Source organism: Pseudonocardia kujensis, assembly GCF_021283305.1.
In the GTDB taxonomy this organism is placed as follows: domain Bacteria; phylum Actinomycetota; class Actinomycetes; order Mycobacteriales; family Pseudonocardiaceae; genus Pseudonocardia; species Pseudonocardia kujensis.
The window spans coordinates 56,240-279,669 of the sequence record NZ_JAJSOK010000001.1 but is presented as its reverse complement, the minus strand read 5'-3'; the positions used below and the strand labels follow the sequence as shown (position 1 = coordinate 279,669).

Annotated in this window: 215 protein-coding genes, 1 tRNA gene, 7 pseudogenes and 1 riboswitch (2 of these 224 running past the window's edge); of the genes and pseudogenes, 92 read left to right on the top strand and 131 right to left on the bottom strand. The window is 73.8% G+C overall.

Annotated features, from left to right (window positions below; genetic code table 11):
- From LWC35_RS01360 to moeA, 3 genes are all read right to left on the bottom strand, one after another.
- A protein-coding gene (locus tag LWC35_RS01360) for a CDP-alcohol phosphatidyltransferase family protein (protein WP_232867987.1) crosses the window boundary here: on the bottom strand, positions 1-792 show its 5' portion. It extends 216 nt beyond the left edge of the window; the window shows 792 of its 1,008 coding nt (coding positions 1-792); it begins with the start codon at positions 790-792; its stop codon lies off the left edge, out of view.
- Positions 789-1,697, bottom strand: coding sequence for a phosphatidylserine decarboxylase (locus LWC35_RS01355; RefSeq protein ID WP_232867986.1), 909 nt, complete (start codon positions 1,695-1,697; stop codon positions 789-791). Before LWC35_RS01355 ends, LWC35_RS01360 begins: the two co-directional genes overlap by 4 nt.
- Positions 1,698-2,197: 500 nt before the next feature.
- A complete protein-coding gene (gene moeA, locus LWC35_RS01350) occupies positions 2,198-3,445 on the bottom strand; it encodes a molybdopterin molybdotransferase MoeA (protein ID WP_232867985.1) in 1,248 nt (415 codons plus the stop codon).
- Positions 3,446-3,643: 198 nt separating this feature from the next.
- Here moeA and groL point away from each other — a divergent pair, with 198 nt between their 5' ends.
- Positions 3,644-5,272, top strand: a complete 1,629-nt coding sequence (gene groL / locus LWC35_RS01345) for a chaperonin GroEL (RefSeq protein ID WP_232867984.1) — start codon at positions 3,644-3,646, stop codon at positions 5,270-5,272.
- 423 nt (positions 5,273-5,695) lie between these two features.
- On the opposite strand, the gene LWC35_RS01340 is transcribed toward groL, so the two are convergent.
- The 5 genes from LWC35_RS01340 to LWC35_RS01320 all read right to left on the bottom strand — a co-directional run bounded on the left by LWC35_RS01340 (position 5,696) and on the right by LWC35_RS01320 (position 11,005).
- Positions 5,696-6,148 carry a hypothetical protein gene (locus tag LWC35_RS01340; RefSeq protein WP_232867983.1) on the bottom strand — a complete coding sequence of 151 codons (453 nt, stop codon included), beginning with the start codon at positions 6,146-6,148 and terminating at the stop codon, positions 5,696-5,698.
- An 863-nt stretch (positions 6,149-7,011) separates the two neighbouring features.
- Entirely contained in the window at positions 7,012-7,869 is an 858-nt protein-coding gene (locus LWC35_RS40040) for a DUF559 domain-containing protein (RefSeq protein WP_232867982.1), read from the bottom strand.
- An 819-nt stretch (positions 7,870-8,688) separates the two neighbouring features.
- Positions 8,689-8,940: a PspC domain-containing protein gene (locus LWC35_RS01330; RefSeq protein ID WP_232867981.1), complete on the bottom strand. Its 252-nt coding sequence runs from the start codon at positions 8,938-8,940 to the stop codon at positions 8,689-8,691.
- A 75-nt stretch (positions 8,941-9,015) separates the two neighbouring features.
- Positions 9,016-9,228, bottom strand: coding sequence for a hypothetical protein (locus tag LWC35_RS01325; protein ID WP_232867980.1), 213 nt, complete (start codon positions 9,226-9,228; stop codon positions 9,016-9,018).
- A 115-nt stretch (positions 9,229-9,343) separates the two neighbouring features.
- Positions 9,344-11,005, bottom strand: a complete 1,662-nt coding sequence (locus tag LWC35_RS01320; RefSeq protein ID WP_232867979.1) for a DNA repair helicase XPB — start codon at positions 11,003-11,005, stop codon at positions 9,344-9,346.
- A gap of 538 nt (positions 11,006-11,543) precedes the next feature.
- On the opposite strand from LWC35_RS01320, the gene LWC35_RS01315 reads away from it, so the two are divergent.
- The 4 genes from LWC35_RS01315 to LWC35_RS01300 all read left to right on the top strand — a co-directional run bounded on the left by LWC35_RS01315 (position 11,544) and on the right by LWC35_RS01300 (position 18,935).
- Positions 11,544-17,033 (top strand): nitrate- and nitrite sensing domain-containing protein, encoded by a 5,490-nt coding sequence (locus tag LWC35_RS01315; RefSeq protein ID WP_232867978.1) that lies wholly within the window; start codon positions 11,544-11,546, stop codon positions 17,031-17,033.
- A 67-nt stretch (positions 17,034-17,100) separates the two neighbouring features.
- The gene (locus LWC35_RS01310; protein ID WP_037048693.1) at positions 17,101-17,523 is read left to right on the top strand and encodes a roadblock/LC7 domain-containing protein; all 423 of its coding nucleotides are present in this window, start codon (positions 17,101-17,103) and stop codon (positions 17,521-17,523) included.
- Positions 17,524-17,602: 79 nt separating this feature from the next.
- Positions 17,603-18,289 (top strand): DUF742 domain-containing protein, encoded by a 687-nt coding sequence (locus tag LWC35_RS01305; RefSeq protein WP_232867977.1) that lies wholly within the window; start codon positions 17,603-17,605, stop codon positions 18,287-18,289.
- A 43-nt stretch (positions 18,290-18,332) separates the two neighbouring features.
- The gene (locus LWC35_RS01300) at positions 18,333-18,935 is read left to right on the top strand and encodes a GTP-binding protein (protein ID WP_232867976.1); all 603 of its coding nucleotides are present in this window, start codon (positions 18,333-18,335) and stop codon (positions 18,933-18,935) included.
- Between the two features lie 37 nt (positions 18,936-18,972).
- Here LWC35_RS01300 and LWC35_RS01295 read toward each other — a convergent pair whose 3' ends face one another.
- Positions 18,973-21,216 carry a helicase-associated domain-containing protein gene (locus LWC35_RS01295; protein ID WP_232867975.1) on the bottom strand — a complete coding sequence of 748 codons (2,244 nt, stop codon included), beginning with the start codon at positions 21,214-21,216 and terminating at the stop codon, positions 18,973-18,975.
- A gap of 96 nt (positions 21,217-21,312) precedes the next feature.
- On the opposite strand from LWC35_RS01295, the gene LWC35_RS01290 reads away from it, so the two are divergent.
- Entirely contained in the window at positions 21,313-21,492 is a 180-nt protein-coding gene (locus tag LWC35_RS01290) for a hypothetical protein (RefSeq protein ID WP_232867974.1), read from the top strand.
- Positions 21,492-22,079: a nucleotidyltransferase family protein gene (locus LWC35_RS01285; protein WP_232867973.1), complete on the top strand. Its 588-nt coding sequence runs from the start codon at positions 21,492-21,494 to the stop codon at positions 22,077-22,079. The genes LWC35_RS01290 and LWC35_RS01285 overlap by 1 nt, the downstream gene beginning before the upstream one ends.
- Positions 22,080-22,161: 82 nt before the next feature.
- Here LWC35_RS01285 and LWC35_RS01280 read toward each other — a convergent pair whose 3' ends face one another.
- Positions 22,162-22,761 carry a LysM peptidoglycan-binding domain-containing protein gene (locus LWC35_RS01280; protein ID WP_232867972.1) on the bottom strand — a complete coding sequence of 200 codons (600 nt, stop codon included), beginning with the start codon at positions 22,759-22,761 and terminating at the stop codon, positions 22,162-22,164.
- Positions 22,762-23,174: 413 nt separating this feature from the next.
- On the opposite strand from LWC35_RS01280, the gene moaC reads away from it, so the two are divergent.
- A complete protein-coding gene (gene moaC, locus LWC35_RS01275) occupies positions 23,175-23,654 on the top strand; it encodes a cyclic pyranopterin monophosphate synthase MoaC (protein WP_308190899.1) in 480 nt (159 codons plus the stop codon).
- A 128-nt stretch (positions 23,655-23,782) separates the two neighbouring features.
- Positions 23,783-24,723, top strand: a pseudogene (locus tag LWC35_RS40755) (molybdenum cofactor biosynthesis protein MoaE).
- Positions 24,724-24,751: 28 nt separating this feature from the next.
- On the opposite strand, the gene LWC35_RS01260 reads toward LWC35_RS40755, so the two are convergent.
- On the bottom strand, positions 24,752-25,345 hold the full coding sequence (locus LWC35_RS01260; RefSeq protein ID WP_232867969.1) for a LysM peptidoglycan-binding domain-containing protein: 594 nt from the start codon (positions 25,343-25,345) through the stop codon (positions 24,752-24,754).
- Between the two features lie 522 nt (positions 25,346-25,867).
- On the opposite strand from LWC35_RS01260, the gene LWC35_RS01255 reads away from it, so the two are divergent.
- From LWC35_RS01255 to LWC35_RS01225, 7 genes are all read left to right on the top strand, one after another.
- Complete coding sequence (locus LWC35_RS01255; protein WP_232867968.1) at positions 25,868-26,773, top strand: AAA family ATPase; 906 nt, start codon at positions 25,868-25,870, stop codon at positions 26,771-26,773.
- A 13-nt stretch (positions 26,774-26,786) separates the two neighbouring features.
- Positions 26,787-27,950, top strand: a complete 1,164-nt coding sequence (locus LWC35_RS01250; protein WP_232867967.1) for a vWA domain-containing protein — start codon at positions 26,787-26,789, stop codon at positions 27,948-27,950.
- A 38-nt stretch (positions 27,951-27,988) separates the two neighbouring features.
- A complete protein-coding gene (locus tag LWC35_RS01245; RefSeq protein WP_232867966.1) occupies positions 27,989-29,107 on the top strand; it encodes an XdhC family protein in 1,119 nt (372 codons plus the stop codon).
- A 298-nt stretch (positions 29,108-29,405) separates the two neighbouring features.
- Positions 29,406-30,719, top strand: a complete 1,314-nt coding sequence (locus LWC35_RS01240) for an iron-containing alcohol dehydrogenase (protein WP_372462975.1) — start codon at positions 29,406-29,408, stop codon at positions 30,717-30,719.
- 10 nt (positions 30,720-30,729) lie between these two features.
- Positions 30,730-32,175, top strand: a complete 1,446-nt coding sequence (locus LWC35_RS01235; protein WP_308194431.1) for a MadS family sensor histidine kinase — start codon at positions 30,730-30,732, stop codon at positions 32,173-32,175.
- A gap of 47 nt (positions 32,176-32,222) precedes the next feature.
- A complete protein-coding gene (locus LWC35_RS01230) occupies positions 32,223-32,876 on the top strand; it encodes a MadR family response regulator transcription factor (protein WP_269803411.1) in 654 nt (217 codons plus the stop codon).
- A gap of 45 nt (positions 32,877-32,921) precedes the next feature.
- The gene (locus LWC35_RS01225; protein ID WP_232867965.1) at positions 32,922-33,533 is read left to right on the top strand and encodes a hypothetical protein; all 612 of its coding nucleotides are present in this window, start codon (positions 32,922-32,924) and stop codon (positions 33,531-33,533) included.
- Here the strand turns inward: LWC35_RS01225 and LWC35_RS01220 are convergent.
- From LWC35_RS01220 to thiO, 5 genes are all read right to left on the bottom strand, one after another.
- The gene (locus LWC35_RS01220) at positions 33,520-34,422 is read right to left on the bottom strand and encodes a Gmad2 immunoglobulin-like domain-containing protein (RefSeq protein WP_232867964.1); all 903 of its coding nucleotides are present in this window, start codon (positions 34,420-34,422) and stop codon (positions 33,520-33,522) included. The genes LWC35_RS01225 and LWC35_RS01220 overlap by 14 nt on opposite strands.
- Positions 34,423-34,426: 4 nt before the next feature.
- Positions 34,427-34,954, bottom strand: coding sequence for a gamma carbonic anhydrase family protein (locus LWC35_RS01215; protein ID WP_232867963.1), 528 nt, complete (start codon positions 34,952-34,954; stop codon positions 34,427-34,429).
- Positions 34,955-35,031: 77 nt separating this feature from the next.
- Positions 35,032-35,826: a thiazole synthase gene (locus tag LWC35_RS01210; RefSeq protein ID WP_372462980.1), complete on the bottom strand. Its 795-nt coding sequence runs from the start codon at positions 35,824-35,826 to the stop codon at positions 35,032-35,034.
- Between the two features lie 2 nt (positions 35,827-35,828).
- Complete coding sequence (thiS, locus tag LWC35_RS01205) at positions 35,829-36,029, bottom strand: sulfur carrier protein ThiS (protein WP_232867962.1); 201 nt, start codon at positions 36,027-36,029, stop codon at positions 35,829-35,831.
- Complete coding sequence (thiO, locus tag LWC35_RS01200; RefSeq protein ID WP_269803357.1) at positions 36,026-37,123, bottom strand: glycine oxidase ThiO; 1,098 nt, start codon at positions 37,121-37,123, stop codon at positions 36,026-36,028. The genes thiS and thiO overlap by 4 nt, the downstream gene beginning before the upstream one ends.
- A gap of 121 nt (positions 37,124-37,244) precedes the next feature.
- Here thiO and thiE point away from each other — a divergent pair, with 121 nt between their 5' ends.
- Complete coding sequence (thiE, locus tag LWC35_RS01195; RefSeq protein WP_232867960.1) at positions 37,245-37,907, top strand: thiamine phosphate synthase; 663 nt, start codon at positions 37,245-37,247, stop codon at positions 37,905-37,907.
- 46 nt (positions 37,908-37,953) lie between these two features.
- On the opposite strand, the gene LWC35_RS01190 is transcribed toward thiE, so the two are convergent.
- On the bottom strand, positions 37,954-39,192 hold the full coding sequence (locus LWC35_RS01190; protein WP_232867959.1) for a hypothetical protein: 1,239 nt from the start codon (positions 39,190-39,192) through the stop codon (positions 37,954-37,956).
- A 100-nt stretch (positions 39,193-39,292) separates the two neighbouring features.
- Entirely contained in the window at positions 39,293-40,072 is a 780-nt protein-coding gene (locus LWC35_RS01185; protein WP_308194429.1) for a DUF3159 domain-containing protein, read from the bottom strand.
- A 138-nt stretch (positions 40,073-40,210) separates the two neighbouring features.
- On the opposite strand from LWC35_RS01185, the gene LWC35_RS01180 reads away from it, so the two are divergent.
- On the top strand, positions 40,211-41,023 hold the full coding sequence (locus tag LWC35_RS01180; RefSeq protein WP_232867958.1) for an SGNH/GDSL hydrolase family protein: 813 nt from the start codon (positions 40,211-40,213) through the stop codon (positions 41,021-41,023).
- Positions 41,024-41,087: 64 nt separating this feature from the next.
- Here the strand turns inward: LWC35_RS01180 and thpD are convergent, their stop codons facing one another.
- The 4 genes from thpD to ectA all read right to left on the bottom strand — a co-directional run bounded on the left by thpD (position 41,088) and on the right by ectA (position 44,370).
- A complete protein-coding gene (thpD, locus tag LWC35_RS01175; RefSeq protein ID WP_232867957.1) occupies positions 41,088-42,002 on the bottom strand; it encodes an ectoine hydroxylase in 915 nt (304 codons plus the stop codon).
- A gap of 155 nt (positions 42,003-42,157) precedes the next feature.
- Complete coding sequence (locus tag LWC35_RS01170) at positions 42,158-42,568, bottom strand: ectoine synthase (RefSeq protein ID WP_232867956.1); 411 nt, start codon at positions 42,566-42,568, stop codon at positions 42,158-42,160.
- Positions 42,569-42,575: 7 nt separating this feature from the next.
- Entirely contained in the window at positions 42,576-43,832 is a 1,257-nt protein-coding gene (ectB, locus tag LWC35_RS01165; RefSeq protein WP_232867955.1) for a diaminobutyrate--2-oxoglutarate transaminase, read from the bottom strand.
- A 10-nt stretch (positions 43,833-43,842) separates the two neighbouring features.
- Entirely contained in the window at positions 43,843-44,370 is a 528-nt protein-coding gene (ectA, locus tag LWC35_RS01160) for a diaminobutyrate acetyltransferase (RefSeq protein ID WP_232867954.1), read from the bottom strand.
- Between the two features lie 995 nt (positions 44,371-45,365).
- Here ectA and LWC35_RS01155 point away from each other — a divergent pair.
- The 3 genes from LWC35_RS01155 to LWC35_RS01145 are packed head-to-tail and all read left to right on the top strand — an operon-like array spanning position 45,366 to position 48,198.
- Positions 45,366-46,775, top strand: a complete 1,410-nt coding sequence (locus LWC35_RS01155) for an MSMEG_0569 family flavin-dependent oxidoreductase (RefSeq protein WP_232867953.1) — start codon at positions 45,366-45,368, stop codon at positions 46,773-46,775.
- Between the two features lie 11 nt (positions 46,776-46,786).
- Positions 46,787-47,635, top strand: a complete 849-nt coding sequence (locus LWC35_RS01150) for a carbon-nitrogen hydrolase family protein (protein WP_232867952.1) — start codon at positions 46,787-46,789, stop codon at positions 47,633-47,635.
- 50 nt (positions 47,636-47,685) lie between these two features.
- Entirely contained in the window at positions 47,686-48,198 is a 513-nt protein-coding gene (locus LWC35_RS01145; protein WP_232867951.1) for an MSMEG_0572/Sll0783 family nitrogen starvation response protein, read from the top strand.
- A 66-nt stretch (positions 48,199-48,264) separates the two neighbouring features.
- Here the strand turns inward: LWC35_RS01145 and LWC35_RS01140 are convergent, their stop codons facing one another.
- The 3 genes from LWC35_RS01140 to LWC35_RS01130 are packed head-to-tail and all read right to left on the bottom strand — an operon-like array spanning position 48,265 to position 50,776.
- The gene (locus LWC35_RS01140) at positions 48,265-48,720 is read right to left on the bottom strand and encodes a VOC family protein (protein ID WP_232867950.1); all 456 of its coding nucleotides are present in this window, start codon (positions 48,718-48,720) and stop codon (positions 48,265-48,267) included.
- Positions 48,721-48,774: 54 nt separating this feature from the next.
- Positions 48,775-50,154, bottom strand: coding sequence for a 4-hydroxyphenylacetate 3-hydroxylase N-terminal domain-containing protein (locus tag LWC35_RS01135; protein ID WP_232867949.1), 1,380 nt, complete (start codon positions 50,152-50,154; stop codon positions 48,775-48,777).
- Positions 50,141-50,776 carry a TetR/AcrR family transcriptional regulator gene (locus LWC35_RS01130; protein ID WP_232867948.1) on the bottom strand — a complete coding sequence of 212 codons (636 nt, stop codon included), beginning with the start codon at positions 50,774-50,776 and terminating at the stop codon, positions 50,141-50,143. Before LWC35_RS01130 ends, LWC35_RS01135 begins: the two co-directional genes overlap by 14 nt.
- 200 nt (positions 50,777-50,976) lie before the next feature.
- On the opposite strand from LWC35_RS01130, the gene LWC35_RS01125 reads away from it, so the two are divergent.
- The 3 genes from LWC35_RS01125 to LWC35_RS01115 are packed head-to-tail and all read left to right on the top strand — an operon-like array spanning position 50,977 to position 53,850.
- Positions 50,977-52,134, top strand: a complete 1,158-nt coding sequence (locus tag LWC35_RS01125) for an alpha-hydroxy-acid oxidizing protein (RefSeq protein WP_232867947.1) — start codon at positions 50,977-50,979, stop codon at positions 52,132-52,134.
- Between the two features lie 43 nt (positions 52,135-52,177).
- Positions 52,178-52,858: an SDR family NAD(P)-dependent oxidoreductase gene (locus LWC35_RS01120; protein WP_232867946.1), complete on the top strand. Its 681-nt coding sequence runs from the start codon at positions 52,178-52,180 to the stop codon at positions 52,856-52,858.
- The gene (locus LWC35_RS01115; RefSeq protein ID WP_232867945.1) at positions 52,855-53,850 is read left to right on the top strand and encodes an S-adenosylmethionine:tRNA ribosyltransferase-isomerase; all 996 of its coding nucleotides are present in this window, start codon (positions 52,855-52,857) and stop codon (positions 53,848-53,850) included. The genes LWC35_RS01120 and LWC35_RS01115 overlap by 4 nt, the downstream gene beginning before the upstream one ends.
- Before the next feature lie 4 nt (positions 53,851-53,854).
- Here LWC35_RS01115 and LWC35_RS01110 read toward each other — a convergent pair whose 3' ends face one another.
- The 8 genes from LWC35_RS01110 to LWC35_RS01075 all read right to left on the bottom strand — a co-directional run bounded on the left by LWC35_RS01110 (position 53,855) and on the right by LWC35_RS01075 (position 62,627).
- Positions 53,855-55,480 (bottom strand): MFS transporter, encoded by a 1,626-nt coding sequence (locus LWC35_RS01110; RefSeq protein ID WP_232867944.1) that lies wholly within the window; start codon positions 55,478-55,480, stop codon positions 53,855-53,857.
- Positions 55,477-56,916 (bottom strand): DUF2252 domain-containing protein, encoded by a 1,440-nt coding sequence (locus LWC35_RS01105; protein WP_269803354.1) that lies wholly within the window; start codon positions 56,914-56,916, stop codon positions 55,477-55,479. The genes LWC35_RS01110 and LWC35_RS01105 overlap by 4 nt, the downstream gene beginning before the upstream one ends.
- Positions 56,917-56,921: 5 nt before the next feature.
- On the bottom strand, positions 56,922-57,146 hold the full coding sequence (locus LWC35_RS01100) for a LapA family protein (protein ID WP_232867943.1): 225 nt from the start codon (positions 57,144-57,146) through the stop codon (positions 56,922-56,924).
- Positions 57,147-57,158: 12 nt separating this feature from the next.
- Positions 57,159-57,584, bottom strand: coding sequence for a DUF7144 family membrane protein (locus LWC35_RS01095; RefSeq protein WP_232867942.1), 426 nt, complete (start codon positions 57,582-57,584; stop codon positions 57,159-57,161).
- Positions 57,585-57,684: 100 nt separating this feature from the next.
- A complete protein-coding gene (locus tag LWC35_RS01090) occupies positions 57,685-60,288 on the bottom strand; it encodes a LuxR C-terminal-related transcriptional regulator (protein ID WP_232867941.1) in 2,604 nt (867 codons plus the stop codon).
- Between the two features lie 190 nt (positions 60,289-60,478).
- Positions 60,479-61,843, bottom strand: coding sequence for a diacylglycerol/lipid kinase family protein (locus LWC35_RS01085; RefSeq protein ID WP_232867940.1), 1,365 nt, complete (start codon positions 61,841-61,843; stop codon positions 60,479-60,481).
- A 13-nt stretch (positions 61,844-61,856) separates the two neighbouring features.
- Entirely contained in the window at positions 61,857-62,111 is a 255-nt protein-coding gene (locus tag LWC35_RS01080) for a hypothetical protein (protein WP_232867939.1), read from the bottom strand.
- A gap of 15 nt (positions 62,112-62,126) precedes the next feature.
- Entirely contained in the window at positions 62,127-62,627 is a 501-nt protein-coding gene (locus tag LWC35_RS01075) for a DUF1269 domain-containing protein (RefSeq protein ID WP_232867938.1), read from the bottom strand.
- A gap of 105 nt (positions 62,628-62,732) precedes the next feature.
- Here LWC35_RS01075 and LWC35_RS01070 point away from each other — a divergent pair, with 105 nt between their 5' ends.
- From LWC35_RS01070 to LWC35_RS01045, 6 genes are all read left to right on the top strand, one after another.
- Entirely contained in the window at positions 62,733-63,743 is a 1,011-nt protein-coding gene (locus tag LWC35_RS01070) for an aldo/keto reductase family protein (RefSeq protein WP_232867937.1), read from the top strand.
- Complete coding sequence (locus LWC35_RS01065; protein WP_232867936.1) at positions 63,743-64,522, top strand: SDR family oxidoreductase; 780 nt, start codon at positions 63,743-63,745, stop codon at positions 64,520-64,522. Before LWC35_RS01070 ends, LWC35_RS01065 begins: the two co-directional genes overlap by 1 nt.
- Positions 64,523-64,633: 111 nt before the next feature.
- Entirely contained in the window at positions 64,634-65,296 is a 663-nt protein-coding gene (locus tag LWC35_RS01060) for an NADPH-dependent F420 reductase (protein ID WP_232867935.1), read from the top strand.
- Positions 65,297-65,446: 150 nt separating this feature from the next.
- On the top strand, positions 65,447-65,941 hold the full coding sequence (locus LWC35_RS01055) for a histone-like nucleoid-structuring protein Lsr2 (RefSeq protein ID WP_308194428.1): 495 nt from the start codon (positions 65,447-65,449) through the stop codon (positions 65,939-65,941).
- A 235-nt stretch (positions 65,942-66,176) separates the two neighbouring features.
- The gene (locus tag LWC35_RS01050; RefSeq protein ID WP_232867934.1) at positions 66,177-67,100 is read left to right on the top strand and encodes an NAD-dependent epimerase/dehydratase family protein; all 924 of its coding nucleotides are present in this window, start codon (positions 66,177-66,179) and stop codon (positions 67,098-67,100) included.
- Positions 67,097-67,816, top strand: a complete 720-nt coding sequence (locus LWC35_RS01045) for a DUF1990 family protein (RefSeq protein WP_232867933.1) — start codon at positions 67,097-67,099, stop codon at positions 67,814-67,816. The genes LWC35_RS01050 and LWC35_RS01045 overlap by 4 nt, the downstream gene beginning before the upstream one ends.
- Before the next feature lie 13 nt (positions 67,817-67,829).
- Here LWC35_RS01045 and LWC35_RS01040 read toward each other — a convergent pair whose 3' ends face one another.
- A complete protein-coding gene (locus LWC35_RS01040) occupies positions 67,830-68,684 on the bottom strand; it encodes an SDR family oxidoreductase (RefSeq protein ID WP_232867932.1) in 855 nt (284 codons plus the stop codon).
- A gap of 83 nt (positions 68,685-68,767) precedes the next feature.
- Here LWC35_RS01040 and LWC35_RS01035 point away from each other — a divergent pair, with 83 nt between their 5' ends.
- Positions 68,768-69,190, top strand: coding sequence for a winged helix-turn-helix transcriptional regulator (locus LWC35_RS01035; protein ID WP_232867931.1), 423 nt, complete (start codon positions 68,768-68,770; stop codon positions 69,188-69,190).
- Here the strand turns inward: LWC35_RS01035 and LWC35_RS01030 are convergent.
- Entirely contained in the window at positions 69,187-70,020 is an 834-nt protein-coding gene (locus LWC35_RS01030) for an IclR family transcriptional regulator domain-containing protein (protein WP_232867930.1), read from the bottom strand. The genes LWC35_RS01035 and LWC35_RS01030 overlap by 4 nt on opposite strands.
- Before the next feature lie 136 nt (positions 70,021-70,156).
- Between LWC35_RS01030 and LWC35_RS01025 the strand changes: the two genes are divergently transcribed.
- The 7 genes from LWC35_RS01025 to LWC35_RS00995 all read left to right on the top strand — a co-directional run bounded on the left by LWC35_RS01025 (position 70,157) and on the right by LWC35_RS00995 (position 76,118).
- A complete protein-coding gene (locus tag LWC35_RS01025; protein ID WP_232867929.1) occupies positions 70,157-70,720 on the top strand; it encodes a flavin reductase family protein in 564 nt (187 codons plus the stop codon).
- Between the two features lie 57 nt (positions 70,721-70,777).
- Positions 70,778-72,346, top strand: coding sequence for a 4-hydroxyphenylacetate 3-hydroxylase family protein (locus tag LWC35_RS01020; protein WP_232867928.1), 1,569 nt, complete (start codon positions 70,778-70,780; stop codon positions 72,344-72,346).
- Between the two features lies 1 nt (position 72,347).
- Positions 72,348-72,515, top strand: a complete 168-nt coding sequence (locus LWC35_RS01015; protein ID WP_232867927.1) for a hypothetical protein — start codon at positions 72,348-72,350, stop codon at positions 72,513-72,515.
- A 70-nt stretch (positions 72,516-72,585) separates the two neighbouring features.
- Positions 72,586-73,368, top strand: a complete 783-nt coding sequence (locus tag LWC35_RS01010; RefSeq protein WP_232867926.1) for an adenylyltransferase/cytidyltransferase family protein — start codon at positions 72,586-72,588, stop codon at positions 73,366-73,368.
- A 68-nt stretch (positions 73,369-73,436) separates the two neighbouring features.
- Positions 73,437-74,447 carry a permease gene (locus LWC35_RS01005; RefSeq protein WP_372462974.1) on the top strand — a complete coding sequence of 337 codons (1,011 nt, stop codon included), beginning with the start codon at positions 73,437-73,439 and terminating at the stop codon, positions 74,445-74,447.
- The gene (locus LWC35_RS01000) at positions 74,444-75,241 is read left to right on the top strand and encodes a TIGR03943 family putative permease subunit (protein ID WP_232867925.1); all 798 of its coding nucleotides are present in this window, start codon (positions 74,444-74,446) and stop codon (positions 75,239-75,241) included. Before LWC35_RS01005 ends, LWC35_RS01000 begins: the two co-directional genes overlap by 4 nt.
- A 49-nt stretch (positions 75,242-75,290) precedes the next feature.
- Positions 75,291-76,118 carry a DUF1707 SHOCT-like domain-containing protein gene (locus LWC35_RS00995; protein WP_232867924.1) on the top strand — a complete coding sequence of 276 codons (828 nt, stop codon included), beginning with the start codon at positions 75,291-75,293 and terminating at the stop codon, positions 76,116-76,118.
- 40 nt (positions 76,119-76,158) lie between these two features.
- On the opposite strand, the gene LWC35_RS00990 is transcribed toward LWC35_RS00995, so the two are convergent.
- The 5 genes from LWC35_RS00990 to LWC35_RS00970 form a co-directional block, all read right to left on the bottom strand.
- The gene (locus LWC35_RS00990) at positions 76,159-76,317 is read right to left on the bottom strand and encodes a hypothetical protein (protein WP_232867923.1); all 159 of its coding nucleotides are present in this window, start codon (positions 76,315-76,317) and stop codon (positions 76,159-76,161) included.
- Between the two features lie 81 nt (positions 76,318-76,398).
- Positions 76,399-77,823: a M1 family aminopeptidase gene (locus LWC35_RS00985; RefSeq protein WP_232867922.1), complete on the bottom strand. Its 1,425-nt coding sequence runs from the start codon at positions 77,821-77,823 to the stop codon at positions 76,399-76,401.
- Positions 77,820-79,055: a heparan-alpha-glucosaminide N-acetyltransferase domain-containing protein gene (locus tag LWC35_RS00980; RefSeq protein ID WP_232867921.1), complete on the bottom strand. Its 1,236-nt coding sequence runs from the start codon at positions 79,053-79,055 to the stop codon at positions 77,820-77,822. The genes LWC35_RS00985 and LWC35_RS00980 overlap by 4 nt, the downstream gene beginning before the upstream one ends.
- Positions 79,052-79,699, bottom strand: coding sequence for a BPL-N domain-containing protein (locus LWC35_RS00975; protein WP_232867920.1), 648 nt, complete (start codon positions 79,697-79,699; stop codon positions 79,052-79,054). The genes LWC35_RS00980 and LWC35_RS00975 overlap by 4 nt, the downstream gene beginning before the upstream one ends.
- Positions 79,699-83,775: a Pls/PosA family non-ribosomal peptide synthetase gene (locus LWC35_RS00970; RefSeq protein WP_232867919.1), complete on the bottom strand. Its 4,077-nt coding sequence runs from the start codon at positions 83,773-83,775 to the stop codon at positions 79,699-79,701. The genes LWC35_RS00975 and LWC35_RS00970 overlap by 1 nt, the downstream gene beginning before the upstream one ends.
- Before the next feature lie 224 nt (positions 83,776-83,999).
- On the opposite strand from LWC35_RS00970, the gene LWC35_RS00965 reads away from it, so the two are divergent.
- Positions 84,000-84,428 carry an ArsR/SmtB family transcription factor gene (locus LWC35_RS00965; protein ID WP_308194427.1) on the top strand — a complete coding sequence of 143 codons (429 nt, stop codon included), beginning with the start codon at positions 84,000-84,002 and terminating at the stop codon, positions 84,426-84,428.
- A complete protein-coding gene (locus LWC35_RS00960) occupies positions 84,415-84,882 on the top strand; it encodes an SRPBCC domain-containing protein (protein ID WP_232867918.1) in 468 nt (155 codons plus the stop codon). Before LWC35_RS00965 ends, LWC35_RS00960 begins: the two co-directional genes overlap by 14 nt.
- On the opposite strand, the gene LWC35_RS00955 is transcribed toward LWC35_RS00960, so the two are convergent.
- Positions 84,867-85,133: a hypothetical protein gene (locus tag LWC35_RS00955; protein ID WP_232867917.1), complete on the bottom strand. Its 267-nt coding sequence runs from the start codon at positions 85,131-85,133 to the stop codon at positions 84,867-84,869. The genes LWC35_RS00960 and LWC35_RS00955 overlap by 16 nt on opposite strands.
- Before the next feature lie 119 nt (positions 85,134-85,252).
- On the opposite strand from LWC35_RS00955, the gene LWC35_RS00950 reads away from it, so the two are divergent.
- Positions 85,253-85,411 (top strand): hypothetical protein, encoded by a 159-nt coding sequence (locus LWC35_RS00950; protein WP_232867916.1) that lies wholly within the window; start codon positions 85,253-85,255, stop codon positions 85,409-85,411.
- Between the two features lie 57 nt (positions 85,412-85,468).
- Positions 85,469-85,810, top strand: a complete 342-nt coding sequence (locus LWC35_RS00945) for an MmcQ/YjbR family DNA-binding protein (protein ID WP_232867915.1) — start codon at positions 85,469-85,471, stop codon at positions 85,808-85,810.
- 3 nt (positions 85,811-85,813) lie between these two features.
- Here the strand turns inward: LWC35_RS00945 and LWC35_RS00940 are convergent, their stop codons facing one another.
- Both LWC35_RS00940 and LWC35_RS00935 read right to left on the bottom strand, forming a co-directional pair.
- Positions 85,814-86,653, bottom strand: coding sequence for a class I SAM-dependent methyltransferase (locus LWC35_RS00940; protein WP_232867914.1), 840 nt, complete (start codon positions 86,651-86,653; stop codon positions 85,814-85,816).
- A 47-nt stretch (positions 86,654-86,700) separates the two neighbouring features.
- Entirely contained in the window at positions 86,701-86,955 is a 255-nt protein-coding gene (locus LWC35_RS00935) for a hypothetical protein (RefSeq protein WP_232867913.1), read from the bottom strand.
- Between LWC35_RS00935 and LWC35_RS40750 the strand changes: the two genes are divergently transcribed.
- Positions 86,894-87,307 carry a DUF6191 domain-containing protein gene (locus tag LWC35_RS40750; RefSeq protein WP_372462979.1) on the top strand — a complete coding sequence of 138 codons (414 nt, stop codon included), beginning with the start codon at positions 86,894-86,896 and terminating at the stop codon, positions 87,305-87,307. The genes LWC35_RS00935 and LWC35_RS40750 overlap by 62 nt on opposite strands.
- 632 nt (positions 87,308-87,939) lie before the next feature.
- Here the strand turns inward: LWC35_RS40750 and LWC35_RS00925 are convergent.
- Positions 87,940-88,527, bottom strand: a complete 588-nt coding sequence (locus tag LWC35_RS00925) for a hypothetical protein (protein ID WP_232867912.1) — start codon at positions 88,525-88,527, stop codon at positions 87,940-87,942.
- 157 nt (positions 88,528-88,684) lie between these two features.
- Between LWC35_RS00925 and LWC35_RS00920 the strand changes: the two genes are divergently transcribed.
- The gene (locus tag LWC35_RS00920; RefSeq protein WP_232867911.1) at positions 88,685-88,993 is read left to right on the top strand and encodes a YciI family protein; all 309 of its coding nucleotides are present in this window, start codon (positions 88,685-88,687) and stop codon (positions 88,991-88,993) included.
- Between the two features lie 497 nt (positions 88,994-89,490).
- On the opposite strand, the gene hppD is transcribed toward LWC35_RS00920, so the two are convergent.
- Positions 89,491-90,696, bottom strand: coding sequence for a 4-hydroxyphenylpyruvate dioxygenase (hppD, locus tag LWC35_RS00915; RefSeq protein ID WP_232867910.1), 1,206 nt, complete (start codon positions 90,694-90,696; stop codon positions 89,491-89,493).
- Positions 90,697-90,832: 136 nt separating this feature from the next.
- Here hppD and LWC35_RS00910 point away from each other — a divergent pair, with 136 nt between their 5' ends.
- The gene (locus LWC35_RS00910; RefSeq protein ID WP_232867909.1) at positions 90,833-91,336 is read left to right on the top strand and encodes an Lrp/AsnC family transcriptional regulator; all 504 of its coding nucleotides are present in this window, start codon (positions 90,833-90,835) and stop codon (positions 91,334-91,336) included.
- Between the two features lie 565 nt (positions 91,337-91,901).
- Here LWC35_RS00910 and LWC35_RS00905 read toward each other — a convergent pair.
- Positions 91,902-92,612 (bottom strand): TetR/AcrR family transcriptional regulator, encoded by a 711-nt coding sequence (locus tag LWC35_RS00905; protein WP_232867908.1) that lies wholly within the window; start codon positions 92,610-92,612, stop codon positions 91,902-91,904.
- Positions 92,613-93,165: 553 nt separating this feature from the next.
- Here LWC35_RS00905 and LWC35_RS00900 point away from each other — a divergent pair.
- From LWC35_RS00900 to LWC35_RS00890, 3 genes are all read left to right on the top strand, one after another.
- Positions 93,166-93,486, top strand: coding sequence for a hypothetical protein (locus LWC35_RS00900; protein WP_232867907.1), 321 nt, complete (start codon positions 93,166-93,168; stop codon positions 93,484-93,486).
- A gap of 105 nt (positions 93,487-93,591) precedes the next feature.
- Positions 93,592-94,338 (top strand): gamma carbonic anhydrase family protein, encoded by a 747-nt coding sequence (locus LWC35_RS00895; RefSeq protein WP_232867906.1) that lies wholly within the window; start codon positions 93,592-93,594, stop codon positions 94,336-94,338.
- A 118-nt stretch (positions 94,339-94,456) separates the two neighbouring features.
- Entirely contained in the window at positions 94,457-94,630 is a 174-nt protein-coding gene (locus LWC35_RS00890; protein ID WP_232867905.1) for a hypothetical protein, read from the top strand.
- Between the two features lie 2,161 nt (positions 94,631-96,791).
- On the opposite strand, the gene LWC35_RS00885 is transcribed toward LWC35_RS00890, so the two are convergent.
- On the bottom strand, positions 96,792-96,980 hold the full coding sequence (locus tag LWC35_RS00885) for a hypothetical protein (RefSeq protein WP_232867904.1): 189 nt from the start codon (positions 96,978-96,980) through the stop codon (positions 96,792-96,794).
- 174 nt (positions 96,981-97,154) lie between these two features.
- On the opposite strand from LWC35_RS00885, the gene LWC35_RS00880 reads away from it, so the two are divergent.
- From LWC35_RS00880 to LWC35_RS00860, 7 genes and pseudogenes are all read left to right on the top strand, one after another.
- Entirely contained in the window at positions 97,155-97,385 is a 231-nt protein-coding gene (locus tag LWC35_RS00880) for a hypothetical protein (protein WP_232867903.1), read from the top strand.
- Positions 97,340-97,720: pseudogene (locus tag LWC35_RS40745) on the top strand (linalool dehydratase/isomerase domain-containing protein); the annotation flags it as partial. The gene LWC35_RS00880 and the pseudogene LWC35_RS40745, both read left to right, overlap by 46 nt.
- A 10-nt stretch (positions 97,721-97,730) precedes the next feature.
- Positions 97,731-98,231: pseudogene (locus LWC35_RS40740) on the top strand (linalool dehydratase/isomerase domain-containing protein); the annotation flags it as partial.
- A gap of 52 nt (positions 98,232-98,283) precedes the next feature.
- Positions 98,284-98,571, top strand: a complete 288-nt coding sequence (locus LWC35_RS00875) for a hypothetical protein (protein ID WP_232867902.1) — start codon at positions 98,284-98,286, stop codon at positions 98,569-98,571.
- A gap of 43 nt (positions 98,572-98,614) precedes the next feature.
- Positions 98,615-98,920 (top strand): annotated as a pseudogene (locus LWC35_RS00870) (SCO family protein); the annotation flags it as partial.
- Positions 98,921-99,202: 282 nt separating this feature from the next.
- Positions 99,203-99,268: riboswitch (guanidine-III (ykkC-III) riboswitch) on the top strand.
- A 13-nt stretch (positions 99,269-99,281) separates the two neighbouring features.
- Entirely contained in the window at positions 99,282-99,596 is a 315-nt protein-coding gene (locus tag LWC35_RS00865) for a DMT family transporter (RefSeq protein WP_232867901.1), read from the top strand.
- A 114-nt stretch (positions 99,597-99,710) separates the two neighbouring features.
- Positions 99,711-100,790 carry a PLP-dependent cysteine synthase family protein gene (locus LWC35_RS00860; RefSeq protein ID WP_308194426.1) on the top strand — a complete coding sequence of 360 codons (1,080 nt, stop codon included), beginning with the start codon at positions 99,711-99,713 and terminating at the stop codon, positions 100,788-100,790.
- 286 nt (positions 100,791-101,076) lie between these two features.
- Here the strand turns inward: LWC35_RS00860 and LWC35_RS00855 are convergent, their stop codons facing one another.
- Both LWC35_RS00855 and LWC35_RS00850 read right to left on the bottom strand, forming a co-directional pair.
- Complete coding sequence (locus tag LWC35_RS00855; RefSeq protein WP_232867900.1) at positions 101,077-101,226, bottom strand: hypothetical protein; 150 nt, start codon at positions 101,224-101,226, stop codon at positions 101,077-101,079.
- Between the two features lie 81 nt (positions 101,227-101,307).
- Positions 101,308-102,192, bottom strand: a complete 885-nt coding sequence (locus LWC35_RS00850; RefSeq protein WP_232867899.1) for an alpha/beta fold hydrolase — start codon at positions 102,190-102,192, stop codon at positions 101,308-101,310.
- Between the two features lie 771 nt (positions 102,193-102,963).
- Between LWC35_RS00850 and LWC35_RS00845 the strand changes: the two genes are divergently transcribed.
- Positions 102,964-103,326 carry a VOC family protein gene (locus tag LWC35_RS00845; RefSeq protein WP_232867898.1) on the top strand — a complete coding sequence of 121 codons (363 nt, stop codon included), beginning with the start codon at positions 102,964-102,966 and terminating at the stop codon, positions 103,324-103,326.
- A 14-nt stretch (positions 103,327-103,340) separates the two neighbouring features.
- Here LWC35_RS00845 and pntB read toward each other — a convergent pair whose 3' ends face one another.
- The 9 genes from pntB to LWC35_RS00800 all read right to left on the bottom strand — a co-directional run bounded on the left by pntB (position 103,341) and on the right by LWC35_RS00800 (position 112,027).
- Positions 103,341-104,765, bottom strand: a complete 1,425-nt coding sequence (gene pntB / locus LWC35_RS00840) for a Re/Si-specific NAD(P)(+) transhydrogenase subunit beta (RefSeq protein ID WP_232867897.1) — start codon at positions 104,763-104,765, stop codon at positions 103,341-103,343.
- Positions 104,766-104,769: 4 nt separating this feature from the next.
- Complete coding sequence (locus LWC35_RS00835) at positions 104,770-106,371, bottom strand: Re/Si-specific NAD(P)(+) transhydrogenase subunit alpha (RefSeq protein WP_232867896.1); 1,602 nt, start codon at positions 106,369-106,371, stop codon at positions 104,770-104,772.
- A gap of 238 nt (positions 106,372-106,609) precedes the next feature.
- Positions 106,610-107,383, bottom strand: a complete 774-nt coding sequence (locus LWC35_RS00830; RefSeq protein ID WP_232867895.1) for an enoyl-CoA hydratase/isomerase family protein — start codon at positions 107,381-107,383, stop codon at positions 106,610-106,612.
- Positions 107,376-108,446, bottom strand: a complete 1,071-nt coding sequence (gene paaE, locus LWC35_RS00825) for a 1,2-phenylacetyl-CoA epoxidase subunit PaaE (protein ID WP_232868050.1) — start codon at positions 108,444-108,446, stop codon at positions 107,376-107,378. Before paaE ends, LWC35_RS00830 begins: the two co-directional genes overlap by 8 nt.
- 55 nt (positions 108,447-108,501) lie before the next feature.
- Positions 108,502-109,020, bottom strand: coding sequence for a 1,2-phenylacetyl-CoA epoxidase subunit PaaD (gene paaD, locus LWC35_RS00820; RefSeq protein ID WP_232867894.1), 519 nt, complete (start codon positions 109,018-109,020; stop codon positions 108,502-108,504).
- Positions 109,014-109,946: a 1,2-phenylacetyl-CoA epoxidase subunit PaaC gene (paaC, locus tag LWC35_RS00815; RefSeq protein ID WP_232867893.1), complete on the bottom strand. Its 933-nt coding sequence runs from the start codon at positions 109,944-109,946 to the stop codon at positions 109,014-109,016. The genes paaD and paaC overlap by 7 nt, the downstream gene beginning before the upstream one ends.
- Complete coding sequence (gene paaB / locus LWC35_RS00810) at positions 109,943-110,209, bottom strand: 1,2-phenylacetyl-CoA epoxidase subunit PaaB (RefSeq protein ID WP_232868049.1); 267 nt, start codon at positions 110,207-110,209, stop codon at positions 109,943-109,945. Before paaB ends, paaC begins: the two co-directional genes overlap by 4 nt.
- Positions 110,210-110,340: 131 nt before the next feature.
- Positions 110,341-111,288 (bottom strand): 1,2-phenylacetyl-CoA epoxidase subunit PaaA, encoded by a 948-nt coding sequence (gene paaA, locus LWC35_RS00805; RefSeq protein WP_232867892.1) that lies wholly within the window; start codon positions 111,286-111,288, stop codon positions 110,341-110,343.
- 94 nt (positions 111,289-111,382) lie between these two features.
- On the bottom strand, positions 111,383-112,027 hold the full coding sequence (locus tag LWC35_RS00800) for a TetR/AcrR family transcriptional regulator (RefSeq protein ID WP_232867891.1): 645 nt from the start codon (positions 112,025-112,027) through the stop codon (positions 111,383-111,385).
- Between the two features lie 134 nt (positions 112,028-112,161).
- On the opposite strand from LWC35_RS00800, the gene LWC35_RS00795 reads away from it, so the two are divergent.
- From LWC35_RS00795 to paaK, 3 genes are read left to right on the top strand one after another with little or no spacing between them, the layout of a single operon-like run.
- Positions 112,162-113,406 (top strand): thiolase family protein, encoded by a 1,245-nt coding sequence (locus LWC35_RS00795; protein WP_232867890.1) that lies wholly within the window; start codon positions 112,162-112,164, stop codon positions 113,404-113,406.
- A 37-nt stretch (positions 113,407-113,443) separates the two neighbouring features.
- A complete protein-coding gene (gene paaZ / locus LWC35_RS00790; RefSeq protein ID WP_232867889.1) occupies positions 113,444-115,486 on the top strand; it encodes a phenylacetic acid degradation bifunctional protein PaaZ in 2,043 nt (680 codons plus the stop codon).
- Positions 115,483-116,835, top strand: a complete 1,353-nt coding sequence (paaK, locus tag LWC35_RS00785; protein ID WP_232867888.1) for a phenylacetate--CoA ligase PaaK — start codon at positions 115,483-115,485, stop codon at positions 116,833-116,835. The genes paaZ and paaK overlap by 4 nt, the downstream gene beginning before the upstream one ends.
- 121 nt (positions 116,836-116,956) lie before the next feature.
- On the opposite strand, the gene LWC35_RS00780 is transcribed toward paaK, so the two are convergent.
- From LWC35_RS00780 to LWC35_RS00765, 4 genes are all read right to left on the bottom strand, one after another.
- Positions 116,957-117,949 carry a glycosyltransferase family 2 protein gene (locus LWC35_RS00780; protein ID WP_232867887.1) on the bottom strand — a complete coding sequence of 331 codons (993 nt, stop codon included), beginning with the start codon at positions 117,947-117,949 and terminating at the stop codon, positions 116,957-116,959.
- A gap of 138 nt (positions 117,950-118,087) precedes the next feature.
- Positions 118,088-118,597, bottom strand: a complete 510-nt coding sequence (locus LWC35_RS00775; RefSeq protein ID WP_308194425.1) for a (2Fe-2S)-binding protein — start codon at positions 118,595-118,597, stop codon at positions 118,088-118,090.
- A gap of 10 nt (positions 118,598-118,607) precedes the next feature.
- Positions 118,608-119,471, bottom strand: coding sequence for an FAD binding domain-containing protein (locus tag LWC35_RS40035; protein WP_232867886.1), 864 nt, complete (start codon positions 119,469-119,471; stop codon positions 118,608-118,610).
- Between the two features lie 4 nt (positions 119,472-119,475).
- Positions 119,476-121,800, bottom strand: a complete 2,325-nt coding sequence (locus LWC35_RS00765; RefSeq protein WP_232867885.1) for a xanthine dehydrogenase family protein molybdopterin-binding subunit — start codon at positions 121,798-121,800, stop codon at positions 119,476-119,478.
- Between the two features lie 149 nt (positions 121,801-121,949).
- Here LWC35_RS00765 and LWC35_RS00760 point away from each other — a divergent pair, with 149 nt between their 5' ends.
- Positions 121,950-122,636 (top strand): DUF899 family protein, encoded by a 687-nt coding sequence (locus LWC35_RS00760; RefSeq protein WP_232867884.1) that lies wholly within the window; start codon positions 121,950-121,952, stop codon positions 122,634-122,636.
- 105 nt (positions 122,637-122,741) lie between these two features.
- Here the strand turns inward: LWC35_RS00760 and LWC35_RS00755 are convergent, their stop codons facing one another.
- Both LWC35_RS00755 and LWC35_RS00750 read right to left on the bottom strand, forming a co-directional pair.
- Entirely contained in the window at positions 122,742-124,169 is a 1,428-nt protein-coding gene (locus LWC35_RS00755; protein ID WP_232867883.1) for a M14 family zinc carboxypeptidase, read from the bottom strand.
- Position 124,170: 1 nt separating this feature from the next.
- Positions 124,171-124,494 (bottom strand): hypothetical protein, encoded by a 324-nt coding sequence (locus LWC35_RS00750; RefSeq protein WP_232867882.1) that lies wholly within the window; start codon positions 124,492-124,494, stop codon positions 124,171-124,173.
- A gap of 827 nt (positions 124,495-125,321) precedes the next feature.
- Here LWC35_RS00750 and LWC35_RS00740 point away from each other — a divergent pair.
- Positions 125,322-125,600: a GlsB/YeaQ/YmgE family stress response membrane protein gene (locus LWC35_RS00740; RefSeq protein ID WP_232867880.1), complete on the top strand. Its 279-nt coding sequence runs from the start codon at positions 125,322-125,324 to the stop codon at positions 125,598-125,600.
- 194 nt (positions 125,601-125,794) lie between these two features.
- Here the strand turns inward: LWC35_RS00740 and LWC35_RS00735 are convergent, their stop codons facing one another.
- The 3 genes from LWC35_RS00735 to LWC35_RS00725 all read right to left on the bottom strand — a co-directional run bounded on the left by LWC35_RS00735 (position 125,795) and on the right by LWC35_RS00725 (position 127,179).
- The gene (locus LWC35_RS00735; protein ID WP_232867879.1) at positions 125,795-126,214 is read right to left on the bottom strand and encodes a DoxX family protein; all 420 of its coding nucleotides are present in this window, start codon (positions 126,212-126,214) and stop codon (positions 125,795-125,797) included.
- A gap of 60 nt (positions 126,215-126,274) precedes the next feature.
- Positions 126,275-126,484: a hypothetical protein gene (locus LWC35_RS00730; RefSeq protein ID WP_232867878.1), complete on the bottom strand. Its 210-nt coding sequence runs from the start codon at positions 126,482-126,484 to the stop codon at positions 126,275-126,277.
- A gap of 203 nt (positions 126,485-126,687) precedes the next feature.
- Entirely contained in the window at positions 126,688-127,179 is a 492-nt protein-coding gene (locus LWC35_RS00725; protein WP_232867877.1) for a cupin domain-containing protein, read from the bottom strand.
- A gap of 58 nt (positions 127,180-127,237) precedes the next feature.
- Here LWC35_RS00725 and LWC35_RS00720 point away from each other — a divergent pair, with 58 nt between their 5' ends.
- Positions 127,238-127,897, top strand: a complete 660-nt coding sequence (locus tag LWC35_RS00720; protein ID WP_232867876.1) for a TetR/AcrR family transcriptional regulator — start codon at positions 127,238-127,240, stop codon at positions 127,895-127,897.
- 138 nt (positions 127,898-128,035) lie between these two features.
- On the opposite strand, the gene LWC35_RS00715 is transcribed toward LWC35_RS00720, so the two are convergent.
- From LWC35_RS00715 to LWC35_RS00690, 7 genes and pseudogenes are all read right to left on the bottom strand, one after another.
- Positions 128,036-128,584: an SDR family oxidoreductase gene (locus tag LWC35_RS00715; protein ID WP_308194424.1), complete on the bottom strand. Its 549-nt coding sequence runs from the start codon at positions 128,582-128,584 to the stop codon at positions 128,036-128,038.
- A pseudogene (locus tag LWC35_RS40030) lies at positions 128,499-128,681 on the bottom strand (SDR family NAD(P)-dependent oxidoreductase); the annotation flags it as partial. The gene LWC35_RS00715 and the pseudogene LWC35_RS40030, both read right to left, overlap by 86 nt.
- A gap of 97 nt (positions 128,682-128,778) precedes the next feature.
- Entirely contained in the window at positions 128,779-129,258 is a 480-nt protein-coding gene (locus LWC35_RS00710) for an enoyl-CoA hydratase/isomerase family protein (protein WP_232867875.1), read from the bottom strand.
- On the bottom strand, positions 129,255-129,503 hold the full coding sequence (locus LWC35_RS00705; RefSeq protein WP_232867874.1) for an MDR/zinc-dependent alcohol dehydrogenase-like family protein: 249 nt from the start codon (positions 129,501-129,503) through the stop codon (positions 129,255-129,257). Before LWC35_RS00705 ends, LWC35_RS00710 begins: the two co-directional genes overlap by 4 nt.
- Positions 129,504-129,536: 33 nt before the next feature.
- Complete coding sequence (locus tag LWC35_RS00700; protein WP_232867873.1) at positions 129,537-131,450, bottom strand: propionyl-CoA synthetase; 1,914 nt, start codon at positions 131,448-131,450, stop codon at positions 129,537-129,539.
- 205 nt (positions 131,451-131,655) lie between these two features.
- A complete protein-coding gene (locus LWC35_RS00695) occupies positions 131,656-132,786 on the bottom strand; it encodes an LLM class flavin-dependent oxidoreductase (protein WP_232867872.1) in 1,131 nt (376 codons plus the stop codon).
- 44 nt (positions 132,787-132,830) lie between these two features.
- Positions 132,831-133,559, bottom strand: coding sequence for a type 1 glutamine amidotransferase domain-containing protein (locus LWC35_RS00690; RefSeq protein WP_232867871.1), 729 nt, complete (start codon positions 133,557-133,559; stop codon positions 132,831-132,833).
- A 266-nt stretch (positions 133,560-133,825) separates the two neighbouring features.
- On the opposite strand from LWC35_RS00690, the gene LWC35_RS00685 reads away from it, so the two are divergent.
- On the top strand, positions 133,826-135,166 hold the full coding sequence (locus LWC35_RS00685; RefSeq protein ID WP_232867870.1) for an alpha-hydroxy acid oxidase: 1,341 nt from the start codon (positions 133,826-133,828) through the stop codon (positions 135,164-135,166).
- 297 nt (positions 135,167-135,463) lie between these two features.
- Here the strand turns inward: LWC35_RS00685 and LWC35_RS00680 are convergent, their stop codons facing one another.
- The 8 genes from LWC35_RS00680 to LWC35_RS00645 form a co-directional block, all read right to left on the bottom strand.
- Positions 135,464-136,354 carry a TIGR03620 family F420-dependent LLM class oxidoreductase gene (locus tag LWC35_RS00680; protein WP_232867869.1) on the bottom strand — a complete coding sequence of 297 codons (891 nt, stop codon included), beginning with the start codon at positions 136,352-136,354 and terminating at the stop codon, positions 135,464-135,466.
- Positions 136,355-136,457: 103 nt separating this feature from the next.
- A complete protein-coding gene (locus LWC35_RS00675; protein WP_232867868.1) occupies positions 136,458-137,435 on the bottom strand; it encodes a zinc-binding dehydrogenase in 978 nt (325 codons plus the stop codon).
- 256 nt (positions 137,436-137,691) lie between these two features.
- Positions 137,692-138,213, bottom strand: a complete 522-nt coding sequence (locus tag LWC35_RS00670; protein ID WP_232867867.1) for a VOC family protein — start codon at positions 138,211-138,213, stop codon at positions 137,692-137,694.
- A 118-nt stretch (positions 138,214-138,331) separates the two neighbouring features.
- Positions 138,332-138,655 carry a carboxymuconolactone decarboxylase family protein gene (locus LWC35_RS00665; RefSeq protein ID WP_232867866.1) on the bottom strand — a complete coding sequence of 108 codons (324 nt, stop codon included), beginning with the start codon at positions 138,653-138,655 and terminating at the stop codon, positions 138,332-138,334.
- A gap of 20 nt (positions 138,656-138,675) precedes the next feature.
- Positions 138,676-139,092, bottom strand: a complete 417-nt coding sequence (locus tag LWC35_RS00660) for a PPOX class F420-dependent oxidoreductase (protein ID WP_232867865.1) — start codon at positions 139,090-139,092, stop codon at positions 138,676-138,678.
- 156 nt (positions 139,093-139,248) lie between these two features.
- Positions 139,249-140,148, bottom strand: coding sequence for a fumarylacetoacetate hydrolase family protein (locus LWC35_RS00655; protein WP_232867864.1), 900 nt, complete (start codon positions 140,146-140,148; stop codon positions 139,249-139,251).
- Between the two features lie 116 nt (positions 140,149-140,264).
- Positions 140,265-140,912: a 3,4-dihydroxy-2-butanone-4-phosphate synthase gene (locus tag LWC35_RS00650; RefSeq protein WP_232867863.1), complete on the bottom strand. Its 648-nt coding sequence runs from the start codon at positions 140,910-140,912 to the stop codon at positions 140,265-140,267.
- Positions 140,913-140,962: 50 nt separating this feature from the next.
- The gene (locus tag LWC35_RS00645) at positions 140,963-141,535 is read right to left on the bottom strand and encodes a flavin reductase family protein (protein WP_232867862.1); all 573 of its coding nucleotides are present in this window, start codon (positions 141,533-141,535) and stop codon (positions 140,963-140,965) included.
- 69 nt (positions 141,536-141,604) lie between these two features.
- Here LWC35_RS00645 and LWC35_RS00640 point away from each other — a divergent pair, with 69 nt between their 5' ends.
- Positions 141,605-142,288, top strand: coding sequence for a GntR family transcriptional regulator (locus tag LWC35_RS00640; RefSeq protein WP_232867861.1), 684 nt, complete (start codon positions 141,605-141,607; stop codon positions 142,286-142,288).
- A gap of 587 nt (positions 142,289-142,875) precedes the next feature.
- Here LWC35_RS00640 and LWC35_RS40025 read toward each other — a convergent pair.
- Complete coding sequence (locus LWC35_RS40025) at positions 142,876-143,148, bottom strand: putative quinol monooxygenase (RefSeq protein ID WP_232867860.1); 273 nt, start codon at positions 143,146-143,148, stop codon at positions 142,876-142,878.
- 50 nt (positions 143,149-143,198) lie between these two features.
- Positions 143,199-143,270 (bottom strand) — tRNA-Thr (locus tag LWC35_RS00630).
- A gap of 65 nt (positions 143,271-143,335) precedes the next feature.
- Here LWC35_RS00630 and LWC35_RS00625 point away from each other — a divergent pair.
- From LWC35_RS00625 to LWC35_RS00610, 4 genes are read left to right on the top strand one after another with little or no spacing between them, the layout of a single operon-like run.
- Positions 143,336-144,787 (top strand): threonine/serine exporter family protein, encoded by a 1,452-nt coding sequence (locus tag LWC35_RS00625; protein ID WP_232867859.1) that lies wholly within the window; start codon positions 143,336-143,338, stop codon positions 144,785-144,787.
- A 56-nt stretch (positions 144,788-144,843) separates the two neighbouring features.
- Complete coding sequence (locus LWC35_RS00620; protein ID WP_232867858.1) at positions 144,844-146,271, top strand: alpha,alpha-trehalose-phosphate synthase (UDP-forming); 1,428 nt, start codon at positions 144,844-144,846, stop codon at positions 146,269-146,271.
- Positions 146,264-147,055, top strand: coding sequence for a trehalose-phosphatase (gene otsB / locus LWC35_RS00615; RefSeq protein WP_232867857.1), 792 nt, complete (start codon positions 146,264-146,266; stop codon positions 147,053-147,055). Before LWC35_RS00620 ends, otsB begins: the two co-directional genes overlap by 8 nt.
- Before the next feature lie 17 nt (positions 147,056-147,072).
- Entirely contained in the window at positions 147,073-147,288 is a 216-nt protein-coding gene (locus tag LWC35_RS00610; RefSeq protein ID WP_232867856.1) for a hypothetical protein, read from the top strand.
- Between the two features lie 22 nt (positions 147,289-147,310).
- Here the strand turns inward: LWC35_RS00610 and LWC35_RS00605 are convergent, their stop codons facing one another.
- Positions 147,311-148,414, bottom strand: coding sequence for a LacI family DNA-binding transcriptional regulator (locus LWC35_RS00605; protein ID WP_232867855.1), 1,104 nt, complete (start codon positions 148,412-148,414; stop codon positions 147,311-147,313).
- A gap of 124 nt (positions 148,415-148,538) precedes the next feature.
- On the opposite strand from LWC35_RS00605, the gene LWC35_RS00600 reads away from it, so the two are divergent.
- The 3 genes and pseudogenes from LWC35_RS00600 (at position 148,539) to LWC35_RS00590 (ending at position 151,230) form a co-directional block, all read left to right on the top strand.
- Positions 148,539-149,510 (top strand): metal ABC transporter solute-binding protein, Zn/Mn family, encoded by a 972-nt coding sequence (locus LWC35_RS00600; protein WP_232867854.1) that lies wholly within the window; start codon positions 148,539-148,541, stop codon positions 149,508-149,510.
- A 149-nt stretch (positions 149,511-149,659) separates the two neighbouring features.
- Positions 149,660-150,391: pseudogene (locus LWC35_RS00595) on the top strand (metal ABC transporter ATP-binding protein); the annotation flags it as partial.
- Complete coding sequence (locus LWC35_RS00590) at positions 150,388-151,230, top strand: metal ABC transporter permease (RefSeq protein ID WP_232867852.1); 843 nt, start codon at positions 150,388-150,390, stop codon at positions 151,228-151,230. The pseudogene LWC35_RS00595 and the gene LWC35_RS00590, both read left to right, overlap by 4 nt.
- A gap of 7 nt (positions 151,231-151,237) precedes the next feature.
- On the opposite strand, the gene LWC35_RS00585 is transcribed toward LWC35_RS00590, so the two are convergent.
- From LWC35_RS00585 to cysS, 3 genes are all read right to left on the bottom strand, one after another.
- Positions 151,238-152,014, bottom strand: a complete 777-nt coding sequence (locus LWC35_RS00585; protein WP_232867851.1) for a maleylpyruvate isomerase family mycothiol-dependent enzyme — start codon at positions 152,012-152,014, stop codon at positions 151,238-151,240.
- A gap of 87 nt (positions 152,015-152,101) precedes the next feature.
- On the bottom strand, positions 152,102-153,064 hold the full coding sequence (gene rlmB, locus LWC35_RS00580; RefSeq protein ID WP_232867850.1) for a 23S rRNA (guanosine(2251)-2'-O)-methyltransferase RlmB: 963 nt from the start codon (positions 153,062-153,064) through the stop codon (positions 152,102-152,104).
- Between the two features lie 17 nt (positions 153,065-153,081).
- Positions 153,082-154,491, bottom strand: coding sequence for a cysteine--tRNA ligase (cysS, locus tag LWC35_RS00575; protein WP_232867849.1), 1,410 nt, complete (start codon positions 154,489-154,491; stop codon positions 153,082-153,084).
- 97 nt (positions 154,492-154,588) lie between these two features.
- Between cysS and LWC35_RS00570 the strand changes: the two genes are divergently transcribed.
- Complete coding sequence (locus tag LWC35_RS00570; RefSeq protein WP_232867848.1) at positions 154,589-155,023, top strand: VOC family protein; 435 nt, start codon at positions 154,589-154,591, stop codon at positions 155,021-155,023.
- A gap of 59 nt (positions 155,024-155,082) precedes the next feature.
- Here the strand turns inward: LWC35_RS00570 and ispF are convergent, their stop codons facing one another.
- The 3 genes from ispF to LWC35_RS00555 form a co-directional block, all read right to left on the bottom strand.
- The gene (ispF, locus tag LWC35_RS00565) at positions 155,083-155,553 is read right to left on the bottom strand and encodes a 2-C-methyl-D-erythritol 2,4-cyclodiphosphate synthase (RefSeq protein WP_232867847.1); all 471 of its coding nucleotides are present in this window, start codon (positions 155,551-155,553) and stop codon (positions 155,083-155,085) included.
- Positions 155,550-156,266, bottom strand: a complete 717-nt coding sequence (ispD, locus tag LWC35_RS00560; protein ID WP_232867846.1) for a 2-C-methyl-D-erythritol 4-phosphate cytidylyltransferase — start codon at positions 156,264-156,266, stop codon at positions 155,550-155,552. The genes ispF and ispD overlap by 4 nt, the downstream gene beginning before the upstream one ends.
- Before the next feature lie 77 nt (positions 156,267-156,343).
- On the bottom strand, positions 156,344-156,835 hold the full coding sequence (locus LWC35_RS00555) for a CarD family transcriptional regulator (protein WP_037045267.1): 492 nt from the start codon (positions 156,833-156,835) through the stop codon (positions 156,344-156,346).
- Positions 156,836-157,065: 230 nt separating this feature from the next.
- Between LWC35_RS00555 and LWC35_RS00550 the strand changes: the two genes are divergently transcribed.
- Together LWC35_RS00550 and radA are read left to right on the top strand one after the other, a co-directional pair.
- The gene (locus tag LWC35_RS00550) at positions 157,066-157,668 is read left to right on the top strand and encodes a copper chaperone PCu(A)C domain-containing protein (protein ID WP_232867845.1); all 603 of its coding nucleotides are present in this window, start codon (positions 157,066-157,068) and stop codon (positions 157,666-157,668) included.
- Positions 157,669-157,708: 40 nt separating this feature from the next.
- The gene (gene radA, locus LWC35_RS00545) at positions 157,709-159,121 is read left to right on the top strand and encodes a DNA repair protein RadA (RefSeq protein ID WP_232867844.1); all 1,413 of its coding nucleotides are present in this window, start codon (positions 157,709-157,711) and stop codon (positions 159,119-159,121) included.
- Here radA and LWC35_RS00540 read toward each other — a convergent pair.
- Complete coding sequence (locus tag LWC35_RS00540; RefSeq protein ID WP_232867843.1) at positions 159,102-160,004, bottom strand: hypothetical protein; 903 nt, start codon at positions 160,002-160,004, stop codon at positions 159,102-159,104. The genes radA and LWC35_RS00540 overlap by 20 nt on opposite strands.
- Positions 160,005-160,148: 144 nt before the next feature.
- Between LWC35_RS00540 and LWC35_RS00535 the strand changes: the two genes are divergently transcribed.
- Together LWC35_RS00535 and LWC35_RS00530 are read left to right on the top strand one after the other, a co-directional pair.
- Positions 160,149-161,063, top strand: coding sequence for an iron-sulfur binding domain-containing protein (locus LWC35_RS00535; RefSeq protein ID WP_372462973.1), 915 nt, complete (start codon positions 160,149-160,151; stop codon positions 161,061-161,063).
- A gap of 32 nt (positions 161,064-161,095) precedes the next feature.
- Positions 161,096-161,590, top strand: a complete 495-nt coding sequence (locus LWC35_RS00530) for a 2'-5' RNA ligase family protein (protein WP_232867842.1) — start codon at positions 161,096-161,098, stop codon at positions 161,588-161,590.
- Between the two features lie 39 nt (positions 161,591-161,629).
- On the opposite strand, the gene LWC35_RS00525 is transcribed toward LWC35_RS00530, so the two are convergent.
- The 5 genes from LWC35_RS00525 to LWC35_RS00510 form a co-directional block, all read right to left on the bottom strand.
- The gene (locus tag LWC35_RS00525) at positions 161,630-162,874 is read right to left on the bottom strand and encodes an FAD-dependent monooxygenase (RefSeq protein WP_232867841.1); all 1,245 of its coding nucleotides are present in this window, start codon (positions 162,872-162,874) and stop codon (positions 161,630-161,632) included.
- Positions 162,871-164,778, bottom strand: a complete 1,908-nt coding sequence (locus tag LWC35_RS00520; RefSeq protein WP_232867840.1) for an ABC transporter ATP-binding protein — start codon at positions 164,776-164,778, stop codon at positions 162,871-162,873. The genes LWC35_RS00525 and LWC35_RS00520 overlap by 4 nt, the downstream gene beginning before the upstream one ends.
- 74 nt (positions 164,779-164,852) lie before the next feature.
- On the bottom strand, positions 164,853-164,981 hold the full coding sequence (locus LWC35_RS38820) for a hypothetical protein (protein WP_269803351.1): 129 nt from the start codon (positions 164,979-164,981) through the stop codon (positions 164,853-164,855).
- A gap of 168 nt (positions 164,982-165,149) precedes the next feature.
- The gene (locus LWC35_RS00515) at positions 165,150-165,854 is read right to left on the bottom strand and encodes a hypothetical protein (RefSeq protein ID WP_232867839.1); all 705 of its coding nucleotides are present in this window, start codon (positions 165,852-165,854) and stop codon (positions 165,150-165,152) included.
- Positions 165,855-167,321: 1,467 nt separating this feature from the next.
- On the bottom strand, positions 167,322-167,975 hold the full coding sequence (locus LWC35_RS00510) for a sigma-70 family RNA polymerase sigma factor (protein ID WP_232867838.1): 654 nt from the start codon (positions 167,973-167,975) through the stop codon (positions 167,322-167,324).
- A 773-nt stretch (positions 167,976-168,748) separates the two neighbouring features.
- Here LWC35_RS00510 and LWC35_RS00505 point away from each other — a divergent pair.
- Both LWC35_RS00505 and LWC35_RS00500 read left to right on the top strand, forming a co-directional pair.
- On the top strand, positions 168,749-169,057 hold the full coding sequence (locus LWC35_RS00505; RefSeq protein WP_232867837.1) for an antibiotic biosynthesis monooxygenase family protein: 309 nt from the start codon (positions 168,749-168,751) through the stop codon (positions 169,055-169,057).
- A 100-nt stretch (positions 169,058-169,157) separates the two neighbouring features.
- Entirely contained in the window at positions 169,158-169,916 is a 759-nt protein-coding gene (locus LWC35_RS00500) for an SIR2 family NAD-dependent protein deacylase (protein WP_232868046.1), read from the top strand.
- Between the two features lie 53 nt (positions 169,917-169,969).
- Here the strand turns inward: LWC35_RS00500 and LWC35_RS00495 are convergent, their stop codons facing one another.
- Both LWC35_RS00495 and exaC read right to left on the bottom strand, forming a co-directional pair.
- Complete coding sequence (locus tag LWC35_RS00495) at positions 169,970-170,392, bottom strand: DUF779 domain-containing protein (protein ID WP_232867836.1); 423 nt, start codon at positions 170,390-170,392, stop codon at positions 169,970-169,972.
- Positions 170,392-171,915 carry an acetaldehyde dehydrogenase ExaC gene (gene exaC, locus LWC35_RS00490; protein WP_232867835.1) on the bottom strand — a complete coding sequence of 508 codons (1,524 nt, stop codon included), beginning with the start codon at positions 171,913-171,915 and terminating at the stop codon, positions 170,392-170,394. Before exaC ends, LWC35_RS00495 begins: the two co-directional genes overlap by 1 nt.
- Positions 171,916-172,107: 192 nt before the next feature.
- Between exaC and LWC35_RS00485 the strand changes: the two genes are divergently transcribed.
- Together LWC35_RS00485 and LWC35_RS00480 are read left to right on the top strand one after the other, a co-directional pair.
- A complete protein-coding gene (locus tag LWC35_RS00485; RefSeq protein WP_232867834.1) occupies positions 172,108-173,514 on the top strand; it encodes a GAF domain-containing protein in 1,407 nt (468 codons plus the stop codon).
- 184 nt (positions 173,515-173,698) lie between these two features.
- A complete protein-coding gene (locus tag LWC35_RS00480; RefSeq protein WP_232867829.1) occupies positions 173,699-177,499 on the top strand; it encodes a glycosyltransferase in 3,801 nt (1,266 codons plus the stop codon).
- Between the two features lie 152 nt (positions 177,500-177,651).
- Here LWC35_RS00480 and LWC35_RS00475 read toward each other — a convergent pair whose 3' ends face one another.
- The 16 genes from LWC35_RS00475 to ftsH all read right to left on the bottom strand — a co-directional run bounded on the left by LWC35_RS00475 (position 177,652) and on the right by ftsH (position 195,172).
- Positions 177,652-178,650, bottom strand: a complete 999-nt coding sequence (locus LWC35_RS00475) for a YihY/virulence factor BrkB family protein (RefSeq protein ID WP_232867819.1) — start codon at positions 178,648-178,650, stop codon at positions 177,652-177,654.
- 240 nt (positions 178,651-178,890) lie between these two features.
- Complete coding sequence (locus LWC35_RS00470; protein WP_232867817.1) at positions 178,891-181,440, bottom strand: ATP-dependent Clp protease ATP-binding subunit; 2,550 nt, start codon at positions 181,438-181,440, stop codon at positions 178,891-178,893.
- Between the two features lie 242 nt (positions 181,441-181,682).
- Positions 181,683-182,507, bottom strand: coding sequence for a siderophore-interacting protein (locus LWC35_RS00465; RefSeq protein ID WP_232867815.1), 825 nt, complete (start codon positions 182,505-182,507; stop codon positions 181,683-181,685).
- A gap of 141 nt (positions 182,508-182,648) precedes the next feature.
- Positions 182,649-182,996 carry a histone-like nucleoid-structuring protein Lsr2 gene (locus tag LWC35_RS00460; RefSeq protein ID WP_232867813.1) on the bottom strand — a complete coding sequence of 116 codons (348 nt, stop codon included), beginning with the start codon at positions 182,994-182,996 and terminating at the stop codon, positions 182,649-182,651.
- A 122-nt stretch (positions 182,997-183,118) separates the two neighbouring features.
- A complete protein-coding gene (gene lysS, locus LWC35_RS00455) occupies positions 183,119-184,576 on the bottom strand; it encodes a lysine--tRNA ligase (RefSeq protein ID WP_232868045.1) in 1,458 nt (485 codons plus the stop codon).
- A gap of 56 nt (positions 184,577-184,632) precedes the next feature.
- Positions 184,633-185,475, bottom strand: a complete 843-nt coding sequence (locus LWC35_RS00450) for a type III pantothenate kinase (protein WP_232867811.1) — start codon at positions 185,473-185,475, stop codon at positions 184,633-184,635.
- A 2-nt stretch (positions 185,476-185,477) separates the two neighbouring features.
- The gene (gene panD, locus LWC35_RS00445; RefSeq protein WP_232867809.1) at positions 185,478-185,885 is read right to left on the bottom strand and encodes an aspartate 1-decarboxylase; all 408 of its coding nucleotides are present in this window, start codon (positions 185,883-185,885) and stop codon (positions 185,478-185,480) included.
- A gap of 171 nt (positions 185,886-186,056) precedes the next feature.
- Positions 186,057-186,941, bottom strand: a complete 885-nt coding sequence (gene panC, locus LWC35_RS00440; RefSeq protein WP_232867800.1) for a pantoate--beta-alanine ligase — start codon at positions 186,939-186,941, stop codon at positions 186,057-186,059.
- Positions 186,938-187,873, bottom strand: coding sequence for a Rossmann-like and DUF2520 domain-containing protein (locus LWC35_RS00435; RefSeq protein WP_232867791.1), 936 nt, complete (start codon positions 187,871-187,873; stop codon positions 186,938-186,940). The genes panC and LWC35_RS00435 overlap by 4 nt, the downstream gene beginning before the upstream one ends.
- 330 nt (positions 187,874-188,203) lie before the next feature.
- Positions 188,204-189,646 carry a PrsW family intramembrane metalloprotease gene (locus LWC35_RS38815; protein WP_269803350.1) on the bottom strand — a complete coding sequence of 481 codons (1,443 nt, stop codon included), beginning with the start codon at positions 189,644-189,646 and terminating at the stop codon, positions 188,204-188,206.
- A gap of 118 nt (positions 189,647-189,764) precedes the next feature.
- A complete protein-coding gene (locus LWC35_RS00420) occupies positions 189,765-190,253 on the bottom strand; it encodes a DUF3180 domain-containing protein (protein ID WP_232867789.1) in 489 nt (162 codons plus the stop codon).
- A 30-nt stretch (positions 190,254-190,283) separates the two neighbouring features.
- Positions 190,284-190,778 carry a 2-amino-4-hydroxy-6-hydroxymethyldihydropteridine diphosphokinase gene (folK, locus tag LWC35_RS00415; RefSeq protein ID WP_232867787.1) on the bottom strand — a complete coding sequence of 165 codons (495 nt, stop codon included), beginning with the start codon at positions 190,776-190,778 and terminating at the stop codon, positions 190,284-190,286.
- Positions 190,775-191,191, bottom strand: a complete 417-nt coding sequence (gene folB / locus LWC35_RS00410; protein WP_232867785.1) for a dihydroneopterin aldolase — start codon at positions 191,189-191,191, stop codon at positions 190,775-190,777. The genes folK and folB overlap by 4 nt, the downstream gene beginning before the upstream one ends.
- On the bottom strand, positions 191,188-192,078 hold the full coding sequence (gene folP, locus LWC35_RS00405) for a dihydropteroate synthase (protein WP_232867783.1): 891 nt from the start codon (positions 192,076-192,078) through the stop codon (positions 191,188-191,190). Before folP ends, folB begins: the two co-directional genes overlap by 4 nt.
- Positions 192,078-192,710: a GTP cyclohydrolase I FolE gene (gene folE, locus LWC35_RS00400; RefSeq protein ID WP_232868044.1), complete on the bottom strand. Its 633-nt coding sequence runs from the start codon at positions 192,708-192,710 to the stop codon at positions 192,078-192,080. Before folE ends, folP begins: the two co-directional genes overlap by 1 nt.
- The gene (ftsH, locus tag LWC35_RS00395) at positions 192,707-195,172 is read right to left on the bottom strand and encodes an ATP-dependent zinc metalloprotease FtsH (RefSeq protein WP_232867781.1); all 2,466 of its coding nucleotides are present in this window, start codon (positions 195,170-195,172) and stop codon (positions 192,707-192,709) included. The genes folE and ftsH overlap by 4 nt, the downstream gene beginning before the upstream one ends.
- Positions 195,173-195,569: 397 nt before the next feature.
- Here ftsH and LWC35_RS00390 point away from each other — a divergent pair, with 397 nt between their 5' ends.
- Complete coding sequence (locus tag LWC35_RS00390; RefSeq protein WP_232867772.1) at positions 195,570-196,541, top strand: serine protease; 972 nt, start codon at positions 195,570-195,572, stop codon at positions 196,539-196,541.
- A gap of 10 nt (positions 196,542-196,551) precedes the next feature.
- On the opposite strand, the gene hpt is transcribed toward LWC35_RS00390, so the two are convergent.
- The 4 genes from hpt to dacB form a co-directional block, all read right to left on the bottom strand.
- A complete protein-coding gene (hpt, locus tag LWC35_RS00385; protein ID WP_232867770.1) occupies positions 196,552-197,115 on the bottom strand; it encodes a hypoxanthine phosphoribosyltransferase in 564 nt (187 codons plus the stop codon).
- Positions 197,116-197,164: 49 nt separating this feature from the next.
- Positions 197,165-198,103 carry a tRNA lysidine(34) synthetase TilS gene (gene tilS / locus LWC35_RS00380; RefSeq protein WP_232867759.1) on the bottom strand — a complete coding sequence of 313 codons (939 nt, stop codon included), beginning with the start codon at positions 198,101-198,103 and terminating at the stop codon, positions 197,165-197,167.
- A gap of 111 nt (positions 198,104-198,214) precedes the next feature.
- Complete coding sequence (locus LWC35_RS00375) at positions 198,215-199,276, bottom strand: Rv3626c family coenzyme F420 biosynthesis-associated protein (protein ID WP_232867747.1); 1,062 nt, start codon at positions 199,274-199,276, stop codon at positions 198,215-198,217.
- 21 nt (positions 199,277-199,297) lie between these two features.
- Positions 199,298-200,737, bottom strand: coding sequence for a D-alanyl-D-alanine carboxypeptidase/D-alanyl-D-alanine endopeptidase (gene dacB, locus LWC35_RS00370; protein ID WP_232867745.1), 1,440 nt, complete (start codon positions 200,735-200,737; stop codon positions 199,298-199,300).
- Between the two features lie 175 nt (positions 200,738-200,912).
- On the opposite strand from dacB, the gene LWC35_RS00365 reads away from it, so the two are divergent.
- Positions 200,913-201,434 carry an inorganic diphosphatase gene (locus LWC35_RS00365; RefSeq protein WP_232867733.1) on the top strand — a complete coding sequence of 174 codons (522 nt, stop codon included), beginning with the start codon at positions 200,913-200,915 and terminating at the stop codon, positions 201,432-201,434.
- Between the two features lie 191 nt (positions 201,435-201,625).
- Here LWC35_RS00365 and LWC35_RS40020 read toward each other — a convergent pair.
- The 4 genes and pseudogenes from LWC35_RS40020 to LWC35_RS00345 all read right to left on the bottom strand — a co-directional run.
- A pseudogene (locus LWC35_RS40020) lies at positions 201,626-201,814 on the bottom strand (MarR family winged helix-turn-helix transcriptional regulator); the annotation flags it as partial.
- Positions 201,815-201,953: 139 nt separating this feature from the next.
- Positions 201,954-203,165, bottom strand: a complete 1,212-nt coding sequence (locus LWC35_RS00355; protein ID WP_232867731.1) for an acetyl-CoA C-acetyltransferase — start codon at positions 203,163-203,165, stop codon at positions 201,954-201,956.
- 19 nt (positions 203,166-203,184) lie between these two features.
- Positions 203,185-203,640: a MaoC family dehydratase gene (locus LWC35_RS00350; protein WP_232867729.1), complete on the bottom strand. Its 456-nt coding sequence runs from the start codon at positions 203,638-203,640 to the stop codon at positions 203,185-203,187.
- Positions 203,641-203,755: 115 nt separating this feature from the next.
- Entirely contained in the window at positions 203,756-204,298 is a 543-nt protein-coding gene (locus tag LWC35_RS00345) for a hypothetical protein (RefSeq protein ID WP_232867727.1), read from the bottom strand.
- Between the two features lie 488 nt (positions 204,299-204,786).
- Between LWC35_RS00345 and LWC35_RS00340 the strand changes: the two genes are divergently transcribed.
- The 4 genes from LWC35_RS00340 (at position 204,787) to LWC35_RS00325 (ending at position 207,891) form a co-directional block, all read left to right on the top strand.
- Positions 204,787-205,776 carry an ATP-binding protein gene (locus LWC35_RS00340; RefSeq protein WP_232867725.1) on the top strand — a complete coding sequence of 330 codons (990 nt, stop codon included), beginning with the start codon at positions 204,787-204,789 and terminating at the stop codon, positions 205,774-205,776.
- Positions 205,777-205,797: 21 nt separating this feature from the next.
- Positions 205,798-206,562 carry a SirB1 family protein gene (locus LWC35_RS00335; RefSeq protein ID WP_232867723.1) on the top strand — a complete coding sequence of 255 codons (765 nt, stop codon included), beginning with the start codon at positions 205,798-205,800 and terminating at the stop codon, positions 206,560-206,562.
- A gap of 238 nt (positions 206,563-206,800) precedes the next feature.
- Entirely contained in the window at positions 206,801-207,568 is a 768-nt protein-coding gene (gene surE / locus LWC35_RS00330) for a 5'/3'-nucleotidase SurE (protein WP_232867721.1), read from the top strand.
- Positions 207,569-207,717: 149 nt separating this feature from the next.
- Positions 207,718-207,891, top strand: a complete 174-nt coding sequence (locus LWC35_RS00325; protein WP_232867719.1) for a hypothetical protein — start codon at positions 207,718-207,720, stop codon at positions 207,889-207,891.
- Between the two features lie 13 nt (positions 207,892-207,904).
- Here the strand turns inward: LWC35_RS00325 and LWC35_RS00320 are convergent, their stop codons facing one another.
- The 4 genes from LWC35_RS00320 to LWC35_RS00305 form a co-directional block, all read right to left on the bottom strand.
- Positions 207,905-208,294 (bottom strand): hypothetical protein, encoded by a 390-nt coding sequence (locus LWC35_RS00320; protein ID WP_232867717.1) that lies wholly within the window; start codon positions 208,292-208,294, stop codon positions 207,905-207,907.
- Positions 208,295-208,371: 77 nt separating this feature from the next.
- Entirely contained in the window at positions 208,372-209,517 is a 1,146-nt protein-coding gene (locus LWC35_RS00315) for an acyl-CoA dehydrogenase family protein (RefSeq protein WP_232867708.1), read from the bottom strand.
- Positions 209,507-211,564 carry an acetyl/propionyl/methylcrotonyl-CoA carboxylase subunit alpha gene (locus LWC35_RS00310; RefSeq protein WP_232867704.1) on the bottom strand — a complete coding sequence of 686 codons (2,058 nt, stop codon included), beginning with the start codon at positions 211,562-211,564 and terminating at the stop codon, positions 209,507-209,509. The genes LWC35_RS00315 and LWC35_RS00310 overlap by 11 nt, the downstream gene beginning before the upstream one ends.
- A gap of 5 nt (positions 211,565-211,569) precedes the next feature.
- Positions 211,570-213,195: a carboxyl transferase domain-containing protein gene (locus LWC35_RS00305; RefSeq protein WP_232867703.1), complete on the bottom strand. Its 1,626-nt coding sequence runs from the start codon at positions 213,193-213,195 to the stop codon at positions 211,570-211,572.
- A gap of 135 nt (positions 213,196-213,330) precedes the next feature.
- Between LWC35_RS00305 and LWC35_RS00300 the strand changes: the two genes are divergently transcribed.
- On the top strand, positions 213,331-214,005 hold the full coding sequence (locus LWC35_RS00300) for a response regulator transcription factor (RefSeq protein ID WP_232867702.1): 675 nt from the start codon (positions 213,331-213,333) through the stop codon (positions 214,003-214,005).
- Here LWC35_RS00300 and LWC35_RS00295 read toward each other — a convergent pair whose 3' ends face one another.
- Complete coding sequence (locus tag LWC35_RS00295; RefSeq protein ID WP_232867701.1) at positions 214,006-215,904, bottom strand: sensor histidine kinase; 1,899 nt, start codon at positions 215,902-215,904, stop codon at positions 214,006-214,008.
- A 115-nt stretch (positions 215,905-216,019) separates the two neighbouring features.
- Here LWC35_RS00295 and LWC35_RS00290 point away from each other — a divergent pair, with 115 nt between their 5' ends.
- Positions 216,020-216,592, top strand: a complete 573-nt coding sequence (locus LWC35_RS00290; protein ID WP_232867692.1) for an SACE_7040 family transcriptional regulator — start codon at positions 216,020-216,022, stop codon at positions 216,590-216,592.
- Here LWC35_RS00290 and LWC35_RS00285 read toward each other — a convergent pair.
- Positions 216,521-218,488 (bottom strand): heavy metal translocating P-type ATPase, encoded by a 1,968-nt coding sequence (locus LWC35_RS00285; protein ID WP_232867690.1) that lies wholly within the window; start codon positions 218,486-218,488, stop codon positions 216,521-216,523. The genes LWC35_RS00290 and LWC35_RS00285 overlap by 72 nt on opposite strands.
- A 98-nt stretch (positions 218,489-218,586) precedes the next feature.
- Between LWC35_RS00285 and LWC35_RS00280 the strand changes: the two genes are divergently transcribed.
- Positions 218,587-218,904, top strand: coding sequence for an ArsR/SmtB family transcription factor (locus LWC35_RS00280; RefSeq protein ID WP_232867688.1), 318 nt, complete (start codon positions 218,587-218,589; stop codon positions 218,902-218,904).
- Positions 218,905-219,248: 344 nt separating this feature from the next.
- On the opposite strand, the gene LWC35_RS00275 is transcribed toward LWC35_RS00280, so the two are convergent.
- Entirely contained in the window at positions 219,249-220,103 is an 855-nt protein-coding gene (locus LWC35_RS00275; RefSeq protein WP_232867679.1) for an SDR family NAD(P)-dependent oxidoreductase, read from the bottom strand.
- Positions 220,104-220,521: 418 nt separating this feature from the next.
- On the opposite strand from LWC35_RS00275, the gene LWC35_RS00270 reads away from it, so the two are divergent.
- Positions 220,522-220,809, top strand: a complete 288-nt coding sequence (locus LWC35_RS00270; RefSeq protein ID WP_372462978.1) for a WhiB family transcriptional regulator — start codon at positions 220,522-220,524, stop codon at positions 220,807-220,809.
- Positions 220,810-220,836: 27 nt separating this feature from the next.
- Here the strand turns inward: LWC35_RS00270 and LWC35_RS00265 are convergent, their stop codons facing one another.
- Positions 220,837-222,474: a phosphoenolpyruvate--protein phosphotransferase gene (locus tag LWC35_RS00265; RefSeq protein WP_232867677.1), complete on the bottom strand. Its 1,638-nt coding sequence runs from the start codon at positions 222,472-222,474 to the stop codon at positions 220,837-220,839.
- Positions 222,475-222,593: 119 nt separating this feature from the next.
- On the opposite strand from LWC35_RS00265, the gene LWC35_RS00260 reads away from it, so the two are divergent.
- Together LWC35_RS00260 and pfkB are read left to right on the top strand one after the other, a co-directional pair.
- On the top strand, positions 222,594-223,355 hold the full coding sequence (locus tag LWC35_RS00260; protein ID WP_232867675.1) for a DeoR/GlpR family DNA-binding transcription regulator: 762 nt from the start codon (positions 222,594-222,596) through the stop codon (positions 223,353-223,355).
- 34 nt (positions 223,356-223,389) lie between these two features.
- A protein-coding gene (pfkB, locus tag LWC35_RS00255; RefSeq protein WP_232867674.1) for a 1-phosphofructokinase crosses the window boundary here: on the top strand, positions 223,390-223,430 show its 5' end (the start). It continues 895 nt past the right edge of the window; only the first 41 of its 936 coding nucleotides appear in the window; the start codon lies at positions 223,390-223,392; the stop codon falls past the right edge of the window.

Genomic DNA, 223,430 nt, shown 5'->3' with positions numbered 1-223,430 from the left:
CCGGCGGGCGGAGCGGGCGGCCCGGGCCACGGCGCGACGCTCGCGCACCGGCACGCCCCACGCCTCCGGGTGCCGCTCCAGCCACTTGTAGCGGTAGACGGTGTACGGGATGAGCAGCAGGTAGCCGATGCCGATGAGGGCCATCCCGAGGAACGGCGCGGTCAGCAGGATCGCCGCGGCCACCCCGACCAGCACCAGCAGCGGCGCGATCCACCGCGGCCGCACCCGCGCCGTCTTCAGGGAGAGCGTGGGGATGCGGCTGACCATCAGCGCCGCGGTGCACAGCGCCCACACCCCCACCGTGATCGGCGACGACCACCAGCCCGGCCCGAAATGCAGGAAGAGGTACAGCGGGATGCCCGCCGTGAGCGCCGCCGCCGGGGCCGGGACGCCGACGAAGAACTCCTTGGCGAACGGCGGCTGGTCCTCGTCGTCGATCAGGGTGTTGAAGCGGGCCAGCCGCAGGGCCATGCAGACCGCGAAGATCAGCGCCACCACCCAGCCGAGCCGGGTGCCCTGCAGTGCCCAGATGTAGAGGACGAGCGCCGGCGCGACGCCGAAGGACACCAGGTCCGCCAGCGAGTCCAGCTCCTGCCCGATGCGGCTGCTGGCGTCGAGGAGGCGGGCGAGGCCGCCGTCGAGGGCGTCGCACAGCGCGGCCGCGCCCGCAGCGGCGATGCACAGCTCGAACCGGCCGTGCAGTGCGAAGTTGACCGCGGAGAGCCCGGCGCAGAGCGCGAGCACGGTGACCGCGTTGGGCAGCAGCCGCACGCCCGCCTGGTAGGTGTTCACGGCCGGCCCTTCTCCGTGCCGTTCCCCACGCCGCCGCCCGTCCCGACGGCCTCCTTCTCGGCGGCCTCCTTCTCGACGGCCTCCTTCTCGACGGCGTCCTTCTCGGCGGCGTCCTTCTCGACGGCGAGGTCGGCCAGCACCGTCTCGCCGCCGATGGTGCGCTGCCCCACCGACACCTCGGGGGCGACGCCCGGCGGGAGGTAGGTGTCGACGCGCGAGCCGAACCGGATGAGCCCATAGGTCTCGCCGGCGGCGACCTCGTCGCCGGGCTTCACGTCGCAGCGGATGCGCCGCGCCAGCAGCCCGGCGATCTGGACCACGCCGACCAGGTGCCCGGTCTGGGTCTCCAGGACGAGGGCGTTGCGCTCGTTGTCCTCGCTGGCCTTGTCCAGGTCCGCGGAGAGGAAGGCGCCGGGCCGGTACTCGACCGAGCGGATCCGGCCGTGCATCGGGATGCGCTGGACGTGCACGTCGAGCACGGAGAGGAAGACGCTGACCCGGGTGACCGGCTCCCGCGGCAGGTCCAGCTCCGCGGGCGGCACGACCTCGGAGATCAACGCGACGGTGCCGTCGGCCGGGGCGAGGACGGCCCCCGGGCGCGGCGGCGGCACGCGGCGCGGCGCGCGGAAGAACGCGGCGGTCGCGGCGGTGGCCAGCAGGCCCACGCCGGCGCCACGGCCCGTCAGCAGCCGGACGGCGCCGGCCGCGGCCGCGACGGCGGCGATGACCGGCCGGCCGCCGGGGTGCAGCGGCGGGACGGCCTCGCGGACCAGCGTGGCGGCGTGCCGCAGCGGGCTCTCGCCGCCGGTGGCGGGCGGTGCACCCGCCGGATGCAGCTCGGGCCTGTTCTCGGGGCCGGCCCCGGGGGCGCCCGGGGACGGGGTCGCGGGGGTGGTCGCGGCCATGGTCGCCAGCGGCTCCTCGTCGGCGGCGCCGTTTCTCCCGGTCTCCCGGCCGGTGCGGGAGGGAGGGCGCGGGCGCCACGCTACTGCGATGCCGGGACGAGGTGGTGGGGCCCCTGCAGGCCCGGCCGGACGGTACGACCCGGATCAGCCCACGGGAGAAGGCTCCGAGAGGTGGTCGAGGGACGTGCACCCCGGACAGCAAAGGGCCGGGGCCGCCATCCCCCGAGACGGCGACCCCGGCCTTGGAACCGCTCGTCCGCTCCCCAGCGACGGGCGGTAGGTCCTGTGCGTCGAGAGGTGGTTTACCCGCCCCCCGCTCAAAGTATCCCCAGCACCCGACCGATCGTCCAGATCAATCCCCGAGGAACTGGATGATCTGCACCGATCGGCCGAACACTCACCTGGTAAGACGTCCGGGCGCGGCGAAGTGTTGCACCCTCCGCATGTGATGCGTACCACTTTCCGGGTGACAGGGGGACGGCCTACCCCCTAAAGGCTCCTCACAGCCCGTTGTCGAGCAACCACACCTCGAGCTCGTCGCCCTGTCGGACCCCGGTCGCCTCCGCCGGCACCACGAACAGGCAGTCCGCCCTGGCCAGGGCGGCGAGCATGTGCGAGGCGGGCGACCCGACCTCGCCGACCGTGCCGTCCCGTGCGTCGAGCGTGCCTCGGCGGTACTGCACGCGCCCGGCGGGCGAACGGAGGGCGTCCCGCGAGCGGGCGGTGACCACCGGGCGCTCGGGGTACGGATGGCCCATCGCCCGGCGCAGCACTGGGCGCACGAACACCTCGAAGGAGACCTGCGAGCTCACCGGGTTGCCCGGCAACGTCACGACGGGGCAGCTGACCTCGCCGAGTTCCACCACGCCCGCCCCCTGTGGCCCGCCGGGCTGCATGCCGACCTTCACGAACTCCACGCCGTGCCCGGTCAGCGCGTCCTTCACCACCTCGTAGGCGCCCGCGCTCACCCCGCCGGAGGTCACCACCAGGTCGACGCCCGCCACGATCCGCTCGGCGAGGACCTTGCGGAACTGCTCGACGTCGTCGGGCACGAAGCGGAGCTGCTCGGCGGTCGCGCCCGCGTCGCGTACGGCGGCGGCGAGCATCGCGCCGTTGGACTCGTAGATCTGGCCGGGCGCGAGCGGCTCGCCCGGTGCCACCAGCTCGGAACCCGTGGAGAGGACGAGGACGTGCGGGCGGCGGCGCACCGGCAGCGAGTCCCGCCCGACCGCGGCGGCCACGCCGATCTGCGCGGCACCGAGGACGGTGCCGGCGTCGAGCACCACGGTGCCCTCGTGGACGTCCTCGCCGACGGTGCGCACGTGCGTGCCGGCCGCGGGTGCGGCCGAGATCGCCACGCGCTCGGTGCCGCCGTCCGTCAGCTCGACCTGGACGATCGCGTCGGCCCCGGCCGGCACGGGCGCGCCCGTCATGATCCGGGCGGCCGTGCCGGGTTCCAGCGGCGGCACGTCCGTGCGGCCGGCGGGGATGTCGGTGGCGACGGGCAGGGTGACCGGGGCGTCGGCGGTGGCCCCGGCGACGTCGGCGGCCCGCACGGCGTACCCGTCCATCGCGGAGTTGTCGAAGGGCGGCAGCGAGATGGCGGCCGGGACCGGCTCCGCGAGGACCCGCCCACGCGCCTCGGCGAGCGGCACGACCTCGACCCCGGTGGGCGACAGGAGGGCCGCGACGACGGCCCGGTGCTCCTCGACGGTGCGGGGCGGTTTCGCGGCGGTCACGCCGGTCATCCTGCCGCAGGGCCGGCACGGAGGCCGGGTCGACCCGGGCTCGGTTGCACTCGCCCACCCCGAGTGCTAAAAACGGCGCTGGCACTCGCCTATGGTGAGTGCCAGGTCGGGCCGGTGAGGCCGGCGCAGGGTTGCCGGCCGTCCGTCGCGGGCGCCGTGTTCGAACCGACGAGTCATCCCAACCGGAGGACCACCCCCATGGCGAAGCAGATCGCGTTCGACGAGGAGGCGCGCCGCGGGCTCGAGCGCGGCATGAACACCCTCGCCGACGCCGTCAAGGTGACGCTCGGCCCGCGCGGCCGCAACGTCGTCCTGGAGAAGAAGTGGGGCGCGCCCACCATCACCAACGATGGTGTGTCGATCGCCAAGGAGATCGAGCTCGAGGACGCCTGGGAGAAGATCGGCGCCGAGCTCGTCAAGGAGGTCGCGAAGAAGACCGACGACATCGCGGGTGACGGCACCACCACCGCCACCGTGCTGGCGCAGGCGCTGGTCCGCGAGGGCCTGCGCAACGTCGCCGCCGGCGCGAACCCGATGGGTCTGAAGCGCGGCATCGAGAAGGCCGTCGAGGCCGTCTCGCAGGCGCTCCTGAAGTCGGCCAAGGAGGTCGAGACCAAGGAGCAGATCGCCGCCACCGCGTCGATCTCCGCCGCCGACAAGCAGATCGGCGAGCTCATCGCCGAGGCGATGGACAAGGTCGGCAAGGAAGGCGTCATCACCGTCGAGGAGTCGCAGACCTTCGGGCTCGAGCTCGAGCTCACCGAGGGCATGCGCTTCGACAAGGGCTACATCTCCCCGTACTTCGTGACCGACGCGGAGCGCATGGAGGTCGAGCTCGAGGACCCGTACGTCCTGCTCGTCTCGTCGAAGATCTCGACCGTCAAGGACCTGCTCCCGCTGCTGGAGAAGGTCATGCAGTCGGGCAAGCCGCTGGCGATCATCGCCGAGGACGTCGAGGGCGAGGCCCTGGCAACGCTCGTCGTCAACAAGATCCGCGGCACCTTCAAGTCCGTCGCCATCAAGGCCCCGGGCTTCGGTGACCGCCGTGAGGCCATGCTCACCGACATGGGCATCCTGACCGGCGGCGAGGTCATCTCGGAGAAGGTCGGCCTCAAGCTGGAGAACGCCGACCTGTCGCTGCTCGGCCGGGCGCGCAAGGTCGTCGTCACCAAGGACGAGACCACCATCGTCGACGGTGCGGGCGACGCCGACCAGATCGCCGGTCGCGTCAACCAGATCCGCGCCGAGATCGAGCGCACCGACTCGGACTACGACCGCGAGAAGCTGCAGGAGCGCCTGGCCAAGCTGGCCGGCGGTGTCGCGGTCATCAAGGCGGGTGCGGCCACCGAGGTCGAGCTCAAGGAGCGCAAGCACCGCATCGAGGACGCCGTCCGCAACGCGAAGGCGGCCGTCGAGGAGGGCATCGTCGCCGGCGGCGGCGTCGCCCTGATCCAGGCCGGTGCGGGCCTGTTCGAGGGCCTCGGGCTGGACGGCGACGAGGCGACCGGCGCGAACATCGTGAAGGTCGCCCTGGAGGCGCCGCTCAAGCAGATCGCCGTCAACGCCGGCCTCGAGGGCGGCGTCGTCGCGGAGAAGGTGCGCAACCTCCCCGCGGGCGAGGGCCTCGACGCGGCCACCGGTGAGTACAAGGACCTGGTCAAGGCCGGCATCATCGACCCGGCCAAGGTCACCCGCTCGGCGCTGCAGAACGCGGCGTCGATCGCGGCCCTGTTCCTCACCACCGAGGCGGTCATCGCCGACAAGCCGGAGAAGAACGCCGCTCCGGCCGGCGACCCGACCGGCGGCATGGGCGGCATGGACTTCTGAGTCCTGCCACCTGGTTCGTCCCGCAGGGGCGGTGGGCTTCGGCCCGCCGCCCCTGCGGCGTTCTCGGGCCTCCCGCCCGGCGGCGGGATGCGGAGCCGGTCAGCGGCCGGGCTGCTCGTCGGCCGGCTGCTCGACGGCTCGGCGGCTGGGCGGTTCGGCGGGCTGGACGGTTCGGCGGGTCCTGCGGCTGAGTAGCCCGACGTTCAGCGGCTCGGCGGGCCGGGCCGCTCGCCCGGACCAGCGGGACCAGCGGTCCAACGCTCAGCGGGCCTAACGGCTCAGCGGGACCAACGGGACCAACAGGACCAACAGGACCAACAAGCCCAACGGGCCCAACGGCTCAGCGGGACCTACGGCTCGGCGGCTGGGCGGTTCGGCGCCTGGACGGTTCGGCGGGTCCTGCGACTCAGCGGGCCCGACAGCTCAGCCCGCGAGCCAGAGCGAGACGCTGCCGCCGGCCACGAGGACGGTAGGGATCAGCGCGACCAGCACCGGCCAGACCCGCCTCGCACCGCGCGTCGCGAACCAGAAGCCGACGGGCCAGGCGATCGCGACCGTGCCCATGACCGCACCGAACACCACGCCGCCCGCATCCTCCAGGCCGAGCCCGAACGCGATCCCCATCAGCGCGAACAGGGCTGGCCAGAGGGCGCAGAGGAAGGTGAGGGTGAGCCCGACGACCCGGGTGGCGAGCACGGCAGCGGGGACCGGCGCACGACCGCCCGGCAGGCCGTCGGGCAGTACCGCGGGGTGGGCGTACAGGCGGGCCGCACCGACGTCGGGGCGGCGCGGTGAACCGGCCGGTGGAGTGCCGGTTCCGGCGGCGGCCGGGTTCCACCGCGCCGCGGCGGGGTCGTGGTGCGGTGTCGTGGTCATGGACTCCGACGCTACGAAGCCGCAGGCCGCGGAACAGTCGTGCCACCACCACACCACCGGGCGGCCACCTCGTGATCCGTCCGAGCGTCACACCACGGTCGGGGCCGCAGCAGTAGCGTGTCCCTCGCCATCGTCGATCATTCTCAAAGACACCCGACCGCTTCGCCGAGAGCGTTCCCGTGACGCCCGCAGGATGATGATCCTTCCGAGCGGTCCGGGCTCGCCGTTCCCACAGCTCCGTCGCGGCGCTCGAATCCTGATCACTCCGAACGCGACGGACTCGCTGGTGCGACAGCTCCCGGTGACGCTTACATCGTGATCGTTTCGAGCGTGACGGGACCGCCGGTCCGACAGCTCTCCCGTACCGCTCGCAGCTTGGTCGCTCCGAGCGGCACGACCTCGCTGGGGCGACAACTTCCCCGTGACCCTCGCGAGAGCATGATCATTCCGAGCGGCACGGATTCATGCGTGCGACAGCTCCCCGGTGCCCCTCGGAGCATGATCGTTCCGAGCGCGACAGAGTCGCTGGTGCAGCTGCTCCTCCGTGATGCTCGCAGCGTGATCATTCTGAGCACCTCAGGAATGCTGGCGTCGCCACTCTCCAGTGACCCTCCGAGCATGCCCGCTCCGGGCAGTACAGAATCGCTAGTGCGGCGCTTCCCGTGGCGCTCAAGAAAACGTGATCGTTCCGAGCGGCACGGGAATGCGAGTGCGACAGCTCTCCTGTGGCGCCCGTAGCTTGATCGCTCCGAGCGCTACAGAATCACTGGTGCGGCAACTTCCCCGTGACGCTCGCGGAGCGTGATCGTTCTGAGCGAGACAGGATCGCCTGTCCGAAGGCCCTCTCGTGCCCCTCGGATCGATCATCGGTGGCCGGTCAGCCGCTCCGGGTCGAACCCCCGCGCCCGGCAGGCCGCCTCGAGTTCACGGCGCACCCGCGCCGCCACGCGCTCCGGGTGCCGGTGGACCTCGACCGCCGAGAACCGCACGACCCGCCAGCCCGCTCGCGCGAGGTGAGCCTCACGAGCCAGATCGCGCAGAGCGCGCGTCGGCTCGAGGTGATCGCCGCCGTTGTACTCGAACGCGAGCAGCAGCGCTGGGTAGGAGAGGTCGAGCTCGTAGGGCCCGACCGGGTGCTGCAGGACCGGGCACGGCAGCCCCGCGTCGGCGATCGCGAGTCGGATCCGGGTCTCCATCGGCGAGCCCGAGCGCCGGTCCGCGCGACGCACGATCTCCGGCAGGTTCGCGCTTCCGCGAGCACCGAGATGCCGCCGGCGTAGCTCCAGCAGTTCCGCCGGCTCGAACTCCCCCACCCTGGCCAGGGCGTCGACGGCCACGATCGCGTCCCACACCGTGCAGCGACACGCGAGGTCGAAGGCGGTGCGCCTGGCCGAGGTCACCCGCACGCCGCCGACGTCGATGGTCTCCTCCGCGAGGAGCCGCCCGCGGCGCACCCGCAGCCCCGGTTGTCCTCGCTGGGTACCACCCGGCACGACGACGTCGACGAGCGCGTCCGGCGGCCCGCACGACGCTCCGAGCAGCTCGGCCGCGGCCCAGCCACCCACCGCGCCCCGCCCCTCGACGAGCAGGTAGGCGCCTCGGGCCCGCACTGACAGGTGTGCGGGGTCGATGCCCGGCACAGCGGACACGCAGATGTCGGCGAAGAGACGGTGGAAGCGGGGCCCGCGCAGCTGCCCGGACGTCACCGCGCCCGCGGCCACCGCAGCGGAGCCTCGAAACGGTTGGTTCAGCACGTCTCTTGGACGGAACCCTGCTCCACCCCGTTCATGATCTTTCCGAGCGGGACCGGGAGGTAGCTTGAGCGACGCTCCCGTATCACTCGGATCGATCACCAGGCCGGTGATCGATCCGATGGTCACAGGAGAGTTGCGACGACAACGCTTGCGTGACCGTCGGACGGGTCTCGGACCGGGCGGCGGGCTTTCTGTTCGGGCCGGCCGCGGTGACTGCTCCGGGCGCGCCGGCCTCACCGAGCCGGCTCACCACGTGCGGGGAACCAGCGCGGACACGCAGGGCGAGGCGCCCGTCTGGGGCATTCCGGCCCGAACCGGCCGAGACGCGGGACCCGGCTCCCCGGACGTACCGACGCGCGCTACCCGAACCGCCGACTCGCGCTACCCGAGCCGCCGACTCGCGGGGGTCCAGAGCGCGGGTCGCGTGAGGTCAGAGCGCGACTCGCGGCGTCAGAGCTCCTGCCGCACGGCCCCAGAGCCCCCGACTCGCGCTACCAGAACCCTCGACCCGCTGCCGGAACCCCACCCGCGGCGTCGGAACTCCTGCCGCACGGCCCCAGAACCCCCGACTCGCGCTACCAGAACTGCCGACTCGCGGTACCAGAACTGCCGACTCGCGCTACCCCAACTGCCGACTCGCGCTACCGGAACTGCCGACTCGCGGGGGTCCAGAGCGCAACTCGCAGGAGGTCAGAACGCGACTCGCGCTCCCGGAACCCCCGACTCATGGCGCCGGAACCCCCGACTCGCGCTGCCAGAACCCCCGACTCGCGGGTAGGGGGCGGGTCACTCCTCGGGGGCGAGGAACCAGGCCGCGAGGTAGAGGACGATGCCGAAGCCGAAGCCCAGGACGGTCAGCGCGACGAGCGCGATCCGGATGAGCCCGGCGTCGACGTTCAGGCTCTCGGCGAGCCCGCCGCACACGCCGGCGAGCATCTTGTCCGAACGGCTGCGGTGCAGCCGGAAGGGCTTCTGCTCCCGAGGGGCGGGGACGACGGCCGGCTGGTCGGGGGTGGCGGTGGTGGTCTGCTGTTCCATGTCCACGAGCCTGCCGGCGCAGGGCGGCCCGCACCTCGGGGTCGGTCCCGGATCCCTCCCGGAGACCGACCCGGATCAGCGCCGGGGTCGGCGGGGTTCCGGGGTCCGGGGCGTACGCCCGCCCGTGCCCGGCCAGGACGGGTCTTGTTCGGGCGCCGGACGCGGGAGGGGGTCCTCGGGGACCTGCCGGTCCCGCAGCCGCACCATCCGGCCGACGAGCACCGCGACGACCAGGGCGACGGCCACCCAGGCCAGCACCCCGACGACGATCCAGCCGGCGACGGACATTCCTCGGCTCCCTGCCACGGTTGCGCCACCGAGTGTCCACGCCCTGGCCTTTCGGCGCACGGCCGCATCGGGGTGAGGCGGTACCCCGTCCCGGGGAACCGCCGTCACGCTCGGTTCAGCCCACTTCGGGCAGGGCCGGTCCGAGCAGGTCGTCCGCGTCCACGATGCGGTACGCGTACCCCTGCTCGGCGAGGAACCGCTGACGGTGCGCGGCGTAGTCGGTGTCGAGGGTGTCCCGCGACACGACCGAGTAGAAGTGGGCCTGCCGGCCGTCGCCCTTCGGCCGCAGCAGCCGGCCCAGCCGTTGCGCCTCCTCCTGCCGGGACCCGAAGGTGCCCGAGACCTGCACGGCCACGGTGGCCTCCGGCAGGTCGATCGAGAAGTTCGCGACCTTGCTGACGACCAGCCGCTTCAGCTCGCCGGCGCGGAAGGCGTCGAACAGTGCCTCGCGCTCCTTGTTCTTCGTGGAGCCCTGGATCACCGGGCAGTCGAGCACCTCGCCGAGCTCGTCGAGCTGGTCGAGGTAGGCGCCGATGACCAACGTCGGCTCGCCCGGGTGCCGGTCCAGGATGGCCTTGACGACGGGCAGCTTGGTGCGCGCGGTCGAGGCCATCCGGTAGCGCTCCTCGGCCTCCGCGGTGGCGTAGCCGAGCCGCTCGCTCTCCGTGAGCGTGACCCGCACCTCGGTGCACTCGGCGGGCGCGATCCAGCCCTGCTGCTCGATGTCGCGCCACGGGGCGTCGTAGCGCTTCGGCCCGATCAGGGAGAAGACGTCGCCCTCCCGGCCGTCCTCGCGGACCAGGGTCGCGGTCAGGCCGAGCCGGCGGCGGGACTGCAGGTCGGCCGTCATGCGGAAGACGGGCGCGGGCAGCAGGTGCACCTCGTCGTACACGACCAGGCCCCAGTCCCGGGAGTCGAAGAGCTCGAGGTGCCTGTACTCGCCCTTGGTCCGCCGGGTGATCACCTGGTAGGTCGCGATCGTGACCGGGCGGATCTCCTTCTTCTCGCCCGAGTACTCGCCGATCTCCTCCTCGGTGAGGCTGGTGCGCGCCACGAGCTCGCGCTTCCACTGCCGGCCCGAGACGGTGTTGGTGACCAGGATCAGCGTGGTGGCCTTGGCCCGGGCCATCGCCGCCGCGCCGACGAGCGTCTTCCCCGCGCCGCACGGCAGCACGACCACGCCGGAGCCGCCGTCCCAGAACCCGTCGACGGCCCGGGCCTGGTAGTCGCGCAGGGTCCAGCCGTCCTGGACCAGGTCGATGGGGTGTGCCTCGCCGTCGACGTAGCCGGCCAGGTCCTCGGCCGGCCAGCCGACCTTGAGCAGCATCTGCTTGAGGTGCCCGCGTTCCGACGGGTGGACGACGACGGTGTCCGGGTCGATCCGGGCGCCCAGCATCGGCGCGATCTTCTTCTGCCGGAGCACCTCCTCCAGCACCGCGCGGTCCAGCGCGGTCATGACCAGCCCGTGCGCGGGGTGGTTGGACAGCTGCAGCCGGCCGTACCGGCCCATGGTGTCGACGACGTCGACCAGCAGCGGCTGCGGCACGGCGTAGCGGGAGAAGCGGACGAGGGCGTCGACGACCTGCTCGGCGTCGTGCCCCGCGGCCCGCGCATTCCACAGCGCGAGCGGGGTGACGCGGTAGGTGTGCACGTGCTCCGGCGCGCGCTCCAGCTCGGCGAAGGGGGCGATCGCCATCCGCGCGTCGTCGGCGGTGGGGTGGTCGACCTCGAGCAGGAGGGTCTTGTCGGACTGGACGATGAGTGGTCCGTCGGTCACGCGCGGATCCCTTCGGGGGTGTCGATCGGTGCACGTCCCGCCACTCATCGTGAGCCGGGCGGTCTTCCACGGACGGTGAGCGGTCGGCGACGGCGCCACCCGATCGGGGTGATGGACGAGTCGCTCGTCCAGGGCGGGCGTCGCGCCACCTCCGGCTATGCTGGCCGGGCACTGTCCGCGGTACGTACGTGTGCCACGACGATCCTATCCCCGGCTCCGGGCGGGCGGCCTCCCCAGCGGCCGCGTGTCGCGGAAACCGCTGCACGAGAAGCGGACCGGCGGCACCCCGGGCCCGGCCTCGGCCGGGTCGGGCCGTGCGGCCGGCCCCCGACCGGAAGGCCCAGACGATCACCGCCCCGCTCCCCACCGGCGCCCCCGCACCGTCCCCGGCCTCGCCGAACACGCGTGCGAGCCGCTCGGCCACTGGCCGCTACCAGCGGGCACCTCGGCTCCGCCAGGTGCCCGCGGGGCGCGAATCGTCGGGACTCCGTGTCAAGGTCGATCAGGTCGTCGCGAGCCACATCAGGGAGACGTTGACGTGACCAGCACCGAACGCGACCCCGCGTGGTCGGAGCGGCTGAACCCCCGCAACTGGAGCCTGGCCGCCAAGCTGGTGGCCGTGGGCCTCGTGCCCACCCTGCTGGCCCTGGTGCTGGGCGTGCTGCGCATCTCCGACCAGGCGGGCGTGGCCGAGCAGCTGGGCCGGGACAACCGCCTGCTCGAGATCCGCCAGAGCGTCGCGGCCACGGCACAGGCGCTGCAGGCCGAGCGGAACAGCGCCGTGCTGTTCGTCGCCGGCGGGCGCACCGGCGACCGCGGCGCGCTCGCGGCGGCCGCGGCCGACACCGACGCGAAGCTCGGCGAGGTGCGGTCGGCGCTGGCCGACCCCGCCCTGCTCGACGCGAGCGGCACCACCGCGCTGCAGCAGGCCGAGGGCGGGTTCACCCAGCTCCCCGTGCTGCGGACCGACGTGACGGGCCCGGCGGCCGTGGTCGACGACGTCACCGCCCGCTACACGACCGTCGTCCAGCGCACGGACGTCCTGGAGCGGGCGCTGGTCCGCCAGGGCGAGACCTCGTACGCCGGCGGCCTGGGCGACGCGCTGGTCGCGACCGGGGAGGCCCGCGAGGCGCTGGCCCTGCAGCACACGGTGCTGGCGGGTGCGATCGCGGCGGGCCGGCTGACCGAGCAGGACAAGAGCGCCGTCACGGGCGCCTCCGCGGCGTTCGCCGCGGCCTTCGCGGACTACCAGGTGGGCCTCACGCCGGAGGAGTTCGCGCGCTACGGCAACTTCGCCACCGACGGTGCCAACGTCGAGCTCGAGCGGCTGCGGACGCAGATCATGGCCACCCCGACCGACCGGCCGCTCGAGGCGGACCCGGTGGCGTGGGACGCGGCGTACCAGCAGGCCGCCCAGGTCGTCGACCGCGCCGGGGCCGGCGTCGCCGACGAGCTGACCGCCACCTCAACGCAGGCGCAGGCGGACGCGAGCAACAAGGCCGGCGTCAACTCCGTACTGCTCATGCTGGGCGTGCTGCTCGGCATCGCGATCATCGTGCTGCTCGCCCGCAGCCTGATCCGCTCGCTGCGCGTGCTGCGCCGCTCCGCCCTCGAGGTCGCCGAGCGCCGGCTCCCGCAGGCCGTCGAGAGCATGCGCTCCGGCCAGCCGCTCAACGCCATGGTCGAACCGGTGCCGCTCACGGGCCGGGACGAGGTCGGCCAGGTGGCGCGCGCGTTCGACGCCGTGCACGGGCAGGCCATCCGCCTCGCCGCCGACCAGGCCGCGCTGCAGTCGAACGTGTCGAACATGTTCGTCAACCTCTCCCGCCGGTCGCAGGCGCTGGTCGAGCGCCAGCTGCAGCTGATCGAGCAGCTGGAGAGCAACGAGCAGGACCCGGACCAGCTGTCCAACCTCTTCCAGCTGGACCACCTCGCGACCCGTATGCGGCGCAACAGCGAGAACCTGCTGGTCCTCGCGGGCACCGACCTCGCGAAGCGCAACGTCGCCCCGGTTCCGGTGGTCGACGTCCTGCGCGCCGCGGTGTCCGAGATCGAGCAGTACCAGCGCGTCGTCGTGCAGCCGCCGCCCGTGGCGACGGTCGCCGGGCGCGCCGCGAGCGACCTCGTCCACCTGCTGGCCGAGCTGCTCGACAACGCCACCAACTTCTCCCCGCCGGACTCGCAGGTCGTCATGAGCACGACCCGGGCGGGCGACGGCTCGCTGCTCGTCGAGATCGCCGACCGCGGTGTCGGCATGGCGGACCACGAGCTCGCCGAGGCCAACCAGCGCCTCTCCTCCCCGGCCGCGGTCGACGTGTCGGCGTCGCGCCGGATGGGTCTGTTCGTGGTCGGCCGCCTGGCCAACCGGCACGGGCTCGGCATCCGCCTCGGCGGCGGCATGACGGGCGGCTCCGGCGGCCTCACCGCGTCGGTCACCGTGCCCGCCACGCTGGTCCCGTCGGCCGAGCCGATCGAGCGGCAGCCGGTCCGCACGGGCGCCGCGCCCGCGATCCCCGCCGGGCAGGGCGCGTCCGCGTTCGGCGGCAGCCCGGCCGCCCCGGCCCCCGGGACCGGCACGGTCCCGGCGCCGCGCCCGGGCAGCAACGGCTCCGGCCAGTCCCGGTCGCTGTCCTCCCTGGTCGCGGGCGACGACGGGCCGATGAGCCCGGCTCTGGCCCTCGGCGGCGGACGCCCGCCGTCGCCCCCGCTCAACGGGAAGGGCCTGCCGCAGCGCACGCCCGGCGGTGTGCCCCCGCGGGACGGCTCCGGCCCGGACGACGGGTTCGACGCCTTCGGCACCGGCGCGACGCCACCGGCCGAGGGGCGCGACGAGGGCTCCGCGCGAGAGCACACCGCTCCCGCGGACGAGGACGCCCGCGAGACCGGTCGGGACGGCACCGCGCCGGCCGACGGCCGCATCCCCGACGGGCAGGGCGGCCGGCAGGCGCCGGATGCCCGGCCGGCCGGCCCGGAGCGCGGGCCGTGGCCGGTCGAGAGCCTGCGGCGGCCGCTGAACGGCTCCACCGTCCCGACCCGGCCCACCAACGGACACGCCCTCCACGGCGAGCGACCGGCCGCCTCGGGCCCCGGTGACCTGACGGCGCTGCCCAAGCGGACCCCGCGCGGCGGCACGCCGGGCGACCCGGCCGACCGCACTCGCGAGCAGCACCGCCCGGCGGAACCGCAGGCCGGCGAGGAGCGCCCGCGGGGTGAGGCCCTGCGCGAGGGCCAGGACGACGGGCCGGCGACGGGCTCCGAGCGCCCGGCCGAGAAGCTCGGCCGGGGCGTGGCCGCGGCCGGTGCCGCGCTCGCCGGTGCGGCCGCGGGCCTCGCCGGTGCGGCGGGTCTGCGCAAGACCGACAAGGACTCCGAGAACTCCACCGACCACACGGCCGGCGAGGACGGCGTCGCGGCCGAGCGGACCGCCACCGGCGGCGACGCGGACGACCGCACGCCCCCCACGGGCTCGACCCGGGCGGACGCGGACACCCCCGCCACCGGCACCTCGGCGGCGACCGGGGCTCGCAAGGCGGATGACGTCGCGCGACCCGAGCCGGCGGATACCGACGGCGAGACCGACGGCGCCGCGGACGAGCCGGCCACCAGCCGGTTCCCCGTCGTCGGGGTCGACGGCCCGCGGCCGGGTGCCTTCTCGCCGACCGCCGACGCGGCCACGACGGTCCCGTCGAAGGGCGCGCCCGACGCGGCCGGTACGGACGCGCTCCGCGAGCGCACCGCCCCCACCACCGCCGACGGCCAGGGCCCCGCGGTCACGGGCAGCACGTCCGCCGCGGTCACGGACGACGAGTCCGAGGGCACCGGGCACGGGACCACGCCCCGCCTCGACACGACCCTCGCCGACGCGCCCACCGGCGCCGACGAGTCGAGCGCGAAGCGCGCTGCTGCAGCAGCGGCGCCGGACACGGACGTCGAGGAGTCGGGCACCGAGGCCGGTACCGAGACCGGGATCGAGGCCGGCGAGCGCCCCGCGAGCGACGGCACGTCCCGCACCGGGGCCGCCTTCGCCGCAGGGTCGGCCGCCTTCGCCGGCGTCGCCGGCATCCGCTCCGGGCGGGTCGACGAGACCCGCAAGGGCGCGGGGGCCGAGGACGCGTCCGAGGAGCCGGCCGCCGACGCAGGCACGGAGGCGGCAGCGTCCGGCACCGGCGCCGCGGGCGAGGCCCCCGCGGACGAGCGCACCGACCGCACCGCCGACGCCCGCATCGAGACCCCTCCCGTACCGGCCACCGGCACGGGCGCGACGGAGCGTCCAGGTTCCGAGACCCCGGGCGCGAGCGACGGCTCGGCAGGGGGATCCGTCCCGCCGTCGGTGGCGGGTCTGCCGCGGCGCACGCCCGGCGTGAACGGCGGGCAGCGGCCCAGCCGGCCGCCGTCGGCGCTGCCGCGGCGCGGCGAGGAGTCCGAGGCCCGGCCGGAGCGCCCGGCCGCGGCGGCTCCGCAGGGCGCCGCCGAGGGCACCGGGCTGCCGCGCCGGACACCGGACGGCGAGCGGCCCGGTCAGGCTCCGCCCGCCCCGGCCGCCGGTCCCGAGGGCTCGCAGGGCCTGCCTCGGCGCACCCCGGGCACGCCCGACACACCCCCGAACGGCGACCGCCCCGGTCGGGCTGCCGCCGCCGGCCCCGAAGGCCCGCTGGGCCTGTCCCGGCGGACGCCGGGCACCCCGGCCGGCGAGCGGCCCACGAGCTATCCGACCGGTCCGGCGGGCCTGCCCCAGCGCCGTCCCGGGCGCCCGATGTCGGCGTCCGTCGAGGGCACGGAGGCCCTGTTCTCGGCCTCCACGCCCGCGGACTCGAGCACCACCGGCCAGCTGCGCCGGCCGGGCGGCTTCGAGTCGCGGACGCCCGCAGGTCGCGGCCCCGGCACCAACGGCACTCCCGGCACCAACGGCGCGACACCGACCGCCGCGGGCACGGCGGGCAGCGGCGTCGCACCCGGTGTGGAGCAGACCGGCGGCGCCCCCGCCGCACCGGCGGCCGGGACGACCGGCCAGGGCCCGGCGGCGCAGGATCCGACGCAGGGCCCGGCGGCCCACACCCCGACGGCCCACAGCACGACGGCCCAGAGCACGACGGGGGCAACGGCCGGGAGCCCGACGGGGGCAACGGCCCAGGGCCCGGTGAACCCGGCCGCCCAGGACCCGGCGAACCCGGCGGCACAGCGCCCGGCGAACCCGGCGGCCTCCCACCCGGCCGCCCCGTACCGCAACGGCGGCCCCATCGCCTACGGCACCGGCACCCCCGGCGGCCCGGGCGCGACCGCCGCTCCGTCCGGCCTGCCGACCCGCCGCCCGCGCCCCGGCCCGACCGGCACCGGCCCCGCCGGCACCGGGAACGGGTCCGCCCCGACCGGCACCGGCCCGGGCACCCCGGCCCCCCCGGCCCCCCAGGGCGCCCAGGGCCCCAGCGCCTCTCTCGGCGCCGACCGGGCCGTGCCCGCGGGCGGCCCGGAGGCCGACGGCCCGTCCCGCTTCGACCTCGGCCAGACCACGCCGATCTTCGAGGAGATCGCGTCGGCCTGGTTCCGCTCGAACCGCGACGTCCCGGTCCGCTGGACGGACGGCGAGGGCGCCGAGGACGCGCCGGGCACGTCCGGCGCCCCACGTGCCGCGGGCGGACAGGCCCCGGCGGATCCGCTCCGGTCCGCGGAGCGCCCGGCGGGCGGGGACAGCGGGTTCGCCACGGCGGCGGACGAGGGCTGGCGGGTCGCCGACGCGACCGCGGCGGCCACGGCCGCCGAGTCCGAGCGTGGCGCGAGCGAGACCACGGAGGCCGGGTTGCCGAAACGCAGGCCCCGCGCGCGGCTCGTCCCGGGCAGCGCGGCAGGATCCGCGGTACTGGCTCCGCCGTCGGGGCCGGCCCGCAACGCCGAGGCCATCCGTGGTCGCCTGGCGAGCTACCAGCAAGGCGTCCGGCAGGGCCGGGAGAGCCGGCTGCGCCGCCAGTCGGCGACGGGCGGAACCGGCACCGGGCAGACCCGGAGCACGACCGAGCAGGACGAGGAGAAGTGATGATCGGGCAGGAGGCCGCACGAGCGGCCATCGGCACCGGCCCGACCGACGTCGAGGAGGCCGCGGCGTGACCGCACCACAGACCCAGCCCAGCCGGTTCGGATGGCTGGTCACCAACTTCGCGGAGAAGGTCCCCGGGGTCGCGCACGCGATCGTGGTCTCCGCCGACGGGCTGCTGCTCACGGCGTCGGACCGGCTCCCCCGCGACCGTGCCGACCAGCTGGCCGCGGTGGCGTCCGGCCTGGTCAGCCTGACCCAGGGCGCGGCGCGCTGCTTCGACGCGGGCGGCGTGGTGCAGACCGTCGTGGAGATGGACCGCGGGATCGTCCTGCTCATGTCCATCAGCGACGGCTCGTGCCTGGCCGTGCTCGCCTCGCCCAGCTGCGACATCGGCCTCATCGGCTACGAGATGACGCTGCTGGTCGACCGCGTCGGCCAGCTGCTCACCCCGGAGCTGCGCGCCGAACTGCAGGGCTCCTTCGGGCCCTGACGGCCCGGCCCGGAGCCCAGCGCGTCGATCCCATGTCCATCCGTCCGACGAACGACCGGCACGAGGCAGGTGAGGTTTCATGACCAGCGGTCCCGACGACGCACCGCGTCAGCAGGAGCCGACGTTCGCCGACGTGATGAACGGGTTCAGCCTCGACTCGGGGCGCCCGCGCAAGCGCCGCCGGTGGGGGCGCCGGCGGGACGAGGAGGCCGAACGGCAGGAGGCCGTCCAGGCGCCCCCGCCGCCGGCCCACTCGGCCACGCCGCCCCCCGGCCCGGTGCCCAACGAGGTGGCCTACTCGCAGGGTCCTCAAGGCCCTCAGGGCCCTCAGGGCGATGCGGGCTTCGCGGGTTCGGGCTACGGCGGGTACCAGACCGGGCCCATCGAACCGATCCGGGACGAGCCGCTCCCGCCCGCCGTCCCCACCGGGGCGTCGGCGGTGCGGCCCTACGCCTGGACCCGCGGCCGGACCAAGTCCGGCTTCGACCTCGCGATCGAGACGCTCGTCTCGACCAGTCCGCAGGGCCGTGAGCAGCTCGCGCTGCTGCAGATGGAGCACCGCTCCGTCGCGGACCTGTGCGACCAGCCGCGTTCGGTCGCCGAGGTCGCCGCGCTGCTGTCGATCCCGCTCGGCGTGGCCCGGGTGCTCCTCGGCGACATGGCCGGGCTGGGCGTGGTGACCGTGCACCAGACCGCGAGCAGTACCGGCAACGAGCCGGACCTCGCACTGATGGAAAGGGTGTTGAGTGGACTCCGTCGGCTCTAGTTACCCCGTCGGCGGGCCGCCGGTCGCCCCGGCTCCGCCGAACATGTCCCGCCCGTCCCCGGCGCCCCGGCCGGGCCCGTCGCCCACCACGATCTCGGCGAAGATCGTGGTCGCGGGCGGCTTCGGCGTCGGCAAGACCACGTTCGTCGGCTCGGTGTCGGAGATCGACCCGCTGACGACCGAGGCCGTGATGACCGAGGCCAGCGCCGGGCACGACGACCTGAGCGCCACCCCGAACAAGCAGACGACCACGGTCGCCATGGACTTCGGCCGCGTCTCGCTCGACTCGGACCTGATCCTCTACCTGTTCGGCACGCCCGGGCAACACCGGTTCTGGTTCATGTGGGACGACCTGGTGCGCGGCGCGATCGGCGCCGTCGTGCTGGTCGACACGCGGCGGCTCGCGGACTGCTTCTCCGCGATCGACTTCTTCGAGGACCGCGGCCTGCCCTACGTCGTCGGCCTCAACGCGTTCGACGGCCAGCAGGCGCACCGGATCGAGGACGTCCGCGAGGCGATGTCGATCGACCCGTCGATCCCGATCGTCATGTGCGACGCCCGCAACCGGGAGTCCACGAAGCAGACGCTGATCGCACTGGTCCAGCACGCGATGGCCGCCCGCATGGCGGCCGGCGCCCGCCGCTGAGCCGCCGCTGACGCCACGTCCGACCCGGGCGTCGTGCTCAGCGCTCGATGAGGGCGATCCGCGTGATGCGGTGCAGCGGCAGCCGGTAGACCTCCCCGTCGACGGCGTCGCGCCCCTCGACGATCCCGCCGCCGACGGTCAGCGGGGCGAGCACCCGCTCGCCCTGCCGGCCGTGGCCGTCGACGTACCCGATCCACACCTGGCGCCGCGCCCGGGCCGCCTCCTGCAGGGTGGCCAGGGTGTGGCTGGACCCGTTGGCGGGCAGTGCGTTCCCGGCACCGCGCCGGGCCGCGGCCAGCGCGTCGCCCGCCCGGATCTTGGCGACCACCGCGTCGATCCGCTCCTCCGACGGGTCGGCGAGCACCGTCCGGTTCCGCGACCGCCGCGGGTCCGTGCGGGCCCCGCGCGGCCCGAGGTCCAGCACCCCTCCGGTGGCGTCCTCGGCGGCCGGGCTGAACCCGGCGGCGCGCAGCCCGTCGAGCAGCTCCGCGAGCGGGGCGGGACTCACCGCGACCGTCGGCGCGATCCGTCGCAGCTCCAGCGCCGCCGTCTCGGGGTGCGCGAGGACCTCGGAGAGGAGCACCTCGTCGTCCGACCGCAGGAAGGCCGAGGCGACGCCGCCGCGCAGCCGCCCGTGGCGCCGCCCGACGTCCTCGATCAGATAGGTCAGCGCCTGCGGCACCGGCGTCGACGACTTCTCCTCGAGCAGCTCCTTCAGGTCCGTCACCGACCGGCCGGAGTCGAGGGCCCGCCGCACGCTGGCCTCGGAGAAGCGGTAGACCGTGGCGCCGCCGGCCGACTCGACGTCGGCCATCAGCTGCAGCTCCCGCGCCAGCGCCGTGACGAGCGGCCCGGGCGCGACGGCCGTGAGGTCGGCCTGCAGGAGCACGGTGTCGACCGGTTCGGGCAGCACGGCCCGCAGGGCGGCGACCACCGGCCCGTTCTGCCCGGGCGAGGCGGCGAGCAGCGCCCGGCCGGGCTCGGCGAGCGCGTCGAGGGCGACGACGCCGACCAGCGTGCCCTCCTCCAGCGTCCACCGGACGATCTCGTCCCGCAGCCGGCCGCCCCGCCGCGGCGCCCGCCACGCGAGCAGGTCCCCCAGCGCCTCGGGGGTCGTGACGGCGGTGCCGGGCGGCAGGGCGGCCAGGGCGGCGAGCACGCGCCGCCGGTCCCGGGGCGCGACCGGACGGCGCAGCGTCTCGGAGAGCGCGTTGATGGGGCGGTCGGCGTCGTCCCGCCTGCCGACGAGCCCGGGCAGCCGGGGCAGCTCCAGCCAGGCCCGGGCCAGCGCGACCCAGCGCTGCTCGATCCCGGCGCCCGCCCAGGCGTCCGCCGCGGTGGTGGGCAGCCAGTCCGGGTTGGGCGAGTCGCTCTGCCCGATCAGGTCCGCGGCCAGGGCGACCTCGACGATCAACGCCGCGCCCGCCTCGTCCGTCTCCAGCTCGCGGGCGGTGCGGCGCAGGTCGCGCACGCCCAACCCGCCCGAGCGGAGCACGGTGGGCGGGCTGGCGCCCCAGAGCTCGATCAGCCGCTCCACGCGCCGCAGGAGCTCCATGGCGGCGCCGCCGGCCGTCGCGTCGATCTGGGGGACGGGCCACTCGCGCGTCGACAGCGCCGGCGGGGTGGCCTCGATCCGCCCCATCGGCCGGTCGCCGCGCAGCGCGATCCCCACCTGCTGCGGCAGCTCCACGGTCTCGGTGTCGAGCCGGAGCAACAGCCCCTTGGCGAGCAGCCGCCCGACCGGGCTGTCCGGTTCCGCCGAGGACCGGCTGCGGCCGATGGGCGGGCCGGCGACGAGCGCGTCGAGCACCCGGCGCTCCTCGGCAGGCAGGCCGGCGAGCAGCGCGGGCAGCTCGCTCGAGGCGGCGGGGCCGCCCGCGCGGCGCCCCAGGTTGCCCGGGTAGGCGGGAACGACGTCCCGCGCGGCCGGGACCACCCGCAGCCCGTCGTCCTCGCCCCACACCAGCACGCGGGCGCGCAATGCGTCGAGGGCGCCGTCGAGCGCCCCGGCGGTGACGTCCGGCCCGAGCAGCCGGGCGACCTCCACCCGCTCGACGGCGACGTGGTCCGCGTCGGCCACGACGAGCGCCTCGAGTACGGCGAGGGCCACGGTGTCGAGGTCGTCGCTCGCGCGGTGGACCGAGGCGCGGATCCCCGCCCGCGTGGCCAGCACGGTGACGTCGGCGGGCGGCGGCACGGCCAGGTCCGGCCGGAGCCGCAGCAGCGCGGCCAGGGTCTCGTCGTCCTGGGCACGCAGCCAGTCGACCAGCGGTGCGGTCATCGCCCTCCACGGTAGTCGTCGGGACGGGTGCCCCGCCCGCGCGCCCGATCGGGGATACTGGGGGAGCCCGCGCACGAGACACCGTGGAGGAGAGCCGTGGCGAAGCCGCTGAAGGCCGGACGCATCGACCCGAACTGGCCGGACCTGCCCGACGGCGAGCACCCGCTGACCGAGCTCCTCGGGCCGGTGCAGGGGAACATGTCCCCCTTCGGCGACGTCGAGTTCCCGCTCGACAAGGTCCCGTACGAGCACCCCGTCACCGAGATCAACAAGTAGTGCCCGCCGGGGGCCTGCTGCTCGCCGCCGGCGCCGGCCGCCGGATGGGCGGGCCGAAGGCCCTCGTCGAGCTGGCGGGCGAGCCGCTCGTCCGCCGGGCCCTGCGGGTCCTGGCGGAGGGCGGCTGTGCCCCGTCCACGGTGGTGCTGGGGGCCGAGGCGGAGCGCGTCCGCCCGCTGGTCCCGAGCGGCACCGAGATCGTCCTCGCGCCCGACTGGGCGGAGGGCATGGGCGCCTCGCTGCGCGCCGGTCTGGCCGCGCTGGCGGCCCGCGACCCCGCCCCGGAGGCTGTCGTCGTCCATCTCGTGGACCTGCCGGGTGTCACGCCCGCCGCGGTCGCCCGTCTGGCCGCCCTCGCCGCCCCCGGGGCGCTGGCCCGAGCGGCCTACGACGGTTACCCCGCCCACCCGGTGCTGCTGGGCCGGGAGCACTGGGCTCCCGTGGCTGCCGGGGCCCGCGGCGACGCCGGGGCCCGCGGCTACCTGAAGGGCCATCCGGACCTCCTCCTCGTGGAGTGCGGCGACATCGCCCGCCCGGACGACGTCGACACCCCCGAACAGCTCGCCCGCGCCCGCGGCGCCTCCTGAGCACGCGACCACCCCGCCACCGGTTCGGTGACGGGGTGGGCGGGGGTCCGGGCGCGCGCCCCAGGGCCTGCGAGAGAAGGGTTCAGACCTGGAGCACGCTGCCCGGCAGGATCAGGTTGGGGTTCGAGGTCAGCGCCGGGTTCTTGGCGAGCAGGTCCTTCCAGTTCGCCATGCCGTGCGCCTGTGCGATCTTGCCGAGGGTGTCGCCCGCCTTGACCGTGTAGGTCCCGGTCGACGGCGCCGCCGGGGCGCTGAGACGGACCTGCTGCACCGGCGCGGCCGGCGCGGTGCGCTGGGTGGCCGACTCGCCGGTCGCGCCCGCCTTGCGCGAGCACACCGGCCAGGCGCCCCACCCCTGCTTCGCCAGCACCTTCTCGGCGACGGCGATCTGCTGGGCACGGGAGGCCTGGTGGGCGACCGGGGCGTACTGCGTGCCGCCGAAGCCCTTCCAGGTCTGCGCGGTGAACTGGAGGCCGCCGGAGAAGCCGTTACCGGTGTTGATGCTCCAGTTGCCACCGCTCTCACACTGGGCGACCTTGTCCCAGGTGGTGTCGGCGGCCGCGTTCGCCGACGGGGCGAGGACGACCAGGGGAGCACCGGCGACGGCACCGGCCAGGGCGGTGCGGGCGATCGTGCGACCGGCGGTGGACGGCTTGCGGTGCTTGCCGCGGTAACGGGCCATGACACGTCTCCGTCGCGGCGCCTGCGGAATGTCGCCCCGGGGTGTGGGCGACGGCGGTGGGTGGCCGCCGGGTGTTCCGTCCCTGTCCCGCGTCGTGCTTCGGGGGCCGTCACCGCCGGACAGGGGAGCGCTGCGGTTCCGGGGCCCGGCGGCAATGGGGGAGTCCGCCTGAGCCGGGGAGGACCGTACGTGCGACGGGCGGATGGCGAAAGCGGGAGCGGAACCGCGTCCGCTCGCCGGGCCCCGCTCGGGGAGAATCTGTGGTAGTCGCCGTTTTCCCTGGTCAGCGATACGTATAACGGCCAGAAAACGGTTCGGATTCGGAACGACTTGGTTGTGTCGCCGTGATTGAGATCACACTTCACTCGGGCCCCGGCGGCGACCGCCGTCACGTCGCACGTAGGGTCTCCCTCGTGGAGCTGACCCATGTCGACGCGGCCGGTGCCGCCCGGATGGTCGACGTCTCGGAGAAGCAGCCGAGCGCCCGCACCGCGGTCGCGACCGGCGTGCTGCGGACCACCGCGGAGGTGGTGGACCTGCTGCGCCGCGACGGGCTGCCCAAGGGCGACGCGCTGGCCACCGCCCGGATCGCCGGGATCATGGGCGCCAAGCGCACCCCGGACCTGGTGCCGCTCTGTCACCCGATCGCGCTGAGCGGGGTCACCCTGGACCTCGAGCCCGGCGAGGCCGAGGTGCGGATCCGGGCCACCGTGCGCACCACCGACCGCACGGGCGTGGAGATGGAGGCCCTGACCGCCGTCGCGGTCGCCGGGCTGACCCTGCACGACATGGTCAAGGCCGTGGATCCGGCCGCCGTGCTCGACGCCGTGCGCGTCGAGAGCAAGGAGGGCGGCAAGACCGGATCCTGGACGCGTCCCGAGGACCGCTCGTGAGCGAGCGTGCGAGCCCCACCGTTCGACACGGCAGCGCCACGAACGCGGACGACGATCCCCAGCGAGGAGGCGCCGTGAGCGAGCTCGAGTCGCCCGGCACGGACGCGGCCGCCGCGCGCCGCGCCCGGGTGATCACCGCGTCGAACCGCGCGGCCCGGGGCGTCTACGCCGACAAGGGCGGGCCGATCATCGCGGAGTGGTTGCGCGGCAAGGGCTTCGAGACGGACGACCCGACGGTGGTGCCGGACGGCGAGCCCGTCGGCGCGGCGCTGCGCGAGGCGGTGGCCGCCGGGACGGACGTCGTGATCACGACCGGCGGCACCGGGATCTCCCCCACGGACGCGACGCCGGAGGTGACCCGCGCCGTGCTGGACTACGAAGTGCCGGGTCTCGCGGACGCGATCCGCGCGTACGGCGCCCCGAAGGTCCCCACCGCGGTGCTGTCCCGCGGGCTGGCGGGAGTGGCCGGGCGGACCCTCGTCGTCAACCTGCCGGGCTCGACCGGCGGGGTGCGGGACGGCCTGGCCGTGCTGGACGGCGTCCTCGACCATGCGGTCGACCAACTCCGCGGAGGTGACCACTGATGGAGCCGACCACCGGGACCCCGGGACCGGCCGGATCCCCGACGGACCTCGAGGTGACGGGCGTGAAGGTGTTGCGCGCCACCGTGACCGAGAAGGCGCTCGACGTCGACGAGCACGCCCGGCTCGTCGACGACGCCGCGGCGGGCGCCGTGGTGACCTTCTCCGGCGTGGTGCGCGACCACGACGGCGGGCGGTCGGTGAGCGGACTGGAGTACAGCGCCCATCCGACCGCCGCGACCGTCGTGGAGCAGGTGGCGCGGGACGTCGCAGGCCGGGCCCATGGCGTGCGCGCGATCGCCGTGAGCCACCGGGTGGGGAGGCTCGCGATCGGCGACGTCGCGCTGGCCTGCGCGGTCTCGGCGGACCATCGGCAGGAGGCCTTCGCGACCTGCTCGGAACTGGTCGAGGAGGTCAAGCGGCTGCTCCCGGTGTGGAAGCACCAGGCCTTCGCCGACGGCTCGGACGAGTGGGTCAACTCGACCTGAGCGACCCACTCGGCCCGAGACGACCGGGTCAGACCTTGAGGGTCTGACCGATCTTCAGCACGTCCGGGTTGGCCAGCCCGTTGGACTGCGCCAGCTGGTGCCAGTCGACACCGTGCTGGGCACCGATCGCGCTCAGCGTGTCGCCGGACTTGACGACGTAGTTCCCGCCGGCGGGAGCAGCCGGGGCCGACTGGGCCGGAGCCGACTGAGCCGGGGCCGACTTGGCCGGCGCCGGGGTGGCGGGAGCCGAGGCCGCCGGCGCCGAGGCGCGGACCTTGGCGGGCTGGCCGGTGGCGCCGGCCTTCTTCGAGCAGACGGGCCAGGCGTTCCAGCCCTGCGCCGCGAGGACCTTCTCGGCGACGGCGATCTGCTGGGACTTGCTCGCGTTGGCGGCGCTGCCCGCGCCACCGAACGCGTTCCAGGTGGACTGGCTGAACTGCAGGCCACCGTAGTAGCCGTTGCCCGTGTTCGTGCTCCAGTTGCCGCCGCTCTCGCACTGGGCCACGCGGTCCCAGACGGAGTTGTCGGCGGCGTTCGCGGTGCCCGCCACGGCCACCGGCGCACCGACGGCGACGGCACCGGCAACGGCGAGGCGCAGGAGGGATCGACCGGTCAGCTTCATCGTGTAGCTCCGTATCGCGCCGGGCCGGAGTGGGGTCTCCGGCCACCGGGCTCCGGGAACGTGCGACCTGGGGAGTATCGCGGGGCCACATCCGTGTCATTCACGAATGCGAACCTTTCCGTTCCGGAAATACTTGCCCGCCCTGTCTCCTTCCCTTCTCTCGACGGACCGGAAACCGGGGGACAGGGAGCTGGCGCGCGGTTCCGGATGGCATTTCGAACCGTCCCAGGCGGGACGGCCGAGCGAGGACGCTACGTTTCGAACAGCGGTTTCCGTCAAACCGATCATTGGTGACCTCGATCACGGTAACGCAACCGTGATGCGTTCGATAACCTCATCAGCGCAGGTCACGGCGCTGAGATCACGGATGTATCACGGCGGATCCATTACGACCGATCCGGAAATATTGTCGTTTCGCTCACAGGCATCTGACCACGAACGGTGAGCGTCACATCGACGCTGCGTCACCGTTCGAGGAGCCTCGCAGTGGCTGTCCGGCCGTCCGTGGTCCATTCTGGTGGGGTGACAGACGCCCACCGGGACGGCCGGCCCGACTCGCCCGCCGCCCTCGCCGACGCCCTCAGGGCGACCGGCTACCTCGCCGACGACGGCCTCGCGACGGCCGCGTACCTGGCACTCGAGATGCAGCGCCCCCTCTTCTGCGAGGGTGAGCCCGGCACCGGCAAGACCGCCCTCGCGCAGGCCCTCGCGCAGGTCCTCGGCGCCGAGCTGATCCGGCTGCAGTGCCACGACGGCATCGACGCCGCGCAGGCCCTCTACGACTGGGACTTCCCGCGCCAGCTGCTGCACCTGCGCGCCCTGGAGGCCGCGGCCACCGTCGACGGCGCCACGCTCGACGCCGACACCGTGGAGGCCTCCCTCTACGAGGACCGGTTCCTGCTGACCCGCCCGATCCTGCGGGCGCTGCGGACCACACCCTCCGTGCTGCTCGTCGACGAGATCGACCGCGCCGACGACGAGTTCGAGGCCTTCCTCCTCGAGGTGCTGTCCGAGCACGCGGTGACCATCCCGGAGGTCGGCGAGATCCGGGCCGTCGTGCCGCCGGTGGTGGTGCTCACCTCCAACCGCACGCGCGAGGTGCACGACGCGCTCAAGCGGCGCTGCCTCTACCTCTGGCTGGACCACCCGGACGTCGCCCGCGAGATCGAGATCCTGCGCAGCCGGCTGCCCGGCGTGCCCGAGCGGCTCGCCCAGCAGGTGGCCACGGCCGCGCAGAAGCTGCGCACCACCGACCTGATCAAGCCGCCCGGCGTCGCCGAGTCGCTCGACTGGGCCCGCGCGCTGCAGCTGATCGGCGCCCGCAGCCTCGACGTCGACAGCGCCGCCCGCACGCTCGGCGCCGTGCTGAAGTACCGCGAGGACGCCGACCGGGTGCGCGACCGGCTCGACTCCCTGCTCGCCTCCTGACGGCGGAACGGACGTGCAGTACCCCAGTGCGGTCCCCGACACCGGCCCGGCCGCGGGCGCCGACCCGTTCCCGGGGCTGGTCGGCTTCACGGCCGCCCTGCGCGCCGCCGGCGTGCCCATGACGACCGACCGGGTGGCCGCGTTCGTCGAGGCGCTCGACACCCTCGACGTCACCGACCGCAGGCAGACCTACTGGGCGGGCCGGCTCACCCTCTGCTCCGACCCGGACGACATCCGGCGCTACGACGCCGCCTTCGCCGCCTGGTTCGACCCGGCCCAGGGCCCGCGCCCGCCGTCGCCGGGCGACCGGCCGCCGCCCCCGCCGACGCTGCGCTCGCTCATGCCGGCCCGGGACCGCGGCGAGGAGACCGGCGAGGACGAGGAGGACGACGACTCCCCCGTCGTCCGGGCCACGGCCACCGGCACCGAGGTGCTGCGGACCCGGGACCTGGGTGAGCTGAGCCCGCTGGAGCGCGAGCACCTGCGCCGGCTGCTGGCCCTGCTGCGCCCGGACCCGCCGACCCGGGCCTCGCGCCGGCGGGGCTCCTCCCGGCACGGTGGCCCCGACCCGCGCCGGACGCTGCGCGCCGCGCTGCGCAACGAGGGCGAGATCGGCACGCTGTACCGGCGCGCGCCCACCCGGCGCCCGCGCAAGGTCGTGCTGCTGATCGACGTCTCGGGGTCGATGGAGCCCTACGCCGACGCGCTGCTCCGGTTCGCCCACGCCGTCGTCCGCCGGTCGCCGCGCAGCACGGAGGTCTTCACGCTCGGCACCCGCCTCACGCGGGTCACCCGCGAGCTGCGCCAGCGCGACCCCGAACGGGCGCTGCGCGACGCCTCCCGGGCCATCCCGGACTGGTCCGGAGGGACCCGGCTGGGCGAGGCCGTCCAGGCGTTCGTCGACCGGTGGGGGCAGCGCGGGGCCGCGCGCCGCGCGGTCGTCGTCGTCTTCTCGGACGGCTGGGAACGCGGGGAGCCGGACCTGCTGGGCCGGCAGGTGCAGCGGCTCTCCCGGCTCGCGCACAAGGTGGTCTGGGTCAACCCGCACGCCGGCAAGGAGGGCTACGCCCCGGTGCAGGGCGGAATAGTCGCGGTGCTGCCGCACTTGGACCAACTGCTCGCCGGGCACAGCCTGGAGACCCTGGAACGTTTGCTCGCGGTGATGAGAGATGCTTGACCGGCCCGACAGGGAGGTCCGGCCAGTGGAGGTTCCCGATGCGTGACGTCGTCGACCAGCTCGAGGGCTGGTGGAAGAACGGCGAGCCGGCGGCGCTCGCCACGGTGGTGGCGACCTTCCGCTCCGCCCCGCGCCAGCCAGGCGCGTCGATGCTCGTGGGACCCGGCGGCGAGGCCGTCGGCAGCGTGTCCGGCGGGTGCGTCGAGGGCGCGGTGTACGAGCTCGGCCAGGAGGTCCTCGGCGAGCACCGCCCGGTGCTGCAGCGCTACGGCGTCTCGGACGACGACGCGTTCGCCGTCGGCCTGACCTGCGGCGGCATCCTCGACGTCTACGTCGAGGAGGTCTCCCCCGAGGCCTACCCCGAGTTCGGCCGGATCGCCGAGGCCATCCGCGAGGAGACCCCGGTGGCCGTGGCCACCGTCGTGTCCGGCCCCGCCGAGCGGCTCGGGAAGCGGCTGATCGTCTGGGAGGACGCGGTCGACGGCGGCACCGGCTCGGACCGGCTCGACGGCGCGGTCACCGACGACGCCCGGGGCCTGCTCGCCTCCGGCCGCAACGCCACCATCACCTACGGCGTCGACGGCCAGCGCCGCGGCGAGGGCCTGATGGTGTTCGTCGAGTCCTTCGCCCCGCCGCCCCGCATGATCGTCTTCGGCGCGATCGACTTCGCCGCCGCCGTCGCGAAGATGGGCAACTTCCTCGGGTACCGGGTCACGGTGTGCGACGCCCGCCCGGTCTTCGCCACGGCCAGCCGCTTCCCCGGCGCCAACGAGGTCGTCGTCGAGTGGCCGCACCGGTACCTGGCCAAGGAGGCCGAGGAGGGCCGGATCGACGGGCGGACGGTGCTCACCGTGCTCACCCACGACCCGAAGTTCGACGTCCCGCTGCTCGAGGTGGCCCTGCGGCTGCCGCAGGTCGCCTACATCGGCGCCATGGGCTCGCGGCGCACCCACACGGACCGGATCGAGCGGCTCAAGGAGCGCGGCCTCACCGACGCGGAGATCGCCAAGATGTCCAGCCCGATCGGGCTGGACCTCGGCGCCCGCACGCCCGAGGAGACCGCCGTCTCGATCGCCGCGGAGATGATCGCCCAGCACTGGGGCGGGGCCGGCACCCGGCTCGCCGACCGCGAGGGGCCCATCCACAGCCACGCCTGAGCGCCTCGCCGGACAGCCACACCTGACCGTCGGGACAGGTCCGCACCCTCCGTCGGACCGGTCCCCCACGCCGTCCCGCCGACTACCGTGCGGTGGTGCTGACGAGGAGGTCCCGCATGTCCCGCCCCCGCTCCCGGCGCGGCTGATGCCGGTGCCCCGCACCGCATCCCCGGCCGTCGCCGGCCCCGGCACGGAGCACCGCGACCGCTCCGTGCGGAGTAGCGTGCCTCACACGATCCGGATGCCCCGGGCATCCGGACGTCGTCGTGTGCGGTCGGACGAGGTGTGGGAGGGCAACGTGGCTCTCGAGGACAGGATCCCCGCGGCCGGGACCGTCGACGCGTGCCGCCGCGCGGGCGAGACCGTGCTGGTCGGCGACGTCCTCGACGGCACCGACCGGGAGCCCGACCTGACGGTCCACCGGGGCGGCGGCTGCGGCGCCCCCGCGTCCGGCGCCGCGAACGCCCGGCTGTCGAAGTTCCACGCCCCCGAGATCGTGTTCGGCCCGGACTCGCTGCGCGAGGCCGCGTACGCCGCGGTCCGGCTCGGCGCGCGGCGGCCGTTCGTGGTGACCGACCCGGGCGTGTTCGAGGCCGGCTGGCCCAGCGAGCTGCTCGCGCACCTGCGCGGTACCGGGCTCGCCCCGCGGCTGTGGACCGACGTCACCCCGAACCCCAAGGACCACGAGATCGAGCAGGGCTACCACGACTACGTGGCCTCCGGCTGCGACGTCGTGATGGGGCTCGGTGGCGGCTCGGTGATCGACGCGGCCAAGGGCGTGGCCCTGCTGGCGTCGAACGGCGGGCGCATCCTGGACTACGAGGGCATCGACCGGATCGCCAACCCGATCCCGCCGCTGATCATGATGCCGTCGACGTCGGGGACCGGCGCGGACGTCTCGCAGTTCTGCATCGTCACCGACACCGAGCGGCACACCAAGATCACGATCATGGGCCGGGCGCTGGTCCCGGACGTGTCGGTGATCGACCCGCGGCTGCTCGTGACCATGCCGGAGTGGCTCAACGCCGCCACCGGGCTCGACGCGCTGACCCACGGCATCGAGGCGTTCGTCTCGCTGGCGCACGGCCCGCTCACCGACCACCACGCGCTGCAGGCGGTGTCGCTGGTCAACGCCAACCTCACCCGGACGATGGTCCGGCCGGACGACCAGCGGGCCCGGCAGGCGATGGCCCAGGCAGCGCTCGAGGCCGGGCTGGCCTTCACCAACGCGATCCTGGGCGCGACGCACGCCATGAGCCACCAGGTCGGCGGGATGCTCGACCTGCCGCACGGGGTGGTCAACGGGGTGCTGCTGCCTCACGTCGTGCGGTTCAACGGCGCCGCCTCCCCCGAGCGGTTCGTGCCGATCGCGCAGGCGATGGGGCTGGCCGGGCACGGGGTGCCGGGCGACGAGGCCGTCGACATGGTCGCCGCGGAGATCCGCAAGCTGGGCGACGAGGTCGGCGTGCCGAGCGGGCTCGCCGCACTCGGCGTGACCGAGGCGGACGTCCCGCGGCTCGCGGTGCTGACCCTGGGCGACGCCTGCCTGACCACCAACCCCCGCCCCGCCTCCGTCGACGAGGTCGAGACGCTGTTCCGGGCCGCCCTGTGAGGGAGCAGCGGTGACGAGCGTGCCCTCCTCCGGCCCCTGGCCGCCGCCGCGGGCCGACCCGTCGCAACCCGCGGGCCGCTCGTGGCCGGGCCCCGACCTCGACGCGCTGACGGGCCTGCGGTCCGGCAAGCCGTCGTTCTACCCGGAGTACCGGGTGTCGGCGGTGCGGCTGCGCCGGGTGATCCTCGCGCTGGAACGGATCTCCGCGGCCCTGGTCCGCACGATGGAGGGTTCCGAGGCACTGGTCCGGGCCGTGGTCGACGCCGCCGCGGACCACCTCTCCGCCGACTGGGTCGCCTTCGCCCTGGTCGACGGCCGGCTCAAGGACGCCAGCCCGCGCCACCTCGTGCTGGGGCCGGACGGGGGGGAGTGGACGAACCTGGACCTGGTGCCCGCGACCGTCCGCGCGCACGTCGAGAAGGTCCGGCGGGGGGACGACACCGGCGAGCACGGCAGCGACCACGACCGGGACACCGCCCGCACGCACCTCCACGTCCCCGTCCGGCTCGACGGGCGCACCGTCGGCGGGTTCGTGGCGTGGACCCCGCGCGACCGCGAGGTCGACGACACCGACCACTCGGTCCTGCGGATCCTGGCCGGCCAGACGGCCTCGGCCCTGCAGAACTGCGCGCTGCTGGAGCGCTCGGAGAAGCTCTACGCCCGCACGGCCCGGCAGGCGGAGGACCTGCGGGCCCGCAACGCCGAGCTGCAGCGCACCCAGGAGCAGCTGGGCGCCGCCCGGCAGCGCGAGGTGCTGGACAACGAGCGACACCGGATCGCCCGGGAGCTGCACGACAGCGTCACCCAGTACGCGCTCTCGGCGGGCATGCACATCGAGCTGGTCCGCGGCGAGCTCGACGAGCCGCGGCTCCTCGAGCATCTCGACACCGCGAAGGACCTCACCAAGCGGGCCGTCGAGCAGCTGCGCTCGGCCATCTACGCGCTCAGCCACCACGAGAGCGCCGACCAGGACCTCCCCGCGATGCTGCGCCAGCTCACCACCGTGCACATGCCCGACGAGCTGCGCATCGACGTCCGGATCGGCGGCGAGCCCGTGCGGCTGCCCGCCGAGCAGGAGCAGTCGCTGTTCCGCATCGCCGGCGAGGCGCTGTTCAACACCGCCATGCACGCCGACGCCTCCCGCGCGTCGATCCGGCTGGCCTACCGGCCGGGCGCGGTGCGGCTGACCGTGTCCGACGACGGCAAGGGCCGGCCCGAGGAGATCCGGCGCAGCCTGCGGGCGTCGGCGTTGTCCCCGTCGGGCGAGCACCGCGGCCTGGTCAACATGCAGACCCGGGCCGTGGAGATGGGCGGGACGGTGACGTTCCGCCGGGCCCGCATGGGCGGGTTGCAGGTCCAGGTCGACGTCCCGGTCGGCGGGACCGACGGCGGGCGGACGAGCCGCGGCAGTGCCCAGGGCGACGCCCGGAGCGACGAGAGAGGGGTGGCGTCATGAACGTCGTTCGCACCACCGCACCGCCCGGGGGCCGGCCCCCGCGCCCGATGCCGCGGGCACGCCCGATGCCCGTGCGGATCGTGCTGGTCGACGACCACTCGATCATGCGCCAGGGCCTGCGCGCTGTGCTGGAGCGCGAGGAGGACCTGCGGGTGGTCGGCGAGGCCGGCACCCCGGCCGACGCGGTCGCCGCCGTGGCCGCGACCCGCCCGCACGTCGTGCTGCTCGACCTCAAGCTCACCTCGGGCCCGCAGACGGACGGGCTCGAGGTCTGCCGCAAGCTCTGCGCCGCCCACCCGGGCATCGGGGTGCTGGTGCTCACCACGTTCGCCGAGGACCGGCTCGTCGTCGAGTCCGTGCAGGCGGGGGCCCGCGGGTACGTCGTGAAGGACGTCGACACCACCGAGCTGGTCCGCGCCATCCGCGCCGTCTCGCGCGGGGAGAGCGCCTTCGACGCCCGCAGCGCCTCGGCCATGGTGCGCTCGCTCTCCGGCGGCGTCCCCGACCGGGAGCGGCTCACCGAGCGCGAGCTCGACGTGCTGCGGCTGCTCGCGCGGGGCCTGTCGAACCGGGCCATCGGGGCGGAGCTGTTCATCTCCGAGACCACGGTCAAGTTCCATGTCGGCAACCTCATGCGGAAGCTCATGGTCTCCCGCCGCGCCGAGGCGGTGTACGCGGCCACGAAGCTGGGCCTGCTGTAGCGCTCTGGTTCGCGCCGCCGCCCGCGGCACGGTAGGACCGCGGGCGTGCGCGTGTATGCGGAGCGGCCGGAGCGGGCCGCCGGCCAGGTGGTGGCCGACGTCGTGGCGGTGGCCTGGGCGGCCCTCTGGATCTGGCTGGGCGTGGCCACGCACGACCTGCTGCTGCGCCTGCAAGGGCCCGGGCGGACGCTGGTCCAGGCGGGCGAGTCGATCCGCGGCGCGTTCGACGGCGCGGCCCGCGGCGCCGGGGAGGTCCCGTTCGTCGGCGGCCGGCTGGCCGGGGCCTTCGCCCCCGGGGCCGACGCCGGGTCCTCGTTGGTGGCAGCGGGCCAGCAGCAGATCGACACGGTGGCGGCGGTGGCGACCGGGGCGGGTGTGCTGGTCGCGGTGTTGGGACTGCTGCCGGTGCTGGCGGTGTGGCTGCCGCTGCGGGTCCGCTACGCCCGCCGGGCCACCGCGGCCGCCGATGCGCGGGAGGCCGGCCCGGACGTCCTGGCCCTGCGGGCGCTCACGCACCGTCCGCTGCGCTCACTGCTGCGCATCACGCCGGACCCCGCGGGTGCCTGGCGCTCGGGCGACCCGGCCGCCGTCGCGGCCCTGGCCGAGGCCGAGCTGCGGTCGCTGGGGCTCCGGGCGCCGCGGGTCAGCGGACGGTGATCCGGGCCGAGTCGGTCATCGGGCCCCGGCCCTCGCCGCCCCTCGGGTCGTCCTCGGAGACCACGAGCTCGTAGGTCCCGGGGTCGAGCGGCACCGCGAAGCGGTACGGCGCGAAGGTCTGGCCCTCGCTCGTGGTCGCCGACCCCGATCGCACCGTCCGTCCGGCGGTGTCCCGGACCTCCCACAGCAGGGTCGCCTCGAACACCGCCGCCTCGCCGGACACCACGACCGGCGAGCCGACCACGGCGCCCTCGGCCGGGTCGTCGAGCTGGACGAGGGCCACGACGCGCAACGGGTCGTCCGCGGTCAGCGGCCGGGACACGTCCTGCCCGAGCAGCGTCGAGGCCGGCCGGCCGTCGACCAGCACGCGCACCGGCCGAGTGCTGCCGGTGGTGTCCTGCACCGTCCGGACGAGCTGCTGCAGCGCGAGCCCGGCCGGGCCCGGCAGGGGACCGGGAGTCGCGAGGTCGACCGTGACGGCTCCGTCGACGAGCGTCACCGGCGCGCGCAGCGTGACGCCGGGCGGCCAGTCGGAGTGGTGGTCGGGGTCCTCCGGGCGTCCCGCGAGGAGCTCCCGGACGGCGTCGCCCGCCGGGTCCGGTGCGACCCCGTCCGGCCCGCCGTCGGTGGTCGCCCGGCGCTCGCGGTACAGCCGGTCGCCCGCCGGCGTCGGGCCCACGAACCACACCACCGACCCGGCGGCGGCCGGGAGCCGGGCCGTCGCGGGCGGGTCGGGGACGGTCGTCGTGGGCTGCGCGGCCGGCGTGGGCTGCGCGGACCGTCCAGGCTGCGCCGGGGTTCCGCCGCCGCAGCCGGCGAGGCCGACCAGTGCCGCCGTCAGCAGGGCCGCCACCAGCGGTCCCCGGCGTGCCTGTCCCGCCCCGGACACGGCGTCAGGGTACGACCGGGGTGACCGTCTTGGCGTGCCGCTGCGCGAGCTCCCGGTAGATGTCCGGGTTGGTGCGCACCCAGCGCTCGGCCTCCGGCGTCAGGCCGCCCTTGGTGGCCGCGGCCGGCCCGAGGACCAGCGTGTCCTCCGGGATCACCTTGTTCGGGGGCACCGTCGAGCCGGCCCCGATCAGCGACCGCGCGCCGATGCGCGCACCGTCCTGGATCGTGGCGCCGTTGCCGATCACGCACTCCTCGCCGACCACGCTGCCGTGCACCACGCACAGGTGCCCGACGGTCGCGCCGGCGCCGATCTCGGTGACGGGATCGTCGCCGCCGTGCAGCACACAGCCGTCCTGCACGTTGGCCCCGGCCCGCACCACGATCGGGCCGAAGTCGGCCCGGAGCACGGCGTTGTACCAGATCGAGGCGCCCTCCTCGACCCGCACGTCGCCGACGAGGGTGGCGGTCGGGGCGACGAAGGCGGTCGGATGGACGGTCGGGGCGAGGCCCTCGAAGGAGAACAGCGGCACCGTCTCACCCTGCCACGAGCACGATCGGACCCGGTGGATGCGGGTCGGTGTCCCTGCGCGTTCCGCGGGTGCCTCGCTCAGCCCGTCTCAGGCGGCTCTCGGTCCGTCTCCGGCGACGACGCCTGCGCCCAGTACCGCCGCGGGATGCGGCCGGCGTGCCGTGCGGCGTACCCGGCCTCCACGGCCAACCGCATCGCGTGCGCCATCCGCTCCGGGTCGGCCGCCCGCGTCACCGCGGTGGCCAGGAGCACGGCGTCGCAGCCCAGCTCCATGGCCTGCGCGGCCTCGGAGGCGGTCCCGATCCCGGCGTCGAGCACGACCGGGACGCCGGCGTCGGCGACGATCATCTCGATGTTGTGCGGGTTGCGGATGCCCAGCCCGGTCCCGATCGGCGAGCCCAACGGCATGACGGCGGCGCACCCGACCTGCTCGAGCTTGCGGGCCAGCACGGGGTCGTCGTTGGTGTAGGGCAGCACCGTGAAGCCGTCGTCGACGAGCTGCTCGGCGGCGTCGAGCAGCTCGATCGGGTCCGGCAGCAGGGTCCGCTCGTCGGCGACGACCTCGAGCTTGACCAGGTCCGTCTCCAGCGCCTCCCGCGCGAGCCGGGCCGTGAGCACGGCCTCGGCGGCGGTGCGGCAGCCCGCGGTGTTCGGCAGCACCTCGATGCCCAGCCGCCGCAGCAGGTCGAGCACCCCGGTGCCGGTCCGCGCGTCGATGCGGCGCATCGCGACCGTGGTCAGCGTGGTCCCCGAGGCGACCAGCGCCCGCTCCAGGACCTCCAGGTTCGCGGCCCCGCCGGTCCCCGTGATCAGCCGCGAGCCGATCTTGCGGCCGGCCACCACCAGCGTCTCGTCCGCCAGGTTCCCGTGCACTGTCACCCTCCCTGCACCGCCGTCAGCACCTCGACCGCGGCGCCCGCCGCCAGCCGGGTCGACGGCCAGTCCGCCCGCCGCACGACCTGCCCGTCGACGGCCACCGCGACGCCCTTCGCCGGGGCCGCGATCGCGGCCAGCGCGTCGGCGACCGTCGCCCCGTCGGCGAGGTCGTGCGCGGCCCCGTTGATCTCCACCTTCACGTTCCCGTCCTCCCGAAGCGCGCGGGGTCGACCGTCGCCGGTACCGATCCGCCCTCCAGCAGCCCGACGACGAGGCGGGCGGTGAGCGGGGCCAGCAGGATGCCGTTGCGGCTGTGCCCGGTGGCGACGAGCGTGCGCCCGTCGAGCCGGCCGAGGACCGGCACGTTGTCCGGGCTGCCGGGGCGCAGCCCCGCCGCCGCCTCGGCCAGCGTGTACTCGGCGATGCCCGGCAGGATGCGCTCGGCGTCCCGGAGCAGGTCGCGGACCCCGCCGACGGTCGGTTCGGTGTCGAACCCGTGCTCGCTCTGGGTGGCCCCGACGACCAGGCCGCCGGGCCGCGGCACGAGGTAGACCGGGCGGCCGTCGACGAGCGCGCGGACGGTCCTCGTGGGCACCGGGAAGGCCCCGTGCCGGTGGGTCAGCCGCAGGATCTCGCCCTTGACCGGCCGGACGAGCCCGGCGAGCCCCGGGTGCAGCGAGGCGGAGTGCGCCCCGGCACAGATCAGCACGGTGCCGGCGGCGTCGTCGGCGGTCTCCCCGGGCGCCCAGGCCCGCTCCACCACCGCGACGCCGGCCTTCTCCGCCGCGGCGCGCAGGGCCGCGAGCAGCGCGCGGTTGTCCACGGACAGGTCGCCGGGCACCGACAGGCCACCGCGGACGTCCGGGCCCAGCCCGGGCTCCAGGCGGCGCAGCTCGCGCCCGCTCAGCCGCTCGACGGGCCGGCCGAGCCGGGCCAGGTGCGTCGCGAGGGCGTCGAGCTCGGCGCGGTCGCCGGAGCCGGTCGCGGCGACGACGGTGCCCTCCGGGTGCAGCCCGGCCGGCTGCCCGGCGGCCGCGGAGAGCTCCTCGGCGAACCCGGGCCACAGCTCCAGCGACGACAGACCCAGCTCGAGCAGGCCCTCCTCGCCGGGCCACGCCTCGGTGACCGGCGCGAGCATGCCGCCCGCCACCCACGACGAGCCGCTCGCCGGAGCGGGGTCCCGGAGGGTGACGTGCCACCCCGCCTGGGCCGCGCGCCACGCGCAGCTCAGCCCGATGACGCCGCCCCCGACGACGACGAGATCCTCCACCTTGCTTCCTCCCTGCGCCGGCATGACCCGGATCAGGTTCGACGGTCGGGACCGGCCAGTCCCCTCTCAGCCCGCTCGTCCGCGGACTCCCGTGCCCTGCACCCACAGCTCTCGTTCCCGGCCGCCCAGCCTACGCTCCCGGACCGTGCCCCGACTCGACCGTGAGACGCTGCTGACCCGGCTCGCCGACGCCCGGCTGTACCTCTGCACAGGCGCCCGCCGGGACCGCGGGGACCTGGCCGAGTTCGCCGACGCGGCGCTGGCCGGGGGCGTCGACGTCATCCAGCTCCGCGAGAAGGGCGGCGAGCCGCTGGAGGCGAAGCAGGAGCTCGAGGCCCTCGAGGTCCTGGCCGACGCCTGCGCGAAGCACGACCGGCTCCTCGCCGTGAACGACCGGGCGGACGTCGCCCTGGCGGCGGGCGCCGACGTGCTGCACCTCGGGCAGGACGACCTGCCCGTGGAGTGGGCCCGGCGGGTGGCGGGCGAGGAGATCGTCGTCGGGCGGTCGTCGCACAGCGCGGAGGAGACCCTGCGCGCCGCCGACGAGCCGGGCGTCGACTACTTCTGCGTGGGTCCCTGCTGGCCGACCCCGACCAAGCCCGGCCGGCCGGCTCCCGGCCTGGACCTGGTGCGCACGGTGACCGGGCGCGCGCCCGCCCGCCCGTGGTTCGCGATCGGCGGGATCGACGGCAGCACCCTCGACGAGGTCCTCGCCGCGGGTGCCACCCGGATCGTGGTGGTCCGGGCGATCACCGAGGCCGAGGACCCGGAGGCCGCGGCCCGGGCCCTCCGCGCGCGCCTGCCCTGAGCGGTCGGGCCGCCCCGAGCCGGAGCGGCCCGGCGGGTCGTGGGCGTCAGCCGGCGTTGTTCCCGCCGCCGCTGCTGCTGCCACCGGTGCCGCTGCCGCCGTTGTCGTTGCCGCCGTTGAGCAGGCCGTCGACGCCGCCGCGCTGCGAGCCCGAGCCGGTGTCGCCCGGGTTCGGCGCCGTGGTCCGGGTCGGTGTCCCGGTCCGCGGGGTCGTGGTGGCGGTGGCGCTCCCGGACGGCTCGTCGCTGCCGGTCCGCTCGGTGGAGCCGCTCCGCTCGCCCGTCGGCTCGGGGGTGGTCGTCGGAGTGGCGGTCTCCGTGGTGTCGGTGCTGCCGCCCTTGTCGGTGCCCTCGTCCGGGGTGGTCGAGGTCCCGTTGACCACCCGGCTGACCGAGGTGCCGGAGGTGCCGCCGGAGATCGGCGAGCCCTTGATCCACTCGACGCCCGTGATCACCAGCATGCCCACGACGAACGCGACGACCGCCGAGGCCGCGCCCAGCAGCAGCCGCTTGCGCGTGTACCAGGGCCGGGTCTGCTCCTCCGCGCCGCGCGCGAGGCCCTCGGCGAGCGCCGGCTGGAGCATCGTCGGGCCCGCACCCTCGTCGGCGCGGCGCTGCAGCGGGATCGTGGCCAGCGGGTCGACCGGCTCGGCGATCACCACGGCGTCCGTGCGGCCGGGGATCTTCACCCGCGCCAGCACCGTCTCCTTGGTGCGGTCCAGCGAGCGCTGGTAGAGCGTCGTGCCCAGGGTGGTCACGACCGAGCCGAGGGCCGCGCCCGCCACGGTGCCGGAGGCGCCGAAGAAGGAACCGAACACGGCCGTGGTGGCGGCGGCACCCGCACCGGCGAGGATCTTGTTGACCGTGAGGTCCGGCTTCTTCTCCTCGACCGTCGCCGTGGTGGCCGCCGTGGCGGCCTCCGTCGTCGGCCTGGCGGTGGTCGGGAGACCGTCGGAGGGCATCCGCGGCTGCGGCCCGGTCGTGGTGGTGACCTGGGTGGGGAGGCCCCCGGACGGCGGGCCGACGCGGCGGGTCGCGCCCGCACCGGCGGGCCCGCCCGTGCCGCCGGAGCCCCGGGAGCCGGTCGCGCCTCCCGATGCGGACCGGCGCTGCGGCCCGGGGTGGCCGGGACGGCGGTCGTCGGGACGCCCGGCGCCGGGCCGCTGGGCGGCCCCCGTGCGCGGGAGGTCGGGCGGGCCGGCTTGCGGCGGGACGGGTCGGCCGTTCTGGCCGGACCCGGCCTGCGGGTACCGGGGTGTCTGCGGGCGGGGGTGCTGCTGGGCCATGACTCCGTTTCACATCACACGAGGGCTGCCGGTTTCCTCACCCGATATGAACGTGGGCGATCATGGGAACGCACCTGACGATCACGAGGAGTGAGAGTTGTCACCCGTCGGTGGGCGGACCGTCCACCGTAGGGCCTCCCGAGACCTCGCCCGCTACCCGGGGGTGTCGGATCCCCGGATGGTCCGCCGGGAGCGCCGAGCGCAACGCCGGCCAGGACAGCACGACACTCAGTGCGACCAGCGCCGGGCTGAACGCCACGCGGGCCGCGCCGAGCGCGAACACCCACTCCGCCTGGTACAGCGGCAGGAACACCGCCACGCGCACCACGTACTGCGCCACCCACACCCAGCTGGCCCGCTGGTAGCCGCGCAGCAGGTCGGGGTCGCGCCGCCACCGGGTCCTCTGGCCGAGCGCGGTGCCCACCACCAGGCCCAGCAGCGGCCACCGCACCACGATGGAGATCGCCCACGCGAGCGCGCTCGCGACGTTGCCGAGGATCTGGACCAGGAAGAAGTCCTCGGCCCGCCCGGTGTAGAGCGCGACGATCGCCGCGACGGCCACGCCCAGCAGCCCGAACAGCACCGCTCGCGGCCGGGTGCCCCGGACCAGGCGTACGACCGCCACGGCGATGCCGGCCAGGATCGCCGCCGCTGCCGCGACGCCGACCGGTGACCACCAGCCCAGCGCCCCGGCCAGCAGCCAGACCAGCACGAACGCCACGACCGGGACGGAGGCGTCGATCGCCCCGCCGCGGCCGCCGAGGATGGCACGCAGCGACTCCGCGCCCTCCCGGCGCGCGTCCCCGCTCCCGGTGTCGCTCCCGGTGTCGCTGCCCGGTCCGCCGTTCGGACGGCCCGCGGGCCCCTCGGGTGTGCTCACAGGAGGCAAGGGTGCCCTATCCCCGTATCGAGATCACCCCGTGCTGGCGAACCGTGTGACGGATGGGTGATCCTGTGCGAGCACGAGGTGTCCCCTCGATGGACACGAGACGAACGGATGCGAAGGGAGCTGGGGGCCGTGAACCGGTGGAACAGCTTCGTCGCCGTCGGCGACAGCTTCACGGAGGGCCTGGACGATCTCCGGGCGGACGGGTCGCCGCGCGGATGGGCCGACCGGCTGGCCGAGCGGCTCGCCGCGGGCCGCCCCGGGTTCACCTACGCCAACCTGGCCGTGCGCGGCAAGCTGCTCGACCAGATCGTCGCCGACCAGGTCCCCGTGGCCGAGGCGATGCGCCCCGACCTCGTCTCGTTCTGCGCCGGCGGCAACGACATCATCGGCCTGCAGTGCGATCCCGACGACCTCGCGGCCCGCTTCGACGCCGCCCTCGCCCGGCTGGTGGCGACCGGGGCCGACGTGCTGATCTTCACCGGCTTCGACCTGCGCCGGATGCACGTGCTGCTGCGCCGGCTGCGCGGCCGGGTGGCGACGTTCAACGAGAACCTGCGCGCCAGCGCCGACCGGCACGGCTGCCGGGTGGTGGACCTGTGGGGCATGAACGTGCTCGCCGATCCGCGGGCGTGGGCCAGCGACCGGCTGCACCTCACCCCCGAGGCGCACGAGCGCGTGTCGCTGCGGGCACTGGAGGTCCTGGGCGAGCCCGTGCCCTCCGACTGGCGCACCCCGTGGCCGGTGGCCGAGCGCGCCAACTGGCGCACGCGGCAGGCCGAGGACCTCGCCTGGGTGCGCGACCACGTCATGCCGTACGTGCGCAAGCGGCTGCGCGGCGGGCACACGGGCGACGGGTATCTGCCCAAGCGTCCCGAGCTCACGCCGCTGGAGCGGCTCGACCGCACGGCCGCGGCCTTCGACCGCCGCTCGCCCGCCGTGTAGCCCTCCCCGCGACGACGGCGGGCCGGCTCCCGGGTGGGAGCCGCCCCGTCGTGCGTGGCGGAGGTCAGCGCACCGGCGTGAAGTCCCGCGCGCCGATGTACTCCGGGCGCCGCCGGGGCGCGTAGTACGGCTCGACGCAGGTGTTCTCCACGCTGTTGAACACGATGAAGATGTTCGAGCGCGGGTAAGGGGTGATGTTGTCCCCGGAACCGTGCATGCAGTTGGAGTCGAAGAAGGTCGCGGAGCCCGCCTTGCCGGTGATCATCTCGATGCCGTGCCGGTTCGCCAGCGCCGTGAGGCTGTCCGGGTCCGGCGTGCCGATCTCCTGCTCCCTGAGCGACGACCGGTAGTTGTCCTCGGGGGTCTCCCCGACGCAGCTCACGAAGGTCCTGTGCGACCCCGGCATGATCATCAGGCAGCCGTTGTACGGGTAGTTCTCGGTCAGCGAGATCGAGCAGCTCACCGCGCGCGGGGTGGGCATGCCGTCCTCGGCGTGCCAGGTCTCGAAGTCCGAGTGCCAGTAGAAGCCGCCGCCGCCGAAGCCGGGCTTGTAGTTGATCCGGCTCTGGTGGACGTAGACGTCGCTGCCGAGGATCTGCCGGGCCCGGCCGACCACGCGCTCGTCGGCCACCAGCCGCGCGATCGCGTCGCTGATCCTGTGCACCTCGAAGATCGAGCGCACCTCGTCGGACTTCTTCTCGATGATGCAGCGGTCGTCCGCCCGCACCAGCGGGTCGGTGGCCAGCCGGTCGAGCTCCGCGGCGTACCCGGCGACCTCGTCCGGGGTGAGCAGCTGCGGGACCTGGCTGAAGCCCTTCTCGGCATGGCCGTGCAGTTCCTGGGCGCCGTACATGCCGGCGCTGGACTCGCTCCCCCAGACGGTCGGCTCGGCACGCTCGATCAGCGCGGGCTCGTTCGACACCCGCGTGTAGTAGCGGTCCTGGGTGGTCCGGGTCTGGCTGCTGCTCGGGGCAGACATGCGTGCCTTCCTTTCCTCGTCGGTCCCTGTCGGAGTGGATCCGCCCTTCCTCTGCGGTGGGTTCGGCGGTCGTGCGGTGGGTCGTCCGGTGGTCCGGTGGTGGTACACGGCGCGGCCGCCGGGCCCGCTCGGACCCGGCGGCGCGCGCGTCGGCGTCAGGCCTGCCCGGCCGGCTCCGGCGGCAGCTCGAGCAGCGGGTACACCCCGTTCTCGTCGTGCACCTCGGTGCCGACGATCGGCGGGTTGAACACGCACACGCAGGTGATGTCGGTCTTCGGCCGGACCTGGTGCTTCTCGTTCCCGTTCAGCAGGTACATCGTGCCCGGGGCAAGCTCGTGGGTGGTGTCGTTGTCCTTGTCGTAGAGCTCGCCCTCACCGGAGACGATGTAGACGGCCTCGACGTGGTTGGCGTACCAGAAGTCGTTCGTCGAGCCGGCGCGCAGCACCGTCTCGCCGACGGAGAACCCGACCCGGTCGTGCGCGGTGACGATGCGGCGCGAGTACCAGCCGGGCGTGTCGACGTGGTTCTTCGTACCGGTGACGTCATCGATCTTGCGGACGATCATGTAGTGCTCAGCCTCCGGAGGTGACGACCTTGACGGACTCGGCGACGACGGCCAGACCCTCGTCGAGCTCGTCGTCGGTGATGGTGAGGGGCGCGAGGATCTTCATGACCTCGCTCTGCGGACCCGAGGTCTCCATCAGGAGTCCCCGCTCGAACGCGGCGGCACACACCTTGGCGGCCTGCTCCTCCTGCGCGAACTGCAGGCCGCGGGCCAGGCCCCGGCCCTTCGCGGTGAGCTCGGTCGTCTTGGTGTCGGCGACGATGCGGTTGAAGGCCTCCTCGACCTTCTCGCCCTTGCGGATCGTCTCCCGCTCGAGGGTGTCGTCGCTCCAGTACTGGCGGAGCGCCTCGGCACCGGTGACGAACGCGGGGTTGTGCCCGCGGAAGGTCCCGTTGTGCTCACCGGGACCCCAGACGTCGTGCTCGGGCTTGATCAGCACGAGGGCCATCGGCAGGCCGTAGCCCGAGATCGACTTCGAGATGGTCACGATGTCCGGCTGGATGCCCGCGGCCTCGAACGAGAAGAACGGGCCCGTGCGCCCGACGCCCATCTGGACGTCGTCGACGATCAGCAGGATGTCGTGCCGCTCGCACAGCTCGGCGAGACCCTGGAGCCACTCGATGCGCGCCGGGTTGATGCCGCCCTCGCCCTGCACCGTCTCGACGATCACCGCGGCGGGCTCGTTCAGGCTCGAGCCGCTGTCGGTGAGGACCTTCTCGAACCACAGGAAGTCCGGCACCTTGCCGTCGAAGTAGTTGTCGAACGGCATCGGGGTGGCGTGGACCAGCGGGACGCCGGCGCCGCCGCGCTTCATCGAGTTCCCGGTCACCGAGAGCGCGCCGAGGGTCATGCCGTGGAAGGCGTTGGTGAAGTTGACCATCGCCTCCTTGCCGGTGATCTTGCGGGCCAGCTTCAGCGCGGACTCGACGGCGTTGGCGCCGGTGGGGCCGGGGAACTGGACCTTGTAGTCCAGGTTGCGGGGGGCGAGGATCTTCTCCCGGAAGGTGTTCAGGAACTCGCCCTTGGCCGTGGTGTACATGTCCAGGCCGTGGGTGATCCCGTCCCGGGACAGGTACTCGAGCAGCTTCTTCTTGAGGGGCTCGGGGTTGTGGCCGTAGTTCAGTGCGCCCGCACCCGCGAAGAAGTCGAGGTACGAGTTGCCGTCGGTGTCCCAGAGCCGGGCGCCCTTGGCCGTGTCGAACACCACGGGCCAGTTGCGGCAGTACGAGCGGACCTCGGACTCGACGTCCTCGAAGATGGTCATTTCCTTCTCATCATCCTTCGGTCGGGATCGGGCCGATTCGATAGAGGATCTCTGATTCGTGTCCGTCGCCGAGAAGGGATCCGGGGAACAATTCCGTTCTCGACACCTCCGCCCCGTTGCGGCGCGCGAACGCGGCGAACATGGCGTTCGACGCGTCGTTGTCCGGCGTCACCGTCGTCTCCATGAAACGGACGCCGGGAACCTGGGCGAAAAGCGTGTCCAGCATTCGGCCCGCCACTCCGCGACCGCGGGCGGCGGCGCCGACGGCGACCTGCCAGACGAGCAATGTTTCGGGGGCGTCCGGTCGGCGGTACCCCGTGACGAAGCCCACGGGCGAGCCGTCGAGCTTGGCGATCACCGAGGTCGCGGCGAAGTCGCGACACCACAGGAGGTACGCGTACCGGGAGTTGACGTCCAGCACGCGGGACTCCGCCGCCATCCGCCAGAGGTCGACGCCGTCGTCGACCGTCGGGGGCCCCACCGTCAGTTCGGGTTCGTCGCCGGGCGGATCCGAGGTGTCGGTGGTGGCTGCGGTCATGGCCAACGAACGTAACAGGGGTATTGCGAACGTGCACCCGTCGACGGTTGTCGACAACATTCGATCGCGATGTTTCGTGATCGTCGTCACAACATCGTTTATCGCCGCGAAACCGTGGGCACCGCCCCGGGAGCCGAATGGTCGTCACCGTTTCCGCAGGTGCATCGGGGATTTCGCGCCGGCTCCCGCGGTGCCCGTCGCGGGGCAGGCCCTACGGGCAGTCGCAGACCGCCACGACCCGTCACGGAGCATGACCCTCGCCACGCCCCGGGTCTTGTCGGAGGTCTTCTCGCACGATAGGGGGAGTCGGACCACGCCGCGCGGCGACCCGTCCGGCCCGGTCCCACCCGTCGGGCCGGCGCTCGGCCGGCCTCGACGGCAAGGCGCCTCTCCGGCCGCGACCGCAACGCCCCGGTCCCGCAGACCGGCGGACCGCCCGCCCGGCTGCGTCTCGAAGCGCCCTGAAGCGTCCCCCGAGCGCATGTCCACCCGGGGGACGTGCTCCGGAGCGACGGCTGCGTGACGTCCGACGGGGGTGTGTGGAGAGCCGCAGCGCTTCGATCTCCGGCCGAACCCCGGGCCCCTCGCCCGTTTCCCGCACGGGCGGACCGGGTCTCCCACCGGCCCCGATGTTGCAGTGTCCGGCCCGACCCGCCATTGCCGGCTCGCCTTTTCCTCGGACCGCACCTCCCCGGGCGGGCCGCTTCGGACACAACGCACACCACAGTGAGACCTGCGGCACTCACCCCGGGCGCGGAGAAGCGGATCGGGCCTATTCCGTCGCCGGGCCGCAAAAGAACGTCGGAGTACCCGGGACGCTCGACGAGAGCGGCGCTCTGATCTCACCGTGCCGAAACAGGAGCAAGATCCGGAAACGCAGCTGCGTTCCGGATGACACGTCCCGGCAACGGCCCGGCCGTGAACTGGTTCCCGAGCCGGTCACGGTCCGGCTCGGACCCCACCGCCGTCGGAGCCCCCCAGGAGCTGATCCCCCCATGTCCCCGTCGCAGCCGGCCGCGCGTCTGCGCGCCGTCCCCGATCCCGCACCCGCCACTGCCGACCTCGACGGCACGCACCGTTCCGTGGTGGTCGTCGGCGGCGGCCAGGCCGGGCTGTCGGTGAGCCGGCGGCTCGCCCAGCACGGTGTCGATCATCTCGTGCTGGAGGCGAGGACCGCCGGCCACGAGTGGCAGGACCGGCGCTGGGACTCGTTCTGCCTGGTCACGCCGAACTGGCAGTGCCGGCTCCCCGGGTTCCCGTACGACGGCCCGGACCCCGACGGCTTCATGGTCCGCGACGAGATCACCGAGTACCTGCAGAGGTTCGTCGCCTCGTTCGCCCCGCCGCTGGTCGAGGGGGTTCGCGCCACGTCGCTGCGGGCCGGCGAAGAGGGCAGCTTCCGCATCGGCACCGACCGGGGCACCGTGACCGCCGACCAGGTGGTGGTCGCGACCGGGCCCTACCAGGTCCCGCGCACCCCGCGGATGGCCGAGCGTCTCCCCGACGAGGTCACCCAGCTGCACTCGTCGCAGTACCGCAACCCGGAGCAGCTGCCCGCGGGCGCGGTCCTGGTCGTCGGCACGGGACAGTCCGGCTGCCAGATCGCGGAGGACCTGCACCTGGCCGGGCGCACCGTCCACCTCGCCACGGGCACGGCGCCGCGGGTCGCCCGCTTCTACCGGGGCCGCGACTGCGTGGCCTGGCTGTCCGAGATGGGCACCTACACCAAGGGGATCGACCAGTTCGCCGACGCCGAGGCCGTGCGGCACAAGACGAACCACTACGTCACCGGCCGCGACGGCGGTCGCGACATCGACCTGCGGCGGTTCGCCCTGGAGGGCATGCAGCTGCACGGCCGGCTCACCGGGATCACCGGCGGGCGGCTGCGCTTCGCCGGCGACCTCCGGTCCAACCTCGACGGGGCCGACGCGGTGGCGGAGGGCATCAAGGACTCGATCGACGCCTACATCGCCGCCCAGGGCCTCGACGCACCGGCCGAGGAGCGGACGGCCCCGGTCTGGGTGCCCGAGTCCGACGAGCCGCAGGAGGTCGACCTCGCCGCCGCCGGCATCACGACCGTCATCTGGTCCACCGGCTACGGCCGCGACGACCGGTGGATCGAGCTGCCCGTCTTCGACGGTCGCGGCTACCCGACCCACGAGCGCGGGGTGACCAGCTGGCCCGGCCTCTACTTCATCGGCCTGCCCTGGCAGTACACGTGGGGATCGGGCCGCTTCTCGGGCGTCGCCGACGACGCCGAGCACCTGGTCGGCCGGATCCTCGAGACCCGCCGCGCCGCCCGGGTCGCCGACGGCCTGCACTGGCTCGCCGGCACCCCCAGCAGCACGTTCCCGTCCGACCCCGCCGAGGATCCCGACTGGGTCGCCCCCCGGTCGGCCAGCTGAGGAGCCCCGCCATGCCCACGACCCGTGTCGCGACCGTCTCGGCCCCCTTCGACCGGGACCTCGAGGCCGGCTTCGCCCGCATCGCCCGGCTGATCGACGAGGCGAAGCAGCGGGGCGCCCAGCTGCTCGCCCTGCCCGAGGCCGCGCTCGGCGGCTACGTGTCCGACCTGGGTGGATCCGCCTCCCCGCCGCCGGCCTTCGCGGTCGACGGCCCGGAGATCGCCCGCCTGGCCGCGCTCGCCGGGGACCTCGTCGTCACCGCCGGCTACTGCGAGGCGGCGGAGGGCCGCCGGTACAACGCGGCGGTCTGCGTGACCGGCGACGGGGTGCTCGGCACCTACCGGAAGGTCCACCAACCGCTGCGCGAGGACGCGACCTACACCGCCGGCGACGGCTTCGAGGCCTTCGACACCCCGATCGGCCGCATCGGCATGCAGATCTGCTGGGACAAGGGCTTCCCCGAGGCGGCCCGGGCGCTGGCGCTCGACGGCGCCCGGGTGATCGTCTCGATGTCCGCCTGGCCGGTCAGCGCGACGAACCCGCACCCCGACCCCGCCCGGGACCGCTGGACCCGGCGCTTCGACCTGTTCGACCGCGCCCGCGCGCTGGAGAACCAGGTCGTGTGGGTGGCCTCGAACCAGTTCGGCACGTTCGGCGCGCTGCGCTTCGCCGCGAACGCCAAGATCGTGGACCCCGGCGGCGAGGTCGTCGCCGCGACCGGGCAGACCGCGGCCATGGTGGTCGCGGACTTCGACCTCGAGGCCGACCTCGACGCCCACCGCGCCGGCATGAACAACCTGCGCGACCGCCGCCCCGACCTCTACGGGGCCCTGACGAGGCCGGCGCTCCAGCCGGTCTGAGCACCACCACTCCCCACCCGTCCACACCACCGTCCACACCGGAGGATGACATGGCCGACCTGACCGACCTCGAGAAGCAGAGCCTCGAGGAGATCCCGCACCCGTCGATGCCGGAGGGGTCGTCGATCTACGGCGGCACCAAGGTCTTCCCGGACTACCAGGCCGAGAACGGCGAGACCTACTTCACCCTGGTCCACGGCATCGCGCACGAGTCCTCGGTGAGCTTCGTGGCGATCCTGCAGGCCACCCGGGCGCTGCGGAAGGGCTTCGAGTCCGCGATCTACTTCTACGGCCCGGGCTCGCTGAACTGCCTGGCCACCCGCGGCTTCCCGACCACCGGCAACTCCGCGTTCCCGGGCGAGCACAACATCAACAACTCGCTGAAGACGTACATCCAGGAGGGCGGCAAGGTCTACTGCTGCCGGTTCGGGCTCTCGCTGCACGGCGCCCGCGAGGAGGACCTGATCGAGGGCGTGATCCCCACGCACCCGCTCGACGTGCAGGACGCGCTGATCCACTACGCCCGCAAGGGCGCGATCATCAACTCCACCTACCAGCTCTGACCTGCCGCAGCGCCGCCCGTGCGCGGCACGTGGTGCTCCGAGCACCACGGGCCGCGCACGGGCGCCTCAGCGCACGTAGCGGGCGGCCGGGGTGCCGGGCGGGTTGTACCGGCCCGGCTCCGCGTCCGGGTTGGGCACGCAGACCTCGGCCTCGAGCCCGTCCGGGTCCCGGAAGAACAGGCTGAGCACGGGGCCGAAGTCGGTCACGAACTCGTCGCACGCCCCGCGGGCGAGCAGGCGGCGCCGGATCTCCTCGAACGCCTCGATCGACGCGGCCTGCAGCCCGAGGTGGTCGAGCCGGCCGCGGCCGAGCATCGGCGTCTGCCGCTCGGCCTCGGTGTTGCCGTCCACCTCGAACACGTTGAACTCGGTGTGCGGACCGATGTCGACGATCGAGAAGCGGAACCCGTCCTGCTTCCTGTCGTGGGCGACGGTCGCCCCGAAGACCTCGCCGTAGAAGGCGTGGAGGCGGTCCGTGTCGGCGGTGATCACGGCGACGTGGTTGAGCCCGTCCAGCAGCATCCGCGCAGGTTAGGGCGCCCCCACGTCGCCGCGGTAGGGCCGGCCGGTCCTCCATCAGGGCGCGAACGGCACCCCGACCAGCTCCTTCGCCCTCGCGACGGCGGCCTCCATCGGGTACCACTTCCGCGTCACGATCTTCTGGGCGTGGAGCCCGCCGCCGGCCTGGATGTTCGTGACCAGCCGCCAGCCGCCGTAGGTGTCCGCGGTGAGGTCGCGGATCACGTGGAACAGCCGCAGCCGCGTCTCGCCGTCGAACTCCGGGTTGCCCTGCATGTACTTGCGCACCGCGGGCCCGATCTCGGGGTTCTGCAGGTCCGCGAGCGAGGGCGCGGTGACGATCGAGCCGCCGGCGATGTCGTGCAGGCTCTGCACGAGGCGGTCGTAGTGCGAGGCCGCGTAGTACTTGCCCGCGTTGGTGTACAGCTCGTCCGGGAACGCCGCGCCGTTGTCGCCCACGTGGCAGTGGGTGATCGCGGCCTCGAGCGAGGCGCGGATCAGCGTGGCCTGGATGATCATGTCGTCGATCTTGTCCCGGACGTGCGCCACGGACTCGGTGCCGTTCGCCTGCGCGATCAGCTGGGCGAGCCCGACCAGTAGGTCCGCGCCGTCGGCCATCGACGACAGCCCGCCGAGCCGCTCCCAGAGGCCGAGCGAGTGGGCGAACACGGTGGCGTACGTGGTCTGCCCGTCGAGGAAGATGCGCTCGGTGGGGACGAACACGTCGTCCAGGATCACGAACGACTCGGGGTAGGACACCGGACCCGAGACCGGGAAGGTGCCGGAGTCGGCGTTGCGCGGGGCGTAGCTGACGTCGACGATCTTCACGCCCGGTGCGTTGACCGGGATCATGCAGGCGATCGCGTAGTCCTCCTCCCCCGGCTTCATGCCCTTGGTCGGGATGACCATGAGCTCGTGGCCGAGCGAGGCGGCGGTGATGTGCAGCTTCGCCCCGCGGACCACCACCCCGTCCTCCCGGCGCTCGACGACGTGCACGTACGCGTCCGGGTCCTCCTGCTGACCCGGGCGGAGCTTGCGGTGTCCCTTCGCGTCCGTGATGCACTGCGTGATCCGGAGGTCCTCGGCGCGGGCGTGCGCGACGAAGGCGTTGATCCGCTCGACCTCCTCCGGGCAGGAGTCCATGATCCGGCCCGCGGCGGTCAGCAGCGTCATGATCGAGGTGTAGGTGACGTGCGCGAGCATGCCCATGTCGTGCACGAAGTCGATGTGCTCGCGCAGGCCCTCCGCATCCGTCGGGACGTCGGAGAACGGGCTGTGGTCGCCGGTCGGGTCGTAGACCTTGTCGTAGCCCTCGGCGATGAGCCTCACGCTCTGCCCGAGGATCGGGTGGTCGGCGATCCGCTCGACCGGCTCGCCCTCGAACCAGACCTTGCGGCCGTCGTCGAGGGAGGCCAGGTACTGCTCACCGGTCTTCATGCGCGGTCCTCTCGGGGTGCGTCTCCACACCGACGCTGCGCAGCAGCAGGTCGGTGAAGCCGTCGATGATCTCGGTCATGGACAGGTCGCCGTCGGGACGGAACCACGCCTGGACGGAGTTGAGGGTCGCGAGGATCGACGCCGCGGTGAGCCGCGGGTCGAGGTGCGCGGCGAAGGCGCCCTCCCGCTTCCCCTGGCGGACGATCTCGCGGATCGAGCGCTCGTAGGTGTCCCGGCGCGCGATGATCTCGGCGAACCGCTCGGCGGGCAGCCCGGAGAACTCGGCGTTGAACACCCTGATCTTGACCAGGTTCTTCTCGGTGCCGCGCAGGTGCCGCTCGATCGCCAGCCGCAGCTTGTCGACCGCCGGTGCCCGCGAGGCGAGCAGCTCCTCGCCGAGCGCGGCGGTGTTGAGGTGGGCCTCCTCGACGATCGCGTGGAGAAGGTCCTCCTTCGTGTGGATGTAGTGGTAGAGGCTGCCCTTGAGCATGCCGGCGGCCTCGGCGATCTCGCTGATGCTGGTGCCCGCGTAGCCCTTGCGCCGGAACAGCTCCGCCGCGGCGTCGACGATCTGCTCGTAGCGCGACGGGCCGAGGTCGCGCTCGCGCGCCTTGGGCGCCACCGCGCGACGGTGCGGCGGCACGGACCGCGTGATCCCACTCTCCGGCACCAGCGTCTCCTGCGACTCGGCGGTCCGACGGACACCGACGCTAGCTGCGGATCTGCTACTGGTCAACCGTTCGGTCGGGAGTGCTCGACCGATCGTTTGGGCCCCGGCGGCGCTACTGTCCGGCCGGACCCGCGTGATCAGGAGGGACATCGATGTCACCGCGCTACGGCGACTACCAGCTGGAGATCTACCTGGCCGGCACGAGGGGCCTGCTGCCCCGCTTCCCGGTCGACTTCGCGGGGATGGAGCGGCGGGCCGCCGAGTCGCTGCCGCCGTGGGTGCTCTCCTACGTCGCGGGCGGGGCGGGCGACGAGCGCACCCAGCGGGCCAACGTCGAGGCCTTCGAGAGGTGGGGCCTCGTGCCGCGGATGATGGAGGGCGCGTACGACCGCGACCTCTCCACCACGCTGTTCGGCATCGAGCTGCCGCACCCGCTCTTCCTGTGCCCGATCGGCGTGCTCGGAATCTGCGCGCAGGACCTGCACGGCGACCTGGCGACGGCCCGCGCCGCCGCGCGCACCGGCGTCCCGATGATCGCCTCGACGCTCTCCCAGGACCCGATGGAGGAGGTCGCGGCGGCGCTCGGCGACACCCCCGGCTTCTTCCAGCTCTACCCGCCCAACGACCGGGACCTGGCCGTCAGCTTCATCCGGCGGGCCGAGCGGGCGGGCTTCAAGGCGCTGGTCGTCACGCTCGACACCTGGGTCACCGGCTGGCGCCCGCGGGACCTCAACACCGCGAACTTCCCGCAGCTGCGCGGCTACTGCCTGGCCAACTACACCTCCGACGAGCACTTCCGGAAGCACCTCACGAGCTCCGACCCGGCCGAGGTCGTCGGGCTCTTCGCCCGGACCTTCGGCTTCTCGATGCGCTGGGAGGACCTGGCCTGGATGCGCGAGGCGACCTCGCTGCCGATCGTGCTCAAGGGCATCAGCCACCCCGAGGACGTCCGCAAGGCCAAGGACCACGGGGTCGACGGCATCTACTGCTCCAACCACGGCGGCCGCCAGGCCAACGGCGGGCTGCCGGCCCTGCAGACGCTGCCCGAGGTCGTCGAGGCCGCCGGCGACACCCCGGTCCTCTTCGACTCCGGCGTGCGCAGCGGCTCGGACGTGGTCAAGGCGCTCGCGACGGGCGCCACCGCGGTCGGCTCCGGGCGCCCGCACGTCTACGCGCTGGCGGTCGGCGGCGAGGAGGGCGTGGTGCACCATCTGCGCTCGTTCCTCGCCGAGGCGGACCTGCTGATGGCGGTCGACGGTTTCCCCGACCTCGCCCGGCTCCGCGCGGCGGGCCTGCGCCGCGTGGACTGAGCTCCTTGACCTGAACCCGGCTTCAGGTCGCACCGTGGTCTCCATGACACCGACCGCGATCGTCACCGGTGCGGGACAGGGCTTCGGGCTCGCCCTCACCGTCGCCCTCGCCCGGCGCGGGACCACCGTGGTGGCCTGTGGCCGGGACGCCGGACGCCTGCGCGGCGCGCTCGCCGGGGTGCCCGGCGTCGTCGCCCTGCCCGGCGACGTCACCGACCCCGGCTTCCGCGCCGAGCTCGCCGCGGCGGCCGGCGGCCGGCTGGACCTGCTCGTGCACAACGCCGGCGAGCTCGGCCCGTCGCCGCTGCCCCGGCTGGCCGACTATCCGCTCGACGCCCTGCGCGGCGTCCTGGAGACCACCGTCCTGGCCCCGCTGGGCCTCACCCGGGAGACCCTGCCGGCCCTGCGCGCGGCCGGGGGCACCGTCGTCACGCTCAGCTCCGACGCCGCCGTCGAGGCCTACGAGGGCTGGGGCGGCTACGGGGCGGCGAAGGCCGCGCTCGACCACCTGGCCGCGGTCCTCGGGGTGGAGGAGCCGCACCTGCGCGTGTACGCCTTCGATCCCGGGGACATGCGCACCGCGATGCACCAGCGGGCCTACCCCGGCGAGGACATCTCGGACCGGCCCGAGCCGGGGACCGTCGTGCCGGCGCTGTTGCGGCTGCTCGCCGACCGGCCGCCCTCGGGTCGCTACACCGCGGCCGCGTCGGCGGTCGCCCCGTGAGGCCGGTTCCGCCGGGGCTCACGGCCACCACGCCCCCGCCGGTCCGCGACGGCGTGCGGCTCATGGTGGCCCGGGCACGGCGGCCGCTGCAGCACCGCCGGTTCACCGACCTGCCGGCGGCGCTGGAGCCCGGCGACCTGCTCGTGGTGAACACCTCCGACACCGAACCGGCGGCCGTCGACGGCACCCGGTCGGGCCGGACCGTCGTCCTGCACGTGTCCGGGCCGGCCGCGGCGGGCACCTGGCAGGTGGAGCTGCGGACGCCGGACGGGCACCGGATCACCGACGGCCGGGCCGGCGAGAGCATCGGTCTGCCGTGCGGCGTGCACGCCACGCTGCTCTCCGGCGGCCCGCGGATCTGGCGGGCGCGGATCGCGGTGGAGGGCGGCCTGCGCCGGTACCTCGCCGCGGCCGGGCGCCCGATCATCTACTCCTACGTCCGCGGACGGCCGTCCCTCGCCGAGTACCGCACCGTCTTCGCCCGGCCCGACGGGCGGTTCGGCAGCGCCGAGATGCCGAGTGCGGGCCGCCCGTTCACCCCCGCGGTGCTCGACGGGCTGCGGGCGCGCGGGGTCGGCGTGGCCGAGCTGGTGCTGCACACCGGGGTGTCGTCGCTCGAGTCCGGCGAGACCCCGCTGCCCGAGCGCTACCGCGTCCCGCTCGCCACGGCGGAGGCCGTCACCGCGACCCGCGCGGCCGGACACCGGGTGGTCGCGGTGGGGACCACGGTGACCCGGGCACTCGAGACGGTGGCGGAACCCGACGGCACCGTCCGGGCCGGCGAGGGCACCACCGAGCTGGTCCTCGGGCCGCGCCGACCGGCCCGCGTCGTCGACGGGCTGGTCACCGGCTGGCACGAGCCGGAAGCCTCCCACCTGCTCCTGCTCCGCGCGGTCGCCGGACGCCGGCTGGTCGAGCGGGCCTACGCGGCGGCGCTCGACGAGGGCTACCGCTGGCACGAGTTCGGCGACTCCTGCCTGCTGCTGCCGTGACGGCCTACCCGGGCGCGCCCACGGGCGGCTCGGCCGCCGGCTCGGACGGCGCCACCGGCTCGGCCTCCCGGCGGTGCGGCAGCTCGCGGGTGAGGAACAGGCTGAACACGGCGATCGCGGCGGCGGCCAGCAACGCGATCTTCAGGCCGACGAGCTGGGCACGGGCGTACTCCGCGAGCAGCGTGTCCACCTCCGTGCCCGGGATCCCGGCCGAGGTCAGCGCGGTACGGGCCTGGTCCAGCGAGAGGAAGGAGATGCCCTGCTCCAGGGCCGTGCCCACCTGCTGGCGCGTGGCGTCGGCCACCGGCGCCGCGGACACCCCCGCGAGGCTCGCCCGGGTCAGCGCGCCGAGCAGGAACGAGCCGATCAGCGCCGTGCCGAGCGAGGAGCCGAGGTTCTGCGCGGTGTACTGCAGCCCGCCGACCTCGCTGCGCTCGACCTCGCCCACGCTGGACTGCGCGACGTTGCCCAGCTGCCCGGCGAGCAGGCCCATCCCGACCCCGAGCAGCCCGGTGGCCAGTGCGAAGGACAGGTCGTCGAGATCCGGGCGGACCGTCGCGACCAGCCACAGCGTGGCGACGCACAGCACGACGAAGCCCGTCCGCACGACGGCCCGCGGCGCCGCGAGCCGGTTCACCGCCGGCGCGGCCATCGACGTCACCAGCATCGTGAGCGAGACCGGCAGCAGCCGCAGCCCCGTGGCGAAGGCGTCGAGACCCTGCACCACCTGCAGGTACAGCGGGATCGTGAAGAAGACCCCGAGCAGGATCAGGTTCTGCGCGAGCAGGCTGGAGAGCGCGGCCCGCAGCGGCCGGATCGCGAACAGCCTCCACCGCACCAGCGGGTCCCGGCCCTGCTGCTCGCGGTGGCGCACCCAGCTGCGCAGCAGCCCGAGCAGGACGAGCCCGAACGCGATCACGAACAGGGTCGGCGCGAAGCCGAACACCGTGAACGGCGGGTTGCGCGGCTCGAGCCAGCCCCAGGTGCTGCTCTGCAGGGCGCCCAGGACCACGAACGCCAGCCCGACCACCGACAGCGCCGCCCCCACCAGGTCCAGCCGGCGCCGTGGCCCGGTCGCGGGTGCGTCGGAGATCCACCGCAGCATCAGCAGGATCGCCACCACGACGACGACCTCGCCGGCGAACACGACCCGCCAGCTCAGGTAGGTCGTCGCCCACCCGCCGAGGATCGGGCCCACGGCGATGCCGGCGCCGGCGAGCCCGCCGACGACCCCGTAGGCCACTGCCCGGTCACGGCCCCGGTAGTTGCCGCCCACCAACGCGGCGAGAGCAGGCAGCACCAGCGCCCCGCCCAGCCCCTCGACGACCGACCAGCCGAGCACCAGCACCCACAGCGACGGCGCGATCGCCGTCAGCCCCGAGCCGATCCCGTAGACGACCAGACCGATCCCGAAGGCGCGGCGCCGCCCGAGGATGTCGCCGACCTGGCCGCCGGTGATCAGGAATGCGGCCATGACCAGCGTGTAGAGCGTGATCGCCCCCTGGATGGCGGCGACGGTGGTGTCGAAGTCCGCGACCAGCGTGCTGATCGAGACGTTCATGACCGCCGTGTCGAGCACCACGAGGAACTGCGCCGCGCCGAGGGCGACCAGCGGCTTCCAGCGGTTCACGCGTTGCCGTTCGCCGTCGGGTCGTCGGCGACCACCCGGCCCGCGTCGATCGCCTCCTGAAGCGCGGCGTGGTCGGCCTCGGTGCGATCGGCGTAGGCGCGGGCGAAGTCCGCCACCGCGCGGTCGAAGGCGCTCGACGACCCGAGGTAGGCGGCGATCGCGATCCGGTCGCCGCTGCGGGCGTGGGCGCGGGCGAGGGTGCGTCCGCAGATCTCGGAGTAGAGCGTCATGCCCTCCGGGCGCAGCTCGTCGACCTCGACCGAACCCTTCCAGTCGCGCAGCTGGCGCAGGTAGAAGTCCCGCACCTTGCCGTCGACCCCGGTGGTGCGCTGCCACCCCAGGAAGATGTCGCCGGCGGACTGCATCAACCGCTGGCCCTCGACGACGCGCTGGCCCGCGGTCGGCTGCGTCGCCGGGCGCAGCACGGACTCCAGCGCCGACGGCCCGGCTTCCTTGGCCTGCAGGAACAGCGGATCGCGGTCGTCGCGACCGAGGAAGAGGATCATCCAGCAGCGGGTTCCGACGCTCCCGACGCCGACGACCTTGTGGGCGATGTCGACGGCCCGGTACCGGTCGAACAACACCCGACGGTCCGCGGGCAGGGTCTCCCGGTAGCCGGCCAGGATCTCGCGGATGCCGTCCTCGATGCCGCGGCGTTCCACTTCCTCCGGGTAGAGGTCCCGGACCGGCGTCACGAGCGGCGGCGCCGGGACGATCTGCGGCCTGCCGTCGACCATCGTCGTGAAACGGGTCAGCGCACCCAGGTTGTCCCGGGATCGCGCCTTGGCGAGGTCCCGCTCCATGCGGGCCCGGCGCCGCGGGGCGAAGCGGTGCTCGTACTGCTGCCACAGGTCCTCGGTCTCAAGGAGCGAGTACCAGACCTGCAGGTGCGGCATCCCGGCGTAGCGGCGCATCTCCTGCCGGTACGCGCGCACGCCCGCCTCCACGCTGTCCCGCCGCTCGCGGGTGCGGAAGCCGCGGTCCCGCCCGGCGACCTCGACGCTGGCCGCCAGTCGCTTGACGTCCCACTCCCACGGGCCCGGGAGGGTCTCGTCGAAGTCGTTGACGTCGAAGACCAGGCGGCGCTCCGGCGAGGCGAAGAAGCCGAAGTTCGCCAGGTGGGCGTCGCCGCAGAGCTGCACGTCGATGCCGCTGACCGGGGTGCCGGCGAGGTCGGCGGTCATCACGGCCGCCGAGCCGCGCAGGAACGTGAAGGGCGACAGGCCCATCCGGGCGTACCGGATCGGCAACAGGTCCTGCACCCGGCCGGCGTCCTGGGCGGCCAGGATCTTCAGCGCCCCCGGACCGCGGCGCGCCGGCAGCTCCGCATGGGACGAGCGGGGGGCGGTACCCCGTGCGGCCCGGCCGAGCTCGACGCTCTCGGCCGGGACCGGCACGGTGGGACGCGGGGTCGGCGGGGCCGCCGTACCGGTCATCTCCCTCACCTCCGACGGGTCAGGACGACGCCGAGGAGCAGCCCGACCGCGATCATGACGACCAGCAGCAACCACAACGGCGCGCTGAGGGTCAGGGTGAACAGGTGCACGCCCACCGGGTCGCGGTTCTGCAGCACGAACACCAGGGCGAGGACCGCCACCACCAGGGCGACGACCTGCCGTGCGGTGATCCGGCGGCGACCGCGGCCGGTGGACCGCTGCGTCGTCATCGCGGTCGCCGGTCAGGCCAGCTGACGCTGCTCGCGGACCAGGGCCCAGATCACCGCGACGTCGAGGGCGATGATCACGATCGACCAGATCGGGTAGTGCGGGATGAACATGAAGTTGGCGATGATGCTCAGCGAGGCGAGCAGGATGCCGACCACGCGCGCCCAGGTCTGGCCCTGGATCACGCCGAGACCGGTGAGCGCGAGCGCCACGCCGAGGACGAGGTGCACCCAGCCCCAGGTCGTGATGTCGAACGAGTAGATGTAGTTCGCGGTGGCCACGTAGACCTGGTCGCGGAACAGGGCCGAGATGCCGGCCAGTGCCTGGCAGATGCCGACCACGATCAGCACTGCACCCGCGAACATCGCGAACCCGGTGGACCATGCCGTCGCGGTGCTGCTGGTGGTCCCCGTCGTGGGCGGATGGGTCGTGTCGCTCATGGTGTTGCTCCTCCTTCGAGCGCTGTGTCCGTCCACGGTCGGGTCCCCGCGCGCGGCGCACCTCGCCCGCCGCGTGTGACTTCGTGGTCCCGCCCGGATCTCAGTTGCGGGGCGTGGGCGCGGACCCCGAGACGATCAGCCCGCGCTCGTAGCCGGCGAGCACGGCGGTCCGGCGGCTGCTCACGCCGAGCTTCCCGTAGATCGAGCGGACGTGGGTCTTCACGGTGTTCACCGAGACCGACAGGTCCGCCCCGATCTCCTCCAGCGACAACAGGGAGGGCAACAACGCGAGGACCGCCCGCTCCCGCTCGCTGAGCGCCGCGGCCGGGGAGCCGGTGGTCGCGGAGACCGCCAGGGCCGCGCCCGCGAAGGAGCCGGCCGCACCGGGGCCGCCGTGCAGCTGGACCAGCAGCCGACGCACCTCCGGCCCCGCTCCCGCGAACGGGCGCAGTGCCCCCAGCGGCTCGGCCAGCGCCAGGGCCCGTTCGAGTGCCTCGCGGGCGGCGGCCCGTTGCTCCGCCCGGGCCGCGAGGGTCGCCTCCAGCAGCCACGCCTCCACCTCGGTCACGCCGAGCAGCGGTGAGCCGCACTCCACCAGGGCCCGGTGCACCGCGGCGCGGGCCCGGTCGTCACGGCCCGCGGCGAGGTCGGTCCACGCCCGCAGCAGGGCGCTCTCCGCGGTCTCCCCGACGCGTTGGACCAGCCAACCGTGCACGCTGCGGGCCGCCGTCGGGTGCCCGAGATCGAGGGCGGCGCGGTGTTCCAGCACCGCCGCCACGGCCACGACGTGCGGATCCACCGGTTCGTCGCCCAGCTCGGCGCGGGCGTGCTGCAGCCGGTCCAGCCCGCGGGCACGGTCCCCGCGGGTCTCGCCCGCACCGTCGACGTCGGCCGCCGCGCGGATCACGGCCAGGCCGAACCGCAGCTCGGCGGGCCCGTGGTCGCAGTGGTCGAGCCCGCTCAGCCCGGCCTCGGCCAGCCGCACGGCGTCGGCGGGCTCGGCGCGCAGCAGCGCCGCCTGGGCGAGGACGGCCGCCGCGGCGGCCGCCCAGGTCGAGTGCCGCAGCCCGGTCCGCTCGGCGCGGGCCAGCGCCGCTTGCCCCGCGTGCCGCGCCTCGGCCGCGTCGCCGGTCGCGGCGGCCGCGACCGCACGCAGGGCCAGCGCCTGCACCGCGAGGTGCACGAACGCGTGCCGGTCGGCGAGCTCGAGCGCCTCGGCCAGCAGCGGCCGCGCGGCGTCGGGATCGCCCAGCCGGACGACCCGGACGGCCTCGGCGAGCAGCCCCAGCGCCCGGGCCCCCGGCTGGTGCGGCAGCACGTCCGGGTCGTGACGGAACAGGCCGGCGGGCACCGCGCCGAGCTCCTCCGCGGCGGCGCGCAGCACCGCCACCTCGGGCGGGGGGTCCTCGGGCCACCGGGGGGCGTGCGTGGCCGGCGGCCCGCCGGCGGCCGTGCGGGCGAGCGCGGCGAGCGCCGCCAGCCCGGGTTCGCGGGCGAGCGCGGCCTCGCCGACGGTGTCCAGGGCCCGACGCAGCGAGCGGTGCCGTCCCGAGAGCAGCAGCGCGGGGCCGGCGTCGCGCAGGACCTCCGCGGCGACGAGCGGGTCCCCGCTGCGGGCCGCGTGCTCGGCCGCCACGTCGGGCCGCCCGGCGGCGGCGTACCAGCGCGCCGTCGTCGCCTCGAGGCGCGCCGGCGCTCCCGCCGCATGCCGCCGCAGCTCCGCGAACAGGTGGTCGCGCAGCAGCGGCTCCACCTGGTGGACCTCCCGGCCCCGGCCCTCCGCGCGGACCAGGCCCGTCCGGTGCTCGACGGCGTCGAGCACCCCGCCGGCGTCGGCCCGCCCGGACAGCACGGCGGCGAGCGCGGTCGGCACCGGGTTGACCACGCCGACGCGCCGCAGCACGTCGAGCTCGGTCTCCTCGAGGTCGGCGAGTGCCTCGCCCTCGAGGTAGTCGGCGACCAGCGGGTGCTCGCCGGAGAAGCCCAGCGCGGCCCGGGGGTCCGTCGGGTCGGCGCAGGCCGCGGCGGCGAGCCCGACGGCGACCGGCCAGCCCGCGGTGCGCGCGTGCAGCACGGTGACCTCGGCCGGGCCGAGCGACGGCACGGTGGCGCGGAGGAGCTCCTCGGCCTCGCCCGGGGTGAAGCGCAGCAGGTCGGGACCGATCTCGCGGACCCGGCGGGCCACCCGCAGCCGGGCGAGGCCGAGCGGCGGTTCGCCGCGCCCGCACAGCACCACGACCAGGTCGGGACGGCGGTCGCGGAGGAAGGTGCGCAACCCGTGCACGCTCGCGGGCCCGGTCAGCGCGCCGACGTCGTCGAGCACCAGGCGGGGCGGCCGCGGCAGCACGTCGAGCGCGGCGGTCAGGGCGGCCAGGAACTCCGGACCGCCGGCTGTGGGCCAGCCGTGCCCGTCCCGGAGCCGGCTCGACGGCGGGACCGCGGGGCACCGGGCCAGGGCGGCCAGGACCGCCGACCAGAGCCGGCGGGGGTCGTCGTCCTCGGCGTCGAGGCGGACCCAGGCGGTTCCGGGGCCTGGGCTGGTGCGCACCCAGTCGGCCACGGCGAGGGTCTTGCCGAAGCCGGCGGGACCGCGGACCAGACCCACGTCCAGGATCCGGTCGAGCGCGGCACGCACGGCGGCTCGCGTCACGAGCTGCGGTGGCCGGTCCGGAACACGGATCTTCGCCTCGGGCACCGGCTGCATGGAAGTCACCCCCGCACGCCGGCACTCTGCTGGACCGGCAACAACGGTCGATACTGGACCGGTCTGAACCGGCGCGGCGCCGAGCGTGAGGCCCGACCGGGCGGGACGAAGGTCCCGTCGGGGACCTGCCGCGGACGAGCGGAGCGACTCCGAACGGCGCAGTTCCGTGCACTTCGTCCGGTTCGCGTGCTCAGGCCTGCCGGCGCACCGCCGGCTGCCCGCGCAGCACCCGGAGCAGCCCCGCGATCGCCTCACCCGGCCCCGCCGGCGCGACCGCCGCCGGCGCGGCGCCCGGCGATCCGACGGGCACCCGGACCCGCAGGGCCCCGGGGAGCACCCGGAACCGCAGCGGGGGCGGCAGGCGCAGCGCCTCGCCGTCGACCCCCACCTCGACCAGGGGCTTGTCGGAGTCGACCTCGAACTCGGGCGCACTCCACTGCCGGTACCCGTGGAAGGACCGCAGCCGCCCGGTCGCCTGGGCGGCCAGCATCTCGGTGACGTCGCGCCCCTTCTCCACCCGCAGGGTGACGACGCCGAGCACCCCGCCGTCGAGCCGCGCCCGCGTGCCGAACCCGTCGAGCCGGTCCAACCGGTAGTCGCCGTTGGAGACCAGCACCATCGCGGTCGGGCCGCCGAGGTCGCCGTCCGGGCCACGGAAGCGCAGGTGCGACCCCTCCGCTCCGGGCCCGAGCAGGTCGGGGGCCATCCGGGCGGTGGTCGCGAGCTTGGCGTCGCGGTAGCCCTCGGACTGGACGACGCCCGCGTACACGCCGAGCGAGGCGTTGTTGACGAACACCCGGTCACCCAGCACGGCGAGGTCGATGCGCCGCTCCAGCGCGGGGCCGAACGCGTCCAGCGCGGCGACGACGTCCTCGCGGTCCAGGCCGAGGTCGAGGGCGAAGTGGTTGCGGGTGCCCGCGGGGATCACCACGAGGGGTACGTCGTGCTGTCGCGCGACGTCGGCGACCAGGGCCTGGGAGCCGTCGCCCCCGGCCATCCCCAGGACGTCGGCCCCCTCGGCGACGGCCGCCTCGGCGAGGGCGCGCAGGTCGTCGCCGGGCTCGAGGACGACGGGGGTGACGCCGCGCCGCAGCGCCTCCTCCTCCAGCCCGAACCGCCCGACCTTCCCGCCACCCGAGCGCGGGTTCATCAGCAGCACCCCGTGCCCGGCCGGCGGGACGGACTTCAGCCCCGACGGCGCCGGCAGGAGATCCCGGCCGAGCGCGACCCGGGCGAGGCTGGCCGCGACCAGGACGAGGACCACCACGCCCGCGGTGCGCAGCACGGACGCCGTCACCACGAGCAGGACCACGCCGACGAGGGCCAGCAGCGCGATCGCGCACGCCACGATCCGCCACGCCCCCCGCCGGACGAGCGCGGTCCACCCCGCGGCGACCGCCACACCGACCAGGACCGGGGCCGCGACGAGCCGCAGCGGCTCCTGCAGCAGCGCCACGATCACCAGCGCGATCGCGCCGAGCGCGGCCAGCAGGGCGACCCCCGCCGCCACCCGCCGTCCCGCGCCCGGCCGCGCGCCCTCCGCCGTCCCGGCCATGGCCGGCCTCCCGTCAGTCCACGAACCAGATCTCGGCCAGGTCGGCCGCGACCAGACCGCGCTCGGCGGCGATCCGCTCCAGCGCCTCGGCGAGCGTCGAGGAGAGGACCACCACCGTCTCGGTGAGACCGGGTACGCCGGCCTCGGCCAGCACCGCCGCGGCGACGGCGCGGGCCCGTTCGGTGCCCTGCTCGGCGTTGACGTCGTCCGACAGCACGGCCAGGACGGCCTCGAACGCCCACGCCCGGGCCCGTGGTGGGGAGGCCACGCCGAGCACCTCGTCTCAGACGGTCTCGTGCTCCTCGGCGAAGACCTCCCGCAGCTTCTGCTCCTGCTCCTTCGAGAGGTTCGTCGAGATCAGCTCGGCCTGGGTGCCGCGGAACTCGTCGAGCACCTTGTCCTGCACGACACGCGAGGTCATGAGGAACAGCGCCGACGTGCCGGGCGTGACCTTCTCGCGGACCTCCTTGATGAAGCGGTCGTCGATGCCGACGTCCGACATGGAGCCCGCGAGGGCGCCCATCGCCGCACCGACCGCCAGGCCGAGCAGCGGGACGAAGAACAGCAGCCCGAACAGCAGGCCCCAGAAGCTGCCGCCCAGCGCGCCGGCCCCCGTCATGCTGTGCAGCTGCTCGGTCTTCGGCTTCTTGCGGTCCTCGGGCCACGTCACGACGGCCGCGTCGTCGAGTGTCAGCAGCTCCTGCTTCTGCAGTCGCTCCACCAGGTCCAGCGCGCGCCGGGCGCCGCCCGGGTCGTCGAACTTCCAGACGGTCAGCGTCGTCATGGATCCGCCTCTCCTCGATGTCGTCGGGGCTGCGACTGTCGTCGCCGTGGCCGGGGCGGGCCTCACCCGACGGGGGCGAACCTCGACGGGTGCACGATGGAGGCCATGGACTTCCGCCATCTCGGCCGCTCCGGCATGCAGATCTCCGAGATCACCTACGGCAACTGGCTGACGCACGGCTCGCAGGTGGAGAACGACGTCGCGACACAGTGCGTGCGTGCCGCCCTGGAGCACGGGATCACCAGCTTCGACACCGCCGACGTCTACGCCAACGGCCGGGCGGAGGAGGTCCTCGGCGCCGCGCTCAAGGGCGAGCGGCGCGAGTCGCTGGAGATCTTCACGAAGGTCTACTGGCCGGTGGGCCCGCGCGGGAAGAACGACCAGGGCCTGTCCCGCAAGCACATCATGGAGGGGATCGACGGGAGCCTGCGCCGGCTCGGGACCGACTACGTCGACCTGTACCAGGCGCACCGCTACGACCGGTTCACCCCGCTCGAGGAGACGATGCAGGCGTTCGCCGACGTGGTGCGGGCGGGCAAGGCGCTCTACATCGGAGTGAGCGAGTGGACGGCCGACCAGATCCGCCGCGCCCACGCCCTGGCCATCGACCTCGGCGTCTCCCTCGTCTCCAGCCAGCCGCAGTACTCCATGCTCTGGCGGATCATCGAGGACGAGGTCGTGCCCACCTCCGCGGAGCTGGGGATCGGGCAGATCGTGTGGTCGCCGATCGCGCAGGGCGTGCTCACCGGCAAGTACCAGCCCGGCGCGGCCTGGCCCGAGGGGTCGCGCGCCACGGACGAGAAGGGCGGCGGCGACGCGATCAAGCGGTTCCTCGCCGACGACACCCTCGCCCGCGTGCAGAAGCTGCGCCCGATCGCCGGCGACCTCGGGCTGACGATGGCCCAGCTCGCGGTGGCGTGGGTGCTGCAGAACCGCAACGTCGCCGCCGCCCTGGTGGGCGCCTCCCGGCCCGAGCAGGTAGAGGAGAACGTGAAGGCCGCGGGCGTGCGCATCCCGGCCGACGCCATGGCCGCGATCGACGACGTGCTCGGCGAGGCCGTCACCCGCGATCCCGCGCTCGTCGCCCGCTCCACCCCGAAGCGGCGGCCCGTCTGATGGACCTGGGGATCGCCGGCCGCACCGCCGTCGTCTGCGCCTCCACCCGCGGACTCGGCCGGGCGTGCGCCGAGGAGCTGGCCCGCGCGGGGTGCACCGTCGTCGTCAACGGGCGGGAGCAGGCCGCTGCCGAGGAGGCGGCCGCCGAGATCGCCGCCGAGACCGGTGCCGAGGTGGTCCCGGTCGGGGTGGACCTGAACACCCCGGACGGCCCCGAGCGGCTGCTGGCCGCGGTGCCGCACGTGGACGTACTGGTGAACAACAACGCCGGCCCGCCCGCCCGGGACTTCCGGAAGGTCGACGAGGAGGCCCTGCTCGCGGGCGTCCGGTCCAACATGGCCACCCCGATCCGGCTCGTCCAGGCGGTCGTCGACGGGATGGTGGAGCGCCGGTTCGGCCGGATCGTCAACATCACCTCGGGCTCGGTGAAGATGCCGCTGGCCGGGCTCGACCTGTCCAGCGGCGCCCGCGCCGGGCTGACCGGGTTCCTCGCCGGTGTCGCGCGGTCGGTGGCCCACGCCAACGTCACGATCAACTTCCTGCTCCCGGGCTCCTTCGCGACGGACCGGCTCGCCTCGCTCCAGCGCCGGACCGCGGAGCAGCAGGGCGTGAGCGTGGACGAGGTCGCGGCGGACGGGCGGGCGACGATCCCGGCGGGGCGGTTCGGCGAGCCCACCGAGTTCGGCGCCGCCTGCGCCTTCCTCTGCTCCGCGCAGGCCGGCTTCATCACGGGCCAGAACCTGCTGATCGACGGCGGCGCCTACCCCGGGGTGCTGTAGCGGCCCGTGCACTTCGCGAGAAGTGCCGGGCTCGACCCTGGCACGCGCCGGCAGAGTGCTCTGCGTCACCTCTCGGGAATGGTCGTCCGCGCGGCCTCGGTTGCGGCGGACATGAGGATCGGAATCATCGGTGCGGGACACATCGGCGGCACGCTGACGCGGCGGCTCACCGCCCTGGGCCACGAGGTCCGGGTGGCGAACTCCCGGGCCCCGGAGACCCTGGCGGAGCTGGCCGCGGAGACCGGCGCGACCCCGGTGTGGGCCCGCGATGCGGCGGCCGACGCCGACGTCGTGATCGTCAGCATCCCACAGAAGAACACCCCGGACCTCGAGCCCGGCATCGTGTCCTCGGCCAAACCGGGCGCGCCCGTGATCGAGACGAACAACTACTACCCGCAGCAGCGGGACGGCCGGATCGAGGCGCTCGAGAACGGCACCCCGGAGAGCGTGTGGGTGGCCGGGCTCCTCGGTACGCCGGTCTACAAGGTGTTCAACGGCATCTACTGGAAGCACCTGCTGGAGCGCGGGAAGCCGCGCGGCGCCGAGGGCCGGATCGCGCTGCCGATCGCCGGCGCCGACGGCCCGGGCAGGGACACCGTCGCCGCGCTCGTCGACGAGCTGGGCTTCGACCCCGTCGACGCCGGCCCGCTCGAGGAGTCCTGGCGCCAGCAGCCCGGCACCCCGGTCTACGGCAAGGACTACGACGCCGAGCGCACGCGCAAGGCACTCGCGGAGGCCACCCCGGAGCGGCCGGTGGAGTTCCGCGCCGCCTGATCGCACTCGTTCACGGGTCGCCCCCGGAGAACGGGCGCCGAATGGCACTCCCGGTACCCGAATGCCCCCTCCCGCGTGACCGTCCTCGACTTCTCGCGGAATTCGTGGAGAATCGGGGCAAACCGCGAGTACGGCGATCGGACGTGAACGATGGCGAAGATTACGAATATCACCCTGGTGGACGACCTGGACGGCGGCCGGGCGGACGAAACGGTCACGTTCACGGTGGACGGCAAGGAATTCGAGATCGACCTCAGCGCGCAGCACGCGTCGGAACTGCGGGAGGCGTTCGCGCCGTTCGTGGGCGCCGCCCGCCGCGCCCCCTCCGGTTCCGGGCGCAGGAACTACGCGCGGGTCGGCTCCTCCGCGGGCAAGACCCGGGAGGAGAACGCGGCCATTCGTGAGTGGGCGCTCTCGGCCGGGTTCCAGGTCTCCGAACGGGGGCGGATCCCGTCGAACGTGCTCGAGGCGTACGCGAATCGCGACACCACGGCCCCGACGCCGGAACCCGTGCCGGATGCCCCTCGGGAAGCGACGCAGGAACCCGCCCCCGAAGCCTCCTCGGGAGCCGCTGCGGAACCGCAGGCGGAATCCGCGGCGAAGCCGAAGCGGCGGACCCGGAAGAAGGTGGCCACGGCGAGCTGAGGATCGCCGGAACCCCCATCGCGGAAGGGCCTCCGACCACGGGTCGGAGGCCCTTCCGCGTGGGGGGGTTGAGTCGCGCCGTACCGGCAATGCGCTGTCGGGACGACGGGAGGAGCACGATGCCGGAGCTGCGAGGCACCCCCGGGCGCACAGTGGTGGTCGGCGCCTCGGGGAACGTCGGGACCGGGCTGTTGCGGGTGCTGAAGGAGGTGCCCGGCATGCGGGTGCACGCGGTGTGCCGCCGCCGCCCGTCCCGCCCTACGACGGCGCCGAACGGCACTCGATCGACCTCACCCGGGCCGACGCCGAACGGCGCCTGGCGGAGGTGTTCGCCGGGGCGGACGCGGTCGTCGACCTCGCGTGGGCCATCCAGCCGGTGCGCGACGAGGCGTCGATGCGGCGCACGAACGTCGACGGCACCGCGGCGCTGCTGCGGGCGGTCCGCCGCTCCGGCGTCGGCCATCTCGTCTTCGCCTCGTCGCTCGGGGCCTACGCCTCGGCGCCGAGGGACGCCGCGCGGCCCGTCGACGAGAGCTGGCCGGTCACCGGGCAGCCCCGCTCCGCCTACAGCCGGGACAAGCTGATCGCGGAGCGGATGCTCGACGCGTTCGAGCGGGACGACCCGGGCGTCGCGGTCGCACGGGTCCGGCCGACGCTGGTCGTGCAGCGCGAGGCCGCGCGCGAGATGGCCCGGCTCTTCCTCGGCCCGGCCGTGCCGCGGGCCCTGCTCGCCCTGCTGCGCGACGGCCGGATACCGCTGTTCCCCGTGCCGACGGGCACGGTCCTGCAGTTCGTGCACGCCGACGACCTCGGCCGCGCGTTCGCCGCGATCCTCGAGCGGCGCTCCCGGGGCGCGTTCAACATCGCCGCCGACGCGCTCGACGCGCGGGCACTCACCGCGCTGATCGGCGCCCGGCCGGTCCCGGTGCCGCACGACCTGGCCCGGGCCGTCGTCGAGCTGCTGTTCCGGCTGCACGCGCTGGCGATGTCGGCCGGATGGTTCGACGTCGCGGTGCGCACGCCGGTCATGGACACCGGCCGGGCCAGGCTGGAGCTGGGCTGGGCGCCGAAGACCGGCACCGCGGAGGCGGTGCGGGTCCTGCTCGAAGGCGTGGTCGACGACGCGACCTTGCCGAGCCCCGCGCTCGCGGTCGGATGAACGCGCTGCTCGCCGTCGTCGAGGGGTTGCGCGAGCGCGCGGTCACCGACGAGCCGGACGTGGAGACGGGCTGGACCGTCGACGAGCACGTGCACGAGCTGGGCACCGAGCTGCCCGGCGAGCCCCTGCCGGCCGGGATCTGGGAGCGGGCGACCGCGCTCGTGCGGGACTACGACTTCACCCCGCCGGAGCTGCTGCGGGCGGCCTACCTGCGCGACTCGGCGCTGCTCGGCCGGGACGTCCTGCTCGACGGGCGGTTCGGCCCGCTGCGCTTCCTGATGGGCGTGCGGATCACCGAGGTCGTCGACCAGCCCGACGAGGACGGCTGGCGGATCTGGGGCTGGGCGTACAGCACGCTCGCCGGCCACCTGCAGCGCGGCCGGGTGCTGTACCGGGTGGCGAAGCACCGGGCGTCGGGCCGGGTGGAGTTCCGGGCGAGCGTGCGCTGGAGACCCGATCCGCGGCTCGGCCCGGTGTTCGGGCTCGGCTGGGGGGTCTTCGGCCGGCGCAGCCAACTGCGCTTCTACCGGCGGATCGGTGAGCGCGTGCGGGAGCGGGCGGTCCTGGAGCCGCCGGGACGGCACCTCCCGGGCACCGGCCCGCTGGTGCTGGTGCCCGGCGACGCCCGGCCGGACCCGTGGGACCACGCCCGTCTCCGCGTGGCGCACCCCGTCCACGGGCGACTTCTGCTGCCGCCGGCCGTGGACCGGGCGTGAGTCGACGGGTGCGTCAGAGCGCGGCGCGCACCACGTCGGCGACCGGGGTGAGCGGGCGGCCGAGCAGCTCGGCCAGGTCGCTGCTGTCGATGTCCAGGTCGCCCCGGGCGATGCTCTCGTCGAGCGCGACGACGAACCCGGCCGTGCCCTCGTCGAGCCCGGCGCCGGTGAGGATGCCGGCCAGCTCGGTCGCGCTCACCGGGCGGTACTCCACCTCCCGCCCGCTGACCTCGGTGATCGTGGCCGCGAGCCCCTTGAACGTGACGGGGGCGCCGGCGAGCTCGTAGGTCTTCCCGGCGTGGCCCTCGCCGGTCAGGACGACCGCTGCGGCCTCGGCGTAGTCGCGGCGGGCGGCCATCGCCACCCGGCCCTCGCCGGCCGCGGCGACGATCGCCCCACGGGACAGGTAGTCGGTGAGCTGGGCGGTGTAGTTCTCGACGTACCAGTTGTTGCGCAGCAGCGTGTGCGGCACGCCCGACGCGGCCAGCAGCTCCTCCGTCGCCCTGTGCTCCGGCGCCAGCGGGCTGCCCGTGCTGTCCGCGCGCGTGATGCTCGTGTACGCGATCAGCGCGACGCCGGCCTCCTTCGCCGCGTCGATCACGTTGCCGTGCTGCTCGACCCGCTTGCCGACCTCGCTGCCCGAGACCAGCAGGAGCCGGTCGACGCCGGCGAGCGCGGTCCGCAGCGTCTCCGGCTGCCCGTAGTCCCCGACCCGGACCTGGACGCCGCGCGCGGTCAGTGCCGCCGCCTTCCCCGGGTCCCGGACGACGGCGACGACGTCGCCGGCCGGGACGCCCTTCTCGAGCAGGGCCTCGATCGCCAGGGCCCCGAGGTGGCCGGTCGCTCCGGTGACTGCGTAGGTGGTCATGTCGCCTCCCGAATGGTGTGCGCTTCGACAGTACTAACTATTCGTAAGCGCTGCCACTTCCCGCAGCGCTGTATCCTGAGAGCGTGACCACACGAGCCCCGGACCCGGTACCCGCCTGCGCCCCGTCCGACGAGCTCGTGACCACGGTGTTCGCCCGCAACTGCGCGTCGCGCACGGCGCTGGAGGAGATCGGGAGCAAGTGGGGCATCCTCGCCCTGCTGGCGCTCGGCGAGGGCAGCTACCGGTTCAACGCCCTGCGCCGGCGCGTCGACGGCGTGAGCGAGCGGATGCTGTCGCAGACCCTGCAGACCCTCGAACGGGACGGCCTGGTGACCCGCGAGGTGCACAGCACGATCCCGCCCCGGGTCGAGTACTCGCTGACCGCCCTCGGCGAGAAGGTCGCCGACAGCCTGCGCGGGCTCGCGGACCTGCTCGAGGGTTCGGTCGCCGAGATGTCCGCCGCCCGCGAGCGTTACGACGCCCGCGAGGACCGAGCGCCGCTCTAGAAGAACCCGTCGCGGACGACGGGCGGCGTGCGGGGGGACCAGCCCAGTTCCGTCGAGATCGCGGTGGCGGTCTCCACGAGCAGGGGCACGGTCTCCTCGCGGAGCCGCTCCGGGGCGAGCCTGCCGGCCGACGTCGAGGAGGCCAGGGCGGCCACCACGGCCCCGGTCCGGTCGCGCACCGGCGCCGCGGCGGAGACCAGCCCCTCCTCCAGCTCGCCGTCGACGATCGACCACCCCTGCTCGCGGACCTCGGCGAGGGCCATCCGCAGGTCGGTCGGGTCGGTGATGGTCCGCGGCGTGTGCGGGTGCAGCGGCGCCTGCTCGAGGAAGCGCGTGATCGCGGCCGGGCCGGCCCAGGCGAGCAGCACCCGCCCCATCGACGTCGCGTGCGCCGGGACCCGGGAGCCCACCGTGACGTTGATGCTCATGATCCGGCGCACCGGCACGCGGGCGACGTAGACGACGTCCGCGCCGTCGAGCTCGGCGAGCGACGCCGACTCGCCGGTGCGCTCGGCGAGGCGCAGCAGGTGGGGCTGGGCGAGCCCGATGCGCGCGTTGGCGGCGCTGTAGTGCTGCCCGATCGTCAGCACCCGCGGGGTCAGCGACCAGCGGGTCCCGTGGTTGGCGACGTAGCCGAGCCGCTGCAGCGTGAGCAGCAGGCGGCGGACGGCGGGGCGCGAGAGCCCGGTCCTGGCGGCCAGCTCGGCGAGGGTCGGGGTGGTCATCTCCTCGTCGAAGGCGAGGAGCACGGCGAAGCCCCGCTCGAGGCTCTGGACGTAGTCCCGTTCGGTGCCCCGCTCGGGTTCCCTCTCGGTGTCGCCGGTGCTCATCGGCCCATCCTTCCGTACCGCTTTCGAGAACGAGGGCTTGACCGCTGCACGTGGCGTGGGGCACTCTCGGGCCCGGTGAACGCAAAGCGTGCAGCTTGTACGCACAGCGTACGACCACCGCACAGGGAGGTGCGCGATGACGGTTCCGCCTCGGGAGCTGCGCAACGCCTTCGGCCGGTTTGCCACGGGTGTCACCGTGGTGACCTGTCGGAATGAGGAGGGAACCCCGCACGGGGCGACGGTGAACGCGTTCACCGCGGTTTCGCTCGAGCCGGCGTTGTGTCAGGTGACGTTGACCCGGAAGTCGAAGGCGTGTGGGTACCTGGAGGGGGCGCCGTTCGCGGTGAACGTGCTGGGTGCCGGTCAGCTCGACACGGCGTGGCATTTCGCCGGCCGGCCGGCCGATCCGGGTCCGGAGTGGGCGGAGGGCCCGAGTGCGCCGGTGCTGGTGGGGTCGGCGGCGGTGTATTCGTGTCGTCCGTGGCGTACGTATGACGGCGGGGACCATCTGATCGTGGTGGGCGAGGTCGAGCACATCGCGGTCACCGAGGCCGAGCCGTTGCTGTTCTACGCCGGGGCGTTCCGCGAGATCGGCCCGCTCGAGACCGGCATCCATTGGGGCGGGTCGCTGGACTGTCCGGAGGCGGGCTGGTTCGACGCGGCCACCCGGTTCACCCCGCTGCGCCCGCACGCCGCCTGATCCCGCCTGATCCCGCAGGGCACGACCCGTTGTTGACCGGAGAAGAAGGGCCACACGATGACGCTTGAGCAGGACCGCGCCGAGGCCGGTACGCCGACCGCGGCGGCGCCGATGACCGGTGCGGAGTACATCTCCTCGATCCAGGACGGTCGGGAGGTGTGGGTCTACGGCGAGCGGGTGAAGGACGTGACCACCCACCCGGCGTTCCGCAACCCGGTGCGGATGACCGCGCGGCTCTACGACGCCCTGCACGATCCGGCCACCCGGGACAAGCTGACGGTGCCGACCGACACCGGCAGCGGCGGGCTGACCCATCCGTTCTTCCGCTCGCCGCACTCGGTGGAGGACCTGCTCGCCGACCGGCAGGCGATCGAGACCTGGTCGCGGATGACCTATGGCTGGATGGGGCGTTCGCCGGACTACAAGGCCAGCTTCCTGGGCACGTTGGGCGCGAACGCGGAGTTCTACGCGCCGTTCGAGGACAACGCGCGGCGCTGGTACAAGGAGTCGCAGGAGAAGGTCCTGTACTGGAACCACGCGATCATCAACCCGCCGGTGGACCGTAACCTGCCGCCGGACGAGGTGGGTGATGTGTTCATGAAGGTCGAGCGCGAGACCGACGCCGGTCTGATCGTGTCCGGGGCCAAGGTCGTGGCCACCGGGTCGGCCATCACCAACTACAACTTCATCGCGCACTACGGGCTGCCGATCAAGCGCAAGGAGTTCGCGCTGATCTGCACGGTGCCGATGGACGCGCCGGGGGTGAAGCTGATCTGCCGCACCTCCTACACCCAGCAGGCCGCGGTGATGGGCAGCCCGTTCGACTACCCGCTGTCCTCCCGGATGGACGAGAACGACACGATCTTCGTGTTCGACAAGGTCCTGGTGCCGTGGGAGAACGTGTTCTGCTACGGCGACATCGAGAAGATCAACGGTTTCTTCCCGGTCTCCGGGTTCATCCCGCGGTTCACCTTCCACGGCTGCATCCGGCTCGCCACCAAGATCGACTTCATTGCGGGGCTGCTGCTCAAGGCCCTGGAGATCACCGGCAGCAAGGACTTCCGCGGGGTGCAGACCCGCGTGGGTGAGGTCGTGGGCTGGCGCAACACGTTCTACGCCCTGGCCGACGCGATGGCCCGCAACCCCGACGAGTGGCAGGGCGGGGCGCTGCTGCCCAAGCTGGACTACGGGCTGACCTACCGGATGCTGATGATCCAGGCCTACCCGCGGATCAAGGAGATCATCGAGTCCGACGTGGCGTCCGGGCTGATCTACCTCAACTCCCACGCCATCGACTTCAAGACCCCCGAGGTCCGGCCCTACCTGGACAAGTACGTCCGCGGCTCGAACGGCTACGAGGCGGTGGACCGGGTCAAGGTCATGAAGGCGCTGTGGGACGCGGTCGGCTCGGAGTTCGGCGGGCGTCACGAGCTCTACGAGCGCAACTACTCGGGCAACCACGAGAACGTCAAGGCCGAGCTGCTCTTCGCCGCCGAGGCCCAGGGCACCACCGCGGCGATGAAGGGCCTGGCCGAGCAGTGCCTGGCCGAGTACGACCTCGACGGCTGGACCGTGCCCGACCTGATCGGCAACGACGACGTCTCCTTCCTGCGCCACCGGAGCTGACATGACCACCACCCCCGAGCTGGCCACGCCGCCTTCCCACCCGCACCTGATGGTGCGCACGCACGGCCCCCGCCAGCTCACCACCCAGCGCTCCTTCACCGGCGGCCAGCGACTGGACTCCGACATCGCCTCCGCGACCACGGACGAGCTCGTCCTCGAACCCGCCTGACCGGCCCCGCCCGGCCCCGGACACCCGGGGCCGGGCGACACCCGACGACCCGGAGACCCGGAGGCCCGCCGTGACGGCCCTGCTCGAACCCGTCGGTCCCGAGACCGGAGCACCCGGGTACTGGCGCGGCCTCGACGAGCTGCCCTGGTGGTGGGGACGGTCCGTGGTCACCCTCGGGGTGTTCGACGGACTGCACCGCGGCCACGCCCGGCTGCTCCACCGGGCGGTCGAGCTCGGCCGCCGCCGCGGGCTCCCGGTCGTGCTCGCCACCTTCGACCCGCACCCGGCGACCCTGGCCGGACCGCCACGGGACACCACCGCGCTCCTCACCCTGGACCGGCGCGCCGAGCTCGCCCGCATGCACGGCGCCGACGCCGTCCTCGTGCTGCCCTTCGACGACGGGCTCGCCCGCACCCCGGCCGTCGACTTCGCGCGGGACGTGCTGGTCCGCGCCCTGCGCGCCACCGACGTCGTCGTCGGGGTGAACTTCCGCTTCGGGCACCGCGGCGCCGGCGACCTCCGGCTGCTCCGCCGGCTCGGCGCCCGGCACGACTTCACCGCGCACGGCGTCCCGCTGCTGCCCGGCTGCTCGTCCACCCGTGTCCGCGCGCTCGTCGCGGCGGGGGACCTCCTCGCGGCACGGAACGTCCTCGGCCGCCCGCACCGGGTGCTCGCCCTGGCCGATGGGCCCCGGCCGACGGTTCCCGACGGCGTGGCGCTGCCACCCGACGGCCGCTACCGGGCCTGCGTCGGCACCACTCCGACGGTGGTGGAGGTGCGGGGACGGACGCTGCTGGTCGCGGGGCATCCGCAGGGGACGGTCGCGGTCGACCTGCTCGAGCGGATCCCGTGACGTGAACCTCGATCCGTAACGGCTCCCGCCGCGGCCCGACAAGCAGAGGGCCCACGGAAGGGGAACGCGTGACGGAGACCCGAGCCGACGGCGCAGCCGGGCACCGCGACCGGGTGCGGCAACCGCCGCCCGTGCCGGTGGTGCCGATCGTCCTGCTCGGCGTGACGGTGGCGGCGCTGGTCGGGCGGTACGCGTTCGAGCTGGTCGTCGGCACGAACGAGGCCGTGCAGACCTGGTCGACCGTGTTCGTGGCGATCGTGCTGCAGGCCGTGCCGTTCCTGGTGCTGGGGGTGGTGGTCTCGGCGGCGATCTCGGCTTTGCTCCCGGAGGGCGCGCTCGCTCGGGTGCTGCCCCGCCGGTCGGCCGCCGCGGTGCCGGTCGCCGGGGTCGCGGGCGGCGTGCTGCCCGGGTGCGAGTGCGCGTCCGTGCCGGTGGCCGGGCGGATGGTGGCCGGCGGGGTGCCGGCGCCGGCGGCACTGGCCTTCCTGTTGTCGGCACCGGCGATCAACCCCGTCGTGCTGGTCGCGACCGCCGTCGCGTTCCCGCAGAACCCCGAGATGGTGGTGGCGCGGGCCGTCGGAGGGCTCGCGGTGGCGCTGGTGATGGGCTGGCTGTGGTCGGCGCTGGGCCGCCCGGGGTGGCTGCGCCCGCCGCGGCCGGCGCACCGCGAGGGCGGGACCCGCGCCGAGCGGTTCCGCACCACGCTGCAGCACGACTTCCTGCACGCCGGCGGCTTCCTCGCCGTCGGCGCGCTGGCCGCCGCAACGCTCGACGTGGTGGTCGACCCGGCCTGGAGCACGGGGATCGGCGGGGTGCCGGTCGTCTCCGTGCTGGTGCTGGCCCTGCTCGCCGTGGTGCTGTGCGTGTGCTCGGAGGCCGACGCGTTCGTGGTCGCGGGGCTGTCCGGGTTCTCCCTGACGGCGAAGCTCGCGTTCCTGGTCGTCGGGCCGGTGGTCGACCTCAAGCTGGTGGCGATGCAGGTGGGGACCTTCGGCCGCCGCTTCGCCCAGCGCTTCGCCCCCGCGACCTTCGTGGTGGCGGTCGTGGTGAGCACCGTCGTCGGCGCGGTCCTGCTGTGAACCGGCTCGCGGCACCGATCCTGCTGTTCGTGCTCGGCGCGGTGGCCGTTCAGCAGGTCGTGTTCGGCGGCTACGTCGACTACGTCCGGCCGGGCCACGGGCCCCTGCTCGCGATCGCGGGCGGGCTGCTGATGGCCGTCGGGCTGTGGGGCGTCGGCGCAGGCCTGCGGACCGCGCCGGAGGGGTCCGCGGGCGCGGCCCGGTTGGCCCGGGCGCGCGTGCACACCCGCGGCCCGCTCGCGGCGGACCGCGAGACCCTCGACCGGCTCCGCGCCGAGGAGCAGGCCGAGGGACACGACCACGCCCGCGTCCCGGGCGTCGGCTGGCTGCTGGTGCTGCCCGTCTTCCTCGTGCTGCTCGTGCCGCCGCCCGCGCTGGGCGCCTTCGCCGCGAGCCGAGCCGGGGCCGAGGTGCCGCGCCCGGCCGCCGTGGCCACGGACGCCCTCGCGGGGCCGGATCCGGTGCCGGTCGAGGTGCACGACTACGCCGAGCGCGCCGCCTGGGACGGGGGCCGGACGCTGGCCGGCCACACCGTGGTGCTCACCGGGTTCGTGACGCCCCGCGAGGCCGGCGGCTGGTACCTGAGCCGGATGATGATCAGCTGCTGCGCCGCCGACGCCCGCAGCTACCTCGTCGAGGTCGTGGGTGCCCCGGCACAGCGGGAGCCGGCGAAGAACTCCTGGCAGGAGGTCACGGGCACCTACACCCCGGGCGACGGCACGCACACCGCCCGGGTCACCGCGCTGGAGGTCCGCCCCGTCGCCGCCCCGCAGGACCCCTACGAGCTGCCCTGAGTCGCGGGGCCGGTCCGGCACGGTGTGATCCCCGCCCTACGATCCGGCCGTGTCCTCCCTCCGCACCCGGGCCCGCGACGCGGACCGGAACGCGCTGTGCAACGCCCTCGACACCGCGTACGCGGAGGGGCAGATGGACGGGGCCGAGCACCGCGAGCGCACCGCCACCGCGCTGCGGGCGACCACCCTCGGGGAGCTGAAGGCGCTGGTGGCGGACCTGCAGCTGGAACGCCCGATCGCATTGCTGCCCCCGGATCGACCGCCGCGCTCCCGCGGCGCGCGGTGGGCCGGTGTGCTGGTCGCGCTGGCCCTGCTCGGGGTGGGGTTCGGGATCGGGCACGCCGCCGGCAGATCGAGCGCGCCGGCGACGACCACGTCCGGGGCCGTCGCGGCGGGCGCGCCGGTCGCCCCGGTCGCCCCGGTCGTGGTGACACCGGCCGGGCTGCACACCCCGGAGGGCTTCGACCGCCTCGTCGGGGACCTCCGCGCGCGGCTGGGCACCGCGGTCGTCGCCGACGCCACGGTCTACCCCGACTACGCGGTGCTCACCGTCCCGGTCGAGGGCTCGCCGGGCCGCGCGCAGTCCTACACCTACCGCGGCGGTCTCGACGGCCCGAGCCCGGCCGGCACCCGCGACGCGGACCAGCCCGTCGTCGACCTCGCGACGATCGACGCGCGGACCGCGCTCGGGCTGGTGGCCGGTGCGCCGGAGAGCCTGAAGGTCGCGGACCCGACCAGCCGCTACATGATCATCGACGACGAGGGCGAGGGCCCGCGGATCGCGGTCCACGCCTCGAACGACAACGGCGAGACCGGGTACCTCGAGGCGCGGCCGGACGGCTCGATCATCGCCGTGCACCCCCACGAGGCGATCTGATCGGCCGCGGTCCCGGTCGCCGGGGCGGCCGGGCGGCGGGTCACTCCCCGCCGAACTCGGTGGCCTCCCGCTCGGCCTCGGTGCGCTCGTCGCGCCCGTCGTCGGTCGGACGCGCGGTGCCCGGGTCGACGTCGCGGGTCGGCGCGTCCACGGGCTCCGGCCGGTCGTCGTCGCGCGGGTCGGGATCGCTGTTCGGCACGGGTCCTCCGGGAGGTGCGAGGGGTCACGGGCGGCATCCCCGCCCCGTCGGCGGCGAAACCGCGGCGGCGCCCGGCTCCCGTCAGTCGGCGGGCAGCGCACCCGCGTCGCGAAGGGCCCGGAGCGCCTCGGGCACGTCCCGGAAGGCGGCCGTCACGTCGGACGGGCCGGCGACGCGGTGGGCGTTGTCGTGCAGGTACGTGCGGACCGCGGCGTCGAACCGGTCGGCGCCGGCGCGGCGGCGGGCGTCGAGCAGGGCCGCGGCGCCCTGGTCGTAGACGCCGCGGACGTAGCGGTCGAAGTCGCCCGTCCCGGCCCAGTACCCCATCGGCTCGCCGGTGCGTCCGCGCAGGTCACCGGGGATCCGGTCGAGGCGGTAGCGGTCCTCCTGTCCCGTGGCCAGCGCCTGGGCCCAGGTGGCGAAGGCCTCGTCCAGCCACGGGTCGCGGGCCTGGTCGTTCCCCACCAGCGAGTAGAACCACTGGTGGGCCACCTCGTGGGCGACCAGGCCCGGCATCTCGGCGCGGCGGTCGTCGGCGAACTGCAGCGCCATCGGGAACTCGACGCCGTCGCTCTGGGTGGGCACGATCGTCGCGGTCAGGTCGGGGTAGGGGTAGGAACCGAGCAGTGCGCCGTGCTTCTGCAGGGCGAGGTCCAGCTCGTCGATCCACTCGTCGCCGGTGGCGCGGCTGCCCGAGCGCGGGGTCGCCACGTGCACTCGGACTCCGCGGACCTCCCGCGTGGTCACGTCGTAGGCGCCCACGGACACGGCGGCGTCCCGCACGGCGTCGGCCGTGAACCGGTGCGTCACGCGGCCCGGCGCCGGGGTCGCGGTGCCCGCCGCGCTTCCGGTCGCGACGACCTCCTGCCCCGCCGCGGCGGTGACGGCGAGGGCCAGCGCCGCGTCCTCGCTGGTCGCGGTCTCCCCGTAGAGGTCGACCGCGGGATCGCGGACCCAGCCCTCGCCGCGCACCCAGGCCAGCAGCGGGAACGCGGTGCCGAACCATGCCGTACCGGTGGCCGGCGAGTACCCGACGCGCTCGCCCGAGTCCTTCCCGAGGGTCAGCCGGAAGGTGAGGTCCGCGGTGACCGCGGTCCCCGCCGGGACGCAGGCCGGCAGCGGCAGGGTGACCAGGGTCGGGTCGGGCGCGACCTGGGGCGCCATCCCCGTGCCGCCGACGCGGGCCTCGGTGATCTGCAGGCCGCTGCCGTCGCGGGCGGCGGTCGGCTTGTTCGGCCAGTTCCGGAAGACCAGCTCGCAGACCTGCTGGTCCGGGGTGAACCGGACGGTCTCGGTGCCGGTCGCGGACGCGAGGTCGGGCGCCATGTCGAAGGTGACGTCGACGACGGGCCGGTCCGTGGGCGGGGCGGGCCACGTCGCGACGGTGTCGGGACCGGTACCGGTGGCGGTGCACGCGGCGAGCAGCGTCCCGAGCAGTGCAGCGAGCCCTACCGCCCGGATGCCCGCCGCCCGGGCCCTCGCGGTGCGGAGCCTCGCCACGATCACGCGGCGGCGCGTGCGGCGGCCCGCGCGACCACGCGGACGAGCGACTCGAGCGGGCCGCGGCCGACGGCCCGGCGCCAGGCGAGCGCGCCGAGGGCCGCCACCACGACCTGCACGAGGTAGCCCGGGAGGGCGTCGAACGTGTCGAGCGGTGAGTTCAGGAACACCACGTGCAGCGTGTACACGGTGAGGGTCAGCGACCCGACCGCGGCGAGCGGCCGCACTGCGCCCTGCACCAGCCGGTTCGCCGAGCGGCCGAGGAGGAGCATCACCCCGAGCACCGCCAGGGCGGAGCCGATGGTCTGGGCGAGGTCGAGCGGCGTCCCGGAGTGCGGGGCGTCCGTGCCGAGCCACCACCACGTCGTCGTCGGGGTGACGCCCTCCGGGGCCACGGCGACGAAGTCCGGGACCGTGGGCGCCGTGGCGAGTACGGCGGGCGGGGTAACGGCGGCGACCGCGGCGTCGCCGCCGAGGGGACCCATCACGCAGCGGGCGACGACCGTGGCGACCACCGCGAGCGCGGCCCCGCCCGCGGCCAGCCACGCCGCCACGCGGGTGTCGGTGAGCCGCAGCCGCCCGACGGCGATGCCGACGGCGAGGTAGGCCAGCCAGGGCAGCGCCGGGTAGTACCCGGTGAGCGCCAGCTCGGAGAGCAGCCCGAGCGGGTCGGTGACCAGCTGCGCCACGGTCGGGTTCTCGAGCGTGGGGGCGGGCAGCCCCGCCCGGACCCACTGGCTCAGCACCGGCATCCCCGCCGCGAGCAGCGTCGCCACCCCGGCCAGCGCCCGGGTCGGGAGGAACACCAGCGGGATCGCGAGCAGGAACATCAGCGCGTAGTACGGGAGGATGTTCGCCGCGATCTCCGCGGAACCCCAGCCCAGGGCCAGCCCGATCGCCCCGACGACGCCGGCGCGGGCGGTCAGCGACGCGGCCGCGGACCGGCCCTCGCCGCCCCACCGGACGCGCCGCCGTCCGGTGGTGAACGCGATGCCGACCCCGGCGAGCACGGCGAAGACCGCCGCCGAGCGGCCCGCGGTGACCATGTACATCGTGGTCGGCGCGCCGTCCGGAGTGGTGTCGTAGAGCGAGTGGACGGCCATCATGCCGAGCACGGCCACACCGCGGGCGGCGTCCATGCCGAGCAGCCGCGACGGGCCCGCCGCCGCGGGGGGCCGCGCGACCGTCGTCGCGTCCGGGGTGGTGGTCGGCGTGGTCACCGGGGCGGTGGCGGTCATGCGAGCACCTCGTCGATCAGGTCGTGCCCCAGGTCGGTGGGCAGCGGGTCGGGGACGGCCAGGCCGGCGTCGGCGAACCAGTCCGGCCCCGCCTCCGGGTGGGGACCGGCGACGGCGACCCGACCCGCGCCGAACGGGCAGGCCAGCGCGGCCACGCCGCCCTCCGGGTAGCGGGCGAGGACCTCGACGCCGGCTCCGGCGCCCGGGTCGAGGAGGAACACCGGGCCGTCCTGGAAGAAGACGGGACGGGAACGGCCGCGCCAGGAGACGGGCAGGACGAGATCGCCCGTGTCGTCGGTCGCCGACCCGGGTGAGCCGGCGTAGCGGTCGGTGTCGCCGGGCAGCAGCGCGAACCCGGGGGTCGCGCCTGCCAGGTAGCCGCCGAGGCAGAAGCCCAGGTAGCGGCCGCCGCCGGTGACGTAGTCGCGGATGGTGGAGCGGCGCCGGTGCAAGTGTCGCCAGGCGGCGGCGAGGGTGCCGCCGCCGGGCTGGGCGTAGACGTCGGCGGTCGCGAGCACCTCGGGGGTGAGCTGCCGCCGGCCCACGAACCGGACCTGCAGGCCGTGCCGTTCCAGCAGTGCGCCGACGGCCTCGGCGCACCCGGCCGGGCGGGACGCGCGGCCGCGGTAGACGACGGCCCGCATCAGGCGGCCAGGTCGCGGCGCGACCCGCGGCGGTGCCGGGCGCGGCGGTGCCGGGGCAGCGCCGGGCCCACGTGCCGGAGGGGCTCCGTCACGGGCTCGGGCACGGCTTCGGTCACGGGCTCGGTCAGGGGCTCGGTCACGGGCTCGGTGAGGGGCTGCGCGGCCGGCTCCTCGACCACCCCCTCGGCGGGGATGCCCCGCCACCGGGTGTGCGCCGGCAGCGATTCGCCCTTCATGACCAGCGACAACGGCGCGAGTGCGGCCCCCTCCCCGACCGTGGCGTCGTAGAGCACGACCGCCCGGTCCCCGACGGTGGCACCCGCGCCGATCCGCACGGTGGACATCTTCATCACGCGGTCCTCGAAGAGGTGGGTCTGCAGCGAGGCGTCCCGGCCGACCGCGGCGTCGTCCCCGATGTCGACCAGGTCGAACTCGGTGAGGTAGGTCGTGGCGAGGTGGGTGCGGCGACCGATCCGCGCACCGAGCAGGCGCAGCGCCGGCGGGAGCAGCGGGGTCCCGCGGAAGAGCTGCAGCATCGCCGGCACCGCCGCGGCCTCGTACAACCCCGTGACGAACTCGGACCGGCGCACGAACCGGCTCCACAACGGTTCCACCCGCGGCCGATAGGTGCCGACGACGAGCCATTTCACCGCCGCGACCGCACCGGTGACCAGGACCCCGAAGAGCACGGCCAGCAGCGGCGCGACCAGTACCGCGGCCCCCAGCGGAGCGCCCACGGCGGCGACCGTGGACAGCGCCAGCAGGTACAGGTAGACCGCCACCGCGATCACCGACGACGGCAGGCAGATCCGCAGGAACTCGATCGCCAGCCGCTCGGCGACCCGCCGGCGCGAGGGCCGGAAGGTCAGCCGCTCGGCGAAGTCGCCGCTGTCCTGGCGGGCGGGCAGGTGCATGGCGGGCGAGCCGAGCCAGGCGGTGTCCGCCGGCACGCCGCCGGGCGGCGGCACGGTCTGAACGCCGACCAACGACCCGGCGCCGAGCCGCGACCCCGGCGGCAGCAACGCCGCGTTCCCGACGAACGCGCGGTCGCCGACCTCGGTGGTCCGGAAGGAGACCCAGCCGCGGTGGAAGGTCGCCCCGCCCGCGCTGGCCATGTCGGCGACGAAGCTCTCCCGGCCGAGGGTGAGCAGGTCGGGATCGACGTGCGCGACGGTCGACACCTCGGCACCGGGACCCACCCGGGCGCCCAGCGCACGCAGCCAAGGCACGGTGTAGAGCGTGGCGTAGAGCGAGTTGGTGAGCTCCAGGCTCATCTCGAGCAGCTTGTCGGCGACCCACTTGCGCACGCCGAGGGTCGAGCGCGCGGGATGGGTCCCGGTCGGGGTGGCCGGCAGCACCGCCTGGCGGGTGGCGGCGATCGTCAGGCACGCCGTGGCCACGAACACCGGCCCCACGCACGCCGCCGCGAGCAGCCCGACGGTCTGCCCGAACTCGAGCAGCGCGCCCCAGACCAGCAGCAGGGTCGGCACCAGCATGAGGATCGGCAGCAGGTCGAGCAGCGCGAGACCGGCGAGCGTGCCGAGGCGGCCCGCGGCGCCCCACGGCTGGGCCGGGGGCAGCGCGGCGAGCCCGGCCACCTCGTCGTCGCTTCGACCGGTGTCGGGGGCGGCCGGCGACCCCGACCACCGCTGCCCGGGCGGCACCTCGCCGACCAGCAGCGCCTGTTCCCCCAGCACCGCGCCGGTGCCGACGACGGCGCCCGGCCGCAGCAGCGCCCCGGCCCCGACGAACGCCCGGGCCCCGACGCGGACCGGCCCGACCACCACCCGGCCCTCCTCGACGACCCACGGGCGCAGGGCCGCGCCGTACCCGACGCTCGCGTCGTCACCGATCTCGATCAGCTGCGGCAGCGAGAGCGAGGCCGTCCCGAGGTGTGCCTCGGATCCGATCTGCGCGCCGAGCCGGCGCAGGAACCCCGGCAGCAGCGCGGATCCGCTCAGCACCGGCAGCGGGGTGAAGGACAGCAGCAGGTCCGTCGCCCACAACCGCAGGTGCACCCGGCCCCACAGCCGGTACCGACCCGGCCGCACCCCGCGGCCGAGCAGCCGGATCCCAAGTGGCGCGAGCAGCCATCGGGTCGCGAGGTAGACCGCGGTCGCCGTGAGCGCGATGGCGGTCAGCACCCCGAGCGAGACCTGCCCGCCCTCGGCCACGTAGACCGCGGCGACCGGGGCGGCGAGCAGCATCAGCAGCAGGTACAGCACGCCCGCCTGCGCGGTGCCGGCCAGCCCGTAGCGCACCGGGGAGGTCGTCTCCGGCTCGGTGCGTGCGGTGGCGCCGGGGAGCGTGGCGTCGGGAAGGGCGGCGGCGAGCCCGCGCACCGTCGGGTTCTCGTACAGGTCCCGCACCGCGACCGTCGCCGCGCCGCGCTCGCGCATCGCCGACACGGCGGTGGCCGCGAGCAGCGAGTGACCGCCGAGCTCGGCGAAGAAGTTGGCGGTGACGGACAGCTGGGCCGCATCGATCCCGCAGGCCTCGGCCCAGGCGTCGCGGACCCGTTCCTCGGCGGCCGTCGCCGGCGGCACGACCGCGCCGGACACCGCGACGAGCCGCGGCGAGGTGGGCGCGGGCAGCCGCTTGCGGTCGACCTTGCCGCTCGGCATGGTCGGCAGCGCGGGCAGCACCTCCAGGTGCCCGGGGACCATGTAGTCGGGCACCCGCTCCCGCAGCCGCGCGTGCAGGCGCTCCCGCAGTCCCTCGGCGGGACGCTCCGTGGTCACGTAGGCCACGAGCTCGTCGTCGAGCATCGCGGCCACGGCGCTGCCCACCGCAGGGTCGCCGAGCAGCACACTGTCGATCTCGCCCAGGTCGACCCGGTGCCCGCGGATCTTCACCTCGTCGTCGGCGCGCCCGAGGTAGACGATCTCGCCCGAGGGGTCCCGGTGGCCGAGGTCCCCGGTGCGGTAGATGCGCTCACCGCGGAAGCTGACGAACCGGTCGGCCGTCTTCTCCGGCAGGCCGACGTAGCCGCGTGCCACGCCCGGGCCGCCGATGCAGATCTCGCCCGCGGCGTCGCCGGCGACCTCGCGCAGGTCCTCGTCGAGGATGTGGATCGTGTAGGTCGGCAGCGGACGGCCGATGGTCACCGGGCGCCCGGGGAGCAGCTCGCCCCAGGTCGCGGTCACCGTGGCCTCGGTGGGTCCGTAGGTGTTCAGCATCCGGCGCCCCGGGCGCGCCCAGCGCTCCACGAGGTGGGCGGGGCAGGCCTCGCCGCCCACCATCAGACCGCGCACGGCCGGGAGGTCCCGGGGGATCGTGGCCAGCAGGGTCGGCACCGCGTAGAGGACGGTCACGCCGCTGCGGTCGAGGAAGTCGGCCAGGTCGGCACCGAGGCGCCGCTCGTCGTCCGGGCCGACGACGAGGGTCGCGCCCACGGCGAAGGTCGGCCAGATCTCCTCGATCGAGAAGTCGAAGGAGATCGTCATGCCCTGGTAGACGCGGTCGCGGGGGCGGACGTCGTAGACGCCGGGGACCACGCGCAGGAAGTTGACGATGCTCGAGTGCGCGACCTCCACGCCCTTCGGCCGCCCGCTGGAACCGGACGTGTAGATGACGTAGCAGGTCGGGTCGCCGGCGCCCTCGACGTCGTCGACGGGCGGGTCGAGGGCCGGGGACAGCGGCACGGTGTCCAGGCAGAGCTCCGGGACCGGCAGGCCGGGGGCGCGGTCGGACGTCGTGACGAGCAGGTCCAGCCCCGCGTCGTCGGCGATGTAGGCGACCCGGTCCACGGGCGACGCCGGATCGATCGGCACGAACGCGGCACCCGCCTTGAGCACCGCCAGGAGCGCGACATAGGTGCGCCACGACCGCGCGAGCAGCAGCCCGACCCGGCCGCCCGGAACCACCCCGCGCTCGCGGAGCAGGTGTGCGAGGCCGTCGGCGTGGGCGTCGAGCTCGGCGTAGGTCAGCAGCTCGCCGTGGTCGTCGACGGCCACGGCGCCGGGCGAGCGGCGGGCGGTGGTCTCGACGACGTGGTGCAGGCGCGACCACGCGGGGTCGGGGAGATCGTCGCGCGCATCGGGCACACGACGGCCCGAGGAGGGGGCCAAGGACACGGGGAGCGTTCCTCTTTCTTGCGTCGGCAGTGCGGGGAGACGAATCCGCGGCCTACCCCGACAACCCGCCGGGTAACTCTTTCGTGGTCCCCGCAGCGGTTTTGGGTCACGCTGCGCGATCACACTGGGCCGGACGGGCGCCACGCGCCTCCCCCGGCGAGCGGCTCGCCGCCCAGGCGTTGTGTGCACTTGCCAGTTAAGTACGCCTACGGTTACATATCGGCGTGGACGCGTTCACGGTGCTGTCCGACCCCCTGCGCCGCCGGGTGGTCGAGCTGCTCGCCGAGGGCCCGGTCACGGCGGGGGACATCGCTGCTCGGTTCCCGGTCACCCGGCCGGCCGTCAGCCGGCACCTGCGGGTCCTCCGGGAGGCGGGCCTCGTCGAGTCCGCGGTGCGCGGCCAGCACCGCGTCTACACGCTCCGCCGCGCCGGGCTCACGGAGCTTGACCGGTGGCTGGACCGCTTCCGCCCGCTCACCTCCCACGACAGCGAGGACCGCGCCGACGGCGGCGGCCTCGTCGGCACTGACGACGTCGCCGCGCCGCCGGCCGGACCCGCCGCCCGGCTCGACGCCCTCGACACCGAACTCCACCGCGGACGCCGGGCCCGGCGCGCCGCCGACCCGACAGGAGAACACCGTGGCACCGCCTGACCCCGACGACGGCCGCCTGCTGACCGTGCGCCGCAGCTACCCCGACCCGATCGACGACGTGTGGGCGGCGTTCACCGACTCCGCCCGGCTGGCCCGCTGGTTCGGCACCTACACCGGCACCGGCCGCCCCGGCGGCACCGTGGAGCTCACGATCACCGGCGAGGTCGACGCGGGCGGCGCCGTCGCGGACCCGGTCACCGTCACCATCCACGAGTGCGCGGCGCCGCACCGGCTCGTCGTCGAGGTCCCGGAGGGGGCGGACGGGCAGACGTGGCTGCTCGACGTCACGCTCGGGCCGGCCGGCGAGGGCACGGACCTGGTCTTCCGCCAGCGGCTGATCCCGGGCCTCGACCCGGCCGACGTCGAGGCGGGGTGGAGCTGGTACCTCGACCGGCTCGGCGCCTCCCTGCACGGCACGGCCATGCCGGACTGGAGCGCCTACGCGCCGGGCTGATGCTCGTCGGCCGGGCGCAGCGGGCAGGCGAGGATCTCGTCGGCCAGGCGGGGCACCAGGGCCTCCCGGTCGAACCGGTGCCCGAAGTCGGCGTAGGCGAGCAGCTCCCGGTGCAGGAGCTCGCCGACGCAGCCGGGGTAGAGCCGGCGCGCGTGGTGGGCCGCGGCCCGGTAACGGCACCGCTCGTGCGGCGGGATGGCCGGGGCGGTCCCGGTGGACCCGGGCGGCCCGGCGACCAGGCAGATCGTCATGGAGGAACTCTGCTCGCCCGGACGACCCCTGCACACCGGGGAGAACTACGTACACAGGTCTCGCCGGGCGGGCGTATCAGGGGACCGGTCCTGTCAGGGTCGGTCCGAAGGCACCGCGCATGCGCGAACGGATCGTCGGCACCACCCCCACCGGTCGCGTCGGGAGCCGGGCCGTGCGGCTGCTGCTGCAGGCCGGCGCCCGACCCGCCCCGCCTCACCACCACCCCACGACCCTCGCCGAGTGGGCGCACCGGGTCCTGCGACCGCTCGTGGGGTGACCACGTCCGATTCGTCGGTGTCGCTCGCTACGCTCCCGGGCGTGATCGGGAGGGGCGGTGGCTGACGCGGAGGACGTACGGCGGCTCGCGCTGTCCCTGGAGGGCGTCGAGGAGATCGACAGCGACGGGTTCGACTTCCGCGCGGGCGGGCGCGGCTTCGTCTGGTCCTACCCGGAGCGGGTGCCGGGGCAGCGCCGGGTGCTCCGCACGGACATCGCCGTGCTGTACGTCGGCGACGAGGCCGAGAAGCAGGCGCTGCTGCTCGGGGAGCCGGACCTGTTCTTCACCACGCCGAGCTACGACGGGCTGCCGCTGGTGATGGTGCGGCTGGAGAAGGTCGGTCCCGAGCGGCTCGCCGAACTGGTCACCGATGCCTGGCGGATGCGCACGGAGTCCTGAGGGTCAGGGCCGGGCGAACTCCCAGATCACCACACCGGGCAGACCCACGTAGGCCGCCCGGGTGGCCTCCGGCACCAGCTCGAGGGTCGGGGTGACCGCGGCCTCGGGGGTGAGCGCCGGCTCCTCGGCTCCGCGCACGACCAGGCCCGCGGCCAACGCGGCCGCGGCGTAGTCCGTCACCTGGTGCCGGTGCAGCCGCATGTACGCGCGCCCCGCCCCGGTCGCGAACTGCGCCTGCCAGCCCAGCTGCACCAGGACCGGATGGACGTCGCTGACCAGGATGCGGCCGCCCGGCCGGACCACCCGGGCCAGCTCGGCGACGGCCGGGGCGACCTCGGGCACGTGGACCAGGGCCAACGCGCACACGGCGGCGTCGACGGACGCGTCGGGCAGCGGCAGGTCGGTGAGCCCGCCCTCGAGGAAGCGCCCGCCCGGCACCTTCGCCCGCGCCCGCTCCAGCATGTCCGGGGACCGGTCGATGCCGACGACGGCGTGCCCGAGCCCGGCCAGGCGGACCGCGTAGCGCCCGGTGCCGCAGGCGGCGTCGAGCACCGCGCCGGCGGGCCACGCGCCGAGCCGGCGCTCCATCGGCGGCTCCTCGACCGAGAACAGCCGCAGCGGGCCGTCGTAGGTCTCGGCCCATCGCGCGTAGCCCTCGCGCAGGTCGAGCTCGACGCCCAGCGACCCCTGCAGCGCCGGGTCCCGCCCGAGCCGGTCGAGCAGGTCCCGGGTCTCCGCCATCCGCGCCGCGCGGGCGGCGCCGTGGTCGTCGGCCCGGAGCAGCCGCAGCAGCGCCAGGCCCTCCACACCCACCGTCAACTCGCCCAGCGTCGGGTCGGTCACCCGGCCACGCTACCGAGCGGGCGCAAGTGCCCCAGGGAAACCGCAGGTCACCAGGTGTCGATGTTCGGCCGCACCTTCTGCGGCTGCGGGCCCACCTTCCGCGCGGGGAACGAGGAGACGATCCAGCGGCGGGTCTCGGCAGGGTCGATGACGTCGTCGATCTCGAAGACGGCGGCCACCGACAGCCCGCGCTGCGGCAGCCCCGATCCGCTCCGGCGCGACGCGGCGGGCACCGGCACCGTGGCCGCGCCGACCGTGGTGCACCGCGCGCCGGAGGGCGACTCCCATCCGTTGTCCGGCACCGGGTTCGAGGAGGGGGACGCCCTCTTCACCGGAGCGAAGCGCGCCGAGCCGGAGGAGCGCCACTCCCGCTCCCTGCTGGGCGACGACGGGGCCGGCGGTGCACCGCCGCGCACCGCCGTGGACCTCGACGCCGGGGTCGTGACCGTCGTTCGCCCGTCCGGTCGCCGGCGGGGGGCCCGTTCGGATCCTCTTGTCCCCCGACCGATCGAAGGGCCGGACGAAGCAGTATCCGGGGCAGGACTCGGTCGTTGCACCGCCCAGCGGGCCGCCGGCCTGCTGGATGCGTTCCTCACGGCATCGCCCTTCCGGGGCCGGCACCCGCGTCATCCCGTCGAGGGATGGTGGCGGTGACCCGTGATCACGGGCGGAGGCGCGCGCACCTCCCGCCCGTGATCGCCGCCCCCTTCGGCCTCCGGGATCTCAGCTGCGGCGCACCAGCACCACGTGATCGACGACGGTGGCGCGCGTCCCGTCGGGTCCCGGTCCGCGGCCAGGGCGCGACCCGGGCCAGGACGACCTCGGACACGTCCACCGCAGTGACCCGCCGGCCCGGGCCGGCGAGCCGGACCGCGTCGCCACCCTCGCCGCAGCCGAGGTCCAGCGCGGTTCCCGGCGCGAGCCCGGCCGCGGTGGCGGCGAGCACGGTGTTCGGTTCCCCGCTCCGGACGCGGACGTGGGCGTGGTGGTGGTCGTCCGGACTGTCGTGGTCACGGGCCCACGGCGCCGCGCATGTGCCGTCCGCCGCACGGTCCTCGTGCCGGTTCGGCAAGCCCGACCGGGCGCGGACCGCGCAGCTCGAGAGGGAGGGGCGCTGTTGAGGGGCCGGTTCGCGCCAGGGGAACCGCTCGGCGGCCTCGGCGACTACTGCCGCTTCCGCGTGCGGCGCACCGACGACCCCCTCGCCCGCCACACCGACGCGCTCGATCGCTTCGGGGAGGAGCCGGCGCCCGCGCGGCAGGTCCCGCGCGGGCCCGGCCCGGCGGTCAGAACTCGCCGAGGTCCCCGCCCTCGAAGCCGCCCTCGTCGAAGCCGCCCTCGTCGACCGGCTCCTCGGCACCCGCGGCGAGGTCGCCGTCGGCGCCGGGATCGTCGAACAGGGCGTCGGCGATCGCGGTCCCGATGAACGCACCCGCCACGCTGGCCAGGAGCGTGCCCGCGATCATGCCGCCCATGCCCGGCCCGCGGCTGCCGAAGCTCCGCTCCAGCGTGCCGGGGTTGCGCATCTCGGCGCGGGTGGCCATCCGGGCGAGGGCCTGCGGGTCGCTCGAGGTCGCCCGCTCGGCCGGGGGCACCTCGTTGCCCAGATCGGCCAGGACCCTCTGCCGCTGCTCCGGGGTCAGCTTCGCGAACGCCTCGGCGTGCGCCTGCTCCACCGTCTCCGGCGGCGCGGTGCGCAGCATGTACCGGTAGCGCTCGACCGCCGCCTCGTCCGGGTCCTGAGCGCGGCCGCCCGAGGTCGGTCCCCCGAACCCGCTGCCACCGCGCGGTGCGTACCCGCCCCGGGCGTACCCGGCCTGCCGCGCGGTGCCGGACGGCGCGAGCCGCTCCTTGAGCTTGTCGAACAGGCCCACCTGGGTTCTCCTTCTCCACGACGACCGTCCTCGCCGCTCCGCCGGATGAACCGGGCGAAACGGACACAAGGCGTCAACGGGCGTCGCCGCGGCGCGGTTCCCGGCCGAGGAGATCGCGCGGTCCGTCGGGCGCGGTGCGCGTGCGAGGATCACCGACATGGCCACGACCTACGCCGTCATCTACACGTACACCGACGACACCGAGCTGCGAGACGCCACGCGGCCCGCCCACCGCGACTACCTGCGGGAGTTCGTCGACAGCGGAGCCCTGCTGGTCGCCGGCGCCTGGGCGCCCGCGGAGGCCCCTGGCGGCCTGCTGATCTTCCGCGCCGAGGACAAGGCCGCTGTGCAGGCGATCGTGGACAAGGACCCGTTCTCCACGGAGGGTGTGGTCGCCGCCGCCGACATCCGCGAGTGGGCCCCGCCCCTCGGCCCGGTGGCCGGCGCGCTCACCGGCCAGGCCTGAGGCACCGCCGCGCAAGGCGGGGCGGACCTCAGCGCGGGATCGCCGTGCCGGCCGCGCTCAGCGTGGCAGGCGGCGACGACTTCGGCGCCACCCTCTGCCCCGCTCACGACTCTGACGAACCCCGCCGACCAGGCCGGGCGCACGCTCGTCGACATGCTCACCGGTCGGATCGAGGCCACCGAGGTCGTGCTGCCCGCGCGGGAGTCGACGGGGCCGCGGCGGGCGGGGGTGACGCCCCGCCCTCGGCCGAGCCGCGCGGCGAGCAGGTCGACGCCGGGGCCGTCGATCCCCTGAGGGAGGTGCAGAGAGTCAGGCGCTCCCTCCGCACCGCGGCGTCGCTCCCGCCCGGCTCCAGGGTGGTCGCGCGGCGGTCGGCGTGCATGGGCGTGGTCCTCCGAGGTCCGTGATCACGTCGCGGTGCAGACCGCGTCGGGCGCGGGACGTCATCGCCGGCCGGGGCAGCCGGGGCAGCGAGGGAGGTCGGCCCGGCGGGAGGCTCAGAAGTTCCCCCGCCGGGCCTGCTCGCGCTCGATCGCCTCGAACAGCGCCTTGAAGTTGCCCTTGCCGAAGCCCAGCGAGCCGTGGCGCTCGATGAGCTCGAAGAACACGGTGGGCCGGTCCCCGACGGGGCGGGTGAAGATCTGCAGCAGATAGCCGTCCTCGTCCCGGTCGACCAGGATCCCCCGGGACTGCAGCTCCTCGATCGGCACGCGGACCTCGCCGATGCGCGCCCGCAGCACCGGGTCCTCGTAGTACGAGTCCGGGGTCGGCAGGAACTCGACACCCCTGGCGCGCAGCACGTCCACGGTCCGCACGATGTCGTTCGTGGCCAGCGCGAGGTGCTGGGCGCCCGGCCCGCCGTAGAAGTCGAGGTACTCGTCGATCTGCGAGCGCTTCTTCCCGACCGCGGGCTCGTTGAGCGGGAACTTCACCCGGTGGTTGCCGCTGGCCACGACCTTGCTCATCAGCGCCGAGTACTCCGTGGCGATGTCCTCGCCCACGAACTCGGCCATGTTCGTGAAGCCCATGATCCGGTTGTAGAAGTCGACCCACTCGTCCATGTGCCCGAGCTCGACGTTCCCGACGACGTGGTCCAGCGCCTGGAACAGCCGCCTCGGCGCGCCCTCCGGCCGGACGTGGCCGGACGAGCGGGCGACGTAGCCGGGCAGGTACGGGCCCGTGTAGCGGGAGCGGTCGACGAGGGTGTGCCGGGTCTCGCCGTAGGTGGCGAGCGCGGCGGTCCGGACCGTGCCGTGCTCGTCGGTCAGGTCGTGCGGCTCGGCGAGGACCGTGGCGCCCTGGGCCCGGGCGTGGGCGATGCACCGGTCGACGTCGGGCACCTCGAGCGCGATGTCGACGATGCCGTCGCCGTGCCGGCGGTGGTGGTCGAGCAGCGGGCTCGCCGGGTCCACCCCGCCCTGGAGCACGAACCGGACCGCGCCCGAGCGCAGGACGTAGGCCTGGTGGTCGCGGTTGCCGGTCTCGGGACCGGAGTAGGCGACGAGCTCCATCCCGAACACGACCTGGTAGCAGAGCGCGGCCTGAGTGGCGTTGCCGACCGCCCACACCACGGCGTCCCAGCCGGTGACGGGGAAGGGATCGGCCCCGCCGTCGTACTCCACGAGGCCGACCAGCTGGCGGAGCTGGTCGTGGTCCAGCTCGGCGAGGCGTTCCTGGCTGGTGAGGGACTGATCGACGGTCACGACGGGCCTCCTCGTGGTTGCTCTGCACACGAAGGACACCTCGCCGGCAGATTCCCCCGCAACGGCGCCGTGCCGATCTGGTCTTCCGGCCCATCTCGGCCCGCTCGATGGGCTTTCAGCTGTACAGTCGGCCCACATGGAACTCGACGCGCTCGACGTCGACCTGCTCGCCGCCCTCCGCGACCACACCCGCGTCGGGGTGCTCGAGCTCTCCCGCACGCTGCAGGTGGCCCGCGGGACCGTCCAGGCGCGCCTCGACCGGCTCGAGCGCGCCGGCGTGATCACCGGGTACGGGCCGGAGATCGACCTCGCCGCCGCCGGCCAGGGCCTGCAGGCGTTCGTCAGCCTGGAGATCGCCCAGGGGGCGCTCGACGACGTCGCCGCCGAGCTGGCCGCCCAGCCCGCCGTCCTCGAGGCCTACGCCACCACCGGCTCGTCCGACGTGCTCTGCCGTCTGGCCGCCTCCTCGCACGAGGACCTCCAGCAGGCGCTGCTCGCCCTCAACCGCTCCCCCTCGGTGGGGCGGTCGACCAGTGTGGTCGTGCTCTCGGTCGTCGTCCCGCCCCGCACCGCGCCCCTGCTGGAGAGCGCCCCGCGCCCGCTCCCGCCCCGCGCCCCCGCCTACCGCCGCGAGGACTGACGCGACCGGCGCGAGGATCGAGGGGGTCGCCCGTTCGCGATCATCAGGGCTGGGGCTCGACCCGGATCTCCGGTTCTGGCCCGGGAGGGTCGATCGTCGACCGGCCCGCCTCACAGTCGGTGATCGTGCCGAGTCGACAGGGCGGCCCGCGACGTGATCACTACTCGTGGATGCGGAAGGTCGTTCTCCGACCTGCCCACTCCACGACCTGTGATCACACCGAGCCGACCGAGCCCGTCAGAGACCAATCTGCTTCACGATCCGTGATCTTGCCGAGCATGTCCCCGGGCCGCCGACCGGTGATGACCCCGGACGCGCCGTGCCGACGAACCACTTGCGAGCCCCGGGTGCCGGTCGCGCCGGTCCGGCAGGGCCCGCCGACACGTGATCACCACCTCTGGACGAAGCACACCGTCGCGGCCGGGTCGAAGGTCGGGACCGGGACGTGGTCGCCCCCGCACCCGGTGGTCCCGCCAGCAGTTCGACGCAGTCGACGATTCGTGGCCTCGCCCACGCCGAAAGGGCCCTCCACCTGCGGCGGAGGGGCTCCGTCGGGACGGCGGGATCAGAGATCGAGGATGCGCTCGAGGTGATCGAGGTCCTGGCGCAGCAGCTTCAGGGCGGCGGCCGGCCCCTCGGCCTCCGGAGCCTGGTGGTCCGGGCGCACCAGGGCGGCGACCGCCATGTCCGCGAGCTGGTCCACCACGCCCTCGGCGGTGTCCTTGCCCCCGGGGTGGAACCACCACGCGACCCAGTTGCACATGCCGAGCACGCCCAGCGCCGCGACCCGCGCGTCGACGGGCCGGAAGCGGCCCGCCCGCACCCCGTCGTCGATCACCCCGGCGATGACCTTGAGCACCGCGCGGCGGCTCTCGTCGTAGGCCGCGGTGAGCTCGGCCGGCAGCTCGGCCTCGGAGCGGATGAGCAGCCGGAACCGCGCGGGCTGCGTGGTCCGCCGCCCGACGATCACCTGGACGATCCCGCGCAGCCGCTGCACCGGGTCGCGATCCCGCTCGACGAGCGCGGTCAGCTCGTCGAGCGGGCCGTCGGTGACCTCGGTGACCAGCTTGGCCAGCAGCTCGTCCTTGCTCTTGACGTAGTAGTAGAGCGCGGGCCGGGTGATGCCGAGGGCATCGGCGATGTCCTGCAGGCTCGTGCCCGCGAAGCCGCGCTCGGCGAAGAGCCGGGTGGCGTGCTCGTAGAGCTCGTTCTCGACCAGCTCGCGCCGCGCCGTGCCGGCCCGCCCGCCCTTCCGGCCCGCCCCCGGTTCGCTCATGCGCCGATCGTAGGCGGCAGCGGCCCGCACAGCCGGTCGTCCGACGCCCGCGCGCAGCTTTCCCGCCCCGGGGGAGCACCGGGTCGAGACCGAGCCCGCGCAGCAGCACGGACGACAACCTCGCCCAGGTCGGCTCCGCGACCGCCTGCGTGCACTGCGGCGAGGTCCTCGACGACACCGGAGAGGGCTGGCTCGCCCTCGGGATCGACGACGGGCCGCAGATCATCGCCACGGCGGCCGACGACGTCGACGCCCCGGTCGTGTTCCGCCAGTGCAGCTACCGTCCTGCTGGACGGCGCTGCCCTCCGCGGTGGTCCCCGCCGACCACCCCGACCGGCCCCACCCCCGGGCGCCCACGGCCGCGACCGGCTGGCCCGGCGAGGGGCGAGCGGCGCTCCCCCGCCCACCCGGCCGGCTCCCGTCCCCCGGTCGGGGGCCTCCCCTGTCCTCCGCGACATCGGCCGATCACCCGGTCCCGGCGGGACGCGCGCCGCAGCACCCTTCGTGACATCCCGGAACCACCCGGGCAGACGCCACGAAGGGACTCCTGAAGATGAACAAGCGCATCGCCGTCGCCGCCACCGGCGGGCTCGCCGTCCTCGGACTCGTCGGCATTGCCGGTGTGGCCGGGGCTGCCGAGCACGCCGACCCGACCGGGCTCGTGCTCGCGCCGACGAACTCCTACTCCAGCTCGTCGACGCAGACCGCGCCGATCCGGGACCTCGCACCCGGGACCGCGGTGCACACCGTCTGCCACACCGAGGGGCAGACGCTGACCGGCAACCCCAACTGGTTCCGCATCTCCGGCCCCCACGGCGCGGAGTACGTGCATCGCGGCGCGATCTCCGTCGCGCCCGTGTTGCCGCATTGCTGACCACGGACACGGATCCGCGGGGCCAGGGGCCTCGCGGACCTTGTCGCGTGGACCGGGCCCGAGGACAATCCCGGTCCCGCACGGTCGCGTTCGTGGGAGGCCACCATGGTTGAGGAGTACCAGCCACCGCCCCGTCCGGTCGGCCGGCACGCGGTGTTCGTCCGGCATCGGCTGCAGAGCCCGCGGGTGGCACAGTCCGCCTACATCGCCCCCAACGCCGTGCTGTGCGGGGACGTGACGATCGGTCCCCACAGCCGCGTCCTCTTCGGGGCCGTGGTCACCGCGGAGGGCGGACCGGTCGAGATCGGCGCTCACTGCGTGATCATGGAGAACGCGGTGGTGCGCGGGGTGGCCCGGCACCCCACACGGCTCGGCGACCACGTGCTCGTCGGTCCGCACGCGTCGCTGACCGGCTGCGTCGTCGAGGGCGACACCCGGATCGCGACCGGCGCGGTCGTGTTCAACGGCGCCCGCATCGGGGTGGGCGCGGAGCTCGACTTCCACGCCGTGGTGCACGTCAACACGGTCGTCCCCGCGGGCACGGCCGTGCCGATGGGCTGGTTCGCCGGCGGCGACCCCGCCGAGCTGGTGCCGCCCTCGGACCGGGACCGGATACGGGAGCTCATGGGCCCATTGGACTACGCCGGCACCGTCTTCGGGGTCGGCGGCACCGACACCCCGATGCAGGACATCGCCCGGCGCTACGCCCGGGCTCTGGCCCTGCACAACCGGGACGTCGTCCTGCTGCCGAGCCAGCGGGACCTGCTCGCCCCCGCACCGGAGGAGACGAGCGGCGGGCACGTGCACGGATCCGCGTCGGGCACGGTCACGGTGGACCGGCGGTTCCTGTAGACGGCCGCCCCCCGATCGCCCGACACCGCGTTCCCCCGGCAAACCGGCCGACGGGACGACGGTGTGGGGCCGCGATCCGGAGCAGGGTTCTCCGTAGCAGCGATACGAGGAGGACCCGATGACCGCCACCCTTGCCACCCTTGCCACCCTGGCCACCCTTGCCACCCCGCAGGACCGCCGCGACGACCGGCGCCGTGACCGGGCCCAGGCCCGGACCCGGACCGCCTGCCCCGGTGCCCCGCGCCCCGCCCTCGACCTGCAGCGCCGGTTGGTCGCCCGCCTCGTCGGCTGACGGTTCGGCCCGACGCGCGGCCGCCACCCCCGGCGGAAGCCCTGTGCGGCGCGTGGCACCCGGCGGAAGCCCTGCACAGCGCAACGCGCCCGGCGAAAACCCTGCGCGGCGCAACCCGCCCGGCGAAAACCCTGCGCGGCGCCCCCCGGCGAAAGCCCTGGGCGGCACGCGGCACCCGGCGGAAGGCCTGCACAGCGCAACCCGCCCGGCGAAAGCCCTGGGCGGCGCGCGGCCCCCGGCGAAGGCCTGCGCGGCGGGTGGCACCCGGCGAAAACCCTGCGCGGCGCAACCCGCCCGGCGAAAGCCCTGGGCGGCGCGCGGCCCCCGGCGAAGGCCTGCGCGGCGGGTGGCGCCCGGCGGAAGCCCTGCGTGGTGAGCCGCCGCTCCGAGGCGGCCGAGACCACACGCGGCGCCGGGGCATCCCGGGCCATGATCATCTGATATGGACAGGGAGAGTCGAAAACCGACCGCGCCGCTCCACAACTAGAGATCTTGCAGCGCCGGCTTGGACCGTGATCAGCGACCGTGGAAACGGGAGGGTGGAAACCGACTCTCCTCGTCCACGACGAGTGATCGCGCCGATCATCACCGGTGCCCTCGGCGGCGTCGACGCCGCCCGATCCGACCCCTGCCGGCATCGCTCCTGATCGCCGGCCGAGACGGCGAGCGTCGGAAATCGACCGCGGCCGTCCAGGACGAGTGATCTTGCTGCCGGGCTCGGTCAGTGATCAGCAATTGGGGACACGGAACGTCGGAGACCGACCCTTCCCGCCCACCATGAGTGATCTTGCCGCCGGCTTGGTCCGTGATCAGCAATTGCGGACGTCGAAGGTCGAGAACCGACTCCCCCGTCCACGACGAGTGACCCTCCCGGCTGCGCGGCGCCCCACCCGGCTGCGCGGTGCTCCACCCGGCTGCCCGGCGCCCCACCCGGCTGCGCTGCGCTCCACCCGGCTGCCCGGTGCCCCTACCGGCTGCGCGGCGCTCCACCCGGCTGCCCGGTGCCCCTACCGGCTGCGCGGCGCTCCACCCGGCTGCCCGGTGCTCCACCCGGCTGCGCGGCGCTCCACCCGGCTACCCGGTGCCCCTCCCGGCTGCGCGGCGCCCCTCCCGGCTGCGCGGCGCTCCACCCAGCTGCCCGGCGCCCCACCCGGCTACCCGGTGCCCTCCCGGCTACCCGGAGCTCCACCCAGCTGCCCGGCGCTCCACCCAGCTGCCCGCAGCCCCTCCCAGCCCGCAGCCCCTCCCAGCAGCCCGCAGCCCCTCCCAGCCCGCAGCCCCTCCCAGCAGCCCGCAGCCCCTCCCGACTGCCCGCAGCCCCTCCCGACTGCCCGGTGCCCCTCCCGGCTGCCCGGCCCAGCGGAATGCCGGCGGCCCCCACGGCTGCTCCCGCTGATCGCCGCTCAGGAACCACCGCCGAAGAAGATCGCCGAACGTGGACGGGAAGTGCCCGAAATCGACCCCACCGGTCCATGGCTAGCGATCTTGCCGCGGTGCCTGGCCCTGATCACCGGCTCTGGACGGAAAAGGTCGAAAACCGACTCTGCGGATCCGAGACACGTGATCATGGCGCGAGAAAGCCCGGCAACGCGGAGCAGCACCGCGACAGGAACCGGCCGGACGGCCGCGAGGGGGTGACGGCACAGGTCTACCCGACCCTCCGGACCCCGACCCTCCGGTCCCGGAGGGGAGCGCACGCCCCGGCTGGAGGATCGTCGGCGTGCGCCCCCCGGGGCGAGGCGTCCGGTGGTGTGGGGGGTGTCCGGACGCCTCCTGCCTGATGGAGGAGACGCGCTTCCCCGACGTCGCCGCGCCCCCTCCGACAGGTCTTCCTGCCCCGCTCCTCGCGAGGCGTTCCACCTGTTCTCGCGCTCGCCGCGCGAGTCGAGATGTGGAGCCCCGCGGCGACGACCGAGCCCGGCTGACGGCCGCGGGACTCCCGCACCGGGGGTGTGCCCCACGGTCGATGAACCGATGGTCCCCGGCGCCCAGACACGCCACCGCCCCGACGAGGACTTTCGCTGTGTCCGGCAGCGGCCGGGTGCCACGACTGCACGCGTCCAAACACGCGACCGCGGAACGGTCCCCGCCAACGGACTTGGCCCGGCGGCAAGCCCGCTCCGGCCCGTCGAGGGCGCCCCGCGCCCCGGGCGTCGGCGGGTCACGCGGCACGGGCCGGCCGCATCTCCCGCGCGGGGAAGGCCAGCACCTGCGCCGTCGGTTCGGGTTCCCACGGTTCGTGCGTCACGACGGCTCCGCAGCCGCGGCAACGGCACGGCCGGGCGGTGAGCGCGGCCGCGGGAACGGTCACGATCGCGGTGCAGCTGCGGCAGAGCGTGGTGGTGAACATGGCGTGCCTCCTGGTCCGGGTCCTCGCAGGGAGGACTCCGGCGCCGGCCCCGTCTCATCGCGGTTCCGGGAACGACGCCGGCCGGTTCCCGGATCGCCGGAGCGGCGGCCCGCGGAGCGCTGGCGTCCGGGACGGCGACCTGCGGTGCGGGCGGTCGCCGGAGGGAGGACGACGATGTCCGACGGGGTGCTGACCCGTGAGCAGCTCGGCCACCTGCGGCACTGGGACAACCTGTCCCGCCAGCTGCCCAACGACTGGTCGCTGATGCACGGCAAGGGTGTGGGCCAGGACGACTTCGGCGGCTACCGCTTCCAGCTCGCGTACATGGTCTACGGCCTCGCCCTGGCCGACGGCACCGGCTGCCGGCCGCGCCCGGACTGTTCGCCCCCACGATTCGCCGGCTGATCGAGAAGCTGCTCATGCCCGAGGTCTGGCTGTACTGGCGCGATGTCTCCCGCGGCGGTTCGGTGTTCAACGCCCATCTGTCGGACCGGCTCGGTGAGGAGTGGGACCCGGTCGCCCGCGACAACATCATGTACTCCGCCTACGTGCAGTCCTGTGCCGCGCTGCACGACCAGCTCTTCGGCACCGACCGGTACGCCGAGCCCGGCTCGCTGACCTTCCGCCACTGGTCGTTCTTCTGGGGCGGGCCCGAGAAGCGGTTCGCCTACGACCGGGACTCGCTCACCGAGCACCTCTACTGGCTCATGGTCGAGTCCGGCTACCTCGGCGTCGCCTGCGAGCCGAACTGTGTGTTCCAGATCTGCAACCAGCCCGCCATCCTCGGCTTCCGGGCTGCACGACCAGATCACCGGCGGCACCCGCGCCGACGACGTCGTGGCCGGCTACGAGAAGGCGTGGGCCGATTTCGGGCGTCTCGACGCCGACGGCCACTACGCCATGATGATCTCCGAGGACACCCGGGAGGTGCGGCCCGACGAGCGCCCCTCCCCCTGGGTCGACGCCTGGTGCGGGGCGCTGATGAACACCTGGAACCACGACTTCGTGCACCGGCACTACCGCCGGCAGGTCGCCGACTTCCTCGAACCGGGCCCGGACGGCACGCTGTCCGTGCCGTCGGCTCCCGCGCGGCACGTCAGGGGCCAGGAGATCGTGTCCGACACCTGCGACTTCGGCTGGGTCGCCGCCTGGGCCTCCGAGATGTGCGACCGGGACACCCTCGACGGCCTGCTCGCCCACGCCGACCGCTTCATGAACCCCACCTGGCGCGACGGCGACCTCCACTACCCGCGCAACGACACCCCGGCCGACCCCGACCGGGCGCCGCACCGAGATCGAACCCATGTCCGGCAACGTCCTGCTCGGCCACGCCCGGCTCAACGTCCCCGACGGGCTGCGCAGGATCTACCAGCAGCCGTGGCCGGCCGGCCACCACGAGGCATCGCGGCTGACGGCGGTCGACCGCGACGTCGAGGTCAGCCGGGCCGAGGTCGTCGACGGAGTGCTGCACGCCCGGCTGCGCCGCGACCGCACCGTTCCCGGTGATGGCACCGTGACCCTGGCCGGCCTCCCGGCCGGCACCCGGCTGCGCCTGGGCGGCGCGGAGATCACCCCGCGCGCGTGTTCCTGATCGACGTCCCGGACGGACCGGCCGTCGACCTGGTGGCCGCGCCGTGACCGTCCCGCCGCTGCGGGCCACGTACTCGCTGGTCGACCACCACGGCACACCCGTCACCGAGCGGACCTACCGAGGCCGCTGGCAGCTGGTCCGGTTCGGGTTCACCTCGTGCCGGGTGGTCTGTCCCCGCGCCCTGGCCAAGCTCGACGACGTGCTGGACCGGCTGGGTCCGGACGCCGCGACCGTGGCGCCGCTGTACGTCACCGTCGATCCCGCCCACGACACCCCGGAACACGTGAAGCCCTTCCTCGGTGCCACGCACCCCCGGTTCACCGGCCTCACCGGCACCGCACGGCAGACCGGCGACGCGGCGAGCGGCGGCGCTCCGGGAAAGGCCGACGCGGGGGTCGAGGCCGCGCCCGACGATCTCGCCGCGGAACGCCGCGGCCGCCGCGCGGGCGGCCGGACCCGGAGCGGGACGAAGCTGGTCTCGGCGATCGCGCTCCACTCGTCGAACGAGGAGGCGGCCGCGGAGAACATCCCGTGGTGCCAGCCCGGTTCGCCGCCCCTCCCGCGGCGTTCGGTGCCGGTCGGACCGGTCACCACCGCCGCGCGAGGGGCGACGACGTTGCTACCGTCGACCGCGGACCCGCCTCCCGCGGACTCCCCGGACGAGCGCGTCGTACCCGGCACGACAAGACGACGCCTGCCGGAGGTGTGTCATGGCGTGGGTCGTCCTCGTCGTCTCGGGTGTCCTGGAGACCGTCTGGGCCGCGGCGCTGGCCCGCAGCCGCGGGTTCACGGCCCTCCTGCCCTCCGTCACGTTCCTCGTGGCGCTCGTCCTGAGCATGACCGGCCTCGCGTACGCGCTCCGGTCCATCCCGGTCGGCACGGGGTACGCGACCTGGGTCGGCATCGGCGCGGTCGGCACCGCGCTCTACGGCATGGTCGCTCTCGGCGAGCCGACGACCGCGGCCCGGCTGCTGTGCCTCCTCGCGATCGTGGCCGGGGTGGTCGGGCTCAAGTTCCTGCACTGAGGGTTCTCGGCGGGAGCCCGCACGACCGCGGGGTCCGGCTCGTCGGCGACTCCGAGGCTCGCCATCTCCCGGCCCGCCGGAGCCCAGGAGGCGCCCGCGGCTACGGTCACCGGCGTGGTGGTGGAGCGGGCGGGCGCGGACCGGCTGTGGGTCGACGAGGCGGTCCGCCGCGTGGAGGCCGACGCGAACCGCTCCGCGGACACCCACCTGCACGTCCTGCCGATGCCTGCCGGCTGGGGCATCGACGTCTACCTCAAGGACGAGTCGGTGCACCCCACCGGCAGCCTCAAGCACCGGCTGGCCCGCTCGCTGTTCCTGCACGCCCTGGTCAGCGGGCAGATCGGGCCGCACACGACGGTCGTCGAGGCCAGCTCCGGGTCCACCGCGGTGTCCGAGGCCTACTTCGCGCAGCTGATCGGGGTGCCGTTCGTCGCGGTGCTGCCGCGCTCAACCAGCCCGGAGAAGATCGCGCTGATCGAGCGGTACGGCGGCCGGTGCCATCCCGTCGAGCACGGGGCGGCGATGTACTCCGAGGCGGAGCGGCTGGCCGCCGAGTGCGGCGGCCACTACCTCGACCAGTTCACCTACGCCGAACGGGCGACGGACTGGCGCGGCAACAACAACATCGCCGAGTCGATCGTGGCCCAGCTCGCGCAGGAGCGGTACCCGGTGCCGGAGTGGATCGTCGTCGGCGCGGGCACCGGCGGGACCTCGGCGACGATCGGCCGGTACCTGCGCTACCGGCGGATGCCGACCCGGCTCGCCGTCGTCGACCCGGAGAACTCCGCCTTCCTCCCGGGCTGGGCGAGCGGCGCGGCGGACTACGCCACCGGTCTGCCCGGCCGGATCGAGGGGATCGGCCGCCCGCGGATGGAACCCAGCTTCGTCCCGGGGGTGATCGACCTGATGCTGCCGGTGCCCGACGCCGCCAGCATCGCCGCCGTGCGCCACCTGCACGAACGCACCGGGCGGTTCGCGGGCGGCTCCACCGGGACGAACCTGTGGGGCGTCTACCGCCTCGTCGCGCGGATGCTGGCCGACGGTGTGCGGGGCAGCGTCGTGACCCTGATCTGCGACGGCGGCGAGCGCTACCGGCACAGCTACTACGACGACGGGTGGGTCGCCGCCCAGGACCTCGACCTGGCGCCGTACACCCGGCAGATCGAGCGGTTCCTCGCCACCGGCGAGTTCTAGCCGAGCAGCGTCGGCCCGGCACCACCACGTCGAGACCCCCCATCCGGGCGGGAGCAGCAGCGTCGGGCGCTGCCCTCGTCCCGGATGTGCAGCCGGGTTCCGCCGCGCACGCTCGCGACGGGCATCGTCACCGCTCACGACCGATCGTGGGGCAGGAGCCGGCTGGAGGAAGTCGCCGTCGCACGCCTCGACCGACCTCGCCGCGGGCGCCGCGCCGCACGGACGCGGTGCGCAGTGGACCGGATGTCGGGGGCCCGACCCCGGGCGGGGCCGTCCAGGGCGTCGCTCAGGGACCGCTGTGCCAGTCGTTGGCGACGTCGAGGTCGTGCAGCAACCGGGCGAGGGTCTCGTCGTCGAACGGGCCCGTGCTCACCGCCTGCTCCTCGGGCACGGAGGCCTCGTCGGGCGCGGCGCCGGGCTCCTGTGGATGCGTCATCCGAATGCTCCCTCGGGTCGACGGGATGCGCTCACCCTGCCCGGCCCGCCGCCCCGGCGGTAGGGCCGGACGGACGGGGGCTCATCGGCGCAGGAGGAAGTCGACGACCCGGGCCTGGGCCGACGCGGCGTCCGGGTGGGTGTAGAGCGCGAGATGCGTGCCGGCGTCCAAGGTCAGCAGCTCGGCCCCGGGGATCGTCGCGGCGGCGAAGGTGCTGTGGGCAGGCGGGACGTCGCTGTCGGCCCCGCCGTGGACGAGCAGGGTCGGCGTCGTGATGCTCTCCAGCTCGAGCGAGGTGATGGCCCCGAACTGCTCGAGGTCGTTGCGGTAGCCGGCGCGCCGGCGCCGGTCCTGGCTCGCCGTCGGGCCGATGGCCAGGACGAAGTCGCGCTTCACCGGGTCGGCGAGGACCTCCTCGACGCGCCGGTCCAGTTGCTCGTCCGTCAGGTCGCCCTCCCCGGACAGGGCCGCGGCGATGTACCGCCGGGGTTGGTGGTCGGCCAGCAGCCGCAGCAGCCGGCGCCCGGCGCCCGTGGCGAACAGCAGGCGGGTGGCCAGGTCCGTGTGGGGGTCGTGGTACGCCTGGCTGACCGCGGCGACCGCCACGAGCGCGTCGGCCCGCTCGGGATGCCGCACCGCGAAGCGATAGCCGGAGGGCCCGCCGCCGGACCACGCGAGGACGCCCGCGCGTCGGATGCCGAGGTGGTCGAGCAGGGCGGCGTACAGGTCGGCCTGCCGGTCGACGGAGGTGCGCTCGCCGAGCTCCGTCCCGAGGTAGCCGGGGCGGGAGAGCAGGACCGCTGCGATGTCGCCGCGGGGGAGGAAGCCGGCCATCAACGCGGCGGCGTCGATCCCGCCGGGGCTGCCGTGCAGGACGAGGACCGGGGCGCCGGTACCGACCACCGCGTACTCGACGGGCCCGAGGCTCGTCGCGGCGATCTCCCGGCGAAGGTCTTCCTCGGCCATGTCCGCTCCTCCTTCTCCGTCGGTCGGCCCCGTCGGGGGGACGGGGCCGCAGGGCGCGGGCGCTCCTGCCCGACCGGCCGGTGGACCGCCACGGCCGGGGTCGGCAGCAGCAGGACGGTGAGCACCGCGGCGCCGACGAGCGCGGGGCCGTTCTCGGGCGGCGTCGTCCCGTTCCGCGGCCCGATCTGGGTCGGCGCGACCACCAGCGGGAGCGCGGTGGCCGTCTGGACGCGCTCGCGCAGCGACAGCACGCCCGGCGAGCAGGCTGTCGGGGGCGCTGCCGACGTCGTTCACCTACGGGCTCTCCTTCGGAGACGGGGAGATCTCACGTCCCTGCTCGTCGGATCACCTCCCCGCGCTAACGACACCCGCCCAGGATTCTCGGCGCCGGGGACCTCAGGCGGGGGAGACGCGCGGCCGGAGATCGGTGAACTCGATCGTGTCGGAGAAGGCGACGGCCTCGACGATCGCGTCGTCCACGACCCGCGCAGGTACCAGGTGCAGGTCTTGCGGTAGGGCTCGCCGTCGCGGGCGGTCCCCTCGGCGTCGACGAGGGCGCTCGCACCGGGACCTCCGGTGCCCGCCGCCCATTCCTCGAAGGCGGTCCGATCAGCTTCTCGGCGTCCCCGCGCGCCCGATCCCGCATGCTCCGACCCTGCCCGCAGCCGGCCGCCATCGGAAGACGGCACCGGGCGAGCTCCGCCGGGCCCCACCGCAGCGCCGGGTCGCGGGGACACTGACCCGTCGACGGCCGTCCTCCGGAGGAGAATCATGATCACGGGCGCACACGCGATCCTCTACAGCACCGACGCCGAGGCCGACCGCGCCTTCCTGCGCACGCTCCTCGGCACCCGCTCGGTCGATGCCGGGGACGGCTGGCTGATCCTCGCGCTGCCGCCGGCGGAGATCGCCGTGCATCCGACCGACGGCGCGCCGGCCCACGAGCTGTACCTCCTGTGCGACGACGTCGACGCGACCGTCGCCGACCTCACCGCGCGCGGGGTGGCGTTCGAGGGCGGGACCACCGACGAGGGCTGGGGCCGGCGCACCTCGATCCGCCTGCCCGGCGGCGGTGCGCTCGGCCTCTACCAGCCGCGTCACCCCGTCGCCGCCGAGATCCCGACGACGGGGTGAACCGGCGCCGAACGTCAGCCGGCGGGGGTGAGGGTCTTGAGCGCGGCGAGGATGTCCTCGACGCGTTCCTTGGCGTCGCCGAAGAGCATCTGGGTGTTCTCGCGGAAGAACAGCGGGTTCTGCACGCCGGCGTAGCCGGTGGCCATGGACCGCTTGAACACCACGACGTTGGCGGCCTCCCACACGCGCAGCACCGGCATGCCCGCGATCGGGCTGCCCGGGTCCTCGGCCGCGGCCGGGTTGACGGTGTCGTTGGCCCCGATGACGAGCACGACGTCGGTGTCGGCCAGGTCGTCGTTGATCTCGTCCATCTCCAGGACGATGTCGTAGGGCACCTGCGCCTCGGCCAGCAGCACGTTCATGTGCCCGGGCAGCCGCCCGGCGACCGGGTGCACCCCGAACCGGACCTCGACGCCCTGCTCGCGCAGCCGCCGGGTCAGGTCCGCGACCGGGTACTGCGCCTGCGCGACGGCCATGCCGTAGCCCGGGGTGATGACCACGCTGCGGGCGTCGGCCAGCATCTCGGCGACCCCGGCGGCGTCGATCTCCCGGTGCTCGCCCTCGACGGCCGCCGCCGCCGAGGCGGTGGCGCCGAAGCCGCCGGCGATGACCGAGATGAAGGAGCGGTTCATCGCCTTGCACATGATGTAGGACAGGTACGCACCGGAGGAGCCGACGAGCGCCCCGGTGATGATCAGCAGGTCGTTGCCCAGCAGGAAGCCCGACGCCGCCGCGGCCCAGCCGGAGTACGAGTTCAGCATCGACACCACGACGGGCATGTCGCCGCCGCCGATCGAGGCGACCAGGTGCAGGCCCAGCAGCAGCGCCACCACCGTGAGCACGGCCAGGATCCACACCTGCGGCGCGATCACGAACCACACCGTGAGCCCCGCGAACACGACCAGCGCCCCGAGGTTCAGCCCGTTCTTGCCCGGCAGCATCAGCGGCGCCGACGCGATCTTCGCCGACAGCTTCAGGTAGGCGATGATCGAGCCGGTGAACGTCACGGCGCCGATGAACACCCCGATGGCGACCTCGGCGTGGTGGATGCCCAGCAGCGACCCGGCCAGCTGCAGGTGGTCACCCTCGACCTCGCCGCCCTCGACCTCGAGGAAGCCGTTCCAGCCCACCAGCACCGCCGCGAGGCCGACGAAGCTGTGCATCAGCGCGATCAGCTCGGGCATGCCGGTCATCTCCACGACCCGGGCCCGCCACAGCCCGATCGCCGCGCCGATCACCAGCGCGACCAGCAGCAGGGCGATCCCGAGCCCGGACGCCGAGCCCAGCGCGACCACCGCGGTGGCCACCAGCGCGATGGCCATGCCGGCGATGCCGAACACCACCCCGGAGCGGGAGGTCTCGTGCTTGGACAGCCCCGCGAGGCTGACCACGAACAGCAGGGCGGCGATCAGGTAGGCCGCCGTCGTCCACGTCTGCATGCCTTCAGCTCCGTCCGGGGCTACGGGAGAACATCGACAGCATGCGGCGGGTCACCGCGAAGCCGCCGACGATGTTGATGGCGGCCAGCAGCACCGCGACCGCCGCCAGGGCCGTGACCAGCGCACTCCCGGCGCCGATCTGCAGGATCGCGCCGACCACGATGATCCCGGAGATGGCGTTGGTGACCGACATCAGCGGCGTGTGCAGCGCGTGGTGCACGTTCCCGATCACGTAGAAGCCGATCACGATGGCCAGCACGAACACCGTCAGGTGCCCCGCCAGCTCCGCCGGCGCGAACGCCGTGACTCCGAACAACGCCAACGCCCCGACGATCCCGACGGCGGCCCGCGCCCAGGGCGAGCGCTTCTTCTCGGGTCGGGGTTCGGCCTGCGGAGCCGCCGCGGGCTGGACCGCCGGGGTCGCGCTCACCGACACCGGGGGCGGTGGCCACAACGTCTCGCCCGCGTGCGCCACGGTCAGCCCGCGCACCACCACGTCGTCGAGGTCCAGGACCAGCCGCCCGTCCTTGCCCGGGGTCAGCAGCTTGAGCAGGTTCACCACGTTGGTGCCGTAGAGCTGCGAGGCCTGCGCGGGCAGCCGGCCCGGCAGGTCAGTGTAGCCGATGATCGTGACCCCGTTGTCGGTCACCACCGCCTCGCCGGCGACCGTGCCCTCGACGTTGCCGCCCTGCGCGGCGGCCATGTCCACGATCACGCTGCCCGGCCGCATCGAGGCGACCTGCTCGGCGGTGATCAGCTTCGGCGCGGGTCGGCCCGGGATCAGCGCGGTGGTGATGATGATGTCCACGTCCGCGGCCTGCTCGGAGTAGATCTCCGCGGCCCGGCGGTCGTAGTCCTCCGACGTCGCCTTCGCGTACCCGTCGGTGGACGCCTCCTGCTCGACCTCCACCGCCAGGTACTCGCCCCCCAGCGACTTCACCTGCTCGGCGACCTCCGCGCGCGGGTCGGTCGCCCGCACCACCGCGCCCAGGCTGTTCGCCGCCGCGATCGCCGCCAGCCCGGCCACCCCGACCCCGGCGACCAGCACCTTCGCCGGCGGGACCTTGCCCGCCGCCGTGACCTGCCCGGTGAAGAACCGGCCGAACGCGTGCGCCGCCTCGATCACCGCCCGGTAGCCGGCGATGTTCGCCATCGAGGACAGCACGTCCAACGACTGCGCCCGCGAGATCCGCGGCACCGCGTCCATCGCCAGCGCCGTCACCCCCCGCACGGCCAGCGCCTCGACCCGCTCCGGCTCGAACCGGGGCGCCAGCATCGACACCAGCGTGGCGCCCGGGCGCAGCCGCTCGATCTCGTCCGCGGCCGGGGCGTCGATCGTGACCACCACGTCGGCGTCCCACACCGGCCCCTCGGCCACCTCCGCCCCCGCTGCGGCGTAGGCGGCGTCGTCGAACCCGGCGCGCACACCGGCGCCGGTCTCCACCGTGACGGTGTAGCCGAGGTCGATCACCTTGCGGACCGTCTCCGGGGTCAACGCCACCCGGGTCTCCGCCTTCGTCGACTCCGCCACGACCCCGATCCGCAGCGGGGGCGCGGTCGGGGACGGGGTCGCTGCGGGCTCAGCGGCCTCGGGGCTGTCGCTCATCGCTCTCCTCGATGTCCGGCATCACTGTCGATCGGGAAGTACGGCAGCCCGGCCGGACACGGGCCGGGTCGACGCGCATCGTGACACAGTGGAGGCACGACGGCGCTGCTTGGCAAAGTTAACGCAGTGCGGCTTCCAGCTAGCGACGACTTCGTCACACCTTTCCCGATCGCGTGCCGCCCAGGACACGTCTCCCTCCGGTCGACCCACGCGGCCACCCGGTGGGCGAGCTCCGGGGTCAGTCCCGGAAGGTCGGCTTCCGCTTCTCCCGGAACGCGGCGACGCCCTCGGCGAAGTCGGGTCCGGCGAACAGGGTGCGCTGGGCGCGCGCCTCGGCGGTGAGGACCTGCCGCAGGTCGGTGTGCCCCGCGGCGAAGATCGCCTTCGTCGCGGCGAGCGCCGGTCGCGACCGGCGCGCCAGCAGCTCGGCCCGCTCCCGCGCCAGCTCGAGCGCCCCGCCCGGCTCGGCCAGTCGCTCGACGAGCCCGATCGTGGCCGCCCGCTCGGCGCCGACGACCTCGCCGAAGAGGATCATCTCGGTCGCCCGGCCCTGGCCGACGCGCCGCGGCAGGGTCCAGGCGAGCCCGGCGTCGGTCGCGAGCCCGACCCCGCCGAACGAGGCGCAGAGCTTGGCGTCGCGGGCCGCGACGACGTGGTCGGCGGCCGCGGCGAGCGAGAGGCCCGCGCCGTAGGCACCGCCCTCGACCGCGGCGATCACCGGCTTGGACCCGGCGACGATGGCCTCCATGAGGTCGGCGACGAGCTGCAGGCGGTGGATGCCGAGCTGCTCGTCGTCGCTCATGGTCGAGATGTCCCCGCCGGCGCAGAAGAAGCCCTCCGCGCCGGTGAGGACGACGACCCGGACCTCGTCGTCGGCCATGGCCGCGAGCACGGCGTCGCGCAGCTCGCGGCGCATCTCGATCGACAACGCGTTGCGCCGCTTCGGGTCGGTCATGGTCAGCGTTCGCACGGGGCCGTGGTCGGCCCGGTCCACGAGATCGCGGTCAGACATCGAAGTCGACGGTGACCGTGTCCGAGACCGGCAGGGTCTGGCAGGTGAGCACGAACCCGGCCTCGACCTCCTCGTCCTCGAGGGCGAAGTTGCGGCGCATGGTGACCTCGCCGGCGGTGACCTGCGCCCGGCACGTGCCGCACACCCCGCCCTTGCAGGCGAAGGGCAGGTCGCCCCGGACCTTCTGCGCGGCGTCGAGCACGGACTGGTTGCGCGGCAGGGTCAGCCGGGTGGACCGGCCGTTGAGGACGACCGTGACCTCGCTGCCCTCGCCGACCTCGGCGTCGTCCTCGGCGCGGTGCACCTCGGGCGGCGGCTCGTCGACGTAGAACAGCTCCCGGTGGACGCGCTTCTTCTCCACCCCGAGCTCGCCCAACACGGCCACGGCGTCCTCGGTCATGCCGAGCGGGCCGCACAGCCACCAGTGGTCGACGCCCTCGACGTCGACGAGCGAGCCGAGCAGGATCCGCATCCGCTCGGCGTCGAGCCGGCCGTTGAAGATGTCGGCCTCGGTGGGTTCGCGGGAGAGCACGTTGAGCAGGTGCAGCCGCGGGCCGTAGGCGTTCTTGAGGTCGGCGATCTCCTCGGTGAACATCACGGTGTCGGTGCGCCGGTTGCCGTAGAGCAGGGTGACGCGGGTGTCGGCGTGCGCGGCCAGCAGCGACGCGGCGATCGAGAGCACCGGCGTGATGCCCGACCCGGCGGCGATCAGCCCGTGGTGGGTACCGGCCGCGAGGTCGGGGGTGAACGACCCGGCGGGCGGGCCGACCTCGACCTCGTCGCCGACCGCGAGCCGGTCGACCAGCCACTCGGAGAACAGCCCGCCGTCGACCCGGCGCACCCCGACCCGCGGCTCGGCGCCGGCCGGGGCGCAGATCGAGTAGGAGCGCCGCTCCTCCCCCGCCTCGGTCTCGAGCCGCAGCGTCAGGTACTGCCCCGGGCGGAACGCGTAGTCCGCGCGCAGGTCCTCCGGCACGGCGAAGGTGACGGCGACGGCGTCCTCGCACAGCCGCTCGAGCCCCGACACCCGCAACCGGTGGAAGCCGGTCTCGCGGGGCACCACGACCTCGTCGTCGGCCCGGGTGCCGGCCGCGCTCAGGGTGGTCGCGGGAGTCACCTCAGATCTCCTTCATGTGCTCGAAGGGCTCCTGGCAGGACGGGCAGCGCCGCAGCGCCGTGCACGCCGTCGGGCCGAAACGGGAGAACTCCTCGGTCGCCGGGGCGCCGCAGCGCGGGCAGCGGACCTGCGACGACGGGGCGCCGAGGGACAGCGGGATCGGGCCGGCGGCCCGCGCCGGCGCCTTCCCGGGCGGTGCGATGCCGGCCTCGGCGAGCTTGCGGCGCCCGGCCTCGCTGATCCAGTCGGTGCTCCACGCCGGCGAGAACACGGTGCGGACCTCGACGCCGCGGTAGCCGGCCTCGCCCAGCGCGAGGCGGATGTCGTCGCGCATGACCTCGAGGGCCGGGCAGCCGGAGTAGGTCGGGGTGATCGTGACGACCACGGACCCGTCGTGTTCCTCGACCGACCGGATCACGCCGAGGTCGTCGAGGGTGAGCATGGGCATCTCGGGGTCGACGACCCGGGCGACGACGTCGCGTGCGCCCAGGTCCACCCGCAGGTCGGGGTCGGTCACCATGTCGCCCCCGGGTGCTCGCGCGCGACGCTCTGCATCTCGGCCAGGACGTAGCCGAGGCGCTCGGTGTGCACGCCCTGCCGGCCGCTGCGCCCGCCGATCGTGCCCGCCGGCGCCACCGCGGGGCGGACCAGCGTGGCCTGCTCCAGGACCTGGGCCAGGACGGCGTCGAACTCCGCGCGGGTCTCCGCGGGGTCGACCGCGACGCCCGCCGCGACGAGCCGGCGCTCCTCGTCCGAGGTGCGGAACAGCTCCTCCACGTACGGCCACGCCCAGTCCAGCCCGGCCTGCATCCGCCGGTGCGACTCGTCGGTGCCGTCGCCCAGGCGCAGGGCCCAGCGGGCGGCGTAGTCGCGGTGGTAGGTCAGCTCCTTGACACCTTTGCCCGCGACCGCGGCGATCAGCGGGTCGGCCGAGCCCAGCAGCCGGTGCAGCAGCGCGAGCCGCCAGGTCGAGAAGATCAGCAGCCGGGCGATGCACCGGCCGAAGTCCAGCTCGTCGGACTGCTCGGCGAGGGCGACGTTGCGGAACCCGGCCTGATCGCGCAGGTACGCCAGCGCGTCCTCGTCGCGGCCCCGGCCCTCGACGTGCCCGGCGCGGCTGAGCAGCACCCGGGCCTGGCCGAGCAGGTCGAGCGCGGTGTTGGCCAGCGCGACCTCCTCCTCCAGCTCCGGCGCGTTCGCCACCCACTCCGACAGCCGCTGGCTGTAGATCAGCGCGTCGTCCCCGAGCATCTGGCAGTAGGCGGCGAGATCGGCCGCGTCGACACCGTCCGGAACGGGGGCGCTGATCTCGGCCTCCCCGAGACTCAGACCGTCCTCGAAGCCGGTGCCGAAGGCCCAGCGGGGGTCGTCGTGCGCGGTGGTCTCCGACAGCGACTGATAGGCGTTCGTCACGTCGTGGTCCAGGTCGTGCACGTGGTCGTTCACAGGTGCGGCACCTCCTCCGGGATCGCGTAGAAGGTCGGGTGCCGGTAGACCTTGTCGCCCGCCGGCGCGAAGAACGGGTCCTTCTCCGCCGGGCTCGACGCGGTGATGTCCTCGGCCTTCACGACCCAGATCGACACCCCCTCGTTGCGACGGGTGTAGAGGTCCCGGGCGTTGTGCAGCGCCATCTCGGCGTCCGCGGCGTGCAGCGAGCCCACGTGCACGTGGTTGAGGCCGCGCTTGCCGCGCACGAACACCTCGTACAGCGGCCAGGTCCGACGGCTGGGCCGCTCGCCGGCACCCTTCTCGACCTGCCCGGTCTCGACACCCGTGGTGGGGACGGCGCCGTGGCCGCCCTCCGCGGTGACGTCGCCGATCTGCTCGTCGTCGCTCGGGATCATGCCGACACCTGCTTGTCGGCGTAGGCCTGCGCGGCCTCGCGCACCCAGGCGCCGTTCTCGTGCGCCCGGCGACGGTGCTCCAGTCGCTGCGCGTTCGCAGGTCCGGCCCCGGTGATGACGGCCTTGAACTCCGACCAGTCCGGCTCACCGAAGTCGTGCGCCTGCCGCTCCTCGTTCCACCGCAGGTCCGGGTCCGGCAACGTGACGCCCAGGACCTCGGCCTGCGGGACGGTCATGTCCACGAACCGCTGGCGCAGCTCGTCGTTGGTGTGCCGCTTGATGTTCCACGCCATCGACTGCTGCGTGTTCGGGGAGTCCCCGTCGGCCGGCCCGAACATCATCAGCGACGGCCACCACCACCGGTTCACCGACTCCTGCACCATGGCCTTCTGCTCGCGCGTGCCGTTGACCATGGCCAGCAGCAGCTCGTAGCCCTGCCGCTGGTGGAAGGACTCCTCCTTGCAGATCCGCACCATCGCCCGCGCGTACGGGCCGTACGAGCACCGGCACAGCGGGACCTGGTTGCAGATCGCCGCGCCGTCGACCAGCCAGCCGATCACGCCCACGTCGGCGTAGGTCAGCGTGGGGTAGTTGAAGATCGAGGAGTACTTCTGCTTCGCCGAGATCAGCTTCTCGGTCAGCTCCTCGCGGTCCACGCCCAGGGTCTCGGCGGCCGCGTAGAGATACATCCCGTGCCCTGCCTCGTCCTGGACCTTGGCCAGGAGGATCGCCTTGCGCCGCAGCGACGGCGCACGCGAGATCCAGTTGCCCTCGGGCTGCATGCCGATGATCTCGGAGTGCGCGTGCTGCGCGATCTGGCGGATCAGCGTCTTGCGGTAGGCCTCGGGCATCCAGTCCCGCGGCTCGATCCGCTGGTCGGCGTCGATCGTGGCCTGGAACTCGTCCTGATGAGCGTGGTGGGAGCGCTCGTCGGTCGCGGTCATCGCGATCCTCCAAAACCGAATGTTCGTTCGTCTGATGATGACGCACCCCGGCCGTAGGCGCAACCGCGGGGGCGGACCCACCCGGGGCGGCGCGTCAGGCGGGCGGGACGATCCCCTCGGAGACCATCCGCACGACCTGGGCGGGGAGGCGCTCCGACCCCGGCCGGCCGGGCCGGCACCACTCGATGATCGAGTTGACCGTGCCGGAGAGCAGGCGGGCCGCCAGCCAGGGCTCGACACCCGCCCTGACCTCGCCGTCCTCGACCGCCTCGGCGACGAGCGAGGCGAGGGTGGCGTCGAACGCGCGGCGCCGGGCGAGGGCCCACCGCTCGATGTCGGTGTTGCCCCGTACGCGCAGCAGCAGGGTCACGTAGGGCAGCTCCGTGGTCAGCACCTCCACCTGGCGTCCGATGATGTGCTGCAGGCGACCCAGGGCCGACCCGCGCTGCGAAGCGGGTTCGTCGAGGATGCCGAACAGCCCGTCGAGCGCCCGCTCGAGCGCGGCCCGCAGGAGCTCCTCCTTGCCGCTCACGTGGTGGTAGAAGGAGGACTTCGTGATCCCGGCGGCGCGCGAGAGGTCCTCCATCGAGGTCGCGTCGTACCCGCGGGCATTGAACTCCTGCACCGCGACGGCCAGGAGCGAACGGGCGTCGTAGGCGACCCGGCGGGCACCGGCGGCACCCCGGCCGCGCCGCGCCCGCGGGGACTGCGGGGGCGGCTCGGCGGGCGCGGCCGTCATCGCACCCCTCCCGCGCCGGACAGGACGTCGCCGGTGACATCGCCCCTGTCGGTCTCCACGCGCTCATGCTAACCTCCGCAACAACCGAACGATCGTTCGCCGACGCAGACACCGATCGGAGGCCGAGCGGCCAGATGGGCAGCAGCAACACCGCATTCCTGGTGAGCGGGGTCCGCACCCCGCAGGGCAAGTACGGCGGGGCACTGGCGGGCGTCCGCCCCGACGACCTCGCCGCCCTCGTGGTCGGCGAGGCGGTCGCGCGGGCGGGGGTCCCGGCCGACGCGATCGACGAGGTGGTCCTCGGCGCCGCCAACCAGGCCGGCGAGGACAACCGCAACGTGGCCCGAATGGCCGTTCTGCTGGCCGGGCTCCCGACGACGGTTCCCGGCTACACCGTGAACCGGCTGTGTGCCAGCGGCCTCACCGCCGTCACGAACGCCGCCCAGGCGATCAAGGGGGGCGAGGCGGACGTCGTCGTCGCCGGTGGGGTGGAGTCGATGACGCGGGCGCCCTGGGTGATGGCCAAGCCGGGCACGCCGTGGGCCAAGCCGGGCGAGGTCGCCGACACCTCCCTGGGCTGGCGGTTCACCAACCCGCGGTTCACGGCCCTGGACCGCGAGGCACCCGAGGTCCACACCGAGACCGAGGGCCCGACGACGCTGTCGATGGGCGAGACCGCCGAGGAGGTGGCCGCGCTCGACGGGATCACCCGCGAGGAGTGCGACGAGTTCGCCCTGCGCAGCCACACCCGCGCGGTGGCCGCGGCGAAGGACGGCCGGTTCGACGCCGAGCTGGTCACGGTGTCCGTCCCGCAGCGCAGGGGCGACCCGGTGCAGGTCACCGCGGACGAGGGCCCCCGTGCCGACGCGTCGCCCGAGTCGCTGGGCCGGCTGCGCCCCGTGTTCCGCAAGGACGGCATCGTCACCGCCGGCAACTCCTCGCCGCTGTCCGACGGCGCGGCCGCGGTGGTCGTGGCCAGCGAGCGAGCGGTGGAGGAGCACGGGCTGCAGCCGATCGCCCGCATCGTCACCGGCACCAGCGCCGGCGTCGCGCCGCACGTCATGGGCCTCGGGCCGGTGCCGGCCACGCAGAAGGCGCTCCGGCTGGCCGGGTGGCAGGTGGGCGACCTCGACGCCGTCGAGCTCAACGAGGCCTTCGCCGCGCAGAGCCTGGCCTGCGTGCGGCGCCTGGGCCTGGACCCCGAAACCGTGAACGCCGACGGCGGGGCCATCGCCCTGGGCCACCCGCTGGGTTGCTCCGGGGCCCGCATCACCGTCACGCTGGCCAACCGCCTCCGCCGTGCGGGCGGCCGCCGCGGCCTGGCGTCGATGTGCGTCGGCGTCGGCCAGGGCGCCGCGCTGCTCCTGGAAACCGTCTGAGACCCGTCCGACCCGCCTCCACCACGAGAGGGACCGCATGACCACCCCGCTTCTGCGCAGCTACGTCTCCGGCGGCTGGCACACCGCGACCGATTCCGGTCGCCCGCTCTTCGACGCCGTGACCGGCGAGGAGATCGCCCGGATCTCGTCGACCGGGGTCGACTTCGGCGCCGCCCTCCGCCACGGCCGCGAGGTCGGCGGGCCGGCGCTGCGCGAGCTGACCTTCCACCGGCGCGCCACGCTGCTCAAGGCGCTCGGCCAGCACCTGCGCGAGCACCGCGAGGAGCTCTACGCCGTCTCCACGCGGACCGGCGCCACCCTCGGCGACTCGAAGTTCGACGTCGACGGCGGCATCGGCGTGCTGCTCGCCTACGCCTCGAAGGCCAAGCGCGAGCTGCCCAACGACACCGTCTACGTGGACGGTGCGGTCGAGCCGCTCGGGCGCGGCGGCACCTTCCTCGGCCAGCACCTCTGCGTCCCGCTGCGCGGGGTCGCGGTGCAGGTCAACGCGTTCAACTTCCCGGTCTGGGGGCCGCTGGAGAAGTTCGCCCCGGCCTTCCTCGCCGGCGTCCCCAGCCTGATCAAGCCGGCCAGCCCGACCGCCTTCCTCACCGCGAAGCTCGTCGAGCTGATCGTGGACTCCGGGATCCTGCCCGCCGGGACGCTGCAGTTCGTGGCCGGCTCGCTGGGCGACGCCTTCGACCACCTCACCGGCCAGGACCTGGTCTCGTTCACCGGCTCCGCCTCCACCGCGCAGACCCTGCGCACCCACCCGGCGATCGTGCGCAACGCGGTGCGGTTCACCGCCGAGGCCGACTCGCTCAACCTGTCGGCCCTGGGCCCCGACGCCATCCCCGGCACGGACGAGTTCGACCTGTTCGTCAAGGGCCTGGTCGCGGAGATGACGGTCAAGGCCGGGCAGAAGTGCACCGCCATCCGCCGGGCCTTCGTCCCCGCCCCGCACGTCGACGCCGTCGTCGAGGCCGTGTCCGCGCGCCTCGCGAGGACCACGATCGGCAACCCGGCGAGCGAGGGCGTCCGGATGGGGGCGCTGGCGAGCCTGGACCAGCGCGAGGAGGTCCGCCGCAGCGTGAAGGCCCTCGCCGACGCCGGCCGGATCGTCTTCGGCGACCCGGAGAAGGTCGAGGTGCTCGACGCCGACGCCGACCGCGGCGCGTTCGTCTCGCCGATCCTGCTGGTCGGGGACCCGGAGCGGGCCGAGCCGCACGAGGTCGAGGCCTTCGGCCCGGTCTCGACGATCCTGCCGTACGAGTCCACCGCGCAGCTGATCGACTACGCCGCCCGCGGGCAGGGCAGCCTGGCCGGCTCGATCGTCACGGCCGATCCGGCGTTCGCCCGCGAGGTCGTGCTCGGCACCGCTGCCTTCCACGGCCGACTGCTGGTGCTCAACGGCAAGGACGCCAAGGAGTCCACCGGGCACGGGTCCCCGCTGCCCCAGCTCGTCCACGGCGGGCCCGGCCGCGCCGGCGGCGGCGAGGAGATGGGCGGCATCCGCGGCGTGCTGCACCACATGCAGCGCACCGCGGTCCAGGCCGACCCGGACACCCTGACCGCCATCACCGGCCGCTGGGTCGCTGGCGCCGAGCGGCGCGAGACCGAACGACACCCCTTCCGGCTGCACCTGGAGGAGCTCCGGCCGGGCGACACGATCGTCGCCGGTCCGCGGCGGGTCGACCAGGAGGACGTCGAACACTTCGCCGAGTTCACCGGCGACACGTTCTACGCCCACATGGACGCCGAGGCCGCGGCGGCGAACCCGCTGTTCGGCGAACGCGTCGCCCACGGCTACCTGATCGTGTCGCTGGCCGCGGGCCTGTTCGTCGACCCCGACCCGGGCCCGGTGCTGGCCAACTTCGGCGTCGACAACCTGCGCTTCCTCACCCCGGTCACGTTCGGCGACGAGCTCACGGTGACCCTGACCTGCAAGCAGCTCACCCCCCGCGAGTCCGCCGGGTACGGCGAGGTCCGCTGGGACGCCGACGTCACCCGCCAGGACGGCGAGTCCGTCGCCCGCTACGACGTGCTCACCCTCGTCGCGAAGAAGGACGGTGCGGCATGACCCTCACTCCCACCCCGGAATCGGCGCCCACCCGCTCGACCCGGCTCGGCGAGGCCCCGCCGGCGGACCTGCTCGACGCCGGCGAGCGCCTGTCGGTCGACGAGCTGCGCGCCACCCAGCTCGAGCGCCTGCGGTGGACGCTGCGGCACGCCTACGAGAACGTGCCGCACTACCGCCGCGCCTTCGACGCCGCGGGCGTGCACCCGGACGACTGCCGCGAGCTGTCCGACATCGCGAAGTTCCCGACCACGAGCAAGGCCGACCTGCGGGAGAACTACCCGTTCGGGATGTTCGCCGTGCCGCAGTCCGAGGTCCGCCGCATCCACGCCTCCTCGGGCACCACCGGCCGCCCGACCGTCGTCGGCTACACCGCCCACGACATCGACACCTGGGCCGGGCTGATCGCCCGCTCGATCCGCGCCGCCGGTGGGCGTCCCGGGCACAAGGTGCACAACGCCTACGGCTACGGCCTGTTCACCGGCGGGCTGGGCGCGCACTACGGCATCGAGAAGCTCGGCGCGACCGCGATCCCGGTCTCCGGCGGGATGACCCCGCGGCAGATCCAGCTGATCGGCGACTTCCAGCCCGACGTGATCATGGTGACCCCGTCCTACATGCTCACCCTGCTCGACGAGTTCGAACGCCAGGGCATCGACCCCCGCACCAGCTCGCTGAAGGTGGGAATCTTCGGCGCCGAGCCGTGGACCGAGCAGATGCGCGCCGAGATCGAGGAGCGCATGGACATGCACGCCGTGGACATCTACGGCCTCTCCGAGGTCATGGGCCCCGGCGTGGCCCAGGAGTGCGTGGAGACCAAGGACGGGCTGCACATCTGGGAGGATCACTTCCTGCCCGAGGTCCTCGACCCGCTCGACGGCACCGTGCTGGCCGACGGTGAGGAGGGCGAGCTGGTGTTCACCTCGCTGACCAAGCAGGCCCTGCCGATCATCCGCTACCGCACCCGCGACCTGACCCGGCTGCTGCCGGGCACGGCGCGGCCGTCCCTGCGGCGGATGCAGAAGATCACCGGCCGCTCCGACGACATGATCATCCTGCGGGGGGTGAACCTGTTCCCCACCCAGATCGAGGAGATCGTGCTGCGCACCCCGGGGTTCGCCCCGCACTTCCAGCTCGAGCTCACCACCAAGGGTCGGATGGACGCGCTCACCGTCCGCGTCGAGGCCCGCGCCGACGCGCCCGCCGAGCGCCGGCAGGCGGCCGCCGCCGAGCTGATCAAGGCGGTCAAGGACACCATCGGTGTCTCGGTGACCTGCGAGGTCGTCGACCCCGACACCCTGGAACGGTCCGTGGGCAAGCTGCAGCGACTCCTGGACCGCCGCACGAAGTGAACCCGGCGGTGCCGAGCACGCGCGGGAACGGCACCGAACGCCTCGATCACTGGCGTCGGGCGCTGCCCCGGCCCGGGTTGGCGGCGTCCGTGTTCTCTGTCGGCCCTCGGAGCTTGCGATCTCAGGCGAGCAGCGCCGCAGCCCGGGCGGCGCCGCGATAGACCCCGGCCCGGACACCGTTGCGGGCGGCACGCATCCGCGCCCGGCCCGTGGCCCCGCTCCCGTGCCAGGCCAGCAACGCCTGGCCCCAGCGGGTGCGGGCCAGCCGGGCGGGGCCTGCGGTCAGCGCGATCCCCGCCCAGCGGTCGGCGACGTCGTCGAACCCGTCCCGGTACGCGAAGACCGCGGGCTGGACGTAGGCGAGGCCCGAGGGCAGCCGGCTCATCAACGGCGCGTATTCGACGAGCAGCTTGTCCAGCGCGGAATAGCGGGCGCCGCGGTTCGAGCTGATGCTCCCGGTCCGCATCAGCCGCATGTCGATCAGGTACCGGCGGAGGCCCCAGAACAGCGGGGTCGACGAGCGGGTGGCGATCCGCAGCCACATCTCCTGGTCGACCGCGCTCGCGAGACCGGTGTCGAACACCCCGACCTCGTCGAAACAGCTGCGCCGCACCAGCAGCGAGCTGCCGTTGTGGGCGGGGTTGTTCTCCGCGAGGAAGCGGTCCATGTCGCAGACACCGGCGGGCTGCCACCGCGGACCGACGACCCGCCCGTTCTCCAGCATCACCCGCGTGTGGCAGAAGGTGGCGCCGACCCGGCTGCCGACGGCCTGCATGACCTGCAGCTGGCGGCGCAGGAACTCCGGGTGCCAGCGGTCGTCGCCGTCGAGGAACGCGACGAACGGCGCCGACGACTCGACGATGCCGAGGTTGCGTGCCGCGCCCGATCCGGCGTTGGCGGTGGAGATCAACCGGATCCGCGAATCGAACGCCGCGCGGGCGCGCACGATGTCGGCGGTGCCGTCCGTGGAGCCGTCGTCGATCACGACGTACTCGAGCCGCCCCTCGGTCTGCCGCAGCACCGAGTCGACGGCCTCCCCGATCCACGGTCCGACGTTGTAGGCGGGCGTGATCACCGAGACCAGTGGCGTGCTCGCCGGGAGCGAAGGGCTCATATCGGAAACAACGATCCGATACGGCACGCAACGTTCCCCCTGCAGAGTGGAATGGGGCTTTACCCAGAACGACGAGTTCCGGTTGCTCAGGAAAGGATCAACGAGGAGTTCTGCGGCTTTTGCCCCTTTACGGGGGACCTACCCGGCCCTGTCCCCCGGCGTGCGGTCCCAGGCCCGGTCGGCCTGCAGGACGGCATCGACGATCCCCTGGTAGCCCGTGCACCGGCACAGGTGGCCGGAGACGACGGTGCGGACCTCGGCCTCGTCGACGCCGTGGCGTTCGGTGAGCAGGTGGTGGACAGTCATCAGCAGTCCCGGGGTGCAGAACCCGCACTGCAGGGCGTGCTGGTCGGTGAAGGCCTGCTGGATCGGGTGCAGCGGCTCACCGGGCGCCGCCAGGCCCTCGACCGTCCGGACCTCGGCGCCGTCGGCCTGGACCGCGAGCAGCAGACACGCGCGCACCGCCTCGCCGTCGACCTCGACGGTGCAGGCCCCGCAGATGCCCTGCTCGCAGGCGACGTGCGTGCCGGTCAGCCCCAGCTCGTCGCGAAGGGCGTCGGCCAGCGACGTGCGGGACTCCACGATCATCCGGGCCGGCCGGTCGTTCACGGTCAGCGCGACGGTGATCGCGTCCGCCGCACGGCGCACGAGCGGATCCTCAGGCGACACGGGTGACCTCCGTGTCCTGCCGGAGCACCTGCTCCAGCGCGCGGCGGACCAGGGTGCGCACGAGCACCCGGCGATGGGCGGCGGTCGTGCGGTCGTCGTCGGCGGGATCGCACTCGCGGGAAGCGAGCTCGGCGACCTCCCGGGCGAGGCCGCGGTCGCCGGCCCCGCCCAGGTCGGGGACCGGGACCGACCAGGGCACGTCGTGCACGCCGGCGCAGGCCACGCGGACCGCCGCGACGACGCCGTCGCGGACCCGCGTCACCACCCCGACCCCGACGAGGGGCAGGTCGCCGGGGCGCCGGCCGAACTCCAGCCAGGCGCTCCTGGTGTCGTCGGTGTCGAGCGGGAACGTCGCGGCGACGGCGAGCTCGTCGGCCCCCGGCGCGGTCCGCCCCGGTCCGCGGTACAGCTCCGCGGCGGCGACGCTCCGGCGGCCCGCGGCGGACCGGACCTCGAGCGATCCGCCGGTGGCGAGCAGCACCGCGGGGAGCTCGGCCGCCGGATCGGCGAAGCACAGGCTTCCGACCACGGTCCCGCGGGACCGGGTGCCGGGGTTGCCGACCCAGGGCAGGGCGGCGTCGAGCAGGCCCGTCCCGGAGCCCGTGCGGAGGACGGCGGCCTGCCGGACCGTGGCGCCGAGACGCGTCCCCTCCCCGGTCGTGGTGCGCGTGCTCAGCTCGGCCACGCGATTGATGTCCACCAGGAGATCCGGGCGAAGCCGGCGCAGTGCCATCTCCGGCAGGAGGCTCTGTCCGCCCGCGAGGACCCGGGCGGACGCGCCGTGCCCGGCCAGGAGCCCGAGTGCCTCGTCGATCGTCGACGGGCACGCGTAGTCGAAGGGCGCGGGCTTCACCGGGTCACTCCTCCGGGGCCACGAGCTCGTCCGGGCGGATCGGGATGTGCGTGACGGTGACCCCGAGCGGGGCCACCGCGGCGGCCACGGCGCAGGCGACCGCGCCGGGCGTCGCGATCATCGCCGACTCGCCCATGCCCTTGATGCCGCCGCGGGTGTGCGGGGCGGGCGACTCCAGGTGCTCGAGGGCGACCCGCGGCAGGCAGCGGGCGGTCGGCAGGAGGTAGTCGGCGAACGAGGTCGCGCGCGGGGAGCCGTCGGCGCCGTAGCCCGCGTCCTCGTAGAGGGCCGCGCCCACGCCCTGGGCGAACGCGCCCAGGGTCTGGCCGTCCACGACCATCGGGTTGATCACGGTCCCGCAGTCCTCCACCACCGCGGCATCGACGACGTCGACCCGCCCGGTCCCGGGATCCACCTCGACGACCACCGCGACGCAGCCGTTCGAGTAGGTGGCAGGCGGGTCGTAGAAGGCGGTGGCGGTGAGATCCGGTTCCGGCAACGCCGCGCGGACGGAAGGATCGGCGACCGCCGCGGTGGCGATCTCGGCGAGCCCGATCGAGCCGGACGCGGCGACGGCCCGGCCGTCCCGGAAGGAGATCTCCGCCGGATCGACGCCGAGCAGGTGCCCGGCCACCAGCGCGAGCTTGGCGGCGAGCCGCTCCGTCGCCTGCAGCAGCGCCCCGCCGATCACGGTCGCGACCCGGCTCGCGCGGGTGCCCGCGGTGCTCAGCGGCGTCCCGGCGGTGTCCCCGGTCACGACACGGACCCGCCGCGGGTCGCAGGCCAGCACCGAGGCGACGAGCTGGGCCAGGGTCGTGGTGTGGCCCTGTCCCTGCGACGGCGTGCCGACGACGGCGGTGACCGCACCCGACGCGGCCATCTCGACCCGCACCGAGTCGTGCGAGGCGAACGACCAGGAGGACTCCGCCGCCCCGGCCGACCCCCAGCCCGACGGCTCGACGTACGGGCTGATCCCGAATCCACGGCAGCGCCCGTCGGCGGTGGGGCCGGCGACCACGTCGGCGGCGTCGACCAGCTTCGCCGCCCGTTCGAGCGTGGCGAGGTGGCTGCCGCTGTCGTAGGTCATGCCGGTGGGCGTCGTGTAGGGCAGGTCGCCCGGGCGGACGAGGTTCTGCCTGCGCAGGTCCACCGGGTCGCGCCCGAGCAACCGGGCGGCCCGGTCGATCAGCAGCTCCCGGGCGGTGTGCCCGCTGGTCCAGCCCACGCCGCGGTAGGGGGCGATGGGTGCCTTGGTGGTGAGCACGGAGCGCACCCGCCAGCCGGTCTCCGGAATGCGGTACGCGCCGGGCAGCAGGCCCGCGGCGAGGTAGGCCTCGATCAGGGCGCTGGCGGAGTTGAAGGAGTAGGCCCCGGCGTCGCCGAGCACGTCGCAGCGCAGGGCGCGGAAGGTGCCGTCGGCGTCGAGGGCCAGCGCGAGCTCGACGTGTTGTTCCTTCCCGTGGGGTGCGGCGACCAGGTTCTCGCGGCGGTCCTCCACCCACAGGACCGGGCGGTCGGCCGCGCGGGCCGCCAGCGCCACGGCGATCTCTTCGGGCGAGGCCGGGATCTTCTGCCCGAACCCGCCGCCGACGTCGTCGACGAGCACCCGGACCGCGGTGAGGTCCATGCCGAGACAGGTCGCGATCTTCCGCTGGAGCAGGTGGGGGGACTGGGTGGAGCAGCGCACGGTCAGCAGGCCGGTCACCGGGTCGAACGTGGCCGCGCACGCGCGGCCCTCCATCGGTGCGGCGGTGAGCCGGCCGGTGCTGAACGTCCCCGAGACGACGTGGTCGGCCTCGGCGAAGGCCGCCTCGAGACCCGGGGTGTCACGGCGGCCGCGGTACACCTCGTTGCTGCCCAGGGCGGGGTCGAGGGGAGGCAGCAGCAGCGCCGCCTCCGGGTCGACGACGGGAGCCAGGGCCGCGTAGCGGACCTCGACCAGCTCGGCGGCGTCCTCGGCCCGGGCCCGGCTCTCGGCCAGCACCATCGCGACGGCCTCGCCCACGAACCGCACGCGCTCACCGGCGAGCGCGGGCTGCGGGGTCTTGACCAGCCCCGGCACCGCGACCGCGTCCACCAGCGGGACGTGCGGCCGGTCGGCCGCGGTCAGGACGGAGACCACGCCCGGCGCCGACCCCGCCCGCGTGACGTCGACGTCCTCGATCAGGGCGTGCGGATGGGGGGAGCGGACGAAGGCGACGTGGAGACACCGCGCGGGTGGGTCGTCGGCGATGAACCTGCCGCGCCCGCGCAGCAGCCGGCCGTCCTCGAACCGCGGGAGGCGCGCCCCCAACGAGGAGTTCCCGTCCGCATCACGCACCACGATCACCCGCCGTCCTCGGCCGATCACTCCCCACCGTCGTGCTGCCGGTCCCATGCCTAGCACCGCCGCCCGGTGCGGCGACAGGCCCCGCGACCGATGACTTCGGCGTGCCCGGCCGGTCTGCCCGTCGAGAACCTGGTCTCAGAGGAGGAGCTATGACCGCGTCCGCACTGCCGCCCGTCGTCGACACCGCGACCTGGGAGAAGGAGCTCGCCGCGCTGCGCGTGCGCGAGAAGGCCGCGACCCGGGAGCTCGACGCCATCGCCGCCCAACGCCGGCGGCTGCCGATGGTCGAGATGCCCGACTACGTCCTGGAGGGCGAGGACGGCCCGGTTCGGCTCGTCGACGTCTTCGGCGACGCCCCGCAGCTGATCGTCTACAACCACATGTGGCACGACGGCGAGGAGTGGCAGTGCGGCGGCTGCACCGGCTTCACCTCGCAGTTCACCCGCCTCGAGGGTCTGACCAAGTTCGACGCCCGCTTCGTCGTCGTCACCCAGGGTCCGATCGACGAGGCCCTCGCCTACCGGCGCCGGGTGGGCAACACCATGACCTGGTACTCGACGGCGAACAGCACGTTCGGCTCGGACGTCGGCGCCCCGCCCGGCGGCGGCTTCGCGGTCAACGTGTTCCTGCGCGACGGCGACACCGTCTACCGGACCTGGCACACCGACGGCCGCGGCACCGAGCAGCTGAGCTACCTGTTCGCCCTGGTCGACCTCCTGCCGTACGGCCGGCAGGAGGTGTGGCAGGACTCCCCGGAGGGCTGGCCGCAGGGTCCGACCTACAGCCGCTGGGCCGGACCGGAGGAGATCGCAGCGGCCTACGGCCCCGGCGCGTGAGTGTGCTCGGGTCGGGTGCGGCCGGAGAACGCCCGCGCTGGGTCGTGGCCTGATCGTCCTCGGGGTTGCCCGCCGGCACGGGTGGAAGGTGTCGAGGACCGTGGCTCAGCCGAGCTCCTTCAGCAGACTCCCCGACAGCTCGATGACCTTCTCGAGCGCGACCCGCTGCCTCTCGACCGCACCGGAGCTCTGCAACTCCGGCACGGCGAGGTACTCGCCGACCCGCGTGAGCAGGTCTTGCAGGCGTGGGTCCGGCGGCTTGACGAACACCGGTCTGTTGTTCACCAGTACCCAGCCCGGGCCACCGTCGATGATGCCGCTGAGGACCCAGAAGTCCGGCCGGAACTCCGGCGCCACGACGTGCGGGTCGAACGGGAGGTACACCGGGGGCCGGACCGCCTGGACGCAGAACGCGACCATCCCGGCGCTGACGTCCAGGACGATCTTCTCCATCTCCTCCCAGGGCGGATGGAAGTCCTCCCCGGGTGGATGGAACCCGCCGGCCAGACCGAACTCGATCGTGAAGCCGAGCACCTTCGTCGCCCAACCGTCGACGATGTGCCGGGAGTAGGCGTAGTCGTCCACCGTGCCCGAGGTCGGATAGGTCATCTCACCGGAGCCCGGCACAGTGAGATAGAACGCCTGCTTACCCGTGTAGTCCTGGCCCCGAACGCCGCTCACTGCGCCGGTGACGGCCGAGACGACCTCGCGCATGCGCCGCTCGTCGTCGGGATCGATGTACTCGCCATAACGGCTCACGTCGTCCGTACCACGCTGCTGGTCGAACCGACGGTTGTGGAAGTTCATCTCGGGCCGCGAGTTCTGGTTGGGCGCGTCACCCCAGCTGTACAGCACGTCGCCGCCGTAGCTGTGGATGTCGAGAAGCCATTCGATCTGCGGGAACTCGTCGAGCAGCCAGATGACGTTGCGGGTCTCGGGCTCCGACTTCGGAGCGGATCCGTAGTAGGTCTCCTTCGACGGCTGCGAGCTTCCCAACGACGAGGCGTCCAGGACGGACGGGGAGAAATGGTCGTGGACGGACCAGAGGAAGGGGAAGTTGCGGTTGATGTCCGTGCCGATGGCCGACACCTCGGGATCAATGTTCGGCGCGCGGTTCTTGCGCCACAGACTTTGCCGCGAACCCGGAGCCCCCTGCTGGCTGAAGTTGCGTCCGTCCGGGTTGACGCAGGCGACGACGAAGACGTCCACGTTCTCGACGATCGCCCTGATCTGATCCGCGTCGAACGCCGTCTTGCCATAGCGCAGCCCGGTTCCCGCCGTGTACTTCTCCAGCAGGTCGGCGGCGAAGTTGACCGCGCACTCCGATCCGCCCCACTCCCGCGCGTGCGCGGCCGCCGTGAAGAGCACGCCCGTCCGGTAGCCCGCGTCGCGCTTGCGCATGCGCAGTGCATGGCACGTCCGGCCCTCGTGCGTGCGATTCGGCAACTCGAGGAGCTCGCACAGGTCCGGGTACGTGTTCGCGAGCCCCTTCAGAGCGGACTCGACCTCGTCGACGTTGTAGTAGGCGGCCATCTCAGACCGCCTCGCCAAGGCCACGGGGCGCGATCCGACCGCCGTCGAACCGATCGCCGACCCCGACCTCGGCGCGCCCGGCCGACCCGAGAGCCCTCAGGTTCTGCGCGGCCTCGACGACGAGCGTGGGATCGGAGTTCAGCCCGGAGAGCGCGTCCTCGTCGACGTAGACCTCGATCTCGATGCTCTCCCCGACCCAACGCGGCCGGGGGCGGCAGCCTGGATCGACCCCCTCCGTCGCCAGCAGCCGCTGCAAGGCGGCCGGATCGGCGGACCGAACCCGAACGTGGAACACCGCAGTGTCGTTCGCGCTGAGGTCGGCCATACCCCGTGGTCGTTCACGGCACGGACAGCGTTAACTCGGAGTCGGGTCCCCCTCGACCAGACGCCGGGCCCGATTACCTTTGATCCGGCGGCCGTGCGCAATGCCTTCAGGCCGCGCGCCATGACGACAAAGGTTCTCGCCACGTCCGCAGTGCCAGCGAGATCGCCGCCGCCATGGCGGCTGTGACGGTGTCGACTGCTGCTCCCGGAGAACGAAAAACTTCTCTGTGACGACGTTCTCCGGGACGGCTACAGGCACAAGGAATGGCTCACCATCACAACGACGCGACACGTCCGCAGTGCTCCAACGAATTCGTCGAGCAGATCTTCTCCCAGGGCCCGACCGGGAACGCGGCGAAGGCCAGCAGCTCCGGCTCGGCCTCGATCAACGCCTGACAGATCGTCTCTGCTGCCGTGCAGACGCGGTCCTCCGGCCTGGTCTGCCGGCAGCCCGAAGAACGGCGACTCCTGCAGCGCGGCCTCTCCGTCGGCGAAGCGGTGTGCTCTCGGGGTGGGGTTGGACTCGTTCGACACTTCTCTCCCTCGACGGCGGGGACGGCGAGATGCCGCCTCCGTGCAGGCCTGCAGCTGCCCCGGCGGACCCCGGACCCATCGGCTCGAGTCGACCGAGATCTCGTCCCGTGCTCCGTCCGGTCGCGCGCAGGAGTACCGAACGACGGCCTGCAGGCACCCTCGATCCGCGAAGCGCGCAGGCGCGCGACCGGCCCCGGAAGTCGAGTTCACGATCCTCTCGGCCCAGTGCCCGCTGGGTTGCCAGCCCTCGGAACGGGGTACCTGCGCGCATCCGCATGACTCGAAGGAGGAGCAATGACCATCACCGGCATCATCTCGGCGATCATCGTCGGACTCATCATCGGTGCTCTGGGACGACTCGTCGTACCCGGCCGCCAGCCGATCCCGATCTGGCTCACCCTGATCATCGGCATCGTCGCCGCCTTCATCGGCGGCTTCATCGCCAGCGCCCTGGGCTACGGCAATGCGAACGGCGGGATCCCTTGGATACTCATCCTCATCCAGGTCATCGTCGCGGCGATTCTGGTGGTGATCACCGCCAATCTCTACGGCCGCCGCGGTGTTCGGAGGTAGCGGGCTCCCCACGCGCCACGCCCGTAGACGGTTCCCGGGGGCAGTACGGCAGGCCGCCGAGTTCAGGTGAAGGAGCTCGCGCTCGCCCGCGAGCTCGCGGACCACACTCTGCCGAGTACGCAGCACCTCGTCGTACACGGTGCCAGCGCACGGGCGCGTTCCGGACCACACGCCGGCGCGCCGGCATCGTGGCCTCAGCCGGCTCGGCGACGCAGCAGCGCGGTCAGCCGGCGGGTGCTGTCGCGACGACCCCAGGCCAATACCGCGGCCAGGACACCGACGGTTGCGGGGAACGCGACGAGGGCGCCGCCCCCCGTGATCCAGGTGATCGTCACCGCGCCGATCATCAGGCCGACGAAGCACAGTGCGGCCAGCCCGGTCAGGCGGGGGACGAACATCGCGATCGCGCCGGCCAGTTCCAAGGCGCCGATCAGATACATGCCGGTGGCGCCCAGGCCCATGGCCTCGAAGCCGGCGACGTTCTGCGCGTCGGCACTGAGCTTCCCGAACGCGGAGAAGGCGTAGACCGCGGCAAGGAGCACCTGCAGCGTCCAGAGGCCGACATTCGCGGCGCGCGAGTGGGTAGCGGTGGCGGTGGCGGTGATCTCGGTCATCGAAGGGCTCCAGCCGTCGTGGGGTGTGCTCGGGGTGTAGACGCCTCGGGCGGGCGGAACTCATCGGCACCCACCGTCGGCCAGCCACGAGATGCACTCCAGTCGACGAGCGGTGGGGCGGGAGGCGGCCAGGGGCCGGTCGCGGCCCTCGTCGGTGAAACCGGGGTGCGCGAGCAGACCGAGCGCCACCGCGCTGCCTTCCGTGCTGCAGGGCGTGATCGCCAAGACCGGCAACGACGTCGGCGAGATGCGCACTGCCCTCACCGCCATGCACCCGATCGCAGGCTCGCCGAGCCGTCCGACATCGGCCGGGCGATCGTCTACCTTGCCTCCGGCGAGTCCACTTTCGTCACGGGACCGAACTCCTCGGGCGACATGGGCAACTCCGACACCGTCAGATGCCGATCAGGGCAAGAACGGCACCACTGGGACGCATTTCGTGGCCGAGACCGTGGCCAAGGAGCGACTCGAGGTCAGTGGCTGGGTGGTGGTCCGAGGAGCTCGACGCCGTGTCGTGCGGCGGTGTGGCCGAGAGCGACGGGATCGATCGGTTCCGGGTCGGGCAGACGTCGCTGCGCGGCCGGTCGGCCGGCCTCGGCGGCGAAGTCCTCGAAGCCGGCAGGAGAGGTGATCTGGAGAGCCCGCAGCGGCTCGTCGAGGCCGACCAGGAAGGTGTGCGGACGGTTGACCGGGAGCAGGACGAAGTCACCGGGACCGGCCTCGACGGTCTGCTCGCCGCACCGGAACTGTGCATGTCCATCGAGGATGTAGAACGCCTCGTCCTCGACCAGGTGGCGGTGCAGAGGCGGGGCGAACCCAGGAGGGTTGAGGAACTCCACGACCGTTAACGCGCCGCGGGTCCGGGAACCCGTCGCCTTGATGACGGCGAGGTTGCCCAGGAACCACAGGGCTTCCCCTTCGCCGGAGCGCAGCACGTAGGGCTGGACAGGGGTCGAGGCAGACAAGGCGATCCACACTTTCGCTAGACGCTGTCTATCGGATAGACGTCAGTATGCTTCTTCGGTGCCCGATGTCAACGGCAGCCGACGGACCTATCACTCACCGGTACGCGCCGAGGCGGCCCGGCGAACGCGGCAAGCGATCGTCGCCGCGGCCGCCGAGCTGTTCGTCGAGCGCGGCTACGGTGCGGCCTCGCTGCGTGACGTGGCCCGTGTCGCCGGCGTTGCCCGGCCAACGGTCGCGGCAGCGTTCGGCTCCAAGCCCGCGCTGCTGCGTCAGGTCCTCGACGAAGCCCTCGCCGGCGACGACGAACCCGTACCGGTCGCGCAGCGACCGTGGTTCGCCCCGGTGTGGCAGGCGACCGACCCGGGAGCTGTCCTCGACGCCTACGCAGAGGTATGCACCCTGATCGGTCGCAGGGCGGCTCGGATCTTCGAGGTGGTGCACCAGGGCGCCGGTGACGCCGCCGAGGTCGGCGGGCTCTGGACCATGCTGACCCGCAACCGACGAGCCGGCGCCGAGATGGTGGCCAGACACACCGCCGAAACCGGACCCCTACGACCGGGCCTCGCGATGGACCAGGCGATCGACCACCTGTGGATCCTCAACAACCCTGCCCACTACGCCGATCTCGTCCTCGAACGCCATTGGCCCGAACACGACTTCCGGCAATGGCTCGCCCACCAGATGCGCGCTGGACTGCTCGGCCCAGACCATCTCTGAGTCGGATCTTCGCCTGCGAGAGACGGGCCCCGGAGCTGCCTCTTCCGTGAGTCGCCTTGGGGAATGTCTTCCCCGTTCTGGCGTGGGTTGCTGCGCTCGGCTTCTTGGCGATCCTCGCCGAGGTTGCCCGCAAGCTGATCAGGCCAGGCGCTCGCCCCCGTCCATCACCAGGGTCTCGCCCGTCACCCACGCGGCGTCGTCGGAGACGAGGTAGGCCACCGCCGTGGCGACCTCCTCGACCGTGCCGAGGCGTCCGAGCAGGGTGTTCGCGCCCGCGGCCGCCTCCCGGCCCTCCCACAGCGACCGGGACAGGGCGGTCCGCACGACCCCCGGCGCGACGGCGTTCACCCGCACCCCCGGCGCGAGCTCGACGGCCAACTGCTGGGTCAGGTGGACCAGCGCGGCCTTGGACGCACCGTAGACGCCGAGACCGGGCGGGTTGACGGAGGCGCCGACCGACGCGATGTTCACCACGACGCCGCCCTGGTCCCGCATCCACGCCCGCCACGCCAGCCCCGCCCACAGCGCCGGCGCCCACCCACAGGTTGACCTCGAGCGTCGTGAGGAACCGGGCGCGGTCCTGGTCCAGGATCGGGCCGTGGGCCGGGTTCGTCCCCGCGTTGTTGACGAGGACGTCCAGCGACCCGAACGCGTCCACGGCGAACGCGACACAGGCCTCGGCTGCATCGGGCTCGGCGGCGTGGGCACCGAACCCACGCACCCGCTCCGAGCCCAGGGAGTCCGCGGCCACCTCGGCCGTCTCCTCCCGCCGGCTTGTGAGCACCACCGAGGCGCCCCGGTGAGCAGGGTCCGGGCGATCGCCAGGCCGATGCCGCGCGATCCCCCGGTGACGACGGCGGTGCGGCCGTCGAGGGTTCCCATCAGCGCTTCCCCGTGGTCTGTTCGAGGTAGCGGGCGGTCCAGCCGTCGTCGACGCGGCGGCACCACATCTCCAGCGCGGACTGTGGGAACGCCACCCCGACCGTCAGCTCCGGTGCTTCGAAGCGACCGCGCCCGTCGGCCATCAGCACCCGCTCCGCGGCTGCGGCCAGTACGGCGCCCCCGGTGATCGCATGCTCGTTGACCGCCGCGACGACCGGGACGTTCAGCGCGAAGACCGCGGTGATCAGCTCGTCCAGGGCGGGGAGGAACTCGCGGACGTACGCCGTACCCCCATCCAGCAGCCGCCGGAGGTCGACGCCCGCTGAGAAGGCACGGCCGGCGCCCGTCAGAACAACCGGCCCGGTCACCATGGAGAGCTCGGCCGTGAGTGCGCGGCACAGCTCCAGGTCCATGGCGCTGACCGGGCCGTGCTCGATCGTCAGGACGGTGACCGCCCCGCGCTGCTCGCGGGCGATCATCGGGCCGGGTCCAGGACGATCTTGCCGACGCCGCCGGTGCGGTCGGCGAGCATGGCGTAGGCGGCGGGCCCCTCGGAGAGCCCCAGCCGGTGGGTGATCAGCCGGTCCGGCGCGAGCCGACCCGCCGTGGCGAGCGAGATCAGGGCGGGCAGCTCGCGCTGCGCCGAGCAGAGGCCGATCGCGAACTGCAGCTCCTTGGTCTGCGCCGCCTCCATCCGGAACGGGAAGGCGCCGTTGCGGCTCACCCCGATCACGCTGACCCGTCCCGCCCGCCGCGCTCATCGCCGCTCGCTACTGGCGTTGGTGGCTCTCACCAACACCGGGCGGAGAGTGTCGAGGACGTCGGTGCCTTCGATGGTGGAGGGCACGGGTTCGTTGGTGCCGTCGGCGATGCCGCGCATGGTTTTGCGGAGGATTTTCCCGGAGCGGGTTTTGGGCAGTGCCGCCACGATCGCGACGTCTTTGAGGGCGGCGACGGCGCCGACCTGGTCGCGCACCATCTGCACCAGCTCGGCGCGCAGCGTGTCCTCATAGCCCTCGGCGGAGGCGTCCACGCCGGCTTTGAGGACCACGAACCCGCGCGGGATCTGGCCCTTGAGTTGGTCGGCGACGCCGATGACCGCGCACTCGGCCACGTCCGGGTGGCTGGCCAGGACCTCCTCCATCCCACCGGTGGACAGCCGGTGCCCGGCGACGTTGATGACGTCGTCGGTGCGGCCCATCACGAACACGTACCCGTCGTCGTCGATCCGGCCGCCGTCGCCGGTGAGGTAGTAGCCCTCGAAGGCCGACATGTAGGACTTGACGAACCGCTCGTCGTCGTTCCACAGCGTCGGGAACGCCCCGGGCGGGAGCGGCAGCTTGGCGACGATCGCGCCGTCCTGCCCGGCCGGCACGGGCTTGCCGTCGGTGTCGAGGACCTGGATGTCCCAGCCCGGCAGCGGCCGGGTCGGCGAGCCCGGCTTGATCGGCAGCAGCTCGATCCCGGCCGGGTTGGCCACGATCGGCCAGCCGGTCTCGGTCTGCCACCAGTGGTCGATCACCGGGATCTCGAGCAGTGCCGAGGCCCAGCGGTAGGTCTCCGGGTCCAGGCGCTCCCCGGCCAGGAACAGGTACTTCAGCGAGGACAGGTCGTACTTGCGGGCGTACTCGCCGTTCGGGTCCTCCTTCTTCAGCGCCCGAAACGCCGTCGGCGCGGTGAACATCGACCGCACCCCGTACTCGGCCATCACCCGCCAGAACTGCCCGGCGTCCGGGGTGCCGACCGGCTTGCCCTCGTAGAGCACGGTCGTCGCGCCCGCCAGCAGTGGGGCGTAGACGATGTAGGAGTGCCCGACCACCCAGCCCACGTCCGACGCGGTGAAGATCGTCTGCCCGGCCGAGACGTCGTAGACGTTGGGCATGGACCACGCCAGTGCGGTGGCGTAGCCGCCGCCATCACGCACCACGCCCTTGGGTTTGCCGGTCGTGCCCGAGGTGTAGAGGATGTAGAGCGGGTCGGTCGAGGGCACCGGCACCGGATCGGCCGGGGACGCGGTCGCCACCGCGTCGGCCCAGTCCACGTCGGTGTCCCCCATGGCGGCCTGGGCCTGCGGGCGCTGCAGGATCACCTGGCGCTCGGGCTTGTGCGCCGACAGCTCGATCGCGCGGTCCAGCAGTGGCTTGTACGCGATGACCCGGGAGCCCTCGATCCCACACGAGGCCGAGACCACGACCTTCGGGGCGGCGTCGTCGATGCGGACTGCGAGCTCCTTGGCCGCGAACCCGCCGAACACCACCGAATGCACCGCGCCCAGCCGGGCGCAGGCCAGCATCGCGACCACCGCCTCCGGCACCATCGGCATGTAGACCACCACCCGGTCCCCACGGCCCACCCCCAGCCCGCGCAGCACCCCGGCGAAGGTGGCGACCTCGTCGCGCAGCCGCGCGTAGGTGTAGGTCCGCTTGGCGTCGGTGACCGGCGAGTCGTAGACCAACGCCGCCTGCTCACCCCGCCCCGCCTCGACATGGCGATCCAACGCATTGTGCGCCACGTTGAGCTCCCCGTCCGGGAACCACCGATAAAACGGCGGATTCGACTCATCCAGAGCCCGCGTCGGCGCCCGGTGCCAATCCAACGCCCCCGCCGCCCGCAACCAGAACCCCTCCCGGTCCTCCACACTGGCCCGGAAAACGTCCTCGTATTCAGCCATGGCCCTTCCCGTTCCCGCCCTTCTCGTTCCAGGAGGTGGTGCGTCGTTCGATCTCGAGCGCTCTGATGGGCTCGCTGGTCGGGCCGGGGAGGATGGGCGCGCGGTCGCGCAGGCCCGTTGCGCGCCCATCCGGCGGGAGCGGACGTATCGCGTCTCCCGGTCAGCCCTGTGAGGCTTGTTCCGGCGCCGCTCAGGGTCCGATGGCTCAGCCGAGATGGCCGGCGTAGGGCTTGCGGAGCCCGGCCTGCTCAAGCTTGGGCAGCACGTCGGTGGTGAAGCGGTCCAGCCCGTCGAGGTAGTCCACCCAGCTCAGCGCGACTCCGTCGAGGCCGATCTCGGAGAGCGCGGCGAGACGCTCGGCGATGTCGTCGGCCGTGCCGACCAGCGGGAATCCGCCGTAGCCGGCCTTGAGGTGCACCAGGAACGAGTTCCACGCGTCCTTGGGCATGATCTCGCTGCTCAGCCCGAGGAATCGTGCCGCGGTCTCACCGGCGCTGTCGTCGCCGTGCTCGGCCGCGAAGTACTGCAGGTAGCGCTCGGCCTCTTCCTTCGTGTCGCGCTGCACGACGTAGGCCGTGGTCCAGAGGCGGACATCGCGGCCCTTGGCCGCGGCGCGCTCCTTCTGTTCCTCGATCTGGCGACGACCGATCTCGAGGTCGTCGTGGTTGGTCAGGAGCATGTAGCCGATGTCGCAGTTGTCTGCGATGAATTTGCGGCCGGCCTCCGAACCGCCGGCGTTCATCAGCGGCGGGTGCGGCGAGCGGACGGGCTTGGGCAGCGAGTAGCCGCCCTCGAGGGTGAAGAAGCGGCCCTTGTAGTCGAACTCTCCGGGGGTCGTCCACAGCTGCTGCACGATCTCGTACCACTCCGTGGCATACGCGTAGCGCTCGTCGTGGTCGAGGAACTCGCCGCCGAACATGGAGAACTCGGGCTGGAACCACCCGTTGACCACGTTGAGGCAGCTACGGCCGCCGCTGATGTGATCGATCGTGGCGACTGCCTTGGCCGCGACGACCGGGTGCGTCGACTGCACGTGCGAGGTGGTCACCAGCGTGATGCGCTCGGTGGCCTCGGCAAGACCGGCCGCCCAGGTGTAGGTCTCGAAGTTACGGCCGTTGAACTCGTTGTCCCCGATCCCCTTCCAGCGCGCGACCGGAACCAGCGCCTCGAACCCCGCCCGGTCGGCGGTGACAGCGATCTTCTTCGTCGCATCCCAGGTCAGGTGGAACGCGTCGTCGACCAGCGTCATCGAGCATCCGTGGTCGCAGTTCGGACCGAAGATGCCGAGCTTCAGCGTGTTGTCGCCGAAGAGCGCATTCGTCTCCGGTGGGGTCATTTCTGTCTCCTCTACGATGAGATGACTTGCGATGGGCGGGTCGGCTAGGCCTTTTCCCGCGTGCGTTCCTGCGCCACCGAGATCAATGTGGCTGCATACTCCGGGACATCGACCGGATAGCGTCCGGTGACGAACTGGCCGTCGACCACCACGAGCGGCTTCTCGAACGACTCACCGCGGACGATCTCTCCCGATGCTCCGACGGCGCGCCGCACCTCGTCCTCGGTGTAGAGCCGGTAGGTGCGGTACCGCCGTCCCACCCGGTACCAGGTCGTCCGCAGCGCCCAGCTCTCCAACGGCTTGGTCAGCGTCGTGACCCGGCGCCCGTAGAGGATGCTGCGCCCCGTCGTCGGATCGATCGCACGGGCCGGAACAAGCACGCCGTGGCAGATCGCTCCGATGGTCTTTCCCGCCGCGGCGAACTTCGCCACGGTCCGCTGCAGACCCCGGTGATCGAGATACTGCTTCATGCCTTTGGAGTGGCCCCCGGACAAATGCATGGCGTCGAAGTCGTCGACTGCGATCTCGTCGTAGCGAATCGGCTTCAGAAAGGCCGGGTCGGCCTGCATCCGCCGATACGCAGCCACTGCCTCCGGCCCGGCCGGCAACGTGTACCGCCAACCGGTACCGAGCAGGAAGGGGTCGCATTCTCCGACGTCGCCGTGCTCGGTCGCGAAAGCCACCTCAAATCCCGCGTCGACGAACGCCGCCCAGGACACGGCGGACTCGGTCGTGTCGAAGTCACGATCCGGAAGAGGTAGGACGATCCTCATGACTGCTCCTCTCATAGCGCCTGCCGCCGGCGAAGCTCTCCGGTGATGCTCGCCTGCCCGATCGCCCGAGGTCGGAGGCAACTGCGAGGGCGGGACACGGCGCGCCTCAGGTCCGCCCTTGCGGCCAACCGACCGGCGGACCGGACGCTGAGGTAGAGGCAGTCTGCATGCTGCATGCAGCACTGTCAAGGAGTAGCCGGCGACGGCGTTGACGCTTCTGCATGCAGCATGCAGACTGCCTGGAGTCGAGAGAAGGGATCTCGCACATGACTCTCAGCAACCGGGCCACGGACCACGGCGGTTCGTCGGGCATCCCCGGCGAGCGCACGAACGGCTACCACGACCTTCCGCCGGTCGCGCTGCATCCGACGGCCATCGCTCAGCTCGATTCGTCCACCGTCCGCCGCCGGGTACCGCGCTGGTCGGAGTTCGCGCCACTGCTCAAGCCACGCCCGGTACTCCTTGACGGGCGCCGGCGCCGCGCCGCTGCGGCCGCGTCCGTGGAGGACCTGCGGCGGACCGCCCGTCGGCGCACTCCGCGGGCCGTGTTCGACTACGTGGACGGGGGTGCCGAGCGTGAGGTGTCGCTGCGGCGCTCCCGCGAGGCGTTCGACACGGTCGAGTTCCGGCCGAGCGTGCTGCGCGATGTCAGCGCGATCGACACCAGCGCGACCGTGCTGGGCGCCTCGACCAGCGCGCCTCTGGTGCTCGGCCCGACCGGGTTCACCCGCATGCTTCACCACGAGGGCGAGATCGCCGTTGGGCGGGCGGCTCGACGTGCCCGGCTGCCCTACGCGCTGTCGACCATGGGTACTACCTCGCCGGAGGATCTGGCCGCGGCGGCTCCGGGTGCCGACCACTGGTTCCAGCTGTACCTGTGGCGCGACCGCGACCGGACGCACGAGCTGATCAGCCGCGCCCGCGCCGCCGGCTTGGGCACCCTCGTGCTCACCGTCGACACCCCGGTCCCCGGGGCTCGGCTCAGGGATGTCCGCAACGGCATGACCATCCCGCCCACCTTGACCCTGCGCACGTTCCTCGACGGTGCGGTCCGGCCCTGGTGGTGGTTCAACATGCTGACCACGCCGCCGCTGGAGTTCGCGGCGTTGTCCTCGTTCGCCGGCACCGTGGCCGAGCTCGGCAGCCTCATGTTCGACCCGTCCGCCACCGTGCGTGACGTTCACTGGCTGCGTGAGATCTGGCCGGGCAAGCTCGTCGTGAAAGGCCTGGCCAGGGTCGAGGACGCGCTTTCGGTTGTCGACGCCGGCGTGGATGCCGTCGTTCTGAGCAACCACGGCGGTCGCCAGCTCGACCGGGCTCCCACCCCCCTCGAGCAGCTGCCCGCCGTGGTGAAGGCCCTCGACGGGCGGGCAGAGGTCTACGTCGACGGTGGTGTCATGTCCGGCGCCGACATCGTCGCCGCGGTCTGCCTGGGCGCCACCGCAGTCTTGATCGGGCGAGCCTATCTCTACGGGCTGATGGCGGCCGGGGAGAGGGGAGTCGACCGGGTCCTGGAGATCCTCCGCAGCGATGTCCGACGCACCATGCAACTGCTCGGGGCCACGACCGTCGACGAGCTCACCGCGGATCGGGTGCGCTTCCGATAGCGCGGAGGTCGCCTTGCACTCGGAATGCGGCCCGCAGGTCGTGCTGGTTGTCGAGGTGCCGGGCGGGCCCCCCTCCCCCGGGACTCGGCACGAGGCACCAAGAGCCCGCCGCGAGCGACTCTCGCTGCCCGCGGCGGGCTCGACCATGACGGCGGAGGCCCGGCGCGACAGCCAGGCAGGCCTTGTGGACCTCGCAGAAACACAGGGAGAGCCCTCGCTGCTGCTCTGAGAGCGGCCTCCGCCGACTGTCGACGCGGTCCGCGCGTTGGAGATCGGCCACCGGCGAGGACCAGGCAGTTACGGGACGAGAAGTGCCTCGGCCAGCTGCCACCAGTGCGGCAAAGCTGATTCGCCAGGCTGCACGCCGATGACCTGTATGCCGATATGGTCAGCCCCGGCGTCGAGGTGGCCTCGCAACTTGTCGACGATGGTGTCGAGGTCGCCCCAGAACACCAGGTCGTCCACGAGCCGGTCGCTTCCGCGGCCGCCGTCGATGTCGGCCTCGGTGTAGCCGAGACGCCGGAACTTGGCCACGTTGTACTTGCTGGTCAAATAGCCGTGGAGGTGCTCACGTGCGATCTCGCGGGCCCGAGCGGGGTCGGTCACGAACAGCACCGGGTGCTCCACGGCGAGCAGCGGGTCAGGGCCCAGCACCTCACGCGCGCGCGCCGTGTGCGCCACGGTCACGTGGTAGGTGTGAGCCCCGGCGGCACGGTTGCGCGCCAACTCGAGCATCTGCGGCCCATAGGCGGCGAGCAGCCGGCGCATCGGGGCCCTCGGAACAGGGTTGACGCTCCGTGCCCCGTCCATCTCGTCCAGGTAGGTGCGCATCGCCTGCAACGGCGTCGCGCTGAGGTGGTCATTCTTGCTGCCGCCGAAGCCGAGCCCAAGGACGTGGCGACCCGGGTAGGCGTCGGCCAGCAGCAGAGCGGCACCCCGAGTCCAGTACGCCCCCCGCGACCAGATCTGTGCAATGCCGTTGACGACGACCATGCGCTCCGTGCTGGACAGCAGGAAGCCGGCATGAGTCAGGGCCTCACGCCCGAGCAGCTCCGGGATCCAGACCGTGCCCCAACCGAGCTCTTCGAGTTCCTGCACGGAATCACGCACCATGCCGGCCGACTGGTATTCGAAGTCGAACGTCCAGATCCCGAACGAGCCCAACTCGAGGCCTGCAATTGCCCCCATCGCGCCTCCCGGCAAAGCAGTGACAAGAAATATGGCTTTGAACGATCCGCTTGGGGACTGCCGGGAATGTACCGGAAAGGAGTGCCCCCCCCCCCCGTCGGCCTCAGATCCGGAGGACGACCTTGCCGAACCCGGCACCGGACTCCAGGAATCGGTGTGCGTCGGCTGCCTCGTCCAAACCGAACTCGGCTGCGATCGGTGGCGGGGCCAGCTTCCCATGTTCGACAAACTGGAGTAGCCCCGCGAAGTCCGCCGGACTTCCCATCGTCGTACCCAGCAGGTCGTACTGGCCGAAGAAGAACCGGCGCACGTCGATGTTCGCGCGTTCGGCCTGAGCCGCGCCCAGCACCACGAGCCGACCACCGGCTCGCACCGCCTCCAAGGCGTGCGCCCACCGTCCGACCGGGTCGAGCACGACGTCGAATCCGGCTCCCCTGGGGGAGAGTCTTCGCGCTGCCGCCGGCCAGCCGGGATCGCGGTAGTCCACCCCGGCAGCGGCACCCAGCCTGCACGCCGCCTCGATCTTCTTCTCAGAAGAGGACGTAACGCAGACGTGGCAGCCAGCCGCGACGGCCAGGTTCACCGCCATTGTTGCCACGCCGCCGCCCGCCCCGAGCACCAGCAGCGATTCCCCCTTCTGAAGGCGAGCCCGGGTGAACAGCGCTCGGTATGCGGTCAGCCCCACCAGCGGCAGAGCCGCCGCCTGGGCCCAGTCCCACCCAGCCGGCTTCGGCGCAACGCAGTCAGCCGGGACGCGGACGTACTCCGCGTATGTGCCCGGCACATGGTCACCAAGGATCTGCCAGTCGGCACCGGGCGCCCGTTCGTCGGACCCCCACCACAGCGACGGAAGGATCACCACCTCCGCGCCATCGTCGACTCGCACACCCGCCCCGTCGCTGCCGATCACGTGTGGAAGTGGGGACGCGAACCGGCCTTGTCGGACCAGGACGTCGTGCGGGTTCAGCGCGGCAGCGTGCAACCGCACCACCACCGACCCTGCCTGCGGCTCGGGATCGGGAACCTCACCCGCCGCCAGCTGGGCCGCATCCCCATAGCCGCGGAGTACCGCTGCTCGCATTGCTCTCGCTCCTCCAGGTGCCCACCGGTCGATCCCCATCGGGCTCTAGCCGCGGTCCGCCGAACAAAATCGCGATCAGCGTGGGAAGAAGGCCGAGGCACCAGGGCCAGGAAGCCTCGATTGCGCGGAAGATCCTTCACCATCGCCGCAGTTACTTGTTCGCCCCAGCGATTCGAACCGCAAGAACCCGCAAGGTGGATTTCGCAGGCGAGATCGCGCGAGCCGTTCGCGATCGGGTCGTTGTGGAGCGTGCGAGCTACTTTGAACTGGGCTCCGGCGTCCACTTACGGAAAGTGGTCACAGCGTGGTAAGCCTGCAGGGAGGAATACGTGACGAGCTCAATGGTGCTCCCCCACGGCGTCTTGGCGTACAGGAACTGGCACCCCTCGCCCGCTTCGGCTCCCGGCAGATCATGCGCCCCGCCCCCCAGGATCCGAGCACCGGCCCTTTCCAGCTTCTCTGATGCCGCGGCGATGTCGTCTACAAAGATCGCGACATGCTGATAGCCCAGGTCGCAGGGCAGGGCGGCTGCCTGTTGCCCCGCTGTCGAGTAGTCGAAAAGTTCGATATTCGGACCATTGCCGAGTCGCAATACCCGAATCGACTGGATCGTTGTCCCCTCGGGCACTCCGAGCCCCTCCTCGATCCATTCTCCACCAATCGGTGAATCGATAATGTCGTACATGTAGATGGCGTCGAAGGCGTTCACGAAGAACTCGGTTGCTTGCTTGATATCTGGGACGGTGATTCCGATGTGCTCGATCCCGCGAATGCTCATATCTGGCTCTCCAATCGAAGGGTTACTCGGGTCGGCTCGCTGGGGGGTTTCCCGCTCCGCCGAACATGCGCTGCTCGTCAATGACCTCGACTGGGCGAGGTCCCGCGAGCGCGCACCGCTACGGCGTCTGCTCGAGAAGAATCGTCCGGAGCCGGTTCAGTGCTGTGACTGAGTTTGGCCATCCCGTGTAGAAGGCGAGATGGGTGATCAGTTCGACGAGCTCATCGAGAGTCACGCCGTTCTGCAGTGCCGTCCGCAGGTGTAGGTCGAGTTCATCACGTCGGTAGAGCGCGACGAGTGCAGCGACCGTGACCAGGCTGCGGTCGCGCTTGTCGAGGTCAGGCCGTTCCCAGATCTGGTCGTAGAGGATGTCGTCGGTGAGGGCAGCGAGTGTCGGGGCGATGTCGCCGATACTCGACCGGCCAGGACCATCATTGGACATAGCGCTCCTTCAGGCAGCGATCAGCCGATCCAGGGGCCTACGCCGGCGATCCGGCGAATCGTCGTGCGGATCGTGAACCCCGCCGGCCGGCCTTCTGGCACCGGGTAGTCGAAGTCCGGGGCCACGTAGCGCAGTGCGAGTCGGGGGACGAGCTCGGGAGCACCACCTTCGAGGATTTCGGCGGTGCCGTAGAGGACAAGGTTGGGGTGCATCCCATTCGGCATGGGCTCCGGCGCCGTGAAGGAGTACGCAACCCGGGGGTCGCGGCGAATGTTCCTGATCTTCCGGTATTCGCCGAAATGGCCGGAGATCAGGTCGTCGCCGTCTACGTCGACCCAGATGTTGCTGACCTGCGGCCCGCCGTCGGGGTTGATCGTGACCATGTGAGCGATCGCGCCGCTGAGAATGAGTTCGCGTGCCGATTCAGGGAGCTGCATGACGTTCCTTCGAGTGCTCGTGATGTCTTCTGTGAGGATCCTTGCGCGATGGGTGAGTGCCGAGAAGTAGGGGGTGGGGCAGAATGCGAAAAGATCGAGACACTCGGGGGTCCCGGGCGGCCCTGACTCGGGGGCGCACCAGCGCGGAACGACCGCTTATTCGGACGGCTGCCGGGATGTGGGAGTTGGGGAGTTGACGAAGGTCTGGTGCAGTTCGCCGATGCCTTCGGCCCAGCTGTCGAGCCGCGAGCCGCACTCGACGAAGCGCGGCGGCGTACACCCCATCCCGACACCGGCCGGCGTGCCGGTGAAGATCACGTCACCCGGCCAGAGGGTGACGATCCGCGACAAGCGGGCCACCAGCGCGGAGACGGGGAAGATGAGCTGGCGGGTACGTGCCTTCTGCACCTCAGCTCCGTCGAGTCGGCAGCCGATCTCAACGTCGTCCGGGTCGGAGAGCTCGTCCGGCGTCACCAGCCACGGGCCCTGCGGCGAGAAGCCGGCAAAGGACTTGGCGAGTGAGAACTGCGGAGCCGGGCCGAGGAACTGTGAGCCTCGGTCCGAGAGGTCCTGGCCAAGCGTGAGGCCGGCAACGTGTGACCAGGCCTCAGCCTCGCTCACGGCGGAGGCGCGACGACCGATGACGGCGACGAGCTCGACCTCCCAGTCGATCTGCCCACCCGCGGGCAGTTCGACCACGCTGTCGGGGCCGGTGAAACTCGAAACGTACTTGGTGAAGGTTGGCGGCAGATCCGCCGGCACTTCGAAACCCGACTCGGCGGCGTGTTGATCATAGTTGAGCCCGATCGCGAAGACCTGCGACGGCGACGGCGACGGCGGTCCCAGCAGGGCGCGATCGATCGGAATCCCGAGCCTCGCCGCAGCGTCGGGGTCGAGGTCGCCGCCCCAGCGCTGTACCTGGTCCCACTGGTCATACAGCTCGTCGAAACTGGAGCTGAAGCGGCCGCCGGACGCCACGCTGATCTCGATCGCCCGCTCGGTCCCCGGGCTCCCCGCCACCAGGCAGGCCCGACCGGACAGATTGGCAATGCGCATGAGGGGCCCTCCTGTTGGGGTTCGCGCTGGCGCGTTTGGTTTCATGGCCGGCCCGGGCTGATGGCGCAGGGCCGGCAGGCCGGCCGGGTGTGCGGACCGGTAGCGAGGGCCGATAGTCAGGAGATCGACCCAATGAGCTCCCGCGGTGCCGTGGCCGTGGTCACCACGTCGAGTCGGTGCTCGGCCGCGAAGCGATACCCGTCCTCGATCGTGGCGAGATGAGGGGCGCTCTCGTCGGTGACGAGGTGCGCATAGGCCGCATGCGGCCCCAGGCCACACGCTCCGATCAGGGATGCCGCGGCCAGCGCGGCGTTCTCGCCACCGCCGCTGCTGATGTTGCCGCGAGAGAGGCTTCCGGGCGTAGGGATCCGGTAGGGAAGCACGTGGCCAGGACGAACGAAGGTCGCCGGGGTCGAGTCAGGCGCAGCGAGGGCACGGATCGTTCGCGCACGGTCAGACGCGGAGATCCCGGTCGTGCACTCCACCGCGTGGTCCACCGACACGGTGAGCCCACCGGAAGCAGCCGGCCACGGGACCATCGGGGGTAGCTGAAGGCGCACGCAGTCCTCGTCGGTGACCGTCACCTGCAACAGACCGCTGCTGTAGCGCACGACGAACGCCACGGTCGCGGCCGTGGTGGTCGCGGCGGCGAGAACGAGGAGTGCACCGCCTTCCCGAGACCCGTCTGCACCGGCCAGGAGCACGACGCACTCGCCGCGCTGCAAGCCCGGCGCAACCGGCGCACTCATTGCACTGGTCAACATCACAACCAATCGCCTTCTTCTCGTCTGGGAGACGCGACGCGCGCCGCGATCTAGGCCGGAGGTGCGAGCACGCCGAAGCTCTGCCGGACATACCCCAGCGGCTCCGCGTCAGCGGAATGAGCGTCGGTCACCGCGCCGACGACGATGGCGTGGTCACCACACGGCACCAGCGCGTCCAGATCGCACGCAAGCCAGCCCGCGGCCCCATCCAGCCGCGGCACCCCCTGCGCCGAGCGCCAGGCGACCCCAGCGAACTTCTCATCGCCCTTCGTCGCGAACACGCGCGCGAGGTCGACCTGGTGACGGCCCAGAAGGTTCACCCCGAAACGCTGTGACCGGCGGATGTGGGCGAGCAGACGCGACGAAAGATCCAACGCGACCATCACCAGCGGCGGGCGCAGCGACAGCGAGCAGAACGCGCTCACCGTCGTCCCCCGCGGTGCTCCGCCCTCCGCCGCGGTCACCACCGTCACCGGACCACACACCGAACCCATGGCCGCGCGGAAGTCCGCCTCACTGACCTGCCGGCTGTCAAGCTCGTGCAACGACACTGACGCCACCCTGAACCAGTCGTCGAGAAAGAGATGCCGAGCTATGCTGCATGCAGCATGCAGATCTGTCAAGCGGGCGAGCCTGAGCTGCCACCTGTACGCTGCATGCAACCGATGAGGTAGGGGACGTAGGGGCAGTCGATGGCACTCGAACAGGTGGCCCGGCCCGGCAGCTTGGCCGAGCTGGCCTATGACCAGTTGCGGAGCGCCGTCCTCGACGGGCACTTCCGCCCTGGGGAGAAGGTCAGCGTGGTGACGCTGGCCGCTGAGCTGGGGATGAGCCGAAGCCCGGTACGCGCTGCGCTCGAGCGACTCGTCAACGAGGGACTGATCCGCCTGACCGCGGGCGGGGCGTTGATCGCCGAGCCGAGTCGCGACGAGTTGCTGGACGCCCTGGTTGTACGGTGCGCGCTGGAAGGGCTAGCCGCCCGCCTCGCTGCGCCTTCACTGAACCGGGCCGACCTCGACCAACTGCGGGCTATTCACGATCGTCTGGACCGGGCCGTGCAGGCCGGAGACACGGGAGCCGTGCGCGCGGCCGACCTCGAATTCCATCAGCAGGTTCAGGCCCACAGCGGGAACGCATGCCTCGTCGAGAACCTCACCCGGATCCAATCCAAGATCATGATCGCCACGTACTCGACGCCGTGGGGACCGCACCTGGACGACATGCTCTCCGAGCACACCGCGATCCTCCGGGCCCTCGAAGCGGGCGATCCGGAGTCGGCGCACGAGGCAGCGACCCACCATCTCGCGAACCATCTCGAACGCCTCAAGGTCGCGTGGCAGCGCGCACCCGAGGAATCGCTGGCTGCCTCTAGCTGACCAGCGCTGAGCGCGTCACGGTGATCCAGAAGGCGCCCACCGTGGGTTTGCACGAGCCACTCCGCGGCCTCAGCTCAGCTGACGAGCGGTCTTTCCACGCCCCTGCAGCGCGTCGTCGGTGCATGTGGTGGTCATTTCGTCGCTCTGAGCGCAGCTGTCCCCGCCGTCGACTGTGGGCGGTCACCGCGACTGGTATGAATCAGTGGTGTAGACGAAAGGCGTTGCCGCCAGCGGAGACCGTTCAGCGGGCCGGAGTCGCGCTGCTGGTGAACGAGCAGCCGCCAAACACACGGCTGCGAAGAGCACCTTCTCGCCGACGAGCACATATGTCACCGGATGTGCCGCGGGCATGGCGTGCTCGGTGTAGATCACCCGTCCGAGGCTTTCAGCAGCCGTAAGCACTCGGCGCGACCGATCATCTCAAGGTCGTCCGTGGGCCTGGTTGCAGAGAGGGAAGTCTCCGGCATGGCCAACAACATTCGATGATCCGGTGCCGTACCAGGCCATGGCTTCAGGCAACCCCCTTGTCCCGGCTCGGGTGCAGGGTCACTCGTCGTCGCCATCTGCTTCCAGGAGCTCGTAGGTACCTATCTGCCGATCCCGCAGACGGGGCAGTAGATCTTGAGCACGTGCTCCCGGAACGCGGCGGTCGCCCGGTGCTCGTCGTAGCCGTCCGGGTCGCTGTAGTGCTCCACCAGCACAAAGGTGTCGCGGTCGGTGAGGCTGCGGTGGGCGTGGAAGGACAGCATCTTCGGCTCGGCCCGGTTGCCCGGTGTCAGGGCGCGGAGGACCTCTGGCCGGGCGCCGACGCTCGCGCCGTGGAAGCAAGACAACGGCGTTCGCGCCACGGTTGATGCCACGCGACGTTTTCGTCTCACTGAAGCCAACCAGAACCTGCTGGTCAGAGCCGAGCCGGAGGTCGGGATCGAACCGACGACCTACTGTTTACAAGACAGTTGCTCTACCACTGAGCTACACCGGCACCACCGGACTCACGCCCGGCAGCCCACATCGTAGAGCGCCGCGGTCGTTTGGCAGCCTTGCCCTGTGGTGGACGAGCTCAACCCCGCCGAGCGGCTGGCGAACCGGCTCCGGGCGACGCTGAAGCGCGACGCCCGCCGACTCCTCGCGGCGGGTCCGCCGACGCTGCCCATGCTCATGGTCGGGCCGCAGGTTCCCGACGACGCCCGGGTGCAGGAGGTCCTCGACTTCTGCATGCGGGTGGGCGAGGTGCAGCTCTCCAGCGGGGAGAGCGTCGGGGTGGTCACAGACCTCATGCTGCGGCTCGCGGAGATCTGCGGCCTGCCTGCGGTGGACGTGGACATCACGTTCACCTCCATCACGATCTGCTGCCACCGCGGCAACGCGGCCTCGCCGGTCACGTCGATGCGGCTGGTCAAGTACAAGACGCTGGACCTGACCCGGCTCGCAGCCGTCGACACCGTGGTCCACGCCGTGATGGAGGGCCGGCTCGACGTGCGGGCCGCGGCCCGCGCGCTCGACGACGCGATCAACGCCCGCCATCCCTACCCGCGCTGGACGGCGACGGCGGGCTGGGGCGCGCTGGCCGGCTCGATCGCGATCCTGCTCGGGGGCGGCGCCGTGACGGCGATCACGGCTTTCCTGGTCACGGGCGCGATCGACCGCATCGGGCGGATCCTGAACCGCTGGGGCCTGCCGGCCTTCTTCCAGCAGGTCACGGGCGGCCTGCTGGCCACGACCGTGACGATCGGGCTGTTCGCGCTGGGGCTGTTCCCGCCGGGCACGCGGCCGTCGCTGGTGGTGGCGTCGTCGATCACCGTGCTGCTGTCCGGGCTGTCCGTGGTCGGCACCGTGCAGGACGCGATCTCCGGCTACTACGTCACCGCGGCAGGTCGGGTCGCGGAGATCACACTCCTGTCGGCGGGCCTGCTGACCGGCGTCGTCCTGGGCCTGAAGCTGGGTTTCGCGGTCGGCGTCGCGCTCGACGTCGCGGGCACCGTGTCGGCGAGCGTCGGGCGCTTCACATTGGCCCTCCTCGCAGGTGCGGTGGCTGCCGCCGGCTACGCCCTGGCGGGCTACGCGCCGTTGCGCGCGCTGCTGTTCGCGGCCGGGACGGGTGCGGTGAGCTGGGGCGTCTACAGCGGGCTGAACCAGTACTCGGGCATCGGACCGGTGGCCGCCACGGGGATCTCGGCCATCGTGATCGGCATCGGGGCCGGACTGCTGCGGCGGACCCGGCAGGTGTCCTCGCTGGTCGTGACGCTCGCCGGGGTCACGCCGCTGCTGCCCGGTCTGACCGCGTACCGCGGCTTCTACCAGCTCGCGGTCGAAGGGCTCTCCGAAGGCCTGGTCACGGTCACGCTCGCGCTGGCCATCGGACTGGCGCTCGCGGCCGGCGTCACCTTCGGTGAGTTCCTCGCCCGGCCGCGGCTGCGGAGCGTCTCGGGCGAGACCGAGTCCGCCGCGCCCGCCGACGTCGAAGATTCGGAACCCGCGAACCTGCCCGGCGGTCAGTAGGGTTCTCCTCGAGGATCCGCCGGCGACGGCCGCGCCGGCGGCGCGAGGAGGATCACGTGGCCCGCAACAGTTCGTCCGAGCTTCCGCCGCCCGATTTCGTGGTCGTGGCCAACCGGCTGCCCGTGGACCTGGAGAAACTGCCCGACGGGAGCAAGCGCTGGAAGCGCAGCCCCGGCGGGCTCGTCACCGCCCTCGAGCCCATGCTGCGCGCGCGGGACGGCGCGTGGATCGGCTGGCCCGGGGTGCCCGACGCGGACGTGGGCCCGCTCGTGGAGGACGGCCTGCAGCTGCACCCCGTCGGCCTCACCGCGGAGGAGGTCGAGAACTACTACGAGGGCTTCTCCAACGGCACGCTCTGGCCGCTGTACCACGACGTCGTGGCCCCGCCGGCCTTCCACCGGCACTGGTGGCAGGCGTACGTGAAGGTCAACCAGCGTTTCGCCGACTACACCGCGAAGGTCGCCGCCGAGAACGCCACCGTCTGGATCCAGGACTACCAGCTGCAGCTGATGCCCGGGATGCTCCGCGATCTGCGCCCCGACCTGCGGATCGGCTTCTTCCTGCACATCCCGTTCCCGCCCACCGAGCTGTTCATGCAGCTGCCCTGGCGGACCCGGATCGTCGAGGGTCTGCTCGGCGCGGACGTCATCGGCTTCCACACCGCGGGCGGCGTGCGGAACTTCCGCTGGCTCGCCACGCGCCTCGCCGGCGCCGGGGCCGTCCGCAACCGCAACGAGGTCACGGTCGGGCGGCGCACCGTGAAGCTGGGCGCCTTCCCGATCTCCATCGACGCGGCGCAGCTCGACCAGCTCTCCCGCACCGACGCCGTGGTCAAGCGGGCGGCGGAGATCCGCGAGGACCTCGGCACCCCCAAGAAGATCATCCTCGGGGTCGACCGGCTGGACTACACCAAGGGCATCGACGTCCGGCTGCGGGCCTTCCACGAGCTGCTGGCGGAGGGCCGGATCACCGCCGAGGACGCGGTGATGATCCAGCTCGCCACGCCGAGCCGGGAGCGCGTGGAGCACTACCAGCGGATGCGCGACGACATCGAGCTCTCCGTCGGCCGGATCAACGGCGAGTTCGCGAAGGTCGGCCACCCCGCCGTGCACTACCTGCACCAGTCGCTCCCCCGCGAGGAGCTGGCGGCCTTCTTCCTGGCCGCGGACGTCATGCTCGTCACGCCGCTGCGGGACGGCATGAACCTCGTCGCCAAGGAGTACGTGGCCTGCCGCCACGACCTCGGCGGCACGCTGGTGCTGTCCGAGTTCGCGGGCGCCGCGGCCGAGCTGACCAGCGCCCTGCTCGTCAACCCGCACGACACCGACGGGGTGAAGGAGACGCTGTACGCGGCGCTGACGATGCCGCCGGAGGAGGGCCGCAAGCGGATGCGGACGCTGCGCAAGCAGGTCATGACGCACGACGTGGACCGGTGGGCCAGGTCCTTCCTCGCCGCGCTGGGCCTGGAGCCCGCCGATGGCTGAGCCGGAATCGCCGCCCGACGGCCTGGACCCGGCCCTGTCCGACGCGCTGGACCGGCTCGGCGGGGTCGGCACCCTGCTCGTCGCCCTGGACTTCGACGGCGTGCTCGCCCCGATCGTGCCCGTACCCTCCGACGCCCGTCCCCTGCCGGACTCGGCCGCCGCGGTCCGCGAGCTCGCCGAGGCCCCGGGCACCACGGTCGTCCTGCTGTCGGGGCGCGGTCTGACGGACCTGGGCACCGTCTCCGGCTTCACGGAGCCGGTCCGGATGGTCGGCAGCCACGGCGCCGAGTACGGGCCCGGCTTGACCGACGGCGACGGCTCCCTGCTCGGCCCGGCGCAGCAGGACCTCAAGGAGAAGCTCACCCTCGCCCTCGTCGACCTGGTCGAGGGCGAGGTCGGCGTGACCCTGGAGCACAAGCCGGCCGGGGTCGCGGTGCACGTGCGCAACGCCGCGCCGGAGGTCGGCACCCGGGTGCTCGACGCCGTGCGGGCCGGGCCCGGCACGTGGGAGGGCGTGGACTCCACGGAGGGCAAGGCGGTCATCGACCTTGCCGTCCTGCAGGTCAGCAAGGGTTCCGCGGTCGATCTGCTCCGCGAACGGCTCGGCGCCGACGCCGTGTTCTTCGCCGGGGACGACGTCACGGACGAGTCCGTGTTCACCCGCCTGCGCCCCGGCGACGTCGGGGTGAAGGTCGGCGAGGGGGACACGGCCGCGGAGCACCGCGTCGCCGACCCGGAGGCGGTCACGGTCGTGCTGCGGACGCTCGCCCGCGCCCGCCGCTGACTCGTCACGGGCAAGATGTGGCGGGTCCGGCCCGGGCGCGCGCGGCGACGGTGCTGGCGGGCGAGGGGCGCGACCGGGCGCGGCGGCTGGCCGCGCGGTCGCTGGTGCACGGGCTGGCGTCGCTGATCCTGGAGGGGAACGTCGCGCCCGGGCCGGGCCAGGACGTCGCCGCCCTCGCCCGTGCGGTGACGGCCGAGCTCCGGCCGGACGACGTCGCAGGTCCGACGGCCTGAGCGGACCGTCGGCGCGGGGCGGTCACCAGCCCGAGAAGAACTTCTCCGTCTGCGTGGCCGGGCCGCTGGTCGCGCCGACGACGAGCTCGGTGGGCAGCACGATCTGCTTCGGCTTGTTGCGCTCGCCGCGCTGCAGCAGCAGCTCGCCCGCCACCTGCCCCTTGCGGCGCACGGGCTGCCGCACGGTCGTCAGGCCGACCCGTTCGGCCTCCGGCACGCCGTCGAACCCGGTGACGGTGAGCCGGTCCGGCACCGGGATCCCGGCCTCGACCGCGTGCTGCAGCGCGCCGATCGCCAGCACGTCGGAGGTGCAGACGAGCGCGGTGACGTCGGGGTGCGAGGCCAGCAGCTCGCGCGCGGCCGACGCCCCGGCCTCCGGGCTGTGCTCGAACCGCTCGACGACCGGCACCGCGGCCCCGTCGACGCCCGCGTCGACGAGCGCGTCGCGGATCCCGCCGATGCGCTCGCGCTGCACGGGGTACGAGGTGTTCTCCTGCCGGACGAGGTCGGCCGGCCCGTCGTGCCGCTGCGGGCCGAGCCGCATGCAGAGCACGCCGATCTTGCGGTGCCCCAGCGCGGTGAGGTGCGCACCGAGCGCGCGCATGCCCTCGCGATCGGCGACGCTGACCCGGTCGACGCCCTCGACGCCGACGGGCTGGTCGCACACGACCGTGGGCACCGGGCGTTCCAGCACGGCGCGGAAGTGCGGGTCGTCCTCGCTGACGGAGTAGACGACGAAGCCGTCGACGCCCGCCTGGTGCACGGCGGCCACGTCGGCGTGCTCGGGGCTGACCGGCACGAGCAGCAGCCCCTGCCCGGCCTGCTCGCACGCCAGCGCCAGCCCCTCGAGGAAGCCCGTGGCCACCGGGTCGCGGAAGGCGTAGGAGAGCGCCTCGGTGAGCAGCAGGCCCACGGCGCCGGCGCGCCGGGTGCGCAGCGAGCGCGCCACCGGGTCGGGGCCCGGGTACCCGAGCCGCCGCGCGGCCTCGAGGACCTTCTCCCGCAGCGGCGCGGAGAGCTGGTCGGGGCGGTTGTAGGCGTTGGAGACGGTGGTACGGGACACGCCCAGCTCCGCGGCGAGCGACGCGAGCGTCGCGGGCCGCCTGACGTGGGGTGAACCGGTCATGTCACGAAAGGTAGCCGCCCACGGTGGGCACCCGGTAGCCCGGCTCACCACCACCCGCTAGAGTGAAGTGACAACGGTTTTCAATAAAAGCATGCGCACAGCCTGATACGGAGCACGACCCACGATGAGAACGCGCCTCGCCACCACCTTCCTCGCGGCCGCCGGTCTGCTGTCCCTCACCGCCTGCGGCGCGGGATCCGACGCCGGCGGAACCGGGTCAGCACCGGCGTCCGCCACGGACGGGAAGGTCGCCGTGGTCGCCTCGACCGACGTGTACGGCAGCATCGCCTCGGCCGTCGGCGGCGACCTCGTGCAGGTCACCTCGTTGATCGACTCGCCCGACGCCGACCCGCACGAGTACGAGTCCACGCCCGCCGACGCCGCGAACGTCGCCCGGGCCGCGCTCGTCGTGGTCAACGGCGGCGGCTACGACGACTTCGCCTCCCGGCTCGTCGAGTCCTCCGGCACGAAGGCCCCGGTGATCGACGCCGTGCAGCTCTCCGGCCTGCCCGGGGCCCCCGAGGCCGGGCACACGGACGGGGACGGCCACGACCACGGCGAGTTCAACGAACACGTCTGGTACAGCCTGCCGACCGTGCGGAAGGTCGCCGACGAGATCGCGAAGGACCTCGGCACGGCCGACCCGGGCAACGCGGGGACCTACACCGCGAACGCCCAGAGGTTCGGGGCCGACCTCGACGGGCTGCAGCAGAAGGTCGACACGATCAAGGCCGCGCACTCCGGGCAGCGGATCGCGGTCACCGAGCCCGTGCCGCTGTACCTGACCGAGGCCGCCGGCCTGCAGAACGCCACGCCCGAGGCGTTCAGCGCCGCCGTCGAGGAGGGCACCGATCCGGCGGCGGCGGTGCTGGCCTCGACCCTGCAGGTCGTCGACGGGCCGGACCCGGTGAAGGCGGTGGTGGCCAACAGCCAGACCGAGAGCCCGTCGACCCGGAAGGTCGAGGAGGCCGCGAAGGCGAAGGGGCTGCCCGTGGTCGAGGTCAGCGAGACGCTGCCCGAGGGCGTCCACTCCTACGTCGCCTGGCAGGGCACCCAACTCGACGCCCTGGCGGGCGCCCTGAGCGCAGCGGCGTGAACAATGAGGTCATGACCCCGACGCCCCCCGCAGGGTCCGCCGAGAGGTCCTCGGCAGCGTCCTCCGCGTCGTCGACCACCACCGCGGCGGTGGCGCTGCGCGGTGCGCGGGTCGCGTTCGGCAAGCGGGTGCTGTGGGAGGGCCTGGACCTCGACGTGCGGCCCGGCGAGTTCCTCGCGGTCCTGGGGCCCAACGGCTCGGGGAAGACCACCCTGCTGCGCGTGCTGCTCGGCCTCCAGCAGCTCGACGCCGGGGAGGTCCGGATCGCGGGCGGGCCGGCCCGCCGCGGTGCGGGCGGCATCGGGTACATCCCGCAGCAGAAGGCCCTGGCCGAGGACATGCCGTTGCGCGGCGCCGACCTCGTCGGGCTCGGGCTCGACGGGCACCGCTTCGGCCCCGGCCTGCGGGGGCGCGCGGAGCGGCGACGGAAGGTGGCCGCGGCGCTCGAGGCGGTGGGCGCGACCTCGTACGCCCGCTCCCCGGTCGGCCGGCTCTCCGGCGGCGAGCAGCAGCGCCTGCGCGTGGCCCAGGCGCTGGTCGGCGACCCGCGCGTGCTGCTCTGCGATGAGCCGCTGCTCTCCCTCGACCTCGCCCACCAGCGCACGGTGAGCAGGCTGATCGACGAGCGCCGCAGGGCCGCGGACACCGCGGTCGTGTTCGTCACACACGAGATCAACCCGGTGCTGCCGCTCGTCGACCGGGTCCTCTACCTGGTCGGCGGCCGGTTCCGGGTCGGCACGCCGGACGAGGTGATGACGTCGGCCACGCTCTCCGCGCTGTACCGCACGGACGTCGAGGTCGTGCGGGTGCAGGGCCGGCTCGTGGTCGTCGGCGCCGAGGACCAGCACGTCCACCACGACGCGCTGGAGTCGGTGACGTGAGCAGGCTGTTCGGGTTCGAGGGCGTCGGCGAGCTGCTGGGCCTGCCGTTCGTGCAGAACGCCTTCCTCGCCGCCGCCCTGCTCGGCCTGGTGGCGGGCGCGTTGGCCCCGCTCGTCGTCGCCCGCGGCATGGGGTTCGCGGTGCACGGCACGGCCGAGCTCGCCTTCACCGGCGGGGCCGCGGCCCTGCTCGTCGGGATCTCGGTGAGCGTCGGGGCGGTCGTCGGGGCGGTGGTCGCCGGGCTGGTGTTCGGTGTGCTCGGCCTGCGCCAGCGCGAGCGGGACTCCGTGATCGGCGTCGTGCTGGCCTTCGGCCTGGGCCTCGGCGTGCTGCTGCTGGCGCTCTACGAGGGCCGGGCGTCGAACAAGTTCGGCCTGCTCACGGGCTCGATCGTGTCCGTCGACTCCAGCAACATCGCCGTTCTCGTCATTGTGACGATCGTGGTGCTGGCGATCCTGGCGGTGGTGTACCGGCCGCTGCTCTTCGCGAGCGCCGACCCGGACGTCGCCGTGGCCCGCGGGGTGCCGACGCGCCTGCTGTCGCCGCTCTTCGCGGTCCTCGTCGCCCTGACGACGGCGCTGGCGGTGCCGATCGTCGGCGCCATCCTCGTCCTCTCGGTCACGATCATCCCGGGCGCGGCGGCCGCGCGCGTCACCTCGAACCCGCTGGCCGCCACGCTGCTGGCGATCGGGATCGCGGAGCTCGCCCTGCTCGGCGGCACCTTCCTGAGCCTGGCGCCGGGCCTGCCCATCTCGGGCTACGTCGCCACGATCGCGTTCCTGGCCTACCTGGTCTGCCGGCTCGTGGGCCGGGTCCGGGGGCGCGTGCGCACCGCCTGAGCCGCGGTCAGAGCCAGCGCGGCAGCTCGGGCGGGGTCCCCGGGAGCACGCTCGCCGGGGCCCGCCCCGTCAGCCAGCCGACGATGTCCACGGCCGGCGCCTTTGTGGTCTCCCGCTCACCCAGGGGCGCCGACTCGGCCGGGATCGACTCGCCCGGGCTCGACGCGACCGGCGCTGGGGTCGCGCCCGGATCGCCCAGCTGCCACACCCGCTCGCGGTCGGTCGGGGCGAGCAGCAGGGTGGGGCAGCCCTCCCGACCGGACAGGGTGGCCGCGACGTCGTCGAGCAGGAGGTCGACGACCCCGGCGGGCAGGTCCGTGAGCGACGCACCCGTGCCGAGGTCGGCCGCGTGGACCCAGACCTCGCGGATCCGCAGGAAGGGGATCTCGGTCGCCGGGATCTCCCGGCCCTGGGCGTTGCGGATCGTCGCCTCCCAGTGCTCCGGGGTGAGCGCGCCGAGCGCCTCGTCGAGCTCCCGCGCGGTCGAGGCGAGCTCGGCGCGCAGGACCTCCGGCGGCCGGCCGGACGTCTCCTCGATCTCCGCGGCGCGGGCCTCGGGGCTCGGGTACATCGGCGTCTCGACGCCGGTGCGGGCCCAGGTCGCGAGCCGGACCAGGGCCTCGGCGTTGCGCGCCACGTGAGCCACCACATGGGCGCGGGTCCAGCCGGGGAGCGCGCTGGGGACGCCCAGCTCGTCGTCGGGGATCCCCTCGACCACGGCGAGCAGGTGCTCGGTGCCCGCGCGCATCCACGGGAGGGTCTCCGCGGTGTCGTTCCTGCTCACGCGCACAGTGTGGACGATCAGCCCGCCGCGCACAGCGCGGAGCACGGGCAGTGCTGCGCGCCGGCAGGCCCCGAGGACGCTCCGGCCTCAGGCCTGGCGGCGGCGACGCGCGACCTCGGCCAGCACCACACCCGTGGCGACCGAGGCGTTGAGCGACTCGACCTCGCGGGCCATCGGGATCGAGACCGTGACGTCGCAGGACTCGCGGACGAGCCGGGACAGGCCCTTGCCCTCCGAGCCGGTGACGATCACCAGCGGGTCGGTGGCCAGGTCGAACTCGTCGAGCGAGACGTCGCCCTCGGCGTCGAGACCGGCCACCATCAGCCCGGTCTGCGCGTACTCGCGCAGGGTCCGGGTGAGGTTGGTGGCGCGGGCGACCGGCAGCCGAGCGGCCGTGCCCGCCGAGGTCCGCCAGGCGACCGCCGTCATCCCCGCCGAGCGGCGCTGCGGCACGACCACGCCGTGCCCGCCGAAGGCGCTCACCGAGCGCACGACCGCGCCCAGGTTGCGCGGGTCCGTGACGCCGTCGAGGGCGACGATCAGGGCCGGCTGCCCGGACTCCGACGCCGCCTCCAGCAGCTCGTCCGGGTGCGCGTACTCGTAGGAGGGGATCTGCAGCGCGACGCCCTGGTGCAGCGCACCGCCGGAGATCCGGTCCAGCTCGCCGCGCTCGACCTCGAGGATCGACAGCCCGGCGTCGGCGGCGAGGTGCACCGACTCGGCCACCCGCTCGTCCGACGTCGCGCCGACGACCACCCGCAGCGCCGTGGCCGGGACCCCGGCGCGCAGGCACTCCAGCACGGGGTTGCGGCCGAGTACGGTCTCGGGGATGTCGCCGTCCTGGGGGCGGCGCCCGCGGGTACCCGCCGCGGCCCGGCGGTCCTTCGCCGCCGCCCGGCGCTGGGCCGGGTGCCCCTTGCGTGCGGACGCGGGGGGCGTCGGGCCCTTGCCCTCGAGCCCGCGGCGGCGCTGGCCCCCGGAGCCGACGACGGCGCCCTTCTTCGTGCCATCCTTGCGCACCGCACCGCGGCGCTTGGAGTTGCCGGCCATGTTCCCTGTCTCTTGGTTCAGGCGTTCTTGAGCGACCACGTGGGGCCGTCGGCGCCGTCCTCGACGGCGATGCCCGCCGCGAGCAGCCGGTCGCGCAGCGCGTCCGCCTCGGCGAAGTCCTTCGCCTTGCGGGCGGCCTGGCGGCGCTCCAGCAGCTCCTCGACGAGCGCGGTCAGTGCGCCGAGCGCGGCCTCGTCGCCCCGGTCGCCTCCGCGCCACCGCGGGTCGAGCGGGTCGACGCCGAGCACGGCGGCCATCGCGCGCACGGACTCGGCCGCCGCGGTCGCCGCCTTCCTGTCCCCGGAGTCGAGCGCGGCGTTCCCCTCGCGGACCGTGGTGTGCAGCACGGCGAGGCCGCCGGGCGTGCCCAGGTCGTCGTCGAGCGCGGCGGCGAACTCCGCCGGCACCCGATCGGCGACGCCGGGCGCGCCGGCCCGCTCGCCGGTGCGGTGCAGGAACGACTCGATCCGCCGGAACGCCGCGACGGCCTCGGACAACGCGGCGTCGGAGTACTCGATCGCCGACCGGTAGTGCGGGCCGACGAGGTAGTAGCGCAGCTCGACGCCGCGGACCCGCTGCAGCAGCGCGTCGATCGCCAGCGTGTTGCCGAGCGACTTCGACATCTTCTCGCCGCCCATGGTGACCCATGCGTTGTGCAGCCAGTACCGCGCGAACCGGTCCCCCACCGCGCAGGACTGGGCGCGCTCGTTCTCGTGGTGCGGGAACACCAGGTCGAGGCCGCCACCGTGGATGTCGAACTCCGGCCCCAGGTAGGTGGTGGCCATCGCGGAGCACTCGAGGTGCCAGCCCGGCCGGCCCGGCCCCCACGGGGTGGGCCACGACGGCTCGCCCGGCTTGGCGGCCTTCCACAGCGTGAAGTCGAGCGGGTCCCGCTTGGCGTTCTGGTCGCCCTCGCCCTGTGCGACGTCGTCGACCTTCTGGCCCGACAGCCGCCCGTAGTCCGGGAACGTGCGGACGGCGAAGTAGACGTCCCCACCCGCGGCGTAGGCGTGCCCGCCCTCGATCAGCCGGTCGATGTAGGTGACCATCTGCGTGACGTGCCCGGTGGCCCGCGGCTCGAGCGACGCCGGCAGGCAGCCCAGCGCCTCGTACGCCGCGGAGAAGGCCCGCTCGTGCGTCGCGGCCCACTCCCACCAGGGCCTGCCGGCCTCGGCCGCCTTGCGCAGGATCTTGTCGTCGATGTCGGTGACGTTCCGGACCAACGTGACGTCGAGACCCTCGCGGCCCGGCTCCGCATGTCCCAGCCAGCGGCGCAGCACGTCGTAGTTCAGCGAGCTGCGGACGTGCCCGATGTGGGGCAGCCCCTGCACCGTGGCGCCACAGACGTACATCGACACGGCTCCGGCCCGCAGCGGCACGAAGTCCCGCTGCGTCCTGGTCAGGGTGTCGAAGAGTCGGACGCTCACCCTCCCCAGGGTACGGACGCGCTGGTCCGGGGACCGCGGCAGGGCTGCATCACATTCCTCCAAGACGCCGGGCGGCCGTCCCGGCACGCTGGGCGGCATGACACGCATCGAGCAGCTGTACCCCCGCCTCCCCGTCCGGGGCGCCGACGCGGCGATCGCGTTCTACCGCGAGGCGTTCGGCGCGGAGCTCGTCGAGCGGTACGCGACGCCGGAGGGGAACGTCGTCCACGCCCTGCTCCGGGCCGGGGACGTGGTGTGGGCGGTCAAGGACGGCGACGACTACGACCCCGCTCCGCCGGACGGCGGCGGCTCGGCGATCCTCGCCCTCTACGTCGCCGACGCCGACGCCGTGGGCGCGGCCATGGAGAGGGGCGGGGCGACCGTGCGGTTCCCGATCGCCGACCAGCCCTACGGCGAGCGCGGCGGCCGGCTCACCGACCCGTTCGGCCACCAGTGGATGGTCGCGCAACGGACCGAGGACCTGACCCCCGAGGAGGTCGAGGAGCGGACGAAGGCGATGTTCGCCGAGTGAGAGCTCCCCCCGACGGTCGGCGCTGCGGCTCGGACCGGGTGAGCCGGGGCGCCGTCGGCTCAGTCGGTGGCGGGGAGGAGAAGTGCGGTCGCGATCGCGGCGATGCCCTCGCCGCGGCCGGTCAGCCCGAGCCCGTCCGTGGTGGTGCCGGAGACCGAGACCGGCCCGCCGACGACCTCCGACAGCACCTTCTGGGCCTCGTCCCGGCGGGTGCCGATCTTCGGGTGGTTGCCGATCACCTGCACCGCGGCGTTGCCCACCCGCCAGCCCTCGGCGGTGACCAGCCGGTGGACCTCGGCGAGGAGCGCGACGCCGCTCGCGCCCGACCATTCGGGGCGGCCGGTGCCGAACACCGCGCCGAGGTCGCCGAGGCCGGCGGCGGAGAGCAGGGCATCGCAGAGGGCGTGGCAGGCGACGTCGCCGTCCGAGTGGCCGGCGCAGCCGTCGACGCCCTCCCACCACAGCCCGGCGACCCAGCAGGGCCGGCCGGGCTCGACGGGGTGCACGTCCGTGCCGATCCCGGTTCTCACGCCTTCTCCTCCAGCAGCAGTTCCGCGATCCGCAGGTCCCAGGGCGTGGTCACCTTGAACGCGGCGGGGTCGCCGGGCACGGTGACGACCCGCTCGCCGACCCGCTCGACCAGGCCGGCGTCGTCCGTGGCGACCGCGTCCACACCGGACTCCGCGTAGGCCGCGCGCAGCGTCTCCCAGGCGAAGCCCTGCGGGGTCTGGGCGGCACGCAGCTCGGACCGGTCGACGGTGGCCTCGACCGCGGCGGCGGGACCCACCCGCTTCACCGTGTCGGCCAGCGGGAGAGCGGGTACGACCGCGGGGTGACCGGCCCGCACCTCCGCCACCACCGCGGCGACCAGCGCGGGCGGCGTCAGCGGGCGGGCGGCGTCGTGCACCAGCACGACCTCGGGCGGCCCGTCACCTGCGGGTCCTCCCCGTCGTTCACCGCCGTGGGGACCGGACAGGACGTCGAGCGCGAGGCGCACCGATGCCGTGCGTTCGCCGCCCCCCACCAGGACGGTGACGGGGCGGCCGGCGAGCAGCGCCCGCGCGTGGTCGACCAGTTCGGCCGGCACGGCGACGAGCACCTCGTCGACCGCGCCGGACGCCAGCAGCCCGTCGACGGCCCGGACCACGATCGGCACGCCGGCCAGCGGCACGAAGGCCTTGGGCACACCCGCGCCCAGGCGGGTGCCCGTGCCGGCCGCGGGCACGACCGCCGCGACGCTCACCGCATGCTCCGCGGCGACGCGTGCACCGGCCGGGCCGTGGGCAGCATGGGGCCGTACCGTGCCGATCGCGGGGCGGGTCAGGCGTTGGTGGTGGCCAGCACCTCGTCGAGCAGGGCCTCGGCCCGCTCCTCGTCCGTGCCCTCGGCCAGCGCGAGCTCGCTGACCAGGATCTGCCGGGCCTTCGCCAGCATCCGCTTCTCGCCCGCGGAGAGCCCGCGGTCCTTCTCCCGGCGCCAGAGGTCGCGGACGACCTCGGCCACCTTGTTCACGTCGCCCGACGCGAGCTTCTCCAGGTTCGCCTTGTACCGGCGCGACCAGTTGGTGGGCTCCTCGGTGTGCGGGGTGCGCAGCACCTCGAACACCCGGTCCAGACCCTCCTGGCCCACGACATCGCGAACGCCCACGACCTCTGCGTTCTCGGCGGGAACGCGAACCGTCAGATCTCCCTGGGCGACCTTCAGGACGAGGTACTTGCGCTCCTCGCCCTTGATCGTCCTGGTCTCGATCGCCTCGATGAGAGCGGCACCGTGGTGCGGGTAGACGACGGTCTCTCCGACCTTGAAAACCATGTGTCCTCTGGCCCCTTTCGCTGCACCCAGGTTAACACGCCCGACCCGTCCCCGTTGCGACGGGAGGGCCCATCGTCGCAGGTCACGGGGTTGACAACGGGCGTAAAACGTGCAGACGCGGGTACGCGGGGGTGCACGGGAGCACGCCACGAGAGCCGAGTGCAGGGACTGTCGGACCCGGCGACTAGGCTGCACCCGCACGACCGGCCGTCAGGAAGGACACCCGAACCGTGAGCCGCGCGACCTCCCCCCGACGCTCCGCCACGCGCCCGGGCGCGTGGAAGGTCCTGGCCGCCGGCACGGCCGCCCTGGGCGCCCTTCTGCTGTCCGGCTGCGGTGCGGGCCAGCTCGCGCAGACCTCCGAGCAGGTCGCGGCGGTCGGCGGGACCGGCGGCGTGGTGGGCGACGTGGCCGTGCGCAACGCCGAGATCGCCTGGCCGACCGGCCTCGCGCCGACCGGGGCGGTCTACCGGAAGGGCGGCCAGGCCCTCGTCGAGATGGTGATCGTGAACGACGGCGGCGCGGCCGACCGGCTCGTCTCGGCCTCCAGCGCGGCCGGCACCCAGGTCGTCGTCACCGGCGAGCAGACCCTCGCCCCGCAGCTGCCGCTCGTCTCGGGCGAGGAGGGCGACGTCGCCGCCATCCCGGGCGCCAAGCGGGTCACCGTGGAGATCGCCGGCCTGCGGGACGACATCGTGGCCGGCCGCACTTACCCGCTCACGCTCGTCTTCGAGAAGGCCGGCCCGCTGACCGTCGACCTGCCGGTGGCGAACCCGACCACGCCGCGCCAGGACGAGGCTCCGGCCGAGGGCGCCGCCGAGGGCGGCCACTGAGCCCGGGCCAGCCCGGCGCGTCGACCGGGGCCGACCGGCCATGACCACGAGGACGCGCGCCGCCCGTAGCTCCTACGTCTGCAGCGAGTGCGGTCACCGCGCCGCGCAGTGGGTCGGGCGCTGCCCCGGCTGCCAGGCCTGGGGCACGCTGACCGAGCAGGCCGAGCCCGTCCGTGCGGCCACCGCCGGGGGCGGGCTGCGCCGGGTCGCGGCGGGGGCGCCGAGCACCCCGGCCCGCCCGATCGCCGAGGTCGCCCTCGACTCCGCCCGGGCCCGGCCCTCCGGGGTCGACGAGCTGGACCGCGTGCTGGGCGGCGGGCTGGTCCCCGGCGCGGTGGTCCTGCTCGCCGGTGAGCCCGGTGTGGGCAAGTCCACGCTCCTGCTGGAGGTGGCGGCGAAGGCCGCGGCCTCCCTGGGCGGCGGCTCGGTCCTCTACGTCACCGGCGAGGAGTCCGCGGGCCAGGTCCGGCTGCGCGCCGAGCGCACCGGCGCCCTGCACGACCGGCTGTTCCTGGCCGCGGAGTCCGACCTCTCGTCGATCCTCGGGCACGTCGACGCGCTGCGGCCCGACCTGCTGATCGTCGACTCGGTGCAGACCATGACCTCGCCGGAGGTCGACGGCTCGCCCGGCGGCGTCACGCAGACCCGGGCGGTCACCGTGGCGCTCACCGCCCTGGCGAAGGAGCGCGGGCTGCCCGTGCTGCTCGTCGGGCACGTGACGAAGGACGGCAACATCGCCGGGCCGCGGGTGCTCGAGCACCTCGTCGACGTGGTGCTGGCGTTCGAGGGCGACAAGCACTCCACCCTGCGGATGGTCCGCGGCGTGAAGAACCGCTTCGGGCCGGCGGACGAGGTCGGCTGCTTCGAGCTGCGGGACGAGGGCATCGTCGGCCTGCCGGACCCCTCCGGGCTGTTCCTCGCCCGGTTCGGGGCCACCCGGGCGTCGGTCGTGCCGGGCACCGCGGTCACCGTCGTCATGGACGGGCGGCGCCCCCTGCTGGCCGAGGTCCAGGCGCTCGTCGCCTCCTCGTCGATGCCCACGCCGCGGCGGGCCGTGAGCGGGCTGGACAGCTCGCGGGTGGCCATGCTGCTGGCGATCCTGGAGCGCCGCGGCCGGGTGCGGCTGCAGGACTCCGAGGTCTACACGGCCACGGTCGGCGGGATGAAGGTCACCGAGCCGGCCGCGGACCTGGCCCTGGCGATGGCCGTGGCCTCCGCGAAGAACGACGTCGCCCTCCCGCCGGACCTCGTGGTCCTCGGTGAGCTGGGGCTCGCCGGCGAGGTGCGCCGGGTCTCCGGGGTGCGCCGGCGGCTGGCCGAGGCCGCCCGGCTCGGCTTCACGCACGCGCTGGTGCCGCCGGACAGCGACGCGGGCACCGGGACCGGGATGAAGGTCACCGAGGTCTCGGACGTGTCCCAGGTGCTGGCGCGGATCAGGCGGGCGTCAGCGTGAAGTACGTCGGGCCGCTGATCTTGTCGGCGACCCGGGTCAGCAGGGTGTAGTCACCGGCGGGCAGCCGGGTGCGCGCGGCGGTGCAGCCGGGGTTCGACGACAGCCCCGACCACGTCACCTCGAAGGCCACCGGCTGACCGGGCACCAGCGTGCGCAGGTCCTGTGTGGACGGGTTCACGCAGTCGTTGCTCGACCACAGCCGGGTCCTGATCGGGCGGTCCCAGACCACGATCTCCTGCAGTGCGCCGTCCAGGTCGCGCACGCAGGCCTGGTTGCTGACGTTGACCACGGTGAGTCGCAGCTCCGGCCGGTCGCCGACCCTGTGCTGCGGCGCGTCGATCTCCGCGCCGACCGCGATCATGTCGTTCGTGCAGGGCGGCGGGCCGGTCGGCGGCGCGGGCTCGGTCGGCGGTACGGGCACCGAGGCACGCGGGGTGTCGTCGGGACGCTTCGACTCGTCGGTGGTGCTCGCCGGTGCGCCCTCGACGAGCGCGCCGGCGTGGCTGCCGTCCGAGGTCGTCGTGCCGGGGGCGGACGTCCCCAGCGGCACTCCCGTGGCCGACAGCGGCGCGTCGGTGGAGGTGCCGGGCACGGCCGACGGGGTGCCGGTCGTCGGGTCGAGAGAGGCGCCGGTCCACGGCGCCGCGGCCGACGCCGAAGCGGACCCGGCGGAGCCGGAGCCGGACGCCGACCCGGGCGGCAGGGCGGAGCTGTTGGCCGCGCGGTTCGTGGCCTCGTCGATCGGGCCGGCCTCGTAGGTGGGGCGGGTGAGCGCGGCGACGGAGAACCCGACGACGACGAAGAAGCCGATGACGGACAGCAGCGCCAGCCAGCGCCGTTTCCAGTAGACGTGCGCGGGCAGCGGTCCGACCGGCTCCCACATGTCACGCAGAGTAGATCCGTGATTACTACACGTCGCAGGACCTCGCGCGGCGCGGCGCGCCCGATCCACCGGTGTGGGGGACCGTATCGGGCGATCACCCACCCGGTCGCGCGGCCCGCGGACCGGCGGTGCGACGATCGCGGCGTGACCTCCGTGCTGCCCCGCCCCGCCTCCTGGCTCGGCGCACGCACGGCGGAGTGGTTCCGGGCGCACGCCCGCGATCTGCCCTGGCGGCGGCCGGGGACCACGCCCTGGGGCGTGCTGGTCAGCGAGTTCATGCTGCAGCAGACGCCCGTGTCGCGCGTCGAGCCCGTGTGGCTGCGGTGGATGGAGCAGTGGCCGGTGCCCTCGGCGCTGGCCGTCGAGTCCCGCGCCGAGGTCGTCCGCGCCTGGGGGAAGCTGGGATACCCGCGCCGGGCGATGCGGCTGCACGCCGCGGCCCAGGCCATCGCGGACGAGCACGGCGACCAGGTGCCCTCGGACGTCGTGGCGCTGGAGGCACTGCCGGGCGTCGGCAGCTACACCGCCCGGGCCGTCGCCGCCTTCGGCTACGGGCTGCGCGCTCCGGTCGTCGACACCAACGTCCGGCGGGTGGTCGCGCGGGCGGTCCACGGCGCGGGCGACGCCGGCCCCGCACGCGTGAAGACCGACCTGGCCGACGTCGACGCCCTCCTGCCCGCGGACCACGCGGAGGCCGCCGTCGTCTCCGCCGCCCTGATGGAGCTCGGGGCCGTGGTGTGCACGGCCCGGTCCCCGCGGTGCGCGGTGTGCCCGGTCCAGGACGGGTGCGCCTGGGTCACGGCCGGGCGACCGGACTACACCGGGCCCCGCCGTCCGGTCCAGGGTTACGCGGGGACGGACCGCCAGGTGCGGGGCAGGCTGTTGGACGTACTGCGCGGCGCCGAGCACCCGGTGGCCAAGACCGCGCTCGACGCCGCGTGGTCCGACGGGGCGCAGCGGGACCGCTGTCTGGACTCCCTGCTGGTGGACGGCCTGGCGGAACAGACCCCGGACGGCCGCTTCGCGCTGGGCGGCACGGCCGCGCATACGACAGACTGACCGCCCGAAGGTCACTGGGTACGAGGAGCTCGATGGCGCAGATCGTCCGCTTCCGGCTCGACATGGCCGCCGAGGAGCGTGTGGTGGAGCTCCGCGCCCGGCTCGCCGCCGAGGGCCTGCGCGTTCCGCACGAGGTCCCGACCGTCACCTTCGCGGCCGCCGCGCAGATCCCCGCCGCCGCGCGCGTCGAGCTCACCGAGGCGCTGCGCGGGCTCAGCCTGCCCTCGCTGTGGCTGCCGACGCTCGGCTCGGTCGCAGGCCACGACGACGACCTGGTGCTCTCCGCGATCGTCGACACCGAGCTGCTCGCCGTGCACAGCGCGGTGCACGACGCGCTGGCGGGCAAGGTCCGCTCGCCCTTCGGCTCCTACCTGCCCGGGGCGTGGCTCCCGCACGTCGTGCTGGCGCACGAGCGGCCGGCCGACGCGTTCACGCTCCTGCACCCCGTCCGCCCGGTCCGGGCGTCGATCGAGGGCGTGGAGATCGCGGACACCCGGGACGGGTCGAGCGAGCCGCTGTTCGCCTGAGCTGAGCGGGCCCGGTCGGGCGGCCCCGCCCGAGCGCGCTCAGCTCGCGCGCAGCAGCCCGCGCGGCACGAAGGCCTGCTCGCCCCGCTTGCGGGCCCGCCACCAGCGGCGCCCGCTGTGCACCAGCCTGCGCCCCTTGCGCACCGGCCTGAACTGGGTGGCGATGTGCCACTGGTAGCGCCAGGGCGGCTGCATCCCCGACCGGTAGGACAGGGCGTAGGCGAACTCCACGGCGTCGCGGTCCAGGTAGCGGTCGACGCTCTCGAACCAGGCGGACCCGGTCCGGGCCAGGGCCTGGGCGGTGCGCAGGGCCTCGCGGCCCTTGCGGTCGAACGTGCCGAGCGCCGCCGAGAGCGACGGCTGCTCCTGCAGGGCCTGCGCCAGCATGACCGCGTCCATCATCGCGAACCGGGTGCCCTGGCCCATCGTGTAGTGGGTCGTGTGCGCGGCGTCGCCGAGCAGGACCGTGTTGGCGTGCCGCCAGGTCTCGTTGCGCACCTCGAGGAACCGCAGCCACGGGGAGGGCCGGCCGCGGGAGCTGCTGATCAGCGCCTGCCCGTCGAGCGTGTGCGCGAAGATCTTCTGCAGCATCTCGATGCCGTCCTCGTGCGGCAGGGTGTCGAGGCCGAGGCCGGCGAAGGTCTCCGGCGAGCACTCGACGATGAAGGTGCTCACCCCCGCGGAGGTCGGGTAGCCGTAGCACCAGACCCAGCCGGCGTGGGTCTCCTCGAAGGCGAAGGTGAAGCTGGCGAAGACCTTGCGGGTGCCGAGCCAGATGTAGGGGTTGCGTCCGGTCCGCAGGGTCGTGCCGTAGTCGTCGGCCACGTGGTCGCGCAGCCGGCTGCGCGCCCCGTCGGCCACGACGACGAGATCAGCGGCCAGCTCGCCGGCGTCGAACGTGCCGTCGGCCAGCGCGGCGTCCGGGACCGGGGCCTCGTAGCGGACCTCGACGCCGAGGTCGGTCGCGCGGTTGGCGAGCACGTCCAGCAACCCCGCCCGCGGGACGCTGAAGCCGTACCCGGGCAGGTACCCGACCTCCCCGCCCCGCAGGTGCACCTCCTGTTCCTGCCAGAGGTGGGACCGCGCCGTGATCGCCCGGGCGGACTCGCGGTCGTTGCGGTAGAGGCGGTCGAGCAGCGCGTCGTGACAGACGACACCCCAGCCGTACGTCGCCCCGCGCGGGTCCTTCTCCAGCACGGTGATCTCGTGGCCGGCGTCGCGCCGCTTGGCCGAGATGGCGAAGTACAGGGCGGCGGGGCCCCCGCCGACACAGACGATCCTCATCGTGCCGCCTTCCTGTCGCGGACCCCGCTGCCGGCCCGGCGGGCCGCGAGGTCGAGGGGAACCGGTGCGGAGTCGTGGTGCAGCCGGTACAGCTGGGCGTAGCGCCGGTCCCGGGCGAGCAGCTCAGCGTGGGTGCCGGCCTCGGTCACCCGGCCGCCCTCGAGGTAGAGGATCTGGTCGGCGTCGGTGACCGTGAGCAGGTTGTGCGAGATGACGATCGTGGTGCGGCCGGCCATCAACCGGCGCATCGGGCCGAGCACCCGCTCGGCGGACTCGGCGTCGAGGCTGGTCGTCGGCTCGTCGAGGAGCAGGACGGGCGCGTCGCGGATCATCGCGCGGGCCACGGCGATCCGCTGCCGCTGGCCGCCGGAGAGCAGGCGGCCCCGCTGCCCGACGCGGGTCTCGAAGCCCTCGGGCAGGGCGTCGACGAAGTCGTCGACGTCGGCGGCCCGCGCCGCGCGCACCAGGTCCTCCCGGCTCGCGTCGGGCCGGCCGGCCAGGATGTTCTCGGCGATCGTGCCGTCGAGCAGCAGGGTCTCCTGGAGCACCACGGCGATGTTCGCGCGCAGGTCCGACGGATCGAGGTCGCGCAGGTCGCGGTCGTCGAGCAGGATCCGGCCCCGGGTCGGGTCGTAGAAGCGCAGCAGCAGCTTGACCATGGTGGTCTTGCCGGCCCCGCTGGCGCCGACGAGGGCCGTGGTGCCGCCGACCGGGACCGTGACGGACACGTCGTCGAGCACGTCGACGGTCTTCTCCGGGTAGCGGAAGCCGACCTCCTCCAGCCGCAGCTCGCCACGCACCCGGCGGACCGGGGTGGGGCCGGGCCCGGGGCGCGCCAGCCGCACGGGGTGCTCCGGGGCCGGCACGGACGTCCGCTGGTCGAGCAGCTCGATGATCCGCTCGGCGGCGGCGGCGGCCGAGTACACCGAGTTCGAGTAGCCGCTCAGGCCGCGCACCGGGGAGAACAGCTGCGAGAGGTAGACCAGGAACGCGAGCAGGCCACCGAGGGTGAGGTGGTTCGCGCTCAGCTGCCAGATGCCGACGCCCATGATCGCCATCACGCCGACCACCTCGACGGTCCGCACCGACGGCGAGTACATCGCGCGCAGCCGGGTCATGCGCAGGACCGCCTCGATGGCCCCCTTGCTCTGCCGGGCGAAGCGCCGCACCTCGGTCCGCTCGCCGCCGTACGCCTGGATCAGCATCGCGTTGCCGAGGCTCTCCTCGGTGACGGCGCTGATGCCGCCCGACCACTGGCGCACCTGCCGGGAGGCGTGCCGGATCCGCGCCGAGTACCACTTCGCCACCAGGCCGAACAGCGGGACCGCGGCGAGCGCGACCAGCGCCAGCTGCCAGTTCAGGTAGAACAGCACGGCGCTGAACACCGCGATGGTCACGAGCGAGGACGCCACCCGCGTGACGCCGGAGAGCACGAGGCTCTCGATCTGCGACAGGTCACCGGTCAGCCGGCTGAGGGTGTCGCCGAGCCGGCGCCGGTCGAAGAAGCCGAGCGAGAGCGTCTGCACGTGGCTGAAGACGCGCACGCGCAAACGGTGCAGGAAGTGCTCGCCGATCCAGGCGGTGAGGTAGGTCGTGAAGACGCCGAGGAGGCCGATCGCGATCGTGAGGCCCAGGTAGTACGCCGCGAGCGGGGGGAAGGCGGCGAAGTTCCGTGGGGCGAGGACGTCGTCGATCAGCAGCTTGAACAGCCAGACGACGGCGGCGTCGAGGAACGGGGTCACGACCACGAGCACGAGCACGACCGCCATCCGGCGCCGGAAGGGGCGCGCGTCCGGACCGAACCGGCGGAAGATCTCGCGCACGGCGACCGCGGGCGCGGCGTCGACCAACCCGGCCTCCTCGGACGGGGTGGGCCTCACCAGCGACCGCAGCACGTCGCGCACCCGGCCACCTCCTGGGGCGAGAAGGCGGCGGCCCCGCGGAACGGGACCGCCGCCGTCGGATCACTCACTCACGGTCAGTCGCAGCCACCCCAGTCGTGGCCCCAGCCGCCCCAATCGTCGTCGTCGTTGCCCCAGTGGCCCCAGTGGCCGGAGTCGTCGTCGTCTCCCCAGCCACCCCAGTCGTGGCCGCCCCAATCACCCATGGTCGTATTCCTCCCCCTGCTGTGGAGCCGTCCTTCTCGGACGTGTGCCCGGCTCCACTTCGGATGGTGTCCCCTCGGACGAGAGGACCGAGAAACAGCCGGGCCCACCGGTCGCCCGTTGCAGGCATCGCTCCTTCTCACCCGGAAGGAGCAGCGGAGGTTCGGGGGTCAGGCCTGCCGCCACCCCGTCGCCGGGTCCGTGCCGTCGCGGGACCCCTCGTCCCCGCGGCGGCCGGGCCCGGCGGCCGGGTCCGTGACATCGGGCCCGCCGTCGTCGGTGACCGCGTCGCCGGCGGGCTCCTCCTGGGCGCCGGCGGAGTCACCGGAGCCCTCGCTGCCCGAGTCGCCCGAGCTGCTGCGCCCCCGTCCGGAGTCGCCGTGCTGCTCGCGGCCACCGGAGCCGCCACGCTGCTCCCGGCCACCGGAGTCGGACCGGGTGCTGCCGTGGGAGCTCGTGCCGGAGCGGCTCTCGGAGCGGTTCCCCGAGCCGTTCCCGGATTCGGAGCGCGTGTCCGAACCGGAGCGGTCAACCCGGGACCGGGCGTCCGAACCGGATCGACCGTCCGAACGGGACCCGGAGTCCGGGCCGGAGCGACGGTCCGAGCCGGAACGGACGTCGGACTGCCGGCCGGGGGCGCTCCGGGCGGCCCGTTCCCGCCCCCCGTCGTCGCGGTGCCGCGACCCGTTCGACCACGAGGCCCGGTCGCGAGCCCCGCCGGCCCGCCGCTCCTGCTGCGTCGAGACACCGCGGCCCGCGTCGGAACGACCGTCCGCCGCCGCGGTCCGTCCGGCGTCGCGGCCGCGGGTGGCGTCGGGGCCCCGGCGCTGCTCGTCGGAGCGCCACGAGGAGCGGTCGTCGTGCCGGTCGCTCACCCGGTCCTCGCCGCGGCGCGACGAGGAGTCGGTAGCGCTCCGGTCCACGGCGTCGCGCTCGGTCGACGGCGTCCGGTGCGCGGACGACCGGGAACGGGACTCTCCGGAGCGGTCGTCGTGCCGCCCCGACCAGGAGTCGTCCCCACGCGCCCGGTCGGACTCCCCGGACCGACCGCCGGACGGGAGCGACCCGTGCTCGTCGCGGGCGGTGCCGCCGGGCTGGTCCGAACGGGCGTCCGAGGCAGACGCGCGGGTCCTCGTCCCGTCCCCGGACCGGTCGCGGACGTCGGGAGAGGCCTGCGGGGCGGTCGCCGTGGTGTCGCGGGCCTCGGGACGCGTCTGCGGACCGGCCGTGGTCGCGTCGCGCCCGTCGTGCCGGGCCCGGTGCGTCGGTCGAGGCCCCGCGAGTCGCGTCGTGTGCCTGCGGAGCCTCGTCGTGCGTCCGCGGAGCCCGGCCCGTCTGGCGGGCCTCCGGCTGCGGAGCGGGGCCGGTCGCGGCGCGGTTCGAGTCGGCGCGGTTCGAGTCGGCGCGGTTCGAGTCGGCGCGGTTCGAGTCGGCGCGGTTCGAGTCGGTGTGGTCGGGGCGCTGCCGGGCGCCGCTGTACGTCACCGGGCGCCCACCCGGGGCCGCCGAGTGCTGCCGGTTGGCGTCGCCGGACTGCTCCGGCATCCCCTGGGCCGGAGCAGGGTCCGGCTGCGACCGGCCCTGGAGGGGAGCAGGGCTCGGCTGCGGGTTCACGGAGGTGGGCGTCGAACGACCGGCTGTCCTCGGGGGCGGGGCGTCGTCCTGCGCGTGGGTGGCGGGGGGCGCCGACCGGTCCGGAGCGACCGGATCCGGCTGGGCGGTGTTCGGTCCGGTGGCCGCGCGGGCCAGGGACTCGTGTCGGGCGCTCAGGGCGTCGCGGCCGTCCTCGGTACGGACCCCGAGCAGCATCCGCCGCGCACCCGCGAGCTGGACGCGGGCGCCGTCGCGGTCCCCGATCGCCAGCTCGGCCGCGGCCCGGTCGAGCCGCGCGTCGACCATGCGGGCGGCGTCCGCCGACCCGACGGCGAGCGTCCCGGGCCCCTGGCCCAGCCCCGCGCCGAGCAGGCAGCCGACCACGAGCGCCGCGGCGGCGGCCATCGGGAGCCGGCGCGCGCGGCGGGCCTCCTCGGCCGGCGGTCGCGCCGGGGCGAGGGGCGGTTCGGCGGCGGGCGCTTCCTCCTCGGGCGGCGCCGCGTCGCCGCGCCGCACACCGCGCCACTCCAGCAGCAGGTCCAGGACCGGGTCCGAGCCGTAGCACTCGCGGATCCGGTCCTCGGGAAGGGCGTGCCGGCCCAGGGCGTCGAGCAGGGCGTCGTCGGCGAGGATGGCGGAGAGGTCGACCGGGTCCGGGGCACGCGGGCAGCACCCGCCCGCCGCGGGCTCCTCGTCGAGGGGCCGGCGGCCGGCAGGCGTGCCGTTGCCGTCGGGGGTCATGGGCCGGATCAGCCCGCTTCCGGCCGGAGCTGCCAGGTCGAGCCCGCGAGCATCCGGCGCAGCGCCTGGAGGGCGCGGTGCTGGTGCAGCCGTACCGACTCCGGTTTCAGCGCCAGGTGTTCGGCCGTCTCGCGCACCGACAGCCCCCACACCACCCGCATGAGCAGGATCTCCCGTGCCCGGCCGGGCAACCGGCGCAACAGCCGGTCGACCTCGGCGGCGGCCGCGCGGTCGAGGGCGTTGAGCTCCGGCTGGTCGCGGCGTTCGCAGCCGCCACCCGGTTCCGGCGGGTCGGCCACCGCCCGCTCGTGCGTGCGGACCGCCGTGGTGCACGCGCTCGCGATCCGGTGGCTCGCCACCGTGTGCACGAACGCGAGGAAGGGCCGTCCGCGGTCGCGGTAGGTGGGCAACGACCGCAGGAGGGCGATGCAGACCTCCTGCGTGACGTCCTCGGCCGACACGGCCGATCCGTGCAGCCGGTTCTCGCAGTAGCGCAGCACGAGCGGCCGCACCAGCTCGAGCAGCTCCGTCAGCGCGCGCTCGTCCCCCCGCCGGGCCGGCGCGACCAGCTCGTCGATCCGGTCCCCGGGCCCCCCGGCCCGGTCCGGTTCCGCCGCGGGCGGGTCGTCCGCGGCCAGGACGCTTCTCCGCTCCTGGTACATCCCCACACCTCGGGCGCGTCCCCCACCGGTGTCCCGGCTCGGCGACCCGGGACCCCGCGTCGGCGGGTTGGCCGGCGGCGCGCAGCTCTCGACGTTGTACCCGGAATTCGCCTGCGCCCCGGCGGATTCGCGGCTCCCGAATGGAGTGGGCAGAGGCTTGCACAGCGCCGACTCGGGCCACAAGGCCATTTCTGAGTGTGTCTCAGCAAGCCGGTGACGATGCGGTACACCGAGGTCACATTCGGCGACCACAATCTGTGTGAGCTGCGGAAACAATGATCAAAATGGCCGTGACCCGCAGGTACGTAATTCAGGAACCGCCGTTCGGAGCAAGGTGCGGAACGGGCGACGGGACGAGACCGGCCGAAAACGCTGTGTGGCAGCCGATCCGGGCGTCACCGACATCGGGCGAGAAAGGGGTCGACGACGGCGAGGAACTCCTTCTCGTCGGCGCGCACCAGATGTCCCGTTCCGGGCGGCACCCAACCCCGGCCCCGAGCCGCTCCGCCATCGTCGCCGCCTGCCCCGGCGGGCGACGGACTCTTCGGACTCCGGCCGGCAGCGCGGGACAGCGGACGGCGTCGAGGTCGGTCCACCGGGCCTCGCGCGTCCGGCCGGCGGGCACGGGCCACCAGGTCGTGGCCCGCCCCTCGGCCCGTGCAGCAGCAGGACGGGCGGACCCACACCCCCGAACTCGACGACCACGCGGAAGTCCCGTCGGACGTCCGCACCGGTCGCCGCCCCGGCATCGCCGGTGAGGCTAACGTGGGCGCATGGCCGTAGTGAAGATCAACGCAATCCACGTGCCCGAGAACGCGGGCCCCGAGCTCGAGAAGCGCTTCGCCAACCGCAAGCACGCGGTGGACAACCAGCCGGGTTTCCTCGGCTTCCAGCTGCTCCGCCCGGTGAAGGGGGACGACCGCTACTTCGTCGTCACCACCTGGGAGTCGGACGAGGCGTTCGAGGCGTGGCGCACCGGCCCGGCCGTCGAGGCGCACGCCGGGCAGCGTGCCCCCGATGCGGGTGGCAAGCCGGTCGCCAGCGGCGCGGACCTGCTCGAGTTCGAGGTCGTCGATCTCTGAGCGCAGCCCGCAGAGCGAACGCCCGGTGCTGAGCCCAGTGGAGGAGGCCGCGCAGCTGCTCCGCGGCGCCGGCGCCCGGCTCGTCTGCGCGGGCGCCGGTATGGGCGTCGACTCCGGGCTGCCGGACTTCCGCGGCACCGAGGGCTTCTGGCGGGCGTACCCGCCGTACGCGCGCCTGGGCCTGCGGTTCGAGGAGCTGGCCGACCCGGTCCACTTCGCCGACGACCCGGCGCTGGCCTGGGGCTTCTACGGCCACCGGCTCGCGCTGTACCGGCGGACGGTGCCGCACGCCGGGTTCGCCGTGCTGCGCCGGTGGGCGGACCGGATGCCGGTGCGGGTGTTCACCTCGAACGTGGACGGGCAGTTCCAGGTCGCCGGGTTCTCCGCGTCCCACGACGTCGCCGAGGTGCACGGCTCGATCCACCACCTGCAGTGCCTCGCCGGCTGCGGGCAGGAGATCTGGCCGGCCGGCCCCGTCCCCGAGATCGACGAGGAGACGATGCGGGCGCGGGAGCCGCTCCCGAGCTGCCCCGCGTGCGGGGCCCTGGCCAGGCCGAACATCCTCATGTTCGGCGACTGGGAGTGGGACCCGGCCCGCTCCGGGCCCGTCCTGCAGAACCTGCACGAGTGGATCAGGGCGCACCGGCGCGAGCTCGCGGTCGTCGAGATCGGGGCGGGCACGGCCGTGCCCACCGTGCGCCGCGAGGCCGAGCTGGCGAGCGCGGCGACGGGCGCACTGGTGAGGATCAACGTCCGCGAGCCGCAGGTCCGGCACGGCCGCGGGGTGGGCATCCCCGCCCCGGCGGCGGCGACCCTGCAGGCCCTGGACCGGGCCGTGGACGGCTTCAGGGAGCCGTGACGCCGGACCCGCCTGCGTCCGGGCGGGGCGTCACGGCTCCCTGATGCGGCCGGTCAGAGCTCGGACTCGAGCTTCTCGTACTCCTCGTCGGTGAACAGGCGGGAGCGGATCAGGAACCGGACACCCTCCGGCGCCTCGACCGAGAATCCGCTCCCACGCCCCTTCACCACGTCGACGGTGAGGTGCGTGTGCTTCCAGTACTCGTACTGCGAGGCCGACATGTAGAAGCCGACCGGCTTCTCCAGGCCCTCGACGCGCAGGTCGCCCAGGTGGACGTCCTGCCCGCCGATCTTGAAGTCCCCGTCCGGGTAGCACATCGGTGCACTGCCGTCGCAGCACCCGCCGGACTGGTGGAACATCAATGGACCGTGGACGTCGGTGAGCTTGACGAGGAGTTCCGCCGCCGCGGGCGTCAGTGCGACCCGTTCGGTGCCGGAACCCCCGACCTCGACCACGTCGGCGGCGGAATCACCCATCAGAAGAAGCCCTGGGCGTTCTCGGAGTAGCTGACCAGCATGTTCTTGGTCTGCTGGTAGTGGTCGAGCATCATCTTGTGGTTCTCGCGCCCGATGCCGGACTGCTTGTAGCCGCCGAAGGCCGCGTGCGCCGGGTACGCGTGGTAGTTGTTCACCCACACGCGACCCGCCTGGATGTCGCGACCCGCGCGGTACGCGGTGTTGCCGTTGCGGGACCAGACGCCCGCACCCAGGCCGTACAGGGTGTCGTTGGCGACCTTGATGGCCTCGTCGTAGTCGCTGAAGCGCGCGACGGACACCACCGGGCCGAAGATCTCCTCCTGGAAGATCCGCATGGTGTTGGTGCCCTCGAAGACCGTCGGCTGGATGTAGTAGCCGCCGGACAGCTCGCCACCGAGGTCGGCCTTCTCGCCACCGGTGAGGACCTTCGCGCCCTCCTGGCGGCCGATGTCGATGTAGCTCAGGATCTTCTCGAACTGGTCGTTCGACGCCTGGGCACCGATCATCGTGTCGGTGTCGAGCGGGTGCCCCTGCTTGATCTGCTCGGTCCGCTTGACGGCCTGCTGCAGGAACTCCTCGTAGATTCCGCCCTGGATCAGCGCGCGGGACGGGCAGGTGCACACCTCGCCCTGGTTGAGGGCGAACATCGCGAAGCCCTCGAGCGCCTTGTCGTAGAAGGCGTCGTTGGCCGAGGCGACGTCGTCGAAGAAGATGTTGGGGCTCTTGCCACCCAGCTCGAGGGTGACCGGGATCAGGTTCTCGGACGCGTACTGCATGATCAGCCGGCCGGTCGTGGTCTCACCGGTGAAGGCGATCTTGCGGATGCGGTTCGACGAGGCCAGCGGCTTGCCCGCCTCGACACCGAAGCCGTTGACGATGTTGACCACGCCCGGGGGCAGCAGGTCGGCGACCGTCTCGAGCAGCACGTGGATCGACGCCGGGGTCTGCTCGGCCGGCTTGAGGACGACCGCGTTGCCGGCCGCGAGGGCGGGCGCCAGCTTCCAGATCGCCATCAGGATCGGGAAGTTCCACGGGATGATCTGGCCGACGACACCGAGCGGCTCGTGGAAGTGGTAGGCGATCGTGTTGTCGTCGATCTCCGAGATGCCACCCTCCTGGCCGCGCACGGCGCCGGCGAAGTAGCGGAGGTGGTCGATCGCGAGCGGGATGTCGGCGGCCAGCGTCTCGCGGCAGGCCTTGCCGTTCTCCCACGACTCGGCGATGGCGATCTTCTCGAGGTTCGCCTCGATCCGGTCGGCCATCTTGTTGAGGATGTTCGCGCGCTCGGCCGCGGAGGTCTTCCCCCACGCCGGGGCGGCGGCGTGCGCCGCGTCCAGGGCCTTCTCGACGTCCTCAGCCGTGCCGCGGGCCACCTCGGTGAAGGTCTGCCCCGTGATCGGCGTCGGGTTCTCGAAATACTGACCCTTCGCAGGGGCCACGTACTCGCCGCCGATGAAATGGTCGTAGCGCGGCTTGAAGCTGACGACGCTGTCCGGCTGCCCGGGGTTGGCGTACTTGGCCATGTCCGTCCTTCCACAACATTGGGTCCAGCTCGTGAGGGCGGACACTAGGAAGGCAGGGGTTGCAGCCGCGTTGCACGCAGATGCGGACCCCTCCGATCGGACAGTCCGAACGGGCGGAGACGGCTTTGGGTTGCCTGTCCTCGTAGGTGGGAGGACGATCGAGCGGGACGACGACGTCGGCGGAGGGCTGACATGAGCGAGCAGATCCGTGATCTGGTGTCCGACTCGTGGCGCCGCTCGCAGGCGGCCAGGGTCGACCCCGACCACGGGTCGCCGCCGCACGTCTTCGAGCACCGCGAGGTCGCCGACGTGCGCGCCGGTCACCCGTTGGCCGAGGTGCTGCCGCTCCTGCGGGACACGTTGCTGCAGATCGCCGACGAGGCGATGCACATGATGATCGTCACGGACGCCCAGGGACACATCCTGTGGCGCGAGGGCCACCAGGACGTGCTGCGCCGCGCCGAGGGGGTCGGGCTCGTCGAGGGCACCCGCTGGAGCGAGGACGCCATCGGCACCAACGCCATGGGCACCGCCCTGGCCGAGGACCGGGCGTTGCGCATCCACTCGTCCGAGCACCACGTCCGCACCTACCACGCGTGGACCTGCGCGGCGGCCCCGATCCACGACCCCGACTCGGGCGAGATGGTCGGGGTCGTCGACATCACCGGGCCCGCCCGCACCTTCCACCCGACCACGCTCGCCCTGGTCGGCGCGGCCGCGAAACTGGCCGAGAAGCACCTGGAGACGCGGATCGCGGTGCGCGACGAGCGGCTGCTCGTCCGGAACCTGCCGCACCTGGTCGGTCTCCGGGACGAGCCCGGCGCGCTCCTGAGCCCGCGCGGGCGCGTCCTCGCCGCCCAGCCCGACGGCTGGCTCGCCGAGCGGGTCGACCTCGGCCTCGACCCCACCGACGGGATGAGGGTCACACTGGGCGCCCGCGGGGAGGGCGTCCTGGAGCAGCTGGCGGAGGGCTACCTGCTGCGCCTGCACCGCCCCGGTGCACGCCGCAGGCCCTCGCTGGCGCTGCGCTTCCTCGGGGCCGAACGCCCGGTCGCACGGCTCGACGGCCGGGCGGTCCGGCTCTCGTCGCGGCACGCCGAGCTGCTCACGCTGCTGGCGCTGCACCCGGAGGGCCTCACCGCGGACCGGCTCGCCACGGCCCTCTACGGCGACGCCGGCAAGTCCGTCACGGTGCGGGCGGAGATGCACCGGCTGCGGGTGCAGCTCGACGCCGGGATCATCCGCACGCAGCCCTACCGGCTCCAGGCCGCCGTCGACGCCGACTTCCTCACCCTCCGCGAGGCGCTGCGCCACGGCCGCGCCCGCGAGGCCGCCGACCTGCACCGGGGCGAGCTCCTGCCCGCCTCCGAGACCCCCGCCGTCCGCGAGGAGCGGGACGCCCTCGCCGTCGCGGTCCGGTCGCTCGTGCTGCGCAGCGGGGACGCCGAGGCGCTGTGGTCCTACGCGCGCACCGAGGACGGGCGGACGGACGAGGAGGTGCGGGAACGGCTCGCGATGCTGCTCCCCGCCGGGGACCCGCGCCGGACCCTGGCCGGCCTGGACCCGCACCGGTCGAGGGCGCGCCAGCGCGGCGACTGATTTGCCCTTTTCCTACCCTGCTCCGCCTCAGATCGGAGTAGCAGTACTCACCTGCTCGGCCCAGCCGGGACGGGATTCAGGTCACGGCCTGTAACAGAGCGCGCCGGGCGGTCGAGAGCCGAATGACAGGCCGCTGCCCGGACCCCGCCGGCGCGGCGCTCCCCCCTGTCGGGAAAGGTTCGCCGTGCCCCGCCCTCGTGCGACGGTCCGGCCCGCGCCGTCGTGGCTGCTGGTCGGTTCGCTCCTCGCCGCATTCCTCGTCGTGCTCGTCGTCTGCGGCCTGACCGCCGGCAAGATCGGCAACGATGCGGTCGGCGCCCACGAGGCGGTCTCCTCGGACCAGGTGCCCGAGGACATCCTCACGGGCGGCCCGATCATCGACGGCCAGCACGAGCCGGTGCGGTCGACGAGCATCCCGCGAGGCACGGTCGTCCTCACCTTCGACGACGGGCCCGACCCCACGTGGACACCGCAGGTCCTCTCGATCCTGCGCAAGCACAACGTGCCGGGCACCTTCTTCGTCGTCGGCTCGATGGCCAGCCGCTATCCCGAGCTGGTGAAGGAGATCCACGACTCGGGCGGCGAGCTGGGCGTCCACTCCTTCTCGCACCCCGACCTCGGCACGTCGCCCGCCTGGCGGGTGGAGCGCGAGATGGCCGAGGCCCAGCTCGTGATCCAGGGAGCCACCGGCACCTCGAGCTACCTCATGCGGCCGCCGTACTCCTCCAGCGCCGGGGCACTGGACAACGTCGACTACGAGACCGTCAAGCGGGTCGGGGCCATGGGCTACCTGACCGTGCTGACGGACGTCGACGGCGAGGACTGGAAGCGGCCCGGGGTCGACCAGATCGTCCGCAACGCCACGCCGAAGGACGGCGCCGGCGGCACCATCCTGCTGCACGACTCCGGCGGTGACCGGACCCAGACCATCGCGGCGCTCGACAAGCTGATCCCCCAGCTGCAGGCCTCCGGCTACACGTTCAAGACCGTCGAGGAGGCGATGAACCTGCCGCCTGCGCCGGCGGCGAGCAGCACGGACGTCCTGCTCGGCAAGCTGCTGCTCGGCGTCATCGGCGCGGCCTGGTGGGTCTCCGACGCCGCCCGCTGGCTGCTGGCGGGGGTCGCGGCCCTGGTCGTCCTGCGGCTGGTGCTGATGGTCGTCGCCGCGCGCAGGCACGACAAGCGCCGCCGCGACCCGAACTGGGCCTGGGGGCCGACGTACACCCAGCCCGTCTCGGTGATCGTCCCGGCGTACAACGAGTCGAAGAACATCGAGGCGACCGTGCGGTCGATCCTCGCGAACGACCATCCGCTCGAGGTGATCGTCGTCGACGACGGCTCGTCCGACGGCACCGCCGAGCTCGTCGAGTCGCTGAACCTGCCGAACGTCCGGGTGATCCGGCAGCTCAACGCCGGCAAGCCGGCCGCGCTCAACACGGGCACGGCGAACGCGCGGTACGAGGTCGTCGTGATGATGGACGGCGACACCGTCTTCGAGCCGGACACCGTGCGCCACCTCGCCCAGCCCTTCGCCGACCCGCGGGTGGGCGCGGTCGCGGGCAACGTCAAGGTCGCCAACACCGACACCCTGATCGGCCGGCTGCAGCACGTCGAGTACGTGGTGGGCTTCGGGATCGACCGCCGCGTGCAGGACACGACGTCGTCGATCACCACGATCCCCGGCGCCGCCGGCGCCTTCCGCAAGGAGGCGCTGCGCGAGGTCGGCGGGCTGTCCGAGGACACCCTCGCCGAGGACACCGACCTCACCATCGCCCTGGGCCGGGCCGGGTGGAAGGTCGTGTTCGAGGACCGCGCGCTGGCCTGGACCGAGGCGCCCGCCACCGCGGGCCAGCTCTGGCGGCAGCGGTACCGGTGGAGCTACGGGACCATGCAGGCCATCTGGAAGCACCGGCGGGCGGTGCGCGAGCCCGGCTCGTTCGGCTGGCTGGGCCTGGCCCACGTGATGCTGTTCCAGATCATGCTGCCGCTCTCGGCGCCGCTGGTCGACATCTTCCTGCTCTACGGGCTGCTGTTCGAGGACCCGGCGACCACGCTGCTGCTCTGGACGCTGATGATGGGGCTGCAGGTCGCGGGCGGCATCTACGCCTTCCACGTCGACGGCGAACCCAAGGGCGCGCTGTGGGTGCTGCCGGTGCAGCAGTTCGTCTACCGGCAGCTGATGTACGTGGTGCTCGTGCAGTCCGTCGTGAGCGCCATCAGCGGCGTCCGGGTGCGCTGGCAGAAGCTCAAGCGCACCGGCGCGGTCGACGCGCTCGTCTCGCCGCAGGCCTCCCCCGCACCGGTCCCGCCCGCGGGAACGGCCGGGCGCCACCCGTCGTTCCCCAGCATGCCGGCCGTGCCCGGCCCGGTCCCCACCGCCGTGGCCCCGGTGCCCGCGCCCCGGGCCGGCGCCGAACCCGGGTCACCGCTCCCCGCCCCCGTCGCGCGACCGCGGGGCCGGGAGCGGTGGCTCGACACGCTGCGCGGGCTCGCGCTGGTCCGCGTGGTCGTCTACCACGCGCTCGGGCTCGGCTGGCTGTCGATCGTCTTCCCGTCCATGGGTGTGATGTTCGCGCTGGGCGGGTCGCTGATGGTCCAGTCGATGCGGAAGACGCCGGCGATCGACGTCATCGGGCAGCGGATCCGCCGCCTCCTGCCGCCGCTGTGGCTGATGGCCGTGATCTTCGTGCCGCTCATGGTCTGGCAGGGCTGGGCGTCCGAGGGCGCCGAGGCCGACAGCCCCGGCAACGGCGTCCCGTGGAGCGACCTGATCTTCTGGGTGTTCCCGATCATGGACCCGCCGGGCAGCGAGTGGGGCTTCGACACCGTCGAGGTGCTCTGGTACCTGCGCGCCTACCTGTGGTTCGTGCTGCTCACGCCGCTGATGCTCAAGGCCTTCCGGAAGAGCCCGGTGATCAGCGTGCTGGTCCCGCTCGCCCTCGTCGTCGGCGACGGCCTGCTCGGGTCGCCCCTGTCCGACGCCAGCGGGCTGGGCGCCGGCCTGCTCGACTTCGTGACCTTCGGTGCCTGCTGGATGCTCGGCTTCGCGCATCGCGAGGGCATGATCCGCAAGCTCCCGCTGCCCGCCCTGTTCGGGCTGGCCGCGGCCGGCATCGCAGCGGGCATGTTCTGGGCCGTCGGGCACCCGTCGGCGGAGGCGGGACTCGACCTCAACGAGATCCCCATGGCACAGGCCCTGGTCTCGACCGGGTTCGTGCTGCTGGTGTTGCGGGTCAACCCGGCCATGGGCTGGGTCGACAAGGTGCCCGGGCTCGGCCGGCTGATCTCCGTGGTCAACGCGCGGGCGATCACCATCTACCTGCTCAACAACCCGGCCATCGACGTCGCGGCCTGGGCCAACGACCGGCTCGGCCTCCCGGACTCCAGCGGCTGGCTGGTCCTGACCTCCGTGGTGATCATCGTGATCGGGGTGGCGTGCTTCGGCTGGGTCGAGGACCTGGCCGCCCGGCGGCCGCTGCAGATCCTGCCGGGCGGGAAGCGCGCCGCGGCGGCCCGGCGGAAGAAGGCCGACGACGCCGTGCGCCAGGGTCCCGTCCTGCGGCCGCGGACGCTCGCCGAGGCCACCGCCCGGCGGATCGCCGAGCTGCCGGCGACCGAGGTGATGCCGGTGGTGCCGCGGCAGGGTGCGCCGGCCCCGGTGCCCGGCGGCGCGCGGCTCGGAGACCACGCCGCCTCGCGGACGAGCACCGTCCCCGGCCCCCGCCCCCGGCCGACCCAGGTCCGGGCCGCCGGTCCGCAGGAGTGGCACGCGGGCCCGCAGGAACGGCACGAAGGCCAGCGACACGAAGGCCCGCAGGGACCGCCGGGACGCCCGCCGGAGTGGCAGGGGAGCCCGCAGGACCGGCAAGGAGGAGCCCCGCAGGACCGGCAGGGAGCCTCGCAGGAGCAGGTCCAGCGCCGGCGGGGCAACCCCCAGCCCCGCACCCGGGCGCAGGAGTGGCCCCCGCCCCAACGTCGCGGCTGAGCCCCGAACCCCGTGAGTCGGGCCATGAGCTCCCGCGAGTCGCCAGTCCCGGTAGCGCGAGTCGGCAGTTCCGGTAGCGCGAGTCGCCAGTTCCGGGGCACTGAGTCGGCGAAGTCGCGCGAACGGGCGGCGCTCTGCTGCGCGACGCCCGCTCAGCGGGCCGGGGAGCCCGGGGCCTCGTCGACGTGGTCGGGGATGCCGTCGTCGTCGGTGTCGGGCAGGCGTGGGTCGCCCTGGCCCGCCCGAACGGCCTCGAGCTGCGCCGCGAGCGCGAAGCCGGCCAACAGCGCGATGCCGGTGACGTTCGCCCACAGCAGCAGCGCCATGATCGCCGTCAGCGGGCCGTACGTCTCGTCGAAGTTCTCCCCGAGCACCACGTACCCGGCGAGCAGCCCCGAGCCCGCGAGCCACACGACGACCGTGACCGTGCCGCCGACGACGAGCCAGCTGAGGCCCGGCTGCCGGCGCCGCGGGGCGAAGCGGAGCAACGCCGTCACCGCCACGACCAGGGCCACGAGGCCGGCGGGCCAGCGGACGACGTCCCAGACCTCCTCGGCGACGTCGCCCCAGCGGTAGACCTGCTCCATCGCCTCGCCGAAGGGCTCGCCCGCGACGATGAGCAGGAGGCCGACCGCCATCGCGACGCCTGCGGTCGCCGTGAGTACCGCGGCGCGACCGTACTTGCGCAACGCCGGTCTGTCCCGCTCGGTGCCGTAGATCCGGTTGGCCCCGCGCTCCAGCTGCGCGAATGCCGAGGTGGCCGCGAGGAAGGCGGTGAGCAGCGCGAGGCCGACGACGACCTCGCCGCGTTCCTCGCCCTCGACCTCGCCCTCGACGGCCTGCCCGACGAGCTGGTCGCTCGTGCCGGGCGAGATCGCGACGACGGTCCGGGCGACCACCTCGGAGAAGGACTCCGCGCCGAGTGCGGTGGCCAGTCCGGCTCCGGCGATGACGAGCGGCACCGCGGCCAGTGCGAGCTGCAACGCGAAGGCGCGGGCATGGGAGAAGCCGTCGCCGTACCGGAAGCGCACGAACCCCGTGACGAGGAGATGGCGCAGGCCGTAGCGGCGGACGGTGTGCCAGGCGTCGTCGGCGGAGAGCAGCTCCCCCGACATCAGCTCGGTCTCCGGGACGGCACGGACCGAGCTCATGCGCGCCACGGTAGCCGCGGTGGGACGGCCCCGCCGCTGACGGCGACCGCGCGCGATGTCCGGAACTCCCGACGCGCGGGAGCCCACAGCCCGACGCGCGGGAGCCCACAGCCCGACTCGCGGGAGCCCACAGCCCCCGAGACGCGCGGGGAGCCCACAGCCCGACGCCCGGGAAGGGGCCGAGCACGGCCGCGGCCCGCCTCCCCGAAGGAAGGCGGGCCGCTGCACTTCGTGCTGGTCCTACTCCTCGCCGCCACCGGCGGCCAGGTCGACCGGCGGGGCGTCCGGGACGCCCGCGGCCGGGCGGGGCTCACCGCGGAAGGTGAACGTCGCCTTGTCGTCGTGCGCCGGGTTGCCCTCGGGCACGGAGTCGTCGATGCCCTCGACGTCGACGATCACGATCTGGCCCGGCTCGACCTCGCCGAACAGGATCTTCTCGGACAGCTGGTCCTCGATCTCCCGCTGGATGGTCCGGCGCAGCGGCCGGGCGCCCAGCACCGGGTCGAACCCGCGGCGGGCCAGCAGGCCCTTGGCGGCGTCCGTGAGCTCGATGGCCATGTCCTTGTTGGCCAGGGCCTTCTCCACCCGCGTGATCATCAGGTCGACCATGGAGATGATCTGCGGCTGGGTGAGCTGGTGGAAGACGATGATGTCGTCGATACGGTTCAGGAACTCCGGGCGGAAGTGCTTCTTCAGCTCGTCGTTGACCTTGGTCTTCATGCGCTCGTAGTTCGACTGCTCGTCGTTGCTCTGCGCGAAGCCGAGCCCGACGGCCTTCGAGATGTCCTGGGTGCCCAGGTTCGAGGTGAAGATCAGCACCGTGTTCTTGAAGTCCACCGTGCGGCCCTGGCCGTCCGTCAGGCGGCCGTCCTCCAGGACCTGCAGGAGCGTGTTGTAGATCTCCTGGTGGGCCTTCTCGATCTCGTCGAACAGCACGACCGAGAACGGCTTGCGGCGCACCTTCTCGGTGAGCTGACCGCCCTCCTCGTAGCCGACGTACCCGGGAGGGGCACCGAAGAGCCGCGAGGCGGTGTAGCGGTCGTGGAACTCGCCCATGTCGATCTGGATGAGCGCGTCGTCCTCGCCGAACAGGAAGTTCGCCAGCGCCTTGGACAGCTCGGTCTTACCGACACCGGACGGGCCGGCGAAGATGAACGAGCCGGACGGGCGCTTCGGGTCCTTCAGGCCGGCACGCGTGCGGCGGATCGCCTGCGCGACCGACTTGACGGCCTCCTCCTGCCCGATGATCCGCTTGTGGAGCTCGTCCTCCATCTTGAGCAGCCGGGAGGTCTCCTCCTCGGTCAGCTTGAAGACGGGGATGCCGGTCCAGTTCGCGAGGACCTCGGCGATCTGCTCGTCGTCGACCTCGGCGACGACGTCCAGGTCACCGGACTTCCACTGCTTCTCGCGCTCCGACTTCTGGCCGAGCAGCTGCTTCTCGGAGTCCCGCAGGTGCGCGGCGCGCTCGAAGTCCTGCGCGTCGATCGCGGACTCCTTGTCCCGGCGGACGTTCGCGATCTTCTCGTCGAACTCCCGCAGGTCCGGCGGCGCGGTCATCCGGCGGATGCGCATCCGGGCGCCGGCCTCGTCGATCAGGTCGATCGCCTTGTCCGGCAGGTAGCGGTCGGAGATGTACCGGTCGGCCAGCGTGGCCGCGGCGACCAGGGCCGGGTCGGTGATGGTGACCCGGTGGTGCGCCTCGTAGCGGTCGCGGAGGCCCTTGAGGATCTCGATGGTGTGCGTGACGCTCGGCTCGCCCACCTGGATCGGCTGGAAGCGGCGCTCCAGGGCCGGGTCCTTCTCGACGTACTTGCGGTACTCGTCGAGCGTGGTGGCGCCGATGGTCTGCAGCTCGCCACGGGCCAGCATCGGCTTCAGGATCGAGGCGGCGTCGATCGCGCCCTCGGCGGCACCCGCACCCACCAGGGTGTGGATCTCGTCGATGAACAGGATGATGTCGCCGCGGGTGCGGATCTCCTTGAGCACCTTCTTGAGGCGCTCCTCGAAGTCACCGCGGTAGCGGGAGCCCGCGACCAGCGAGCCCAGGTCGAGTGTGTAGAGCTGCTTGTCCTTCAGCGTCTCCGGGACCTCGCCCTTGACGATGCCCTGGGCCAGTCCCTCGACGACGGCGGTCTTGCCGACGCCGGGCTCGCCGATGAGGACGGGGTTGTTCTTGGTCCTCCGGGAGAGGACCTGCATGACCCGCTCGATCTCCTTCTCCCGGCCGATGACCGGGTCCAGCTTGCCCTCGCGGGCCTGCTGGGTGAGGTTGCGACCGAACTGGTCGAGCACGAGGGAGGACGAGGGGGTGCCCTCGCCGCGGCCGGTGGAGGCCTCGGCGGGCTCCTTGCCCTGGTAGCCGGACAGCAGCTGGAGGACCTGCTGACGGACGCGGTTGAGGTCGGCTCCCAGCTTGACCAGGACCTGCGCCGCGACGCCCTCGCCCTCGCGGATCAGGCCGAGCAGGATGTGCTCGGTGCCGATGTAGTTGTGGCCGAGCTGCAGCGCCTCGCGCAGCGACAGCTCCAGCACCTTCTTCGCCCGAGGCGTGAACGGGATGTGTCCCGACGGCGCCTGCTGGCCCTGGCCGATGATCTCCTCGACCTGCTGCCGCACGCCCTCCAGGGCGATCCCGAGCGACTCGAGCGCCTTCGCGGCCACACCCTCGCCCTCGTGGATCAGGCCAAGGAGGATGTGCTCGGTGCCGATGTAGTTGTGGTTGAGCATCCTGGCCTCTTCCTGCGCCAGGACGACAACACGCCTTGCTCGGTCGGTGAACCTCTCGAACATTCGCACTCCTTGCCTGCTGCGCCCACACGTGCGACGCGTCCAGCATCCCTGTGACACTGCGCCGCGGACGCCCCATACCACTGTATCGGTCGCCGACCGGTCGGCGCCTCCGCCGCGGCCCCGCGTAACGCGCACGGTACGTACCTGTGCCGACACAACGGTGTGACCTCGGCGTCCATTCCCCGTCTGCGGGCGTTCAGCCCTGGGCGAACGGTCAGGCCGCCGCCGACCTGCGAAGATCGTCAGACCGAGGCGGGCGAGCCGGCCCGTTCGGCCTCCTCCAGCCGGGCCTGCTCCTGCTTGTAGACCCGGAAGCCCTCCTCGTCCCGGCCGCGCCGCCAGTAGCCGGACACGGACAGCGCCTCCCGGTCGACGCCGCGCTCGCGCAGCAGGTGCCGGCGGACCTCGCGGACCTCGGCCGCCTCCCCGTGGACGAACGCGTGCACCCGGCCGGCCGGGAACTCCAGCGCCCGGACCGCCTCGAGGAGCGCACCCGCGCCGCCGTCGGGCGCACCGGCCCGGTACAGCCACTGCAGCCGCAGGTCACCGGCGCACGGCAGGTCCTGGCGGTCGGCCTCGTCCTCCACCTGGACGATCACGTGCACCGGCCTGCCGGCGGGGATCCGCTCCAGCGCCGCGCCGATCGCCGGCAGCGCGGCCTCGTCGCCGACGAGCAGGTGCCAGTCGGCCTCCGCGTCGGGCGCGTACGCCCCGCCGGGGCCGAGCAGCCGCAGTGTGTCGCCGGGACGCGCGGCGGCCGCCCACGGGCCCGCCAGGCCGCTGTCGCCGTGGTGCACGAAGTCGATGGTCAGCTCGCCCGCCGCGGGGTCGAACGCGCGCACCGTGTACGTCCGCAGGCGCGGCCACTCCTCGCGCGGGTGGTCCCGCCGGACGGCCTCGATGTCGAGCGGCTCGCCGTACTCGACGCCCGGGACCGGAAACAGGATCTTCACGTAACGGTCCGTGAACGGGGTGTCGGGGAACGACGCGAGCTCGGGCCCGGCGGCCACGACGCGCACCATGTGCGGGCCGATCCGCTCGGTGCGCGCGACCTCGAGGGTGGTCATGCGGCGTGGCACGGGGCATACCTCCGGAAGCGTGGGTCTTTCGATCCACGCTACGCCGGGAGCGAGGTGAGGCAACCCTTGCTCCCGGACGGCAGAAGGCCGGCCGGGACGTGCCCGGCCGGCCCTCGTGCGGTGCCTCGCTCAGTTCTCCTGGTGGTAGGCCTCCAGGACCTCGGCCGGGATGCGGCCGCGGTCGGACACCTTCATCCCGCGCTTGCGGGCCCAGTCGCGGATGGCCGGGTTCTGCTCGCGGTCGATCGACGGCCGCCGGTTCGTGCCGCCGGGCGACGATCCGCCACCGCCGCGGCGCCGCCCGGAGGCCCGCCGGGCCGCACCCACGTAGGACGCCAGGGCGTCCCGCAACTTGCTCGCGTTCGCCGTCGACAGGTCGATCTCGTAGCTCTTACCGTCGATGCCGAACTCGACGGTCTCGTCGGCCTTGTCGCCGTCGAGGTCGTCGATCAGCTTGATCTCGCGGATCTGCGCCACCGCCGCAGCCTCCTGGTTCGAATAGTTCCTCTGAATGAACGGCCGCGCCGTCGAGGAAATATAACGTGATTACCGAAGGCCTGTCGAGCAGGGGCCGATACCGCGTCGGAATCTGGAACGGGTTATAGCTCCCGGCGGACGAGCGGGAAGAGGATCGTCTCGCGGATTCCGACGCCGGTCAGCGTCATGAGCAGGCGGTCGACGCCCATTCCCATGCCGCCGGTCGGCGGCATTCCGTACTCCATGGCCCTCAGGAAGTCCTCGTCGAGCTGCATGGCCTCGGGGTCGCCCTTGGCGGCCAGCAGCGACTGGGCGTGCAGCCGCGTGCGCTGTTCCACGGGGTCCACCAGCTCGGAGTAGGCCGTGGCCAGCTCGTGGCCGAAGACGATGAGGTCCCAGGACTCGGCGAGGCGCGGGTCGTCGCGGTGCTGGCGGGTCAGCGGGCGGACCTCGACCGGGTAGTCGCGGACGAACGTCGGTTCCTGCAGCGTGTGCTCGACGAGCTTCTCGAACAGCTCCAGCACGATTTCACCGGCACCCCACGAATCCTGCAGCGCCACGTCGTGGGTGGCGGCGATCTTGCGCAGTTCCTCGGCGGACGTGTCCGGCGTCACGGATTCGGACACCGCGGCCGAGACCGATTCGTGTAGCGTGATCGACCGCCACTCGCCACCGAGATCGTGTTCCGACCCGTCCGCGTGACGCACGACGGTGGAACCGAACACGGCCCGTACACATTGCTGGATCAGCTCGCGGGTCAGAACGGCCATGTCGTCGTAGGTGGCATAGGCCTGGTAGGCCTCGAGCATCGCGAACTCGGGTGAATGGGTCGAGTCGATGCCCTCGTTGCGGAAGACGCGGTTGAGCTCGAAAACGCGCTCGATGCCGCCGACGACCGCCCGCTTGAGGAACAGCTCGGGCGCGATCCGCAGATACAGGTCGGTGTCGATGGCGTTCGCGTGCGTGACGAACGGGCGCGCCGTCGCCCCGCCGTGCAGCAGCTGCAGCATCGGCGTCTCGACCTCGACGTAGTCGCGGGCCTCGAACTCCCGGCGCAGGGTGCGCAGCACGGTGGAGCGCGTGCGGACCATCTCGCGCGCCTGCGGGCGCATGATCAGGTCCACGTAGCGCTGCCGGACGCGGGTCTCCTCGGACAGGTCGCTGTGCGCGTTGGGCAGCGGGCGGATCGCCTTGGCCACCATCTCCCACGAGTCCGCCATCACGGACAGCTCACCGCGCCGCGAGGTGATGACCTCACCGGTGACGGCCACGTGGTCGCCCAGGTCGACCTGCGCCTTCCAACGGGTCAGCTCGTCCGCCCCCACCTTCGCGAGGCTCAGCATGGCCTGCAGCTCCGTACCGTCCCCCTCGGTGAGCTGGGCGAAGCAGAGCTTGCCGGTGTTGCGGAGGAACATGACCCGCCCGACGACGGTCACGATCTCGCCGGTCGCGGTGTCCGCCGGCAGGTCGGGGTGCGCCTCGCGCACGGCGCGGAGCGTGTGGGTGCGCGGCACGAGGACGGGATACGGGTCGACGCCCGCCTCCAGCATCTCCGTGCGCTTCTTCGCGCGCACCTGCATCTGCTCGGGCAGGTCGTCGGCGGGGGTGCGCGGCTCGTCGGTCACGCCCGGTAAGGCTAGACGGCGGTACCGCGGGCCGTCCGCGCGGTGTCCGCCCGCGGGCCCCCCGCACCGTCGGCGGACGCGGCCGGGCGGGCGTTGCGCTCGTAGGTGAGCCGCAGGCCCTCGAGGGTGAGGTCCGGCGCGTACTCGCTGATGGTGTCCGAGATGCCCTTCATCAGCGGCGCGAGGCCGCCGGTGCCCAGCACCGTGACCGGGCCCGCGCCGGGGCCGAGCTCGCCGATGATCCGGCGCACCAGGCCGTCGACCTGGCCGGCGAAGCCGTAGAGCACACCGGACTGCAGGCACTCCACCGTGTTCTTGCCGATGACCGAGCGGGGCGGCACGAGCTCCACGGTGCGCAGCGCGGCGGCACGCTGGGCGAGCGCGTCCATCGAGATCTCGATGCCGGGGGCCAGCGCACCGCCGAGGAACTCCCCCTTGGCCGAGACCACGTCGATGTTCGTCGAGGTCCCGAAGTCGACGACGATGCAGGCGGTGGCGTGCCGGTGATGCGCGGCGAGCGTGTTCACCACGCGGTCCGCGCCCACCTCGCGGGGGTTGTCGACCAGCAGCGGCACGCCCGTCCGCACCCCGGGCCCGACGACGACGGTCGGCATCCGCGCCGCGCGGCGCTCCAGCATCAGCCGCAGTTCCCGCAGCAGCGACGGCACCGTGGACAGTGCCGCCACGCCGTCGACCCGCGGGGCGTACTCGCCGAGCATCGCGCCGACCGCGACCTCCAGCTCGTCGGCGGTGATCCGCGGGTCGGTGCGCATCCGCCAGTCCCGGACGAGGAGCTCGCCCTCGTACACACCCAGCGCGATCTGGGTGTTGCCGATGTCGACGCAGAGCAGCATCGCTAGCGCGAGCCGGACAGCAGCCCGGACCCTTCGGGGGCGTGGGCCGGGTCCGACCCCTGCTCGACGATCCGGTTGTGCTCGTCGACGAACACCACGCGCGGCGAGTAGGTGAGCAGCTCGGCCTCGTCGAGCTGGCCGTAGGCGATCAGGATGACGAGGTCGCCGGGGTGCACCAGGTGCGCGGCCGCGCCGTTGATGCCGATGACGCCGCTGCCCCGCTCCCCGGGGATCACGTACGTCTCGAGCCGGGCCCCGTTCGTGATGTCGACGATCGCGACCTGCTCGCCCTCCAGCAGGTCCGCGGCCTCCATGAGGTCGCGGTCGACGGTCACCGAGCCGACGTAGTGCAGGTCGGCCTGGGTCACCGTGGCGCGGTGGATCTTCGAGGTCATCATGGTGCGCAGCACGGGGAGCTCCCTGGGGCTGTCCGATGGGTCAACGGTCGGTTCCGCGGCGTTCCAGGTGGATGCACCGCGAGGCGGAGGCGCGTCCTCATACCGGGCGTATTCGGACGTGTCGACGACGAGGGCCGCCGCCCGGGGCGGCGCGGGACGATCGGTGATCCATCGGACAGTCCCTCAGAGTTGGACGGCGACGTTGTCGATCAGGCGGGTGGTGCCGATCCGGGCGGCGACGAGCAGCCGGGCGCGCCCGCCGTCGACCGGTTCGCCGAGGGTGTCGGCGTCGCGCAGCTCCAGGTACTCGACCTGCAGCGCCGGTTCGGCGTCGAGGACCGCGCGGGCCCGTTCCAGGACGGCCGCGGGCCCGTAGGCCGACACGGCGGCGCCCTCGCGCAGCGCGCGGGAGAGCGTGACGGCGCGGGTGCGCTCGTCGGCGGAGAGGTAGACGTTGCGCGAGGACAGCGCCAGCCCGTCGGGCTCGCGGACGGTCGGCACGCCCACCACCGACAGCGGGAAGTCCAGGTCGCGCACCATCTTCTTGACCAGCGTGAGCTGCTGGTAGTCCTTCTCGCCGAACAGCGCGACGTCGGGCCCCACGATGTGGAAGAGCTTCGCGACGACGGTCAGCATCCCGTCGAAGTGCCCCGGCCGCGGCCCGCCCTCGAGGTCGGCGCCGAGCGCGCCGGCGCCGATCCGGGTGTCCGAGCCCGGCGGGTACATGTGGTCGACCGACGGCGTGAAGACCAGTTCGACGCCCTCCTCGCGGCACGCGTCGAGATCGCGCTCGAGCGGCCGGGGGTAGCGCTCCAGGTCCTCGTTCGGCCCGAACTGCAGCGGGTTCACGAAGATGCTGACGACCGGGACGACGTTGCCCGGTACCGACCGGGCGTGCCGGATGAGCTCGCGGTGACCCTCGTGCAGTGCGCCCATCGTCGGCACGAGCACGACCTTGCGCCCGGCCGCGCGCAGCGCGCGGGTGACCGGGGTCAGCCTGGCCGGGTCGTCGTGCACGGTCAGGCGGCCGCGGGCGTAGCCGTTGCGGGTGCGGGCGGGTGCGGTCACCGGTGCTCCTCCGAGTCGTCGAGGGCGGCGCGGACCTCGTCCGCCGCGTGGTCGGGCAGCAGCCCGCCCTGCGTCGCGCGGTGCGCGGTGCGGCGGGCGAGGCTGCGGTAGGTGTCGGCGAGCTCGGGATCGACGCGGTCGAGCTCGCGGAGGTGGGTGCGCACGGTGCCGACGTCGCCCCGGGCCACCGGCCCGGTCAGCGCCCGGTCGCCGTGGCGCAGCGCGTTGTCCAGCGCGGCGGAGAGCAGCGGGCCGATCAGCCGCTCCGCGGAGGGCGAGCCCGCGGAGCCGACCGCCGACCCGGCCCGCAGGACGGCCTTGTCGAGGAGCTCGGCACAGTCCCGCACGAGCGTGACCAGGTGGTTCGCGCCGTGGGCGAGGGCGGCGTGGTAGAGCGGGCGGAGCTCCTCGGGCACCCGGACCGGCTCGGCGCCCAGCTCCAGGACCAGGGCCTCGCCCACGTTCCAGGCGGCCTCGTCGTCCGCCCGGGCCGTCACCGCGATGCAGCACCCGGTGAGACGCTGGACGTCCTCGGGGCGGCCGGTGAACGTCATGACCGGGTGCAGGGCGAGCGGCAGGACCCCGTGCTCGGCCGCCGGCTCGAGCACGTCGGCGCCGTGCGCGCCGGCGGTGTGGACCACGATCTGGCCGGGGCGGAAGGCACCCGAGGCGGCGAGACCGCGGACGAGACCGGGCAGCACGTCGTCCGGGACGGCGAGGAGGGCGAGGTCCGCCGCGCGGATCACCTCGTCCGGGGCGAGCAGCGGGGCGTCGGGCAGGAGGGTCTCGGCGCGGTGCACGGACGCCCGGGACACCCCGGAGGTCGCCACGACCCGGTGCCCCACCGCGTCCCAGGCTGCACCCAGGACGGCTCCGACGCGGCCGGCGGAGACCACTCCGACGGCCAGCCGGGCAGGCCGGCCAGCACTCATCACGCGCTCCTGCTCCGTTCCAGTCCACCAGGGGTACCGGACGTTGTGGTCGACATCGATCGGCGACGACGGGCACGAGGGTAGGCGGGCGCGGCCCCTCCCGGGGAGGGCGCGTGACGGGCTTCACCGGGCCGGGCGGCTCACACACCGCTCCCGTGCACGTCACGACGCGGTGAGGCGGACGGGGGTTCCGTGGCGGCGCAGCGTGCGGGAGATCGTCGATGTCGTGGGTTCGCGCAGCTCACGCCGCTCACACTCGATCGCGGACCGGGTTCCCCGGGGAGATGCCGCTGCTCGGGACGCCGGTCGTGGCTGCTCCTGCCCTGCTGATCAGCGCTGGGCCGGCGGGCCCCATCCCGGCGGGGCGCCGGGGGGCGGCTGCTGACCGTGCCGGGGCAGGCCCGGGGCGCCGTAGGTCGGCGGGGGGCCCTGACCGGGGCCGGGGGGACCGTGGCCGGGCGAGGGCTGGCCGTGGCCCGGCGTGACGTAGCCCTGGGAGGGCGGTCCGTACCCCTGCGGGACGGGAGCCCAGCCGGGTGCGGGTGCGGGCGGCGGGGTCCAGCCCGGCGGGTGCTGGTTGCCCCAGGCGGCGGTGAGGGCGTCGGGCATGCCGAGGGCCCGGGCGCGGGCCTTGGCCAGGGCGCGCAGCCGCTCGTGCTCCAGCTCGGCGGCGCTGTCCCGCACCGCCCCGCGCGCGATGCGCGCCCGCAGGAAGGCCAGCTCGGTGACGGCGGCCTGGTAGTCGGCGACCGCACGGGCGGCGTGCGGGCCCGACCGCTGCCGGACGGCCCGGCGCCAGCCCCGCCGCTGCGCGAGGTTGCCGAGCAGCGGCACCTCGCTCCACGCGATCCACCCGGCCTGCGCGAACGACGGCAGCTGCTCGGCGACCGTCCTCGCCTCGCGCCGCCGCTGCCAGATCACGACGACCGCCAGCCCGATGAACAGCGGCACCATGATCACGACGTAGACCTGCACGAAGCCCGTACCGCCGAGGACCGACGCGGCCCCGTTCCACAGCGCGTGCAACAGCACCGCGACCAGGTAGCCGGCGAGCACCGCGAGCACGCGCACCGTGGTGCTGCGGGTGGCCGCGGCGATCCCGGCGCCGATGCCCGTCATGGCCGTGAACAGCGGGTGCGCGAAGGGCGAGAACACCCCGCGCAGCAGCAGCACGGCGAGCACGCCGCCGCTCTGCCCGGCCATCGCGTCCTCGGCGAAGGCGCGTCCGATGTAGAGGATGTTCTCGGTGAAGGCGAACCCCGCGGCGACCAGGCCCGCGTAGACGATCCCGTCGACGATCCCGTCGAACTCCCGGCGCCGCCACACCAGCAGCCCGACGAGGAAGGCGCCCTTGAGCGCCTCCTCGACGAACGGGGCGATCACCACCGACCCCAGGACGTCGCCGTTGCCGCGGCCGAGCAGGGCGTCGACCGCCAGGGCCGCGCTCGAGTTGATGAGCAGCGCGGACAGCGCCGCGAAACAGGCGCCCCAGAGGAACGCGATCAGCAGCATCCGCGGCGGCTCGGGCTCCCACCGGTCGATCCACAGGAAGGTCGCGACGACCGGGCCGACCGGCAGCAGCGCGCACAGCGCCCCGACCAGCACCCCGCCGGGGCCGACCGAGTTGCCCACCAGGCCCAGCACCACGAGCCCGCAGACCCCCAGCGCCACCAGGCCGACGACCGGCAGCAGCACGCCCTTGCGCCGCGCGGCGTGGGTGTGCCGCGTGGTCGGCTCCGCGGGCGGACGTCCGGTCGGGACGGGGTAGGCCATGGCCGCGAGCCTACTTTCAGCCACCGACATCCACCGGCGGTCACCACGCCCTCGGTCGGGCGCCCCGCGCGTCCGGACGCCCCTGGGGGCGTCTGACGGATCATCCGACGGGCGCCCCCTAGCGGGTGGCCGCCCCACCTCCGGAGCCGCCGTCCCGGCGCTGCTCGTCCGGGTCGTCGGGGGTGCGGCAGCACCGTTCGAGCCAGAGCGCGCCGCCGACCAGCACGAGCGCACACACGAGCCCGATCACCGCGGCCGTGGTGTCCGACGCCGCCGCGGTGATCGTCGAGGCCCGCGGCAGCACGTAGACCAGCAGGCCGGCCCAGAGCCCGCCGACGAGCGCCCCGCCGACCGCCGAGGCCTGCGCCACCAGCACCGCCCGCGCCGCGACCAGGGGCTCGACCGGCCTGCTCCCGCGCCGGCGCTCCACGCGTCCCTTGAGGATCCAGCCCGCGACGGCCTCGGCCACTCCGAGCACGCCGAGCGTGATCCCCGCGGGCGCGGGGAAGGAGGGCAGCGTGCCGTAGGTCAGGCTGACGATCAGGTGCGCCACGATCCCGGCGCCGAGGAAGGCGACGAGCAGGTCACGGGACCGGACCGCCTTCACCGCAGGACCGCCGTCACCACAGGACCGCCCTCACCGCAGGACCAGGTCCGGCCGGGGCCGCACCGTCTCCGCCTCGCCCGCGGGCAGCGCGGCGAGGAGGTCGGCGACGGGCCCGTGCCCGGGCAGCACCGCGTCGGGCTCCACGTCGAGCCACGGGATCAGCACCGTGGCCCGCTCCGCGGTGCCCGGGTGCGGCAGCAGCAGCTCGGGATTCTCGCTGGTCACCCCGTCGACCGTGACGACGTCGACGTCGAGGGTGCGCGGGCCCCACCGGACCTCGCGGACCCGCTCGGCGGCCTGCTCCAGCTCCTGTCCGCGCCGCAGCCACCCCCAGTGGTCCACGACCGGGTCCTCGACGATCAGGACCGCGTTGAGGAAGTCCGGCTGCTCGACACCGCCCCACGGCGCGGTCTCGTAGACCGGGGACGCGGCGACCACCGCCGCACCGAACCCGGCGACGGCACCGCGCAGGTGGCCGAACCGGTCCCCCAGGTTCGAACCCAGCGACAGCACCGCGCGGCTCACGCCGGGATCACCCGGCCCGGCCCGCCCACGCGGCGGGAGCGGCGGGCGACCACCGCGACGTCGGCGAAGTCGAGCGGAATGGGGGCGTTCGGCTTGTGCAGGGTGACCTCGACGGCCTGCACGCGCTCGTCCTCCATGACGGCGTCGGCGATCTCCGCGGAGACCGTCTCGATGAGGTCCCGGGGCTCGCCCGCGACGATCGCCGCGGCCCGTTCGGCCAGCTCGCCGTAGTGCACGGTCCTGGTGAGATCGTCCGTGGCCGCGGCCTCCCGCAGGTCCAGCCACAGCACCACGTCGACGACGAAGTCCTGCCCGTCCCGCTTCTCGTGCTCGAACACACCGTGGTGGCCCCGCACCCGCAGCCCCCGCAGCTCGATGCGGTCCGTGTCGGGAACGCCGTCGGGCCCGCTCATGCCGGGGGCTCCCCCAGCCAGGGGCCCGTGCGGGCGCGCGAGGCGCCGAGCCGGTACGCGGTGCTGACGGCCACGGCGTCCATCGTCGACTCGACGTCGTGCACCCGGACGCCCCAGGCGCCCGCGTGCGCGGCGAGGGCGCTGACGGCGGCGGTGGCCGCGTCGCGCCCGGCCGGCGGGCGCACCTTCCCCTCGGCGTCGGCCAACAGCTGGCCGAGGAAGCGCTTGCGCGAGGCCCCGACCAGAACCGGGAAGCCCAGCGCGACCAGCACGTCCAGCCGGCGCAGCAACGCCCAGTTGTGCGCGGCCGTCTTCGCGAAGCCGAGCCCGGGGTCGAGGATCAGCCGGTCCGGGTCGACCCCGGCCATGACGGCCGCGTCGGCCCTGGCGACGAGCTCCTGCCGCACCTCGCCGATGACGTCCTCGTACGAGGCCAGCTCCTGCATCCGGTCGCTGTGTCCGCGCCAGTGCATCAGGATCCACGGCACCCGCAGCGCCGCGACCGCGGCTGCCATGTGCGGGTCGGCGAGTCCCCCGGACACGTCGTTGACCACGATCGCGCCGGCCTCGACCGCGGCCTCGGCCACCGAGGCGCGGGTGGTGTCGACGCTGACCCGGACGCCCTCGGCGACCAGCTCGCGGATTACCGGGACCACCCGGTCCCGCTCGGTGGGGGGGTCGACCCGACCGGCACCCGGCCGCGTGGACTCGCCGCCGACGTCGACGAGGTCGGCCCCGGCGTCGCGCATGGCCACCCCGTGCGCGACGGCGTGCTCGCGGTCCAGGTAGCGGCCGCCGTCGGAGAACGAGTCCGGGGTGACGTTGAGGATGCCCATCACGACGCAGCGGCCGGGATGCGGGACGCGACCCTCCAGCCGGTCCGCCATCAGGTGCCCCGGATCAGCGACAGCGCCTCCGCGCGCGAGGACGGCGAGGTCTGGAAGAGCCCCCGGACGGCGGAGGTGGTCGTGCGCGAGCCCGGCTTGCGGATGCCGCGCATCGCCATGCACAGGTGCTCGGCGTCGATCACGACGATCACGCCGCGCGGGTCCAGCTTGCGGACCAGCGCGTCGGCGACCTGCCCGGTCAGCCGTTCCTGCACCTGCGGGCGCTTCGCGTACAGGTCGACCACGCGCGCGATCTTCGACAGCCCGGTGACGCGACCCTCGACGGAGGGGATGTACCCGACGTGCGCGACCCCGTGGAAGGGCACGAGGTGGTGCTCGCAGGTGCTGTACAGCGGGATGTCCTTGACGAGCACGAGTTCCCCGTGGCCCTCGTCGAACGTCCGCTCGAGGACCATGGCCGGGTCGACGTACAGCCCGGCGAAGATCTCCTCGTAGGCGCGCGCGACGCGACCGGGGGTGTCCCGCAGGCCCTCGCGGTCGGGGTCCTCCCCCAGCGCGATCAGCAGCTCGCGGACCGCGGCCTCGGCGCGCGCGTGGTCGACGCCCGCCGCGGCCTTGCGCTCCGCGGCCGTGTAGGCCGGGGCCTCGCCGTCGGTGGTTCCGGTGCTCAGTTCCTGCTCCCTGCGTCGGGGCCCTGCGGGCCCGGCGCCTCCGGGCCTTCGGCAGCCGGACGCCGGGCGGGCGGCTCCTGCTGCCCGAGCTGCTGGGTCGGCTGGTCCGAGGAGGCCTGCTCGTGCTGCTCCCGACCGTAACCGGGGCCGTGTCCCTGCGCCGCCTGGTCACCCTGGTGGGGGGCCCAGTTCGACGGCGGCCAGGCCTGCCCGGCCGGGGTGGTCGCGGGCCGCCAGTCCGGCGGGGCGCCGTAGTTCGGTGCGACGGCGTACGGGGGCTGCTGCGCCTGGTAGCCGCCGGCGGCCTGGGGGACCTGGCCGCGGCCGTTCGCCGCGCCGTTGCCCTGCGCGTGCGCGCCGTTGCCCTGCGACCCGTGCCCCGGGGCCGCCTCGGACGGGAACCCGCCCGGGTAACCGCCGTTCGGGCCGGGGTTGGGCAGCGGCCCGGGCCCGCCGTTCGGGCCCGGCGACGGGACGCCGCGGCTGCCGCCCGGGTACGACCCGACCGGGGTCGGCTCGCGCTCGGTCTCCGGCGGCCAGGCCTCGCCGCGCTCGTGGGCCAGCTCGGCGCGCGTCTTGATCGGCGGCTTGTCCGACGGGGTGCGCTCGCCGAAGTCGTTGAACGCGGTGATCCGCGGGCGCTTCTCGACGTCGCCGAAGATCCGCTCCAGGTCCCGGCGGGTCAGCGTCTCCTTGTCCAGGAGCTCGACGACCAGGTTGTCCAGGACGTCCCGGTAGGTGTTGAGGATCTCCCACGCCTCGGTGTGCGCGGCCTCGATGAGCTTGCGCACCTCCTCGTCGATCTCGTGGGCGACCTCGAGCGAGTAGTCCGCCTGGTTGCCCATCGACCGGCCGAGGAACGGGTCGCCCTGCTCGCGGCCGTAGCGGACCGCGCCGAGCCGGGCGCTCATGCCGTACTCGGTCACCATCGCCCGGGCGATCTTGGTGGCCTGGTCGATGTCCGACGACGCGCCGGTGGTCGGCTCGTGGAACACGAGCTCCTCCGCCGAGCGCCCGCCCATGGCGAAGACCAGCCGCGCGATCATCTCCGAGCGCGTCATCAGGCCCTTGTCGTCCTCGGGGACGACGAGCGCGTGCCCACCGGTGCGCCCGCGCGGCAGGATCGTGAGCTTGTACACCGGCTCGAGGTCCGGCATCGCCCACGCGGCCAGCGCGTGCCCGCCCTCGTGGTAGGCGGTGATCTTCTTCTCCTGCTCGGAGATGATCTTACCCTTGCGCCGGGGGCCGCCGACCACGCGGTCGACCGACTCCTCCAGGGCCGCGCCGTTGATCAGCGACCCGTTCTCGCGGGCGGTGAGCAACGCGGCCTCGTTGATCACGTTGGCCAGGTCGGCGCCGGACATCCCGACGGTGCGCTTGGCCAGCCCGTCGAAGTCCACGTCGTTCGCGAAGGGCTTGCCCTTCGAGTGCACGGCCAGGATCGCCTTGCGGCCGGCCAGGTCGGGCGCGCCGACCGGGATCTGCCGGTCGAAGCGGCCCGGGCGCAGCAGCGCCGGGTCGAGGATGTCCGGGCGGTTGGTGGCCGCGATGAGGATGATGCCGCCGCGCGCGTCGAACCCGTCCATCTCCACGAGGAGCTGGTTCAGGGTCTGCTCGCGCTCGTCGTGCCCGCCGCCGAGGCCCGCGCCGCGCTGACGGCCCACCGCGTCGATCTCGTCGACGAAGATGATGCAGGGCGAGTTCTGCTTGGCCTGCTCGAACAGGTCCCGCACGCGGGAGGCGCCGACACCGACGAACATCTCGACGAAGTCCGAGCCGGAGATCGTGTAGAACGGCACGCCCGCCTCGCCGGCGACCGCACGGGCCAGCAGCGTCTTGCCCGTGCCGGGCGGGCCGTAGAGCAGCACGCCCTTCGGGATCTTCGCGCCGAGCGCCTGGTAGCGGCCGGGGTTCTGCAGGAAGTCCTTGATCTCGTAGAGCTCCTCGACCGCCTCGTCCGCACCGGCGACGTCGGCGAAGGTGGTCTTGGGCATGTCCTTGGACAGCTGCTTGGCCTTCGACTTGCCGAAGGACATGACCCGGTTCCCGCCGCCCTGGGCGTTGTTCATCATCCAGAACAGGACGAGGAGCACCAGGCCCAGCGGGATCAGGTAGATCAGCATCGTGGTCAGGAACGAGTCCTGCCGCACGATCGTGTTGTAGTTCGCGACCCCGGCGTCCTGCAGCTTCGTGAACACCGCGTTCGACGACGCCGCGGGGTACTGCGTGATGATCTTCGTGCTGCCGTCGACCGGGTTGTTCAGGTCGAGCCGGAGCCGCTGCTCCTTGTCCTCGATCGTCGCGTCGGCCACGTTCCGCGCGTCGATCTGCTGCAGCGCCGTGGAGGTCGGGACCTGCGTGTAGCCGCGGGTGTCGTCGAAGAGCACGGAGAACGCGAAATAGACCAGGACCACGACGAGGATCCAGATCAAGGGGTTGCGGAGCAGGCGCTTGCGGTCCATGCAGCTTCGGCCCTGGTGGCCTTCACCTTCCCGAGTGTGCTTTCCGGTCCCGCGCTGGCGGCGACGCGCCGACCGGCCTGATCCGCCAGGATAGCTTCCGCCGGCCGAGGACGCGCCACCGCGCCGGGCGCGGGCCGGCGGGGTGATCGTGCCAGGTCAACGATCGACACCCGGGTGGTGTTCCCGGCCGTCGCCGCAGGCCCCGGGCCCGTCGCGCCCCCGGGGTCTCGGACCCGTCTCGGGACCGCACCGAACCGGCCACCCGCCTCGCCGCGGACGTTCACGGGATGGTGGGGTATCCGGGGGGCCGAGGTGTCGTTGGACCCTGGCGGCGGGTACACGCGGGGCCGAATCGTGGCGGGCGGTCACGGCAGGTCGGGAAAGCAAGGGGTGGCGGATGCGTTTGCGGTCGGGTCGTGCGGTGCGGGGGCCGGGCTCGTGGGCCCGGCGGGCGGCGGTCGCCGGGGCGGTGGCCGGGGTGGCCGCCGCGGCCTTGTTCCTGCCCTCGACCGCGAGCGCGCGCCCGGCGCTGGCGGCCCCGGCCGCCGCGCCCGCGCCGGCCTGGGCGTCCCGGGACGGCGCGGCGGTGCACCCCGGGGTGAGCACCACCACGCAGGGCGGCGGCACCTGCACCAGCAACTTCGTCTTCCGCGGCGGCGACGGCACGGTCTACCTCGGACAGGCCGCGCACTGCGCCGGGACCGGCGAGTCCACCGAGACGGACGGGTGCACATCGGCCACGATGCCCGTCGGCACGGCGGTGACCGTCCGCGGCGACCGCGGCTTCACCGCGACCGGGACGATGGTCTACAGCTCCTGGGTCACCATGCAGCGCCAGGGCGAGACCGACCCCGACACCTGCGCTTTCAACGACTTCGGGCTGGTCAAGCTGCCGCCGGAGGCCGTGGCCGTCACGAACCCGACCGTGCCGTGGTTCGGCGGGCCCACCGGCGTCGCGACGGGCGGGCTGCCGGCCGGCGCGCAGACCTTCAGCTACGGCAACTCACCGCTCCGCGGCGGCGTGAGCGCGCTCAGCCCCAAGGCGGGGGTCAGCGCCGGCGACGTCGGCAGCGGCTGGGGGCACACGGTCTACACGGTCAGCCCGGGCGTCCCCGGCGACTCCGGCAGCGCGTTCCTCGACGCCTCCGGCCGCGCGATCGGCCTGCTGTCCACGCTGAACCTCGCCCCGCTGCCGGTCAGCAACGGCGTCTCCGACCTGTCCCGGGTGCTGGCCTACGCCAACACCCACGGGGAGCTCGGCGACCTCTCGCTGGTCGACGGCACGGTGCCCTTCACGTCGACCCCGGCCGGGGTGGCCCCGGAGGACCTCGCCCCGCCGGCGGGACCGCCGGTGGGCGCGAACTCCTGAGCCGGGGCCCTCAGGCGTAGACGGACGGGTCGAGCGTGCCGATGTAGGGCAGGTCCCGGTAACGCTCGCCGTAGTCCAGCCCGTACCCGACGACGAACTCGTTGGGGATGTCGAAGCCCACGTACTTCACGGGCACCTCGACCTTCACCGCGTCGGGCTTGCGGAGCAGCGTGACCACCTCGAGCGAGGCGGGCTGGCGCGACTCCAGGTTCTTGAGCAGCCACGTCAGCGTGAGCCCGGAGTCAATGATGTCCTCGACGATCAGCACGTGCCGGCCCGCGATGTCGCGGTCGAGGTCCTTGAGGATCCGCACCACGCCCGACGACGAGGTCGACGAGCCGTAGGAACTGACCGCCATGAACTCCAGCTGCACCGGCAGCGGCACGGCCCGGGCGAAGTCGGTCATGAACATCACGGCGCCCTTGAGGACGCCCACGAGCAGGAGGTCGGAGTCGCGGCCGCCGGAACCGGTCACGTCGGCGTAGTCCTTGCCGATCTGCTCGGCGAGCTCGGCGGTCTTCTCGCCGATCTGCTGCTCGGTGACCAGGACGGACGCGATGTCCTCGTCGTACACGGGGTGTGGCCCTCTCGCTCGGCGGTCGTTCTGCGGGCGCGGGCCGAACTCAGCCCGGCCGTGCGGGTACGAGCCTTCCATGCTCGCGGACGACGTCCAACCCGCCGGGCAACCGCGGACCGCCCTGCCCCCGCCACGCGCCGACGAGGGCGTCGGCGGCGCGCAGGTGCGCATCGGTGACCGCGGTCGCGCCACGCTCGAGGAGCCACTCGCGCAGCACCCGCCTGCGGACCGCGGCGGGGACCCCGAGGAGGACGTCGACCCTGAGGGTGTTCCCGTCGCGTGCCTCCTCATGCACCCGCCGCGCCCATATCGCCAGCGCCTCGTCGTCCTCGCGGAGCTGGGCCGCGGTGCGGGCCAGGGCCTCGGCGACGCCACCGGCCAGCACGTCGTCGAGCAGCGGGAGGACCTCGGCACGCAGCCGGGAGCGGCGGAACCGCGGGTCGGAGTTGTGCGGGTCCTCCCAGGGCACGGGACCGCCGGCGCAGGCCTCCCGGACCCGGGTCCGGCGCACGCCGAGCAGCGGGCGCAGCCACGGCGCGTCCCACTCCCGCATACCGGCGAGCGAGCGCGCGCCGGAGCCCCGGCCGAGGCCGAGCAGCACCGTCTCGGCCTGGTCGTCGAGGGTGTGCCCGAGCAGGACCGGCGAGCACGGGTGCGGGCGCGCGGCCGCCAGGGCGGCGTATCGGGCGCGGCGCGCGGCCGCCTCGGTGCCGCCCGGGCCCTCGACGGTCACGGGGTGCACCCGGGCCTCGATCCCGCGCGCGCGCAGCGCCTCGGCGAGGGCGCGCGAGCGCTCCCCGGACCCCTCCTGCAACCGGTGGTCGACGATCGTGGCGCAGACCTCGCCGGGCCGCTCGGCCTGCGCGGCCAGCACCAGGGCCAGCGAGTCCGCCCCGCCGGAGCACCCGACGACGAGCGGGGCGCGGCGGACGTCGTCGGGCAGCCGCCCGAGCGCCCCCCGCACCGCCTGCCGGACCTCGTTCATCGCGTGCACCATGGCTCCATAACGCGCTGAACGAGCCCAGGAATTCGCATTATGGTTCCATAACGCGCACAAGAGGGCTCGAATCGAGCGTCATGGCTCCATAGTGCGGTCTCACGCCACGCGGGTGAGCCACTGCTCCGGCGCGGCGAGCTCCGTGCGGGTGGGCAGCGTGTTCGGCGAGTTCCAGACCTTGTTGAAGCCCTCCATGCCGGCCTCCCGCACCACCTGCTTGGTGAAGGCCGAGCCCACGGCGTACTGCTTGACCTTGGCCTCCACGCCGAGCAGCGCGCGCAGCACCCGGTCGATGATCCCCCCGCCGCGGCGGCGCACCGTGAACCGCGCCCGGATGGTCTCCACCGTGGGGACGACCTCGGGGCCGGCCGCGTCCATCACGTGGTCCGCGTGCCCCTCCAGGAGCGTGGTGAGCGCGATCAACCGGTCCAGCACCGCGCGCTGCTCGGGGCCCTGGAGCAGCTCGACCAGCGCGAGCGAGTCCCCCTTGGCCTCCTTGAAGGCCCGGATCGCCTCCGGCAGCCGCTCGAGCATCGCGCTGCCGTTGGCCGTGCTCATCGACAGGAACCGCCCGACCTCGGCAGCGAAGTGCTCGCGCAGCCAGGGCACGGCCGTGAACTGCAGCCGATGCGTGGCCTCGTGCAGGCAGACCCACAGCCCGAAGTCCTCGGACGGGACGTCGAGGGCCTGCTGCGCGGCGTAGACGTTGGGCGCGACGAGCAGCAGCCGGCCGTCCTTCGCGGGCCCGCCGAACGGGTCGTACTGGCCGAGCACGCGGGCGCCGACGAAGGCGAGCACGCCGCCGATCTGCAGGCCGGAGGTCGTGGAGGTGACCGCCCGGGCCGCCCGCGCGGTGCGCGGCAGCCGGGCGCCCGCGGTGAGCTCGGCCATCCCGTCGACGGCCGCGGCCGCCCACGCCGGCCGGTCGACGACGTCGGCGGGCAGCAGGGGCAGGCCCTCGCCCAGCCCGGTCACGGCCCGGACGTGCCCCTCCGCCACCGCCGCGTCCTTGCGCAGCCGCTCGACCAGCTCCGTGGCGACGGCGGCGCTCACGGGCGGACCGGCGGGCACCAGGCGGGCGGCCGTGCGCCTGGCGAGGCCCCAGTTCACCGGCAGGCCGGGCACGGTGTCGCGGTCGGTCACGTCGGTCGGGGCGTTCACCTCCGCCACGCTACGCGGGAGTCAGCGGCAGCCGCAGCGGCTCAGCGTGGCCGCGATGGTGTCCAGCCGCGGCCGCACGGTGGCCGGGGACGGGCCGTTCGACATCAGCGCGAAGACCAGCAGCCGGCCGTCGACGTCCGTGACCACGCCCGCCAGCGCGCTCACCCCGGTGAGGGTGCCGGTCTTCGCCCGCACCACGCCGCGGCCCGCGGAGGCCGTCCCGGTGTCGAAGCGGTCCTCCAGGGTGCCGTCGCCCCCCGCGACCGGCAGCCCGGACACGATCGGGCGCAGGAACTCCGGACCCTGCCCGGGGCTCGTCGGCGCGGCCGCCGCGGCCAGGAGCGCGCCGAGCAGCCGCGGCGGCACCCGGTCCTCCGTGGAGAGCCCGCTGCCGTCGACCATGTGGGCTCCGGTGACGTCGAACCCGGCCTGCGACAGCGCGGCCAGGACCTGCTGCGAGGCGCCCGCGAAGGACGGATCGGCGTCCCGGGTCAGTGCGACGGCCCGGGCCAGGCTCTCGGCGAGGACGTTGTCCGAGGTGGTCATCAGGGTCTCGACCAGCGACGACATCGGCGCCGAGTAGACCTGGCCGAGCTGCTTCGCGTTCGCCGGGGCCCTCCCCTCGCTGACCGCGGAGGCCGACAGGCCGAGCTTCTTCGCGAAGGCCTCGCCCGCGTCGACCGCCGGGGTGGTCGTGCGGGCCCCGTCCAGCTGCGCGGGGTCGAGCCGGCCGCCGTCGAGCGTCAGCGGCATGATCGGCGCGACGTTCCCGCCCGGGATGTCCGCCGGGTCCCAGCCGGGCGCGAGCACCGGCCCGGTCCAGGTGCTCGTGTCGACGACGACCGAGGTGACCTTCTGCCCGTTCATCGCCTTCTGCACGGCGGCGACCAGGTCGTCGAGCCGGGCGGGCTCGGGGTAGATGCCGGTGCGGCCCTGGGGCAGGGCGGTGAGGGTGGGGTCGCCGCCGCCGACGAGCACGACCTGCCCCGGCTCGGCGCCCGCGACCGCGCGGGTGGCGAACCGGTCCGTCGCGTTCAGGGTCAGCAGGGCGGCCGAGGCCGTCAGGAGCTTGCCGGTACTGCCCGGAACGAGAGGCTCCTGCGGTGATTGCTGCCACAGCGGTGCGGCGCCGGCCTGCGCGGACGGGTCGACGACGACACCGGCGAAGTCGCCGAGCGCGCTCGACGAGGCGAGCGGGTCGAGCACCGAGCCGAGCCCCGCGGCGCTCGGGACGGGCGCGTCGGCGCGCAGCCCGGTGAGCTCGGGAACCGGGGCGGGAAGATCCTTCTCGGCGCGTGCCGCACTGGTGAGCCCCAGGTCGGACAGCACATTCGGGGCCTGGACGGCCACCGCGCCACCCGCTCCGGCCGCGAGCGCCAGGACGACGAGCACCACGAGGACGATGCGTCCCGGCTTCGTCGGCAGCCTCAGGGTGTCGCCGATCCGGCGGCCCAGTCCCACCTGCCCACCGCTCCCTCCGACCACTGACACCGGCGGCGCCCACGCCCGTCCCGGCCCCGGCCGGTCACGACCGGCGCGACGCGGTCCCCCACACTAGAGGTAGGCGCCGCGCCGTCGACCGTCGCGGCCTGCACGAGTCACGACCTACAGCACGACCGACCACAAGGAGCATCCCGTGGACTTCGACGTTCTCATCGAGATCCCCAAGGGCGGCCGGAACAAGTACGAGGTGGACCACAAGACCGGCCGGCTCCGCCTCGACCGGACCCTGTTCACCGCCACCCAGTACCCGGCGGACTACGGCTTCATCGAGGACACCCTCGGCGAGGACGGGGACCCGCTCGACGCGCTGGTCCTCGTGCAGGAGCCGACCTTCCCCGGCTGCCTCATCCGGTCCCGGGCGATCGGCATGTTCCGGATGAAGGACGAGAAGGGCGGCGACGACAAGGTCCTCTGCGTCCCGGCCGACGACCCGCGCCAGGAGCACCTGCGCGACATCCACCACCTGCCCGAGTTCGACCGGGCGGAGATCCAGCACTTCTTCGAGATCTACAAGACCCTCGAGCCGGGCAAGAGCGTCGAGGGTGCCTCGTGGGTCGGCCGCGCCGACGCGGAGCGCGAGATCAAGGCCTCGTGGGAGCGGGCGCGCGTGGCCGCCGAGGCCGAGGCGGCCGAGGGCGAGTCCGCCGAGCACTGATCCCGGCGGGTCGGGAGTGGCGGGTCGCGGCCTCTGGGCCGCGACCACTGCTCCTCCATGCCGGTCGTGAACCGGCCGAGCAGCCGGGTGAGCGCCGAGCGCTCCTCCGGCGACCAGTCGGCCATGATGGCGGCGATGCGCTCGTTGCGCAGCCGCCGGTTCTCCGCGAACACCCGCTCGCCCTCGTCCGTCGCGGCGACGAGGAAGGCACGCCCGTCCTCCGGGTCCGGGGTGCGCACCACGTAGCCCAGCCGCACGAGCTGCGCGACCTGCCGGCTCACGGTCGAGGGGTCGGAGTGCACCGCCTCGGCGAGCGCGCCCGTGCGGCGCGGCCCGTCCTTCACGAGGTGCACCAGCAGTAGGTACGCCGAACGGTCCACGGCGTCGGCGTTCGCCGCCTGGTAGTGCGCCTGCGCGCGGTCGACCAGCCGGATGAGGCGGACGAGCTGGGTGCCCAGCTCGTCCGCCTCGTCCACCCCGGGCGAACCGGGGTCGTGGGGGTCGAGGCCCACGGACACCTCAGACGCGCTCGAAGAGTGCGGCGAGGCCCTGCCCGCCGCCGATGCACATCGTCTCCAGGCCGAAGCGGGCGTCGCGGCGCACCATCTCCCGGGCCAGGGTGGCCAGGATCCGGCCGCCGGTCGCGCCGACCGGGTGGCCCAGCGAGATGCCCGAGCCGTTGACGTTCATCCGGTCGAAGTCCGACGGGGTGAACCCCCACTCCCGGGTGCAGGCCAGCACCTGCGCGGCGAACGCCTCGTTCAGCTCGATCAGGTCGACGTCCTTGAGCGCCACCTCGGCCTGGTCCAGTGCCTTCGCCACGGCCGGGACCGGGCCGATGCCCATCGTCTTGGGCGCAACGCCGCCCACGCCCCAGGAGACCAGCCTGACCAGCGGGCGCAGGCCCAGCTCGGCGGCCTTCTCCGGGCTGGTGACGATGCAGATCGCGGCGCCGTCGTTCTGTCCCGACGCGTTGCCCGCGGTCACCGTGGCCCCGGGGTCCTGCTTGCCCATGATCGGGCGCAGCGTGGCCAGCGTCTCCACGCTCGAGTCCGGCCGGATGTGCTCGTCGGCCTCGACCACGGTGTCGCCCTTACGGCCCTTCACCGTGACCGGCACGATCTCCTCGGCGAACCGGCCCTCGGCCTGTGCCGCCGCCGCCCGCTGGTGCGACCTGACGGAGAACTCGTCCTGCTCCTCACGCGGGATCGAGTACTCCTTGCGCAGGTTCTCCGCGGTCTCGATCATCCCGCCGGGCACCGGGTGGTGGTCCCCGCCCGCCGTCACGCGGCCCCGCGCGAGCGAGTCGTGCAGCATGACGCCCGGCCCGCCCTTGGCGCCCCACCGCATCGCGGTGGAGTAGAAGGCGGCGTTGGACATCGACTCCGCGCCACCGGCCAGCACCACCTCGCCGGCCCCGGTCTGCACCTGCATCGCGGCGTAGAGCACCGCCTGCAGGCCCGACCCGCAGCGCCGGTCGATCTGCAGCCCCGACGCCGTGACCGGCAGCCCCGCGTCCAGCGCGGCCACCCGGCCCAGCGCCGGCGAGTCCATCGTGGGATAGCAGTTGCCCAGCAGCACGTCGTCCACCGACTCCGGCGGCAGCCCCGTGCGCTCCATCAGCGCCGCGATCACGGTCGACGCCAGCGTCTTCACCGGCACGTCCCGCAGCGACCCGCCGAAACCCCCGACCGGGGTCCGCAGCGGCTCGCAGATCACCGCGTCGCGCATGATGTCCCTCCTTCTCCGCTCAGACGTACTGGCGGGTCAGCCACTCGGCGACGACCGCGGGTCGCTCCGACCCCTCCAGCTCCACCGTGACCTTGGTGGTCAGCTGCACGGCGCCGTCCTTGGTGTCCTCGACGTCGACGAGCTCGACGACCCCGCGGACCTTGCTGTCCACGGGCACCGGCGCGGTGAACCGCACCTTGTTCAGGCCGTAGTTGATGCCCATCCGGACGCCCTCGATCGAGTAGACGTCCTTCACCAGCACCGGCAGCAGCGACAGGCTGAGGAAGCCGTGCGCGATGGTCTTGCCGAACGGCCCGTCGGCGGCCTTCTTCGCGTCGACGTGGATCCACTGGTGATCGCCCGTGGCCTCGGCGAACTGGTCGATGTGCTTCTGCTCGACCGTGACCCACCCGGACTCCCCGAGCCGAGTGCCCTTGGCCCCGCGGATCTCGTCCACACCGTTGAAGACGCGCATCGAACCACCTCGTGAAGTGCGTGCCGTACCTGCCTGGTTCCCGCTCGCAACCCTGCCACATCGGAGGGGGTGCCGACGGTGTGCGTGGCCGACCCCACGGCGGACCCGGACGCGGTCAGCGCGCGAACGTGCCGCGCAGCTCCAGGCGGGCCGGTGCACCCGCCCCGGGCTCGACCCCGCCCGCCGGGGCGAGGGCCGCGGCCAGCCGGATCTCGATCCTCCGGCCGGGTAGCGGCCGCATGCGGAACACGCCCTGCACCCGGTGCGCCGCACCCTCCGGGGGCGGCGGCACCTCCGCCGGGGCCGCCAGCGCCGGACCGGCACGCAGGAGCCCGCGGACCGTCACGACGTCGTGCCGCACCCGGCGCAGGTCGGCGCAGGCGAGCCATCGGGGACCGGACGGGGCCCCGTCCCCGAGCTCCGCCCCGGCGCCGGGGTCGCCCTCGGGACCGGGGTCGGGCTGGTCCCCGAACTCGACGCTCAGCTCGGGGTCGGCGCCGAACACCGGCAGCACCAGCACCCCCCACCCGACGGCGGTGGGCAGGTCCTCCCGGCCCGGGCGGCGGAGCAGCGCGGAGGCGGAGGCGACGTCGAGCAGGTGCACGGCCGACGCGCCGGGGTCGGGCGAGCGCGCGGGGTCGGTGAGCTCCGCCGTCATGCACCCACCTCCTCGCCACCCGCGGATCGAGACTTCCCGCCGGGCGACGGGCCGATCGCACTCCGGGCGGACAACGACGGCACGGGTTCGAGGTTTTTCTCCGGAATCGACGGGAAAGCCATGACCATCGCATTCCGTGACGGCGTGGCCGGGGAATCGCACTCGATCGTGCGGCGCGTCCCAGAGTCCTCGACGTGCTCGTCACCTGCGGCTGCGTCGGCCTCGTCACATCAGCCACCCGTCCGAGCCATCGTCGGGCCGCTTTCAGGTCACATCACCGCCTGCCCATTCCGGGCGGTGGCCCGGAACCTCGACGCTCTGGGAAGAATACCGAGATCGTCTCGATTCCGTACCGTTTCCGCCTGGGGGTCCCGCAGGCGACGCCCGCCGTTCCCGACCGCGCGCGTCGTGTTCGTCCCCACACGCTCCGCGACAGGTACTGCTCCGTTCGGCGTGCAGCGGGCCCGCGCACTACTCTGCGCTGTCGGATGGTCGACCGGGGGTGGGGGCAGGGCATGGACCAGGGGACGGTCCAGGGCGCGGCCAGGGCGCGGCCCGACGGGATGGTCCACGAGGGCATTCCCTACCGTGAGCCCGCGCTCCTGGCCCGCGAGCTGCAGGCACCCGTCGACGAGGCCCTCCGCCACGGCGGCCGGGTCGTCGCCGTCCTCGACGGGCCGAACCGCGCCGCCCTGGAGTCCGTCCTCGGGTCCGCCGCCGTCGACGTCGAGTGGCGCGACCCCGCGGAGGTGCACCGGGTCCCGGCCTTCACCGTCGCCAGCCGCTGGGCGCGGCTGTCCCGCCGCAACCCGCGCCCCGAGGCACGCACCACCGTGATCGCCCAGCACCTCGATCTGCCGGGCGTGGGCCTGGCGCACTGGATCCGGCTCGACGCCGCCCTCAACGTGGCGCTCGCCGGCCTGCCGGTGACCATGCTCTGCCCCTGCCGGGCCGACGACGACCTGGACCTCCTCCTCCGGGCCTCGCACCCCGCGCTGCGGGTGGACGGGCGGAGCCTGCCGACGGGCTCCCAGCGCGACCCGGGGGAGCTCGTCGCCGAGTACCCGCCGCCCCCGCCGGCGGACCTCGGTCCACCCCTCGCCGAGCTGGAGGTCACGCTCGACACGCTCCCGGCCGCCCGGCGGCTGGTCGCCGAGACCGCGCCGGTGGCAGGCCTCGACCGCGAGCGCTCCGCGGACCTCGTCCTCGCGGTCAACGAGATCGCCACGAACAGCGTCGAGCACGGCCCCGGCCACGGGCGGCTGCGGCTGTGGGCGCGGGACGGGCTGGTGGCCGAGGTGCACGACGTCGGCCGGATGGCCGTGCCGTTCCCCGGCATGGTGGCGCCGCCCGCCGCCGGCTCGCGCGGCCGCGGGCTGTGGCTCGCCTCCGAGCTCAGCGACGTCCTGCAGGTGTGGAGCGACGCCGCCGGCACCACGGTCCGGCTGCTGGCCGAGCCGGGTCGAGGGGCGGGCTGAGCCGTGGAGCCGGCGGGGCCGGTGGCCCGGTTCGTCGCGCTCGTCACCCGGCCCGAGCCGGCGCTCGACGAGGCGGCCCTGGCCGTGGCGGCGGGCGCCGACCCGGACCTCGACCCCGCCCCGTGGCTCGCCGAGCTGGACCGGCTGGCCGAGGGCGTCGGGTCCGTGCCGGACCTGGTGCGCCGGCTCTTCGTCGAGGAGGGCTTCACCGGGAACAGCACCGACTACACCGACCCGCGCAACTCCCTGCTGCCGCAGGTGCTCACCCGCCGCACCGGCATTCCGATCACGCTGGCGGTGGTCGCGATCGAGGTCGCCCGGCGGGCCGGGATCCGGCTGGAGGGAATCGGGATGCCGGGGCACTTCCTGGTGCGGGTGGCCGACACCGAGCAGTACCTCGACGTGTTCGACGGCGGCCGGCGGCTGGACCGCGCCGGCTGCGAGGAGCGGTTCCGGGCCGTGACGGGCTCGGCCGCGCCGTTCGGCTCCGAGCTGCTCCCCCGCACGTCCACCCGGGACATCCTGGTGCGGATGCTCGAGAACCTGCGGGCCGTGTACCGGACCCGCGGCGGCCCGGCGGACCGCGAGTGGGTGCTGCGGATGCGGCTGGCCGTGCGGCCGGACGAGGAGCGGCTCGTCGAGCTCGGCGAGGTGCTGGGCGCGCAGGCCCGCTGGGACGAGGGCGCCCGGCTGATCACCACCTACCTGGCCGGCGGTACGGCCCCGCCGGAACAGGCGGAACGCCTGCACCGCATCGCGCGCTCGCTCCTGGCCCACCTCAACTAGCTGGCTCCGGCGCAGGAACCCCGGGCGTCCCGCCGAGCTCGCTCCGGAAGGCGAACGCCGGACGGCGTGGCGTGGCCGACCGCGGCGTCGGCAGTCGTGACGGTCGCGCCCGTCGCCGACAGCTCCAGCGAGCCACAGCGGGCAGGCGCGCGTGGCGTGCAGCGTGAGCTCGCGAGCGGTCCGAGGACGTACCCGACGCGTGCAGGGCGCGCTCCACGGCTGAATTACTGTCGTCGACGTGCGCGCCCTGATCACGAACGACGACGGCATCGCCTCCCCCGGCCTCCACGCCCTCGCCCGCGGCGCGCTGGAGGCAGGCCTCGACGTCACCGTGGCGGCACCGCACGTCGACTCGACGGGGGTGGGCGCGTCGGTCTCCGCCGTGGCCGAGGGCCGCCGGGTGAAGGTGCACCCGCAGGTCCTGCCCGGCCTCGAGCAGGTCCCGGCGTTCTCGGTGGAGGCGCACCCCGCGTTCATCGTGCACGCAGCCGGGGACGGCTGGTTCGACCCCCGGCCCGACATCGTGCTGTCCGGGATCAACGTCGGCGCCAACGTCGGGCACGCGGTCATCCACTCGGGGACGGTCGGGGCGGTGCTCACCGGCGCCCTCAAGGGCTGGTCGGGGCTGGCCACGTCGCTGGACTGCGGCCTGCACGGCCGCGACGGCGCGCACTGGGACTCGGTGGTCGCGCTCCTGCCGGAGGTGCTCGAGCTGCTGCTCGGCCGGCCGCGGGGCACCGTGCTCTCGCTCAACGTCCCGGACCGTCCGGCGGCCGAGCTGGGCCCGCTGCGCGAGGCCGCGCTGGCCCACTTCGGCTCCGTGCAGGTCCGCGTGGCGCACGAGTCCGGGGTCGACGGCGGTCCGGGCACGCTGCTGACCACGATCTCCGAGCCGGACGAGGTCCCCGCCGAGGGCACGGACGTCGCGCTGCTCGCCCAGGGCCATCCCACGTTGAGCGAGCTCCGCTCGGTCTCCTCGGTCCCCGGCCTGCTGGACGCCCGCTGACCACGCTGGGTCACCGCGCCGCCGCTCCCGCGCCCCCGGGCGGCACCGCGCGTTCACCCGGGGAGTCGCCGGTGGGACGCCTGGTCACTCGCTGGGCAGGGGTGACCCCCGGATCAGGGGTGACGAGTGGCACAGACCACACTGTCCCGATGACGGACGGTCAGCAGCGACACGAGTGGTCGACCCGCTTCGCGCGGGCCGTGGCCGAGGAGATCCGCGGTGGCGTCGCCACGGGGGCCCTCACCTGGGCCGAGGCCGATCAGCTGCTGGCCCGCCTACGCACCGTGGTCGAGCAGGCGCTGGAGCCGTTGCCCGCGGGCTGACCTCCCGGGTTCCTCAGTTCTCGTCGCGGCCGGTCAACAGCTCCTCGAGCTGGTCCGCGACCTTGACGACGAGCTGGAAGGGCCGGTCGAAGGCGGTCACCTCGCCCTCGTGCAGCGGGATGGAGTGGCGGAACACCACCACCCCGTCCTGCGACGCCACGCCACCGACCACCGACTCGCCGGCCTTCGCCAGCAGGGTGGACAGGTCGAGGTCGCCGAGCTTCCCCACGGGCGAGGCGATCTGCGCCCACGGGAGGTCGTCCTCGCCGGTCACGCTGCGGACGACCACCAGCTGGGTGCGCTCCTCCGTGGTCGGCAGGTTGAACCACAGCTCGGTGTCGGTCGAGCGCATCACCTCGTACCGCACCCGCACGTAGGACACCAGATCGGTCCAGCTGGCCACGTCGGCTCCTCCCCCGGTCCGCCGGGCCCTGCTGCGGGCCCGGCGCGAGGGCAACCTACCGCGTCCCGGACACGCTCCTACAGACCCAGGTGGCGGGCGATCAACATGCGCTGGACCTCGGAGGTCCCCTCGCCGATCTCCAGGATCTTCGCGTCCCGGTAGAAGCGGCCGACCGGGTACTCGTTCATGAAGCCGTAGCCGCCGAAGATCTGCGTGGCGTCCCGGGCGTTGTCCATCGCGGCGTCGGAGGACACCAGCTTCGCGATGGCGGCCTCCTTCTTGAACGGCTCGCCCTTGAGCATCTTCGCCGCCGCCGCGTAGTAGGCCAGCCGCGCCGTGTGCGCCCGCACCTCCATGTCGGCGATCTTGAACTGGATCGCCTGGTAGTGGCCGATCGGGTGGCCGAAGGCCTCGCGCTCGTGGGCGTAGCGCAGCGACTCGTCGACGCAGCCCTGCGCCAGCCCGACCGACAGCGCGGCGATCGCGACGCGCCCCTCGTCCAGGATGGACAGGAACTGGGCGTAGCCGCGGCCGCGCTCGCCGAGCAGGTTCTCCGCGGGCACGCGGACGTCGTCGAAGAACAGCTCCCGGGTGTCCGACGCCGACCAGCCGACCTTGGAGTACTTCTCGCTCACCGTGAACCCGGGCGTGCCGGACGGGACGACGATCGCGGAGATCTCCTTCTTGCCGTCCCGCTCGCCGGTCACCGCCGTGACCGTGACGATCTCGGTGATGTCGGTCCCCGAGTTGGTGATGAAGCACTTCGACCCGTTGATCACCCACTCGTCCCCGTCGAGCTTGGCGGTGGTGCGGGTGGCGCCGGCGTCGGAGCCGCCGCCGGGCTCGGTCAGGCCGAACGCGCCGAGCTTCTCGCCCGCGGCGAGCTGCGGCAGCCACTTCGCCTTCTGTTCGTCGGTACCGAACCGGTTGATCGGCATGGCACCCAGCGAGACGCCCGCCTCCAGGGTGATCGCGACGGAGGAGTCGACCCGGGCCAGCTCCTCGAGGGCCAGGCAGAGGGCGAAGTAGTCGCCGCCCATGCCGCCGTGCTCCTCGGCGACCGGCAGCCCGAACAGGCCCATCGCGCCCATCTTGCGCACGAGGTCGTACGGGAACTCGCCGCGCTCGTAGAACTCCCCGATGACCGGGGCGACCTCCTTCTGCGCGAAGTCCTCGACGGTCGCCCGCAGTGCCGCGTGCTCCTCGGACAGCTCAAGATCCATCGGTGTCTCCTCCTGTGTCCGCCTCCGTGTCCGTCCGGACGACGAGGAGGACGGCGTCCTTGGCGACCGTCCCGCCGGGGCGGGCCCGCAGCTCGCGGACCGTGCCGTCGACGGGGGCGGTGAGCACGTGTTCCATCTTCATGGCCTCGACCACGACGAGCGTCTGCCCGGCCGTGACCTGCTGGCCCTCGGTGACCTCGACGACGGTCACGGTGCCGGGCATCGGGGAGAGCACGGGCCCGCCCGCCCCGGCGGCGTCCTGTTCGGCCGCGGCCTCGAGGGCCTCCTGTTCGCGCACGGCCCAGGCCAGGCCGTCGCGTCCGATCCAGTGCACCCCGGCCTCGTCCCGGGCCACCGCGTACTGCCGGGTCACCCCGGCCTGCGAGTGCGTGACGCCGGTGCCCGCCCGCCGGGTGCAGGTGCGGAAGGGCTCACCACCGTCGACCGAGAGCTCGGCGTCGGCGGCGCGGCCGCGGGTGCGGACCTCGACCGGGTCGTGCCCGGCGACGACCAGGCGCCGGGTGGTCCAGGCCGGGCCGCCGATCCGCCAGCCGCCGGGGATGTCGAACGGGTCGACGACCCCGGCCGCGCCCGACCCCGCGGGCTCGAGGTCGAGCAGGGCCAGCCCGGTCGCCACCCCGACGACGTCGGCCGGCAGGTCGTGGGCGGTCAGCGCGTCGAGCCGGCGCCCCACCAGTCCGGTGTCGAGGTTCCCCGCGCGCACGTCCGGGTCGGCCAGCAGCGCGCGCAGGAACCCGATGTTGGTGCCCAGCCCGAGCAGCACCGTCTCGCCCAGCGCGGCGTCGAGGCGGCGCAGCGCCTCGGACCGGTCCGCCCCGTGGGCGATGATCTTCGACAGCATCGGGTCGTAGTCCGAGCCGACGACCCCGCCCGCCGCGACCCCGGAGTCGACCCGCACGCCGGGCAGCCCGGTCGGTTCGCGCAGGGCCAGGATCCGCCCGCCGGTGGGCAGGAAGCCCGCAGCCGGGTCCTCGGCGTAGACCCGGACCTCGATCGCGTGCCCGCGCGGCGCCAGCTCGGCCGGCCACGGCGCCCGCTCGCCCGCGGCCACCCGCAGCTGCGCCTCGACCAGGTCGACGCCGTAGACCTGTTCGGTCACCGGGTGCTCGACCTGCAGCCGGGTGTTCATCTCCATGAAGAAGAACTCGAGTTCTTCCCCACCCGCCCCGGAGTCGCCGCCGACGATGAACTCCACCGTGCCCGCGCCCACATAGCCGCAGGCCCGGGCGGCCTCGCAGGCCGCGCGGCCCATCGCCTCGCGCTGCGCGGGGGTGAGCAGCGGCGAGGGCGCCTCCTCGACGATCTTCTGGTGCCGGCGCTGCAGCGAGCACTCCCGCTCGCCCAGGTGCACCACGTTGCCACAGGCGTCGGCCAGCACCTGGATCTCGATGTGGCGCGGGGTGGTGATCAGCCGCTCGACCAGCAGGGTGTCGTCGCCGAACGAGCTCTTGGCTTCACGGCGGGCCGAGGCGATCGCGTCGGCGAGGTCCCTGCCGTTCTCACCGGCGCGGTGGACCTCGCGCATGCCCTTCCCGCCGCCCCCGGCCGAAGGCTTGAGCAGCACCGGGAACCCGACCTGCTCCGCCGCCAGGGCCAGGTCGGCGTCGGAGAGCCCGACGCCGTCGGACCCGGGCACGACCGGCACGCCGGCCTTCGCGACGGTCTGCTTGGCGCGGATCTTGTCGCCCATCGCCTCGATCGCGCTCGACGGCGGGCCGACGAACACGATCCCCGCCGCCTCGCACGCCGCGGCGAACGCGGTGTTCTCACTCAGGAAGCCGTAGCCGGGGTGGATCGCCTGCGCCCCGGTGGCCTTCGCCGCCTCGATCACCGTGTCGATCGCGAGGTAGGACTCGGACGCGGCGGCCGGGCCGAGCCGCACCGCCACGTCCGCCGCGGCCACGTGCGGGGCGTCCGCGTCGGCGTCGGAGTACACCGCCACCGACCGGATGCCCAGGGCGCGCAGGGTGCGAATGACCCGGACCGCGATCTCCCCGCGGTTGGCCACCAGAACTGTCGAGAACATGCTGCTCACATCCGGAAGACGCCGAAGGCCGGCTCGCCCAGCGGGGCGTTCGCGGCGATCGACAGCGACAGGCCCAGGACCGTGCGGGTGTCGGCGGGGTCGATCACGCCGTCGTCCCAGATCCGGGCGGTGGAGTAGTAGGGATGGCCCTGCGTCTCGTACTGGGCGCGGATCCGCTCCTTGAGCTCCTCCTGCGCCGCCGCGTCCCCGTTGCCCGCACCCGACCCGACCGTGCCGAGCACCGTCGCGGCCTGCTCGCCGCCCATGACCGAGATCCGGGCGTTGGGCCACATGAACAGCAACCGCGGCGAGTACGCCCGCCCGCACATTGCGTAGTTCCCCGCGCCGAACGAGCCGCCGATGACCACGGTCAGCTTCGGCACCCGGGTCGAGGCCACCGCGGTGACCAGCTTCGCGCCGTTGCGCGCGATCCCGCCGGCCTCGTACTCGCGCCCGACCATGAACCCGGTGATGTTCTGCAGGAACACCAACGGGACCCCGCGCTGGTCGCACAGCTCGATGAAGTGCGCGCCCTTCATGGCCGACTCGGAGAACAGGATCCCGTTGTTCGCGATGATCCCCACCGGGTGGCCGTGGATGTGGGCGAAGCCGGTGACCAGCGTGGTGCCGTACTCGGCCTTGAACTCTCCGAAGCGCGACCCGTCCACGACCCGCGCGATCACCTCGCGCACGTCGTAGGGGATCCGGGAGTCCGTGGGCACCGCCCCGTACAGCTCCGCCGGGTCCACCACCGGCTCCTCGGTCGCGATCCGCTCCCACGGCGGCGCCACCCGGGGGCCGAGCGTCCCCACGATCGAGCGGACGATCCGCAGCGCGTGCGCGTCGTCGTTCGCGAGGTGGTCGGTCACCCCGGAGATCTTCGAGTGCAGGTCCCCGCCGCCCAGCTCCTCGGCCGTGACCACCTCGCCGGTCGCCGCCTTCACCAGCGGCGGCCCGCCCAGGAAGATCGTCCCCTGGTTGCGGACGATCACCGCCTCGTCCGACATCGCCGGCACGTACGCCCCGCCCGCGGTGCACGAGCCCAGCACCGCCGCGATCTGCGGGATGCCCTTGCCCGACATCTGCGCCTGGTTGTAGAAGATCCGCCCGAAGTGCTCCCGGTCCGGGAACACCTCGTCCTGCGCCGGCAGGTACGCCCCACCCGAGTCCACCAGGTACACGCACGGCAGCCGGTTGTGCAGCGCCACCTCCTGCGCGCGCAGGTGCTTCTTCACCGTCATCGGGTAGTAGGTGCCGCCCTTGACCGTGGCGTCGTTGGCCACGATCACGCACTCCCGGCCCGCGACCCGCCCCACCCCGGTGATCATCCCCGCGGCCGGCGCGTCCCCGCCGTAGAGCCCGTGCGCCGCCAACGGCGAGAGCTCCAGGAACGGCGACCCCGGGTCCACCAACGAGTCCACCCGGTCCCGCGGCAACAACTTGCCCCGCTCCACGTGCCGCTGCCGCGACCGCTCCGGGCCCCCCAGACGCGCCGCCGCCAGCTGCGCGTTCAGATCCGCCACCAGCGAGCGGTGCGACTCCGCGTTCCGCGCGAACTGCTCGGCACCCGGATCGACCCTGCTGCCCAGCACCGGGGCTGTCGCCCCGGCCCGCCTCGCCACTTCCTGCATCTGCCGTCCCTCGTCGGATCGGTTAGCGATCGTTAACGAGGTTAGCGCTCGTTAACACGAAGCGCCAGTCCCCGCCGATGTGACCGTGCCGGTCCCCTCAGGAACGTCACAGCCGCGGCCCCTACGGTGCTCCTCGTGCGCCTGCTGCTGGTGGAGGACGAGCGCCCGCTGGCCGAGATGGTCCGCCGCGGGCTGGCCCGCGAGGGCCACGCGGTCGAGGTCCGGCACGACGGCCCCGCGGGCCTGGACGCCGCGGTCCAGGGGGGATACGACGTCGTCATCCTCGACATCATGCTCCCCGGGCTGTCCGGGTACCGGATCCTGCAGCGGCTGCGGGCCGCCGGCGTGTGGACCCCGGTGCTCATGCTCACCGCGAAGGACGGCGAGTACGACGAGGCCGACGCGTTCGACCTCGGGGCCGACGACTACCTCACCAAGCCCTTCTCGTTCGTCGTGCTGCTGGCCCGGCTGCGCGCTCTGCAGCGTCGCGCCGGCGACGCCCGACCCACCGTGCTGTCCGTCGGCGACCTCACGCTCGACCCGGCCCGGCACCGGGTGCACCGCGGCGACGCCGAGATCACCCTGACCCCGCGCGAGTTCGGGGTGCTCGAGCACCTCATGCGACACGCCGGCGAGGTCGTGACGAAGACCGACATCCTGCGCGCGGTCTGGGACGCCCACTACGAGGGCGAGGTCAACGTCGTCGAGGTCTACGTGGGGTACGTCCGCAAGAAGATCGACGCCCCCTTCGGCACCCAGACGATCGAGACGCTGCGGGGCGTGGGCTACCGGATGGTGGAGCCGACCTGATCAGCGCGCCGGGGGCCGGACGACCGGGATCGGTGCCGTCGGGTTGACGTCCGCCGGCGAGAGGGCGTCGCCGAGCCGGATCGGGACCGGCGCCGCCGACCGGGCCGGCTCGGCCGCCTCGCGGCCGCGCGGGACCGGCGACGGGCGGGGCAGCGGCGCGGTCTCCTGCTCCCGCGACACCGGCACGGTCTCCTGCTCCCGCGGGGCGGGCGACGGGCGCGGGCCGGTGGGGACCGGCCGGGTGTCCGGCTCACCCTGCCCCGGCGCGGCCCCCCGCTCGGCGGCCGGCGGGGTGAGGAGGGGCAGCGGGCCGGTCGGGCGGTCGTCCCGGAGCTCGCCGGCGTCGGGCGCCCCGGGAACGTCGGGGGTGTCGGGCGGGTTCTCCGGGCCGGGCTCGCCCGGGGTCTCGGCACGGGGCAGGCGCAGCCGGAACAGCGCGCCGCCGAGCGGCGAGTCGAGCACCTCGACGCCGCCGTGGTGCACGGCGACGATCTCCCGGACGATCGCGAGCCCGAGCCCCGCGCCGCCGTCCGACCGGGCGCGGGCCTCGTCGAGCCGCACGAACCGCTCGAAGACGCGGCCGCGGTCCTCGGGCGGGACGCCGGGGCCGTCGTCCGCGACGTCGACCACCGCGTCGGGGCCCTCGGCCCGGAGCGTGACCAGCACCCGCGAGTCGGCGTGCCGGCGCGCGTTGTCGACCAGGTTCCGCACCGCCCGGACCAGCTGCGCGCGGTCCCCGGAGACCCGGACGGGCTCGGCGCGCACCTCCGGGGCCACCCCGCCGACGTCGGACGGACGGCCGCGCTCGGCCTCCACGATCTCGTCGAGGTCGACGTCCTCGCGCTTCGGCTGCAGCCCACGCTCGTCGGAACGGGCGAGCAGGAGCAGCCCGTCGACCAGCCGGTCGAGGCGGCTCGCCTCGCCGCGCAGGGTCTTCACGGTCGACGCGTCGGCCTCGTCGACCGTCCCGGACAGCAGCTCCAGCCCCGACGCGATCGTCGCGAGCGGGCTGCGCAGCTCGTGGCTGGCGTCGGCGACGAACCGGCGCTGGGTGGTCTGCGCGCTCTCCAACCGGCCGAGCATCTGGTTCATCGTCTCGGCGAGGCGCCCCACCTCGTCGCGCGCCGGCGGGACCGGCACGCGGGTGCCGAGGTCCCGGTCGGACATGCGGGCGACCCGCGCACGCATGGCCTCGACCGGGCGCAGGGCGCGGCCCGCGAAGAAGTAGGTGAAGCCGCCGACCAGCACCACCAGCACCGGGATGCCGACCAGCACCATCGCCAGGACGGTGTCCACGGCCCGGTGCAGGAAGTCCAGGGGCTGGGCGGCGAGGACCCAGAAGGGCTGGCCGGTCGGCGGGAACTCGTAGCCCTTCGCGACGACCAGCACCTCCTCGTGCCTGCCGTCGTCCAGGGTGATCCAGGTGGAGTGGACGACCTCGACGTCGTGCGGCTCGGCGCGCACGTCCGTCATCAGCGGGTACTGCGGCAACGGGTCGGAGGACCCGATGTTCTGCACGTCCGGCGGCTGCTCGGGGTCGTTGTTGTAGTCGGTGACCACCTCGACGAGGTCGGACCGCTTCCCGGTGGCCTGGATGGCGTTGCGCTTGACGTCCTCGGTGTCGGCGAAGTTCGCCGCCACCCGCTCCCCGAGCTGGGTCGCCTGCTGCGTGGCGGTGTTGACCAGCTGCATCCGCAGCAGCGCGTTCAGCCCGAGGACCAGGATCGCCCCGGCCACCAGCAGCACGACCCCGACGGTGAGCGCCGCGGCCAGTGCCGTGGTCGTCCGGACGCCGAGCCGTGCGCGCAGCCGGTCCCGCAGCCCGCCGAACGGGCCCGACGACCGCTCCCGGGCAGCACCGGACCCCGCGGCGGGGTCCGGGTCCGGGTCGCGGGCCATGCGGACCAGGGTAGGTGGCGCGTCCTGTGCCGGGGCTGAGACGTGGGCGTGCGGGACGGGGCCCTTCGGCGCGAGTGGTTAGCGGACGTTAACCCGGAGGCGCTACGCTGGCCCGATGGCGGCGCCGCGGGTCGACAACGCACCCTCCCGGCGGGAGCAGATCCTCCGCACCGCCGCCGTCCTCTTCGCCCGGCACGGCTTCCACGGGGTGAGCATCGCCGAGCTGGGGGCCGCCGTCGGGGTCAGCGGGCCGGCGCTCTACCGGCACTTCCCGGGCAAGGAGGCGCTGCTCGCCGAGCTGCTCGTGGACATCAGCGAGCGACTGCTCGCGGGCGGGCGCGAGCGGGCGACGGGCGACCCGGACGAGGTGCTGGCCGCGCTCGTCGACTTCCAGCTGGACTTCGCGCTGCGCGAGCCGGAGCTGATCGTGGTGCAGGACCGCGACCTCGACAACCTGCCCGAGGGCGACCGACGCCGGGTGCGGCGGCTGCAGCGCACCTACGTCGAGATCTGGGTCGACACGCTGCGCCGGCTGCACCCCGGGCTCGACCCCGACGCCGCCCGGGTGGCCGCGCACGGCACGTTCGGCCTGCTCAACTCGACCCCGCACAGCGGGTCACGCGCGGCTCCCGACGAGGTCGCCGGGCTGCTCCGCCGCATGGCGCTCACGGCGCTCACCGCGCTCTGACCCCGGCCAACCCGGCCGCAGCAGCAGGCGCAGCCCGTTCAGGCACACGAGCACCGTGGACAGCTCGTGTCCGGCCACCCCCAGGGCCAGCGGCAGGGTCCCGACCAGGTCCCAGGTCACCAGCCCGGCGATGACGGCCGCGGCGAACGCCAGGTTGGCCCGCGCGATCCGGCGGGCGCGGCGGGCCAGCCCGGCCAGCGGGGCGAGGGCGCCGAGCGGGTCCCGCAGCAGCACGCCGTCCGCCGCCTCGACCGACAGCGTGCCGGCGCCCTCGCCGACGGCCAGCCCGACGTGCGCGGTCGCCAGCAGCGGGGCGTCGTTGAGGCCGTCGCCGGCGGCGAGCACGCGCCGGCCGCCGCGCTCGAGCTCCTCGACGGCCGCGGCCTTGTCGGCGGGCAGCAGCCCGGCCCGGACCGCGTCGACCCCGATCCGCTGGCCGACCAGTCGGGCCGGCCCCGCGGCGTCGCCGGTGAGCAGGACGGGCGGGGCGACGGCCCGCGCGACGGCCGCGATCGCCCCGGCGGCGCCGGGGCGGACCTCGTCGGCCAGGACGAGCAGCCCGACCGGGACGTCGTCGACGCGGACCACGACCGCGGTGTGGCCCTCGCGCTCCACCGCGGCGACCCGCTCCCGCACCTCGCCGCCGGTCGGCCGACCGACCGTGACGACGGCCCCCGGGCTCCCTTCCTCGAAGGACGAGCCCGCCTCCCCCTCGGTCACGACGGGCACCAGCACCGCCCGCACGCCCTCGCCGGGCAGCGCGGCGAAGTCGCGGACCCCGGGGAGGCGCAGGGCACGGCGGCGGGCCTCGGCGACGACCGCGCGGCCCAGCACGTGCTCCGAGCCCTCCTCCACCGCGGCGGCGAGGGCGAGCAGCTCGTCGGCGGAGCGGCCGTCGTGGGGCTCGACGGCGCGGACCTCCGGGCGGCCACGGGTGACGGTGCCGGTCTTGTCCAGGGCGACCGCGTCGACCTCCGCCAGCGCCTCGACCACGCCGGCGTCCTTGAGCAGCACCCCCCGCCGGCCCGCGACCGCGACCGCCGCGAGCAGCGGCGGCATCGTCGCGAGCACCACCGCGCAGGGCGACGCGACGATCATGAAGGTCATGGCGCGGAGCAGGGTCTCCCGGAAGTCGGCGCCGGCGAGCAGCGGCACGACCAGCAGCACGAGGGCGGCCACCACGACCACCACCGAGTAGCGCTGCTCGACCCGCTCGACGAACAGCTGCCGGCGCGACTTCGTCTCGGCCGCGCGCTCGACCTGCGCGGCGATCCCGGCCACCACCGTCTCCGCCGGGTCCCGCCCGACCCGCACGCGCACCGTCCCGGTGCCGTTGAGCGTGCCTGCGAAGACCCGGTCGCCGGGACCGCGGCGCACCGGCAGCGGCTCGCCGGTGAGGGTGGAGGCGTCGACCTCGGTGGCGCCGTCGCGGACCGTGCCGTCGGCGGGGATCTTCTCGCCCGGCCGCACGACGACCTCGTCCCCGACCACGAGGTCGGCTGCCCGGACCTGCTCCTCCCGACCGTCGACGAGCCGGCGGGCGGTCTCCGGCGCCAGGTCGAGGAGGCCGGTGATGCTCGCGCGGGTGCGGGCGGTCATCACCGCCTCCAAGGCGCCCGAGCTCGCGAAGATGACGATCAGCAGCGCCCCGTCGAGATGCTGGCCGATCGCGGCGGCGCCGAGGGCCGCGACGATCATCAGCAGGTCGACGTCGAGGGTCCGCTCGCGCAGCGCCCGCAGGCCGGACCAGGCCGGTTCCCATCCGCCCGTGACGTAGCAGGCCGCGTAGAGCAGGGCGACGAGCGGCCACGGCGCCCCGAGCAGGTCGGCGGGCACGGCGGCGGCGAAGAAGAGCAGGGCCAGCGCGGCGCTCCGCACCTCGGGCAGGGACAGCATGCCTGAGAACATACCTGCGCATGCACGAAGATACGCACCCAGACGGAGAGTGAGCCGAACACCTGCACGGTCGCTCAGATGTTCGCTAGACTCGCGGCGTGCACGAGGGCATCCCCGACTTCGCGATGCCGTCCGAGCAGGAGGTCCGCCGGGCGGCCGACTCGCTGCGACTGCTCGCCGACCCCACCCGGATCAAGATCCTCTGGGCCCTGCTGCAGGGCGAGACCTCGGTGGCCTGCCTCGCGGAGCTGGTCGGCGCGGCCCCCACGGCGGTGAGCCAGCACCTGGCCAAGCTGCGGCTCGCCGGCCTCGTCGAGGGCCGCCGCGAGGGCACGTACATCTACTACACCGCCGAGAGCGCGCACGTCCGCGCGCTGCTCACCGAAGCGCTGGGGCAGGCGGCGGTCACCGCCTGAGCCCGCCGACGCTCACCGGCGTCGGCCTTTCACCCACCAGCCACAGCCGAGGTGTTCCTCTGCGCTCCGCCGTGCCACCCGGCGGTGACCGTGCGGCCGCGGGCGCGCCGGCCGCGGACATGGTGATCGGCTCTGAACCGCCGGCGCTCCAGCAGCGGACGGCGCCGAGGACGGACCACGATCGCCGATCCGCTGCGCGCTCGAGGCTCCTCGCGGAACAGTCTCTGCACGCAGACAGCGATCATGCGAGCGCGGGGACGATGCCCGTCCGGCGTCCTTCGCGTCCGCTGCGCTCACGGCTACCCGCGCAGCCGGCGCCGCAGCCGACGGCGATCACCTCGGCGCTACGGCGTTCGACGTCCGTCCGGACCGGAGCGGATGGTCGGGGGTTCGCCCGTCGTCCCGCGGTTCACTCCGGTCAGGCCGCGGGCGCGGGGGTCGCCGCCGTAGGCCGCGTGGATGCGCGGGCCGGCAGCGGTGAGCCCGCCGTCGACCGTGATCTCCTCGCCGGTCACGAACCGCGCCCCGTCGTCGCAGAGGAAGGCGATCACCTCGGCGACGTCCTCGGGCCGGCCCACCTCCGGCCACGGCTGCACCCCGTCGAGCGCGCGCGCCGGATCCCGGCCGACCAGCGGCGTCGCGATCACGCCGGGGCAGACCGCGTTGACCCGGATCCGGTCTTCCGCCAGCTCGGCGGCCGCGACCCGGGTCAGGTTCAGCACCGCCGCCTTGGCCGCGGAGTAGGCCTGCGGCCCGGCCCCGCCGCCGTAGGCCGCGATCGAGGCGACGTTGACGATCGCCCCGCCGCGCCCGGCCGCCCGCATCGCGCGTGCCCCGTGCTTGACGCCGAGGAACACGCCCCGGGCCAGCACCGCGAAGGTGTAGTCCCAGTCGGCGACGTCGATGTCGGTGAGCGCGCCGAACGCCCCGCCCACGCCGGCGTTGTTGACCACGGCGTCGAGCCGGCCGTACTCGGCGACGCACCGCGCGACCGCCGCCTCGACCTGCGCCTCCTCCGCCACGTCGACCCGCTCGAAGGCCGCGCCGAGCTCGGCGGCCGCGCGCGGGCCGGTCTCCGGGTTGAGGTCGGCGAGCAGCACCGACCAGCCCGCGGCACGCAGCCGGGCCACGGTGGCGCGCCCGATCCCGCTGCCCCCGCCGGTGACGAGGGCGACGGGAGGAGCGTCGTGATCGACCATGCCGGCGACGCTATCGCCCGTGCCGCGCTCCGACGACCTCCCGTGTTCGCCGGCCGGAGACCGCGCGACGACTTCTCCGGCCAGGACCGTCACATCTGGCCGCCCGACGGAGTCAGAGAGAGGTGGGCACGCGACACAACAGGGATCCGCGGCCGGAACCCCTAGGGGATCCGGTGAGCCGGATGGGGATTTTCTCCGGATCCGCGCACGGGCGACAGGCGGCAGGGTGGTCCCCGTGCTGCTGCGCCCCTCGTCACCGAGTGCGGTGGCCGGTGGACCGTCCGGGAGGCGTCGTTCGACGAGTGCGCGCCCGGTCCCACCGGCCGGGGGGAGGGCGAGGGGCGCAGTGGCAACTCCGGCCGGGGGGCCGGAGGTCCGGCGATCGTGGGGGTGCACGGAAGTGAGGACGATCGCGGGCGTGCTCGCGGGGCCGGCTGCCGAGGGGAGGGCAGCCGGGCCCGCGGATCTCCCCGCCGCCGAGCTGCCCTGCCACGGACCCGGCGCCGGGCTGTGGTTCGCCGACGACCCCGCCGACCTCGACCGCGCCAAGGCCGCGTGCCGGGGCTGCCCCATGCGGGCCGGATGCCTGGCCGGGGCGCTGCGCCGGCGCGAGCCGTGGGGCGTGTGGGGCGGCGAGATCTTCCAGGAGGGCGTGGTCGTGCCCGTGAAGCGCCGTCCCGGCCGCCCGCGCAAGCACCCGCGCTGATCCCGCTCGTGCGCGAGGACCGCCCGATCAGGGACGGACGGCCTGGCGCGCGGCCGTCGGGTCGGACGCGGCGCAGGCGGCGGCCGCCCTCGCCCGGCACTCCTCCAGGGTGAGCCCGGCGAGCGCGGCGCCGACGGCGGCGAGCGCGCCGGAGCCCATCGAGAGCGTCGCGACGCCCAGGCCCACCAGCACCGGCGCGAGCGCGGGATCGGCGGCGGCCTCGCCGCACACCCCGACCGGCACCCCGGTCTCCGCGGAGGCCTCGCCGAGCATCCGGACCAGCCGGAGCAGCGCGGGCTGCCACGGGTCGTTGAGTGCGGCGACCGGGCCGGACTGGCGGTCCGCGGCGAACAGGTACTGGGCCAGGTCGTTGGTGCCCACGGACACGAAGTCCACCTCGGCCATGATCTCCCGCGCGACCAGTACGGCCGCCGGGATCTCGATCATCACGCCCGCGCTGGTGATCCCGTGCGCCCGGCAGCGCTGCACGAAGAACCGCGCCTCCTCGGCCGTGGCGACCATGGGCGCCATCACCTTCAGCTCCGCGCCGGTCTCCTTCGCCGCCGCGGCCAGCCCGGCGAGCTGACGCTCCAGGACGTCGGCCCCGATCCCGGGCACCCGCGCGATCCGCAGGCCGCGCACGCCCAGCGCCGGGTTGGGCTCGCCGTCGAGGGTCAGGAAGGGCAACGGCTTGTCGGCGCCGGCGTCGAGTGTCCGGGCCGTGACCGGCTTGCCGGCGAAGGCGCCCAGCACGCCGTCGTAGACCTCGCGCTGGCGCCTCTCCGAGGGCTCCTCGGCCGCGGACAGGAAGGCGAGCTCGGTCCGGAACAGGCCCACGCCCTGCGCCCGGCGCTCGGCCGCGGCCACGGCGCCCTCGGCGTCGCCGACGTTGGCCAGCAGCGGGACGAGGTGCCCGTCGGCGGTCCGGCCGGTGCCGTCCCACTCCACCGCCTCGACCGCGTCGACGATCACGGCCGCCTCCGCGGCCGAGCCGACCTCGTCGACGGATCCGGTGGTGCCGTCGACCACGACGTACCCGCCGTCGGCGAGCCCGCGCGCCCCGGCACACCCGACGACGGCGGGGATGCCGAGCGAGCGGGCGAGGATCGCGGTGTGGCTGGTCGGCCCGCCCTGCTCGGTCACCAGCGCCAGCGCGATGCCCGGGCGCAGGCCGGCGGTGTCGGCGGGCGCGAGGTCGGCGGCGACGAGGACGGCGGGCTCGGCCAGGTCGGCCACGCCCGGCGCGGGCAGGCCCTGGAGCTCGGCGACGATCCGGTCCCGGACGTCGCGGACGTCGGTCGCCCGCTCGCCCATGTAGCCGCCCAGGCCGGCGAGCATGTCGGCGAAGGTGTTCGCGGCCTCCCAGACCGCGCGCGGCGCCGGCCGGCCGCCCTCGCGCACCAGGTTCTCGGCGTTCTCCAGCAGCGCGGGGTCGCCGACCATCGTGATCGTCGCCTCGAGGACGTCCTTCGCGTCGCCCGCGGCCGCGTCGGCGCGCGCCTGCAGGCGGGCCGAGACGAGCGCCACGGCGGGTCCGATCCTGCCCGCTTCGATGTCCGGATCGGTGGGAACCGGCCCGACCGGGGGCTCGCCGGGGGCGTCGGCGACGCGCACGACGCGCCCTCCCGCACGCCCGGGACTGGCAGGGATGCCGTTCAGCTGCATTGCGAACTCCCTCGATCCGTTCGGATGACTTCGGCGTGACCCGTTGACGAACACCAGTAAAACCCACATACTCGGAAACAAGCAAGCAGATTCGGGCACCGACTCGGGAGCGAACGAAGATGTACGCAGCGGAGCGTCAGCAGTGGTTGCTCACCCGTACCCGCGACGCGGGGCGGGTCGACGTCGGTGCCGTGGCCGAGGAGCTGCTGGTCACGCCGGAGACGATCCGCCGTGACCTCGGCACCCTCGAGCGTCAGGGGCTCGTCCGCCGGGTGCACGGCGGCGCCATCCCCGCCGACCGCCTCGACTTCGAGCCCGCCATCGGCCAGCGCGACGCCGTGGCCGGCCCGGAGAAGGAGCGCATCGCCAAGGCCGCGCTCGCCGAGCTCGAGGGCTGCCTGACCGTCCTGCTCGACGCGGGCACCACCACCGCCCGGATCGCCTCGGTCCTGCCGACCGACCGCGAGCTGACCGTCGTCACCAACTCGCTGCCGATCGCCTCGATGCTCGCCGCGCGGCCCAACGTCGTGCTGCGACTGCTCGGCGGTCGCGTCCGCGGCACCACCATGGCGGCCGTCGACGACTGGATGACCGACACCCTGGCCACCCTCACCGTCGACGTCGCGTTCGTGGGCACCAACGGCTTCTCCGCGGAGCGCGGGCTGACCACGCCCGACCCGGCCGAGGCCGCCGCCAAGCGCGCCATGATCGCCGCCGCCCGTCGTGCCGTCGTGGTGGCCGACGCCGCGAAGTACGGCACCGACCAGTTCGTCCGCTTCGCGCGGCTCGACCAGGTCGACGCCGTGGTCACCGACACCGGGCTCGACGACGCCGCCACCGCCGCCATCGAGGCCGCGGGTCCGCGGGTCGTCCGGGCCTGACCCACCCGCCCCGACTTCACGAGGAGGTGAAGCCATGATCGTCACCATCACCCCCAACCCCAGCCTGGACCGGAC

What these genes read in the sequence shown, in the direction of transcription:
- LWC35_RS01295 (WP_232867975.1), bottom strand. Translation starts at nt 21,216, where the DNA reads ATGACCGCACCGCTGGTCGACTGGCTGCGTGCCCAGGACGACGAGACC.
- LWC35_RS00265 (WP_232867677.1), bottom strand. Translation starts at nt 222,474, where the DNA reads ATGCAGCTGAACGGCATCCCTGCCAGTCCCGGGCGTGCGGGAGGGCGC.
- LWC35_RS38820 (WP_269803351.1), bottom strand. Translation starts at nt 164,981, where the DNA reads ATGGGTGATTGGGGCGGCCACGACTGGGGTGGCTGGGGAGACGACGAC.
- LWC35_RS01135 (WP_232867949.1), bottom strand. Translation starts at nt 50,154, where the DNA reads ATGAAGACCGGTGAGCAGTACCTGGCCTCCCTCGACGACGGCCGCAAG.
- LWC35_RS00890 (WP_232867905.1), top strand. Translation starts at nt 94,457, where the DNA reads ATGACCGCCACCCTTGCCACCCTTGCCACCCTGGCCACCCTTGCCACC.
- LWC35_RS00780 (WP_232867887.1), bottom strand. Translation starts at nt 117,949, where the DNA reads ATGAGCCCTTCGCTCCCGGCGAGCACGCCACTGGTCTCGGTGATCACG.
- LWC35_RS01280 (WP_232867972.1), bottom strand. Translation starts at nt 22,761, where the DNA reads ATGGCCCGTTACCGCGGCAAGCACCGCAAGCCGTCCACCGCCGGTCGC.
- LWC35_RS01260 (WP_232867969.1), bottom strand. Translation starts at nt 25,345, where the DNA reads ATGAAGCTGACCGGTCGATCCCTCCTGCGCCTCGCCGTTGCCGGTGCC.
- LWC35_RS00980 (WP_232867921.1), bottom strand. Translation starts at nt 79,055, where the DNA reads ATGACCGCCACCGCCCCGGTGACCACGCCGACCACCACCCCGGACGCG.
- LWC35_RS00260 (WP_232867675.1), top strand. Translation starts at nt 222,594, where the DNA reads ATGTACGCAGCGGAGCGTCAGCAGTGGTTGCTCACCCGTACCCGCGAC.
- LWC35_RS00310 (WP_232867704.1), bottom strand. Translation starts at nt 211,564, where the DNA reads ATGTTCTCGACAGTTCTGGTGGCCAACCGCGGGGAGATCGCGGTCCGG.
- LWC35_RS00340 (WP_232867725.1), top strand. Translation starts at nt 204,787, where the DNA reads ATGGTCGACCGGGGGTGGGGGCAGGGCATGGACCAGGGGACGGTCCAG.
- paaA (WP_232867892.1), bottom strand. Translation starts at nt 111,288, where the DNA reads ATGACCGCGACCGACGAGCGCTCCCACCACGCTCATCAGGACGAGTTC.
- LWC35_RS00650 (WP_232867863.1), bottom strand. Translation starts at nt 140,912, where the DNA reads ATGTTGACCAGTGCAATGAGTGCGCCGGTTGCGCCGGGCTTGCAGCGC.
- LWC35_RS00540 (WP_232867843.1), bottom strand. Translation starts at nt 160,004, where the DNA reads ATGTGGGAGCCGGTCGGACCGCTGCCCGCGCACGTCTACTGGAAACGG.
- LWC35_RS01245 (WP_232867966.1), top strand. Translation starts at nt 27,989, where the DNA reads ATGCGTGACGTCGTCGACCAGCTCGAGGGCTGGTGGAAGAACGGCGAG.
- LWC35_RS00975 (WP_232867920.1), bottom strand. Translation starts at nt 79,699, where the DNA reads ATGCGGGCCGTCGTCTACCGCGGCCGCGCGTCCCGCCCGGCCGGGTGC.
- LWC35_RS00450 (WP_232867811.1), bottom strand. Translation starts at nt 185,475, where the DNA reads ATGCTGCTCTGCGTCGACATCGGCAACACCCAGATCGCGCTGGGTGTG.
- LWC35_RS00570 (WP_232867848.1), top strand. Translation starts at nt 154,589, where the DNA reads ATGACACGCATCGAGCAGCTGTACCCCCGCCTCCCCGTCCGGGGCGCC.
- LWC35_RS00660 (WP_232867865.1), bottom strand. Translation starts at nt 139,092, where the DNA reads ATGCAGCTCCCTGAATCGGCACGCGAACTCATTCTCAGCGGCGCGATC.
- LWC35_RS01105 (WP_269803354.1), bottom strand. Translation starts at nt 56,916, where the DNA reads ATGACCGGTACGGCGGCCCCGCCGACCCCGCGTCCCACCGTGCCGGTC.
- LWC35_RS00355 (WP_232867731.1), bottom strand. Translation starts at nt 203,165, where the DNA reads ATGCGCGACGCGGTGATCTGCGAGCCGCTGCGGACCCCGGTCGGGGGT.
- LWC35_RS00700 (WP_232867873.1), bottom strand. Translation starts at nt 131,450, where the DNA reads ATGGCTGAATACGAGGACGTTTTCCGGGCCAGTGTGGAGGACCGGGAG.
- LWC35_RS00315 (WP_232867708.1), bottom strand. Translation starts at nt 209,517, where the DNA reads ATGGATCTTGAGCTGTCCGAGGAGCACGCGGCACTGCGGGCGACCGTC.
- LWC35_RS00475 (WP_232867819.1), bottom strand. Translation starts at nt 178,650, where the DNA reads ATGAGCTCGGTCCGTGCCGTCCCGGAGACCGAGCTGATGTCGGGGGAG.
- LWC35_RS01095 (WP_232867942.1), bottom strand. Translation starts at nt 57,584, where the DNA reads ATGAGCGACACGACCCATCCGCCCACGACGGGGACCACCAGCAGCACC.
- LWC35_RS01040 (WP_232867932.1), bottom strand. Translation starts at nt 68,684, where the DNA reads ATGACCACCTACGCAGTCACCGGAGCGACCGGCCACCTCGGGGCCCTG.
- LWC35_RS01060 (WP_232867935.1), top strand. Translation starts at nt 64,634, where the DNA reads ATGAGGATCGGAATCATCGGTGCGGGACACATCGGCGGCACGCTGACG.
- LWC35_RS01090 (WP_232867941.1), bottom strand. Translation starts at nt 60,288, where the DNA reads ATGCAGCCGGTGCCCGAGGCGAAGATCCGTGTTCCGGACCGGCCACCG.
- LWC35_RS00350 (WP_232867729.1), bottom strand. Translation starts at nt 203,640, where the DNA reads ATGCGCGTCTTCAACGGTGTGGACGAGATCCGCGGGGCCAAGGGCACT.
- LWC35_RS00695 (WP_232867872.1), bottom strand. Translation starts at nt 132,786, where the DNA reads ATGACCCCACCGGAGACGAATGCGCTCTTCGGCGACAACACGCTGAAG.
- LWC35_RS00530 (WP_232867842.1), top strand. Translation starts at nt 161,096, where the DNA reads ATGGCGCAGATCGTCCGCTTCCGGCTCGACATGGCCGCCGAGGAGCGT.
- ectA (WP_232867954.1), bottom strand. Translation starts at nt 44,370, where the DNA reads ATGACCGCAGCCACCACCGACACCTCGGATCCGCCCGGCGACGAACCC.
- LWC35_RS01355 (WP_232867986.1), bottom strand. Translation starts at nt 1,697, where the DNA reads ATGGCCGCGACCACCCCCGCGACCCCGTCCCCGGGCGCCCCCGGGGCC.
- exaC (WP_232867835.1), bottom strand. Translation starts at nt 171,915, where the DNA reads ATGGCCAAGTACGCCAACCCCGGGCAGCCGGACAGCGTCGTCAGCTTC.
- LWC35_RS00830 (WP_232867895.1), bottom strand. Translation starts at nt 107,383, where the DNA reads ATGTCTGACCGCGATCTCGTGGACCGGGCCGACCACGGCCCCGTGCGA.
- LWC35_RS00285 (WP_232867690.1), bottom strand. Translation starts at nt 218,488, where the DNA reads ATGCTGTCCCTGCCCGAGGTGCGGAGCGCCGCGCTGGCCCTGCTCTTC.
- LWC35_RS00600 (WP_232867854.1), top strand. Translation starts at nt 148,539, where the DNA reads ATGAGAACGCGCCTCGCCACCACCTTCCTCGCGGCCGCCGGTCTGCTG.
- LWC35_RS01065 (WP_232867936.1), top strand. Translation starts at nt 63,743, where the DNA reads ATGGACCTGGGGATCGCCGGCCGCACCGCCGTCGTCTGCGCCTCCACC.
- LWC35_RS00880 (WP_232867903.1), top strand. Translation starts at nt 97,155, where the DNA reads ATGTCCGACGGGGTGCTGACCCGTGAGCAGCTCGGCCACCTGCGGCAC.
- LWC35_RS01340 (WP_232867983.1), bottom strand. Translation starts at nt 6,148, where the DNA reads ATGACCACGACACCGCACCACGACCCCGCCGCGGCGCGGTGGAACCCG.
- thpD (WP_232867957.1), bottom strand. Translation starts at nt 42,002, where the DNA reads ATGTCTGCCCCGAGCAGCAGCCAGACCCGGACCACCCAGGACCGCTAC.
- LWC35_RS00685 (WP_232867870.1), top strand. Translation starts at nt 133,826, where the DNA reads ATGACTCTCAGCAACCGGGCCACGGACCACGGCGGTTCGTCGGGCATC.
- LWC35_RS01230 (WP_269803411.1), top strand. Translation starts at nt 32,223, where the DNA reads ATGCCGCGGGCACGCCCGATGCCCGTGCGGATCGTGCTGGTCGACGAC.
- LWC35_RS01145 (WP_232867951.1), top strand. Translation starts at nt 47,686, where the DNA reads ATGGCCGACCTGACCGACCTCGAGAAGCAGAGCCTCGAGGAGATCCCG.
- LWC35_RS00885 (WP_232867904.1), bottom strand. Translation starts at nt 96,980, where the DNA reads ATGTTCACCACCACGCTCTGCCGCAGCTGCACCGCGATCGTGACCGTT.
- LWC35_RS00670 (WP_232867867.1), bottom strand. Translation starts at nt 138,213, where the DNA reads ATGAGCATTCGCGGGATCGAGCACATCGGAATCACCGTCCCAGATATC.
- LWC35_RS01025 (WP_232867929.1), top strand. Translation starts at nt 70,157, where the DNA reads ATGACGGTTCCGCCTCGGGAGCTGCGCAACGCCTTCGGCCGGTTTGCC.
- LWC35_RS00795 (WP_232867890.1), top strand. Translation starts at nt 112,162, where the DNA reads ATGGGCAGCAGCAACACCGCATTCCTGGTGAGCGGGGTCCGCACCCCG.
- LWC35_RS01155 (WP_232867953.1), top strand. Translation starts at nt 45,366, where the DNA reads ATGTCCCCGTCGCAGCCGGCCGCGCGTCTGCGCGCCGTCCCCGATCCC.
- LWC35_RS01085 (WP_232867940.1), bottom strand. Translation starts at nt 61,843, where the DNA reads ATGGCCGGGACGGCGGAGGGCGCGCGGCCGGGCGCGGGACGGCGGGTG.
- LWC35_RS01030 (WP_232867930.1), bottom strand. Translation starts at nt 70,020, where the DNA reads ATGAGCACCGGCGACACCGAGAGGGAACCCGAGCGGGGCACCGAACGG.
- rlmB (WP_232867850.1), bottom strand. Translation starts at nt 153,064, where the DNA reads ATGGCCGGCAACTCCAAGCGCCGCGGTGCGGTGCGCAAGGATGGCACG.
- LWC35_RS00305 (WP_232867703.1), bottom strand. Translation starts at nt 213,195, where the DNA reads ATGCAGGAAGTGGCGAGGCGGGCCGGGGCGACAGCCCCGGTGCTGGGC.
- LWC35_RS00470 (WP_232867817.1), bottom strand. Translation starts at nt 181,440, where the DNA reads ATGTTCGAGAGGTTCACCGACCGAGCAAGGCGTGTTGTCGTCCTGGCG.
- LWC35_RS00295 (WP_232867701.1), bottom strand. Translation starts at nt 215,904, where the DNA reads ATGGCCCGCGACCCGGACCCGGACCCCGCCGCGGGGTCCGGTGCTGCC.
- LWC35_RS00465 (WP_232867815.1), bottom strand. Translation starts at nt 182,507, where the DNA reads ATGACCACCCTCGAGGTCGCGCGCACCGAGCGGATCGGCCCGCACATG.
- LWC35_RS00950 (WP_232867916.1), top strand. Translation starts at nt 85,253, where the DNA reads ATGCGCGAACGGATCGTCGGCACCACCCCCACCGGTCGCGTCGGGAGC.
- LWC35_RS00485 (WP_232867834.1), top strand. Translation starts at nt 172,108, where the DNA reads ATGAGCGAGCAGATCCGTGATCTGGTGTCCGACTCGTGGCGCCGCTCG.
- LWC35_RS00865 (WP_232867901.1), top strand. Translation starts at nt 99,282, where the DNA reads ATGGCGTGGGTCGTCCTCGTCGTCTCGGGTGTCCTGGAGACCGTCTGG.
- paaK (WP_232867888.1), top strand. Translation starts at nt 115,483, where the DNA reads ATGACCCTCACTCCCACCCCGGAATCGGCGCCCACCCGCTCGACCCGG.
- groL (WP_232867984.1), top strand. Translation starts at nt 3,644, where the DNA reads ATGGCGAAGCAGATCGCGTTCGACGAGGAGGCGCGCCGCGGGCTCGAG.
- LWC35_RS01150 (WP_232867952.1), top strand. Translation starts at nt 46,787, where the DNA reads ATGCCCACGACCCGTGTCGCGACCGTCTCGGCCCCCTTCGACCGGGAC.
- LWC35_RS01120 (WP_232867946.1), top strand. Translation starts at nt 52,178, where the DNA reads ATGACACCGACCGCGATCGTCACCGGTGCGGGACAGGGCTTCGGGCTC.
- LWC35_RS00525 (WP_232867841.1), bottom strand. Translation starts at nt 162,874, where the DNA reads ATGAGGATCGTCTGTGTCGGCGGGGGCCCCGCCGCCCTGTACTTCGCC.
- LWC35_RS00655 (WP_232867864.1), bottom strand. Translation starts at nt 140,148, where the DNA reads ATGCGCATTGCCAATCTGTCCGGTCGGGCCTGCCTGGTGGCGGGGAGC.
- LWC35_RS00675 (WP_232867868.1), bottom strand. Translation starts at nt 137,435, where the DNA reads ATGCGAGCAGCGGTACTCCGCGGCTATGGGGATGCGGCCCAGCTGGCG.
- thiO (WP_269803357.1), bottom strand. Translation starts at nt 37,123, where the DNA reads ATGCCGGCGCAGGGAGGAAGCAAGGTGGAGGATCTCGTCGTCGTCGGG.
- LWC35_RS00715 (WP_308194424.1), bottom strand. Translation starts at nt 128,584, where the DNA reads ATGCAGCCGAGGCCTGTGTCGCGTTCGCCGTGGACGCGTTCGGGTCGC.
- LWC35_RS01070 (WP_232867937.1), top strand. Translation starts at nt 62,733, where the DNA reads ATGGACTTCCGCCATCTCGGCCGCTCCGGCATGCAGATCTCCGAGATC.
- LWC35_RS01305 (WP_232867977.1), top strand. Translation starts at nt 17,603, where the DNA reads ATGACCAGCGGTCCCGACGACGCACCGCGTCAGCAGGAGCCGACGTTC.
- LWC35_RS01020 (WP_232867928.1), top strand. Translation starts at nt 70,778, where the DNA reads ATGACGCTTGAGCAGGACCGCGCCGAGGCCGGTACGCCGACCGCGGCG.
- folB (WP_232867785.1), bottom strand. Translation starts at nt 191,191, where the DNA reads ATGAGCGGGCCCGACGGCGTTCCCGACACGGACCGCATCGAGCTGCGG.
- LWC35_RS00640 (WP_232867861.1), top strand. Translation starts at nt 141,605, where the DNA reads ATGGCACTCGAACAGGTGGCCCGGCCCGGCAGCTTGGCCGAGCTGGCC.
- LWC35_RS01170 (WP_232867956.1), bottom strand. Translation starts at nt 42,568, where the DNA reads ATGATCGTCCGCAAGATCGATGACGTCACCGGTACGAAGAACCACGTC.
- LWC35_RS00900 (WP_232867907.1), top strand. Translation starts at nt 93,166, where the DNA reads ATGAACAAGCGCATCGCCGTCGCCGCCACCGGCGGGCTCGCCGTCCTC.
- LWC35_RS00510 (WP_232867838.1), bottom strand. Translation starts at nt 167,975, where the DNA reads ATGTACCAGGAGCGGAGAAGCGTCCTGGCCGCGGACGACCCGCCCGCG.
- moeA (WP_232867985.1), bottom strand. Translation starts at nt 3,445, where the DNA reads ATGACCGGCGTGACCGCCGCGAAACCGCCCCGCACCGTCGAGGAGCAC.
- LWC35_RS00895 (WP_232867906.1), top strand. Translation starts at nt 93,592, where the DNA reads ATGGTTGAGGAGTACCAGCCACCGCCCCGTCCGGTCGGCCGGCACGCG.
- pntB (WP_232867897.1), bottom strand. Translation starts at nt 104,765, where the DNA reads ATGCAGACGTGGACGACGGCGGCCTACCTGATCGCCGCCCTGCTGTTC.
- LWC35_RS00955 (WP_232867917.1), bottom strand. Translation starts at nt 85,133, where the DNA reads ATGACGATCTGCCTGGTCGCCGGGCCGCCCGGGTCCACCGGGACCGCC.
- ectB (WP_232867955.1), bottom strand. Translation starts at nt 43,832, where the DNA reads ATGACCATCTTCGAGGACGTCGAGTCCGAGGTCCGCTCGTACTGCCGC.
- LWC35_RS01325 (WP_232867980.1), bottom strand. Translation starts at nt 9,228, where the DNA reads ATGTCCGTCGCCGGCTGGATCGTCGTCGGGGTGCTGGCCTGGGTGGCC.
- LWC35_RS00690 (WP_232867871.1), bottom strand. Translation starts at nt 133,559, where the DNA reads ATGAGGATCGTCCTACCTCTTCCGGATCGTGACTTCGACACGACCGAG.
- LWC35_RS00505 (WP_232867837.1), top strand. Translation starts at nt 168,749, where the DNA reads ATGGCCGTAGTGAAGATCAACGCAATCCACGTGCCCGAGAACGCGGGC.
- LWC35_RS01045 (WP_232867933.1), top strand. Translation starts at nt 67,097, where the DNA reads ATGAACGCGCTGCTCGCCGTCGTCGAGGGGTTGCGCGAGCGCGCGGTC.
- LWC35_RS00875 (WP_232867902.1), top strand. Translation starts at nt 98,284, where the DNA reads ATGTCCGGCAACGTCCTGCTCGGCCACGCCCGGCTCAACGTCCCCGAC.
- LWC35_RS00500 (WP_232868046.1), top strand. Translation starts at nt 169,158, where the DNA reads ATGGGCGTCGACTCCGGGCTGCCGGACTTCCGCGGCACCGAGGGCTTC.
- LWC35_RS01140 (WP_232867950.1), bottom strand. Translation starts at nt 48,720, where the DNA reads ATGCTGCTGGACGGGCTCAACCACGTCGCCGTGATCACCGCCGACACG.
- folP (WP_232867783.1), bottom strand. Translation starts at nt 192,078, where the DNA reads ATGGCGGACCGGCTGGAGGGTCGCGTCCCGCATCCCGGCCGCTGCGTC.
- LWC35_RS00800 (WP_232867891.1), bottom strand. Translation starts at nt 112,027, where the DNA reads ATGACGGCCGCGCCCGCCGAGCCGCCCCCGCAGTCCCCGCGGGCGCGG.
- LWC35_RS00390 (WP_232867772.1), top strand. Translation starts at nt 195,570, where the DNA reads ATGCGTTTGCGGTCGGGTCGTGCGGTGCGGGGGCCGGGCTCGTGGGCC.
- otsB (WP_232867857.1), top strand. Translation starts at nt 146,264, where the DNA reads ATGGCTGAGCCGGAATCGCCGCCCGACGGCCTGGACCCGGCCCTGTCC.
- LWC35_RS00735 (WP_232867879.1), bottom strand. Translation starts at nt 126,214, where the DNA reads ATGACCGAGATCACCGCCACCGCCACCGCTACCCACTCGCGCGCCGCG.
- LWC35_RS00325 (WP_232867719.1), top strand. Translation starts at nt 207,718, where the DNA reads ATGACGGACGGTCAGCAGCGACACGAGTGGTCGACCCGCTTCGCGCGG.
- LWC35_RS00740 (WP_232867880.1), top strand. Translation starts at nt 125,322, where the DNA reads ATGACCATCACCGGCATCATCTCGGCGATCATCGTCGGACTCATCATC.
- LWC35_RS00850 (WP_232867899.1), bottom strand. Translation starts at nt 102,192, where the DNA reads ATGGCCGAGGAAGACCTTCGCCGGGAGATCGCCGCGACGAGCCTCGGG.
- LWC35_RS38815 (WP_269803350.1), bottom strand. Translation starts at nt 189,646, where the DNA reads ATGGCCTACCCCGTCCCGACCGGACGTCCGCCCGCGGAGCCGACCACG.
- LWC35_RS00845 (WP_232867898.1), top strand. Translation starts at nt 102,964, where the DNA reads ATGATCACGGGCGCACACGCGATCCTCTACAGCACCGACGCCGAGGCC.
- LWC35_RS00605 (WP_232867855.1), bottom strand. Translation starts at nt 148,414, where the DNA reads ATGACCGGTTCACCCCACGTCAGGCGGCCCGCGACGCTCGCGTCGCTC.
- paaZ (WP_232867889.1), top strand. Translation starts at nt 113,444, where the DNA reads ATGACCACCCCGCTTCTGCGCAGCTACGTCTCCGGCGGCTGGCACACC.
- ftsH (WP_232867781.1), bottom strand. Translation starts at nt 195,172, where the DNA reads ATGGACCGCAAGCGCCTGCTCCGCAACCCCTTGATCTGGATCCTCGTC.
- paaD (WP_232867894.1), bottom strand. Translation starts at nt 109,020, where the DNA reads ATGGTGACCGACCCCGACCTGCGGGTGGACCTGGGCGCACGCGACGTC.
- lysS (WP_232868045.1), bottom strand. Translation starts at nt 184,576, where the DNA reads ATGCAGGTGCGCGCGAAGAAGCGCACGGAGATGCTGGAGGCGGGCGTC.
- LWC35_RS00920 (WP_232867911.1), top strand. Translation starts at nt 88,685, where the DNA reads ATGGCCACGACCTACGCCGTCATCTACACGTACACCGACGACACCGAG.
- LWC35_RS00835 (WP_232867896.1), bottom strand. Translation starts at nt 106,371, where the DNA reads ATGAGCGACAGCCCCGAGGCCGCTGAGCCCGCAGCGACCCCGTCCCCG.
- LWC35_RS01300 (WP_232867976.1), top strand. Translation starts at nt 18,333, where the DNA reads ATGTCCCGCCCGTCCCCGGCGCCCCGGCCGGGCCCGTCGCCCACCACG.
- LWC35_RS00290 (WP_232867692.1), top strand. Translation starts at nt 216,020, where the DNA reads ATGGCGGCGCCGCGGGTCGACAACGCACCCTCCCGGCGGGAGCAGATC.
- LWC35_RS00760 (WP_232867884.1), top strand. Translation starts at nt 121,950, where the DNA reads ATGACCGCGTCCGCACTGCCGCCCGTCGTCGACACCGCGACCTGGGAG.
- radA (WP_232867844.1), top strand. Translation starts at nt 157,709, where the DNA reads ATGACCACGAGGACGCGCGCCGCCCGTAGCTCCTACGTCTGCAGCGAG.
- LWC35_RS00755 (WP_232867883.1), bottom strand. Translation starts at nt 124,169, where the DNA reads ATGGCCGCCTACTACAACGTCGACGAGGTCGAGTCCGCTCTGAAGGGG.
- LWC35_RS01330 (WP_232867981.1), bottom strand. Translation starts at nt 8,940, where the DNA reads ATGGAACAGCAGACCACCACCGCCACCCCCGACCAGCCGGCCGTCGTC.
- LWC35_RS00750 (WP_232867882.1), bottom strand. Translation starts at nt 124,494, where the DNA reads ATGGCCGACCTCAGCGCGAACGACACTGCGGTGTTCCACGTTCGGGTT.
- LWC35_RS00710 (WP_232867875.1), bottom strand. Translation starts at nt 129,258, where the DNA reads ATGATCGCCCGCGAGCAGCGCGGGGCGGTCACCGTCCTGACGATCGAG.
- LWC35_RS01075 (WP_232867938.1), bottom strand. Translation starts at nt 62,627, where the DNA reads ATGACGACGCTGACCGTCTGGAAGTTCGACGACCCGGGCGGCGCCCGG.
- LWC35_RS00855 (WP_232867900.1), bottom strand. Translation starts at nt 101,226, where the DNA reads ATGACGCATCCACAGGAGCCCGGCGCCGCGCCCGACGAGGCCTCCGTG.
- LWC35_RS01190 (WP_232867959.1), bottom strand. Translation starts at nt 39,192, where the DNA reads ATGGCCCAGCAGCACCCCCGCCCGCAGACACCCCGGTACCCGCAGGCC.
- LWC35_RS00435 (WP_232867791.1), bottom strand. Translation starts at nt 187,873, where the DNA reads ATGAGTGCTGGCCGGCCTGCCCGGCTGGCCGTCGGAGTGGTCTCCGCC.
- LWC35_RS00345 (WP_232867727.1), bottom strand. Translation starts at nt 204,298, where the DNA reads ATGACGGCGGAGCTCACCGACCCCGCGCGCTCGCCCGACCCCGGCGCG.
- tilS (WP_232867759.1), bottom strand. Translation starts at nt 198,103, where the DNA reads ATGAACGAGGTCCGGCAGGCGGTGCGGGGGGCGCTCGGGCGGCTGCCC.
- LWC35_RS00905 (WP_232867908.1), bottom strand. Translation starts at nt 92,612, where the DNA reads ATGAGCGAACCGGGGGCGGGCCGGAAGGGCGGGCGGGCCGGCACGGCG.
- LWC35_RS01100 (WP_232867943.1), bottom strand. Translation starts at nt 57,146, where the DNA reads ATGACGACGCAGCGGTCCACCGGCCGCGGTCGCCGCCGGATCACCGCA.
- LWC35_RS01125 (WP_232867947.1), top strand. Translation starts at nt 50,977, where the DNA reads ATGTCACCGCGCTACGGCGACTACCAGCTGGAGATCTACCTGGCCGGC.
- LWC35_RS00910 (WP_232867909.1), top strand. Translation starts at nt 90,833, where the DNA reads ATGGAACTCGACGCGCTCGACGTCGACCTGCTCGCCGCCCTCCGCGAC.
- LWC35_RS00495 (WP_232867836.1), bottom strand. Translation starts at nt 170,392, where the DNA reads ATGGGTGATTCCGCCGCCGACGTGGTCGAGGTCGGGGGTTCCGGCACC.
- LWC35_RS00275 (WP_232867679.1), bottom strand. Translation starts at nt 220,103, where the DNA reads ATGGTCGATCACGACGCTCCTCCCGTCGCCCTCGTCACCGGCGGGGGC.
- LWC35_RS00730 (WP_232867878.1), bottom strand. Translation starts at nt 126,484, where the DNA reads ATGGCGGTGAGGGCAGTGCGCATCTCGCCGACGTCGTTGCCGGTCTTG.
- LWC35_RS01055 (WP_308194428.1), top strand. Translation starts at nt 65,447, where the DNA reads ATGGCGAAGATTACGAATATCACCCTGGTGGACGACCTGGACGGCGGC.
- LWC35_RS00680 (WP_232867869.1), bottom strand. Translation starts at nt 136,354, where the DNA reads ATGGGGGCAATTGCAGGCCTCGAGTTGGGCTCGTTCGGGATCTGGACG.
- LWC35_RS01015 (WP_232867927.1), top strand. Translation starts at nt 72,348, where the DNA reads ATGACCACCACCCCCGAGCTGGCCACGCCGCCTTCCCACCCGCACCTG.
- LWC35_RS00555 (WP_037045267.1), bottom strand. Translation starts at nt 156,835, where the DNA reads ATGGTTTTCAAGGTCGGAGAGACCGTCGTCTACCCGCACCACGGTGCC.
- LWC35_RS00665 (WP_232867866.1), bottom strand. Translation starts at nt 138,655, where the DNA reads ATGTCCAATGATGGTCCTGGCCGGTCGAGTATCGGCGACATCGCCCCG.